At 70.6% G+C, this 226,551-nt stretch carries 217 protein-coding genes, 2 tRNA genes and 1 riboswitch (2 of these 220 only partly in view); of the genes, 113 read left to right on the top strand and 106 right to left on the bottom strand.

The features are described 5' to 3' along the window. A protein-coding gene (locus tag A3CE_RS51240) for a chemotaxis protein CheB (protein ID WP_020641459.1) crosses the window boundary here: on the top strand, positions 1-784 show its end. Its footprint begins 2,405 nt before the window's first position; the window shows 784 of its 3,189 coding nt (coding positions 2,406-3,189); its start codon lies off the left edge, out of view; its stop codon occupies positions 782-784. Between the two features lie 7 nt (positions 785-791). Further along, a complete protein-coding gene (locus A3CE_RS0117785; protein WP_020641458.1) occupies positions 792-971 on the top strand; it encodes a hypothetical protein in 180 nt (59 codons plus the stop codon). 218 nt (positions 972-1,189) lie between these two features. On the opposite strand, the gene A3CE_RS51235 is transcribed toward A3CE_RS0117785, so the two are convergent. Continuing rightward, on the bottom strand, positions 1,190-1,648 hold the full coding sequence (locus A3CE_RS51235) for a DUF6292 family protein (protein ID WP_020641457.1): 459 nt from the start codon (positions 1,646-1,648) through the stop codon (positions 1,190-1,192). 145 nt (positions 1,649-1,793) lie between these two features. Between A3CE_RS51235 and A3CE_RS55235 the strand changes: the two genes are divergently transcribed. From A3CE_RS55235 to A3CE_RS0117750, 7 genes are all read left to right on the top strand, one after another. Then, complete coding sequence (locus A3CE_RS55235) at positions 1,794-2,879, top strand: acyl-CoA desaturase (RefSeq protein ID WP_245589808.1); 1,086 nt, start codon at positions 1,794-1,796, stop codon at positions 2,877-2,879. Positions 2,880-2,905: 26 nt separating this feature from the next. Further along, entirely contained in the window at positions 2,906-4,057 is a 1,152-nt protein-coding gene (locus tag A3CE_RS0117770) for a N(5)-(carboxyethyl)ornithine synthase (protein ID WP_020641455.1), read from the top strand. A gap of 194 nt (positions 4,058-4,251) precedes the next feature. Further along, positions 4,252-4,698: a DUF5994 family protein gene (locus A3CE_RS0117765; protein ID WP_020641454.1), complete on the top strand. Its 447-nt coding sequence runs from the start codon at positions 4,252-4,254 to the stop codon at positions 4,696-4,698. Positions 4,699-4,754: 56 nt separating this feature from the next. Then, entirely contained in the window at positions 4,755-4,970 is a 216-nt protein-coding gene (locus tag A3CE_RS0117760) for a hypothetical protein (RefSeq protein WP_020641453.1), read from the top strand. Beyond that, a complete protein-coding gene (locus A3CE_RS59895) occupies positions 4,931-5,182 on the top strand; it encodes an RGCVC family protein (protein WP_376741697.1) in 252 nt (83 codons plus the stop codon). Before A3CE_RS0117760 ends, A3CE_RS59895 begins: the two co-directional genes overlap by 40 nt. Then, on the top strand, positions 5,179-5,337 hold the full coding sequence (locus tag A3CE_RS51220) for a DUF6307 family protein (protein WP_020641452.1): 159 nt from the start codon (positions 5,179-5,181) through the stop codon (positions 5,335-5,337). The genes A3CE_RS59895 and A3CE_RS51220 overlap by 4 nt, the downstream gene beginning before the upstream one ends. A gap of 212 nt (positions 5,338-5,549) precedes the next feature. Beyond that, positions 5,550-6,233 (top strand): ATP-binding protein, encoded by a 684-nt coding sequence (locus A3CE_RS0117750; RefSeq protein WP_020641451.1) that lies wholly within the window; start codon positions 5,550-5,552, stop codon positions 6,231-6,233. A gap of 120 nt (positions 6,234-6,353) precedes the next feature. Here the strand turns inward: A3CE_RS0117750 and A3CE_RS0117745 are convergent, their stop codons facing one another. From A3CE_RS0117745 to A3CE_RS53520, 6 genes are all read right to left on the bottom strand, one after another. Beyond that, a complete protein-coding gene (locus A3CE_RS0117745; RefSeq protein ID WP_020641450.1) occupies positions 6,354-6,623 on the bottom strand; it encodes a hypothetical protein in 270 nt (89 codons plus the stop codon). A gap of 272 nt (positions 6,624-6,895) precedes the next feature. Next, positions 6,896-7,753: a nucleotidyl transferase AbiEii/AbiGii toxin family protein gene (locus tag A3CE_RS0117740; RefSeq protein ID WP_026468599.1), complete on the bottom strand. Its 858-nt coding sequence runs from the start codon at positions 7,751-7,753 to the stop codon at positions 6,896-6,898. Further along, entirely contained in the window at positions 7,750-8,346 is a 597-nt protein-coding gene (locus A3CE_RS0117735; protein WP_026468598.1) for a type IV toxin-antitoxin system AbiEi family antitoxin domain-containing protein, read from the bottom strand. The genes A3CE_RS0117740 and A3CE_RS0117735 overlap by 4 nt, the downstream gene beginning before the upstream one ends. 112 nt (positions 8,347-8,458) lie before the next feature. Further along, positions 8,459-8,743, bottom strand: coding sequence for a hypothetical protein (locus tag A3CE_RS55230; protein WP_084641596.1), 285 nt, complete (start codon positions 8,741-8,743; stop codon positions 8,459-8,461). 547 nt (positions 8,744-9,290) lie between these two features. Next, a complete protein-coding gene (locus A3CE_RS51215; protein WP_020641446.1) occupies positions 9,291-10,685 on the bottom strand; it encodes a DEAD/DEAH box helicase in 1,395 nt (464 codons plus the stop codon). Beyond that, positions 10,682-11,122 carry a TOTE conflict system archaeo-eukaryotic primase domain-containing protein gene (locus A3CE_RS53520; RefSeq protein ID WP_376741696.1) on the bottom strand — a complete coding sequence of 147 codons (441 nt, stop codon included), beginning with the start codon at positions 11,120-11,122 and terminating at the stop codon, positions 10,682-10,684. The genes A3CE_RS51215 and A3CE_RS53520 overlap by 4 nt, the downstream gene beginning before the upstream one ends. Before the next feature lie 98 nt (positions 11,123-11,220). On the opposite strand from A3CE_RS53520, the gene A3CE_RS0117715 reads away from it, so the two are divergent. After that, a protein-coding gene (locus tag A3CE_RS0117715) for an IS3 family transposase (RefSeq protein ID WP_376741733.1) occupies positions 11,221-12,638 on the top strand; the annotation gives its coding sequence in 2 pieces (ribosomal slippage) (positions 11,221-11,584 and positions 11,584-12,638; 1,419 coding nt in all). Here the strand turns inward: A3CE_RS0117715 and A3CE_RS0117710 are convergent. The 3 genes from A3CE_RS0117710 to A3CE_RS0117700 are packed head-to-tail and all read right to left on the bottom strand — an operon-like array spanning position 12,635 to position 14,840. Further along, positions 12,635-13,282 (bottom strand): TOTE conflict system archaeo-eukaryotic primase domain-containing protein, encoded by a 648-nt coding sequence (locus A3CE_RS0117710; RefSeq protein WP_020641444.1) that lies wholly within the window; start codon positions 13,280-13,282, stop codon positions 12,635-12,637. The two genes, A3CE_RS0117715 and A3CE_RS0117710, sit on opposite strands and share 4 nt — an antisense overlap. A 23-nt stretch (positions 13,283-13,305) precedes the next feature. Beyond that, positions 13,306-14,472, bottom strand: a complete 1,167-nt coding sequence (locus tag A3CE_RS0117705) for a hypothetical protein (protein ID WP_020641443.1) — start codon at positions 14,470-14,472, stop codon at positions 13,306-13,308. Then, the gene (locus A3CE_RS0117700; RefSeq protein ID WP_026468597.1) at positions 14,469-14,840 is read right to left on the bottom strand and encodes a hypothetical protein; all 372 of its coding nucleotides are present in this window, start codon (positions 14,838-14,840) and stop codon (positions 14,469-14,471) included. The genes A3CE_RS0117705 and A3CE_RS0117700 overlap by 4 nt, the downstream gene beginning before the upstream one ends. Positions 14,841-15,048: 208 nt before the next feature. Between A3CE_RS0117700 and A3CE_RS56555 the strand changes: the two genes are divergently transcribed. Next, entirely contained in the window at positions 15,049-15,321 is a 273-nt protein-coding gene (locus tag A3CE_RS56555) for a hypothetical protein (RefSeq protein ID WP_020641441.1), read from the top strand. Between the two features lie 155 nt (positions 15,322-15,476). Here A3CE_RS56555 and A3CE_RS0117690 read toward each other — a convergent pair whose 3' ends face one another. After that, positions 15,477-16,790 carry a replication-associated recombination protein A gene (locus A3CE_RS0117690; protein ID WP_020641440.1) on the bottom strand — a complete coding sequence of 438 codons (1,314 nt, stop codon included), beginning with the start codon at positions 16,788-16,790 and terminating at the stop codon, positions 15,477-15,479. A gap of 183 nt (positions 16,791-16,973) precedes the next feature. After that, positions 16,974-17,369: an MmcQ/YjbR family DNA-binding protein gene (locus A3CE_RS0117685; protein ID WP_020641439.1), complete on the bottom strand. Its 396-nt coding sequence runs from the start codon at positions 17,367-17,369 to the stop codon at positions 16,974-16,976. A 163-nt stretch (positions 17,370-17,532) separates the two neighbouring features. Here A3CE_RS0117685 and A3CE_RS0117680 point away from each other — a divergent pair, with 163 nt between their 5' ends. Beyond that, positions 17,533-18,357, top strand: a complete 825-nt coding sequence (locus tag A3CE_RS0117680; RefSeq protein ID WP_211231853.1) for a helix-turn-helix domain-containing protein — start codon at positions 17,533-17,535, stop codon at positions 18,355-18,357. A 17-nt stretch (positions 18,358-18,374) separates the two neighbouring features. Here A3CE_RS0117680 and A3CE_RS0117675 read toward each other — a convergent pair whose 3' ends face one another. After that, complete coding sequence (locus tag A3CE_RS0117675; RefSeq protein WP_020641437.1) at positions 18,375-19,397, bottom strand: alcohol dehydrogenase catalytic domain-containing protein; 1,023 nt, start codon at positions 19,395-19,397, stop codon at positions 18,375-18,377. 398 nt (positions 19,398-19,795) lie between these two features. Here A3CE_RS0117675 and A3CE_RS0117670 point away from each other — a divergent pair, with 398 nt between their 5' ends. From A3CE_RS0117670 to A3CE_RS0117655, 4 genes are read left to right on the top strand one after another with little or no spacing between them, the layout of a single operon-like run. Then, on the top strand, positions 19,796-21,538 hold the full coding sequence (locus A3CE_RS0117670) for a CocE/NonD family hydrolase (protein ID WP_026468595.1): 1,743 nt from the start codon (positions 19,796-19,798) through the stop codon (positions 21,536-21,538). Continuing rightward, a complete protein-coding gene (locus A3CE_RS0117665; protein WP_020641435.1) occupies positions 21,535-23,148 on the top strand; it encodes an AMP-binding protein in 1,614 nt (537 codons plus the stop codon). Before A3CE_RS0117670 ends, A3CE_RS0117665 begins: the two co-directional genes overlap by 4 nt. Next, positions 23,145-23,915, top strand: a complete 771-nt coding sequence (locus tag A3CE_RS0117660; RefSeq protein WP_020641434.1) for an enoyl-CoA hydratase/isomerase family protein — start codon at positions 23,145-23,147, stop codon at positions 23,913-23,915. Before A3CE_RS0117665 ends, A3CE_RS0117660 begins: the two co-directional genes overlap by 4 nt. After that, positions 23,912-24,658 carry an SDR family oxidoreductase gene (locus tag A3CE_RS0117655; protein WP_020641433.1) on the top strand — a complete coding sequence of 249 codons (747 nt, stop codon included), beginning with the start codon at positions 23,912-23,914 and terminating at the stop codon, positions 24,656-24,658. Before A3CE_RS0117660 ends, A3CE_RS0117655 begins: the two co-directional genes overlap by 4 nt. Positions 24,659-24,662: 4 nt before the next feature. Here the strand turns inward: A3CE_RS0117655 and A3CE_RS0117650 are convergent, their stop codons facing one another. From A3CE_RS0117650 to A3CE_RS0117630, 4 genes are all read right to left on the bottom strand, one after another. Then, positions 24,663-25,292, bottom strand: coding sequence for a TetR/AcrR family transcriptional regulator (locus A3CE_RS0117650; protein WP_020641432.1), 630 nt, complete (start codon positions 25,290-25,292; stop codon positions 24,663-24,665). A 125-nt stretch (positions 25,293-25,417) separates the two neighbouring features. Continuing rightward, positions 25,418-26,413, bottom strand: a complete 996-nt coding sequence (locus A3CE_RS0117645) for a sigma-70 family RNA polymerase sigma factor (protein WP_020641431.1) — start codon at positions 26,411-26,413, stop codon at positions 25,418-25,420. A 219-nt stretch (positions 26,414-26,632) separates the two neighbouring features. Next, the gene (locus A3CE_RS0117635) at positions 26,633-27,625 is read right to left on the bottom strand and encodes a zinc-binding dehydrogenase (protein WP_026468593.1); all 993 of its coding nucleotides are present in this window, start codon (positions 27,623-27,625) and stop codon (positions 26,633-26,635) included. 71 nt (positions 27,626-27,696) lie between these two features. Then, on the bottom strand, positions 27,697-28,278 hold the full coding sequence (locus A3CE_RS0117630) for a dihydrofolate reductase family protein (protein WP_020641428.1): 582 nt from the start codon (positions 28,276-28,278) through the stop codon (positions 27,697-27,699). A 128-nt stretch (positions 28,279-28,406) separates the two neighbouring features. Here A3CE_RS0117630 and A3CE_RS0117625 point away from each other — a divergent pair, with 128 nt between their 5' ends. Continuing rightward, the gene (locus A3CE_RS0117625; RefSeq protein ID WP_043792391.1) at positions 28,407-29,426 is read left to right on the top strand and encodes a sigma-70 family RNA polymerase sigma factor; all 1,020 of its coding nucleotides are present in this window, start codon (positions 28,407-28,409) and stop codon (positions 29,424-29,426) included. A gap of 17 nt (positions 29,427-29,443) precedes the next feature. Here A3CE_RS0117625 and A3CE_RS0117620 read toward each other — a convergent pair whose 3' ends face one another. From A3CE_RS0117620 to A3CE_RS0117600, 5 genes are all read right to left on the bottom strand, one after another. Next, positions 29,444-30,784: a CBS domain-containing anti-phage protein gene (locus A3CE_RS0117620; RefSeq protein WP_043792385.1), complete on the bottom strand. Its 1,341-nt coding sequence runs from the start codon at positions 30,782-30,784 to the stop codon at positions 29,444-29,446. A gap of 41 nt (positions 30,785-30,825) precedes the next feature. After that, positions 30,826-31,473: a hypothetical protein gene (locus tag A3CE_RS0117615; protein WP_020641425.1), complete on the bottom strand. Its 648-nt coding sequence runs from the start codon at positions 31,471-31,473 to the stop codon at positions 30,826-30,828. Then, a complete protein-coding gene (locus A3CE_RS0117610) occupies positions 31,470-32,414 on the bottom strand; it encodes a ParA family protein (protein WP_020641424.1) in 945 nt (314 codons plus the stop codon). The genes A3CE_RS0117615 and A3CE_RS0117610 overlap by 4 nt, the downstream gene beginning before the upstream one ends. Before the next feature lie 119 nt (positions 32,415-32,533). Continuing rightward, positions 32,534-33,478: an alpha/beta fold hydrolase gene (locus tag A3CE_RS0117605; RefSeq protein WP_020641423.1), complete on the bottom strand. Its 945-nt coding sequence runs from the start codon at positions 33,476-33,478 to the stop codon at positions 32,534-32,536. A 52-nt stretch (positions 33,479-33,530) separates the two neighbouring features. Further along, the gene (locus tag A3CE_RS0117600) at positions 33,531-34,829 is read right to left on the bottom strand and encodes a cytochrome P450 (RefSeq protein ID WP_020641422.1); all 1,299 of its coding nucleotides are present in this window, start codon (positions 34,827-34,829) and stop codon (positions 33,531-33,533) included. A 204-nt stretch (positions 34,830-35,033) separates the two neighbouring features. Here A3CE_RS0117600 and A3CE_RS0117595 point away from each other — a divergent pair, with 204 nt between their 5' ends. Both A3CE_RS0117595 and A3CE_RS0117590 read left to right on the top strand, forming a co-directional pair. Further along, the gene (locus A3CE_RS0117595; protein ID WP_026468591.1) at positions 35,034-35,852 is read left to right on the top strand and encodes an SAM-dependent methyltransferase; all 819 of its coding nucleotides are present in this window, start codon (positions 35,034-35,036) and stop codon (positions 35,850-35,852) included. A gap of 17 nt (positions 35,853-35,869) precedes the next feature. Then, a complete protein-coding gene (locus A3CE_RS0117590) occupies positions 35,870-37,987 on the top strand; it encodes a putative bifunctional diguanylate cyclase/phosphodiesterase (RefSeq protein ID WP_245589544.1) in 2,118 nt (705 codons plus the stop codon). On the opposite strand, the gene A3CE_RS0117585 is transcribed toward A3CE_RS0117590, so the two are convergent. The 9 genes from A3CE_RS0117585 to sigJ form a co-directional block, all read right to left on the bottom strand. After that, positions 37,930-38,898: a DMT family transporter gene (locus A3CE_RS0117585; RefSeq protein ID WP_026468590.1), complete on the bottom strand. Its 969-nt coding sequence runs from the start codon at positions 38,896-38,898 to the stop codon at positions 37,930-37,932. The two genes, A3CE_RS0117590 and A3CE_RS0117585, sit on opposite strands and share 58 nt — an antisense overlap. Before the next feature lie 26 nt (positions 38,899-38,924). Continuing rightward, positions 38,925-41,039 carry an MMPL family transporter gene (locus A3CE_RS0117580; protein WP_020641418.1) on the bottom strand — a complete coding sequence of 705 codons (2,115 nt, stop codon included), beginning with the start codon at positions 41,037-41,039 and terminating at the stop codon, positions 38,925-38,927. A gap of 137 nt (positions 41,040-41,176) precedes the next feature. Beyond that, a complete protein-coding gene (locus A3CE_RS0117575; protein ID WP_020641417.1) occupies positions 41,177-41,419 on the bottom strand; it encodes a hypothetical protein in 243 nt (80 codons plus the stop codon). Between the two features lie 104 nt (positions 41,420-41,523). Continuing rightward, positions 41,524-41,868, bottom strand: a complete 345-nt coding sequence (locus tag A3CE_RS0117570) for an ArsR/SmtB family transcription factor (RefSeq protein ID WP_020641416.1) — start codon at positions 41,866-41,868, stop codon at positions 41,524-41,526. Positions 41,869-41,923: 55 nt separating this feature from the next. Then, on the bottom strand, positions 41,924-42,661 hold the full coding sequence (locus A3CE_RS0117565) for a hypothetical protein (RefSeq protein WP_020641415.1): 738 nt from the start codon (positions 42,659-42,661) through the stop codon (positions 41,924-41,926). A 53-nt stretch (positions 42,662-42,714) separates the two neighbouring features. After that, a complete protein-coding gene (locus A3CE_RS0117560) occupies positions 42,715-43,434 on the bottom strand; it encodes a DUF2786 domain-containing protein (RefSeq protein WP_020641414.1) in 720 nt (239 codons plus the stop codon). Between the two features lie 80 nt (positions 43,435-43,514). Next, entirely contained in the window at positions 43,515-44,093 is a 579-nt protein-coding gene (locus A3CE_RS0117555; protein ID WP_020641413.1) for a TetR/AcrR family transcriptional regulator, read from the bottom strand. Further along, positions 44,072-44,869: an SGNH/GDSL hydrolase family protein gene (locus tag A3CE_RS0117550; RefSeq protein ID WP_020641412.1), complete on the bottom strand. Its 798-nt coding sequence runs from the start codon at positions 44,867-44,869 to the stop codon at positions 44,072-44,074. The genes A3CE_RS0117555 and A3CE_RS0117550 overlap by 22 nt, the downstream gene beginning before the upstream one ends. Positions 44,870-44,944: 75 nt before the next feature. Beyond that, the gene (gene sigJ / locus A3CE_RS0117545) at positions 44,945-45,820 is read right to left on the bottom strand and encodes an RNA polymerase sigma factor SigJ (protein WP_020641411.1); all 876 of its coding nucleotides are present in this window, start codon (positions 45,818-45,820) and stop codon (positions 44,945-44,947) included. Between the two features lie 100 nt (positions 45,821-45,920). Here sigJ and A3CE_RS0117540 point away from each other — a divergent pair, with 100 nt between their 5' ends. Then, a complete protein-coding gene (locus A3CE_RS0117540) occupies positions 45,921-46,904 on the top strand; it encodes an NAD(P)H-dependent oxidoreductase (protein WP_020641410.1) in 984 nt (327 codons plus the stop codon). A gap of 9 nt (positions 46,905-46,913) precedes the next feature. Here the strand turns inward: A3CE_RS0117540 and A3CE_RS0117535 are convergent, their stop codons facing one another. Then, entirely contained in the window at positions 46,914-48,284 is a 1,371-nt protein-coding gene (locus A3CE_RS0117535; protein ID WP_020641409.1) for a M20 family metallopeptidase, read from the bottom strand. Positions 48,285-48,346: 62 nt separating this feature from the next. Between A3CE_RS0117535 and A3CE_RS0117530 the strand changes: the two genes are divergently transcribed. Continuing rightward, complete coding sequence (locus A3CE_RS0117530; RefSeq protein WP_020641408.1) at positions 48,347-49,030, top strand: MOSC domain-containing protein; 684 nt, start codon at positions 48,347-48,349, stop codon at positions 49,028-49,030. Between the two features lie 78 nt (positions 49,031-49,108). Here the strand turns inward: A3CE_RS0117530 and A3CE_RS0117525 are convergent, their stop codons facing one another. Then, positions 49,109-50,674, bottom strand: a complete 1,566-nt coding sequence (locus A3CE_RS0117525) for a beta-N-acetylhexosaminidase (RefSeq protein WP_020641407.1) — start codon at positions 50,672-50,674, stop codon at positions 49,109-49,111. Positions 50,675-50,818: 144 nt separating this feature from the next. Beyond that, positions 50,819-52,693 carry a propionyl-CoA synthetase gene (locus tag A3CE_RS0117520; RefSeq protein ID WP_026468589.1) on the bottom strand — a complete coding sequence of 625 codons (1,875 nt, stop codon included), beginning with the start codon at positions 52,691-52,693 and terminating at the stop codon, positions 50,819-50,821. 184 nt (positions 52,694-52,877) lie between these two features. On the opposite strand from A3CE_RS0117520, the gene A3CE_RS0117515 reads away from it, so the two are divergent. Next, entirely contained in the window at positions 52,878-54,620 is a 1,743-nt protein-coding gene (locus A3CE_RS0117515; RefSeq protein ID WP_026468588.1) for a serine/threonine-protein kinase, read from the top strand. On the opposite strand, the gene A3CE_RS0117510 is transcribed toward A3CE_RS0117515, so the two are convergent. Further along, on the bottom strand, positions 54,617-55,186 hold the full coding sequence (locus tag A3CE_RS0117510) for a class I SAM-dependent methyltransferase (protein ID WP_026468587.1): 570 nt from the start codon (positions 55,184-55,186) through the stop codon (positions 54,617-54,619). The genes A3CE_RS0117515 and A3CE_RS0117510 overlap by 4 nt on opposite strands. A gap of 76 nt (positions 55,187-55,262) precedes the next feature. On the opposite strand from A3CE_RS0117510, the gene A3CE_RS0117505 reads away from it, so the two are divergent. After that, on the top strand, positions 55,263-55,976 hold the full coding sequence (locus A3CE_RS0117505) for an AraC family transcriptional regulator (protein ID WP_020641403.1): 714 nt from the start codon (positions 55,263-55,265) through the stop codon (positions 55,974-55,976). A gap of 1 nt (position 55,977) precedes the next feature. Here the strand turns inward: A3CE_RS0117505 and A3CE_RS0117500 are convergent, their stop codons facing one another. Further along, positions 55,978-57,546, bottom strand: coding sequence for a dolichyl-phosphate-mannose--protein mannosyltransferase (locus tag A3CE_RS0117500; RefSeq protein ID WP_020641402.1), 1,569 nt, complete (start codon positions 57,544-57,546; stop codon positions 55,978-55,980). Between the two features lie 67 nt (positions 57,547-57,613). Here A3CE_RS0117500 and rsmI point away from each other — a divergent pair, with 67 nt between their 5' ends. Further along, positions 57,614-58,450, top strand: coding sequence for a 16S rRNA (cytidine(1402)-2'-O)-methyltransferase (gene rsmI / locus A3CE_RS0117495; RefSeq protein WP_020641401.1), 837 nt, complete (start codon positions 57,614-57,616; stop codon positions 58,448-58,450). Here the strand turns inward: rsmI and A3CE_RS0117490 are convergent. Next, positions 58,443-58,976: a QsdR family transcriptional regulator gene (locus tag A3CE_RS0117490; RefSeq protein WP_020641400.1), complete on the bottom strand. Its 534-nt coding sequence runs from the start codon at positions 58,974-58,976 to the stop codon at positions 58,443-58,445. The two genes, rsmI and A3CE_RS0117490, sit on opposite strands and share 8 nt — an antisense overlap. Before the next feature lie 42 nt (positions 58,977-59,018). Here A3CE_RS0117490 and A3CE_RS0117485 point away from each other — a divergent pair, with 42 nt between their 5' ends. Continuing rightward, a complete protein-coding gene (locus A3CE_RS0117485) occupies positions 59,019-59,975 on the top strand; it encodes a quinone oxidoreductase family protein (RefSeq protein ID WP_026468586.1) in 957 nt (318 codons plus the stop codon). On the opposite strand, the gene A3CE_RS0117480 is transcribed toward A3CE_RS0117485, so the two are convergent. The 5 genes from A3CE_RS0117480 to A3CE_RS0117460 form a co-directional block, all read right to left on the bottom strand. Further along, on the bottom strand, positions 59,952-61,214 hold the full coding sequence (locus A3CE_RS0117480; protein WP_026468585.1) for an aminodeoxychorismate synthase component I: 1,263 nt from the start codon (positions 61,212-61,214) through the stop codon (positions 59,952-59,954). The two genes, A3CE_RS0117485 and A3CE_RS0117480, sit on opposite strands and share 24 nt — an antisense overlap. A gap of 19 nt (positions 61,215-61,233) precedes the next feature. Further along, positions 61,234-61,848 (bottom strand): glycoside hydrolase family 25 protein, encoded by a 615-nt coding sequence (locus A3CE_RS0117475; protein ID WP_020641397.1) that lies wholly within the window; start codon positions 61,846-61,848, stop codon positions 61,234-61,236. 92 nt (positions 61,849-61,940) lie between these two features. Then, positions 61,941-62,705, bottom strand: coding sequence for an ABC transporter permease (locus A3CE_RS0117470; protein WP_020641396.1), 765 nt, complete (start codon positions 62,703-62,705; stop codon positions 61,941-61,943). After that, positions 62,695-63,672 (bottom strand): ATP-binding cassette domain-containing protein, encoded by a 978-nt coding sequence (locus A3CE_RS0117465; protein ID WP_020641395.1) that lies wholly within the window; start codon positions 63,670-63,672, stop codon positions 62,695-62,697. The genes A3CE_RS0117470 and A3CE_RS0117465 overlap by 11 nt, the downstream gene beginning before the upstream one ends. Before the next feature lie 78 nt (positions 63,673-63,750). Continuing rightward, entirely contained in the window at positions 63,751-64,350 is a 600-nt protein-coding gene (locus tag A3CE_RS0117460) for a PadR family transcriptional regulator (RefSeq protein WP_020641394.1), read from the bottom strand. Positions 64,351-64,402: 52 nt separating this feature from the next. Here A3CE_RS0117460 and metG point away from each other — a divergent pair, with 52 nt between their 5' ends. The 9 genes from metG (at position 64,403) to A3CE_RS0117415 (ending at position 76,466) form a co-directional block, all read left to right on the top strand. Further along, the gene (gene metG, locus A3CE_RS0117455; protein WP_043790916.1) at positions 64,403-66,199 is read left to right on the top strand and encodes a methionine--tRNA ligase; all 1,797 of its coding nucleotides are present in this window, start codon (positions 64,403-64,405) and stop codon (positions 66,197-66,199) included. Positions 66,200-66,208: 9 nt separating this feature from the next. Continuing rightward, positions 66,209-67,045, top strand: a complete 837-nt coding sequence (locus A3CE_RS0117450; protein WP_020641392.1) for a TatD family hydrolase — start codon at positions 66,209-66,211, stop codon at positions 67,043-67,045. A 288-nt stretch (positions 67,046-67,333) separates the two neighbouring features. Continuing rightward, positions 67,334-68,776, top strand: coding sequence for a resuscitation-promoting factor (locus tag A3CE_RS0117445; RefSeq protein WP_020641391.1), 1,443 nt, complete (start codon positions 67,334-67,336; stop codon positions 68,774-68,776). A 230-nt stretch (positions 68,777-69,006) separates the two neighbouring features. Then, entirely contained in the window at positions 69,007-69,843 is an 837-nt protein-coding gene (gene rsmA, locus A3CE_RS0117440; protein ID WP_026468583.1) for a 16S rRNA (adenine(1518)-N(6)/adenine(1519)-N(6))-dimethyltransferase RsmA, read from the top strand. 126 nt (positions 69,844-69,969) lie between these two features. Next, positions 69,970-70,060, top strand: a riboswitch (SAM riboswitch). Between the two features lie 209 nt (positions 70,061-70,269). Continuing rightward, positions 70,270-71,283 carry a methionine ABC transporter ATP-binding protein gene (locus tag A3CE_RS0117435; RefSeq protein WP_020641389.1) on the top strand — a complete coding sequence of 338 codons (1,014 nt, stop codon included), beginning with the start codon at positions 70,270-70,272 and terminating at the stop codon, positions 71,281-71,283. Positions 71,284-71,392: 109 nt separating this feature from the next. After that, the gene (locus tag A3CE_RS0117430) at positions 71,393-72,355 is read left to right on the top strand and encodes a 4-(cytidine 5'-diphospho)-2-C-methyl-D-erythritol kinase (RefSeq protein WP_020641388.1); all 963 of its coding nucleotides are present in this window, start codon (positions 71,393-71,395) and stop codon (positions 72,353-72,355) included. 56 nt (positions 72,356-72,411) lie between these two features. Continuing rightward, positions 72,412-74,175, top strand: coding sequence for an ABC-F family ATP-binding cassette domain-containing protein (locus A3CE_RS0117425; RefSeq protein ID WP_020641387.1), 1,764 nt, complete (start codon positions 72,412-72,414; stop codon positions 74,173-74,175). Next, a complete protein-coding gene (locus tag A3CE_RS0117420; RefSeq protein ID WP_026468582.1) occupies positions 74,172-74,753 on the top strand; it encodes a P-loop NTPase family protein in 582 nt (193 codons plus the stop codon). The genes A3CE_RS0117425 and A3CE_RS0117420 overlap by 4 nt, the downstream gene beginning before the upstream one ends. A gap of 24 nt (positions 74,754-74,777) precedes the next feature. Next, a complete protein-coding gene (locus tag A3CE_RS0117415; RefSeq protein WP_020641385.1) occupies positions 74,778-76,466 on the top strand; it encodes a fatty acyl-AMP ligase in 1,689 nt (562 codons plus the stop codon). A gap of 77 nt (positions 76,467-76,543) precedes the next feature. On the opposite strand, the gene A3CE_RS0117410 is transcribed toward A3CE_RS0117415, so the two are convergent. From A3CE_RS0117410 to A3CE_RS0117395, 4 genes are all read right to left on the bottom strand, one after another. After that, entirely contained in the window at positions 76,544-76,900 is a 357-nt protein-coding gene (locus tag A3CE_RS0117410) for a DivIVA domain-containing protein (RefSeq protein WP_020641384.1), read from the bottom strand. Between the two features lie 223 nt (positions 76,901-77,123). Continuing rightward, the gene (locus A3CE_RS59305; protein ID WP_020641383.1) at positions 77,124-77,447 is read right to left on the bottom strand and encodes a DivIVA domain-containing protein; all 324 of its coding nucleotides are present in this window, start codon (positions 77,445-77,447) and stop codon (positions 77,124-77,126) included. Positions 77,448-77,467: 20 nt separating this feature from the next. Beyond that, on the bottom strand, positions 77,468-78,061 hold the full coding sequence (gene pth / locus A3CE_RS0117400) for an aminoacyl-tRNA hydrolase (protein WP_020641382.1): 594 nt from the start codon (positions 78,059-78,061) through the stop codon (positions 77,468-77,470). 9 nt (positions 78,062-78,070) lie between these two features. Continuing rightward, positions 78,071-78,670, bottom strand: a complete 600-nt coding sequence (locus A3CE_RS0117395; protein ID WP_020641381.1) for a 50S ribosomal protein L25/general stress protein Ctc — start codon at positions 78,668-78,670, stop codon at positions 78,071-78,073. A 361-nt stretch (positions 78,671-79,031) separates the two neighbouring features. Here A3CE_RS0117395 and A3CE_RS0117390 point away from each other — a divergent pair, with 361 nt between their 5' ends. Continuing rightward, positions 79,032-80,126, top strand: coding sequence for a hypothetical protein (locus A3CE_RS0117390; RefSeq protein ID WP_020641380.1), 1,095 nt, complete (start codon positions 79,032-79,034; stop codon positions 80,124-80,126). A gap of 98 nt (positions 80,127-80,224) precedes the next feature. Further along, positions 80,225-80,866 (top strand): NAD(P)-dependent oxidoreductase, encoded by a 642-nt coding sequence (locus tag A3CE_RS0117385; protein ID WP_020641379.1) that lies wholly within the window; start codon positions 80,225-80,227, stop codon positions 80,864-80,866. Between the two features lie 63 nt (positions 80,867-80,929). On the opposite strand, the gene A3CE_RS56545 is transcribed toward A3CE_RS0117385, so the two are convergent. The 5 genes from A3CE_RS56545 to A3CE_RS0117360 all read right to left on the bottom strand — a co-directional run bounded on the left by A3CE_RS56545 (position 80,930) and on the right by A3CE_RS0117360 (position 85,560). Beyond that, positions 80,930-81,064 carry a hypothetical protein gene (locus A3CE_RS56545; RefSeq protein WP_020641378.1) on the bottom strand — a complete coding sequence of 45 codons (135 nt, stop codon included), beginning with the start codon at positions 81,062-81,064 and terminating at the stop codon, positions 80,930-80,932. Between the two features lie 77 nt (positions 81,065-81,141). Continuing rightward, positions 81,142-82,122, bottom strand: a complete 981-nt coding sequence (locus tag A3CE_RS0117375; RefSeq protein WP_026468581.1) for a ribose-phosphate diphosphokinase — start codon at positions 82,120-82,122, stop codon at positions 81,142-81,144. 2 nt (positions 82,123-82,124) lie between these two features. Further along, on the bottom strand, positions 82,125-83,591 hold the full coding sequence (gene glmU, locus A3CE_RS0117370; RefSeq protein ID WP_020641376.1) for a bifunctional UDP-N-acetylglucosamine diphosphorylase/glucosamine-1-phosphate N-acetyltransferase GlmU: 1,467 nt from the start codon (positions 83,589-83,591) through the stop codon (positions 82,125-82,127). 107 nt (positions 83,592-83,698) lie between these two features. Next, positions 83,699-85,453: a GGDEF domain-containing protein gene (locus tag A3CE_RS0117365; RefSeq protein ID WP_020641375.1), complete on the bottom strand. Its 1,755-nt coding sequence runs from the start codon at positions 85,451-85,453 to the stop codon at positions 83,699-83,701. 35 nt (positions 85,454-85,488) lie between these two features. Continuing rightward, positions 85,489-85,560: transfer RNA gene (locus tag A3CE_RS0117360), tRNA-Gln, on the bottom strand. A gap of 207 nt (positions 85,561-85,767) precedes the next feature. On the opposite strand from A3CE_RS0117360, the gene A3CE_RS0117355 reads away from it, so the two are divergent. The 3 genes from A3CE_RS0117355 to A3CE_RS0117345 all read left to right on the top strand — a co-directional run bounded on the left by A3CE_RS0117355 (position 85,768) and on the right by A3CE_RS0117345 (position 88,292). Then, complete coding sequence (locus A3CE_RS0117355; protein ID WP_026468580.1) at positions 85,768-86,733, top strand: acyl-CoA desaturase; 966 nt, start codon at positions 85,768-85,770, stop codon at positions 86,731-86,733. A gap of 92 nt (positions 86,734-86,825) precedes the next feature. Continuing rightward, positions 86,826-87,422: a TetR/AcrR family transcriptional regulator gene (locus A3CE_RS0117350; protein ID WP_026468579.1), complete on the top strand. Its 597-nt coding sequence runs from the start codon at positions 86,826-86,828 to the stop codon at positions 87,420-87,422. Positions 87,423-87,557: 135 nt separating this feature from the next. Further along, positions 87,558-88,292, top strand: coding sequence for a GNAT family N-acetyltransferase (locus tag A3CE_RS0117345; protein WP_020641372.1), 735 nt, complete (start codon positions 87,558-87,560; stop codon positions 88,290-88,292). Between the two features lie 7 nt (positions 88,293-88,299). Here A3CE_RS0117345 and A3CE_RS0117340 read toward each other — a convergent pair whose 3' ends face one another. Together A3CE_RS0117340 and A3CE_RS51210 are read right to left on the bottom strand one after the other, a co-directional pair. Next, on the bottom strand, positions 88,300-88,692 hold the full coding sequence (locus A3CE_RS0117340) for an NUDIX hydrolase (RefSeq protein ID WP_020641371.1): 393 nt from the start codon (positions 88,690-88,692) through the stop codon (positions 88,300-88,302). Next, positions 88,689-89,192, bottom strand: a complete 504-nt coding sequence (locus tag A3CE_RS51210) for an isochorismatase family protein (protein WP_020641370.1) — start codon at positions 89,190-89,192, stop codon at positions 88,689-88,691. Before A3CE_RS51210 ends, A3CE_RS0117340 begins: the two co-directional genes overlap by 4 nt. A 30-nt stretch (positions 89,193-89,222) precedes the next feature. On the opposite strand from A3CE_RS51210, the gene A3CE_RS0117330 reads away from it, so the two are divergent. Next, complete coding sequence (locus tag A3CE_RS0117330; protein WP_020641369.1) at positions 89,223-89,954, top strand: SDR family NAD(P)-dependent oxidoreductase; 732 nt, start codon at positions 89,223-89,225, stop codon at positions 89,952-89,954. 226 nt (positions 89,955-90,180) lie between these two features. On the opposite strand, the gene A3CE_RS0117325 is transcribed toward A3CE_RS0117330, so the two are convergent. The 4 genes from A3CE_RS0117325 to A3CE_RS0117310 are packed head-to-tail and all read right to left on the bottom strand — an operon-like array spanning position 90,181 to position 94,027. Beyond that, a complete protein-coding gene (locus A3CE_RS0117325) occupies positions 90,181-91,362 on the bottom strand; it encodes a PQQ-dependent sugar dehydrogenase (protein WP_020641368.1) in 1,182 nt (393 codons plus the stop codon). 16 nt (positions 91,363-91,378) lie between these two features. After that, positions 91,379-92,224, bottom strand: coding sequence for an alpha/beta fold hydrolase (locus tag A3CE_RS0117320; protein WP_020641367.1), 846 nt, complete (start codon positions 92,222-92,224; stop codon positions 91,379-91,381). 46 nt (positions 92,225-92,270) lie between these two features. Next, complete coding sequence (locus tag A3CE_RS0117315; RefSeq protein ID WP_020641366.1) at positions 92,271-92,927, bottom strand: response regulator; 657 nt, start codon at positions 92,925-92,927, stop codon at positions 92,271-92,273. Further along, entirely contained in the window at positions 92,924-94,027 is a 1,104-nt protein-coding gene (locus tag A3CE_RS0117310; RefSeq protein WP_020641365.1) for a sensor histidine kinase, read from the bottom strand. The genes A3CE_RS0117315 and A3CE_RS0117310 overlap by 4 nt, the downstream gene beginning before the upstream one ends. Before the next feature lie 148 nt (positions 94,028-94,175). Between A3CE_RS0117310 and A3CE_RS0117305 the strand changes: the two genes are divergently transcribed. Both A3CE_RS0117305 and A3CE_RS0117300 read left to right on the top strand, forming a co-directional pair. Beyond that, entirely contained in the window at positions 94,176-94,772 is a 597-nt protein-coding gene (locus A3CE_RS0117305; protein WP_020641364.1) for a class I SAM-dependent methyltransferase, read from the top strand. Next, positions 94,744-95,232, top strand: a complete 489-nt coding sequence (locus A3CE_RS0117300; protein WP_020641363.1) for a DedA family protein — start codon at positions 94,744-94,746, stop codon at positions 95,230-95,232. Before A3CE_RS0117305 ends, A3CE_RS0117300 begins: the two co-directional genes overlap by 29 nt. Here the strand turns inward: A3CE_RS0117300 and A3CE_RS0117295 are convergent. Beyond that, complete coding sequence (locus A3CE_RS0117295; protein ID WP_020641362.1) at positions 95,208-95,981, bottom strand: helix-turn-helix transcriptional regulator; 774 nt, start codon at positions 95,979-95,981, stop codon at positions 95,208-95,210. The two genes, A3CE_RS0117300 and A3CE_RS0117295, sit on opposite strands and share 25 nt — an antisense overlap. Positions 95,982-96,071: 90 nt before the next feature. Between A3CE_RS0117295 and A3CE_RS0117290 the strand changes: the two genes are divergently transcribed. Both A3CE_RS0117290 and mfd read left to right on the top strand, forming a co-directional pair. Further along, complete coding sequence (locus A3CE_RS0117290) at positions 96,072-96,989, top strand: LLM class flavin-dependent oxidoreductase (protein WP_020641361.1); 918 nt, start codon at positions 96,072-96,074, stop codon at positions 96,987-96,989. A gap of 231 nt (positions 96,990-97,220) precedes the next feature. Beyond that, positions 97,221-100,775, top strand: coding sequence for a transcription-repair coupling factor (gene mfd, locus A3CE_RS0117285; protein ID WP_026468577.1), 3,555 nt, complete (start codon positions 97,221-97,223; stop codon positions 100,773-100,775). 92 nt (positions 100,776-100,867) lie between these two features. On the opposite strand, the gene A3CE_RS0117280 is transcribed toward mfd, so the two are convergent. Beyond that, complete coding sequence (locus tag A3CE_RS0117280) at positions 100,868-101,275, bottom strand: hypothetical protein (protein ID WP_020641359.1); 408 nt, start codon at positions 101,273-101,275, stop codon at positions 100,868-100,870. 85 nt (positions 101,276-101,360) lie between these two features. Between A3CE_RS0117280 and A3CE_RS0117275 the strand changes: the two genes are divergently transcribed. The 10 genes from A3CE_RS0117275 (at position 101,361) to helR (ending at position 112,844) form a co-directional block, all read left to right on the top strand. Then, positions 101,361-102,404, top strand: coding sequence for a SurA N-terminal domain-containing protein (locus tag A3CE_RS0117275; RefSeq protein WP_245589541.1), 1,044 nt, complete (start codon positions 101,361-101,363; stop codon positions 102,402-102,404). Beyond that, positions 102,401-103,327, top strand: coding sequence for a nucleoside triphosphate pyrophosphohydrolase (locus A3CE_RS0117270; protein WP_020641357.1), 927 nt, complete (start codon positions 102,401-102,403; stop codon positions 103,325-103,327). Before A3CE_RS0117275 ends, A3CE_RS0117270 begins: the two co-directional genes overlap by 4 nt. 72 nt (positions 103,328-103,399) lie before the next feature. Continuing rightward, positions 103,400-103,957: an RNA polymerase sigma factor gene (locus A3CE_RS0117265; protein ID WP_020641356.1), complete on the top strand. Its 558-nt coding sequence runs from the start codon at positions 103,400-103,402 to the stop codon at positions 103,955-103,957. Next, positions 103,954-104,778 (top strand): zf-HC2 domain-containing protein, encoded by an 825-nt coding sequence (locus tag A3CE_RS0117260; RefSeq protein WP_020641355.1) that lies wholly within the window; start codon positions 103,954-103,956, stop codon positions 104,776-104,778. The genes A3CE_RS0117265 and A3CE_RS0117260 overlap by 4 nt, the downstream gene beginning before the upstream one ends. A 10-nt stretch (positions 104,779-104,788) precedes the next feature. Next, the gene (locus A3CE_RS0117255; protein WP_020641354.1) at positions 104,789-105,592 is read left to right on the top strand and encodes an ABC transporter ATP-binding protein; all 804 of its coding nucleotides are present in this window, start codon (positions 104,789-104,791) and stop codon (positions 105,590-105,592) included. A 118-nt stretch (positions 105,593-105,710) separates the two neighbouring features. After that, positions 105,711-107,069: a hypothetical protein gene (locus tag A3CE_RS0117250; protein ID WP_020641353.1), complete on the top strand. Its 1,359-nt coding sequence runs from the start codon at positions 105,711-105,713 to the stop codon at positions 107,067-107,069. Beyond that, positions 107,066-107,629, top strand: coding sequence for a hypothetical protein (locus A3CE_RS0117245; protein WP_020641352.1), 564 nt, complete (start codon positions 107,066-107,068; stop codon positions 107,627-107,629). Before A3CE_RS0117250 ends, A3CE_RS0117245 begins: the two co-directional genes overlap by 4 nt. A 188-nt stretch (positions 107,630-107,817) precedes the next feature. Next, a complete protein-coding gene (locus tag A3CE_RS0117240) occupies positions 107,818-109,164 on the top strand; it encodes a glycosyltransferase (RefSeq protein ID WP_084641587.1) in 1,347 nt (448 codons plus the stop codon). A 50-nt stretch (positions 109,165-109,214) separates the two neighbouring features. Further along, entirely contained in the window at positions 109,215-110,645 is a 1,431-nt protein-coding gene (gene rox, locus A3CE_RS0117235) for a rifampin monooxygenase (RefSeq protein WP_020641350.1), read from the top strand. A gap of 9 nt (positions 110,646-110,654) precedes the next feature. Further along, the gene (helR, locus tag A3CE_RS0117230) at positions 110,655-112,844 is read left to right on the top strand and encodes an RNA polymerase recycling motor ATPase HelR (RefSeq protein WP_020641349.1); all 2,190 of its coding nucleotides are present in this window, start codon (positions 110,655-110,657) and stop codon (positions 112,842-112,844) included. A gap of 3 nt (positions 112,845-112,847) precedes the next feature. Here helR and A3CE_RS0117225 read toward each other — a convergent pair whose 3' ends face one another. The 5 genes from A3CE_RS0117225 to efeU are packed head-to-tail and all read right to left on the bottom strand — an operon-like array spanning position 112,848 to position 117,699. Beyond that, on the bottom strand, positions 112,848-113,258 hold the full coding sequence (locus A3CE_RS0117225; protein ID WP_020641348.1) for a PPOX class F420-dependent oxidoreductase: 411 nt from the start codon (positions 113,256-113,258) through the stop codon (positions 112,848-112,850). A gap of 17 nt (positions 113,259-113,275) precedes the next feature. Continuing rightward, positions 113,276-114,427, bottom strand: a complete 1,152-nt coding sequence (locus tag A3CE_RS0117220; protein ID WP_020641347.1) for a GDSL-type esterase/lipase family protein — start codon at positions 114,425-114,427, stop codon at positions 113,276-113,278. A 4-nt stretch (positions 114,428-114,431) separates the two neighbouring features. Continuing rightward, on the bottom strand, positions 114,432-115,706 hold the full coding sequence (gene efeB / locus A3CE_RS0117215) for an iron uptake transporter deferrochelatase/peroxidase subunit (RefSeq protein WP_020641346.1): 1,275 nt from the start codon (positions 115,704-115,706) through the stop codon (positions 114,432-114,434). Beyond that, the gene (gene efeO / locus A3CE_RS0117210) at positions 115,703-116,857 is read right to left on the bottom strand and encodes an iron uptake system protein EfeO (protein ID WP_020641345.1); all 1,155 of its coding nucleotides are present in this window, start codon (positions 116,855-116,857) and stop codon (positions 115,703-115,705) included. The genes efeB and efeO overlap by 4 nt, the downstream gene beginning before the upstream one ends. After that, entirely contained in the window at positions 116,854-117,699 is an 846-nt protein-coding gene (gene efeU / locus A3CE_RS0117205; protein WP_020641344.1) for an iron uptake transporter permease EfeU, read from the bottom strand. The genes efeO and efeU overlap by 4 nt, the downstream gene beginning before the upstream one ends. 369 nt (positions 117,700-118,068) lie before the next feature. Here efeU and A3CE_RS0117200 point away from each other — a divergent pair, with 369 nt between their 5' ends. After that, positions 118,069-118,815 (top strand): lysozyme family protein, encoded by a 747-nt coding sequence (locus A3CE_RS0117200; RefSeq protein WP_020641343.1) that lies wholly within the window; start codon positions 118,069-118,071, stop codon positions 118,813-118,815. A gap of 220 nt (positions 118,816-119,035) precedes the next feature. On the opposite strand, the gene A3CE_RS0117190 is transcribed toward A3CE_RS0117200, so the two are convergent. Next, a complete protein-coding gene (locus tag A3CE_RS0117190) occupies positions 119,036-119,440 on the bottom strand; it encodes a tetratricopeptide repeat protein (RefSeq protein ID WP_020641341.1) in 405 nt (134 codons plus the stop codon). 72 nt (positions 119,441-119,512) lie between these two features. On the opposite strand from A3CE_RS0117190, the gene A3CE_RS0117185 reads away from it, so the two are divergent. The 13 genes from A3CE_RS0117185 (at position 119,513) to A3CE_RS0117125 (ending at position 132,772) form a co-directional block, all read left to right on the top strand. Then, entirely contained in the window at positions 119,513-119,974 is a 462-nt protein-coding gene (locus tag A3CE_RS0117185; RefSeq protein WP_026468576.1) for a VOC family protein, read from the top strand. A 105-nt stretch (positions 119,975-120,079) separates the two neighbouring features. After that, the gene (gene eno / locus A3CE_RS0117180; RefSeq protein WP_020641339.1) at positions 120,080-121,366 is read left to right on the top strand and encodes a phosphopyruvate hydratase; all 1,287 of its coding nucleotides are present in this window, start codon (positions 120,080-120,082) and stop codon (positions 121,364-121,366) included. Positions 121,367-121,557: 191 nt separating this feature from the next. After that, positions 121,558-121,920: an FtsB family cell division protein gene (locus tag A3CE_RS0117175; RefSeq protein ID WP_026468575.1), complete on the top strand. Its 363-nt coding sequence runs from the start codon at positions 121,558-121,560 to the stop codon at positions 121,918-121,920. Between the two features lie 114 nt (positions 121,921-122,034). Then, the gene (locus tag A3CE_RS0117170; RefSeq protein ID WP_020641337.1) at positions 122,035-122,544 is read left to right on the top strand and encodes a DUF501 domain-containing protein; all 510 of its coding nucleotides are present in this window, start codon (positions 122,035-122,037) and stop codon (positions 122,542-122,544) included. A 141-nt stretch (positions 122,545-122,685) separates the two neighbouring features. Next, the gene (locus tag A3CE_RS0117165) at positions 122,686-123,867 is read left to right on the top strand and encodes a lytic transglycosylase domain-containing protein (protein WP_020641336.1); all 1,182 of its coding nucleotides are present in this window, start codon (positions 122,686-122,688) and stop codon (positions 123,865-123,867) included. 45 nt (positions 123,868-123,912) lie between these two features. Next, the gene (locus A3CE_RS0117160) at positions 123,913-124,866 is read left to right on the top strand and encodes a Ppx/GppA phosphatase family protein (RefSeq protein WP_020641335.1); all 954 of its coding nucleotides are present in this window, start codon (positions 123,913-123,915) and stop codon (positions 124,864-124,866) included. 235 nt (positions 124,867-125,101) lie between these two features. Further along, positions 125,102-126,733, top strand: a complete 1,632-nt coding sequence (locus A3CE_RS0117155) for a peptide ABC transporter substrate-binding protein (RefSeq protein ID WP_245589540.1) — start codon at positions 125,102-125,104, stop codon at positions 126,731-126,733. A 93-nt stretch (positions 126,734-126,826) separates the two neighbouring features. After that, positions 126,827-127,756, top strand: coding sequence for an ABC transporter permease (locus A3CE_RS0117150; protein ID WP_020641333.1), 930 nt, complete (start codon positions 126,827-126,829; stop codon positions 127,754-127,756). Further along, positions 127,749-128,702: an ABC transporter permease gene (locus A3CE_RS0117145; RefSeq protein ID WP_020641332.1), complete on the top strand. Its 954-nt coding sequence runs from the start codon at positions 127,749-127,751 to the stop codon at positions 128,700-128,702. The genes A3CE_RS0117150 and A3CE_RS0117145 overlap by 8 nt, the downstream gene beginning before the upstream one ends. A 6-nt stretch (positions 128,703-128,708) precedes the next feature. Beyond that, positions 128,709-129,704, top strand: coding sequence for an ABC transporter ATP-binding protein (locus A3CE_RS0117140; protein ID WP_020641331.1), 996 nt, complete (start codon positions 128,709-128,711; stop codon positions 129,702-129,704). Beyond that, positions 129,697-130,695 (top strand): ABC transporter ATP-binding protein, encoded by a 999-nt coding sequence (locus A3CE_RS0117135; protein ID WP_020641330.1) that lies wholly within the window; start codon positions 129,697-129,699, stop codon positions 130,693-130,695. Before A3CE_RS0117140 ends, A3CE_RS0117135 begins: the two co-directional genes overlap by 8 nt. A 103-nt stretch (positions 130,696-130,798) precedes the next feature. After that, a complete protein-coding gene (locus tag A3CE_RS0117130; protein ID WP_020641329.1) occupies positions 130,799-132,487 on the top strand; it encodes a S8 family serine peptidase in 1,689 nt (562 codons plus the stop codon). A gap of 51 nt (positions 132,488-132,538) precedes the next feature. Continuing rightward, positions 132,539-132,772, top strand: coding sequence for a hypothetical protein (locus A3CE_RS0117125; protein WP_020641328.1), 234 nt, complete (start codon positions 132,539-132,541; stop codon positions 132,770-132,772). Positions 132,773-132,803: 31 nt separating this feature from the next. Here the strand turns inward: A3CE_RS0117125 and A3CE_RS0117120 are convergent, their stop codons facing one another. Next, positions 132,804-134,297, bottom strand: coding sequence for a S10 family peptidase (locus A3CE_RS0117120; RefSeq protein WP_020641327.1), 1,494 nt, complete (start codon positions 134,295-134,297; stop codon positions 132,804-132,806). A 155-nt stretch (positions 134,298-134,452) separates the two neighbouring features. Here A3CE_RS0117120 and A3CE_RS0117110 point away from each other — a divergent pair, with 155 nt between their 5' ends. The 8 genes from A3CE_RS0117110 to hpxZ all read left to right on the top strand — a co-directional run bounded on the left by A3CE_RS0117110 (position 134,453) and on the right by hpxZ (position 140,581). Next, the gene (locus A3CE_RS0117110) at positions 134,453-135,136 is read left to right on the top strand and encodes a uracil-DNA glycosylase (RefSeq protein ID WP_020641325.1); all 684 of its coding nucleotides are present in this window, start codon (positions 134,453-134,455) and stop codon (positions 135,134-135,136) included. Between the two features lie 84 nt (positions 135,137-135,220). Continuing rightward, positions 135,221-136,555, top strand: a complete 1,335-nt coding sequence (locus A3CE_RS0117105; RefSeq protein ID WP_020641324.1) for an NAD(P)/FAD-dependent oxidoreductase — start codon at positions 135,221-135,223, stop codon at positions 136,553-136,555. 108 nt (positions 136,556-136,663) lie between these two features. After that, positions 136,664-136,740, top strand: a tRNA-Leu gene (locus A3CE_RS0117100). A gap of 109 nt (positions 136,741-136,849) precedes the next feature. Continuing rightward, positions 136,850-137,050 carry a hypothetical protein gene (locus A3CE_RS56540; protein ID WP_125591683.1) on the top strand — a complete coding sequence of 67 codons (201 nt, stop codon included), beginning with the start codon at positions 136,850-136,852 and terminating at the stop codon, positions 137,048-137,050. Between the two features lie 53 nt (positions 137,051-137,103). Beyond that, positions 137,104-137,802 carry a biuret amidohydrolase gene (gene biuH / locus A3CE_RS0117095; RefSeq protein WP_026468572.1) on the top strand — a complete coding sequence of 233 codons (699 nt, stop codon included), beginning with the start codon at positions 137,104-137,106 and terminating at the stop codon, positions 137,800-137,802. Positions 137,803-137,828: 26 nt separating this feature from the next. After that, the gene (locus A3CE_RS0117090) at positions 137,829-138,521 is read left to right on the top strand and encodes a cysteine hydrolase family protein (RefSeq protein ID WP_020641322.1); all 693 of its coding nucleotides are present in this window, start codon (positions 137,829-137,831) and stop codon (positions 138,519-138,521) included. A 21-nt stretch (positions 138,522-138,542) separates the two neighbouring features. After that, positions 138,543-140,156 (top strand): hypothetical protein, encoded by a 1,614-nt coding sequence (locus A3CE_RS0117085; RefSeq protein ID WP_020641321.1) that lies wholly within the window; start codon positions 138,543-138,545, stop codon positions 140,154-140,156. Next, on the top strand, positions 140,153-140,581 hold the full coding sequence (gene hpxZ, locus A3CE_RS0117080; protein WP_020641320.1) for an oxalurate catabolism protein HpxZ: 429 nt from the start codon (positions 140,153-140,155) through the stop codon (positions 140,579-140,581). Before A3CE_RS0117085 ends, hpxZ begins: the two co-directional genes overlap by 4 nt. A 54-nt stretch (positions 140,582-140,635) precedes the next feature. Here hpxZ and A3CE_RS0117075 read toward each other — a convergent pair whose 3' ends face one another. Then, positions 140,636-141,256, bottom strand: a complete 621-nt coding sequence (locus A3CE_RS0117075) for a TetR/AcrR family transcriptional regulator (protein ID WP_043790906.1) — start codon at positions 141,254-141,256, stop codon at positions 140,636-140,638. Between the two features lie 102 nt (positions 141,257-141,358). On the opposite strand from A3CE_RS0117075, the gene A3CE_RS0117070 reads away from it, so the two are divergent. Beyond that, complete coding sequence (locus A3CE_RS0117070; RefSeq protein ID WP_020641318.1) at positions 141,359-142,378, top strand: glycoside hydrolase family 113 protein; 1,020 nt, start codon at positions 141,359-141,361, stop codon at positions 142,376-142,378. Between the two features lie 75 nt (positions 142,379-142,453). Here the strand turns inward: A3CE_RS0117070 and A3CE_RS0117065 are convergent, their stop codons facing one another. Continuing rightward, positions 142,454-143,512: a C40 family peptidase gene (locus A3CE_RS0117065; RefSeq protein ID WP_020641317.1), complete on the bottom strand. Its 1,059-nt coding sequence runs from the start codon at positions 143,510-143,512 to the stop codon at positions 142,454-142,456. Between the two features lie 384 nt (positions 143,513-143,896). Here A3CE_RS0117065 and A3CE_RS0117060 point away from each other — a divergent pair, with 384 nt between their 5' ends. Genes A3CE_RS0117060 through A3CE_RS0117050 form a run of 3 tightly spaced genes read left to right on the top strand, consistent with a single transcriptional unit; the run spans position 143,897 to position 147,202 of the window. Continuing rightward, positions 143,897-144,103 carry a heavy-metal-associated domain-containing protein gene (locus A3CE_RS0117060; RefSeq protein WP_020641316.1) on the top strand — a complete coding sequence of 69 codons (207 nt, stop codon included), beginning with the start codon at positions 143,897-143,899 and terminating at the stop codon, positions 144,101-144,103. 28 nt (positions 144,104-144,131) lie between these two features. Beyond that, a complete protein-coding gene (locus A3CE_RS0117055; RefSeq protein WP_026468571.1) occupies positions 144,132-144,998 on the top strand; it encodes a hypothetical protein in 867 nt (288 codons plus the stop codon). Then, entirely contained in the window at positions 144,998-147,202 is a 2,205-nt protein-coding gene (locus A3CE_RS0117050; protein ID WP_020641314.1) for a heavy metal translocating P-type ATPase, read from the top strand. The genes A3CE_RS0117055 and A3CE_RS0117050 overlap by 1 nt, the downstream gene beginning before the upstream one ends. Here the strand turns inward: A3CE_RS0117050 and A3CE_RS0117045 are convergent. The 6 genes from A3CE_RS0117045 to A3CE_RS0117020 form a co-directional block, all read right to left on the bottom strand. Further along, positions 147,189-148,118, bottom strand: coding sequence for a M56 family metallopeptidase (locus tag A3CE_RS0117045; RefSeq protein WP_020641313.1), 930 nt, complete (start codon positions 148,116-148,118; stop codon positions 147,189-147,191). The genes A3CE_RS0117050 and A3CE_RS0117045 overlap by 14 nt on opposite strands. Continuing rightward, complete coding sequence (locus A3CE_RS0117040) at positions 148,115-148,477, bottom strand: BlaI/MecI/CopY family transcriptional regulator (RefSeq protein WP_020641312.1); 363 nt, start codon at positions 148,475-148,477, stop codon at positions 148,115-148,117. The genes A3CE_RS0117045 and A3CE_RS0117040 overlap by 4 nt, the downstream gene beginning before the upstream one ends. Before the next feature lie 76 nt (positions 148,478-148,553). Continuing rightward, a complete protein-coding gene (locus A3CE_RS0117035) occupies positions 148,554-149,153 on the bottom strand; it encodes a DUF305 domain-containing protein (RefSeq protein WP_020641311.1) in 600 nt (199 codons plus the stop codon). 57 nt (positions 149,154-149,210) lie between these two features. Beyond that, the gene (locus A3CE_RS0117030; RefSeq protein ID WP_020641310.1) at positions 149,211-149,618 is read right to left on the bottom strand and encodes a DUF6153 family protein; all 408 of its coding nucleotides are present in this window, start codon (positions 149,616-149,618) and stop codon (positions 149,211-149,213) included. A gap of 207 nt (positions 149,619-149,825) precedes the next feature. Beyond that, positions 149,826-150,134 (bottom strand): hypothetical protein, encoded by a 309-nt coding sequence (locus A3CE_RS0117025; RefSeq protein WP_020641309.1) that lies wholly within the window; start codon positions 150,132-150,134, stop codon positions 149,826-149,828. Positions 150,135-150,285: 151 nt separating this feature from the next. Then, positions 150,286-150,822, bottom strand: coding sequence for a helix-turn-helix domain-containing protein (locus A3CE_RS0117020; protein ID WP_020641308.1), 537 nt, complete (start codon positions 150,820-150,822; stop codon positions 150,286-150,288). A gap of 61 nt (positions 150,823-150,883) precedes the next feature. On the opposite strand from A3CE_RS0117020, the gene A3CE_RS0117015 reads away from it, so the two are divergent. Beyond that, complete coding sequence (locus tag A3CE_RS0117015) at positions 150,884-152,179, top strand: alpha/beta hydrolase (RefSeq protein ID WP_043790904.1); 1,296 nt, start codon at positions 150,884-150,886, stop codon at positions 152,177-152,179. Positions 152,180-152,396: 217 nt separating this feature from the next. After that, on the top strand, positions 152,397-153,899 hold the full coding sequence (locus A3CE_RS0117010; protein WP_020641306.1) for a cellulase family glycosylhydrolase: 1,503 nt from the start codon (positions 152,397-152,399) through the stop codon (positions 153,897-153,899). Positions 153,900-154,013: 114 nt separating this feature from the next. Here A3CE_RS0117010 and A3CE_RS0117005 read toward each other — a convergent pair whose 3' ends face one another. Further along, entirely contained in the window at positions 154,014-155,243 is a 1,230-nt protein-coding gene (locus A3CE_RS0117005) for a cytochrome P450 (RefSeq protein ID WP_020641305.1), read from the bottom strand. A gap of 84 nt (positions 155,244-155,327) precedes the next feature. Between A3CE_RS0117005 and A3CE_RS0117000 the strand changes: the two genes are divergently transcribed. The 3 genes from A3CE_RS0117000 (at position 155,328) to A3CE_RS0116990 (ending at position 158,299) form a co-directional block, all read left to right on the top strand. Further along, positions 155,328-155,957 (top strand): TetR/AcrR family transcriptional regulator, encoded by a 630-nt coding sequence (locus A3CE_RS0117000; protein WP_020641304.1) that lies wholly within the window; start codon positions 155,328-155,330, stop codon positions 155,955-155,957. 344 nt (positions 155,958-156,301) lie between these two features. After that, entirely contained in the window at positions 156,302-157,456 is a 1,155-nt protein-coding gene (locus A3CE_RS0116995; RefSeq protein WP_026468570.1) for a thioester domain-containing protein, read from the top strand. Between the two features lie 96 nt (positions 157,457-157,552). Further along, on the top strand, positions 157,553-158,299 hold the full coding sequence (locus tag A3CE_RS0116990; RefSeq protein ID WP_020641302.1) for a thioesterase II family protein: 747 nt from the start codon (positions 157,553-157,555) through the stop codon (positions 158,297-158,299). A 39-nt stretch (positions 158,300-158,338) separates the two neighbouring features. Here the strand turns inward: A3CE_RS0116990 and A3CE_RS0116985 are convergent, their stop codons facing one another. Both A3CE_RS0116985 and A3CE_RS0116980 read right to left on the bottom strand, forming a co-directional pair. Next, entirely contained in the window at positions 158,339-159,409 is a 1,071-nt protein-coding gene (locus A3CE_RS0116985; protein WP_020641301.1) for a glycoside hydrolase family 19 protein, read from the bottom strand. Between the two features lie 224 nt (positions 159,410-159,633). Further along, positions 159,634-159,882: a hypothetical protein gene (locus A3CE_RS0116980; RefSeq protein ID WP_020641300.1), complete on the bottom strand. Its 249-nt coding sequence runs from the start codon at positions 159,880-159,882 to the stop codon at positions 159,634-159,636. Positions 159,883-160,196: 314 nt separating this feature from the next. On the opposite strand from A3CE_RS0116980, the gene A3CE_RS55215 reads away from it, so the two are divergent. Further along, positions 160,197-160,373: a zf-HC2 domain-containing protein gene (locus tag A3CE_RS55215; protein WP_020641299.1), complete on the top strand. Its 177-nt coding sequence runs from the start codon at positions 160,197-160,199 to the stop codon at positions 160,371-160,373. Between the two features lie 108 nt (positions 160,374-160,481). Here A3CE_RS55215 and A3CE_RS0116970 read toward each other — a convergent pair whose 3' ends face one another. Beyond that, complete coding sequence (locus tag A3CE_RS0116970; RefSeq protein ID WP_020641298.1) at positions 160,482-161,429, bottom strand: Lrp/AsnC family transcriptional regulator; 948 nt, start codon at positions 161,427-161,429, stop codon at positions 160,482-160,484. Positions 161,430-161,538: 109 nt separating this feature from the next. On the opposite strand from A3CE_RS0116970, the gene A3CE_RS51205 reads away from it, so the two are divergent. Next, on the top strand, positions 161,539-162,876 hold the full coding sequence (locus A3CE_RS51205; protein WP_020641297.1) for an MFS transporter: 1,338 nt from the start codon (positions 161,539-161,541) through the stop codon (positions 162,874-162,876). Here A3CE_RS51205 and A3CE_RS0116960 read toward each other — a convergent pair. Together A3CE_RS0116960 and A3CE_RS0116955 are read right to left on the bottom strand one after the other, a co-directional pair. Further along, the gene (locus A3CE_RS0116960) at positions 162,854-163,261 is read right to left on the bottom strand and encodes a hypothetical protein (protein ID WP_020641296.1); all 408 of its coding nucleotides are present in this window, start codon (positions 163,259-163,261) and stop codon (positions 162,854-162,856) included. The two genes, A3CE_RS51205 and A3CE_RS0116960, sit on opposite strands and share 23 nt — an antisense overlap. Before the next feature lie 213 nt (positions 163,262-163,474). After that, positions 163,475-164,668 (bottom strand): glycoside hydrolase family 3 N-terminal domain-containing protein, encoded by a 1,194-nt coding sequence (locus tag A3CE_RS0116955; protein ID WP_051183770.1) that lies wholly within the window; start codon positions 164,666-164,668, stop codon positions 163,475-163,477. A 151-nt stretch (positions 164,669-164,819) separates the two neighbouring features. Here A3CE_RS0116955 and A3CE_RS0116950 point away from each other — a divergent pair, with 151 nt between their 5' ends. Genes A3CE_RS0116950 through A3CE_RS0116930 form a run of 5 tightly spaced genes read left to right on the top strand, consistent with a single transcriptional unit; the run spans position 164,820 to position 169,794 of the window. Next, entirely contained in the window at positions 164,820-165,398 is a 579-nt protein-coding gene (locus tag A3CE_RS0116950; RefSeq protein ID WP_020641294.1) for a helix-turn-helix transcriptional regulator, read from the top strand. Positions 165,399-165,407: 9 nt separating this feature from the next. Continuing rightward, on the top strand, positions 165,408-166,676 hold the full coding sequence (locus A3CE_RS0116945) for an ABC transporter substrate-binding protein (protein WP_020641293.1): 1,269 nt from the start codon (positions 165,408-165,410) through the stop codon (positions 166,674-166,676). A 6-nt stretch (positions 166,677-166,682) separates the two neighbouring features. Then, a complete protein-coding gene (locus A3CE_RS0116940; protein WP_020641292.1) occupies positions 166,683-167,588 on the top strand; it encodes a carbohydrate ABC transporter permease in 906 nt (301 codons plus the stop codon). Continuing rightward, positions 167,585-168,409, top strand: a complete 825-nt coding sequence (locus tag A3CE_RS0116935) for a carbohydrate ABC transporter permease (RefSeq protein WP_020641291.1) — start codon at positions 167,585-167,587, stop codon at positions 168,407-168,409. Before A3CE_RS0116940 ends, A3CE_RS0116935 begins: the two co-directional genes overlap by 4 nt. Continuing rightward, positions 168,406-169,794 (top strand): GH1 family beta-glucosidase, encoded by a 1,389-nt coding sequence (locus A3CE_RS0116930; RefSeq protein WP_020641290.1) that lies wholly within the window; start codon positions 168,406-168,408, stop codon positions 169,792-169,794. The genes A3CE_RS0116935 and A3CE_RS0116930 overlap by 4 nt, the downstream gene beginning before the upstream one ends. Positions 169,795-170,296: 502 nt before the next feature. Here A3CE_RS0116930 and A3CE_RS56530 read toward each other — a convergent pair. From A3CE_RS56530 to A3CE_RS0116895, 7 genes are all read right to left on the bottom strand, one after another. Continuing rightward, on the bottom strand, positions 170,297-170,506 hold the full coding sequence (locus A3CE_RS56530) for a hypothetical protein (protein ID WP_125591674.1): 210 nt from the start codon (positions 170,504-170,506) through the stop codon (positions 170,297-170,299). Continuing rightward, on the bottom strand, positions 170,503-170,967 hold the full coding sequence (locus A3CE_RS51200; protein WP_020641288.1) for a S26 family signal peptidase: 465 nt from the start codon (positions 170,965-170,967) through the stop codon (positions 170,503-170,505). Before A3CE_RS51200 ends, A3CE_RS56530 begins: the two co-directional genes overlap by 4 nt. Continuing rightward, on the bottom strand, positions 170,967-172,757 hold the full coding sequence (locus A3CE_RS0116915) for an ABC transporter ATP-binding protein (protein WP_020641287.1): 1,791 nt from the start codon (positions 172,755-172,757) through the stop codon (positions 170,967-170,969). Before A3CE_RS0116915 ends, A3CE_RS51200 begins: the two co-directional genes overlap by 1 nt. Continuing rightward, entirely contained in the window at positions 172,754-173,293 is a 540-nt protein-coding gene (locus A3CE_RS0116910) for a TlpA family protein disulfide reductase (RefSeq protein ID WP_026468568.1), read from the bottom strand. The genes A3CE_RS0116915 and A3CE_RS0116910 overlap by 4 nt, the downstream gene beginning before the upstream one ends. Positions 173,294-173,314: 21 nt before the next feature. Further along, positions 173,315-173,902 (bottom strand): MauE/DoxX family redox-associated membrane protein, encoded by a 588-nt coding sequence (locus tag A3CE_RS51195; protein WP_125591672.1) that lies wholly within the window; start codon positions 173,900-173,902, stop codon positions 173,315-173,317. A 170-nt stretch (positions 173,903-174,072) separates the two neighbouring features. Continuing rightward, positions 174,073-177,702, bottom strand: a complete 3,630-nt coding sequence (locus tag A3CE_RS0116900) for an ATP-binding protein (protein ID WP_245589539.1) — start codon at positions 177,700-177,702, stop codon at positions 174,073-174,075. A 212-nt stretch (positions 177,703-177,914) separates the two neighbouring features. After that, positions 177,915-181,169: an ATP-binding protein gene (locus tag A3CE_RS0116895; RefSeq protein ID WP_026468567.1), complete on the bottom strand. Its 3,255-nt coding sequence runs from the start codon at positions 181,167-181,169 to the stop codon at positions 177,915-177,917. A gap of 175 nt (positions 181,170-181,344) precedes the next feature. Between A3CE_RS0116895 and A3CE_RS0116890 the strand changes: the two genes are divergently transcribed. The 4 genes from A3CE_RS0116890 to A3CE_RS0116875 are packed head-to-tail and all read left to right on the top strand — an operon-like array spanning position 181,345 to position 183,875. Then, positions 181,345-181,602, top strand: coding sequence for a WXG100 family type VII secretion target (locus A3CE_RS0116890; protein WP_020641282.1), 258 nt, complete (start codon positions 181,345-181,347; stop codon positions 181,600-181,602). Continuing rightward, positions 181,599-181,862 carry a hypothetical protein gene (locus A3CE_RS0116885; protein WP_020641281.1) on the top strand — a complete coding sequence of 88 codons (264 nt, stop codon included), beginning with the start codon at positions 181,599-181,601 and terminating at the stop codon, positions 181,860-181,862. Before A3CE_RS0116890 ends, A3CE_RS0116885 begins: the two co-directional genes overlap by 4 nt. A 35-nt stretch (positions 181,863-181,897) precedes the next feature. Further along, entirely contained in the window at positions 181,898-182,500 is a 603-nt protein-coding gene (locus A3CE_RS0116880; protein WP_020641280.1) for a response regulator transcription factor, read from the top strand. Between the two features lie 49 nt (positions 182,501-182,549). Then, complete coding sequence (locus tag A3CE_RS0116875) at positions 182,550-183,875, top strand: amidase (protein WP_020641279.1); 1,326 nt, start codon at positions 182,550-182,552, stop codon at positions 183,873-183,875. A gap of 90 nt (positions 183,876-183,965) precedes the next feature. Here the strand turns inward: A3CE_RS0116875 and A3CE_RS0116870 are convergent, their stop codons facing one another. The 4 genes from A3CE_RS0116870 to A3CE_RS0116855 form a co-directional block, all read right to left on the bottom strand. After that, the gene (locus A3CE_RS0116870) at positions 183,966-185,141 is read right to left on the bottom strand and encodes a coiled-coil domain-containing protein (RefSeq protein ID WP_020641278.1); all 1,176 of its coding nucleotides are present in this window, start codon (positions 185,139-185,141) and stop codon (positions 183,966-183,968) included. 105 nt (positions 185,142-185,246) lie between these two features. Next, positions 185,247-187,241: an SDR family oxidoreductase gene (locus A3CE_RS0116865; protein WP_020641277.1), complete on the bottom strand. Its 1,995-nt coding sequence runs from the start codon at positions 187,239-187,241 to the stop codon at positions 185,247-185,249. Positions 187,242-187,343: 102 nt separating this feature from the next. Further along, the gene (locus tag A3CE_RS0116860; protein ID WP_020641276.1) at positions 187,344-188,162 is read right to left on the bottom strand and encodes a class F sortase; all 819 of its coding nucleotides are present in this window, start codon (positions 188,160-188,162) and stop codon (positions 187,344-187,346) included. 4 nt (positions 188,163-188,166) lie between these two features. Further along, the gene (locus A3CE_RS0116855) at positions 188,167-189,627 is read right to left on the bottom strand and encodes an MSCRAMM family protein (protein WP_020641275.1); all 1,461 of its coding nucleotides are present in this window, start codon (positions 189,625-189,627) and stop codon (positions 188,167-188,169) included. Between the two features lie 316 nt (positions 189,628-189,943). On the opposite strand from A3CE_RS0116855, the gene A3CE_RS0116850 reads away from it, so the two are divergent. Both A3CE_RS0116850 and A3CE_RS0116845 read left to right on the top strand, forming a co-directional pair. Continuing rightward, a complete protein-coding gene (locus tag A3CE_RS0116850; protein WP_020641274.1) occupies positions 189,944-190,777 on the top strand; it encodes a Bax inhibitor-1/YccA family protein in 834 nt (277 codons plus the stop codon). A gap of 155 nt (positions 190,778-190,932) precedes the next feature. Beyond that, a complete protein-coding gene (locus tag A3CE_RS0116845) occupies positions 190,933-191,745 on the top strand; it encodes an LppU/SCO3897 family protein (protein WP_125591670.1) in 813 nt (270 codons plus the stop codon). A gap of 57 nt (positions 191,746-191,802) precedes the next feature. Here A3CE_RS0116845 and A3CE_RS0116840 read toward each other — a convergent pair whose 3' ends face one another. Further along, positions 191,803-193,023 carry an acetyl-CoA C-acetyltransferase gene (locus tag A3CE_RS0116840; RefSeq protein ID WP_020641272.1) on the bottom strand — a complete coding sequence of 407 codons (1,221 nt, stop codon included), beginning with the start codon at positions 193,021-193,023 and terminating at the stop codon, positions 191,803-191,805. 118 nt (positions 193,024-193,141) lie between these two features. On the opposite strand from A3CE_RS0116840, the gene A3CE_RS0116835 reads away from it, so the two are divergent. From A3CE_RS0116835 to A3CE_RS0116805, 6 genes are all read left to right on the top strand, one after another. After that, positions 193,142-194,086, top strand: coding sequence for a pentapeptide repeat-containing protein (locus tag A3CE_RS0116835; protein ID WP_020641271.1), 945 nt, complete (start codon positions 193,142-193,144; stop codon positions 194,084-194,086). A 344-nt stretch (positions 194,087-194,430) separates the two neighbouring features. Continuing rightward, positions 194,431-195,801, top strand: a complete 1,371-nt coding sequence (locus A3CE_RS0116825; RefSeq protein WP_026468565.1) for a cystathionine beta-synthase — start codon at positions 194,431-194,433, stop codon at positions 195,799-195,801. A gap of 246 nt (positions 195,802-196,047) precedes the next feature. Next, on the top strand, positions 196,048-197,406 hold the full coding sequence (locus A3CE_RS56525; RefSeq protein WP_020641268.1) for a hypothetical protein: 1,359 nt from the start codon (positions 196,048-196,050) through the stop codon (positions 197,404-197,406). A 345-nt stretch (positions 197,407-197,751) separates the two neighbouring features. Beyond that, positions 197,752-198,204, top strand: coding sequence for a hypothetical protein (locus A3CE_RS0116815; protein WP_020641267.1), 453 nt, complete (start codon positions 197,752-197,754; stop codon positions 198,202-198,204). Beyond that, entirely contained in the window at positions 198,205-198,327 is a 123-nt protein-coding gene (locus A3CE_RS59300) for a hypothetical protein (protein ID WP_020641266.1), read from the top strand. A 50-nt stretch (positions 198,328-198,377) separates the two neighbouring features. Further along, on the top strand, positions 198,378-199,535 hold the full coding sequence (locus tag A3CE_RS0116805) for a cystathionine gamma-synthase (protein ID WP_020641265.1): 1,158 nt from the start codon (positions 198,378-198,380) through the stop codon (positions 199,533-199,535). Between the two features lie 61 nt (positions 199,536-199,596). On the opposite strand, the gene A3CE_RS0116800 is transcribed toward A3CE_RS0116805, so the two are convergent. Beyond that, positions 199,597-199,869: a hypothetical protein gene (locus A3CE_RS0116800; protein WP_020641264.1), complete on the bottom strand. Its 273-nt coding sequence runs from the start codon at positions 199,867-199,869 to the stop codon at positions 199,597-199,599. A 95-nt stretch (positions 199,870-199,964) separates the two neighbouring features. Between A3CE_RS0116800 and ilvA the strand changes: the two genes are divergently transcribed. After that, the gene (ilvA, locus tag A3CE_RS0116795; RefSeq protein WP_020641263.1) at positions 199,965-201,167 is read left to right on the top strand and encodes a threonine ammonia-lyase; all 1,203 of its coding nucleotides are present in this window, start codon (positions 199,965-199,967) and stop codon (positions 201,165-201,167) included. A 7-nt stretch (positions 201,168-201,174) separates the two neighbouring features. Here the strand turns inward: ilvA and A3CE_RS0116790 are convergent, their stop codons facing one another. The 6 genes from A3CE_RS0116790 to hppD all read right to left on the bottom strand — a co-directional run bounded on the left by A3CE_RS0116790 (position 201,175) and on the right by hppD (position 208,963). Then, positions 201,175-202,002, bottom strand: a complete 828-nt coding sequence (locus A3CE_RS0116790; protein WP_020641262.1) for a hypothetical protein — start codon at positions 202,000-202,002, stop codon at positions 201,175-201,177. Between the two features lie 29 nt (positions 202,003-202,031). Further along, the gene (locus A3CE_RS0116785; protein ID WP_020641261.1) at positions 202,032-202,922 is read right to left on the bottom strand and encodes an immunity 49 family protein; all 891 of its coding nucleotides are present in this window, start codon (positions 202,920-202,922) and stop codon (positions 202,032-202,034) included. Then, entirely contained in the window at positions 202,919-206,710 is a 3,792-nt protein-coding gene (locus A3CE_RS51190) for a hypothetical protein (RefSeq protein ID WP_169523996.1), read from the bottom strand. Before A3CE_RS51190 ends, A3CE_RS0116785 begins: the two co-directional genes overlap by 4 nt. After that, on the bottom strand, positions 206,710-207,018 hold the full coding sequence (locus A3CE_RS0116775; protein WP_026468563.1) for a type VII secretion target: 309 nt from the start codon (positions 207,016-207,018) through the stop codon (positions 206,710-206,712). The genes A3CE_RS51190 and A3CE_RS0116775 overlap by 1 nt, the downstream gene beginning before the upstream one ends. Before the next feature lie 27 nt (positions 207,019-207,045). Next, the gene (locus tag A3CE_RS0116770) at positions 207,046-207,600 is read right to left on the bottom strand and encodes a YbaB/EbfC family nucleoid-associated protein (protein WP_020641259.1); all 555 of its coding nucleotides are present in this window, start codon (positions 207,598-207,600) and stop codon (positions 207,046-207,048) included. Positions 207,601-207,763: 163 nt separating this feature from the next. Next, positions 207,764-208,963, bottom strand: coding sequence for a 4-hydroxyphenylpyruvate dioxygenase (gene hppD / locus A3CE_RS0116765; RefSeq protein WP_020641258.1), 1,200 nt, complete (start codon positions 208,961-208,963; stop codon positions 207,764-207,766). Between the two features lie 121 nt (positions 208,964-209,084). Between hppD and A3CE_RS0116760 the strand changes: the two genes are divergently transcribed. After that, a complete protein-coding gene (locus A3CE_RS0116760; RefSeq protein WP_020641257.1) occupies positions 209,085-209,555 on the top strand; it encodes an Lrp/AsnC family transcriptional regulator in 471 nt (156 codons plus the stop codon). A gap of 90 nt (positions 209,556-209,645) precedes the next feature. Here A3CE_RS0116760 and A3CE_RS0116755 read toward each other — a convergent pair whose 3' ends face one another. From A3CE_RS0116755 to A3CE_RS0116745, 3 genes are all read right to left on the bottom strand, one after another. Next, positions 209,646-210,458, bottom strand: a complete 813-nt coding sequence (locus A3CE_RS0116755) for an MBL fold metallo-hydrolase (protein ID WP_020641256.1) — start codon at positions 210,456-210,458, stop codon at positions 209,646-209,648. A gap of 148 nt (positions 210,459-210,606) precedes the next feature. Beyond that, complete coding sequence (gene greA, locus A3CE_RS0116750) at positions 210,607-211,110, bottom strand: transcription elongation factor GreA (protein ID WP_020641255.1); 504 nt, start codon at positions 211,108-211,110, stop codon at positions 210,607-210,609. A 196-nt stretch (positions 211,111-211,306) separates the two neighbouring features. After that, on the bottom strand, positions 211,307-211,750 hold the full coding sequence (locus tag A3CE_RS0116745) for a DUF4307 domain-containing protein (RefSeq protein WP_026468562.1): 444 nt from the start codon (positions 211,748-211,750) through the stop codon (positions 211,307-211,309). Between the two features lie 136 nt (positions 211,751-211,886). Here A3CE_RS0116745 and mca point away from each other — a divergent pair, with 136 nt between their 5' ends. Further along, positions 211,887-212,804, top strand: a complete 918-nt coding sequence (mca, locus tag A3CE_RS0116740) for a mycothiol conjugate amidase Mca (protein WP_020641253.1) — start codon at positions 211,887-211,889, stop codon at positions 212,802-212,804. Continuing rightward, on the top strand, positions 212,801-213,130 hold the full coding sequence (locus A3CE_RS0116735) for a hypothetical protein (protein WP_020641252.1): 330 nt from the start codon (positions 212,801-212,803) through the stop codon (positions 213,128-213,130). Before mca ends, A3CE_RS0116735 begins: the two co-directional genes overlap by 4 nt. 91 nt (positions 213,131-213,221) lie before the next feature. Here A3CE_RS0116735 and A3CE_RS0116730 read toward each other — a convergent pair whose 3' ends face one another. The 3 genes from A3CE_RS0116730 to A3CE_RS58650 form a co-directional block, all read right to left on the bottom strand. After that, the gene (locus tag A3CE_RS0116730) at positions 213,222-215,714 is read right to left on the bottom strand and encodes a polynucleotide kinase-phosphatase (RefSeq protein WP_020641251.1); all 2,493 of its coding nucleotides are present in this window, start codon (positions 215,712-215,714) and stop codon (positions 213,222-213,224) included. Further along, positions 215,711-217,078, bottom strand: a complete 1,368-nt coding sequence (locus A3CE_RS0116725; protein WP_020641250.1) for a 3' terminal RNA ribose 2'-O-methyltransferase Hen1 — start codon at positions 217,076-217,078, stop codon at positions 215,711-215,713. The genes A3CE_RS0116730 and A3CE_RS0116725 overlap by 4 nt, the downstream gene beginning before the upstream one ends. A 68-nt stretch (positions 217,079-217,146) precedes the next feature. Beyond that, positions 217,147-218,979, bottom strand: coding sequence for an RICIN domain-containing protein (locus tag A3CE_RS58650; RefSeq protein ID WP_245589538.1), 1,833 nt, complete (start codon positions 218,977-218,979; stop codon positions 217,147-217,149). A 149-nt stretch (positions 218,980-219,128) separates the two neighbouring features. Here A3CE_RS58650 and A3CE_RS0116715 point away from each other — a divergent pair, with 149 nt between their 5' ends. The 4 genes from A3CE_RS0116715 to A3CE_RS0116700 all read left to right on the top strand — a co-directional run bounded on the left by A3CE_RS0116715 (position 219,129) and on the right by A3CE_RS0116700 (position 225,281). Beyond that, entirely contained in the window at positions 219,129-221,102 is a 1,974-nt protein-coding gene (locus A3CE_RS0116715; RefSeq protein WP_020641248.1) for a thioredoxin domain-containing protein, read from the top strand. An 89-nt stretch (positions 221,103-221,191) separates the two neighbouring features. Next, entirely contained in the window at positions 221,192-221,749 is a 558-nt protein-coding gene (locus tag A3CE_RS0116710) for a hypothetical protein (RefSeq protein WP_020641247.1), read from the top strand. Between the two features lie 188 nt (positions 221,750-221,937). Then, complete coding sequence (locus A3CE_RS0116705) at positions 221,938-223,311, top strand: glycosyl hydrolase family 28 protein (protein ID WP_020641246.1); 1,374 nt, start codon at positions 221,938-221,940, stop codon at positions 223,309-223,311. An 80-nt stretch (positions 223,312-223,391) separates the two neighbouring features. Further along, positions 223,392-225,281 (top strand): acyl-CoA dehydrogenase family protein, encoded by a 1,890-nt coding sequence (locus A3CE_RS0116700; protein WP_026468560.1) that lies wholly within the window; start codon positions 223,392-223,394, stop codon positions 225,279-225,281. 45 nt (positions 225,282-225,326) lie between these two features. Here A3CE_RS0116700 and A3CE_RS0116695 read toward each other — a convergent pair whose 3' ends face one another. Beyond that, entirely contained in the window at positions 225,327-226,064 is a 738-nt protein-coding gene (locus tag A3CE_RS0116695) for a DUF2382 domain-containing protein (RefSeq protein WP_020641244.1), read from the bottom strand. Between the two features lie 297 nt (positions 226,065-226,361). On the opposite strand from A3CE_RS0116695, the gene A3CE_RS0116690 reads away from it, so the two are divergent. Continuing rightward, on the top strand, positions 226,362-226,551 hold the 5' portion of the coding sequence (locus A3CE_RS0116690; protein WP_020641243.1) for a carboxymuconolactone decarboxylase family protein. Its footprint extends 284 nt past the window's final position; the window shows 190 of its 474 coding nt (coding positions 1-190); the start codon lies at positions 226,362-226,364; its stop codon lies beyond the right edge, outside the window.

Raw genomic sequence — 226,551 nt, 5'->3', positions numbered from 1 at the left:
CTGGGACACCCACACCGACGACACACCGGCCCCAGCGCAGCCTGACCGCGCACGGCTGCTGGTCGTCGACGACAACCGCGACATGCGGGACTACCTCACCCGGCTCCTGTCACCGAACTGGCACGTCCACGCCGTCGGCGACGCGCAGCAGACGCTGGAGTCGGCCCGCCGGGACCCGCCCGACCTGATCGTCGCCGACGTCATGATGCCGGAAATGGACGGGCTGGAACTGGCCCACCGCCTGCGGGCCGACCCCGCGCTGCGGGAGGTGCCGCTGATCATGCTCAGCGCCCGTGCCGGCGAGGAAGCCACCGTCGAGGGCCTCACCGCCGGTGCCGACGACTACCTGGTCAAGCCGTTCGCACCCAGCGAGCTGGTCGCCCGCGTCGCCGCCCAGCTCGAACGCCGCCGCGTCCGGGAAATCGGCGACCGCCGGTTCCGCGCCCTCGTCGCGGCCACCTTCGACGCGGTCTACCGGATGAATCCCGATTGGAGCGAGATGCGCGGGCTCGACGGCCGCGGGTTCATCGCCGACACCACCGCCCCCAGCCACTCCTGGCTCGACAGCTACATCGCCCCGGACGACCAGCCCGGCGTGCTCGCCGCGATCGACGAGGCCGTGCGCACCAAGAACGTGTTCGACGCCGTCCACCGCGTCCGCCGCGCCGACGGCACCCTCGGCTGGACCCACTCCCGGGCCGTCCCCCTCTTCGACGACAACGGCGAAGTCGTCGAGTGGGTCGGCACCGCGACCGAAGTCCCCGGTCCGGTGGCTGAGCCCTAAGAGGAACATGCGCGACGAAATCGAGAACCGCGTCGCCTCCATCGCCCGGGCCGTCGTCAAAGCGGAAAGCCTGGAGGAGCGAGCGGACCGGCTGGCGGCGACCGCGGTACGCGCGTACGCCGACGCGAAAGCCGCCCGACAGCGGGCCGAACTGCTCCGATCCCAGACTCGGGCACGACTGTGCTGACCGTCAAGGACAGCCGTGTCGGATGCCGCCACCCGCAAGGATGGAGCCTGACGGAGGTGCGTCTCCGTCCTGTGGTCGCCGGACGTGCGGAGGTACCGGCGGTGGACGCCGTGAGCAGCTCTGGCGGCTGGTCAGCGAGCGCGCACCCGCTCGGGTCGGCTGGGCCGGGGCGGTGTGCGCCATCGCGGTGGCCGAGGCCGGCGTCGACGGTGCCGCGATCACGGTGCGGACCGGGTCGAAGATCCAGGACATAGCCGCGGCGAGCGACGGAGATAGGGCTTCAGCCGCTCGGTCAGCGACCTGCGGGTCAGGGCGGTCGCGGGGCCAGGACGCTCCCGGCCGGTGTGGTGCCCAGCGACGGCGCCGGCGACGAACCGCGCGACCGCGCCCGGCGGCGGCACGAGGTCGTCACCGCCGTAGTGCGCGATGAGGACCGGGGCGTCGCCGGGGTCGGTTTCCACCGCGAGCGACCACCCGCGCCGTTCGCTCCAGACCAGCATGACGTCGTGGTCGGGCCGGTCGCGCCAGCGCCCGGGCAGCCCGAGGTAGGCGGTGGCCGTGTCGCTGATCTCCACCGTCATGCTCTCGTCCGGAACACCGACCGCCGCCGCGACCGCGCCCACGTACTCGCTCAGACCGCGCTCGAGGGTGCGGGTATCGGGTTCGACGTGCTCCATGCTCGCCACGCTAGAGGCCATCCGGCCGGCGTGCCGGGCGGCCGTCGGTGCAGATCGTCGGGTTTAGACCGTCATCAGGGGGCTAATCCCTAGTAATCGCCACAAAATCCGGTGAACAGGTACATCAGCAGGAAGAGCGATGGAGATGACAGAGACCATCGAACGTCGGTCAGCGCGCCCGGCCAAGGCCGTGCAGCCGATGCTGGCGGGCGAGAAGACCCGCACCGAGACCTTCCTCGTCAAGCTGTTCGCGGTGGTGCCGCTGCTGGCGCTGGCCGCGGCGGTGCCGTTCGCGTGGGGCTGGGGCCTGAGCTGGACCGACGTCGCACTGACCGCCGGGTTCTACTTCCTGACCGGGCTCGGGGTGACGATCGGATTCCACCGCTACTTCACCCACGGCGCGTTCAAGGCGAACCGCGGGCTGCGGATCGCGCTCGCCGTCGCGGGCAGCATGGCCATGCAGGGCCCGGTGATCGGCTGGGTCGCCGATCACCGCCGTCACCACGCCTACGCCGACCGCGACGGTGATCCGCACTCCCCCTGGCGCTACGGCACGTCCGCCGCCGCGCTCGCCAAGGGTTTCTGGCACGCCCACATGGGCTGGCTGTTCGACCGCGAGAAGACCAACGCCCAGCGCTTCGCGCCGGACCTGCTCGCCGACCGCGACCTCGTCCGGATCGATCGCTGGTTCCCCGCGCTCACGGTCGTCACTCTGCTTGCCCCGGCGTTGATCGGCGGGTTGGTGACGATGTCCTGGTGGGGCGCGCTGACCGCGTTCTTCTGGGCCGGCCTGGTCCGGGTGGCCGTGCTGCACCACGTCACCTGGTCGGTGAACTCCCTGTGCCACCTGATCGGCGACCGGCCCTATGCCGCTCGCGACAAGTCCGCGAACTTCTGGCCGCTGGCCATCGCGTCCATGGGCGAGTCGTGGCACAACTCCCACCACGCCGACCCCACCGGCGCCCGCCACGGCGTCCGCCGCGGCCAGCTCGACATGTCCGCACGCCTGATCTGGCTCTTCGAAAAGCTCGGCTGGGCCACCGACGTCCGCTGGCCCAAGCCCGAACGCCTGGCCCGCAAGCTCAACCCCGGCTTCACATCGGCACCCCGCGGGTTCGGCAACCCCGAACGCGGCCTGCCTGCCGGAACATCCGCCCGAAAACACCCGCAGTACCACCCAGCCGACGGCCGGAACCCCGCGAGCGGAGCACCGTACTCGCCGCGTGCTTAGACTGTGGTCTAGCAAAAGGGGCCCACGTGCACCAGCTCACCCTCGGCGTCATCGCGCATTCGCGGAAAGCGGGTGAACGCCGATTGCCGATCCACCCCCGCCACGTCGAGCGAATCGACGCAGGCATCCGTGACCGCATCTATCTCGAACACGGCTACGGCGAAGCCTTCGGCGTCCCCGACACCCAGCTGGCAGGCGCCGTCGCCGGGATGCGCACGCGGGAACAGCTCATCGCCGAGTGCGACGTCATCCTGCTGGCCAAACCGCTGCCGCAGGACGTCGCCGAACTGCGGCCGGGCCGGGTGCTGTGGGGCTGGCCGCACTGCGTCCAGGACCGCGAGCTCACCCAGCTGGCCATCGACAGCCGGTTGACGCTGATCGCCTTCGAGGCGATGAACCACTGGAACCGCGACGGCTCGTTCGGCCTGCACGTCTTCCACAAGAACAACGAACTGGCCGGTTACTCCTCGGTGCTGCACGCCCTGCAGGTGATCGGCTCGACCGGCGACTACGGCCGCCGATTGCGGGCGGTGGTGATCGGCTTCGGGGCGACCGCGCGGGGAGCGGTGACCGCGCTCAACGCGCACGGCGTGCACGACGTGCGCGTGCTCACCGGCCGCGACGTCACCGCGGTCGGCTCGCCGATCCACTCCGCGACGATGGTGCAGTTCGAGCACGACGTGAACAACCCCGGCGACCCCCGCCGCAGCCACGCCCTGACCGACCGCGGCCGGGTACCGCTGGCGGGGTTCCTCGCCGAACACGACATCGTCGTCAACTGCGTCCTGCAGGACACCGCCGCGCCGTTGACCTTCCTCCTCGAGGACGACCTCGCCGCGTTCGCGCCCGGCAGCCTCATCGTCGACGTCTCCTGCGACGATGGCATGGGCTTCAGCTGGGCGCGGACCACCACGTTCGCCGACCCGGCGTTCGTGGTCGGCGACGGCATCACGTACTACGCCGTCGACCACAGCCCGTCCTACCTGTGGAACTCGGCCACGTGGGAGAACAGCGAGGCCCTGCTCCCGTTCCTGGAGACAGTCCTCGACGGACCGTCCGCCTGGGACGGTGACGAAACCGTCCGCCGCGCCATCGAGATCCGCGACGGCGTCGTCCGGAATCCCGCCGTGCTGGCCTTCCAGCACCGCGCGGCGGAGTACCCGCACCTCGCGGAGTAGCGGACCGCGGCCGGCCCTTCCCGCCGCCGCCGGCGGCTCGTCGTCCGGATGCGTCACACTCTTCACACACTCAGCGCAGTCGTCGCGTACGCTGGGTGTTGACCGAGAGCATTTCGTGCGCAAGTGATCGAACCTGCGCCGTCCTCGGCCCCAGTCCGGCCGGCAAATCAGCGGCCGGAGACGGGAGCACCGACATGACGTCGGGCCCGAACACCACTCTCCCCACCCAACCGGCCACCGAACCGCGTCTACGGCTGAAGCCGGCGGCACCCGCCACCGGGCACGTCGACGGAGCATGGTGGCCTCCGACCCGCGATCTGGCCGCCGAACTGCCCGGGCTGCTCGCGGCGCTGGCCGCTCGGCTGGGACGAATCGACCGGGTCACCTACCACCTCGGCGACTGGCCGAACCCACCTCGGCGCGTCACCTTCGACGACAGCGCCGTCCGGCTCGAGGGGTTCCGGTCGCAGCCCTCCGGCAGCTTGACGGCGATCGGCTGGGACCGGCAGCGAACGACCCTGCTGGTCGTCCCCCCGGAAGCCGGCCCCGACGTCGCACGGCACGCTCTCACGGCCGCCGCAGACCCGGACAACACCGACGACAGCACGGAATTGCCGGCCGCCGGGCAGCTGCAGTCCTGAACCACGCCGCCCACGAGCGGCACCACGAAAGGATCCCTTCGATCAGTACTTCCACAATGGACAGTTCGCTGTTCAGCCATCCCATCGCCGAGCAGCCCCGGCCCGGAGCGCTCACCGCCTCCCCGGAAGACCGGTACGGGAGCCTGTTCCGCCGGCCGGTGTACACCCCGGCACCGTCCACCGGCGGTGGGGCAGCACCCGTCGCGCAGCGGCGCCCCGGCTCGGCGAGCACGTGGGCACCGGACCCGTCCGGACGCCGCGCCCACCGGTGACACCAGGCGGAGCAGCAACGGGCCAGGCGCCGGTTTCCGCCGTCACAGCGACCGGCAGCACGGCCGTCGTCGCGTGCGCGGCCTGCCACTACGCCCAGCACACGCACGATCCGATCGCACGCCGTTTCTGCACGGCCACCGTGGCGGGTGGGTTCAACCGCGGATGCGTCTGCATCGGCGGACACGACGAACCTGAGAAGGAAACATCATGACCACCGAAGCCGCCTTCGCGTCCCGGTACGACCAGCGTGTCAGACTGGTGCGAGATGTTCTGAAACAGAACACAGAATTGTCGGACACCGCCTGTCAGGCGCTCGCTGTGCGACTACTGCACACCATGGACACGATTCCCGAACGAATGCGGTGAACCACCGATGTGCGCCCGGTCCGGTTGGTGCCGGGCGCTCCAGAGGGCCGGAGCCCTTATCCCGCGTGGCCCCCGGAGGATCCGGCAAAGCGCGTCGGCGAAGGACAGGTTGCGCCGGTTCTGCAGCCCGCAAGCGGAAACCAGGTAAGCACGTGACCACTGGTAGTGGTCTTCGCATAGCGGCGGAGCATCGGGCCGAATCGACTGTCGCAGTGGTGACCGGCAGGCTCACCCCGGCCGGCTACCCGGAGCTACGCGATGGTGTGCTCAGGATCGCCGCAGATGCGCCGGAAAGCGTTGTCGTCGACATCGAAGGCCTTGAGATCGCCGACGTCACCCTGATGACGGTGTTCTCCGTGATCGCCGACCGAATCGTCGACTGGCCGGCGATCCCGTTCACGGTCGTGACCACCCGCGCCGACCACGCGGCCGGCTTCGCGGCCCAGAACATCCACCGGTCTGTACCGGTCTGCCGTGACGTCGTAGCGGCGGAGGCAGCCCGCGACCGACCGCCGAGCCTGCGAGCCGTCCGGCTGCTGGCCCCGTCTTCCTCCGCGTCGGCCGACGCCCGGGCGTTCGTCCAACGGGTCTGCGCGACGTGGGGGGTGCTCCAGTACACCGATGACGCCCTCATGGTGGCGACCGAACTGGTGGAGAACGCGCTCGGGCACACGGAATCGACGCCCCAGCTGCGGCTGGAGCTGCGGCGCGGAAGGTTCACCGTGGCGGTGGCCGACGACGACCCGCGTCCGGCCGTGCTGCACGAACGGCTCACCCGCACGGAACCGGGGCTGGGCCTGTGGCTGGTCGTCCGGGCCGCCCGGCGCTGGGGCTGTGCGCGGTCTTGGAGCGGGGGGAAAGTGGTCTGGGCCGTGCTGGTGCGACGCGACCGCTAGGAGAACCCTGATGGGTGACGCTGTTCACAGGTAAGTCACCACACTAGCGAACCAACGACCACGCCCATGATCACGGTGATGGCCCGAACGACGGTGGCGCCGTCCGAACCTGAACGGGGGTCATCGAGGATCACCTGCTTCGACACGCGGACGTCCGTGGGTGTCTCGGGTCGGAACGCCGCGTTCGCGCAGCTTGTTGAGGACGGTGGTGTGGTTGACGCCCAGGTGGTCGCCGACTCGCGCGAGGGACCAGCCGAGGTTGTAGAGGTGGATGGCGTTGTCGACCTGTTCAGGCGAGAGTCCACTGCGACGCATCGGCACGCCGCTCCGGTGGAGGATGCTGCTGACCGTCCGCCGTTCGATGCCGAATCGGTCACCGAGTTCGTACACGGTCGCGCCGGACCGGTAGCCGGCGATCAGCTGTTCGACTTGATCGCTGCCGAGTTGCCGGGCCCGCCGCGGCCCGTCCCGCTTGCCCGACGTCGGTGCGGGTGCGCCGAGGCTGGGAAGCTTCTCGCGAAGCTGTTCGAGGGCCCTGACCTGGTCTTTCGGGTTGTAACTTCGCTAAGGTGTCTTGCCTATGGGTGGCATTGTTTAGGTCAGAGGTCGCCGCCCCAGGGGTTCGCACGGTCGTCTTGGCTCGAGCGATGGCCGTTGTGTGCCTACTCGCGGGGGAACATGGTGAGCCATAGCTGGGTCACGGTGGCCACCGCTCCGACGTACGGCGGAATTTCTATGCCGTGGCTGGCGGCAAGTCGCTGGTAGCGGTCCCGCCACGACTCTGGCAGCCGCGGGAGGTTGTCCGGTGGTGCGGTGTTGTTGCGTTCGAGCCATACGGATCGGACCGCGGCTGCCGTTTGCTTGGGTTCGAGCAGGTCGTGTTCGACCAGAATGGCGAGGTCGACGAGGTCGCGGACCCGCGAGTTCTCGCGTTCCCCGAAGTCGCGGAGCATGCCGTGGAACTTCTCCGCGGCGTGTCGGTGGATGTCGACCGCTTCGACCTCAACTGTCGGGATCCCGGCGAACGCCAAGGAGTTGGGTATGGCGAGCCTGTCGGTGGCATGAAGTTCATGAGTCCTGGGGGACACGTCGAGCTGGATGCCTCCGAAAGGCTTGTCGGCCAGTTGCGCGCTGACTTTGGCCCGCCAGGTAGGGACTCCGCCGCTGTCGTCGCGTAGCCGTTCCGGCGGGCCGGCAGCGAAGATGAAGTAGTCATGGTCGAGGTCGACGGCGAGGATGTCGATGAGTCGCTCGTGGAGGTCTGGCGCGCTGTTGACGTCATCGCGCAGGCCGAGATCGACGTCCTTGGTCAGCCGGGCGTCGTCGCGCAGGCGAACCTCAAGTGCCATACCACCTTTGAGTACCCATTGCCCCGGCTCTGCCGCTTGTATGCGGGCGATGATGCGTTCGAACATCACCCGCCGGCGTAGCCGGTCCAGGCTGACTCCGGTCTCGGCGGATCGTGCTGATAGTCGGCGCTCCAATGCGGTGCGGAGCGCCGGCGCCGATTGGTAGGTCACTGTGTCTCCGCTTGCTGGATCGCGCGTTCGATGTAGAGCGCGGCGCGGGGGTCAAGGGTCTCGGCGCGGGAGCGGAGACGGCGAGTGGTGACGAGGCCGGCGCGCCGCGCGTCGGCGATGGCGCGGGCAAGCTGATCCTCATCGGCCGCGTTCGCGGCGATATCGATGAGCGTGCGCAGTGGAGTGGTCACTCGGTATCCCGAGCGTGCGGAGACGTCATCGGTGGGAAGCTCTGCGTAGTGAAGCGCTACGGCTTCGTCACGCATGGTGAACCCGGGTGGAACTGTCAGATGGATATACCGTGATTCGAACTCGCCGATGTCATGGACGGCCATGGCTGACTCGTGTGACACGATCGCGCGTCCTCGTGACCACAGGGTCCAGCGAGCGAGTTCATCATGGACGCCCGGAACCCACTCAACGAGGCGGAACAGGCCGCGATCAACGCGCCACCAGTTATCAGCTCCAACGTGATGGGCCTGCGCCTGGTGGGAGTAGCCGAGCGACTTCGCCTGCGCGGCCGTAAAATAGCCACCCTGCTGGGCAGCGAGCTCGAAGAGCCGCCGACGGAGGTCACGTCGATCAACGGTCACCGGCTCATACTACAGTAAAACTTTAGTTCTAGCCTCACTCGACCGCTGGAAGTTAAGTTAGTTTTGAGTATCGACTGCTGAGACTGTGAGCTGCCGACGATCTGCCAGCATGTCAAGATCGAGCCCGTCCGTGTGTGTCGCGAGTGCGGATGCCATGTTCCTGCAGGCGGTTCAGCACTGTGGTCGGGTCGACAGCAAGGTGTTCGCCAACTCGAGCGAGTGACCAGCCGAGACGGTAGAGGTGGATCGCCTCGTCCACCTGGCTTGGGGAGAGGCCGCGTCGGCGCATCGGAACGTTGTACTGGTGGAGGATGGCACTGACGGTACGGCGGTCGATGCCGAACCGGTCACCCAGCTCATAGGTCGTCGCGCCCGCAGCGTAGCCCTGTACCAGCATCTGGACTTTGGTCTTGATCGAGATGTCGCACCCGCCGTGGCTTGGGCCGGTTGGCGGGCAAAGACGGCAGGGGCGAACTCTCGCCACTAATCGCGTTGGGATCGTGACGGTGACCTGGCTTGTCGGCCATCTGTTCTCGTGCGAGTTCGAGGAGTGCCTTCGCGATCTTCTTGGCATCGGGCGGGTCGTGACGGACACCACGAACACGAAGCGGTGTTGAATCCACGCGACATTGAGCCCCGCGACGACCCTGCTTCGAATCTGGCTTGGCGTCCACTGCCCCACCTTGGCTCTGAACCAGCACTTGCTTGGTACCGCCATGGGCTCAGCGGCACTGGCCGCTGCTGACTCAAGTTACGACGGTAGCCACATCCGGCGCCGACCGCGACCGGACTGCTGCGCGCAAGCGGGAAGGCCACTCAATCGTGTGTATCCCCGTGGACGGTGTGGGTTGTCGCCTGGTCGTTCTGATCAAGATCAGCTGGCAGGACGTGGTGCTCGTGGTCAGCATTGCCCAATGCGCCTGTCTGCAGCTGGCCGCTCCTGCTCAACGTGTTGCTGCTCGGCGGGGGTCGGGGAAGCCGAGGCTGATGTAGCCGGGCGCGCGTTTGGCCAGTGACGAGGCCGGGACGCCGGTGTTGATGTCGTGGTAGTCGTGGACTTCTGCGGTGGCTTTGTCGGGGTGAGCGCGGAGGATGCGGCCTGCGTATTGGACGAGGCGTCCTTTGAACGCGATCGGTGCGGCGAGGAAGAGCGTGTCCAGGACAGGGCAGTCGAATCCTTCGCCGGCGAATGGTCCGGTGGCGACGACCAGCAGCGGTACGTCGTTCGCGGGTTGGAGGCGGGCGAGAGCGTCGCGGCGGGCGGTCGCGCTCATGCCGCCGCGCAGCACGATCGGGTCGAGCGAGCGTTGCCGGAGTTCGTCGGCGAACCGTTCGACGTGGGTGGTCCACTGGGTGAGCAGCAGGCAGTGCCGACCCCGTTTCAGCGCGGCGATCACGTCGTCGACGACCTGGGTGAGGCGGGCGTCGTCGGCGACGAGATCGCGGTAGATGGCCGCCATCCCACCGGGCTTGGTCGGGTCGGCGTCACCGGCATAGCGGTAGGCGGTGTCGTGCACGTGGAGCGCCGGCACCGGACGGTGCGCGGTCGTGTCCAACTCGAGTTGGGGTGTCGAGTCCACACTGGGCCGGGTGGAGTGAGTGATGGTGTGCCGGATTGGGCCCAGCTGGAGGGTGATCAAGTCGTCGAGCTTGTCGCGTCGGTATGGGGTGGCGGTGAGTCCGAGCCAGCGGCGGGCCGGGATCTGCTTGACGGCGTGCTCGAACGCGGCGGCGGGGATGTGGTGGCACTCGTCGACGACGATCAGCCCGTAGCCGCTGGTGAGCTCCTCGATGTCGGTCTTGCGAGCCAGGGTTTGCAGCATAACGACATCGATCACGCCGCGGGTTTTGCGGCGGCCACCGCCGAGTTGGCCGGCTTTGACGCCCAGCATTTCGCTGATGCGTGTTCGCCACTGGTCGGCCAGAGTCTTGCGGTCGACCAGCACGAGCGTGGAGGTCGCGTGGGTAGCCATGACCGCGCAGGCCACCACGGTCTTGCCCGCGCCCGGCGGCGCGACCAGCACGCCGAGATCATGGTCGCGTAGATCGTCTATGGCGTCTTGCTGCTGCCGGGTCAGCGTAGCGGCGAATGTGAACTCCCGCGTCTCGCCGGCCTGCTGCTCGTCGATCACCTCAAGGCGGCTGCCCGCCTGCTCGACCAGCGAGGCCACCGTGTCGTGCAGCCCCCGGGGCAGGACGAGCCCGCCGTCGAGAGTTTCGTAGCTGCGTAGGAACCTCGGCGTGTCCCATGTGGACATTCGGAGTCGTTGGCGCTCGTAGAACAGTGGGTTGGTCATCGACGCCGCGTGCTTCAGCGTCGCGTGCAACGCCGGGGTCAACTCGCCTGATTCCAGACGGATTCCCGAGCCAAGCCGGGCGTGCACGATGGGGGTGCGGTGGTACGGATCCGAGTCGAGACTGCGGCGCCGATCTTGTCGATGCTGGCTCCGACGGTGACTCCGCCGGCGCGGCGCGCGACCCGATTAACCTCGGCAGGGCTCATTCGGCCGAGCGAGGACAGGTACGTCCATTGGTCATCGTCTGGTTCCATCGTGGCCAGGTCGAGGAATACCGTCGCGCCGTCCTGGCGGGCCTTGCCGTGCAAAGGTGCGGCGATCAGGTTCCCGACGCCGCCCGCGGGCAGCACGTCCTGCGACGGGAACAGTCGATCATAGCTGGCCAGGTCCATGCGGCCACGCACCGCCATCGCTTCACGTAAGAGGGCTGTGCCAAGTCGGCGAGCCGTTCCCTGCGTGTCAGGGTGAGTTGAGTCCACTGGTTCACAGCAACCCGGCCTGATGCAGGGCGAGATACGGATCGACTGACATGACCCGCAAGACCATGTCCCCGGTAGTCGAGGGCGACAATGAGCGGATGGATTCCCAGCACCCGCGCAGCGACGGGCCACGGCGACGCACGTTCACCGCGTCGGAGAAGCTCGCCCATCTGGACGCCTACGAGGCGGCGTGTGAGCAGGGCGACGGCGGCGGATACCTGCGGCGGGAAGGCCTGTACTCGTCGTTGATCAGCGAGTGGCGCAAGCAGCGCGATGCCGGCGTGCTGGCGGGCAAAAAGCCCGGCGAGAAGGTCGGCAGACTGTCCGCGGAGCAGGCTGAGATCGCGCGGCTCACGCGGGAGAACGCCCGTTTGAGCAAACGGCTGAACACCACCGAGACGGCCCTGGACATCATGGGAAAAGCGCACGCTCTCTTGGAAGGTCTCTCCGAGAGAGCGGATTCCGACGAGAAGCGCAAGAAGCGCTGACCCACGCCTACGCGTCCATGACCGCCGATGGTGTGCCCACGAGGCAAGCCGCCTGGCTGACCGGGCTGGCGCGCTCAACGGCGATCCGGCACGGCAAGACCGCCGCCGCGGCCACGCCGGCGGTCATGGCGCATCCGGCGCCGGAACCGGTCAACAAACTGACCGTTTCCGAACGCCTGCGGATACTCCAGGTGCTCACCAGCGAACGATTTGTGGACCTGGCGCCGTTGCAGATCTATGCCCAGCTGCTCGACGAGGGCGTCTACGTGTGCTCGGTGTCCACGATGTACCGGGTGCTGGCGGAGAACAAGCAGGTCAAGGAACGCCGCCGGCTGGCGCGTCACCCAGCGAAGGCCTGTCCGGAACTGGTCGCGACCGCACCGCGTCAGGTGTATTCGTGGGACATCACCAAGCTGGCGGGCCCGGTGAAAGGCACCTACTTCGACGCGTACGTGATGATCGATATCTACTCCCGGTTCATCGTCGGCGTCCATGTCCACGCCCACGAATCCGGTGTCCTGGCGAAAGAACTGATGGAACAGATCTTCACCGTCCACGGCGTCCCGCAGGTCGTGCACGCCGACCGGGGCACGTCGATGACCAGCAAAACTGTCGCCGTCTTGCTCGCCGACCTCGAGGTCACACGGTCACACTCGCGGCCTCGGGTGTCCAACGACAACCCGTACTCGGAATCACTGTTCAAGACCTTGAAATACGGTCCGGAATTCCCCGAACGCTTCGGGTCACTGTCGGAGGCAAGGAAATTCATGGACGAGTTCGCCCAGTGGTACAACCACGAACATCGACACACCGGCATCGGCCTGCACACCCCCGCCGACGTCCACTTCGGCCTGGCAACCGCCAAAGCCGCCGACCGGCGCGCCGTGCTCACCGAAGCCCGGGCCAGGCACCCGCACCGGTTCGGTGGCATCACCACGGCGCCGAAGGTGCTCGATCTCCCCGACACCGTCTGGATCAACCGACCCACCGACGACACCAGCCAGGAGACCAAAACCGAAGCCGCCTAACACCCACTGGTCTCACCCACCTTGACAAATTCCGTTTCCGCGGGCGTGGGTGCGGTGAAGAACACCCACACATGGGCGCCCACTCCCGAGCGCGAGACTTCCAACGCTGCTGGCACCGACCATGCCCTGGCGGCCTTCAGGTAGGCCAGGGAATCCAGCATCGCCATCGGGCCGTCGAAGTCGGCCGCCAGCCACCAGCACAGGTCGCCGTCCAACAGCGGATACAGCCCGACATGCACGTCACCGGGCAGATGTGTGCGCAGCACGTCCTTGCTCAGCGGCAAATAGTCGCGGTCCTCGTGCCGCACACCCCTGCGCCAGCCGCCGCGCACCGCTGGCAGCCTACCCGCCTGGCCTGTTCGCGCGTTCTCCCATCGTGTGGCGTAGATGTCGGTGCGCGCGGCGAACAAGGCAGCGAAGAAATCGACCTTCACCTCCGGGGCCGATCGCCGGTCGACCGGGCCGGGGTGCGCCTCGAAGAAGCCGGTCTGTACCGGGCCGGGCGGAGCCGCTTGTTTCGGTGTCAGCTCCAGCAGTCGTAACAGCCGCGCGTTCTCCGCACGCAACCGCGTTGTCAAGGCGCGGAGCTGCGCGAGTTCCTCCGCGAGCTCCGCGACCTGCGCTGACTGGAGATCGTCGTCCACGGATCCCACCGTAGACGGGACGGTCAGAGGGAGACCCGGTCGAGGCGCTCGATGAGGCTGGGTTTGCGTCCGTGCGTGTGCCGCAGCGCGATCATGCGCGCGGTGAACGTGTCATAGTGGCCGTCGCGTTCGGCCAGCGCCTGCAGATCGCTGAGCAGGGTGACGGCGGCGTCGTACTCGGCGGGTTTCCTGGTGGCGATCATCGCCTCGACGCGCGACCACGCGGCGTCTTCCTCGGCGGCCAGTGTGTCGAGTCGTCGTCCGCGGGCCTGCAGGCGCGCCTGTTCCCGGCGTACCTCGTCTTCAGCGCGCTCGGCGGCCAGCCGACGCTCACGGTCGGCTCGTCGCCGCGCCGCGTTGTCGAGCAGGTCGGCCACGGTCCGGCGGGCTGGGACGGGGATGATCGGAGCGCTATCGCCGTGGAAACGACGCAGCAACTCCATCTGCACCCGCGCCGCCTCACCCTGCATTACCCGCGCCAAGAGCCGATCCTTCTCGGTGACCGGCAGGCGAGCTGCCCAAACGGTGAGGTCAGCAGGGCTATCGGCCGTCTTGCCCAGTGGTGGAGAAGCCTGAGCCGCGATCGCGATCAAATCGTCGTCGAGGTGCAGGAAGTCGGCCAGCGCCCGCTGCGCGGCCGTGAGCGTGCCCAGCCCGGGCGGAACAGGTGGTTCGAGATCGTCGTCAGCATCACGATCGAAAACGTCTTCATCGCGCTCCCAGGCACCATAGGCCGCCAGCCAGGCGAGATAGAGCGGCCGGAGATCACCGGCGGCGAGTTCGGCGCGAACTCCGACGATCGTCGACAGCAGGTTCTCGGGGTCGTAGTCGAAGTCGAACTCACCGGCGTGGTCCTCGCTGCTGATGTCGAGCACGATGAACTCGTCCATGACCCAGGCGCTCACCTCGTCACCGATGCAGTAGTCCTCGACGACGTCGGGATCGAGCAGATCGCACGGCAGGCGAAGCATCACCCGGTGGGTGCCCCAGCTGGCGACGTACAGGTGCGCGTCGTAGTGGCGCTCCATCAGACGGCGAGGGTCACCCTTGAAGTCGCCCCAGTGGTACTCGTTCACGAAGCTGGTCGAAGAGATCCGTGCCCGGGTGGACAGCGACCGGACCGCAGCTTGTTCACCGTCGTCCAGTGGCCGGTCGATCGCGACGAACTCGTAGTACTGGTATTCGCTCACGGTCCGTCCAGTTCGTCGGCATCGGTGAACGGCTTCGCCCGGAAACTCGAGTCGTCGCCCAGGTGGAAGAACAGATGGCCCTCGATCGTGTCGTCGTCGACCAGGATCGCCCAGCCGCGTCCGCTGACCTGATCACCCTCGTCGGAACCTTCCCACGTGAACTCCACGCCGAGGCGGCCGTCCCGCTCGACCGGGCGGCAGTCCAGCCGACCGTGGACGGCGATGAAACCGAACTGGCCGGTCCCGTTCCGGGCGAACTCGACGTATCCCGGCTCGACCAGGTCGATCGCGTCGCGGTCCCAGCCACTCATCGCCACGATCCGCCATCGACCGGTCATCCGGGTGCTGAACTTCGGAGCCCTTGCCATGAGGTGTCAGCGTAGTGAGCTCCGTGGGATCGATTCGACGTACCGCCGTCTGACGGTGCACCGGAGAAATCCCAGTACGTCAAGACCGAGGTCGTCCGTGTGCGTCGCGAGTACGGACGCCACGTCTGCGAAGGCAGTTCAGGACGGTGGTCGGATCGACGCCCAAGTGTTCGCCGACTCGTGCGAGTGACCAGCCGAGGGCGTAGAGGTGGATGGCAGTGTCGACCTGATCGATGGGGAGGCTGCGGCGACGCGTCGGCACGCCGTGCCGACGGAGGACGGCGCTCACCGTCCGCCGGTCGATGCCGAACCGGGCACCCAGCTCATACACCGTCGCTCCAGCCTGGTAGCCGACGATGAGTTCCTGAACGTGGTTGGCGTCGAGTCGGCGTGCCTGCCGTGGCTTGAAGCGGTCGACGGGCAGCGGAGTCGGCTTGGTGGGGTCTGGCAGCTTCCGGAGCAGGGCCTCCAGGGCTTCTAACTAGGGTTTTGTGTTGTAATAAGCTCCCCAAGGTCCACAGCAGGTCAAGGGCCGTCCACAGTAGAGTGGATGGCCCTTTTCGTTGCCCTGATAGCAGCATTCGAGTGCTGGCACTCCCGTGACGAATCCGGCTCGCTCCGGTGGCAGCCGGCCGGTTATCCGCGTTGTCGGCGAGCACGCGAGGCCGCCCAATTGCGCAGGCGCTCGGTGATCTGGGCCTCGTAGCCGTTTTGGGTGGGCTGGTAATACGTCTCGCGGTCCATGTCGCCGGGGAAGTAGTCGGCGCCGGAGAAGCCGTCGGTGGTGTCCGGGTCGTACTCGTAGTCCTTGCCGTAGCCGAGGTCCTTCATCAGCCGGGTCGGGGCGTTGAGGATGTGGGCGGGCGGCATCAGCGAGCCGGTGCGTCGGGCGGCGCGATGTGCCGCGTTGAAGCCGCGGTAGACGGCGATGGACTTCGGGGCTGTGGCCAGGTAGACGACGGCCTGGGCGATCGCCAGCTCGCCCTCGGGGGAGCCGAGTCGCTCGTACACGTCCCAGGCGGCGAGCGTCTGCTGGACCGCTTGCGGGTCGGCCATGCCGATGTCCTCGCCTGCGAAGCGGACCAGGCGGCGGGCCACGTACAGCGGGTCCTCGCCACCGTCGAGCATGCGGGCCAGCCAATACAGAGCCGCGTCCGGGTCGGAGCCGCGCATGGACTTGTGCAGCGCGGAGATCAGGTTGTAGTGGCTCTCCTGCGCCTTGTCGTACAGCGGGGCGCGCTGCTGGATGTGGTGGGCGAGCGCCGTGGTGTCCAGGGGCGTCCCGGTGTCCGGGAGGGCCTGAAGCTGTTCGGCCATGTTGAGGAGGTAGCGGCCGTCGCCGTCGGCCATGGCGATCAGGGCTCGGCGGGCGTCGTCGTCCAGGGGCAGCCGGTGGCCGGTGAGCTGCTCGGCGCGGTTGAGCAACGTGGACAGCGCCGCTTCGTCGAGGCGTTTGAGGACGAGGACCTGGGTGCGGGAAAGGAGCGCGCCGTTGAGTTCGAAGCTCGGGTTCTCCGTGGTGGCACCGATCAGGGTGATCGTGCCGTCCTCGACGTACGGAAGGAAGCTGTCCTGCTGGGCGCGGTTGAAGCGGTGGATCTCGTCGACGAACAGCAGGGTGCCCTGGCCGACGCCCCGCCGTTTTCCCGCGGCGGCGAAGACCTTCCGCAGATCGGCCACGCCGGAGAAGGTGGCTGACACCGGTTCGAAGGCCAGGTTGGTGCCTTCCGCGAGGAGCCGGGCGATGGTCGTTTTCCCGACGCCGGGCGGCCCCCACAGGATGGCGGAGCCGAGGCGGTGCTGAGCGACCATGCGGCCCAGCGGGGCGTCCGGGGCCAGGAGGTGGTCCTGCCCGACGACATCTTCCAGCCGCGTGGGGCGCAGGCGGTCGGCAAGTGGCCGCGCGGGCTCCGCGTCGAAGAGCGGCAGGGTCGGTTCGGTCGGTTCCATCGGACTCTCGGGTCGAAGGCGGACGTGTGCGGGCATGACAAGCGTTGCACGAGCAAGGGCTCGGCCGCCGGAGGGAAAGCTCGCGGCGTTCATCGAGCACCGGGGCGGTCGCGTCGCGGCAGTTGTAGCGCGTTCTCGCGCGGGCGTGTTCGGGTTCGCACTTGACCGTGGAGCCGGCCGCGCTCAGCGGGCCGCCCGCGTGCCGCTGCCGTAGGTGTGCGGGTCGACCGGCCGCTCGGCCTTGGGCAGGTGAGAGACCACGAGCAAGTAGGAGTCTGTGACGAGTTCCTCGACCAGCGTCTCGTCGACGCCGTCCCCGCCCTCCAGCGTGATCCAGTGCTTCTTGTTCATGTGGTAGCCGGGGGTGATGTGGCTGTTCCGCTCTCGCAGGGCGAGGGCCTCGCCGGGGTCCGCTTTGAGGATCACGACCGGGCGCCCCGGAACCTCGGTCATCAGCATGAACACCTTGCCGCGCACCTTGAAGACCTCCCAGCCGGGGCCGAAGGGATGCTCCAGCCGGGCTCCGGGAAGTTCCTCCGCGCAGTCGGCGGCGGTCTTCTGCTTGGTCGATCCGTTCATGGGTAATCGGCCTTCTCAGGGGTTACGGGCACGTCCCATCCTTCCCGCGAAACCGATCAAGAAGACAGTAGACTGCGGACACGTGATGGTCGACAAGCGACACTCCAGGCCGGTTCCGTTGTACGGTTTCCAGCCCCCGGTCGGTACTCCGTACGGCCTCGAGGTGATCACCGTCGAGGACTTCTTCGCCCAGCACGACGCCTGGCCGTGGAACCCGCCCCGTCCGGGCCGGGCCACGTTCCACTACCTCATCCTGGTCACCGAGGGTGAGCTGCGGCACGACGTCGACCACGTCACGCGGACCGTCGCGCCCGGCCAGTGGCTGTGGGTGCGGCCCGGGCACGCGCAGTGCTGGCATCCGCCCGGCGCCGCCCGTGGCCCGTTCATCCTGTTCGAGCCGGACGTGCTGACGCCCGGTACCGCCCGCCTCCTGGCCCCGCTCACCGCGCACGACGCGCCCGCCGTGCTGAGCCCGCACCCCGATGACGTCCGGTGGCTCCAGCAGACGGCGTTCCAGCTCCTGGACGAACACCGCGCGCTCGGGCGCCGCCCACTCGATGTGCACCACGCCCTGCGCCGCAGCCTGCTCGAATCGCTGCTGCTGCGCCTCGCCAACGCTCCCGGGATCGCCCCCGCCGACACGACGGCCGGCACGGGCCGGGGTGACACCTACGGACGGTTCGTGGACGCCCTGGAACTGCACTTCCGCGAACTGCACCGAGCCGCGGACTACGCCGAGCTGCTCGGCTGTTCGGTCCGCACCCTCAGCCGCGCCGCCCAGGACGCCACCGGCACCGGGGTGCGTGAGCTCATCAACGAGCGGCGGCTGCTCGAAGCCCGGCGCCTGCTGGGAGTCGCGCGGTGGGACGCCCGGGCCGTGACCGCTCACCTCGGCTTCACCGATCCCGCGAACTTCGGGCGCTTCTTCCGCGACCGCACCGGTTCCACTCCGGCCGCCTTCGCGGCCCGCGAAGCGAGCGACGCTTGACGGAAAGGCTGTAGACGTCAATTGCCCAGAACGACGACGTGCTTGCCCGGCGTGGCGCCGGACTCGACGTCGGCCTGGGCGTCACGGATCTGCTCCAGACCTCGGTAGACCTTCGCGACCGGGACTTTGAGGCGCCCTTCGGCGATGGCCTGGAGCTGGTGGGCGAAGACGTCGGCCGGGAGGTCGGTGGCCTGCCCGCCGTAGGAGGTCAGGTGCACCCCGGTGGGGATCATGAACGGGCTGAAGTCGGGGATCGTCCACTGGCCCGCCAGGGCTCCCGTGAAGCAGACCTTGCCGTGCCGGCGGACGGTGCGGAAGGTGTCGGCGAGGACCGAGCAGCCCACCAGCTCCAGTACGGCGTCGACACCGTCCGGCACCAGCTCGCGCACCTGGTCGGCGATGGTGCCGTCGTCGACGAGGGGATGGTCGACGCCCGCGGCCCGCAGTTCACCGGCCCGCTCCGGGCTGCGGGTGGTGGACAGCACGGTGGCTCCGAGGTCCTTCGCGATCGTGGCCGCGCTCAGCCCGACCGTCGAGGTGCCCCCGCGGATCAGCAGCGTCTGTCCCGCCTGCAGGCCGAGGCCGTTGGCGAGGGAGCCGTACGCGGTCTGGAACATCTCCGGCAGCGCACCGACGACCTCCCACGGCAGGCGGGTCTCGAACGGGATGACCTGCTCCGCGGGGACGGTCACGTACTGGGCGTACGCGCCGTCGTACGAGCGGCCCATCCCGCCCATCGTCGTGGCCACCTGCTGTCCCGGCCGCAGTCCGCTGTCCTCTTCGGCCTCGTCGACCACGCCGACGCCCTCGATGCCAGGCACGCGCGGGTAGGTGACGTCCGGGCTCGACTCGCCCTTGCGGGTGGTGACCTCGGATTCGTTGACGCCGAACGCCTTCAGCTTGATCCGCACCCAGCCGGGCTTGCGTACCGGCACCGGCACGTCCTTGATCTCCAGTGCGTCCAGGCCGCCGGGACGGGTCACGACGACGGCTCGCATCGTCGCCGGTGCGGTGTCGCCGGATGCTGTCGGTTGGTTCATATCGAGTTCCTTCGTCAGGGGCGGCGTTCGAGGTGATCTGCGTGTTCGCGCCGAACTCGAACCCGCCGCCGTGGACGTACACGGCCACCGGTAGCGCCTTCGAGGCCCCACCAGGACCGCACCCCTGGTGCAGTGGGTGCTGTGGCGGTCATGACGTGTCCTTCCGGTCCGGCGGTTGCTTACGGTGACGCTCTTCCATCATTTCCCGGGATTCGACAAATCGCCCGGCGGGCACCGGTCAGCTGATGGTCACCAGGTGACACTTCTCGTGCCCATTCCGCGGCGGTCGTCGAGGGAACCGCACCCCTGCGATGTCGGTACATTGACAGGGTACGGATGTGCTGCCTAACGTACCCTTCATCTCGAACGACCGCCGCAGCTCATCGAGGAGCGTCGAAATGCCGCACGTATACGACATAGATGTCCGGATTCCGATGCGTGACGGCGTGGCCCTGTCCGCCAACGTGTGGCGCCTGGCCGACGGCGAGGGGCCGACGCTGCTCGTGCGTCTCCCGTACGGCAAGGACATGATGGGCGCCGGCGTCGGCGTCATGCCGAACTTGATGGCTCTGCTGGAGGCCGGTTACGCGCTGGTCGTGCAGGACTGCCGGGGCACGTTCCGCTCGGAAGGCGAGTTCGTTCCGCACATGGCCGACCGGTCCGACGGCGAGGACACCGTCGCCTGGATCGCCGACCAGCCGTGGTCGGACGGCACGGTGGGCATGTACGGGGCGTCCTACCTGGGGATGGTCCAGTGGGAGACCGCCGCGACCGGCGCCCCGGCCCTCAGGGCGATCGCGCCGTCGGTCACCTCGATCGACAATTACGAGGCGCCCTGGTACTCCGCGGGTGGTGCGCTCTCCTTGAGCCTGGTCACGTGGTGGAACGCCATGATGTACGCGGCCGACGCGCAGCGGTCCCTGGCCGCCGGTGAAGGCTCCTTGGCGCAGGTGCAGGAGCTCGGTCAGGCGGTCGTGTTCGCCGAGTCCCTCAACGATGTGCTGCCGACGGCCGAGGTTCCGGTCCTGGCGGCGTACGGGAAGTGGTGGGACGACTGGATGGCCCACCCGTCCCACGACGAGTACTGGGACGCCATGGAGCTCACGCCCGAGCTGAAGAACGTCACGGTCCCGGCGCTGAACATCGGTGGCTGGTACGACCTCTACATCGGACAGACCGTCCGCACCTTCACCACCGCCCGCCAGCAGGCCGGTAGTGAGCAGGCGCGTGAGGGGCAACGGCTGATCATCGGTCCGTGGGACCACATTTCCGCGACCGGCGTCTATCCCGACCGCTCTTTCGGCGCGTTGGCCGCGCCCCAGCTGATGGGCCTGACCGACCTGTACGTGAAGTTCTTCGACTGCTGGCTTCGCGGTGACACCACCGCTTTGGACGACGTGGCGCCGGTGAAGATCTTCGTGATGGGCATCGACCAGTGGCGCGACGAGCAGGATTGGCCGCTGCCCGACACGACCTGGACCGACTTCCACCTCACCAGCGCCGGCCACGCCAACACCGCGGACGGCGACGGCGTACTGGCGACCGAGCCACCGGCAACGTCCGAGCACGACACCTACCTCTACGACCCGCGCCGCCCGGTGCCCACGGCGGGCGGGGCGTGCCTGCCGATGACGCCGGGGTTCGGTGGTCCGGTCGACCAGCGGACCGTCACCGGCCGCGAGGACGTCCTATGTTTCACCGGTCCCGTGCTGGAAGAGCCGGTCGAGGTCACCGGGCCGGTCTCCTTGACCCTGTTCGTCTCCTCGTCGGCGGTGGACACCGACTTCACCGCCAAGCTCGTCGACGTCTTCCCCGACGGCAAGGCGATCAACCTGTGCGACGGGATCCTGCGCGCCCGTTACCGCAACGGCCTCGCCACGGAAGAACTGATGGAACCCGGCACGGTCTACGAGATCACCGTCGACCTGACCGCCACGGCCAATGTTTTCCTTCCGGGGCACCGCATCCGCGTGGACGTCTCCAGCAGCAACTTCCCGCGTTACGACCGCAACACCAACACCGGCGGCGTCATCGCCCGCGAAACCGAAGAGCAGATGGTTCCCGCGATCAACCACATCCATCACGGGCCGAGCCACCCCAGCCGGCTCGTTCTGCCGATCATCGATCGGAAGGAACAGTGAGCGCCGCCGGTCGGGTCGCCGAACTGACCGCGGAATTCACCGCACCCGTCCTCGAAGTGGCTCGGTTGCTGTGCGACCGGCACCCCGCGGACCGCGTCGCGTTCACCGTCGTCGACGGCGCCGGTGAGTCGTCGAGCCTGACCTTCGGCGAACTCGCCGCGAACTCGCACCGCTACGCGCGGGCGTTGCAGGGGCTTGGCGTCGGTCCCGGCGACCGGGTCGCGACCCTGATGGGCAAGAGCACCGACCTGGTCACGGTCATCCTCGCGATCTGGCGGCTCGGCGCGGTCTACGTTCCGCTGTTCACCGCGTTCGCTCCCCAGGCCATCGCCCTGCGGCTGGAAGGCTCGGGGGCGCACGTCGTGGTCGTCGACCCGGACCAGGGCCCCAAGCTCGACCCGGGGCCGGACCTGCCGCACGACCCCGAGCGCTGCGTCGTCACCGGCGCGTCTCTGGCGGACCTGGCCGCCGCGGCGTCCCCGGAACCGGTGCCCGCCGTCACCACGAGCGGAGACGGCCCGCTGGTGCACATGTTCACCTCCGGCACCACCGGCAAACCCAAAGGGGTGATCCACCCCGTCTCGTACATCGCCGGCTGGCAGATCTACCTGGAGTACGCCCTCGGCGTCACCCGGGAGAGCAGCTACTGGTGTGCCGCCGACCCCGGCTGGGCCTACGGGTTGTACGCCGCCATCGTCGCTCCGCTGGCCGCCGGCATCCCCAGCCTTCTGCTGGCCGGCGGGTTCTCCGTCGAGACGACCTGGCGCACCCTCGCCGGCCACCGGGTCACAGACTTCACCGCCGCTCCGACCGTGTACCGGGGATTGCGTTCTTCCTCGTTGCCCGTGCCGCCGGGGCTGTGCCTGCGGCGGGCGTCCAGCGCCGGGGAGCCGTTGACCCCGGAGGTCAACGAGTGGGCCGGCGCCGCGCTGGGCGTTGCCGTGCACGATCACTTCGGCCAGACCGAGGTCGGCATGCCGCTGGCCAACCACCACCACTCGGAACTCGCTCATCCCCTCAAGACCGGCTCGATGGGGCGGCCGGTGCCCGGCTGGAGCCTCACTGTTCTCGCCGACGACCGGGACGAGCCGGTCGCACCGGGCGTGCTCGGCAGGGTCGCGATCGACGTCGCGGCGAGCCCGCTGATGACCTTCCGCGGCTACCAGATCCCGGGGCAGAGTGACGCCAAGTTCACCGCCGGCGGCCGCTGGTACCTCACGGGTGACGCCGGGCGAGTCGACTCCGACGGCGACTTCTTCTTCTCGTCCCGCGACGACGACGTCATCATCATGGCCGGTTATCGCATCGGGCCGTTCGAGATCGAGAGCGTCCTCGCCCAGCACCCCGCCGTCGCCGAATGCAGCGTCGTCGGCGCACCCGACGATGTCCGCGGGGAGGTCATCGAGGCCTATGTCGTCCTCCGCGACGGCAGCGAGGCGACCCCGGCGCTGGCCTCCGAACTCCAGCAGTTCGTCAAGACCCGCTACGCCGCCCACGCCTACCCGCGGACCATCCACTTCATCGACGCCCTGCCCAAGACACCCAGCGGCAAGACGCAGCGTTACCTGTTGCGCCGACGGCGAGCGGAACTTACCGCGGGGACACGGTGACCGAACCGCTTCTCGTCGAGCAATGCGGCCCTGTCCGGTGGTTGTGGCTGAACCGTCCCGAGCGGCGCAACGCCCTCGACGTCACCCTGATCGAGGCCCTGGACAAGCAGATCACCGGCGCCGAGGCCGACCCGGCCACCGCGGTCGTCGCGGTGGCGGGCAACGGGCCGAGTTTCTGTGCGGGCGGGGACTTCCGCCAGTTCCTGGACCTGCACGACCGCGGCCACAACCCGGTCGGCTTCCTGACCGACGTCTCGGCCTGCTTCACCCGCATCGCGGGCAGCACCAAACCGTGGGTCGCCGTGCTCCACGGCCACGCCGTCGCCGGGGGCCTCGAACTCGCACTGGCCTGCGACGTCGTGGTCGCCGCCGACACGACGCTCATCGGCGACGGGCACCTCGCCCGCCGGCTCGTCCCGGCCGGCGGGTCCAGCGTCCGGCTTCCCGGTGCGGTCGGGCGTGGGCTGTCGCGCTGGCTCCTGCTCACCGGCGAGCTGCTGCCCGCGACCGCGTTCGCCGGCACCGGCTGGCTTCGGGCGATCGTGCCCGAAGCCGACCTGCACACCACGGCCGACCGCCTCTGCCGTCAGCTGGCCGACCGCGCCGGCCCGGCCCAGCAGCGGCTCAAGACGTTGCTGCACCGCATCGACGGCGTCGCGCCCGAACACGCCCTGCGTGAGGAGCTGGCGGCCTTCGCCGACAACTGGCCGGCCAGCTCGGTCGCCGATGCCCTGCGCGCCTTTCTCGATCATGGAGACAACCGATGAATCGCTACCACGGACGCGTCGTCGCCATCACCGGTGGCGCACAGGGGCTCGGTCTCGCCATGGCCGCCCGGTTCGCCGCCGAAGGCGCCGCCGTCGCGCTGGCCGACGTCAACGGTGAAGCCCTCACGCGCGCCGCCGAGACGATCGCCGCCGAACTCCGCACCGACGTGGTCGACGTGACCGACTCCGCCCAGGTCGGCAGCTGGATCGCCGGCGTCACCGAGGGCCTCGGCCGCCTCGACGTCCTGGTCAACAACGCCGGCATCATCCGCGACAACCGGGTCGAGGACATCACCGACGACGACTGGCACGCGGTGCTCGACGTCAGCCTCACCGGCAGCTTCCACTGCGCCCGCACGGCCTTCGGGCCCATGAAGCGCCAGGGCTACGGACGCATCGTCAGCTTTTCCTCCATGTCCTGGCGCGGGAACTTCGGCCAGGCCAACTACGTGGCCGCCAAGGCCGGCATCGTCGGCCTGACCCGCACCCTCGCCCTCGAAGGCGCGCGCCACGGCATCACCGCCAACGCCATCGCCCCCGGCCTCATCGAGACCCCCATGCTCGCCTCCATGAACGGCCCCGCCCGCGACAAGCTCACCGGCAAGATCCCGATGCGCCACACCGGCAAGCCCGAGGACATCGCCGAGGCCGCGGCGTTTCTAGCCGCGGAAGCGGCCGGCTACATCACCGGCGTCGTCCTGGACGTGGACGGCGGCATCTCGATCGGATCCTCGATCCGGTGAGCGCTCATGCCTGGGGTGCGCTGAGCCCGTGCAGCAGGAGATCCGCCATTTCGGTGTACGCCTCGCCCGCGCTGAGGCCGCCGCTCAAGAGCACGCCGGACTGCACGCCTTCGATGGCCAGTGCCACGAGCTGTCCGGCGAAGGTGCCGTCGATCGACCGCAGCGCTCCCTCCTTGACGCCGTCGGCGATCAGCTCCTGGACGCGCCGGGCCGCCGCCGCGGAATTCGTCCGGTAGACGGCAGCGGTCGACCGGAGCCCGATCATGTCGGCGTAGTACTGGGTCGAACACCGGCTCATCGCCCGGCCGACCCCGGACAGGTAGGCCGGGATGCGCAGCCTCGGGTCGGCCACGTCGGCCACGGCCTGCTCGATCTGCTCGGTCGCCTGCCGGAAGAACCCCTTCGTCAAGGCCACGACCAGCTGTTCCTTGTTCCCGGCCACGCTGTAGAGCGTCGCCTTCGAGCAGTGCAGCCGATGCGCCAGATCGTCCATGCTCAGCGCCATGAAGCCCTCGGCGAGCACGAGTTCTTCGAGGTCCTTGAGCAGCTGGGCGCGGCGTTCGGGGTCGACGCGCCGTCGTCGCGCCGAACCGTTGCCGGAGTCGTCCAGTCCGGCTATCAGAGGCCCAGTCATCACCGACCCAGTATGACCGGCGGCCCAGGCCACGGGAAAACCAGCGATCAGGCACGAGCCCGCGGCTCAGCGGGGTGGAGTCAGGATGCGCCGCGAAACGCGTCGATCCCTTTGCGCCTTTCGGGTCAGCCGGTGAGCAGGTTCGGGAATCCGAACAGGACCACCAGCGCCGGATTGTGGAATTCCGTCACGCGGGCGACGCCTGTGGCTGTCGGGGTCAGCACGACGATGCCGTGCGCCTGGAGCTTGCCGTCGTTGTCGCGGTGGTACACGGCTGCGGCTGGTTGGCCGTTGGCTTCCGTGGCGATCATTCGCCATTCGCCCGGGGCGCCCATGACGTGTGCGGCGAGCAGGTACAGGCAGTTCGGCTTGCCCGCATACCAATTGCGGAATGGTGTTGCTTCCAGGGTGGCGTCGGTGCGGAGCACTTTTTCCAGCAGGCTCGCGTCCGAGTGTTCGAATGCGGTGATGTAGCCGGCCAGCAGCGCGCGTGCTCGCTCGTCGGTTGGTTCGAGCAGTTCACCGGGCTGCGGTTCCAGCTCGTCCAGCCGGGCTCGGGCGCGTTGCAGCCCGCTCTTCACCGCCGCCGTTGTCGTGCCGAGGATTTTCGCCGTTTCGGGCGCTGAGAACGCCAGCACCTCGCGCAGGATCAGGATCGCTCGCTGGCGGGCGGGCAGGTGCTGCAGACTCGCGATGAGCGCCAGCCGGAGCGACTCGCGTGCTACCGCCGTCGCGGCCGGGTCTTCGGTGGCCGGGGTGATCCAGGCGGCCGGGAACGGTTCCAGCCACGAGACCTCGCCCGGTGCGGCCTGGCTCGGTGGACGGTCTGGTCCGTCGTCCGGACCGGCCAGCCCCGACGGCAGGACCCGGATCGGGCGCGGCAGCGCCGCCGTCAGGCAGACGTTGGTGGCGATCTTGTAGAGCCAGGACCGGATCGACGCACGGCCCTCGAAGCCCGCGTAAGACCGCCAAGCCCGCAGGTACGTTTCCTGGACCAGGTCTTCGGCGTCGTGCGCCGAGCCGGCCATGCGGTAGCAGTGCGCCAGCAGCTCACGGCGGAACCGCTCGGTCTCGGCCGTGAACCGGTTCCGGTCCGCCGTCTCCCGTACGTGCGCCGTCATGCCGCGAGCCTAGGCCGCGGCCGGTCGGCCGGATGCGCGATCGCGGCCCGGTGGTCCGCCGCCGCGGATTGCCTGCTTGCCATGCTCTGCTCCTTCGCCGCCGGTCACCAGTACGACCAGGACGTCGGTGAGAAGGAATCGAAACGCAGGTCAGCGGGCATCCGCGGCCGCGGCCATGTCGTCCCGTCCGGCATCACGACCAGGTAGCACGGTTCACCGTCACGGCCGCAGGGCCAGTTTGCCGACGGTCGCCCTGGCTTCCAGCTCCGCGAGGGCCTTCGGGCCGTCGGCCAGGTCGTAGGTCGTGGGGCGGGCCGGGGTGAGCACGCCCGCGGCGACGAGCGCGGACAGCTCGCCCATGAGCTCGCCGAAGACCCGCGGTGCGGCCTGGATCAGCACGCCGATGTTGAGCCCGATGACGTGGACCTGGTGCCGGTACACCAGTTCCCAGTTGGTGACCGGGGCTTCGCCGCCCGCCAGCCCGTAGACGACGACCCGGCCGGTGACCCGCTTGGCCGCGGCCAGGCTCGCCTCGAAGGTGGCGCCGCCCGCCGACTCCAGCACCAGGTCGGCGCCGGCGCCGCCGGTCAGCCGCCGCACCTCGGCGGCGAGGTCGTCGCCGCGGGAGTCCAGCACGTGGTCGGCGCCCAGCGCCAGCACCGTCTCGTGCTTGCCCGGCGACGCCGTGCCGATGACCGTCGCGCCGTAGTGCTTGGCCATCGTCACCGCGGCCTGCCCCGTCGCTCCCGCCGCGGCGTGGACCAGCACGGTCTCTCCGGCGGCGACGCGGCCCAGGGGCTTGAGCGCGGCCAGCGCGGTGGGCCAGTTCACGACCAGGCCGAGCGCCTGCTCGGCGCTCCAGCCGGCCGGCACCGGCGTCGCGGCGGCCGCCGGCAGGACCAGGTAGTCAGCGAACGCCCCGGATCCGACGCCGGCCACGCGATCCCCGAGCCGCGGGGCCGTCACCGACTCACCGCACGCCACGACGTCGCCGACGGCCTCGAACCCCGCCGGATACGGTGGGCGCGGTCCGTCCCGGAACGTGCCGTGGGCCTTCGAGATGTCGGCGAAGTTGACGCCGGCGGCGGCGACCCGGATCAGGACTTCGCCCGGACCCGGGGCCGGCACCGGCGCGTCGAGGATCAAACGCATGTCCTGCGGACCCCGCAGCGAAGTCTGCTCCAGGGCGCGCATGGTGGCGGGAATGCTCACGGCGATCTGCTCTCTCTCGGCGGGCTGCATCGTCGAGCAGGTAGACCGCCGCCACCGCGCAAAGGAATCGATCAGGCCGAAGCGCCGGGCTGGTAGGTGAGGCAGACGAGGCTGTCCCCGACGGTGCGCCCGGCGGCCAGGCGCAGGGATTTCCGGTCACCGATCCGCCCGATCAGTCGTTCGCCCTCGCCGAGCGCGAACGGGCAGATCATCAGCCGCAGCTCGTCGAACAGGTCGTGCTCGATCAGCGGAAGCACGAGCTGCCCGCTGCCGTAGACGACGATCTCCCCGTCCACCTGCTTCTTCAGCTCCGCGACTTCGTCCATGACGTCGCCCCTGAGGACCGTCGAATTGGCCCACGCGGGATCTTCCAGCGTCGACGACACGACGTACTTGGGCAGCGCGCGCAGCCGGTCCGGCCAGTCGCCGCTCCGGGACGCCCAGCCTCGCGCGACGAGCCACTCGTAGGTCCGGCGGCCCATCAGCAACGCTTCCGCGCCCATCGCCTCCTCGAACTCGACCTTGGCCCACGCCTCGCGGTCCGCACCCGTGAGCTGGTCGAACCAGCCGGCGAACCGGAAGCCCCCGGCACCCACCGGGTCCTGGAACACCCCGTCGAGCGATACGGTCTCGCTGATCACGATCTTTCCCATGGCGGTTCTCCTTCGCTTTCTCGACAGCCGGTGATAGGGACGCCGCGAGAGCGGAAAAGGGGTCGGCCGGGGACCGCCCCCTTCGGTCCGCCGCCGACGTCGGTACAGCGGGAAGAGAGGTGGCCGCCGTGGAGTCCTCGAGGGCAGATTTGATCAGCAGGGCGCGCGCCGGGGACGACGACGCGTTCCAGGCACTGACCGAGCCGCACCGCCGTGAGCTGCAGGTGCACTGCTACCGGATGCTCGGCTCGTTCCAGGACGCCGAGGACGCGCTCCAGGACACCGTGGTGGCGGCCTGGCGAGGACTCAGCGGGTTCGACGGCCGCGCCTCGCTCCGCACCTGGCTCTACCGGATCGCCACCAACCGGTGCCTGAGCACGCTGCGCTCGGCCGCCCGGCGTCCGGCCACGGCGTGGGACATCCCCGGCGTGGAACCGCCCGAGCCGACCCGGCTCGGCGAGGTCGTCTGGCTCGAACCCTATCCGGACACCCTGCTCGACGGCGCGATCCAGGTGCCGCTCGGCCCGGAGGCCCGCTACGAGCAGACCGAATCCATCTCGCTGGCCTTCGTCACCGCACTGCAGGCCCTGCCGCCTCGCCAGCTCGCCGTCCTCATCCTGCGTGACGTCCTCGGCTTCCCGGCGAGCGAGGTGGCCGGCATGCTCGACACGACTCTCGACTCGGTGAAGAGCGCACTCAAGCGGGCACGGGCGACCCTGCAGCGCAACCAGCCGCCGTCCGCCGGCCACGAACCGCCGCCCGCCACGGCCTCGCCGACCGAGAACGCGATCGTGGCGGGCTTCGTGCACGCCTGGGAAACCGCCGACGTCGACGCGCTGGTGGCCCTGCTGACCGACGACGTCTTCATGTCCATGCCACCGCTGCCACTGGAATACCAGGGCCGGGACGTCGTCGGCCGCTTCTGCGGCGCCATCTTCGACGCGGGCCGGAGGTTCGCCCTGGTACCGACCCGCGCCAACGGGCAGCCGGCGTTCGGGGCCTACCTGATCGCTCCCAACGGCGTCCGCCACGGGACCGGCCTGTACGTCGTGACCCTTGCGGGCGACCGGATCAGCGCCATGACCCGGTTCGAGAACAGCATGCTGTCACCGTTCGGGCTGCCGCGGTCGCTCCCTCCTCAGGCGTGACAAGGGAAAGCGCCGTGTCAGGCAGGATCGCGGTATTGGTGGAGCAGGCTGTTGAAGCTCCGTAGCTTGGTGATGGAGTCTTCCGGTATCGGGTCCGGGTGGAAGTGCATGACTTTGTTGCGGATGTGGCGGATCTTCTCCAGCCGGGCGATGAAGACCTGGCGGTCCAGCGGCCAGCCCAGCTTGTCCCAGACGTCCCGGTTTCCGAGGATGCTTTGGTAGTCGCCGAAGGTCAGGTCGTCGAAGCTCTCGACCGTCCTGCTGCACATCGGCTGGATGGCCGGAATGTCGAAGGAGCGGCCCAAGATCCAGCGCAGAGTCTGGTCCAGCTCGCCCACCTGGAAGAACGGGGTGGCCATCTCGCCGTAGCGCCGGGCCACGTCCGAGGTGGTGACAATGCCCTTCACGATTCTGCTCTCGTCCAGTACGAAGACGAATTCGTGTTGCTGCAGCAGGGGAAGGACTTCGAAGAGGTCCCGGTCGTACGCGACCAGTTCCACGCGGGTGTCGATCGCGTCGGCGACCGTCGCGTCCGATTTCTGGTGCATTGCCTGGGCGATCGAGCGCCAGGTCACGGCACCCCGCAGGTTGCGGGGACCGTTCAGGACAGCGAGCTGCGAGAACTCGTTGAGAAGCATCTTCGTGACCGCTTCATGGAGCGTGCTGTTCGGGCTGACCGACTCCACACCATCGAGTGGAGACACGTTTCCCACCGTCAGGCGGACGTTCAGGTCATCGCCCCCCTCGTCGTCCTTGCCGACGGGGACATCGTCGATCACGGGCGGCCCCTCCTCGGACGGCGTGGTCAGGGAAACCACCGTGTCGAGGGTGACCGCGCGGAAGCTCGGCGAGGTCACCAGGCCGTGGTTCGCCAGGTCCGCCTCGATCTGGCCGATCTTGTCGCCGCGATCGGTCGCTTCCCAGAGCGCCAGGAGGGCGCGGACGGAGATCCGCTCGGGATTGTGCTCGTCGGCGCGTTCACGCGCTCGCCGCAGGCGTTCGTGGACGCGCTGCCGATCCTGGTCCCCGGATTTCCGGTCGACCGTGGCCGTCGCGCCGGCGATCGCCCGGTCGAGAAACTCCTGGCGCACCGAATCGAGCAACCGGCCCTCGTCGACCACCACCCACGCTCGCCATCCGTCGACCGCTCGCATTTCCGCCGCCACCATGGCCGCTCGCGAAGGCGAGCGGAACTCCTCGCCGTCGGGTTCGAGGCGGATCCGCCCCTCGTCGGTCACGGTCGCGTCGAAGGTGGCACCGATGCGCTTCCGCTTGAACCTGAGCTTCGCGCCGGCCTTGACCAGGCCCGCCTCGAGCAGGTCCGAGACGGTGACGCGGCGACCGCCGATCAGGTACATCGAGCGGCCGCCGGTCTCGTCGGTTCGCGCGCTCACGGGACTCACCACTTCCGCAGACCGGCGAACTTGCGGCGGGCACCGATCGCCTGCTTGAGGATCCGCCTCCTCAGCTCCTTCTGGCTCAGGCGGTCCATGCGGGTGAGCTGCAGTTCGGTCGCGACGGCGAGCAGGCTGTCCCGGTCCAGGTGCTGCGCCTCGAGATATTCGGCGCCCTCTTCCTCGGTGTCGATCTCGCGCAGGCGGGCGGCGATCGCTGCCGCGTCGGCATCGGGTCCCGTCGTCACCGGGACGGTGGCGGGCGGTTCGGCCACGGAGTCTTCGGCCACCGGTGTGGGAGGCGCTGGTGCAGGACGCTTCGGTTCGGCTGCGGGCACGTCGGTCGGGATCGCGGCCTGGTCGGCAAGCAAGTCGATGAGCTTCGGCTTCGTAAGTTTGCTGTAGTTGCGATAGTGCAGCTCTCCGGCGATCTTCCTCAGATCGCTCACGAGGAGGTCGGCGGTTTGCAAGTAGTTTCGTCGTTCTGGTGGCGACGATATGTCCGGCAGGGCTCGCACCGCCTGTTCGACCGCGCTCAGCACCATCAGCTGCGCCGCCCCGCCGGCAATCCTCCGCAGTGTGGCGTCGTCCTGCCGGTCGAGGAACTCCCACACCTGGGCCTGCAGGGCGACGAAACTCTTCAGGTCACTCACCGCGGGGCACCCGGCGTCAGCTCGAGCGCGGTCAGCACCTCGCCGGCGAGCTGATCGAATTCCCGGACGACCTTGTCCCGGCTGTTGGCGCGCAGCATCGCCGGTACGCCGGTCTCGCCGGCGTCGCCGAAGTGGTGGGGGCTGTTGCGGATCCTGCTCTGCAGCACGGGAACCTTGGAGTTCAGGCGGACTTCCTCGATGTAGGCGCGCTGGGCGGTGGTGACGTCCTGTGAATAGATCTGCACCATGGTGAAGACCACACCGAGCATGCCGGGGTCGATCGGGCGGTGTTCCCGGGTTCCGCCGTTGTGGTTGACGAAGTCGTTGAACTGCTGGACCAGACCGGCGCAGTTGCCCACCAGGTACTCCAGTCCCAAGGTGGACAGGTAGTCCGCCTTGGCCGGGACGAGGATCTGCTCGCTCGCGACGATCGCCGTCTTGGTGACCAGGCCGAAATTCGGTGCGCAGTCGATGAGGACCAGGTCGTACTCGGCGAAGTGGTCGTCCGCCAGCGCTTGCCGCAGGCAACCGTGCAGGTCCAGGAACCTCCGCTTCGACCCGTCAAGGGTGGTCGTGCCGCCCAGCAGCGCGGCGAGTTCGAGATCTATGTCGATGAGCCCGAGGTGGGAGGCGATCAGGTCGAGCCGTCCCCCGGTGCCGGCGAGGGCCCGGTTGACTCGCCCCGGTGACACCACGAGGCCGGGCAGCGGGACGTCCCTGCCGGGCATTTCGCCGCCGTACCACTGCTTGATCGTGCGGTTGTCCGCGAGTTGCTCGTGCCAGTCGTCGATCGAGAAGAAGGAGAAGGTCAGGTTGGTCTGTGGGTCGAGGTCGAGCAGGAGAACCCGCAGGCCGCGGCCGGCCGCGACCGCACCGAGGTTCGCGGTCAGAGTCGTCTTTCCCACGCCGCCCTTGTAGTTCATGACCGCCACGACCCGCATGCGCTCTCCCCGTGGTCTCGTGCCTGGGCCGTTTGTAGTACACGGGCGGCTGAACTGACGAGAAACGCGGGCAAAGTGTCATGAAGTTGTCCACCAGCCGGCTGATCGGTGGGCGATCATCACAGGGTTTTCAGCCAGTTGGCCACCACTCCGAAGTACGTCGGGGCGTTGGGGGCGTAGTTGATCGCGTGGCCGTAGCCGTTCAGGATGTAGGTCTGCAGGTTCGCCGTGCCGAAGAACGGGGCCTCCGACACGCGCAGGGCTTGCGGGGATGAGCAGTCGCTGCCCAGGGTTCCGCAGAAGTTCGGGTCGTTGCCGACCACCAGCAGGGCCGGGGCCGTGATCTGCTGGGACGCCGGATCGACCACCGTCGTCAGCGTGAGGCTGTCCACCGCCTCGGTTGCCGCGAAGACGTCCTTTGTGGACTCGTCGTACGCGAGCGCGGCGGCGTCGTACGGACCCGGTGTGTGGAACGCCGTGTAGCGCGTGCCCGGGTTGGTGGTCAAGTAGCCTGCGTCGCGTCCGGGGAGCGCCGGGTCCAGCGGGGCCGGCATCATCTGGGCCAGCGTCGGGATCACCGAGACCAGGTTCATCCGGTGCGTCATGCCCGTGACCAGCACGCCGTCGACGTCGCGGTAGCGGCCCGCCTCGATCATCGCCATCGCCGCTCCGATCGAGTGGCCGCCGACGACCACTTTCGCGAACCGGGAACGCACCGACTGGATCACCTGGTGCGCCGCCGTCGCCTGGACCGACGCGCTCAGCAGCGTGCTCAACGGCTTCGAACTGCTGCCCGTGCCCAGGCGGTCCAGTGCCAGGGTCGCCAGGCCCGCCTGGTTCATCGCCAGGCGGAACGACCGGATCTCCGGCGTGTAGCCGATGTCCCAATAGGACGCGTTGTACGTGCCGCCCGGAATCAGGACCGCCACCGTCGACGCTCCGGGCGGGGCGCACAGGCGGCCGTGCATCGTCTGCGGGAGCAGGGCCACCGTGACCGGGACGGACAGGTCTTCGCACGTCGTGGCCGCGGCGGCCGGAGCAGGCAGGAAAAGCGTGGCCAGCAACAGGAAAACGGCAGCACAAAAACGTAGGGGGGACACGGAGAACGACCTCCAGCTAGCGGGGGACTGCCGTCATCGGCAGGCTTTCGGGGTAGGCGGCGGAGGTGAACTTCACGCGTACCGGCCGGCCCGGAACCGGGACCAGCCGCCACCGCGCGGCCACCGTGGCCACCGTGATGACGATTTCGTTCTGGGCGAAGCGGTTCCCGATGCACTGCCGGGTGCCCGCCCCGAACGGGACGAACGCGCCCTTCGGCACGTCGGCGGCCCGCTCCGGCGCCCAGCGGCCGGGATCGAACCGGTCCGGGTCGGCGAACGACGCGGGGTCGTGGTGCAGCGCGTGCGGGCTGACGATCACCTCGGCGCCCTCCGGGAGACGCGCCCCGCCGAGGTCGACGTCGGTGAGAGTGCGGCGCATCAGCATCCAGAGCGGGTACAGCCGCAGCACCTCGTCGACCACCTGCCGGACGTAGGTCAGCCGGGGGAGGTCGTCGACGGTGACCGGGCGGCCGCCCAGCACCTCGTCGACTTCGGCGTGCACCCGCGCTTCCACCTCCGGGTGCCTGCCGAGCTCGTGGAACGTCCAGGCCAGCGCGAGCGCGGTCGTCTCGATGCCGGCCGTGAGCAGGGTGAGCACCTCGTCCCGCGCCTGCTCGTCGGTCATGCCGGCCAGCAGCAACATCGAAAGCAGGTCGCCGCGGTCGGTGCTTTCGCGCCGCCAGTCGCGGATCACCTCGACCACGATTCCCTGCATCCGCGCGATGGCCTCGTCGAACCGCCGGTTTCCGGGAACCGGTAGCTTTTCGACGAACTTCGGGGACAACGCGCGGATCATTCCCTGCTGGATGATCACGAAAATCGAACGACGGGCTTCGGCGATCGCTTCTTTGCCCAGGTCCGTGGAGAACAGGGCCTCGCCGACGATCGTCACCGCGAGACTCTGCATGTCCTCTTCGATCATCCGCACTTCACCGGCTCGCCAGCTGCCGCTCAGGCCGGCCGCCGCGCGCCGCATGATCTCCGCGTAGGCGACCAGGCGGTCGCGGTGGAACGCCGGCTGCATCAGCCGTCGCTGCCGCAGGTGGAAGTCCCCGTTCGAAAGCACCAAGCCATTTCCGACGAACGGCCGGAACTTGTCGAACATGGCGCCCTTGCGGAACTTCGGGCCCGCGGTGACCAGCACTTCGTGGACCAGCCGCGGGCTCGCGACGAAGTAGACGGGCGCCGGACCGAGATGGAGTTTCACGATCTCGCCGTGCTCGCGCAATGAGTCGGTGAACGCGAAGCGTTGCCGCAGCAGTGCCGGGGTGTGCCCGAGAAAAGGCCACCGGCCCGGCGCGACCGGGACGCTCATGCGAACTCCTCGATTGAGCCATTCGTTCGAGCCAATGTGTGGATTCCCCAGGAGACGGTCTACGGTAGGCGCGTCCGGGCGAACGGGACAGTGCCCGATCGGGTGGTGTGGCCTCACGCAGATGGCGCAGTAGCCGATCCTCGGGGAATCGCTAAGCTCTTTCCGGTCCGACATCCGGTCGGACATACTGAGAAGGTGTTCTTCGTGACACGATCACCGGAATGGGTGCCGCCGGGTGTCGATATCTCCGTGCCGAGCATCGCTCGCACTTACGACTTCATGCTCGGCGGCGGTCACAACTTCGCCGTCGACCGCGCGGTCGGTGAGGAGATCGAACGCGTGATGCCCGGCCTGCGCGACTCCGCGCGCGTGAGCCGCGCGTTCCTCGGACGCGCGGTGCGGTTCATGACCGGGCAGGGGATCCGGCAGTTCCTCGACATCGGTTCCGGCATCCCGACAGTGGCGAACGTGCACGAGGTCGCCCAGGCGCAGGACCCGGACTGCCGGGTGGTGTACGTCGACCGCGACCCGGTGGCGGTCGCGCACAGCGAACTGATGCTCGCGGGCAACGACCGCGCGGCGATCGTGCAGGCCGACATGCGGGATCCGGAGAAGATCCTCGATTCGCCGCAGGTCCGCGAGCTGATCGACCTCGACGAGCCACTGGGCCTGCTGATGCTGTTGATGTTGCACTGGGTCCCGGACGAATCCGGGCCGCTGGAACTGGTCGGCCGGTACCGCGCGGCGCTGGCGCCCGGCAGTTTCTTCGCGTTGACCCACGTCACCGGCGACCACCAGGGCGAAAACCTCGAAGAAGCGACCGAAGTGATCAAAGAGAGCCGGAGTCCCGATCAGGTGACCCTGCGGACGCACGCCCAGGTTTCCGCGCTTTTCGCGGGATTCGAACTCATCGAACCGGGTTTGGTCGGCTGCGGCGAATGGCGGCCGTCCGGGCCGGCCGATATCGCCGGCGCGGCCGCGATGAACACGCTGGTTTACGCCGGAATCGGCCGGACGAGCTGAGCGGGCAGCGCATGCCGATGATCGACAAACGGCCGGAAGAGCCCACGCCTCCCGACGCGGAACGCGCGCGCACCGTGCTCGCCCGGAAATGGGCCTACCTGCTCAGCGGCGTGACAGTCGTTTCGCTGAACCGGGAAGAGCTCGACCGGGAACTGCGCGACCTGCTCGACACGCTGGTCGAAAGCCTGCGCGGCGCCTCCGCGGACACGACGTCCGCCGAGCGGATCGGCGCGCGGCTGGTGGCGCTCGGCTACGTCGGCGAGCGGGGACTGCGGTGCACGCTCGACGTCCTGGGGAAGGGGCTGCCGTCGCTGCCCGAGCTCCAGCCGGTGGAACGGCTCACCGAGCGCATCGTGCTGACGCTGGGAGCGCTCTCGTGCGGGTTCCTGCTCGCGTACGAGCGCAGCGTCCTCGACCAGCAGGAGATCATGCACCTGGCGCTGCTCAAGGCGGTGCGGGACGCCCAGTGGAACCTCAAGCAGAGCGAAGCGCGCTTCGACGAGGTGGTGACGTCGTCGGCGAGCGGCATCGCGCTCGTCGCCCTCGACGGCCGGATCGTGCGGGCGAACGCGGCGCTGGCCGAGATGCTCGGTCACCCGGACGGGGAGCTGGCCGGGACGCTGCTGACCGATGTCGTGCACCCGGACACCTTCGAGGTGCTCCGCGAGGCGATGGACGCGTTGATCGACGGCGGCAAGGACCGGATCCGGCAATCCCAGCGGCTGCTGCGCAAGGACGGCGACGTCGCCCGCATCTCGCTCACCGCGTCGCTGCTGCGCGACGCCGAAGACTGCCCCGGCCACTTCGTCTTCGTCGTCGAGGACGGCACCGAGCTGATGCTGCTGCAGGGCGAGCTGAGCCGCCAGGCCCTGCACGACGTCCTCACCGGGCTGCCGAACCGCCAGTACTTCGGCACCCACCTGGAGGCGGCGCTGAGGCGCGCCGACCCGGTGTACGGCGTCACGCTGTTCCACGTCGACCTCGACGCGTTCGGCATGGTCTGCAACAGTCTCGGCCGCCGCGTCGGCGAGCAGCTGCTGGTGCACTTCGCGCAGCGCCTGAAGGCGGTGATGGCCCGGGAGAAGGCCATGATCGCGCGGTTCCACAGCGACGAGTTCGGCATCCTGGTCGAGAACACCGCGACGACGCCCGGCATCGACACGATCGTGCGCGCGATCAACGACGAGCTCGCCGAGCCGTTCTTCGTCGACGGGCACGGGCTCGCGCTGTCGGCGAGCGCGGGCGTGGTGCACCGGCCCGCGAAGGGCATCGACCCGCTGGAGCTGCTGCGGCAGGCGGACCAGACGCTGCGGCGCGCCAAGGCGCGGCGGCGCGGCCAGTGGAAGATGTTCGACCGGGAGGCCGACGCTCACGACCGGCGGACGCAGGCGCGGGCCGTCGGCATGGCCGGGGCGTGGGAGCACGGCGAGATCAGCGTGCGGTACCGGCCGATGGCGCGGCTGGCCGACGGCGCCACCGCCGGCCTCGAAGCCCGCCTGCACTGGGACCGGCCGGCCGACACGGCGCTTTCGCACGAGTGCTGCGTGGAGCTCGCCGAGTCGACCGGGCTCGTGCTGCCGCTCGGGGACTGGCTGCTGCGTGCGGCGAGCCGGCAGGGCGAATGGTGGCGCCAGCGCGCGGGGTTCGGCTTCCCGATGGTCACCGGCCTGACCGGGCACCAGGTGTCGGACGACGCGCTCGGCACGCGTGTGACGCGGCTGCTGGCGGACACCGGCCTCCCGCCGGAGCAGCTGATGCTCGGCGTCCCGGCCGGCGCGCTGCCGGTGTCGGGCGTGCTGGAGAACGTCAGCGCGCTGGCCGACCTCGGCGTCCACGTCATGCTCGACGACTTCGGGCTCGGGCCCGACGACCTGCGCGCGATCGAGGACCTGCCGGTGGACATCGTGCGCGTCGACCGGCGGCTCGCCGAATGGCAGGCGTGGTCGGACTCGACGTTCCTCGGCGCCCTCGTCCCGCTGGTCCGGCAGGTCGGCGCGACGCTCGTCGTCGACGGCATCCACACCGAGGACCAGGCGGACTGGTGGCGCGCGGCCGGCGCGGACCTGGCCACGGGCGACTACTTCGGGGTCGCGAGGCCGCCGGGCGAGCTGGCCGGGCGGTTCGCCGGCACCTGAACCGGCACTTCAGCAGGCACCTGGGCCGGCGCTTGAGCCGGTGCCTTGGCCCGCCACCGGGTCAGGCCGACCGCGACCAGCACGATCGCCATGCCGCCGACGATCCGGGGCGTCAGCGGTTCGCCGAGGAAGAGAGCGCCGAGCCCGACCGACACCACCGGCAGCAGGTAGCCGACGGTCGCCGCGGCGGTCGGGCCTTCTTCGGCGAGGATCCGGTAGTTGAGGTAGAACGTGATCCCGGTGCCGAAGACGCCGAGGATCGCCACCGCGACGACGGCGGTCGACGTCAGGTGCGGTGCCGTGGACGCGACCGGCAGCGCGAGGGCGGTCAGCGCGGTGGCCGTCATCAGCTGGGCGGCCGAGAGTGCGAGCGGAGCGCCGTCCGCCGGCAGTTTCCTGGCCATGTAAGCGAAGGCGATCGCGTAGCTGAGGCCGGCGCCGAGCAGGGCCAGCGCGCCCCCGCTCAGCAGGCCCGACTGCTGCCACGGCGCGAAGATCACCACGATGCCGCCGAAACCGAGGGCCAGCCCGAGCAGCCGGGCCGGGTTGAGCCGTCGTTCCGTGCCGAGCGCGACGCCGATCAGGAGCGCCCACAGCGGGGTGGTCGCGTTCATGACGCCCGCGACGCCGGAGTCGACCGTGCGTTCCCCGATGCCGAACAGCGCGAACGGCAGGGCGTTGCAGAAGAACGCGGCGACGATCAGCCGGGCCCAGGTCGCGCGGTCCCGCGGCAGCCGCTGCCGGGCCGCGAACGCCAGCCCGAGCAGCGTCAGGGCGCCGAGCGCGCACCGGACCAGCGTGAGGTGGACGGGGCTCAGCCCGGTCAGTGCCAGCTTGATCCACAGAAAACCCGAGCCCCACAGCAGGGCCAGGAGAGCCATTCGCGCCGAAGCGCCCCGTCCACCGATCATGCTTCCACGGTGCCCGTGTTGATCTATCAGGACAAGTGAAAAGTCCTGGAGGGATCTTTAAGCGTTGCTACAACCGGCCAGAGCCGTTCGCCGAAGAGCGACAACGCGGCCGGCAGCAGCACGCCACGCACGAGCGTCGCGTCCAGCAGGACCGCGAACGCCATGCCGAAGCCGAGCATCTTGTACTCGATCGCCGCGAGGCTCAGGAAGATACTGAACACGCCGGTCATGATCAGCGCGGCGCTCGTCACCACGCCGGAACTGCGCGCGGTGCCTTCGACGATCGCCTGCCGGGCCGGCACCCCGGAAAGCCGCCGCTCGCGGATCCGGCTGAGGATGAACACGTGGTAGTCGGTGCTCAGCCCGAACAGCAGCACGAACAGGAACATCGGCAGCCAGCCGAGCACGCCGCCGTAGGGCGTGAAGCCCAGGAGCGGTGCGAGAAACCCGTCCTGGAACACGAGCGTGAGCACGCCGTAGGCGGCGCCGGCCGACAGCAGGTTGAGCAGGATCGACACCACCGGCACCGCGACCGAGCGGAACACCACGAGCAGCAGCACGAACGCGAGCAGCAGGATGAAGCCGAAGACGAGCGGTGCCCGGGCGAGCACCTGCGCGGTGAAGTCGTGCGCTTCGGCGGTCCGGCCCGCCACCGCGTACCCGACGCCGTCGACCCGTCCGAGGGTTTGCGGCAGCAGGGTTTCGCGCAACGTCGTGAGCGTACGGCTCGCCGTTTCGTCGTTGCCGGCGCCGCCGAGCGGGATCCGGACGACGAGCGCCCCGTCCACCGGGACGACGACGGCCGGTTTCGGGGTTTTCGTGGTGAGCGCACCGATCGCCTGCCGCACCGCGGGCGTGTCGACCGGCCCGCCGCGGGTGTTCCAGAGGACGACGTGCGCGGGCATCGTCACGCCGGGAAACGCTTCCTGCATGCGCGCGGCCGCGTCGATCACCGGAATGCCGCGGGGCAGGCTCTCGGTGGGGGCGGGGTCCTGCAACCGGATTCCCAGTGCGGGCAGGGTGAGCAGCACCAGCACCGCGGTGGCGATCCCGCTCCACAGCGCGGGCCGGCGGGTGACGACACCCGCCACGGCGGCCCAGAACTTCGAGCGCGACTGACGCTTGCCCAGCCAGGGGATCCGGCCGCGGTCGACGCGGTGGCCGAGCAGGGAGAGCGTCGCCGGCAGCACCGTCACCGCGGCCAGGACGGCCGGTCCGACGACGAGGACCGTGCCGACGGTCAGGCCGCGGAGGTTGTCGAGGCCGGTGAACAGCAGGCCCGCCACGCACAGCACGACCGTCAGGCCCGACACGACGATCACGTGCCCGGACGTACGCGCGGCGATCCGGATCGACTCCTCGACGCCGTGATCGCGTTCCTCCCGCGCGCGGCGCAGGAAGAACAGGGAGTAGTCGACGCCGACCGCCATGCCGATGAGCAGCGTGATCGCGGAAGTGGCGCTGTTGACCGGAACCCAATTGTCCACAACGGACAGGAAGCCGAACGCGGCGAACACCGTGGTGCCCGCGAGGAGCACCGGGACCGCCGCCGCGACCAGCGAACCGAACACGACCAGCAGGATCAGCACCGTGATCGGCAGCGAGCGCGTTTCCGAACGCTTGATGTCCTCCTTGATGCTCTGGTCGACCGCACCCGACACGCTGAGGTCGCCGGCCTGCGCCAGCCGGACGCCCGCGTGCCGGGCGGCGACCGTGCCGACGGCCGCGGCCGCCGTCGCGAGGTGTGACCGGATTTCGGCGCCGGTGCCGGTGATCCGGAAGGTGACCAGGCCCGACCGCCCGTCCGCGGACACCTGGGCGGGGTCGTCGAGCGGGGACCTGACGTCCGCGACCGCGCCCGACGTCGTCAATGTCGTCACGAGGTCGGTGGTGGCCGCCCGGGACGAGGGCTGGACGAGGACGTTCTCCCAGAACGGCTCGCGGGTGGCCTGGCGGTCGAGGACGGCTTGGCCGGTCCCGGCGTCGCCGGCGGGGCTCGACCGCGCGTCGGTGCCGGGGGCGACCGTGCCGACGGCCCAGGCCAGCGCGACCAGCGCCAGCCAGCCGAGGATCGCGGCGGCGCGGTGCCGCAGCGACCAGTTCGTGACGCGTTCGACCACCGGGGGTTTCGCGGGCAGCATGAACTAGGGTCCTTCCGTGGAGGAGTGATCCGATGAGAGCTCGCCTTCGGGCGAGGTGGTTGCTTCTTCCTCCTGGGCCGCCGAGTTGCCGCTCGGCGGTCCAGGGCCATCAGTCGGCCGGACAGTCGGCCGGACAGTCAGTCGACCTCCTTGAGCACGTGTTCGATGGACCGCAGGCGGTCCTGGACGTCCCGCAGCTGCCGTTCGGTTTCTTCCTGCGTGCGGACGGCTTTCTCGGCCAGGCTGCGGTATTCGCTTTCGCGGGCGAGCGCCGCCTTGGCGCGCCAGGTCGAGGCCAGCTGCACGATCGCGATCGACAGCACGACGGTGATCAGGACGAAGACCCCGGTCACGCCGATGATCTCCTGCCACTGGTGCACGTTGCCAATCTGGCCAAAAGTAGGCCGACCCCCGCGCGGCACGTAACCGTTGCCACGAAGCCATTCGGCCGTGGCTGTGGTCGGATTGGTAACCATCGGCGCAGTCATGTGCGTCCCTCCTCGCCGTCCGCGTTTCCGTGAACGGAGTCCGGTGTGGTCAGCGTCGGCACGGCGGCCGCGATCGTCTCCGGCGTCAGCACGACGGAGAACGCGGTGAGCTCGTAGAACCGCAGCGTCTTCCCGTCTTCGCCGACCTCGAAGCTGGCGGTGACCAGGCCGGCGGCTTCGAGCTTGCGCAGGTGGACCTGCAGGAGCGCGCGGCTGATCCGCAGCTCGCGGGCGAGCTTGCTGACGTAGGTTCGCTCGGCCCGCAGCGCCGCGACGATCCGCAGCCGGTGCGGGTTGCCCAGGGCACCCAGCTGCCGCAGGAGCTCGTCGCCGGTCCACATGCCAACAAAAGTTAGCAGGTGCCGGCGCGGGGGGATATCGGGGTGATCCCGGAGATCAGATGGGGTGTTCCATCCAGACGTTCGGCTCGACGTACGTCGCCGTGTCGTAGGCGGCCGACGCGGTCACCGGGGCGATGCCGCCCGGGATGAAGTTCTCGCCGTCCTCGAGCTTCACGCCGGTCCAGTCGCGCCAGTCGGCCAGCGAGCTGGCCAGTGTCACCGCGAACGGGCACACCTTGACCACGCGGGCGCCCAGCCGTTCGTGGGTGCGCAGCCAGCGGTCGGCGAGCAGGCCGTCGGCTCGGCGGCGGGCCGCGTACTCCGGCATGGGGACCGCCGGCTCGGCTTCCTTGCCGATCGGCCGCACCGAGACGATCAGCTTGCGCAGGCCCGTTTCCGCGGCCCGCGCCTTCAGCGCCTTCAGCATCGGCGCGGACAGGCCGGTGCCCCGCAGGTGCGGCGCGATGACGACTTCCAGCGCGCACAACGCGTTCGGCGCGCGGCCGTCCATCACGTCCTGCGCCGCCCACTCGATCGCCTGGTCCCAGCCGTGGTCCGGGAGCTCGGCGCGGTCCTGCGCGGGATACGCCAGCGGAACCGACAGGGCGCGGGCGACCGGCGCGCCGTCGTCGTCCAGCGCGATCAGGAAGTACCGCGCCCAGTGCCGCAGGAACCGCTCACCGGTGATCATCCGGCCGCTGGCACCCTGGTAGATGAACTGCCCGCCGACGTCGCCGAGGTTCAGTGCGGGTTCGAGGAGATCGGGACGACCGGCAAGATCGACGACGCGCATGCGCCCAGTGAAGCGAAAAGATCAATCCCCGGATAGCGGCATCCGGGCGACGTTCAGCGCAAGGCCTTCGGACGCCGGGTCAGCGCGGTCGGGTCGAGGTTCGCCCGGGAACCGGCGTCGTGGCCGTCGAAGTAGCCGCTGCCGGACAGCAACCGGGGCGCGGCCGAGCGCAGGCCGCCGTACTCCGCGTCGAACGCGTGCTGCACCAGTTGCGCGCGGTCGCGGACCACGAGCTCCGCCGACCGTTCGCCCGGCGCCGCCGTGCGGACCGCTTCCTGCTCCGCGCGGGAAAGCCGTTCGTGCACCGCGCGGGCGAAGCCGTGCAGCCAGGTGCGCCGGTAGGCGGCCAGCGACTCGCCGGGGAAGAGACCGCCCGGCCGGACGCGGGTCAGCTGCGTACCCGCCTGCAGCAGCAGGCTGGTGAACAGCAGCTCCACCCGGCCGATGTCGGAGCGGAACCCGAACACCGTGACGCTTTCGACCTTCTGGCCTCGGCGGTGCAGCAGGGTCCGGCAGCGCAGCGGGTACGCGACCGAGGTGAGCAGGCTCGCCTTGTCCCGGCTGTATGGGTCGTTCATCGGGATCTTCAGCGTGCCGAGCTCGTCCGCGCTCGCCCCCGACGCCGCGAGCATCGCCTGGTCGATGCCGTACCGCGCGACGAGCTCGGCGGCCTTCTGGTTGTACGCCTCGGCTTCCGCCTCGGTGACCGCCGGGTCCTCGGCCTTGGCCAGTAGCTTGCGGATGCGCTCGAGCTGCGGATCTGACTCGGACATGGCCCCCCTCTCCTGGTCGGGCCGGCCGGCTCGGCCGGGCGTGGGGTTCACCGTGCGCGTCAGGGGTTGACGATATGGGTTCAGGTGATCGTCGTCCGGACGGGGGGACCGTGTCGCAGGTACGCGTCGAGCGTCACGGCCAGCGCCGCTTCGGGTGACGGCGCGAAGCTCGCCCCGGCCAGCCCGCCCCACAGCCACAGCTGGGCGAGGCCATGGAGGGCCGCCCACAGCGACGCGGCCACCAGCCGCGGGTCGGTGCCCGCGTGCGTTCCCGCCGCGGCGACCAGCGCCGCGAACTCGTCGAAGACCGCGCTGCTGACGGCGGTGAGCGCGGGGTCGCCCGGGTCGATCAGGTCGCGGCGGAACATCAGCTCGAACATCGCCGGCTTCCGAAGGGCGAAGCCGAGATAGCCGTGGCAGGCGGCGGTGAGCCGTTCCCGCGGGCCGCCGTCCGGCAGGCTCGCCCGGAGTTCGAGCAGTTCGGTGAAACCCAGGGTGGCGACGGCGGACAGCAACTCCGCACGACCGGAGAAGTGCCGCAGCGGCGCGCCGTGCGAGACCCCGGCGGCCTTGGCGATCCCGCGCAGCGTCACCGCGCCGACGCCCTCCTCGGCAAGCAGTTCCGACGCCGTCGTGATCAGGCGTTGCCGGGTGCCCACGCCTCGTCCAGGGTGATGGGGAGCAGGTCCGGGCGCTTCGGGAGGAAGCCGTCGCCGGGCTGGCGGCCGATCAGCCGGTTGCGGCTGCGCGTCACCGCCACCGGCAGGACTTCGCGGAGCAGCCACTGCACGTCGCCGCGCCAGCCGTGCCCGGCCGCGACCCCGGGCAACGGCTCGAGCCACGCCGGGTCGTGGTCGACGCCGAGTCGCGCGAGGACGTAGGCGGCGAGCCGGCGGTGCCCGTGGGCGGACAGGTGGAGGCGGTCGGCGCCGAAGTAGCGCGAGTCGGTGACGGCCTGGTCGGGCCACAGGTCGATGAGCTGCGCACCGTAGCTGACGGCCGCTTCGCGGATGGCGTCGTTGAGCGCGACGATCCGCGGCCGCATCCGGCTCCCGAGCGGCATCCGGTGGGAGATGTCGCTGAGGGTGAACGTGACGACGGCGGGCGAGATTTCGGTGCAGGCGCGGACGGCGGCGTCGACCCGGCGGGCGACCGTGCGCGCGTCCCAGCCGCGGCTCATGACGTCGTTGCCGCCGCCGAAGAGGGCGATCAGGTCGGGGGCGAGCCGCGCGGCGGCCGGCACCTGCTCGGGGACGATCTGGTCGAGCCGCCGCCCGCGGACGGCGAGGTTGGCGTAGCGGAAGCCCGGTTCGTCCTCGGCCAGCCGCGCGGCGACGAAGTCGGCCCAGCCCCGGTAGTGGTCTTCCCCGGGGTACGGGTCGTCGAGGCCTTCGGCGCAGCTGTCGCCGATGACGACGAAACGGTGGTAGCTCATCCCGATCTCCGTAACCCGTGGTTCACCTTGTAGACACTGTCTATCAAACTGAGGTAGACGCTGTCTACTCGGTGTTCACCCGAGCCAGGGCCGGAGCTTCTCCGGGTTCCGCATCGCCCAGATGCGCGTGATCCGGCCGTCCGCGACGTCGAAGGCGTACACGGCCGCGAGGTCGTTCCCGCGCTGGAGCAGCAGGCCGGGCAGCCCGTTGACCGTGCGTTCCACGAGCTCCAGCTCACCGGCGGCCCCGGTGGCGAGGTGCACGACGTACCGCGCGACCAGCTCGCTGCCTTCGATCGGGGTCAGCGCGGCCCGGACCACACCGCCACCGTCGGCGGTGAGGGTCGCGCCGGGGTCGAGCAGGCCGACGAGGGTGTCGATGTCGCCCGCTTCCCAGGCCAGTTTGAAGTCCCTGACCAGGTCGTCCTGCCGGGTGGCCGGGACCGCCGGCCGGGCGGAGCGGATCCGGCGGCGGCCCGACGACGCCAGCTCGCGGCACGCCGCCGGGGTGCGCCCGGTGATTTCCGCGATCTCGGCGAAGGAGTAGCCGAAGACGTCGTGCAGGACGAGCGCGACGCGCTGGGCGGGCGTCATCGCTTCGAGCGCGACGAGGAAGGCCATGGTGACCGACTCGTCCAGGGTGATCCGGTCCGCGGGGTCGGCGACCGAACCGGTCTGCTCGGGCAGCGGCTCGGGCAGCCACTCGCCCACGTACCGCTCGCGCCGGACCCGCGCCGAACCGAGCAGGTCCAGGCAGACGCGGCCGGCGACCGTCGTCAGCCAGGCGCCGGGCGAGGAGATGGCGTCCCGCCGCTCCTGCGTGAGGCCGTACCAGCGCGCGTAGGTCTCCTGGACGGCGTCCTCGGCCTCGGCCAGGGAGCCGAGCAGCCGGTAGGCGAGGTTGAGCAGGTGCCGTCGCTCGCCGACGACCGGTTCCGATGGCGTTGTCATGTGTCCTCCGACGACACAGCGTCCCCGAACGTCAGGTCCTGACATCCCGGTGGGCTGCTTCGTCGTACCGGTCGAACGAGTCAACCCGAAGGGGAGAACGATGACCAAGATCGGAATCGTGCTGGGCAGCACCCGGCCGGGCCGCGTCGGAGACCAGGTCGCCCAGTGGGTCCACGAGCGGGCGGCGCACCGCGGGGACGCCGGATTCGCGCTGATCGACCTGCGCGACCACCCGCTGCCGCACCTCGAAGAGCCGCCGGGCTTTTCGGGCGGGTACCAGGACGAGCGCACCCGCGCCTTCGCCGCGGTCGTCGCGTCGTGCGACGGGTTCGTGCTGGTCACCCCGGAGTACAACCACTCCGTGCCGGGCGTGCTCAAGAACGCCATGGACCACGTCTACGTCGAGTGGAACACCAAGGCGGCCGGGTTCGTCTCGTACGGCGGCGTGGGCGGCGCCCGCTCGGTCGAACAGCTGCGGCTGGTCTGCGGGGCACTGCAGCTGGCCGATGTGGCCCCGCAGGTCACGCTGCCGCTGGCGACCGAGTTCGAGAACCGCGCGGTCTTCCGGCCGGGCGACCACCAGCTCGCCGCCTTGGACACGCTGCTGGACCACGTCGTCGCCTGGAGCACGGCGCTCGCCCCGCTGCGCACGCCACGCGAGGCGGCCGAAGCCGCGATCAGGGCACGGCTCGACGAGATCATCGAAGGGCTGCGGGCCAAGGACCTGGCGGCGCTGCGGCGGGTCTACGCGCCGGACGTCGTGTCCTTCGACGTCGAACCGCCGTTGCAGCACGTGGGGATCGACGCGAAGCTGGAGAACTGGGCGAAGGTGCTCACGTTCTTCGACAAGGTGGACTACGAGCTTCGCGACCTGGCGGTCGCCGTGAGCGGGGATCTCGCCGTCGGGCACGGTTTCGGCCGGGTCAGCGGCACGCTGAAGAACGGGGTCGCCGCGAACGGCATGTGGGTCCGGGCCACCTTCTGCTTCCGGAAGGCCGACGGTGCCTGGGTGATCGCCCATGACCAGGCGTCCGTGCCGTTCGACATGGTGACCGGCAAGGGAGTGGCCGACCTCGAGCCGTGACGTCCCAGGTCAGCGGCGTTCCCCGAGGGCGTGGAACAACGCGGTGGCGAGTACGAGACCTTCGCGGGCGACGGACGCGAGCAGGTGCTCGTCCGGCGCGTGCTGGAGACAGCCGGGGTAGGAGTGCGGCAGCCAGAGCGTCGCCAGCCCGAGGACGTCGGTGAAGACGTGGTTGGGCAGGCCGCCGCCGAAGCTGGGCAGGAGCGCGACGGGCCGGTCGGCGACAGCGTCCAAAGTGGACTTCGCCCAGCGGACCCACGGGTCGTCGACCGGCGTGCGGCTGGCTTCGAAGCTGCCGTCGACCGTCACGCCGACCATCGGAAACCCTTGGGCGGCAAGCCGTTTCGCGACCGCGTCGGCGACGCCGCCGACGTCGGTGCCCGCGACGTACCGCAGTTGCAGCACCGCGCGGGCCCGGCCGGGGATCGCGTTGACCGGACGGTCGACGTCGCCCGCGCCGAGAGCGAGGACTTCCAGGGTGTTCCAGCCGTAGAGCCGTTCGGCGGCGGTGAGCCGCGGGTCGCCCCAGCCGTCGTCCAGGGCCGGGTCGCCGGGCGTGTTCGCGACGACGACGCCGCCCAGCGCCGCACGCACGGAGTCCGGTAGTCCGGATGGCAGCAGCTCGGGCACCTGGACGCGGCCGTGGCCGTCGACCAGGCTCGCGATGGCCCCGGCGAGCGTGGTCGCGGGGTTGCGCAGGATGCCGCCCCAGTTGCCGGAGTGGTAGGCGTCCGGGCGCAGGTCGGCGTCGAGCGTGATCCGGACGCTGCCGCGCGCGCCGAGGAACAGCGTCGGGGTCGCGGCGTCCAGGCGCGGGCCGTCGGAGGCGATGAGGACGTCGGCACGCAGCACGTCCCGGTGCGCCTCGGCGAACTCGGTCAGCCCCGGCGAGCCGGTTTCTTCGCCGGTCTCGAACAGGAACTTGAGGTTGAAGCCCAGCGCTCCCTGTTCGGCCAGCAGCAGGCGCAACGCCGTGAGGTTGACCAGGTGCTGGCCCTTGTTGTCGGCGGTGCCGCGGCCGTACCACCGGTCGCCGTCCGCGGTCAGCGTCCACGGGTCGAGCCCGTCGCTCCACCGCCCGGCTTCCCCGACGACGTCGGCGTGGCCGTAGCAGAGCAGCGTCGGCAGCTCGGGTGCCTCGACGCGGGTGCCGACGAGGAACGGGCCGCCCGCCGGATCGGGGTTGGGGTACGTCTCCACCTCGCAGCCGAGCGCCTCGAGCCTCGACGTCAGGACCTCGTCGAGGTACGCCTGGATGGCAACGCGGCCTTCGGGTGCGTCGCTCACCGTCGGATAGCTCACGAGCGTCGCGAGTTCGGCGAAGAAGGCGCCGGAGTCGAAGTGGGCGTGGGCTTTCGCGAGCAGTTCGGCGGGGATCACGGGGCCTCCCGGGTCGGCTCGGGAAAGCGTAAGCGACCGGACGGGCGTGTTAGCTTCGTGGGATGGAGCTGGCGGGTGTTTACGTGGGAGAACCGAGCGTGCTGGGGTACCGCCGGGAGCGGCCGGTGCTGAGCGCGATCACGAAGGCGCGCGTGGCGGCGCCGGAGCTGGCGCTGACCGAGCTGAACCTCGACGGTGACCGGCAGGCGGACCTGAAGGTGCACGGCGGCGTCGACAAGGCCGTCTACGTCTATCCCGCCGGCCACTACCCGGCCTGGGCCGCCGACGGCTTCGACGTCGAACCCGGCGGGTTCGGCGAGAACGTGTCACTGGCCGGCGCGACGGAATCGGGCGTGCGGATCGGCGACGTCTGGGCCTGGGGTGACGCGCTGGTGCAGGTCTCGCAGCCGCGGCAGCCCTGCTTCAAGCTGGCGATGAAGACCGGCCGCAAGGACGTCGGCCCGGCGCTGATCGACTCGGCGCGCAGCGGCTGGTACCTGCGGGTGCTGCGGCCCGGCACGGTGCCGACGTCGGGGGCGATCGAGCTCGTGGAACGGGCCGACGCGCCGACCGTCGAAGAGGTGCACCTGGTCGCGTTCACGAACTTCGGTCAGCTGCCCGCCGAGCACCTCGACGCGGCCCTTGCACTGGCGGAGCGGATCCTGGCCACGCCGGCGCTCGCACCGTCCTATCGCGACGGCGTCCAGTCCACTGTGGACCGATGGCGGGCCCGGCTCGCCGGTTGACGCTCGTCCCCGTTCGAAAGCCGTGAATGGCACATTGAGGGACTCTACGTCCCTCAATGTGCCATTCACGGACTTGGGCTATTTCCAGTCGACCTGCGGGGAGCGGTAGAAGTCGATGCCTTGGGCCGTCCAGCGCGGGCTCTGCTTCGCGAGGCGGGCGCGGTAGGCGTCCCAGTTGTGCGACGCCTTGGGTGACCAGCCGATCTCGGCGATCCCCGGCAGGCGCGGGAACGCCATGTACTCGATGTCGTCGCTGGTCCGGATCGTCTCGGTCCACAGCGGCGCCTCGACGCCGGCGACCTGGTTCTCGCCGACGCCGTCCACGAGCGTCGCCGGGTCCCAGTTGTAGGCGTCCTTCACCTCGACCAGCGCGGCCCAGTCCTGGCCCAGCGGCGTCGACGCGTTGTACTTCATGTCCAGGTACGCGTAGTTCGCCGGTGACATGAGGATCTTGTTGCCTCGGGCCGCGGCGGCCGCGACGTCGGGTGCCGCACCGCCGAAGTCCCAGTACTGCGGAACCGCGGACGCGGGCGGGGCCGTCTTCGCGATCTCGTGCCAGCCGGTGATCTTCTTGCCGTACTTGGCGACGATCGGCTGCACCTTCCGCTCGAACGTCAGGTAGTCCGCGGGCGGCGTCGCGTGCGCCTCGTCGCCGCCGATGTGCAGGTACGGCCCGGGGGTGATGGCCGCCAGCTCGCGCACGACGTCCTCGACGAACCGGTAGGTGATCGGCGAGGAGATGCACAGCGAGCTGTAGCCGACCTCGGTGTCCGTGCGCACCGGCACGGCCTTCCCGTCGCAGTTCAGCTCGGCGTACGTCGACTGCGCCGCGTTCGTGTGGCCCGGCATGTCGATCTCCGGGATCACCGTGATGTGCCGCGAAGCCGCGTACGCGACGATGTCCTTGTACTGCGCCTGCGTGTAGTAGCCGCCCGGGTCGCCGTCGACCGCGGTCTTCCCGCCGACCGTCGCCAGCTTCGGCCAGCTCTTGATCTCGATGCGCCAGCCCTGGTCGTCGGCCAGGTGCAGGTGCAGCGTGTTGACCTTGTACTGGGCGATCTGGTCGATGTACAGCTTCACCTGGTCGGGCCGGAAGAAGTGCCGGGCGACGTCGAGCATCGCGCCGCGCTCGGCGAAGCGCGGGTAGTCGAGGATCGTGCCGCCGGCGACGGTCCACGTCCGGTGCTGCACGCGCTTCGCCTCGATCGCCGACGGCAGCAGCTGCCGCAGCGACTGCACGCCCTCGAAGAGGCCGTCCGCGGTGGTGGCTTTCAGCGTGACGCCGTCGCGCGCGACCTTCAGTTCGTAACCCTCGGTGCCGACGCGCGTGTCGTGGCCCAGCCGCAGTGAGATCGCGGGCAGGCCGGCGGCGTGCGGCACGACCGGCAGCGGGTAGCCGGTGGCCGGGCGCAACAGACCGCGCAGGTAGTCCGCGACCTGGCCGGCGCCGCGGTCGGCGCTGATCACGGTGGCCGGCGTGAGCCGGAAGCCGCCCCTCGGATCGGCCTTCGCCGACACGGGCGCCGGGACGACGTCGGTCACGCTGCGTTCCGGCGCGGCCGGCGCCGCGCCTGCCGAGGCGGGTACGGCGACCGCCGCGAGACTCACGACAGCCGTGGTCAGGACGACTCTGGACAAGCGCATCGAAGTACCTCCGGTCGGGGACTCCCTGCAAAGGTACAGACCAGCCGCAGCATTTGGAACAGCCCTTAACGAAGGGCTGCCGCCAAAGTCCGTGAATGGCACATTGAGGGACTCTAAGTCCCTCAATGTGCCATTCACGGACTTTCAGCCGCGCAGCGCAGAGCGGAGGGCGTCCAGGACCGAGGGGTCCTCGATCGTGGAGGGCACGGGCTCGTCGCGGCCGTCGGCGATCGCGCGCATCGTCTTGCGCAGGATCTTCCCCGACCGCGTCTTCGGCAGCGCGTCCACAATGGACACATCGCGGAACGCGGCGACCGGGCCGATGTCCCGGCGCACCATGGTCACCAGCTCGTCGCGCAGCTGCTCGGCGGGGAGGTCCGCGCCCGCCTTCAGCACCACGAACCCGCGTGGCAGCTGGCCCTTGAGCTGGTCGGCGACGCCGATCACCGCGCACTCCGCGACCGCCGGGTGCGCGGCCAGCACCGCCTCCATCGATCCGGTGGACAGCCGGTGCCCGGCGACGTTGATGACGTCGTCGGTCCGGCCCATGACGAACAGGTAGCCGTCTTCGTCGAAGTAGCCGGAGTCGCCGGTCAGGTAGTGGCCGTCGTAGCGGGAAAGGTAGGCCTCGCGGTACCGGTCGTCGTCGCCCCACAGCGTCGGCAGCGATCCCGGCGGCAGCGGCAGCTTCACCGTGATGGCCCCTTCGCGTCCGGCCGGCAGCTCGTCGCCCGCCGGGTCGAGGATCCGGACGTCCCAGCCGGGGACGGGCCTGGTCGCGGAACCGGGCTTGACCTCCATCGGCTCGAGGCCGCGCGGGTTGGCCGCGATCGGCCAGCCGGTCTCGGTCTGCCACCAGTGGTCGATCACCGGCGTGCCGAGGTTCTCGTGCGCCCAGTGGTAGGTCTCCGGGTCGAGCCGCTCGCCTGCCATGAACAGCGTCCTGAACGCCTTGAGGTCGTACTTTTCCAGCTCGCGCGCCTCCGGGTCGACCTTCTTGATGGCCCGCAGCGCCGTCGGCGCGGTGAACAGCGCCTGGACGTCGTGTTCGGCGATGACCCGCCAGAACGCGCCCGCGTCCGGCGTCCCGACCGGCTTGCCTTCGTACATCACCGAGGTCGCGCCCACCAGCAGCGGCGCGTACACGATGTAGGAGTGCCCGACGACCCAGCCGACGTCGGACGCCGTCCACCAGACGTCGCCGGCGTGGACGTCGTAGACCGCGTCCATCGACCAGGCCAGCGCCACGGCGTGGCCGCCGGTGTCGCGGACGACGCCCTTCGGCTTCCCGGTCGTCCCGGACGTGTAGAGGATGTACAGCGGGTCGGTGGCCGCGACCGGCACCGGGTCGGCCGGGGTGGCGCCCACCGCCAGCTCGCGCCAGTCGAGGTCGCGCCCGGTCAGCACGGCCGGGGCCTGCTCGCGCTGCAGCACGACGACGTGGTCGGGCTGGTGCTGGGTCATCCCGAGCGCGGCTTCGATGATCGGCTTGTACTCGACCACCCGTTTCGGCTCGATGCCGCAGGACGCCGCGAGGATCACCTTGGGTTTCGCGTCCTCGATCCGCGCGGCCAGCTCCTTGGGCGCGAACCCGCCGAAGACCACCGAGTGCACGGCGCCGATCCGCGCGCAGGCCAGCATCGCGATCGCGGCTTCCGGCACCATCGGCAGGTAGACGATCACCCGGTCACCCTTCGTGACCCCCAGCGAGCTGAGCGCACCGGCGAAGCGCGCGACCGTGTCCCGCAGTTCCTCGTAGGTGTAGCTGCGTTGCCGTCCGGTCACGGGAGAGTCCCAGATCAGCGCGGCCTGGCTGCCGCGGCCGGCCTCGACGTGCCGGTCCAGCGCGTTGTACGAGGTGTTCAGCTCGGCGTCCGGGAACCACCGGAAGAAGGGCGGGTTCGAGTCGTCGAGTGCCCGTTCCGGCGGCTTCGTCCAGGTGATCGACTCGGCCGCGGCCAGCCAGAACGCGTCCCGCTCGGCCAGGCTTCGCCGGTAGGCTTCGGAGTACGCGCCCATGACCCGCTCCTTCGCGTCGAACGTCCCGCCGATGCCCATCATGGCGCGGGAGCGGCGGCCGTGCCGGATTCCCGGCGGGGAAGACCCGGCAACCTCACGGTGGCCGGGAGCGTCCTAAGCTGGACCACGGGCAAACGCCGCGTGACAGCCACGAAGTGAACACGGACAGTAAGGGAGCCCGGCGGTGAACGGACTCGCGAGCGCGTTGCTCTCGCTAGCCCATTCCTTGTTCGGCCCGGGCTTCTGCCCCGGCGAATGGGTGTGGGCCACGAGTGCGGCCGGCGCGCTCGTCGCGCTGATCCCGCCGATCGGCGCGGTCGCCGTGTCGATCATCCGGAAGGGCACGGGCAACCGCTACGACGCCACGACGCTGTCGGTGTTCGGCGCGATCGGCCTGTTCAGCGCGCTGGTGCTGCCGTGGCTGCTGTCGAACGGCGTGTCGGGGGTCTACCGGGCGGCGTTCGCGGGCGCGAAGACCGGCCTGAGCCGGGCCGAACTGGGCACGCTCAACGGCGACGGCGGCTGCTGGGTGGGCAACCAGACGAAGTACCTGGGTGGCGGCCAGACCGTCTACGACGTGCTGTTCGCCAAGAACGGCAGCGACCTGCCGTTCTTCGTGTACCTGCTGGCGTTCGTCGTCCTCGGGGCGGGCTCGCTGTTCTTCGTGATGCTGCAGGGCCGCACGGCCTTCCGTCGCGGCCCGAAGTGGCCGTCGCGGTTCTTCTGGATCCCGTTCGCCGCGTTGCTCGTGTTCAGCGTCGGCATGGAGGCGAACACCGCGCTGCACTTCTGGCTGGGGTTCCTGCCGTTCAGCGTGCTGGGCCTGATGCCGGTCGCGATGGTCGGCCCGCCGCCGTGGTCGGTGATCAACCGGTCGGACGCGCCGCCGCGCCGGGAGCAGGAGCCGCAGGGGCCGCCGCCGTCGCAGGTCCAGCCGCGCCCGACCCCGCCGCCTCCGCCGCCGCTGCCGGTCAACCGGCCGTACCCGAAGACGGCGCTCGCCTCCGCGCCCGAGCCGCCGTTACTGGCAGGCGCGTTGGCCGCGGCACCCGGCCCGGTCCCGCCGCCGCCCGGCTCACGCAACGCCGGCGGCAGCCGCTACCGCCGCGTCAAGCAGCTCGGCGCGGGCGGGTTCGGCACGGTCTGGCAGGCCGTCGACACCCAGCTCAACCGCACGGTCGCGCTGAAGATCGCGCACGCGCCGGACCGTGACACCGCCGAGCGCATGCAGCGCGAGGCCCGCGCGCTCGCCGTGGTCAGCCACCCGAACTGCGTCAAGGTGTACGACCTGGCCGAGGAGCCGGACGGCCTCGCGCTGGTGATGGAGTACCTCGAAGGCCGCCCGCTGGCCGAGCTGGTCGACGGGCAGGGCCCGCTCGACGACATCGCCGCGGGCCGGCTGTGGGCGACGATGGCGGGCGCGCTCGCCGCGGCGCACGAGAAGGGCGTCCTGCACCGCGACATCAAGCCGTCGAACATCGTGCTCGACCCGAGCGGCCTGGCCCACCTGATCGACTTCGGCATCGCCCGCAGCCAGGGCGACTCCAAGATGACGGCCACCGGGATGATGATCGGCACGCCCGACTTCGTCGCCCCGGAGCAGGCGATGGGCGCGGTGGCGTCGCCGGCGTCCGACGCGTGGCAGCTGGCGGCGACGATCAGCTACGCGCTGTCCGGCCAGCCGCCGCGCGGCACCCGCGAGACGCCGATGGCGGCGCTGATGGCCGCGGCCCGCGCCGAACCGGTGTCCCGGCTGCCCCAGCGCAGCGCGCACGCCCGGCTGCTGGCGGCGTCCCTGGACCCCGAGCCGCGCCGCCGTCCCACGCTCGGCGCGGTGCGCCGCGAGGTCGAGGGCTGGCTGTCGCGGGCGGGCAAGTCCCCGGACGGCCCGGTGACCAGGGTGGTGCCCCGCCAGCCCCACCGCTAACCGGGCTTGACGGCCGCGAAGTCGACCTGCTCCTTCGGCCGTGCCGTCACCTTGACCTGCTCGAAACCGGCCTTCTCGAGCCGCGCCGGCAGGTCGCCCGCGTCGACGACGTTCATCGTGTCGCCGATGTGCAGCAGCCGGAAGCGGAAGCTGAGCCGGCTGTCGGTGCCGCAGAACCGGCCGCCCGGGCGCAGCACGCGGGCGGCCTCGGCGAAGATCGCGTCCTGCAGCTCCGCGGTCGGGACGTGGTGCAGCATCGTGAAGCAGACGACGGCGGAGAAGCGGCCGTCCGGGAACGGCATTTCGGCGCCGCTGCCCTCGTGGACGTCGGCGCGGCCGCCGAACTGCGCCCGCAGCAGCTCGGTCGACGCGGGGTCGATTTCCAGGACCGTCAGCTTCGGGACGACGTCGAGCAGCACCTTCGTGGTGGCGCCGAAGCCGGGTCCGATCTCGAGGACGTCGTCGCCGAGGTCGTGCTTCGCGACCCAGGCCGGCAGCACGTCCGCGACCATCGACGCCCACTTCGCGGAGCTGCAGAGCTTGCGGTGAATGAGGTTCATCGGCATGTCGTCGAAGCTAGGGGAGCGCGCAGGTGACCGATAGCCGATATCCTGACAATTGATGTCGCGAAACAGCCAAGCCATGGTGCTCGGCGAGGTCGACCTGCCCGCCGGCACCTGGTTCCCCTGGCACGAGCACCCCCTGCACCAGCTGGTCTGGTCGGCGCGAGGGGTCGTCGCCGTGAAGGCAGGCGACGCCGGCTGGGTGCTCCCGCCGACGCGGGCGCTGTGGCTGCCCGCCGGTCTGCAGCACCGCACCGGCGCGCTCGGCCGGGCGACCCTGCGCGGCATCTGGGCCGAGCCCGCCCTGTCCCCGGTGTCGTGGCCGGAGCCGCGGATGGTGGTGGTCGGCCCGCTGCTGCGCGAGCTGCTGGAGTACCTGACCGGCGACGGCGTCGCGCCGGAGGCCCGGCTGCGCGCCGAAGCCGTGGCGTTCGACCTGCTCGAGCCGTTGGACGTGGTGCCGATCGTGGTGCCGTCGCCGGTGGACCCGCGGGCCCGGGATGTGGAAGCCGCGTTGCTGGCGAACCCGGCGGACCAGCGCGGCCTGGCCGAGTTCGGCCGCGACGTCGGCGCCGGGGAACGGACGCTGGCGAGGATCTTCGTCCGCGAATGCCGGATGCCGTTCGGGACGTGGCGCACGCAGGTGCGGCTGCGTGCGGCGCTGCCGTTCCTGGCCCAGGGCATGCCGTTGGAGACGGTGGCGCACCGGGTGGGCTACAGCTCGGCGAGCGCGTTCGTCGCGGCGTTCCGCCGGGCGGTCGGGGTTACGCCGGGAACGTACTTCGCGGGCTGAGCTACCGCCAGGAGGGGAGCCAGCGTTCGGCTTCCCAGTGGCCGCTGGTGATCGCGATGCCGTTCAGGATCGGCCACAGCCAGGCGAAGTTCGCCACCACCAGCCCGACGTACAGCGACACCACGAGCAGGCCCGTCCCGCGTCTTTCGAAGCCGCGGCGGGCGCTGCCCAGGATCTGGCCCAGGCACAACGTCAGCCCCAGCACCAGGAACGCCGCCAGCGGGGTCGCGTAGAAGAAGTACATCTGGCGGTCGATGTTGGTGAACCAGAAGACGTACCCGCCGAGGTAGCCCACCAGCACCGCCGCGTAGCGCCAGTCCGCGCGGAAGATCGACCGCCACGCCGCCCAGCCGAGCATCGGGATCGCCAGCCACCACATCGCCGGCGTGCCGACCAGCATCGTCGCGCTGATGCAGCGGGCCTCGCCGCAGCCGGTGACGTCGCCGTCGTAGCTGTACAGCATCGGGCGCAGCCCCATCGGCCACGTCCACGGCTTCGACTCCCACGGGTGCGGGTTGTCCTTGGGCGTGAGCAGCGTTTCGTGGAAGTGCAGGACGTTCCCCGTGTAGTCGCCGAGCGAGCGCAGCGCCGGTGGCATCCACGACCAGAAGCCGGGCGCGATGTCCTTGATCTCGGTGTAGTGCCGGTCGGTCGCCGTTTCGCTGGCGAACCACGACCAGTACGCGGCGAGGTACATCAGGAACGGGATCAGCAGGATCGCCCAGAGTGCCGGCAGCACGTCGCGGCGGATCGTGCCCAGCCAGGGCCGTTCGACGCCGGCCGCGCGCCGCGCCGCGACGTCGAAGGCGACGCAGAGCAGCCCGAACGCGACGATGTAGTACAGCGCCGACCACTTGACGCCGAAGGTGAGCCCGATCATCAGGCCGGTCGCGAACCGCCACCAGCGGAACCCGAGCTTGGGGCCCCACACGGACTCGTTGACCCAGCCCTCGCGGACCGCCGTCGCGAGCCGTTCGCGCACCTGGTCGCGGTCGACGAGCAGGCAGGCGAACGCGGCGAGCACGAACAGCGCGATGAAGATGTCGAGCATGCCCATGCGCGACTGCAGGTGCAGCACGCCGTCGCTGATCACCAGGATGCCGGCGATGCCGCCGAGCAGCGTCGAGCGGGTGAGCCGGCGGGCGATGCGGATGGTCAGCAGCACCATCAGCGTGCCGGCCAGCGCGGGCATGATCCGCCAGCCCCAGCCGTTGTAGCCGAACAGCCATTCGCCGATCGCGATCAGCTGCTTCGCCAGCGGCGGGTGGACGACCAGTTCGTAGCCGTAGTTGTCCTCGTAGCCGCCGTTGCGCAGCACCTGCCAGGCCTGCGGCACGTAGTGCTTCTCGTCGAAGACCGGGCTGCCCTTGTCGGTCGGGACGCCGAGGTTCTGCAGGCGGACGATGCCGCCGATCACGGTCAGCACGATCGTGACGACCCACCCGCGCAGCCGGTCGGCCGGCATGCCGCGGCCGAGCAGCGTCAGCTCGCGATCGGTGGGCGGCCGGAGCGCTTCGGCCGGGTCCGGCCGGACGCTTTCGTCGTCGGGACGGGTCAGCACGGCGGTCACGGGGCGATCCTACGGGCGGGGCGGGGCGTCCGTCGTCCGGATCCGCTGATCAGCCTAGGCTGGCCGGGTGACCCAGGGCCGTCTCATCCTCGCTGCCACCCCGCTCGGCGACGTCCGCGATGCCTCGCCCCGCCTGGCGGAAGCGCTGGCCGAAGCCGACGTCATCGCGGCGGAGGACACGCGCAGGCTGCGGTCCCTGACGACGGCGCTGGCGGTGACCCCGCGCGGCCGGGTGGTGAGCTTCTACGAGGACGTCGAGACGGCGCGCCTGCCGGGGCTGCTCGAATCGTTGCACGCGGGCGAAACGGTGGTGCTGGTGACGGACGCCGGCATGCCGAGCGTGTCCGACCCGGGCTTCCGCTTGGTCGCTGCTTGCGTGGCGGACGATCTTCCGGTGACGTGCCTGCCGGGCCCGTCCGCGGTGACGACGGCGCTTGCTTTGTCCGGTTTGCCGTGCGATCGCTTCTGTTTCGAAGGCTTCGCGCCGCGCAAGCCCGGCGAGCGGACGAAGTGGCTTTCGTCGTTGCGCGACGAGCCGCGGACGGCGGTGTTCTTCGAGTCCCCGCACCGGCTGGGGTCGTTGCTGGCGGACGCGGTGTCCGTTTTGGGTGGTGCCCGCCGGGCCGCGGTCTGCCGGGAGCTGACGAAGACGTACGAAGAGGTGAAGCGGGGGACGCTTTCGGAGCTGGCGGAGTGGGCTTCGGAGGGGGTCCGCGGGGAGATCACGGTGGTGCTCTCCGGGGCGGAACCGCGCTCGGTGTCCGTGGCTGACCTGGTGGACGAGGTCTCGGCGCGGGTGGCGGCCGGCGAACGGCTGAAGTCCGCGGCGGCGGAGGTCGCCGAGGCGACCGGGGTGTCCAAAAAGGAGCTTTACGACGCGGTGCTGGCGTCGCGGGTCAAGTGAGCAGCGCGGTCACCGCGGCGTGCGCCTTCGAGGCGTCCGGCGCGTCCCCGGTGATCACGTCCGTGTACACGAACGACTCGCCGATCCGCACCAGCAGGTAGGCCAGGTCCGGCACCGGCAACGGCGGGTCCAGCCGGCCGGCCGCGGCCTCGCCCGCCAGCAGTGCCGACAGTTTCTCCGTCGTCCGCTTCTGGCAGACGCTCGCGCGCGTCGTCAGCAGCCGCAAGGCGCGCTCCGGCTCCCGGCGCAGGAAGTCGCGGAACGGCGGTGAGTCGTTCGCGAGCCGGACGTATCCGCTGACGAAGTCGGCGATCCCGGCCGCGCCCCGGCCGACCGACGAAGGCCACAGCCGCGCGATCGACGCCGACGACAGCGACCAGAGGACCTCCCCGAGCAGCCGGTCGCGGGACCCGACCCGGCGGTGCAGTGTCGCCCGGCTGATCGAGAGCGCCTGCGCCAGTTCGCCCATGTCCACCCGGCGGCCGGCCAGGAACCACTCGCGTGCCAGTTCGAACTCGTGAGACATATGCCAGAATGTCTCACAGCCACGACGGAGAGGGAACACGACATGCGTGCAGTGCAGGTGACCGAGTTCGGCGGACCCGAGGTGCTCACGCCGGTCGAGCTGCCCGACCCGGTGGCGGGGCCCGGCGAGGTCCTCGTCGACGTCGAGCGCATCGGCGTCAACTACGCCGACACCCACCAGGCCGAGAACAGCTACCTCGCGCCGAGCAAGCTGCCGCTCGTCCCGGGCGGCGAGGTGGTCGGCCGGACACCGGACGGCAAGCGTGTCGTCGCGCTGCTCAACGGCGGTGGCGGGTACGCCGAGAAGGCCGTCGCCCCGGAGGCCACGACCTTCCCCGTGCCCGACGGCATCGACGACCTCACCGCGCTGTCCATGCTGGTCCAGGGCACCACGGCCTGGATCCTGCTCAAGAAGAACGCCCACCTCGCCGAGGGCGAGTCCGTCGTCGTGCACGCGGCCGCCGGTGGGGTCGGGACCGTCGCCGTGCAGCTCGCCAAGGCGTGGGGCGCCGGCCGCGTCGTCGCCACCGCCAGCAGCGACGAGAAGCGCGCGCTCGCCCTCGAACTCGGCGCCGACGTCGCGATCGACTCGCGCGCCGAGGACATGACCGAGGCCCTGCTCGACGCCAACGGCCGCCGCGTCGACATCGTGCTCGACATGGTCGGCGGGAAGACGACGGACCAGAGTATCGCCGCGCTCGCCCCGTTCGGGCGGCTCGCCTTCTACGGCATGGCCGGGCGCGAGAGCCCGAAGCCGGTCGACCTGCGCAACATCCTCGGCCACAGCACCACGATCAGCGGCATGTGGCTGCCGCACATCTTCCGCGTGCCGGGCAACGTCTTCGGGACGGCGCTGACGGAGCTGTTCGACCTGGTCCTGGCGGGCAAGCTGAAGGCGATCCCGGGCGGGGAGTACGCGCTGCCGGACGCGCGGGGCGCGCACGAGGCCCTGCGTTCCCGCAAGACCGTCGGCAAGCTATTGCTCGACCCCGCCAAGTAGCGGGTTCGCCAGGAGGTGTTCCAGGGGTGCCGCCTTGTGGAGGCACTCCTGCCACTCCGCCTCCGGGTCCGAATCCGCCGTGATGCCGCCGCCGACGCCGAGGGCGATCGAGCCGGCGGCGATCTCGAACGTCCGGATCGCGACGTTCAGCTCCAGGCCCGCCACCGGGGACAGCAGGCCGATCGCGCCCGTGTAGACGCCGCGGCCGGACGGTTCCAGCGACGCGATCAGGTCCAGCGCGCGGATCTTCGGCGCGCCCGTCACCGACCCCGGCGGGAACGTCGCGTCGAGCAGCGCGGCGTCCGAGACCGACGGGCGCAGGACGCCCGTCACCGTGGAATCCAGGTGCCAGACGCCCGGTGCCGGCCGGACCCGCAGCAGCGACGGCACCGTCACCGATCCCACCTCGCACACCCGGCCCAGGTCGTTGCGCACCAGGTCGGTGATCATCACGTTCTCCGCGACATCCTTTGTGGACTGACGCAGCAGCCGCGCGTTCCCGTCGTCCGCGGGCCCGCGCCGGGGGAGGGTGCCCTTGATCGGCGTCGACCGCACCGAACGCCCGTGGCGCGCGAGGAACAGCTCCGGCGAGAACGAAACCACCGAGCCCCACGAGCCGGACAGGAAGGCCGCCCGGCGAGACGCCAGTGATGTCATGCCGGAAGCGAACAAGGCCGCCGGGGAGCCCGAGAACGAGCCGGTGAACCGGCTGCAGATGTTCGCCTGGAACAGCTCCCCGGCCTCGATCGCGTGCACGCACGCCTTGACCGCGTCCCGGTGTTCCGAGGGCAGCGGACGCCGCAGCGGCCCGGCCGTCCAGGCGGGGTCCGGCGCCGGGCCGGCCAGCAATGACTCCATTGTGGACACCGATGGCCCGCCGCCGTCCAGGGACTCCAGGAAGCACGTTCCCGAGGCGGACCACCGCAGCACGTGGTCCGCCCAGCCCCACGTGGACGCCGGCAGCGACCCGGTCCGGTTCGAGGGATCCGCCAGGTCGTAGGACAGGTAGCCGAACCAGCCTCCACCGATCACGCCGGGCGGGCTGTCGACCTCCGTGGTGGCGGGGAAGTCCCGAGGCGACACCGTGAGCGACGGCGCGATGACGGCCTGCGACCCGAACCAGTCACCCGACAGCATCGCGGGCGGCGGCAGGCCGCGAGAAGCAGCGTGCGCGGCCAGCGCCAGCAGCGCGCGCGACGGCGTCACGTCCGTCCGGAGTGGCCTGCTCGTCACGCGCATGGCGACATATCACCACACGTCAGAGCAGCAAGTCGCCCAATGTGAACGGGTACACGACGGCGTTCTGCTCGACCGGCCCGTCGATGCCCGGCACGTCCGGCGCGAACGCGTGCTGGTGCACGCCGAGCCGCGAGTGGAACCAGCCCGGCCGGCCGGGGATGCCGTTGTGCCGGGCCAGCCACAGCACGACCTCGCTGTCGGCCCAGCGGTCCGGGTGCAGCCGGTGCGCCCAGCAGTCGTGGTCGGCGTAGATCAGCACCCGCTCGATGCGCGCCGCGTGCCGGACGTGCTTGATCCACGCCTTGATGAACCGGTCGTCGACGCTCGGCGCCGCCACTTCCAGCGTCGGCGCCAGCGACCCGGGGGAGAAGGCGCCGAGCCGGCTCGCCGTCCGCACGAAGAGCTCGGCCTGGTCGTGGACCGCGCCCGGCCGCGCGTAGTGGCGGCCGCCGACGTGCAGCCCGGCCTCCTGCGCACCGAGCAGCGAGTGCTCCGAGGCCGAGCTGGTCCAGTTGACGTTCTCGCTGATCGTCACGGACACGAACCGGGTCTGCGCGGCACGCACGGCCTGCCAGTCGGCCACGCGCTCGCGGTGCGACAGCGAGATGCCGAGTTCACTTTCCGGCTCTGTCACGGTCCGCCCCCGGCGCGTCGGTGGAGAGCACACCATACGTCGCCGAAGACGGACCCGCAGTGACACGCGCCCGGTTGATCAGGCAGTTTTGATCAGGCGCTGTCCTTCTGGAACGTCCGTGTTCCCCACCACACCGACACCACCGCCATCACCAGCACCACGACACTGCCGGTGAACAGGGCGTCCATCGTGAAGTCGCCGCGGAAGGTGTTCCGCTCGACGTCGACGACGTGCCGGAACGGGTTGATCTGGGAGATCCGGTACAACCACGCCGGCGCGGCCCCGGATGTGATCGGCAGCAGGATCCCGGAGAGCAGCAGCAGGGGGATGAGCACCGCGTTGAGCAGGGCGGGGAACGTCTCCTCGCTCTTGAGCGTCAACGCCAGCGCGTACGAGCACGACGCCAGCGAGACCGCCAGCAGGAACACGATGACCAGGCTCAGCAGGACACCGCCGACCGGCGCGTCCAGGTCGAAGGCCAGGTACGCCAGCGCGATGATCAGCAGCGCCTGGACCACCGCCTGCAACGCGTTGGCCAGCACCTTGCCCAGGAGCAGCGCCACCCGGCTGACCGGCGTCACCCGGAACCGTTCGACGACACCGGAGCGGTACTCGGCCAGCAGCCCGAACCCGACGAAGGAGCTGCCGAACAGCGCCAGCTGTGCGATCAGCGCCGGGGTGAGCAGCATCCAGCCGTCCACTTCGGACAGGCCCTGGGCCTGTACGGCCCGGACCATCAGGGGTCCGAACAGGAACAGGTACAGCAGCGGCTGCATGATCCCGATCAGCACCCAGGTCGGGTTCCGCAGTGCCGCCAGCATGTCGCGGCGGAAGATCAGCCAGGTGTCACGCAGCACGGGTGTCCTCCTCCGCTTCCCGCAGCGAACGTCCGGTCAGCGTCAGGAAAACGTCGTCGAGCGTCGGCCGGTGCACCTGTACCGACAGCATCGCGATGTTCTTCCCGTCGAGTGCGCGCAGCAGTTCCGGCAGCGCGACGTCGCCGCGCGGCACCCGGAACCGGACCTCGCCGCCTTCGACGGACAGCTCCCGCGTACCCGCGAGCCGCCCAGCGATCTCGGCGGCGTCCGCGGCCTGCTCCGGCTCGACGCCGACCTCGACGCGGTCGCCGTTGACGCGCGCCTTCAGCGCGTCCGGCGTGCCTTCGGCGACGACCCGGCCGTCGTCGATCACGATCAGCCGGTCCGACAGCGCGTCCGCTTCGTCGAGGTAGTGGGTCGTGAGGAAGACCGTGACACCCTGCTCGGCGCGCAGCCGGCGGATGTGGTCCCACAGGTTGGCGCGGCTCTGCGGGTCGAGTCCGGTCGACGGCTCGTCGAGGAACACCAGCCCCGGCGAGTGGATCAGCCCGAGGGCGATGTCGAGCCGCCGCCGCTGGCCGCCCGACAGCGTCTTGGTCAGCCGCTGGTCCAGGCCGCCGAGGTCGAGCTGCTCGGCGAGTTCCGCGCCGCGCGCGATCGCGTCGGCCTTGCTCATCCGGTAGAGCCGTCCCTGCAGCTCCAGTTCGTCGGCGACCTTGCTTTCGGGCGCGCTGCCGCCGCCCTGGGCGACGTAGCCGATGCGCTTGCGCACGCCCAGCGGGTCGGAAAGGAGGTCGCAGCCGCCGACGGTGGCGGTGCCCGCGGTCGGCTTGAGCAGCGTGGTCAGCATGCGCAGCGTGGTCGTCTTCCCGGCCCCGTTCGGCCCGAGGAACCCGACCAGTTCCCCCGCTTCGACGTCGAGGTCGACGCCCTTCACCGCGTGCACTTCGCCTCCAGTGCGGCCCTTGCGGCGGAACCGCCGCTCGAGACCGCGTGCCGTGATCATGAGAACCCCTCTCGTAGTCAAGTTTGACTAGCAGGGTCGCCACCTTAGACCCGACCCGCCGGTATTGGTCAAACTTGATTACTTCGTGCCTTCGGGCGGCGGCTCTCCGAAGGCACGGCCCGGGTCGTCGGCCATCACGTACTCGCCGGCTTCCAGCCGGGTGATCAGGTTCCGGAGCCAGTCCAGGCTCGCTGCCGAGATCTGGGCCCAGAGCCCGAACAGCTCGGCGATGTGCGCGGGCTGTCCCCACTCGGAGCCCTCTTCGATGAGCAGCCCCGCCCGCCGCACCTCGGCTTCGAGGTGGACCAGCCGCTGGTTCAGCATGCCGATCACCCGCTTGCGGGGCAGCGCGGTCATCAGCGAGATCGCGGCCGACAGCTCCGGGTGGCCGACCTCCGGATCGGCCAGCGCCGTGCCCAGCAACAGGTGGAACTCGCGGTCGCCGTCCGCGGTGACCCGGTAGGCGACCCGGTCCGGTCCCGCGTCCCCGGGTTCGACGTCGACCTGGTCGAGCAGGCCTTCGGCGGTCATCTTCTTCAGCGCGTGGTAGATCGAGCCGGGCTGGACGTTGGCCCACTTGTCCGCCGACCAGGTCAGCAGCTCGCGCCGCACCTGGTAGCCGTGCGCGCGGCCGTACATGCGCACCACCCCGAGCACGAGCAGACGTGTCGCCGACAACCGGGCCTCCCTCTCGACAATGCGTGTGACGCCCTCCGTAGGCTAATAAGGTATGAGCACCCCTGTGTTGACAGCGGTGGCCTGGCCCTACGCCAACGGCCCCCGCCACATCGGCCACGTGTCCGGATTCGGCGTCCCGTCCGACGTCTTCTCCCGCTACCAGCGAATGGCCGGCAACCGGGTGCTCATGGTGTCCGGCACCGACGAACACGGCACCCCGATCACGGTCCAGGCGGACAACGAGAACTCGACCCCGCAGGAGACCGCGGACAAGTACACCCGCCAGATCGGCAACGACCTGCGGGGCCTCGGGCTGTCCTACGACCTGTTCACGCGGACCTCCACCGGCAACCACGCCGAGGTGACGCAGCAGATCTTCCTGGCGCTGCACCGCAACGGCTACGTCGTGCCCAAGACGACCCGGGGCGCGATCAGCCCGTCCACCGGCCGCACGCTGCCCGACCGCTACGTCGAGGGCACCTGCCCGATCTGCGGGTACGACGGCGCGCGCGGCGACCAGTGCGACAACTGCGGCAACCAGCTCGACGCCGCGGAGCTGATCAACCCGAAGTCCCGGATCAACGGCGAGACGCCGAAGTTCGTCGAGACCGAGCACTACTTCCTCGACCTGCCCGCGTTCACCAAGACCCTCGGCGACTGGCTGGGCACCAAGAACGACTGGCGCCCGAACGTCCTCAACTTCACCAAGAACCTGATCGACGACATGCGGCCGCGGCCGATCACCCGCGACCTCGACTGGGGCGTCAAGATCCCCCTCGACGGCTGGCGGGACCAGCCGCTGAAGCGGTTCTACGTCTGGTTCGACGCGGTGATCGGGTACTTCTCGGCCAGTGTCGAGTGGGCCCGCCGGTCCGGGAACCCGGACGCGTGGCAGGAGTGGTGGAACAACGCCGACGCCCGGTCGTACTACTTCATGGGCAAGGACAACATCACCTTCCACGCCCAGATCTGGCCCGCCCTGCTGTTCGGGCACAACGGCGAAGGCGACAAGGGCGGTGAACCCGGCAAGTACGGCAAGCTGCACCTGCCGGACGAGATCGTCTCCAGCGAGTTCCTCACGATGAGCGGCTCGAAGTTCTCGACCTCGCGCGGGCGCGTGATCTACGTCGAGGACTTCCTGCGCGACTTCGGCCCGGACACGCTGCGGTACTTCATCTCGGTCGCCGGCCCGGAGACCCAGGACACCGACTTCACCTGGGACGAGTTCGTCCGCCGGACCAACTTCGAGCTGGCCAACGAGTGGGGCAACCTGGTCAACCGGTCCATCTCGATGGCGCACAAGAACGTCGGCGCCATCCCGCGTCCGGAGGCCCCGACCGCGGCCGACGAGGACCTGAAAGCCCTGTCGCGCAAGGCTTTCGACACCGCGGGCGCGCACCTGGCCCGGTCCCGGTTCAAGCTGGCGGCGGCCGAGGCGATGAAGGTCGTCACCGCGGCGAACAAGTACATCTCCGACCAGGAGCCGTGGAAGCTCAAGGACGACCCCACGCGGCGCGACACCGTGCTGCACACCGCGTTGCAGGTGGTCTCCGACGCCAACACGCTGCTGACGCCGTTCCTGCCGCACTCGGCGCAGAAGGTGCACGAAGCCCTCGGCGGCACCGGCGTCTGGGCCGCCCAGCCGGAGCTCAAGGAGGTCGACGACCTCGACATCGCCGGCCGGGTCAACCCGATCCTCACCGGCGACTACGCGGGCGAGCAGGCGAAGTGGGAGTCGAAGCCGATCGAGGTCGGCAAGCCCCTGCAGAAGCCGTCGCCGCTGTTCACGAAGCTCGACCCGGCGCTCGGCGAGACCGGCCCGGAGTGGGCGCCGATCACCAAGGAGTAAGAGGTATGCATGGGTGACGAGAAGCGCGAACTACCGCCGGTCCCGGATCGGCTCCCCGTGACGGTGGTGGACGCGCACACCCATCTCGACGCGTGCGGCGCGGTCACCGCGGCCGAGGTCACGGCCATGGTCGACCGCGCCGAGCGCGCCGGCGTCGCCCGGGTCGTCACGGTCGCGGACGACCTCGCCTCGGCCCGCTGGGTCACCGAGGCGGCGGGCTGGGACCCCCGCGTCTTCGCCGCGGTCGCGATCCACCCGACCCGGACCAAGGGGTTCGGCGAGGCGGAGAAGTCCGAAGTGGAGCGCCTGGCCGGCCACGAGCGCGTGGTCGCCGTCGGCGAGACCGGCCTCGACTACTACTGGGACTACTCGCCGCACGACGCCCAGCAGGAGGCGTTCCGCTGGCACATCGACCTGGCGAAGCGGCTGGACAAGCCGCTGATGATCCACGACCGCGACGCCCACGACGACGTGCTGCGCATCCTGGCCGAAGAGGATGCGCCGAATGCCGTAATTTTCCATTGTTTTTCCGGGGACGCGGAAATGGCCCGCAAGTGCGTCGACGCGGGGTATGTCCTTTCCTTCGCGGGCACCGTCACGTTCAAGAACGCGAAGGGGCTCCACGAGGCGGCGCGGCTCTGCCCGCCGGGACAGTACCTCGTCGAGACGGACGCGCCGTTTCTGACCCCCCACCCGTTCCGTGGGCGGCCGAACGAGCCCTACTGCGCCGCCTACACCGTCCGTCACCTCGCGGCGCTCAGGGGCGAAGCTGTCCACGAAGTCGCCGAATCGGTCCGGACCACCGCCGAGCGGGTCTACCGACTCCCCAGTGTCACAACGGGTTGAACGCATTGCGACAACAGGGTTCCCGGCTCGTCCACCCGATGGGTGACACAGATCACGACACTCCGGGGGGTGTTTGCGCAACCCGCCGGGACCCGTTACTGTCCCGTGATCGTGCCGGTCGGTACTGCAGACTGCAGTTGCCGACTGTTACGCCCACAGTCACGTCAGTGCACGTCGGGGAAGCGGAACCGGAGCAGGTACGAGCCGGAACCGTGACGATGGCGCCGGCTGCGGGCCCAGACGTAAAGACGCCGCCCCGAACGGCGTCTTGGGAAAGGGAACGACCCGGTGACAGGTAGCAGACAGGCTGGAGCGCGCTCCGCGGCCGTACTCGACCGTCAATTCGAGAACACTGCGTACGACGACACTGCGTACGGCCAGCTGGACTTCTCCGACGACCCGAACATCACGCAGCAGGACATCCTCGCCGCGCTCGGCCCCGACGCCGACGCGATGATGGCCGAGATCGACGTCGACGTCGACGAGCTGATCCGCCTCATCAACGCGGAGACCACGTACCTGCCGCCGATCGTCATCCCGGACGGGTTCGACGCGGACCGCACCATGTCGCCGCAGGAAAAGCGGGCCGCGCTGGACGAGGGGCTCCGCCAGACCACCAAGGTCTGGAAGCGCCGGTTCCTCAAGGGTGCCGTCCTCAGCGTCATGATCAGCGTCGCCGGTGGCGGCGCGGCCGCGCTGGCGATGAACAAGAGCATCACCGTCGACGTCGACGGCCACCAGCAGACCGTGCACTCCTTCGGCGACACCGTCGGCGAGGTGCTCGAGGACGCGGGCCTTTCCGTCGGCGCGCACGACTCGCTCTCCCCGTCCCCGCAGGCGGAGGTCGGCGACGGCGGCGTCATCAAGCTGGAGCGCGGCCGCCAGCTGAAGATGATCGTCGACGGCGCGGAGCACACCTCCTGGGTCCGTGCGACCCACCTCGGCGACGCGCTGTCCCAGCTCGGCATGGCCGGCATGGACAAGCCCGGCACGTGGATGTCGATGCCGAAGGACGGCGAGCTGCCCCTGCAGGGCGCCACCGTCGAGATCAAGACCCTGAAGAACGTCACCCTGTACGACGGCGCCAACGCGCCGAAGCAGGTGAAGACGACCGCGGTCACGACGAAGGAGTTCCTGGGCGAGTACAAGCTCACCCTGGGCCCGGAGGACCAGGCCGAGGGTGGTCTGGACGTCAAGCTGACCGACGGCGCCGAGGTGCACATCAGCCGCACCGGCGTCTCGACGGTCGTCCAGAAGGAGTCCATCGCCCCGCCCGAGCAGAAGGTCGACGACCCGGACCTCGCCAAGGGCAAGACCTCGGTCGAGGACCCCGGCACGCCCGGCGAGAAGATGGTGACCTACAAGGTCACGCAGAAGAACGGCAAGGAGGTCGCTCGCGAGAGCGTCTCCGAGCAGGTCATCACCCAGCCGAAGCCGAAGATCATCCACGTCGGCACCAAGCAGGCCCCGACGCCGGACATCGGTGACGGCTCCGCGTGGGACCGCATCGCCCAGTGCGAGTCGGGCGGCAACTGGTCGATCAACACCGGCAACGGCTACTACGGCGGCCTCCAGTTCGACAAGCAGACGTGGAACGCCTACGGCGGCGACCAGTACGCCGCGCTGCCGAACCAGGCTTCGCGTGAGCAGCAGATCGCGATCGCGGAGAAGGTCAAGGCCGGCCGCGGCGGCAGCTACAGCGCCTGGCCGGTCTGCGGCAAGAAGGCCTGACAGTCCCTCTGAAACGGCCCCCGTCCTCCGGACGGGGGCCGTTTCGCGTGCCCGGTGTCGTCCCCCCCAATCACGCGTGTCGTCCCCCCAATCACGCGTGTCGACCCTCCAATCACGCGAGTTACGCGCTCAATCACGCGAGATCGGGCCTCAAGCACGCGAGCCGACCCTCCGGGTACGCAAGCCGACCGTCCGGGCACGTCAGCCGACCCTCTGGGTAGGCTCGTCCGGTGGTTGAACTGTTGGGACCTGCCGAGATCCGCGGGCTGGCGGCCGAGCTGGACGTCCGGCCGACCAAGAAGCTCGGGCAGAACTTCGTGCACGATCCCAACACCGTCCGCCGGATCGTCGAGCTCGCCGGCGTCGCCCCGGACGACGTCGTCCTCGAGGTCGGGCCCGGGCTCGGGTCGCTGACCCTCGGGCTGCTCGCCACCGGCGCGCGGGTCGTCGCCGTCGAGATCGATCCCAAGCTCGCCGAGCGGCTGCCCAAGACCGTCGCCGAACGGGGCCCCGAAGCCGCGGAGCGGCTGACCGTCGTCGGGGCCGATGCCCTGCGCGTCACCCGCGAGGAACTGGGCGAGCCGACCGCGCTCGTCGCCAACCTGCCCTACAACGTCGCCGTGCCCGTCGTGCTGCACCTGCTGGCCGAGGTGCCCTCGCTGAAGACCGGTTTGGTCATGGTCCAAACCGAAGTCGCCGAGCGGATGGCCGCCGGCCCCGGCAGCCGGATCTACGGCGTGCCGAGCGTCAAGCTCGCCTGGTACGGCACCGCACGCAAGGTCGCCGCCGTGCCACGCTCGGTGTTCTGGCCCGTACCGAACGTCGATTCCGCGCTCGTCGCGTTGGAACGCGGCGACACGACGGCGTCCGACGACCGGGAGCTGCTCTTCGGCCTGGTGGACGCTGCTTTCTCACAACGCAGGAAGACGCTCCGGGCCGCGCTCGCGGGCTGGGCGGGCTCGGCCGAGCGTGCCGGCGAACTGCTGACGGCCGCCGGGATCGACCCCAGGACCCGCGGTGAGCAGCTGAACGTGCACGACTTCGTGCGGATCGCCGCCGCGCGTTAGGCACTCCACAGTGGAAGCGTGAAAATACGTCCTCTCCGCCCGTGATCCCGCGATCCGGACGCCGCCAGTCGTGTGATCTGGGCCAACAGGCTTGCTTTCGCTCCGTGGGATCGGTTTTACTCAGTACGTCCATCCCGAGCGACTGAGAGACCTGGCTCGCCGAAGTCGCAGCAACCACCCTCCGCAGGGCAGGTGCTACCGCCAGGACCGATGGAGGCCGTTTTCGATGAAGAGGGTAGCTCGCCCCCTGCTCCTCACCCGGCGTCGCGTTGTCGACGAAGGCCGCCGCTCCGTGACCGCATGTCGGCGCTCCAACTGAGCTAGCCCCAGCCGGTCCACCTCTTCTTCACGCACCGTCCGCAGTGGACGGAACTCGCTTGCGGCCGGGTGCCGCGTCCTGCGCGCACCCCGTTTTCTGGAGCCTTCGTGATCACCGTCGAAAACCTGTCCAAATCCTTTGCCACCAACGGAAATTCGGTCGTCGCGCTGCACGACGTGAGTGTCGACGTCCAGGCCGGCTCGCTGTTCGGCGTGGTCGGTCCCGCCGGGTCGGGCAAGTCCGTCCTCGCCCGGTGCATCGCGCTGCAGGAGCGGCCCGACCGCGGCGTCGTCCGGCTCGACGGCCTCAACACCGGCACGCTCGACGGCCGCCGGCTCCGCGAAATCCGCCGTCAGCTGGGTGTCGTTTCGACGAAGCCGGAGCTGATCGCCGAGCGCACGATCGCCGGCAACATCGCTGCCCCGCTCGAGCAGCTCGGCGTCGACGGCCCGCAGCGCCGCAGCCGGGTCGGCTCGCTGCTCGACCTCGTCGGCCTGACGCCGCGCGCCGCGCAGCGTCCCGGTGAGCTGTCCGCCGGTCAGCTCCGCCGTGTCGCGGTCGCGAGGGCGCTGGCGGCGGCCCCCGCCGTGCTGCTCGCCGACGACCCGACCGCCGGTGTCGACCCGGAGGAGGCCGGCGCCGTCCTGACCGTCCTCGACCGGGCGCGGTCCGAGCTGGGGGTCACCGTCGTGGTCACGACGCCGGACGCGGGCGTGGTCCGCCGGCTTTGCGACGACGTCGCCGTGCTGGAAGACGGTACGGTCGTCGAGCGAGGCACCGTGCTCGACCTGATCTCCGACCCGGCCAGCCGCACCGCGCGGGCGCTGTTGCCGGCCATCGAGACGTCCCGTTCGCAGGTGGCGCGCTACGACCGCTCGGCCGATGTCGTGCTGATCGGCTTCGCGTCGGTGGGTGCGCTGCTGCCCGAGGCCGCGGGCCGCTTCGACGTCGAGTTCGCCACGATCGGCGGCGGCCTGACCCGGATCGGCGACACGCCGGTCGGCCGGTTCCGCCTCGGCGTCCGCGGCGAGCGGGCCGACGCGGCGCTGGCGTGGGTCGCCGAGCGCGGCGGCCACGTGACGCACACCGCCCGCGGCCCGCAGGGCATCGCGGCCGCCTGACCTGGGCAAGCTTCGTGAAGGCCACCTTGAGGAACTTGTAGTTCCGGAAGGTGGCCTTCACGAACTTCCTGGTGGAAGTGCGACCGGCACGAGCACGTAGGCTGGTCGGGTGCTCGCTGTTGTTCCGCCTCCAGTCACCGTCCGGGTCCCGGCCAAGGTCAACCTGCACCTTTCGGTCGACGACCTGCGTGAAGACGGTTACCACGAGCTGGTGACCGTGTTCCAGGCCCTGTCACTGACCGACGAGGTGACCGTCGCGGCCACCGACGAACCCGGTATCGAGGTCTACGGCGAGGGGGAGGGCTCGGTTCCGACCGGCCCCGAAAACCTGGCCTGGCAGGCCGTCGAAGCGCTGGCCGCGCACGTCGGCCGCACCGGCGAGCCGAAGGTCCGGGTGGTGCTGCGCAAGGGCATCCCGGTCGCCGGCGGAATGGCGGGCGGCAGTGCCGACGCGGCGGCGACGCTGGTCGGGCTCGCGAGCCTGTGGAGTCTCGACGTCACCCGCGACGAGCTGGCCGAGATCGCCGCCGGGCTCGGCAGCGACGTCCCGTTCGCGCTCTACGGCGGCACCGCGCTGGGGACCGGGCGCGGCGAAAAGCTCGTCCCGGTGCTCGGGCGGCACACGTTCCACTGGGTGCTGGCCTTCGACTCCGAAGGGCTGTCGACGCCGAAGGTGTTCGGCGAACTGGACCGCCTGCGTGCGGCGGGCAACCCGCCCCGGATCGGCTCGCACACCCCGGTCGTCGAGGCGCTGGCCTCGGGCGACCCGCGCCAGCTGGCCCTGCTGCTGGGCAACGACCTCCAGGCGGCGGCGGTTTCGCTGCGGCCCGAGCTGCGCCGCACGCTCCGGGCGGGCGTCAACGCGGGCGCGCTGGCCGGCACGGTGTCCGGTTCCGGCCCGACGTGTGCGTTCCTGTGCGAAGACGCGCAGTCCGCGGTGGAGGTCGCCGCGGAGCTGTCGGGGGCGGGGGTGTGCCGCACGGTCCGGGTGGCGCACGGCCCGGTCCCCGGCGCCCGCGTCGTCGGCGGGGACGACGCGCCGCGCCCGGCGCCGCCGCGGGTGCACGCCTGACCTTCCACTGTGGATGGTCGGATAACTCTGTTTCTCGGAAAGGATCGGCTGAGCGGATGGCCAACCTGGTCAATCTCGAGGCGGTGAGCAAGTCGTACGGGGTGCGCCCGCTGCTGGACGGCGTGTCGCTCGGCGTCGCGGCCGGGCAGCGCATCGGCGTCGTCGGCCTCAATGGTGGCGGCAAGACCACCCTGCTGGAAGTCCTTTCCGGACTCGCCGAGCCGGATTCCGGGCGGGTGAGCCACGTCGGTGGCCTGCGGATGGCCGTGGTCACCCAGCGGACCGAGCTGCCGGACGGCAGCAGCGTCGGCGAGGTCGTGCTCGAACGCTATGGCGCCGAGCACGAATGGGCGGCCGACGCGCGCGTGCGGTCCATTGTGGACGGCTTGGGCATCACCGCGATCGGGCTCGACACACCCACCGCGAACCTCTCCGGCGGTGAGCGGCGCCGGGTCTCCCTGGCCGCCGCGCTGACCGGGGAGCTCGACCTCGTCGTGCTCGACGAGCCGACCAACCACCTGGACGTCGAAGGTGTCCAGTGGCTCGCCGACCACCTGCTGAACCGGCGGATCGCGGTCGTGGTCGTCACGCACGACCGGTGGTTCCTCGACACCGTCGCGACTTTGACGTGGGAGGTCGCGAACGGCCGCGTCGAGCAGTACGAAGGCGGTTACGCCGACTGGATCTTCGCGCGCGCCGAGCGGGGGCGGCTGGCCGCGACGGCCGAGGAGAAGCGGCAGAACCTGGCCCGCAAGGAGCTGGCGTGGCTGCGCCGCGGCCCGCAGGCGCGTTCGTCGAAGCCGCGCTACCGCATCGAAGCGGCCGAAGCGCTGATCGCCGACGTCCCGCCGCCCCGCGACTCCGTCGAACTGCAGGCGTTCGCGAAGCGGCGCCTCGGCAAGACCGTGCTGGAGCTGGAAGACACGACGTACACGGTGGGCGAGCGGACGCTCCTCGACCACGTCACCTGGCGGGTCGGGCCGGGCGACCGGATCGGCCTCGTCGGCATCAACGGCTCGGGCAAGACGTCGCTGCTGAAGCTGCTCGGCGGCGACGTCGAGGGCTCGACGGGCCGTCGGATCGAGGGTAAGACGGTCGCGCTGGCGCACCTGCGCCAGGAGCTCGACGACCTGCCCGGCGACCTGCGCGTGCTGCAGGCGATCGAGCAGGTGGCCGGGCGCGTCGTGTTCGGCAAGCAGGAAATGACCGCGTCGCAGCTGGGGGAGAAGCTCGGCTTCCCGCAGGCGCGCCAGTGGACGCCGGTCGGGGACCTCTCCGGCGGCGAGCGGCGGCGGCTGCAGCTGTGCCGGCTGCTGATGGCCGAGCCGAACGTCCTGCTGCTCGACGAGCCGACGAACGACCTGGACATCGACACCCTGCAGCAGCTGGAGGACCTCCTCGACGGCTGGCCGGGCACGATGGTCGTCGTCTCCCACGACCGCTACCTGGTCGAACGCGTCTGCGACACGATCGTCGCGCTCTTCGGTGACGGCCGGATCACCCACCTCCCCGGCGGCATCGAGGAGTACCTGAACCGACGCGCGGCAGTCCAGGACGTTTCGGGCCCGGCGCCGTCGGCGGCCAAGACCGAAGCGAAGAAGTCCGCGGCCGACCTGCGCGCGGCGCAGAAGGACCTCGGCCGGCTGGAGCGCAAGCTGGACCAGTTGCACGCCAAGGAGGAGAAGCTCCACGCGTCGCTCCTGGAGGCCGCGACCGACCCGGCGAAGCTGATGGCGCTCAACGCCGAGCTGAAGGGCGTCCGGGGCGAGATCGAGGACGTCGAGGGCCGCTGGCTGGAGACGTCCGAGCTGCTCGAATGAGGGTGATCGGGCCCGACGAGCCCCTCGGTGTGCTCCGGCGGATCGCGGTGGCGGGCTCCGCCGGATCGGGCAAGTCGACCCTCGCCCGCACACTGTGCGAGCGCCTGGGTGTGCCGTTCGTCGAGATGGAAACCTTCTTCCACGGGCCCGGCTGGACCGTGCGGGAAACCTGGCAGGCCGACCTGCTCGAGTACCTGGGCCGCGACGTCTGGGCCATCGAATGGCAGGGCGAAGAAGTCCGGGAGCGGATGACCGCCCGCCTCGACGTGCTGGTGTGGCTCGACCACCCGCGTGCCCTGGCGATGGTCCGGGTCGTCATCCGTACGCTCCAACGCCGTTTCGGCCGTGGTTCGGAGATCGCCGGGGGGAACGTCGAAGGCCCGTTGCGCACCTTCTTCACCGACCGGAACCACATCATCCGGCTCGCGTGGCGGTACCACCCGATCATGCGCGCGCGGGTCCGCCGGGTGATCGACGAGAACAGCCACCCCGACCTCGTGGTCGTGCGGCTGCGGGGGCAACGCCAGGTGAACCGGTGGCTTCGGGGGCCGGTTTCCGCTTTGGTCGGCGGGCGTTGACGGTGTCCCAGTAATGTTCCGGCTATGAGCAGGTTCGTGGACACGCTCGTCGCCACCGCGACGAAGCGGGGGCAGCAGCGCGGCATGGTCACCGGCGAGCCGAAGGAGCCGGTCCGCCGGACCTGGGCCGAGGTGCACACCGAAGCGCGGCGGATCGCCGGCGGGCTGGTCGCCGGCGGGTTCGAACGCGGGGGTGCCGTCGCCGTGCTGGCCGCGGCGCCGGTGCTGATCGCGCCGACCGTGCAGGCCGTGTGGCTGGCCGGCGGCAGCGTCACCATGCTGCACCAGCCGACCCCGCGCACCGATCTCGCCGAGTGGGCCGAGGACACCGTGCGGGTGCTCGGGATGATCGGGTCCGACCTGGTGCTGCTCGGCGAACCCTTCGACCAGCTCGCGCCGGTGCTGGCGGAAAAGGGCATCGGGTTCCAGCTCATCACCGACCTCGCCGCCGCCGAGCCGCTGGCCGACGTCGTTGCCACGGACGAGGGCGACACCGCGCTGCTGCAGCTGACCAGTGGTTCGACCGCCGACCCCAAGGCCGTGCGGATCACCTACGGGAACCTGTACTCCAACGTCAAGGCCATGGTCGAGCGCGCCGAGTTCGACTTCGACGTCGACGTGATGGTCTCCTGGCTGCCGACGTTCCACGACATGGGGATGGTCGGCTTCCTGACCGTGCCGATGACCTTCGGCGTCGAGCTGGTCAAGATCACGCCGGTCGAGTTCCTCTCGGGCCCGTTGATCTGGCCCGAGCTGATCACCAAGTACGGCGGCACCACCACGGCGGCGCCGAACTTCGCGTACGCGATCGTCGGACGCCGGATGGCCCGCGTCGACGACGACTCCGCGTACGACCTGTCGAAGCTGCGCATCGCGCTGAACGGCGCCGAGCCCGTCGACGAAACCGCCGTCCAGACCTTTGTGGACGCCGGCGCCCGGTTCAAGATGCCGGCGGAGTGCGTCTTCCCGGCCTACGGCATGGCCGAAGCGACGCTCGCGGTGTCGTTCGCGCCGCTGTTCACCGGGCTCACGCTCGACGTCGTCGAGGCCGACGCGCTCGAGGCGGACAACCGCGCGGTGCCGGTGCCCGAGGGCGACCCGCGGCGCGGCACCGACAGCGTCCGGTCGTTCGCGGTGCTCGGCCGTCCGCTGGACGGGCTCGAGGCGGAGATCGTCGACGATTCGGGCGCACGGGTCGGCGAGCGCGAAGTCGGCGAGATCCGGCTGCGCGGCGAGGCTGTGACGCCCGGCTACCTGACCATGGACGGCCCGGTCGCGACGCAGGACGATGCCGGGTGGCTGAACACCGGCGACCTCGGGTACCTGGTGGACGGCCAGATCGTGATCTGCGGCCGCCGCAAGGACGTCATCATCATGGGCGGCCGCAACCTGTACCCGACGGACATCGAGCGCGCGGCGACCTCGGTCGAGGGGGTCCGCGCGGGCAACGCGGTGGCGGTCCGGCTGGACGCGGGCAGCCGTCGGGAGCGGTTCGCGGTGGTCGTCGAGTCGAAGCTGGCGGGTGACGCGGAGGCCGAGAAGAACCTGATGAAGCAGGTGTCGGCCCGGGTCCGCGACGCCGTCGACATGCGGCCGTACGCGGTGGTCGTGCTGCCGGCCGGGAGCCTCCCGAAGACACCGTCCGGCAAGGTCAAGCGCGCGGCGACGGCACAGCAGTTCGCGGACAAGATCAAGCGGAACGCGGACGCCTGACCGGCCCCGTCGCGGTGTCTTGAATGACTCATTCAGGACCTCCGAGGTCCTGAATGAGTCATTCAAGACGTTCGGGGTCAGCGTTGCTGGAGGCGCTCCGCCCGGAGGGTCGGCGGGGCCGCGCGCTCGGCCGTGGCTTCCGAAGAACTGCGGGCGCCCGGGAGGTCCGGGGCCTGGCCCGTGCGGGCGGCGAGCTGGTCCTCCACCGCGTCGAGGAACTCGTCGACTTGGCGCTCGTCGTAGCCGCGCTTGCCGATCAGCGGCTTCGAGAACATCACGTGGTGCACTTCGGCGGCGGTCAGGTCGTCCTCCTCGGCGAACGTCTTGGCGATCCGCCGGACGAACTCGTCGACCTCGTGCTTCGCGTAGCCACGGCGGCCGATCGGGGCGTTACCGAAGGTGACCTCGGCGAGGTCTTCGGCGGTGAACGACATGGAACTCTCCGATTCCGGGGTAGGGCGGGTGCGAACTCCCGTACACCGTCCTAACCCGTGGACAGGCTGCCCCGAAAGGGGCAATCCCCAACCTCACCCCCACGGGCGGCCTTGCGCCCGCCTTCGGGTGAGCAGGCGCTACCCAGCGCTGTGTGGCCGGATTCACATGGTGACATCCGGGAGTCAGGGCCTCCGCCACCCGGAACCCCTGAAAGACGCGCGGTCAGCCGCGCCCGAACCACTTCCGGGTGCTCGGCGGCCGCTGCGGCTCGTCGGCCACCGCCGGCGGCGGCGGGGTGCGCAGCTCCACCAGGGCCGCCTCGGCCTCGTCGAGGAACAGGTCGACCTGGGCCTGGTCGTAGCTGCGCATGCCGACCGGCATGATCGTGAACTCGACGTAGTGGATGTCGTCGGGGGTCAGGATGTTCCGCCCGGCCAGCGCCTCCGCGACGAGGTCGAGGAAGGCGTCCACTTCGTCTTCGTTGTAGCCGCGCCGGCCGATCCTGGGCTTGCCGAACGCGACCGACCGGGCTTCTTCGGGAGTCATGGCTTCACCTCGCATCCAGGTCAACCCGCGTGGAAGGAGTTCTGCGCGGCCGCGAGGCCGGTGCCCACCAGTGCCTCGGTCGCGTCCGCGCAGCGGTCCACCTCGAACGGGAGCTCCTTGCGCTCGACCGTCGAGAAGTCCTTCAGCACGAAGTCCGCGGGGTCCTGACGGCCGGGTGGGCGGCCGATGCCGAAGCGCACCCGGTAGTAGTCGCGGGTGCCCAGCGACTTCGTGATCGAACGGAGTCCGTTGTGGCCGTTGTCGCCGCCGCCGAACTTGAGCTTCAGCGCGCCGAAGTCGACGTCGAGCTCGTCGTGCACCACGACCACGCCGGACGGCGGCACCTTGTAGAACTTCGCCGCGCCGGCCACCGGCCCACCGGAGAGGTTCATGAACGAGCGCGGCTTCACCAGCACCACGCGGCGGCCGGCCAGCCTGCCCTCGAGGACTTCGCCGCCGGTCTTGTGCGTCTTGAACTTGCCGCCGACGCGGGTGGCGAGCTCGTCCAGCACCATGAACCCGACATTGTGCCGGTTTCCGGCGTACTGGGGTCCGGGATTGCCGAGGCCGGCGAGCAGGATCAGCTCGCCGGCCCCGGGCAGGTCTTCGGTCATGCGGTGATGCTATTCGGCGGCTTCGGCCGACTCTTCGCCCGCTTCGGCGTCGTCGCCGGACTCTTCACGCTGCGGCTCGTTGACGGCCACGACGAGCGACTCCGGGTCGGTGACCAGGGTGGCGCCCTGGGGCAGCTCGACCTGTCCGGCCAGGACCTGGGAACCGACCTCGAGGCCCTCGATCGAGACCTCGAACTGCTCCGGGATGTGCAGCGCCTCGACCTCGACCTGCAGGGTGTCGACGTCCTGGTTGACCAGGCCGCCCGGGCCGGGGTTGCCGGTCACGACGACGGGGACGTCGACGACGATCTTCTCGCCGCTCTTCACGACCAGCAGGTCGACGTGCTCGATGTAGTTCTTCAGCGGGTGGACCACGATGGTCTTGGTCAGGGCCAGCTCGACCGAGCCCTCCAGGTCCAGCGTGATGACGGCGTTCGAGCCGTTCTCGCGGACGACGCGGGCGAACTCGATCGCGGGCAGCGCGAAGTGCCGCGGGTCCGACCCGTGGCCGTAGAGGACGGCGGGGATCTTGCCGGCGCGACGCGTGCGGCGCGCGGCGCCCTTGCCGAACTCGGTGCGCGGCTCGACGGACAGACGTACCTCGGACACGGTGTGGCACTCCTTCAAATCAAGACAGCATGCTGCGGCGGGGGGAAGCCGTTGCTTTGTTCGACGACTGTGTTCAGGAAGTTTCGGCGGCGAGTTTCCGGGCGTGCACGACGACGGGGGCTACTCGAGCCGCCGCGTCGATCACGCCGGGCACCCCAGAAGGGCCCCGCCTCGCCGAGACAACCTCAAGAGTGTAAACCAACCTCATCACGGTGGGTTGCGGCGGGGGCCCGCACCAGGCTAGAACCCTCCTTGAACCCGGTATGTGACGACACAAATCCGGTGGCGGAAGACACCGGCTTGAGGTGTGCTCGGCGTAGCGGGAGAGCAGGGGGCGGAAATGCGGGCTCGACGGAGCAGGGTGGCGGCGGTGCTGTTGCTGGGCGGGCTGTTGTCCGGCTGCCAGGTGGCGGTCGCCGGCACCGCCGGGGTCTCCGCGGCCGACCAGCAGACGGCCGACCGGCGCGCCGAGCAGCGCGCGGCGGTCGAGGGGGCCCTCACCGCGCTGGGCCAGGCGCCCGCAGTGGCGCTGAAGTCCACGGTCAAGGGCGCCGACCAGCAGTTCCGGGTGACCCGCGGCGGCAGCGCCGTCGGCGGGCTGCCGCTCGACGGCCGCTTCGTCCAGGTGACGGCCGCGGGCGGCCAGTTCTACCTGCAGGCCGACGCCGACTACTGGAAAGCGCACGCGATCGACGAGGAGTCGCAGTTCGGCACGAGCTGGGTGCGCTCGCTCGGCTCGGAACTGCCCTTCGACCCGGCGGCCCGGTTCGCCCCGCCCGTGCTCGCCGACGGCCTGCGCAAGGCACTTGCCGGGCTCGACCGGCTGAGCGACCCGGTCAAGGAGAAGCTCCCCGACGGCACCGAGGTCTACCGGCTCGGCGCCGCGCCGAGCGTCCTGCGCGTCACCACGGCCAAGCCGAACCGTGTCGTCAGCTTCGCCCCCGCGCTGCTCGATCCGCAGGCCGGCCCGAAGTTCGGCGCGGAGTTCCAGGTCGCCCCGCTCACCGGTGACCCGCTGAAGGCGTTCCACACCGACCTCGACGGCACCCTCGGCGGGCTGGGTCAGCCGTTCGAGGGACTGGTGCAGGCGAGCGCCGTCGTCACGAACGACAGCCTCGACTGCAAGGACTTCGTCGGCTCGTGCACGACGACGGTCGACATCTCCAACAGCGTGGTCGGCTCGCCGGCCTCCGGCGGGAAGAGCGTCGTGCACATCACCCTCTCGGTCGAGGTCAGCGCGGAGGCGCTCGGCGCGCAGACGTGCACGACGGCCGGTGACGCGGAGCCGTACGCGACGATCAAGCTGTCCTGCGCGGTGAAGTTCAAGCTGCCCAACCGCACGGCGAGCTACCAGGTGCTCTCGAAGCCGAACGCGATCGCGGAGGTCCGCGCGGCCCTCGACGTCAACGCGGTGAAGCAGAAGGTGGCCGCGGAGTTCGCGAGCCTGGGCGGCTGACCTGGACGCCTACCCCCAGGTGTGTTGCTTCCGTTGAAGTAGGCGATCTTCCGTTCCTACCATCGGCCGTGAAGGCCGACGACGAACGAGGAGATCTCATGGCCAAGCTGGTGGTTTTCGGTGCGACGGGGTACGCCGGGGGCAAGATCGGCGCCGAGGCGCTGCGGCGCGGGCACGAAGTGGCCGGCGTCGCGCGGAACGCCGGTTCGGTGCCCGAGGGGGTCGACGAGCGGCAGGGTTCGCTGCACGACGAGGAGCTCGTCGCGCAGGTCGCCAAGGACGCGGACGTCATCGTGGTCGCCACCCCGGCCCGCGCGATCGACGGCAAGAAGCTGATCGACGCCGTGCCCGGGCTGGTCCGGGTCGCCCGCGAGAACGGCGCCCGGCTGTCGTTCGTCGGCGGCGCGGCGAGCCTGCTCGTCGCCGAGGGCGGCCCGCGCCTGTTCGACACCCCCGAGTTCCCGGACGAGTACAAGGACGAGGCGGGCAGCCACGCCGAGGTGCTGTCCCTGCTGCGCGAGCAGCCCGAGGACCTCGACTGGTTCTACGTCAGCCCGGCCGCCGAGTTCGGCGCCTGGACCGCCGGCGAGCGCAAGGGCGAGTTCCGGATCGGCGGCGACGTCCTGCTGACCGACGAGAACGGCAAGTCGCACATCGGCGGCGACGACTTCGCGACCGCGTACGTCGACGAGATCGAGCAGCCGAAGCACCGCCGCGCGCGCTTCACCGTCGCCTACTGAGAGTTCCCTGCTTCAAGTCCGTGAATGGCACATTGAGGGACTCTAAGTCCCTCAATGTGCCATTCACGGACTTTCCTGGAGGTGGTCGGACACGGCGATGACGTCGTAGCCGAGCTCCTCGGCGCGGCGGCACTTCGCGATCCAGGCGTCCCGGCTGCCGATTTCACGGAGGCTGACGCCGAACTCGAACTTCCCCATGGCCGGCACGCTAGTGCCGGAAGATCCGCCGGGCGCGGGATTTCGCGCCCGGCGGAAGGACTGCGCCTTTCAAAGCGTCAGGCGTTGCCGTCGAACAGCGACGTCACCGAGCCGTCCTCGAAGACCTGCTGGATGGCCTCGGCCAGCATCGGCGCGATCGACAGGACCGTCAGCCCCGGGAACCGCTTCTCCGCCGGGATCGGCAGCGAGTTCGTCACGATCACCTCGCGCGCCTTGCACTGCGAAAGCCGCTCGGTCGCCGGGTCCGACAGGATGCCGTGGGTCGTCGCGATGACGACGTCGGCCGCGCCTTCGTCGATCAGCGCTTCCGTCGCCTTCACGATCGTGCCGCCGGTGTCGATCATGTCGTCGATCAGCACGCAGACCTTGCCCTCGACCTTGCCGACCACGCGGTTCGCCACGGCCTGGTTGGGCTTGTCCGGGTCGCGCGTCTTGTGGATGAACGCGATCGGCCGGTCGCCCAGCGTCTGCGCCCACTTCTCGGCCAGCCGCACGCGGCCCGAGTCCGGCGAAACGACCGTGATGTCCGCGTCGCCGTAGGTCTTCTTGATGTGGTCGGCCAGCACGGTCTGGGCCATCAGGTGGTCGACCGGGCCGTCGAAGAAGCCCTGGATCTGCGCGGTGTGCAGGTCGACCGTCATGATCCGGTCGGCGCCCGCGGTCTTGAACAGGTCCGCGATCAGCCGCGCCGAGATCGGCTCGCGGCCCTTGTGCTTCTTGTCCTGACGCGCGTACGGGTAGAAGGGCATCACCACGGTGATCCGCTTGGCGCTCGCCCGCTTCAGGGCGTCCACCATGATCAGCTGCTCCATCACGTACTCGTTGATGGGCGTGGTGTGGGCCTGGATGACGAAGGCGTCGGTGCCGCGGACGGACTCCTCGAACCGGACGAACAGCTCGCCGTTGGCGAAGGTGTGCGCCGTCTGCGGGGTGATCTTCACGCCGAGGTGGACCGCGACCTCTTCGGCGAGCTCCTGGTGTGCGCGCCCGGAGAAGAGCATCAGGTTTTTCTTCGGCGTGCCCTGCTTCTGGCTCATGCTCACGACTCCCCGTCGGTTCCTGCTGCTGAATCGGCGTCGAGGGCGGCCTGGGCCGCCTCCGCCGCGGGTGTACCCGGCCGGCGCCGGATAGCCCAGCCTTCGATGTTGCGCTGCGGCGGCGCCGACACCGCGAGTGTGCCCGGCGGGACGTCCTCGCGGATCACGGCACCCGCACCACTGTAAGCGCCGTCACCGATGTGCACCGGGGCGACGAAGGTGTTGTCGGCACCCAAGCGGACATACGACCCGATAACGGTCCGGTGCTTGTTCACGCCGTCGTAGTTCACGAACACGCTGGAGCAGCCGATGTTGCTGTGCTCGCCGATCGTGGCATCGCCGACGTAGGTCAGGTGCGGCACCTTCGTGCCGGCGCCGATCTCGGCGGCCTTCGTCTCGACGAACGCGCCCAGCTTCACCTTGACGCCGAGCTTCGTGCCCGGCCGCAGGTAGGTGAACGGGCCGATGGTGACGCCGTCGCCCAGTTCCGAGTCCGAGCCGTGCACGCGCACCACCGAGGCACCCGCGCCGATCGTGACGTTCGTCAGCGTGCTGTCCGGCCCGACCGTGCTGCCCTCGCCGACCGACGTGGTGCCCTTGAGCTGCACGCCGGGCTCGACGACGACGTCACGGGCGAGGGTCACGCCGGCGTCGATCCAGGTCGAGGCCGGGTCGACGATCGTGACGCCCTCGCGCTGCCACCGCCGCACGATCCGGCGGTTGAGCTCGGCGCCGAGCGCCGAGAGCTGCACGCGGTCGTTGACGCCCTCGGTCAGCCACGGGTCGTCGACGACGAGCGCGCCGACGTGGAGCCCGTCGCCGTTCGCGATGCCCAGCACGTCGGTGAGGTACAGCTCGCCCTGCGCGTTGTCGGTCGACAGCCGCGAGAGGCCGTCGCGCAGCACGGCGGCGTCGAAGGCGTACACGCCCGAGTTGATCTCGGTGATCTCCGCCTGGTCCGGCGTCGCGTCCTTGTGCTCGACGATCCCGGTGACCTTGCCCGCGCTGTCGCGCACGATCCGGCCGTAGCCGCTCGGGTCGGCGACCACCGAGGTGAGCACCGTGACCGCGTTCTTCGCCTCGGTGTGCTCGTCGAGCAGCGCGCCCAGGGTCGCGGTGTCGAGCAGCGGGACGTCGCCGTAGCTGACGAGCACGGTGCCGGTGAGGTCCGGCGGCAGGGTCGCGAGTGCGCAGGACACCGCGTGGCCGGTGCCCTTCTGCTGGTCCTGCACGGCCGTGCCGACGGCGCGCCCGAGGGTTTCGCCGACGTGGGCGAGGTGCTCGCCGACGGCCTCGCGGCCGTGACCGACCACCACCACGAGGTGCTCGGGGTTCAGTCCGGCGGCGGCCCGGACGGCGTGCTCGACCAAGGGCCGCCCGGCGATCGGGTGCAGCACCTTCGGCGTCGAGGAACGCATGCGGGTGCCCTCACCCGCGGCGAGGATCAACGTGCTCAGCGGGCCGGTCAACGGCGCTCCCAACGATGGCTCCGGTCGCCGCTTTCACGTGAAAGTGATCCGGAGGCGGCCTCCAGGTCACTTTCACGTGAAAGTGACGCTTTAGTCGGGCTCAGATCCTAACTGTGCTCTTCGGCGTCCCACGTGGGGTCGGTCGGAGCGGCCTCGCCCGCCCACGCGGCGGCCGGGTCGGCGGCCATCGAGTTGGCCGACGCCACCTGGTTGCCACCCCCGCGTTTCGCCTGGTACATGGCCGCGTCCGCGCGCGCGAGGACCTGCTCGCCGCGCTCCTGCGGCCGCAGCGAGACCAGCCCGATCGACAGCGTGACGCCGTGCGAGAGGTGGTGCGGCAGGCCCGCGACGGACTTCACCGCGCGGCCGAGCGCCATCTTCGCCGCGGACGCCGGCGTGCCCGGAAGCAGGACGATGAACTCGTCGCCGCCGTAGCGCGCCACCAGGTCGTCGCCGCGCAGGGCGTCACGAAGCGTGCTCGCCACGACACGCAGCACGTTGTCGCCCTCGGCGTGCGACTGCTTGTCGTTGACGCCCTTGAAGCCGTCGAGGTCGACCAGCGCGACCGCCAGCGGTTGCGCGTCGGCCGAGGACGCGAGCTGGCGCAGCTTCTCGTCCAGCGCGCGCCGGTTCGGCAGGCCGGTGAGCGGGTCCTGCAGGGCCTGCTGGGTGATCGCGCCGTGCTCGGCGGACAGCCGTTCGTGCTCGCGGCGGGCGTTCAGCGTGGCGATCTGCGACTCGCGCAGGCTCCACATCTCGGATTCGAGGCGCCGCGCGTAGTCGATCAGCGATTCGCTGGCCCCGGACGCGTAGTCCGGGGTGGTGTCGAGCCGGGCCAGCTCGCGGGCGATGTTCAGCCGCATCGACGGCTGCGACGTGTCGTCCGAGATGGACTGGCGGGTCTCGCGCAACACCGTGAGGGCCTCTTCGCGGCGGCCCTCCTTGTCCAGGCAGCGCGCCAGCGCGATCGCGACGATCTCCCGGTCGTGCCCGAACGCGCGCTCGGCGTAGAGGTTCTCCAGCCGCTCGATGTGCTCGGCTCCCGGCTGGTTCAGCGCCGGTGCCGCGGCCAGGACGCCGACCTGGTCGATCGCCGCGACGTTCGCCTTGCGCGGGAACAGCGACTCGGCGAACGGGCCTTCGGCGGCCGCCCCCATCGACGCCGCGGTGCGGAACTTCGCGGCGCTCTCGTCGTACTCGTCGATGCGCTCCAGCCGCAGGCCCCAGCCGAGCAGCATCTTGATGCGGTTGATCAGCTGCAGGGCGATGTCGTGCGGGCTCGCGCTCTCGCGGATCGCCGCGGCGGCCCGGCCGATCGCCTCCTCCGCCGCTTCGTAGACGCCGAGCTGGTTGAGCACCAGCCAGCAGTCGATCAGCGTCGAGGAGAGCAGCCGGTTCCAGTTGCGCAGCCCGACCTGCCGGTCCGGGATGGTGGAGTCGTCCAGGATGGCCAGCGCCCTGGCGATCTCGGTGAGCGCGGCGTCCTCCTGCGCGGCGACCACGAGGCGCCGCCCGCGCAGCGCGTGCGCGTCGGCCCGCAGCAGGGCGATGCCGTGCCGCCGGGTGTGCGCGAGCATCTCGTCGAGCCGGGGCTCGGCCTCCGCGGCCAGGCCCTTGGTGGCCAGCCGGGCGAGGGCCGACGATCGCAGCAGCTGGGCCACGAGCAGGGGTTCACCACGCCGCTGGGTCTCGTCGAGCAGCTCGTCCATCATCGCGACGATCTCGAGCTGCTGGGTGTACTCGTGGCGCTGGACCGCGGCGTTCAGCTCCCGCGCGCGCCCGACGATCCAGGCATCGGACATCTCGGCCAGCGCCGGCCGCCTGGCCGCCACCGGGTCGGTCGCCTCTTCGGTCAGCGCCAACCTCCCGTGTCGTGGGGCTTCGGGTCTTTCTGCTGCTCCGCCGCCAGGATTCGAACCTGAACTGTCAGAACCAAAATCTGAAGTGCTGCCGATTACACTACGGCGGATCGATCCTGGTCAGGATAGCGACGATCGGGTGTCGTCCGCGCGGGGGATGCGTTATGCGGCTGTCCGCCGGGTACCCGGGTTCCGAAGTGCCGGTGTGAGTTCGGGCTCTCCCCAGCCGCCCGAACCTCCTGTACCGTAACTTACGGCATCGTAGGTTAGGGCGCCCTTGGTAAGAAGGCGTGCCTGCGTAGGAAGAAGTGAAGCGTATGACGGCCACGCTCGACCGTTCTCAGCCCACCGGAGAACCTTCGGCTCCCAAGGGGCCCAAACCTGTCATTGAAGGAACGCGCGGAATCGGCGTGCAGCTGTCGGTCTACTTCGGCGTGATCGCGCCGCTGGTGGCCCTGCTGGTCGCCGTGCCGTTCGCCTGGGGCTGGGGCCTGAGCTGGGTCGACGTCGGCGTCTTCGTGCTGTTCTACGCGATCAGCGGGCTCGGCATCACCGTGTCGTACCACCGCTACTTCACGCACGGCTCCTTCAAGGCCAAGCAGTGGCTGCGCGTGTTCATGGCCATCGCGGGCAGCATCGCCCTGCAGGGCCCGGTGATCACCTGGGTCGCCGACCACCGCCGCCACCACGCGTTCTCCGACCGCGACGGTGACCCGCACTCGCCGTGGGCGTTCGGCACTTCGCCGTGGGCCATCGCCAAGGGCTTCTGGCACGCGCACATGGGCTGGCTGTTCGAACGCGACCAGACCAACGCCGAGCGCTTCGCGCCCGACCTGGTCAAGGACCCGGCGATCAAGAAGGTCGACGACCTGTTCTGGCTGTGGGCGCTGGTGAGCCTGCTGCTGCCGGCGCTGATGGGCGGCCTGATCTCGTGGTCGTTCTGGGGCGCGGTGACGGCGTTCTTCTGGGCCGGACTGGTCCGCATCTGCGTGCTGCACCACGTGACCTGGTCGGTCAACTCGATCTGCCACATGATCGGCGAGCGCCCGTTCGCCGCCCGTGACAAGTCGGCGAACTTCTGGCCGCTGGCGATCTTCTCCTTCGGCGAGTCGTGGCACAACCTGCACCACGCCGACCCGACGTCCGCGCGGCACGGCGTCAAGCGCGGCCAGATCGACATTTCCGCGCGGCTGATCTGGATCTTCGAGAAGTTCGGCTGGGTGCACGACGTGCGCTGGCCGACGCCGCAGCGATTGGCCCGAATCGCCACGGAAAAGAGCTAGGCAACTAGGCTGCCCCGATGGCGGCGAGACGACGTTCGAAGCGTGAGCAGGTCACCGGGGCACGTCCGGCCGTCCCGGTGACCCGCGTCCGGATGACCGGGACGGAGCGGCGTCAGCAGCTGCTGAACGTGGCACGGGCGCTGTTCGCCGAGAAGGGTTTCGACGGCACGTCGATCGAGGAGATCGCGCACCGCGCCAACGTGTCGAAACCCGTGGTCTACGAGCACTTCGGCGGCAAAGAAGGCATCTACGCGGTGGTCGTCGACCGCGAAACGCAGCTGCTGCTCGACCGGATGATCTCGACGCTGCACGGCGGTCACCCGCGGGTGATGCTGGAGCAGGCGGCGACGGCGCTGCTCTCGTACGTCGAGGACTCCCACGACGGCTTCCGCATCCTGGTCCGCGATTCCCCGGTGGCGAGCTCGACGGGGACGTTTTCCACCGTGCTGAACGACATCGCGAGCCAGGTGGAGCACATCCTGGCCCAGCAGTTCGGATCCCTCGGCTACGACGAGAAGCTGGCGGCGCTGTACGCGCAGGCGCTGGTGGGCATGGTCGCGCTGACCGGCCAGTGGTGGCTGGACGCGCGCAAGCCCAAGCGCGACGAGGTGGTCGCGCACCTGGTCAACCTGGCGTGGAACGGGCTTTCGCACCTGGAGCACAAGCCGAAGCTCCGGCTGGGTTACTAATCCGGCCAAAAGTGGGCCGACCCCCACGCGGCACGTAACCGTTGCTACGAACCCATTCGGCCGTGACTGTGGTCGGATTGGTAACGATCGGCACAGTAGCGGAAACCGTTCGACGGCCCTGCCACAGTGGTGGGTATGGCTCTGACCACCGAGGACGTCCGGCTCATGCAGGGGCTGGCACAGCGGGTCGCCGCGACCCGCCCGGATCTGGTGAACACCGACGCGTCGTTCGGCGAGCTGGCCTGGAACTGGGGCAAGGACCACGCCGTGCACGGGGAGAGCCGGCGGCACCGGCTGTGGTTCTCCGGCGCGGAGCTGGTGGCCTGGGGCTGGGCCCAGCTCCCGCGCCGGGTCCGGCTGAGCGACGGGTCGGCGAAGGACATCACCGGTGCTTATCTGGCGTACCAGGTGGATCCCGGCCACGCGGGGTTGCTCGACACCGCCTCGGAGGCCGGCCCGGACGCCGCGGTCCAGTCTCATGTGGACGCTTGGGCACCCACGTCGTACACGGTTTCGTCGTACGAGGGCGTCCGGCGGGCGCCGGGATACCGCGGCGACCTGCACATCCTGGTGGAAGCCCCGGATGGGACGATGGCGTGTTCGGCGATCATGTGGCTCGACGACGTGAACGAGACCGTCGAGTTCGAGCCGGTCGGTACGCACCCGGCCTACCGGCGCCGCGGCCTGGCGAGGGCGCTGTTGGTGCACGGGCTGCACTTGGCACTGGCCGCGGGGGCCAGGCACGCGACGGTCGCCAGCATGGGGACGCCGACGCAGGCGCGAGACCTGTACTACAGCGTCGGGTTCCGGGAACTGTCGCGGGACGCGCCGCTCGTCAAAACCCGGGCCGGTACGGCGAATGCCCGGTAGGCGTTGCTCAGGTGAGCTGCCCGGTGTCGTGCAGGTGGTCGAAGATGAGCTTGTCCACCGCGGAAACCCGGCCGCGGTCGGCGTATTCCAGCCACGCGGCTTCCTCGATCTCGCTGCTCGCCTCGAGGGTTCCGCGGTACTCCGCGGTGTAGCAGGTCATCCGGACCCGCGTGCCCGCCGCGTGGCCGTGCGCCTGCGCCTCGAACGTGCCTGCCGGGGTGATCGATTCGACCGCGATCTCGACGTCGAGTTCTTCGCGGATCTCGCGGACCAGCGTTTCGACGTCCGACTCGCCGGGCTCGCGCTTGCCGCCGGGGAGGTAGTAGACGTCTTTGCCGCGTGAGCGCGTGCTCAGGATCCGGCCGTCCACCACGTGGAGCCAGGCGATCTTGTCGATCACGCCAGCCCGGCCAGTGCCTCGTCCGTCGTCACGACCGTGCCCAGCCGCGGGAAGATCTTCGTGATCGCGTTTTCGTGCGAGATTCCCGAAAGCGCCGTCATCGCGTCGGACACCGCGACCGTGTCGTAGCCGTGGTCGGCGGCCGCGCGCAGGGTCGACTCGACGCCGAACTCCGTCGCGATGCCGCCGAACACCACCGTGCGGATGCCCGCGCCGCGGAGGAACTCGTCGAGGTCCGTGCCCGCGAAGCCGCCGATCGTGTACTTCGTGACGATCTTGTCGTCGCCGGGCTCGAAGACCAGCTCGTTGCCCGGCGGGTTGCCCGGCCGCGAGACCTTCACGATCACCACCGGCGCTCCGGCCCGGCGGAACGCGGCGCGCAGCCGCAGTGCGTTCGCGACGACTTCTTCGCCGGTGTACGGCGTGGTCGGCAACGTCACGACCCGTTCCTGCAGGTCGATCAGCAGGAGCGCGGCGGTGGCCGGGTCGATCTTCGTCATGACCCGATCCTAGGCACTAAGGTCGGGGGCATGGGGAACACCAGGGAAGTCGTGGTGACCGGCGGCGGCACGGGCATCGGGTACGCCGTCGCGGCCGCCTTCGCCGGCGCGGGCGACCGCGTCACGATCACCGGGCGCCGCGAAAAGGTGCTCGCCGAAGCTGCGACGCTCTCGGGCGCGCGGCCCGTCGTGTTCGACGCCGCCGATCCCGCGGCCCTCGAAGCCGCACTGACGGAGTTGCCCGACCGCGTCGACGTGCTCGTCAACAACGCCGGGGGCAACACGGACTTCCTGGACGAGAACGGCGACGCGGAAGGCCTGGCCGGCTTCGCGGCCGCGTTCGAACGGAACCTGCGGTCCAATGTGGTCAGTGCCGCGCTCGTCACCCACGCGCTGCGCGAACGGTTCGCCGAGGGGGCGCGGATCATCACGATCGGCTCGATCGCCGCGCACACCGGCGCCGGGTCCTACGGTGCCGCGAAGGCCGCGGTCGAGGGCTGGAACGTCAGCGTGGCCAGGGAGTTCGGCCCGCGCGGGATCACCGCGAACATCGTGGCGCCGGGACTGATCGGGGACACCGAGTTCTTCCACGGGCAGCTGAGCGACCGCCGCCGGGAGTGGCTCGTCGGCAACACGATGAACAAGCGCCCGGGCACGCCGGACGACGTCGCCGCCGTCGTGACGTTCTTGGCGAGTCCCGCCGCCGGGCACGTCACCGGTCAGGTCGTGCACGTCAACGGCGGCGCCCACCTGGGACGCTAGCCGCTGCCGGTCCGGCCCGGACGGCACGGTTTGGAGCCGGTCCCCGGAACGCCAGGTCGGCGGTGGCGCTCGGGGGACCGGTGCGGTGCTGCCGCGGGAACGCTTTCTTCGGACCGCGTCCAACACGCGTCGGGGACGGGCGAAACCTCTGGTGCACACCATGGTCCGCGATCCGCCGCCCGGGCGGAAGTGTCCACGGCACCGCGCGGCCGTGGCTTTCGCACGGTCAGGCCGGGGTGACCCGCAGCAGCTTGTCGTCGGTGCCGTCGGACGTCGTCACGTAAAGCGCGCCGTCCGGGCCGCTGCGGACCGCGCGCAGGCGGCCGAACTTGTCGTTGAACTCCGGCGGCAGCGAGACGTCGAGGACCTTGCCGGCCGGGTCCAGGTGAAACAGCAGCAGCTTCTGGCCCTTGAGCGCCACCACGACGAGTGCGCCGTCGTTCGGGCCCCACTGCGCGCCGGTCAGGAACGCGTCGCCGCTGATCGCTTCGGTGATCTTCCCGGACGTCCACAGTGGACTCACTGCGGCCGGGAACCGCTTGAGGTCGGTCATCGGCACGCTCTCGTCGTAGCTCGGGTCGGTGCCGCCCTTCGACGGGTCCCAGCCGTAGTTGGCGCCGGGTTTGAGCAGGTTGACCTCGTCGTCGAACGTCGGCCCGTGCTCGGCGGTGATCACCTGGCCGCTGCCCGGCCGGATCGCCACGCCCTGGACGTTGCGGTGGCCGTAGGTGTAGATCAGCCGCTCGCGCGGGTTCGCCGACGTGATGAACGGGTTGTCCGGCAACGGGTTCCCGGTCTTCGCGTCCAGCCGCAGCACCTTGCCGCCGAGGGAGTGACGGTCCTGGGCGATCGTCGACTTCGCCGTGTCGCCGGTGCCGACGAGCAGCGCGCCGTCCGGGGCGAACGTCGGGCGGCAGCCGGAGTGCCTGCCGCTGGGGTTCACCGGCAGCCCGGTGAGCAGGTTCTTCACCTTCGTCGCGCTCGCGCCGTCGTCGGCCAGCCGCCACGTGACCAGCCGGATGTCGACGGCCTTGCCGCCCTCCTGGTGGTCCTGGCAGGTGATGAACTCGCGGCTGGTCGAGAAGTCGGGGCTGACGGCCATGCCGAGCAGCCCGCCTTCGCCGTTTACGAGGACGTCGGAGAAGTCGGTGCGCACCTCGGACGCCTTGCCGTCGCGGATCAGCGCGAGCTTGCCGGGCCGCTGTGGCACGAGGATGCCGCCGTCGGGCAGGAAGCCGACGTCCCAGCCGTGTTCGAGGCCGGCGGTCACCGTTTCGACCTTGAACTTCCCGGTCGCCGCGGCCGGGGTGGGAGCGGGCGGCACGCTCTGGACAGGCGCGCTGGCCGCCCCCGAACAGCCCAGGACCGCCCAAGACACCACGCCGATGAGAGCCAGCACACGCCGCATACGGCTCATCCTGCCATCAAGCGGTGAAATCGCCGTTCGCCGCCGCGTGGGTGAGGAAGCCCAGGTCCGCTTCGCCAGGGAGGTAGTGCCCGGTGCCGGGCACCAGGTCCACCACGGCACCCGCCGCTTCGAGCCGTCGTTTCGTCGTCGCGGAGTCGACCATGGCGTCTTCCGCTCCGGCGACGGCGTACACCGGCATGGTCAGCCGGCCCAAGGCCGCGTCGCCGAAGACCGGGAACGGCCCGGTGCGGTACCGGTAGTTCGCGGACACCAGCAGCTGGTGCGCCACGATCGGCGACGACGCCGGTTCGCCCAGCACGCCGGCGACGGACTTCCGCCGCCCTTTCTCGCCGAGCAGGGTCAGCAGGACCGCCTTGACGACGAACCCCTTCTTCATCGGGCCGATGCCGATCGGGCACCGCAGAGCCAGCGCGGCGACGCGCTCCGGCCGCCGGGTCGCGTAGTCGAGGGCGAGCCAGCCGCCGAACGACGACGTCAGGAAGGCCGCTTTGGCGACGCCGAAGTGGTCCAGCACGACGTCCAGCCAGCGTGCGTACCGGTCGCTGTCGAGCGGCGGCCGCGTCTGGGCGCTCATCCCCGGCTCACCGATGATGTCGACCGCGTACACGCGGAACCGTCCGGTCAGCGACGGGATCCGGTGGGCCCACTCCGCGGAGTTGCTCCCGGAGCCGTGGAGCAGCATCAGCGGTGGGGCTTCGGCCGGTCCCGCGACCAGGACGAACGTCTCGCCTTCGGGCGTCGGTACGCGTACTTCGTCACGGGGACCTGGCCACGCCCGCAGGGCGTCGAGGTACCGCTCGCGGAGGAGGCGAGCCCCGTCTTCCGACTTGTATATGGTCATGCAAAGTACTCTAAACCACCTTACCAAAGGGATAGATAGGGATTGATCAGGAACCAGGGCGCACCAACCCGCACTCGTACGCGAAGACCACCGCGTGGACCCGGTCGCGCAGCCCCAGCTTGCCCAGGATCCGGCCGACGTGCGTTTTCACCGTCGTCTCGCCGATGTACAGCTTCGCCGCGATCTCGCCGTTCGACAGCCCGCGCGCGATGAGGCCCAGCACGTCCTTCTCGCGTTCGGTCAGCACGCCGAGCTTCTCGACGTCCACGGGGTCGCGGTCGTCGGCGAGGTACCGGTCGAGCAGCCGCCGCGTGACCGACGGCGAGACCATCGAATCGCCGCGCAGCACACCGCGGATCGCGACGAGCATCTCTTCCGAGGGCGCGTCCTTCACCAGGAAACCGCTGGCACCGCCGCGCAACGCGGCGTACGCGTACTCGTCGAGGTCGAAGGTCGTGATGATGAGGACGCGCACGTCCGGCAGCTCCGCGCAGATCCGCTCGGTCGCCGCGACGCCGTCCAGCACCGGCATCCGGATGTCCATCAGCACCAGGTCCGGCCGCAGCTCGCGGGCCATCGCGATGGCTTCTTCGCCGTTGGCGGCCTCGCCCGCGACCGCGAGGTCGTCCTGGCTTTCGACGATCATGCGCAGCCCGACGCGGACCAGCTGCTGGTCGTCGCAGAGCAGGATCCTGGTGGTCACGGCCGGACCACCAGGCTCGCGCAGACGCGGTATCCGCCGTCGGGCAGTGGCCCGGCCGACAGCTCGCCGTGGTACATCTCGACGCGCTGGCGCATCCCGGCCAGGCCGCGCCCGGACGACGGCAGTGCCGGGGCCGGCGACGCGCGGCCGCCGGTGTTGGTCACCTCGATCCGGATTTCGGGTGGCTCGAAGGCGACGCTGACGCGGCCGGTCGCGTCGGCCGGGGCGTGCTTGATCATGTTGGTCAGTGCCTCCTGGACGATTCGGTAAGCCTGGAGCGCGGCGCTCGCGGGCAGGGTGCCCGGGTCACCGGTGACGTCGAGCGTGACGTCGCGTCCGGACTGCTCGACGAGCCCGCGCAGTTCGTCGAGCGTCGGCTGGGGACTGCGCGCCGCCTGGCCGGCGTGCAGGACTTCGAGGAGCCGCCGCAGCTCGGCCAGCGCGTCCCGGCCGGTGTGGACGATCGTGTCGAGCGTGCGGTCGACGGCCGCGGGATCGCGACGCCGGGCGAGCTTCGCGCCCTCGGCGTTCAGCACGATCACGCTCATGCTGTGCGCCAGCACGTCGTGCAGCTCGCGCGCGATCCGGGTGCGTTCTTCCGCGACCGCCGCGCGCGACTGGGCCTCGGCGAGCTTCTCCTCCTCCGCGGTGAGCTCTTCCTTGGTGCGGAAGAACTCGCCGAGCGCCCACGCCGCGATGTGCAGCGGGAGAGTGGCGGCGATCGTCAAGGTCGGGTTCCCGGTTTCCGGCGCGTAGAGGGTTACCCACTGGACGTCGAGCACGACGATCGCGAAGGCGATCAGCGCAGCGAACCACCGGTGCCCCAGCTTCACGAGGGTGAAGAGCACGACCGCCATGGCCAGTTCGGTGCGGCCGCGGTCGTACGCCCAGATCTCGTCGAAGTACACCGCCGCCGCTCCGGCGATGATCAGGACCGCCACCGTGCGCGGAAACCGGCGGCGCAGCAGCAACGGGAGCAGGAACAGCAGCGGGATCGCGCGGAGGCCCCACGAACCGGTGCCGTTCCAGTTCGGGCCCAGCAGGAGGAACACGGCGTACAGCGGCAGGTCCACCGTCCACCGGTGCCGGCGTACCCACATCACGAGTCGTTCCACACCCCCGAACGTAATGCCGGGGGCCTGTCCGGGGCGTCCTTCCTGCGGCCCCGATCTTGTCCTCCTTCGGGAGGACAAGGCCGGTCGATCCGGCGGATTCGCGGCCACCCCCGCCGTTCCTAGCGTCGGGGCCATGTCGATCACCAGTGAATTCCTCCGCCACCCGCTGTTGACGGGCGCGATCGCGCCGAGCTCGCCGTGGCTGGCCGAAACGATGACCGCCGGCCTCGGCCTCGAACGCGCGGCCCGCGTGGCCGAGCTCGGTCCGGGCACCGGCGTGTTCACCGAAGCCGTCCTCGCGCTGCTTCGCCCCGAAGCGCGGCTGACGGCCGTAGAGATCAACCCGCGTTTCGCGGCATCGCTCAGCGAGCGGTTTCCCCAGGTCGACGTCGTCACGGGCTCGGCGGAACACCTCGCCCTGGACAACGTCGACGTCGTGGTCTCCGGTCTGCCCTGGACGGCCATGACCGCGGTGAGGCAGCAGCGCATCCTCGACGCGGTCACCGCGGCGCTGGCCTCGAACGGCCGGTTCACGACGTTCGCCTACGCCCACGCGGCCTGGACACCACCAGCGCGCCGCTTCGCCGCGTCGCTGCGAAGCCGTTTCGCTGTCGTAGAGCGCACTCCGGTCGTCTGGGGCAACCTGCCGCCCGCGTTCGTCTACCGCGCGGCGCTGCCGGTGACGGTGGGAAGGACCCGGCGTGGACAGTCTGCTGCGACCTCTGCTTGACGCGCCCGCGCCGCTCGTCTACCTGGTCTGCGCGCTGGTGATCACCGCGGAAACCGCGCTGCTGCCCGGCATCGTGCTGCCGACGCTGTCGACGCTGCTGCTGATGGGGTTCCTCGCCGAGCGGGGCACGCTCCACCTCGGACTCGCTTGGGTGGTGGCGGTCGCGGCGGCCGTGCTCGGCGACCAGCTCGCCTACCTCGAAGGGCGCCACTGGGGACCGCGCCTGGCCCACCGCGTCGGCCGCGAGCGCTGGGAGCGGGCGGAAACGGCGGTCGCGCGCTACGGCGTCCCGGCGGTGATCGCGGGCCGCTGCCTGGCCGGTGTGCGGACGCTGGTGCCGCGCGTCGCGGGGTCGGCGGCGATGCCGTACCGCCGGTTCGCGGCGGGCAGCGTGGCCGCGGCGGTGCTGTGGGCGAGCACGGAACTGCTCGTGGGTCACGCGACCGCGGCGGTGCTGTGAAGCCGGTCCGCGGTTTCGGCGTCCGCGGGCAGGAACGTCTCCAGCTTCAGCTCCGACACCGTCACGTCCGCCGCCGTCGCGAACGTCGTGATCGCGGTGATCAGCCGCAGTTCACCGACCGAAGTGGACAGCCGGACCGGCACCGCGAACCCCAGGTGCTCCGGGCCGGGCGCGGACGCCGGCGGCAGGTACCCCTCCAGTTCGGCGAGCTGCGCGGCCAGCCGTTCGTCCGGGATGCGGGCCAGGTCGTTGCGGAGGCGCTCGAGGATGTGCCGCGCCCAGTCGTCGAGGTTGGCCACGCGCGGCGCCATCCCGCGCGGGTGCAGCGCGAGCCGGAGCGTGTCGACCGGCTCTTCGAGGAGCTCGGGCGCGACACCTTCGACGAGCAGGGCGAACGCGTCGTTCTTCGCGACGAGCACGCCGTAGCGGTCGACGACGATCGCGGGGTAGGGCCGGTGGCCGTCGAGCAGCCGCCGCAGCCCGTCGAGCACCGGCCGGATCGCCGGGTCGCCGAGCCGTGTTTCGGGGTACGTCGGCGCGTAGCCGGCGGCGTGGAGCAGGCCGTTGCGCTCGCGCAGGGGCAGTTCGAGGGACTCGGCGACGCGCAGCACCATGCCGCGGCCGGGCACCGAGCGCCCGCTCTCCATGAAGCTCACGTGCCGCTGCGTCGTCCCCGCGCGCAACGCCAGGTCGAGCTGGCTGAGCCGCCGCCGGGTGCGCCAGTCCTTGAGCGCCGTTCCGAAGTCCACGGGTCCATCCTGCTCGGCCGCGCCATTCCCCGCGGGGAATTGAGGGCATTCCCGGCTTCGGCGACGCTTCGGGGCATGACGAACTGGGGCATGACGAACTACGGCCTGGTCATCCCGACCTACCAGCCCATCCTCGACGCCGGGCGGACCGCGCCGGAACTGGTCGAGGTCGCCGTTTCCGCGGAAGAGCTCGGCCTCGACTCGGTGTGGGTGGGCGACACGCTGGCGCGCGCCCCTCTCGACGCTTTCGCGATGCTCGCGGCCTTCGCGGCCCGGACCTCACGGGTGACGTTGGGGACGTCCGCGCTGCTCCCGGCCCTCCGGGATCCCATTCTCTCGGCGAACCAGCTGCTCTCGCTGGACCTCTTGAGTTCCGGCCGCCTCACGGTGGCCGTCGGCGCCGGGTTCGCGGGACGCAGCGAGCCGGAGTTCGCGTTCGCCGGGGTGCCGTGGGCCCGTCGCCGGGCTCGCCTGGACGACATCGTGGGGTTGTGGCGGGCGGCGTGGCGTGGCGAGTCGTCGTTCCACGGCTCGGTGCTGCACTACGACTCCCTGCCGTCGTTCCCGGCACCGGCGCGCCCGGGCGGTCCGCCGGTGTGGCTGGCGGCGTACACCCCGGGGGCGCTCTCGCGAATCGGGCGCCTGTACGACGGCTGGCTGCCGTACCCGCCGGACCCCGCGGACTACGTGTCGGGCTTGGCCCGGATCCGCGCGCTTGCTTCCCGCCCGGTGACCCCGGCGCTGTTCGCGACGGTCCTGGTGGAGGACGACGCCGACCGCGGGCGCGCGCTGCTGGAGGAGTACTGCCGGCGGAACTACGGGATGCCGGCGGACTTCGTGCGGGGGATCCAGATGCAGGTGACGGGGTCGGCGTCGGAAGTGGCGGCCCAGCTGCGGAAGTACGAAGGGGTGGAGCACTTCCTGCTGCGGGTCGCGAGCACCGAGCCGAAGGTGTTCGACGAGCAGCTGCCGCGGCTCGCGGAGGTGGTGAACCTGCTGCGCGCTTGAGGGTTCGACCACCGGCAAGCCTGCTCACCGGCGTGCGTGGCTGCCGCCGCGGCTGTTCCGGGCTGGTCCGGAGGCGGGCCCTGCCGGGCGAGCCGCTGCCGGCATCGCTCAACTCCGTGAATGGCACATCGAGGGACTTCAAGTCCCTCGATGTGCCATTCACGGACTGTCGCGGCCGATCCGGACTTGTCGGGGGTGGCACGTAGGCTGGGGGCCGTGACCGACGCTCCACTGTCCGGACTCCTCACCGCCATCCTGCCCGACCCGGCCCTGCGCGGCGTGGTCGAGCGCGCCGGCGCGCCGCTGCTCGAGCTGCAGGGCCCGATCGCCGCCCGGCAGCTCGTCGCGGCCGCCCTCGCCGCCGATGCCGGTGCCGCGAAGCCCGTGCTCGCCGTCACCGCCACCGGCCGGGAGGCCGACGAGCTGACCGCGTCCCTGAAAGCACTCGTCGGCCGGGACAGAGTCGCCGACTTCCCGTCCTGGGAAACCCTCCCGCACGAGCGGCTCTCCCCGCGCGCCGACACCGTCGGCCGCCGGCTGGAGGTGCTGCACCGGCTGAAGACCGAGGACGACACCCTGCGCGTCGTCGTCGCGACCGTCCGCAGCCTGATCCAGCCCATGGCGCCCGGCCTCGGGTCCCTCGCCCCGGTCGACCTCGTCGTCGGCGAAGAGCAAAGTTTCGAAGGCCTCCTCGAACGGCTCGTCGAGCTGGCCTACACCCGGGTCGACATGGTCGAGAAGCGCGGCGAGTTCGCCGTCCGCGGCGGCATCCTCGACCTGTTCGGGCCGACCGCGCAGCACCCCGTCCGGGTGGAGTTCTGGGGCGACGAGGTCAGTGAGATCCGCGCGTTCGCCGTCTCCGACCAGCGGTCGCTGCCCGGCGAGATCCCGCGGGTCACCGCGCCGCCGTGCCGCGAGCTGCTGCTCACCGGGCCGGTCAAGGAAAAGGCCGCGGAGCTGGCGAATACGTACGAAGCCGACGCGCACCTGGCCGAGATGCTCACCAAGCTGGCCGACGGCATCCCGGTCGAGGGCATGGAAGCGCTCATCCCGGTTCTCTGCGAAGGGGAGCTGGAGCTGCTCACCGACGCGATGCCGGTGGGCACCCACGTCCTGCTCACCGACCCGGAGAAGATCCGCGCCCGCGCCGCCGACCTCGTCCGCACCGGCCAGGAGTTCCTCGAAGCGTCCTGGACGACGGCCGCGGCGGGCGGCCAGGCGCCGATCGACCTCGGCGCGTCCGCCTACCGCGGGCTCGACGAGATCGCCTCCCACGCGCAGGACACCAAGCGTGCCTGGTGGACCCTCACCCAGCTGACCAGCGAAGATCCCGACGTCTACCGCGTCTCGGTCGAGGCCGCGCCCGCCTACCGCGGCGAGCTCGAGCGCGCGATGACGGACCTGCGCGCGCACACCGCGGCGGGCGGCACGGCGGTGCTCGTCGTCGCCGGTCAGGGCACCGCGGCGCGCGCGGTCGAGCAGCTGTCGGCCGCCGACGTCCCGGCGACCCAGGCCGCGGACGGCCTCGCCGGAGCGCCGGCCGCGGGCCTGGTCACGGTCACGTGCGGCGGCCTCACCGACGGGTTCGTCTCGCCGGAGCGCGCCCTGGTCGTGCTCAGCGAAGCGGACCTCACCGGCCGCGGCGCCGGCGCCGGAACGTCCACAAAGGACCTGAACACCAAGATGCCGTCCCGGCGGCGCAACGCCGTCGACCCGCTCGCCCTCAAGACGGGCGACTACGTCGTGCACGACCAGCACGGCATCGGCCGGTTCGTCGAGATGGTGCAGCGCACGGTGGCGGGCGCGACGCGCGAGTACCTCCTGCTGGAGTACGCCTCGTCCAAGCGCGGCCACCCGGGTGACCGGCTGTTCGTGCCCACCGACCAGCTCGACGAGGTCTCCCGTTACGTCGGGGGTGAGCTGCCCACGCTCAACAAGCTCGGCGGCTCCGACTGGAAGAACACCAAGGCCAAGGCCAAGAAGGCGGTCAAGGAGATCGCCGCCGAGCTCGTCCAGCTGTACGCCGCGCGCCAGGCCGCGCCCGGGCACGCGTTCGGCGCGGACACGCCGTGGCAGGGCGAACTCGAAGACGCCTTCCCGTTCACGGAGACGAACGACCAGCTCGCCGCCATCGACGAGGTCAAGGCCGACATGGAACGCGGCGTCCCGATGGACCGCGTCATCTGCGGCGACGTCGGCTACGGCAAGACCGAGATCGCCGTGCGCGCCGCGTTCAAGGCGGTGCAGGACGGTAAGCAGGTCGCGGTCCTCGTCCCGACGACGCTGCTCGCCCAGCAGCACCTGAACACGTTCCACGAGCGGATGCGCTCGTTCCCGGTGACGATCAAGGGCCTGTCCCGGTTCACGAACAAGACCGAGTCGGACATCATCCTGGAGCAGCTGGCCGGCGGCGAGGTCGACATCGTCATCGGCACGCACCGCCTGCTGCAGACCGGTATCCGCTACAAGGACCTCGGTCTCGTGATCGTCGACGAGGAGCAGCGGTTCGGCGTGGAGCACAAGGAGCACATCAAGGCGCTGCGCACGCACGTCGACGTGCTCACCATGTCGGCGACGCCGATCCCGCGCACGCTGGAGATGTCGCTGGCCGGCATCCGCGAGATGTCGACGATCCTGACCCCGCCGGAAGACCGCCACCCGATCCTGACGTACGTCGGCGCGTACGACGACAAGCAGGTCGGCGCGGCGATCCGCCGCGAGCTGCTGCGCGACGGCCAGGTCTTCTACGTCCACAACCGCGTCTCCTCGATCGAGAAGGCCGCGCGGCGGATCCGCGAGCTGGTGCCGGAGGCGCGGGTCGTCACCGCGCACGGCCAGATGAACGAGGACAAGCTCGAAAAGATCATCCAGGGCTTCTGGGAAAACGAGTACGACGTCCTGGTGTGCACGACGATCGTCGAGACCGGACTCGACATTTCGAACGCCAACACGCTGCTCGTCGAGCGCGGCGACCTGCTGGGCCTGGCCCAGCTGCACCAGCTGCGCGGCCGCGTCGGGCGTGGACGTGAGCGCGGGTACGCCTACTTCCTGTACCCGCCGGAGGCCCCGCTGACGGAGATGGCCCACGACCGGCTGGCGACGATCGCCCAGAACACCGAGCTCGGCGCGGGCATGGCCGTCGCGATGAAGGACCTCGAGATCCGCGGCGCGGGCAACATTCTGGGCGCGGAGCAGTCGGGGCACATCGCGGGTGTGGGCTTCGATCTCTACGTGCGGTTGGTCGGCGAAGCGGTCGATGCGTTCAGGCGGCACGCGGGCGCGGAGCCGGCCGAGGAAGAGGAGATGGCCGACGTCCGCGTCGACCTCCCGATCGACGCCCACATCCCGCACGACTACGTCCCGGGCGAGCGGTTGCGGCTGGAGGCGTACCGCAAGATCGCGGCGGCACCGGACACCGAGGGCCTCGACGCGGTGCGCGAAGAGCTGATCGACCGTTACGGCCAGCCGCCGGCGCCGGTCAACCGGCTGCTGGCGGTGGCGACGTTCCGGCACACGTGCCGCGAGGCGGGCGTGACGGAGGTGGCGGTCCAGGGCAATACGGTCCGGTTCGCGCCGCTGCCGCTGCAGGATTCGCAGATGGTGCGGTTGAAGCGGCTGTATCCGAAGGCGGTGTACAAGGCCGTGACGAACACGGTGTCGGTACCGAAGCCCACGGAGGGCCCGGCCGGCGGCCGGATCGGCGCGCCGACGCTGCGGGACGAAGAGCTGCTGAACTGGTGCACCAAGCTGCTGGTGCAGCTGACGAAGAAACCGGCGGCGGTGTAAAGGGCACCGGCGCCACATCGGGAGATTTCGTTGTGGCGCCGGGTTTGCGTACCCGGCGGCTCTGGTCGGTCACGAACTCCTGAGCCGGCTCGCTAACCGACTTCGCTGAACATCGGCGGCAGCGGCTCCGCCAGCCCCATCCGCACCGACTCGACCGGCACCGGAACCGCCCCGGCTCCCGCCATGGGCAGCGGCCGTGGCCTGCGGGGCATCCGCGACCCCGAGCCCCCACCCCGTCCCGGGTACACGAGCAGGCCGCGCGCCGGGTCCGGGACCGCGTCGAGGGCCGCCGTCACGACCGGCAACCCCCGGAACGCGTCGCGGCGCTCCTCCGAGGCGAACTCGATCTCCAGGACCACGCCCCAGCGGTGTTCGTGCCACACCCACTGCTCGGCGCCGTTCGTCAGGGCCGCTTCGGTGAGCGCGTCACCGCGGGCGAGCCGCCACAAGGAAGCCGTGGACTCGCCGTCGAACACTTCGATGGTCAGCCAGTGGTCCATAAGTCGACATTACCGCCGCCGTCACCCCATGGGTGTTGCGTTTCGGGTGCGATGGTGTGAGAGGGTATGCGCTGTGATGCGGATCATGGGGCGCCCTCGCGCGCTGGTCGCCGTCGTTGCCGGTGCACTTCTGCTCGCCGGGTGCGGCTCGGGCCCCAGCCAGGTCGGCGCCGCCGTGATCATCGGCGACCGCTCGATCTCCGTCGACCAGGTGCAGAACCTGATCGACAAGGCCGTCCGCGAGCAGCCGTACGCGCGGAAGCTCGCCAGTGAGCACAAGCTCGACGTCGTCGGCCGGGCCGTCGTCAGCCAGCTCGTCCTGCACGAGCTGCTCGCCGAGGCCACGGAAAAGCACGGCATCACCCCCAACTACGCGCAGATCGACACCCAGCTGGCGAACGACCCCCTCAACGGCCCGGTCCCCGCCGACGCGAGCGACGAGACCCAGGCGGTCAACCAGGTCGTCGCCCGCGCGCGCGACCACCGCGAGGAACTGACCGACACCTACCTCGCCCAGGCGCTGACCGACAAGATCCTCCCGAACCTGTCGGTCGGCTTCGACTACACGTCGATCGGTGTGGTGGCGGACCCCGGCACCGGCGTCACGCCCCAGGGAGCCGAAGCGAAGAAGGCGGCCTTCGACCTCGCCCGGCAGTTCGCCGCCGACCCGGCGGCCGCGACCAAGCGGATCGGCTCCGACCTCCAGTACCTGACGGCGTTGCGGCAGCAGTCGGGCAACCCCGAAACGGTCCCGGGGTTCGTCGGTGCCGGCAACGTGGTGCCGGCGGCACAGGCGGGCACGCTCGCCACCACGCCGCTCTTCGGCTCGACGACCGGCTCGGCCGTGGTCATGCCGTTCCCGGGTCAGGAGAGTGCCTGGCTCGTCGCGGTGATCCGGCAGCGGACCGATGACAAGCCCGTCGCCACGGAGAAGGCGCCGGAGCTCGACGCGTCCACGAAGACCGCGATCGGCATGCGGCAGCTGCAGCCGCTGTTCGACGAGCTGGGTGTGCGCGTCAACAAGCGGTACGGCGTGTGGGACGCCGTGGCCATGAACGTCGCGCCGAGCGCGGACGGTTCCCAGGGCACCGTGCTGTCCCCGGGTGGTTCCGGTCGTACCCAGCAGTGAGCACGGGTGTCGTCGTAGTCGTCCGCGGGGCGACACTGCCCGCCGCGGCACTGAAGATCCTGCGTGACTCCACCGCGGTCTACGCGGCGACGGACGTCGACCCCGCCTTGTTCGGCGTCCCGGCGGTCACCGAGGCGCCTTCGCTGGTGGACGTCGTGCTGCTCGCCGGGTCGCGGGGCGAACCCGCGGCGGCGTTGCTCATCGCGACCGGCGCCGAGGTCATCGAGACGCCGGTGCCGCCGCTGGTCGAGGCCGCCGACGTGATGGACCGGCTCCGCTCGCCCGGCGGCTGCCCGTGGGACGCGGTCCAGACGCACGACTCGCTGCGGCAGTACCTGGTCGAGGAGACCTACGAACTGCTCGACGCCATCGAGGAAGGCGATCGCGAGGCGCTGCGCGAAGAGCTCGGCGACGTCCTGCTGCAGGTGCTCTTCCACGCGCGCGTCGCGGCCGAGGACCCCGAAGACCCGTTCGGCATCGACGACGTCGCCGCGGCGCTCGTCGCGAAGCTGGTCGGCCGGCACCCGCACGTCTTCGCCGACGCCGACCAGGTGCACACGGTCGAGCACCAGAACGTCAAGTGGGAAGAGCTGAAACAGCGCGAGAAGCAGCGTCGATCCATTGTGGACGGTGTGGCGCTCGGTCAGCCCGCGGTCGCGCTGGCGGGCAAGCTGGGGCAGCGCTCCGGGCGCGCGGGCATTCCGCTCGACCTCTTCCCCGAAGGTTCCGGCGTGGCCGCCCAGCTGTTCCGCGTCGCGGCCACGGCGCGCCGCGCGGGTGTCGACCCCGAGGGTGAGCTGCGGGCGCTGGCGAAGCAGTTCGCGAAGGACATCCAGGCCGCCGAAGAGGCCGCCCGCGACGCCGGGCTCGAGCCGACGACCCTGGAAGCCGACGGCTGGCGGAAGTTCTGGCCCACGCGCTGAGTGTGACTCCGAATGTGACGCAGCACACAATCGTGTGAGAACCGTTTCCGGACATCCGGCGTCTTGCCTGGTGTGAGACAGAAGCCACTGGAGCACGCCGACGAGGAGCACCTCGTCCGGCGCACGGCCAAGGGCGACCGCGCGGCGTTCGAGGAGCTCTACCGCCGCACGTCGCCCTGGCTCGTCGTGCGCCTGCGCCGCCGGTGCGCGGACGAGCAGATCGTCGCCGAGGTCATGCAGGAGACGTTCCTGGCCGTCTGGCGGGCGGCCGGCTCGTTCGCGGGTGCTTCGACCGGCGGGACCGCGGTCGGCTGGGTATGGACGATCGCCGCGCGCCGGCTGGTCGACGCGTTCCGCCGCCGGGCGCACCACGCGCAGCCGCCGCCGGAAGCGGCCCTCGACGTCGCGCCGGTGGCCGCGGCCGAAGACGAGGCGCTGGCGGCGACGATGGGCGACGAGGTCGGCGCCGCCCTGCGCGACCTCGCACCGGAGCTGCGGGCGGTGCTGCAGGCGATGGTGCTCGACGGGCTGACCGTCCGGGAGACCGCCGTCCTGCTGGGGCTGCCGGAAGGAACCGTCAAGACCCGCGCCCGGCGGGCGCGGATCGCGATGCGGGAGGCACTGTCATGAACCATGCACCGGACCGGCTCATCGCCGCGTACGTCGCGGGTGACGACCTCCCGGGTGACGAGCTGTGGGGTCTCGAAGCCCACCTCGAGACCTGCGCGGAGTGCCGGGCGCGGCTTGCCGAGGTGGCGCCCGTCCAGCCGGTGGTGGACTTCGTCTGGTCCCGGCTCGCGGACCGGATCGAATTGTCGGGTGTCCCGTTCCACGCGCCCCAGCCGTCGCCGCGGCCACGGCGGTTCCAGCGGTGGCGGCGGTGGCTCGTCACGTGGGTCACCCCGGCGATGGCGCCGTGGCTGGCGATGATCGCGGTGGTCACGCTGGCCGCGGTGCTGCTCGACCAGATCTGGCGCGCGGCGCTCGACGTCACGGCGGTGCAGCTCTTCGCCCCGGTGCTGCCGGTGCTCGGGGTCGCCGCGTCGTGGGCGAGGGGGCTCGACCCGGCCTACGAGGTCGTGACCGCGACGCCGCGGGCTGGGCTCTACCTGATCGTCCGGCGGACAGTGGCGGTGCTCGCCGCCGTCCTGCCGGTGCTCGGCGTCGCCGGGTGGCTGACCGGTACCGGGTCCGCGCTCTGGCTGCTGCCGAGCCTGGCCTTCACCACCGGCACGCTGGCGCTCGGCGGGGTGATCGGGATCAGCAGGGCGGCGTACGCACTGATCGCGGTGTGGATGGCGATCGTCGTGCTGCCGTCCTTCGCCCAGCCGGGGCAAACGTTTGCGCTCAGCACCGGTGCGCTGCCGGTGTGGGCGGGGATCTTCGCGCTGACCACGGTGGTCGTCGTCCTGCGCAGGGCGGCGTTCACCCGGCTCGGCGCTCATCACTAGGGAGGACAAGATGCGGGCAGTAGGAGCCGCCGAGGTCGCGCCGACGACCTACGCCTGGGAAATCCGGGCGCAGGGACTGAAGGTGCGGGTGGGGCGGCGGAAGATGGCCGTGGACGGGCTGGACCTGTCCCTCGGCAAGGGGGTCCACGGGTTGCTCGGGCCGAACGGCGCGGGCAAGACGACGCTGATCCGGGCGCTGGCGACGGTGCTGCGGCCGGCCGAAGGCACGCTGACGCTCCTCGGGGCGCCGGCCGGAGGGCACACCGGCCAGCGGGAGCTGCGCCGCCGGATCGGCTACCTGCCCCAGAACTTCGGGTACTACAAGCGGTTCACCGTGCGGGAGTTCGTCGAGTACATGGCGTGGCTCAAGGAGATGTCCAAAAAGGACATTCCAGGTGCGGTGCAGCGGGCGGTGGAGCGCGTCGGCCTCGCCGACCGCGCCGACGACCGCATGAAGACGCTGTCGGGCGGCATGGTGCGGCGGGTCGGGATCGCGCAGGCGATCGTCAACGACCCCGACGTCCTGCTGCTCGACGAGCCGACGGCCGGCCTCGACCCGGCGCAGCGGGTGCGTTTCCGCGAGCTGGTCGGCGAGCTGGGCCACGACTCGTGCGTGCTGATCTCGACGCACCTGGTCGAAGACGTCGCGACGGCGTGCACCGACGTCGTGCTGTTCGCCGCGGGCAAGCTCGTGTTCCAGGGCACTCCGGACGGGCTGGCCGCGGCGGGCACCCCGGACCACGTCGGCGACAGTCCCATCGAACGCGGCTACGCGGCTCTGCTGAACCACGAGCCGGGCAAGGGGGAGTGGTGATGTCCGCACACACGGAAGGCCGGCTCGTGATCGAAGGGTCGACGCGTGTGTCTGAAGGGTCGACACGCGTGATTGAAGGGTCGACACGCGGGGTGCCGGTCGTGGTCGGGGTGGGGCGATGATCCTGCGCACCGAACTGCGGCGCTCGATCGCGCCCTGGGCCGGGCTCGCCGTGGTCGCCGTCGCGCTCGGGTTCCTGTTCCTGCTGTCCGGGCCGTGGTGGAAGGTGCCGGCGCCGTGGACGGCGAACACGACGACCACCGCACTCTGGGCCCGGTTCCTGCTGCAGATCCTGTGGCCGATCGTGGTCGGCGCCGGGGCGATCCAGGGCATGCGCGACAGCCGCTCCGGCATGACCGAACTGCTCGCGACGACACCGCGGCCCGGCCGGCAGCGGGTGGCGAGGCTGGCCGGCGCCGTCGGTGCGTCGACCGCGCTGGGCTACCTGGTCGTGTTCGGCGTTGGCGTCGTCGAAGTCTTCGCGCACAACGGCTTCTTCTCGCCGAGTTTCGTGCCGGTACTCCTCGTCGGGCTGCTCGGCGTCGTCGCCGGGAGCTGGCTGGGGCTGGCGGTCGGACGGCTGCTGCCGCATCCGCTGGCCGCGCCCGGGCTGGCCGTGCTGACGCTGGTCGGGACGACACTCTGCTGGATGTCGCTCGAACCGGTGCCGGGCGCGGTCCTGCCCGTCCGCGCCGGCCCGCTGGCCCCGGTGCTCGCCGAGCCGCGGGGCTCGATGGTGACGACCACGACGTCGCTCGACATCGGGCAGGCCGTCTGGTTCCTCGGCCTCGCCGCGACCGGCTTCCTGCTGCTGGCGGTGAACTCCGCGCGAGCACGGCTGCTGAGCCTGCTGCCGCTCGTCGCGGGCGCCGCGATCGCGGTGCCGCTGTTTCCCGCGGTGCCCGGCGACGCACTCGCCACGGACCGCTTCGCCGCGCGGAAGGTCTGCGACGGCCCGATCTGCGTCGCGGAACTGCATCGCGACCGGCTCGCCGCGTTGGCGGGCCCGGGACGCGAAGCACTGGCGATGCTGGCGAAGCTGCCCGGAGCGCCGACGCTGATCGAGGAACAGGTCGAGCCCGTCTCCGTGACCGAGCGCGTCCGGCGTGACGCCGGCGTCGTCTACCTGGACTTCCAGCGCAACGGCGAACTGCTGACGGCGGACGCGAGCGCGCTGCGGGTGGCGGTGCTGTCCGGTGCGGGCGTGCCTTCCTGCGAAGGGGAGAACGCCGCCAGCGTGTCCGACGTGGGCGCCCGGATGATCGCGGCGGCGTACTTCACCGGGGAGCTGAAATCGCTGCCCGAGTCCACCGGGAGATGGTTGAAGCCCCAATCCGGCCCCATTGCGGAGGCGTGGGAAAAGTTCCGCGCCCTCCCGCCGGACGTCCGGTTCGCGCGGGTCGCCGCGCTGCGGCAGGCGTTGCTGACGTGCCAGGGCGACCCGCTCGACACGCTGGTGCCGGGAGCCCTGCAATGAGGTGGGCGGTCTTGTACGCCCGGTCGCGGCAGCTGCCGGCGGCGGCCGCAGCCGTGCTCGCGGTGACGTTCGGGGTGTGGTTCCTGGGCCGGGACTCCTGGACCCCGATCCTGGTCGCGTTGACGCTCACCGCCGCGGTCGCGGTGGCGGCGATCGGGCTGAGCGGCCAGGACACCGACCTCGACCGGACCGCGGCCCTGCCGTGGCCGGTCCGGCGGTTCGCGCACCTGGCGCTGATCGGTGTCGTGGCCGGGGCACTGGTGCTGGGGGTGCAGGAGCTGGGCCCGTCCGCGGTCGACCTGGCGATCGTCGTGCGTGACGCGGCGGGTCTGGCGGGCCTGGCCGGCTTGGCGGCGACCTTCGCCGGCGGCCAGTTCGGCTGGACGCTCCCGCTGGCGTGGTACGCCGTCAGCCCGTTCGTCCCGCACGACGGTTCGACAGTGAGCCGCGTCACGGCGTGGCTCCTGCAGTCCCCGGAAACGGCGCCGGCCACCTGGACGGCGGTGGTGCTCGCGGTGCTCGGAGTGGTGTCCTACACGGGCTGGGGTGGCCGCCGCTAGCTGCGCAAACGTGCCCGGAAGAGGGGCATGCGAAGGCGGCTGGGAAACAGGAGGAGCGGAAAACCAACTCCCTCCATGTTTAACGTATAGCGCACAGGGGGGCTTGCCGCAAGACCCCCGTTGTCCCGCAAAATCGTCGTCCTGAGCCGGACACCCCGGCTCAGGACGAAATATCGGGGGTTTTGCGAGTGCGTGTTCTGTTGTCGACGTACGGGTCGAGGGGGGACGTCGAACCGCTCGTGGGGTTCGCGGCCGCGCTGCGGGTGCTCGGCACCGAGGTGCGGGTGTGCGCGCCGCCGGACGAGGACTTCGCGCGGCGGCTGGCCGGAGCCGGCGTGGAGCTCGTGCCGGTCGGCCCGTCGGCGCGGGAGCTGACCGAAGCGGCGCCGCCGCCGTCGTCCCTGCCCGAGCGCGCGGCTCAGCTGATCGCCGCGCAGTTCGACGTGGTCGCCGCGGCGGCCGGGGGGTGCGACGTGCTGGTGGCCACCGGCATGACGCCGGCCGTGGCCGGTGCTCTTTCCGTGGCGGAGAAGCTGGGCATCCGCTCGGTGGTCGTGACCTTCCAGAAGGTCGTCCTGCCGTCGCCGCACCACGCGCCGCTGGCGTACCCGGGGCGGCCGTTCCCGCCGGAGGTGACCGAAAACCGGGCGCTGTGGCAACTCGACGCCGAGAGCGTGAACGCGCTGTTCGGCGTGGCGCTCAACACGAACCGGCGGGCGAACGGCCTGGCGCCGGTGGACGACGTCCGCGCGTACATCCTGAAGGACCGGCCGTGGCTGGCCACCGACCCGGTCCTGGACCCGTGGCAGGAGACGCCGGACCTCGACGTCGTGCAGACCGGCGCGTGGATCACGCCGGACGACCGCCCGCTGCCGGACGACCTGGAAGCGTTCCTGGCGGCGGGGGCGCCGCCGGTCCACGTGGGGTTCGGCAGCATGCCCATGCACGCGGCGGCGGACGTCGCCCGGGTGGCGATCGAAGCGGTCCGCGCGCAGGGCCGCCGCGTGGTCGTCCAGCAGGGCTGGGCCGGCCTGTCGGCGGTCGACGATTCCGGCGACTGCTTCGTCGTCGGCGAGGTCAACCACCAGGCATTGTTCCGCCGCGTGGCCGCGGTCGTGCACCACGGCGGTCAGGGCACCACGACGACGGCCGCCCGTGCCGGGGTGCCGCAGGTGGTGGTGCCGCAGGCGGCGGACCAGCCGTACTGGGCGGGCCGGGTGGCCGCCCTGGGGATCGGCGTGGCCCACGACGGCCCGGCGCCGGCCTTCGAGTCCTTGTCGGCCGCGCTGAGAACGGCGTCGGCTCCGGAGGTGAGAGAGCGCGCGGCGGCCGTGGCGGCCACGATCCGCACCGACGGCACGGAAGTCGCGGCGCAGCTGCTGTTCGACGCCGTCGGCCGGAGTGCCGGTGCCAGTGCCGGTGCCAGTGCCGCTGCCGCTGGGGGCGCCCCCCGTATTCCACTCTACCGGCGACCACCGACATTTCCGGTCGCTCAAAGCCGTGAAGGCCAGGCTCCGGCCGTCACTTCCGCGTGAATCTCGCGCACAGGCAACTCGAAGCTTTCGCTCTACACAAGGGGATTTCGATGATCGACGTGATCGTGGCCGGTGGCGGCCCGACCGGGACGATGCTGGCGGCCGAACTGCGGCTGCACGGCGTGCGGGTACTCGTGCTGGAGAAGGAGCCGGAGCCGGTCAAGGAGGTCCGGTCGCTCGGCCTGCACGTGCGCAGCATCGAGCTGATGGACCAGCGTGGCCTGCTGGAGAAGTTCCTCGAGAACGGGAAGCAGTTCCAGATGCCGGGCTACTTCGCCGGCATCGACAAGCCGTGGCCGGAACGGCTGGACAGCGCGCACGCCTACGTTCTCGGCATCCCGCAGCCCGTCACCCAGCGGCTGCTGACCGAGCACGCCCTCGAGGCCGGCGCCGAGATCCGGCCCGGCAGCGCGGTTGCCGGGCTGAGCCAGGACGACGACGGCGTGACCGTCGAGCTGGCAGACGGCACGCAGCTGCGGGCGCGCTACCTCGTCGGCTGCGACGGCGGCCGCAGCACCGTGCGCAAGCTGCTCGGCATCGGCTTCCCCGGCGAGCCCGCCCGGAAGGAAACGCTGCTGGGCGAGATGGAAGTGGGCGTGCCGGCGGAGGAGGTGACCGCCAAGGTGATCGAGATCCGGAAGACGGAGAAGTTCTTCGGGCTCGGGCCCACCAAGGACGGGCGGTACCGGGTCCTCGTGCCCGCCGAGTCGGTCTCCGAGGACCGCTCGGTCCCGCCGACCCTCGACGAGTTCAAGCAGCAGCTGCGGGCGTACGCGGGCACCGACTTCGGCGTGCATTCCCCGCTGTGGCTGTCCCGCTTCAGCGACGCGACCCGGCTGGCCGAGCGGTACCGCGACGGCCGGGTGTTCCTGGCCGGCGACGCGGCGCACGTCCACCCGCCGCTGGGTGGCCAGGGCCTCAACCTGGGCCTCCAGGACGCGGTGAACCTCGGCTGGAAACTGGCCGCCGAGCTCGGCGGCTGGGCACCGGACGGACTGCTGGACAGCTACCAGGCCGAACGGCACCCGGTGGCCGCCGACGTGCTCGACAACACCCGGGCCCAGGGCGAGCTGATGCGCGCCGACGCCGGACCCCAGGCCGTGCGCCGGCTGCTGGCGAAGCTGATGGACTTCGAGCAGGTGAACCGGTACCTGATCGGCCGGATCGTCGGGATCGAGATCCGCTACGACTTCGGCGACGACCACGACCTGGTCGGCCGGCGGCTGCGGGACGTCGCGCTGAAGCGCGGCCGGCTGTACGACCTGATGCACGGCGGCCGCGGCCTGCTGCTCGACCAGACCGGACGGCTCTCGGCCGAGGGCTGGGCGGACCGGGTCGACCACGTCGTCGACGTCAGCGAAGAGCTGGACGCGCCCGCGGTGCTGGTGCGGCCGGACGGCCACGTGGCCTGGGCCGGCGAAGACCAGGCGGAACTGCTCGACCGGCTGTCGACCTGGTTCGGCGCACCGAAGAAGGCTTGAGGGGAACTTATGACAGTTCAGGAACACGAAACCGAACTGCACGCCGAACGGGAGTACGTCGCCGGGCTCTACACGCGGCTCGACGCCGAGCGGGAACGCGTGCGGGGTGAGTACCAGGCGGCGCTGGGCGGCAACGACCTCGGTGCCATGGAACGGGACGTCCGGGTGCGCACGCTGAGCCGGGAGGTGCGACGGCTGGACGTCGTCGACAACGGGTTGTGCTTCGGCCGGCTGGACGCCGTTTCCGGGGAAACCGGCTACATCGGCCGGATCGGGCTCTTCGACGAGGAGAACGACCACGAACCGGTGCTGCTCGACTGGCGGGCGCCGGCGTCGCGGCCGTTCTACACCGCCACCGGCGCGAATCCGGAGAACATGCGCCGCCGTCGGCAGTTCCATACGCACGGCAGGAAGGTCGTCGACTTCACCGACGAGGTGCTCGGCCGTCCGGGCGACGAGGCGCAGGGTGACGCCGCGCTGCTCGCGGCCGTCAACGCGCCGCGTGGTGAAGGCATGCGCGACATCGTGGCGACGATCCAGGCCGAGCAGGACGAGATCATCCGGCTCGACCACCCGGGCGTGCTGGTGATCGAAGGCGGCCCGGGCACCGGGAAGACGGTGGTGGCGCTGCACCGCGTCGCCTACCTGCTCTACACCCAGCGGGAGCGGATGGAACGCCACGGCGCGCTCGTCGTCGGGCCCAACCCGGCGTTCCTGAACCACATCGGCCGCGTGCTGCCGTCACTCGGCGAGACCGACGTCGTGTTCATGACGACCGGTGACCTCGTGCCCGGCCTGCGCGTCACGGCCGAGGACGCGCCGGAAGCCGCGCGGCTCAAGGGATCGCGGCAGATCCTGGACGTGCTCGCGGCGGCCATCGCCGACCGGCAACGGCTGCCGGCGGAGCCCGTGCCGATCCAGCTGCGGGAGGTCACCGTGCGGATCGACGCCGAGACCGCGGAGTGGGCCCGGCAGGAGGCGCGGGACAGCGGGCTGGCGCACAACGAAGCCCGCGCGGTGTTCACCGACATCGTCACGTACGTGCTGACCGAACGGGCGATGGGCCGGATCGGGCGGGGCTGGCTGCGTCGCGAAGACCGTGAAGAATGGGAGAACTTCCGGGCGGAACTGCTGAAGGATCTCATCGCCGACCAGGCGTTCACCAAGGCGCTCGACGAGCTCTGGCCGATCCTGACCCCGGAAACCCTGCTGGCGCAGCTGTACTCGTCGCCCGAACGGCTGCGCGCGGCCGGCGCCGGCGATGCGCTGGCCCGCACCGAAGGCGACGCGTGGACGGTGTCGGACGTGCCGCTGCTCGACGAGCTGATCGATCTGCTCGGCCGGGACAAGACCGCCGACCGGGCGGCCGAGCGCGCCGCCGAACGGGAACGCCGGGCCAAGGCCGCGTACGCCGCGCACGTGCTGGACAACCTCATCGAGCGGCAGGACGTCGACGAGGACATCGGCCTGATCGCCAGCGACCTGCTCGGCGCCGAGGACCTCGCCGACCGCTTCGTCGAGACCGACACCCGGACCCTCGTCGAGCGCGCCACCACGGACCGGGACTGGACCTACCGGCACGTCGTGGTCGACGAGGCCCAGGAACTGTCCGAAATGGACTGGCGGGCACTGATGCGGCGCTGCCCCGGCCGGTCCTTCACGGTGGTGGGCGACCTCGCCCAGCGCCGCTCGGAGGCCGGGGCGAGGGCGTGGGGCTCGATGCTGGACCCGTATGTGGCGGGCCGCTGGGTCTACCGTTCGCTGTCGGTGAACTACCGCACCCCGGCGGAGATCATGGCCGTCGCTGCCGCGGTGCTCGCCGGCTTCGCCCCGGACGTCCGGCCGCCGGAGTCGGTCCGCGCGTCCGGCGTCCGGCCGTGGGCGCGGCGGGTCACCGGCGACGAGCTGGCCGCGGCCGTCGAGGAGTTCGTTCGTGAGGAAGCCGGCCGCGAAGGCACCAGCGTCGTGATCGGGCCGCCGGACGTGCCGGGCGCGGTGACAGCGTCCGAGACGAAGGGCCTGGAGTACGACGCCGTCCTGGTCGTGGACCCCGACCGGATCCTCGCCGACGGCCCCCGCGGCGCGGCGGAGCTCTACGTCGCGCTGACCCGCGCGACGCAGCGCCTCGGCGTCCTGCACCGGAACCCGCTGCCGCAAGCCCTGACCGGGCTCGCCGAGGTCCCGGCGCCGGCGCGGTGACGCTCAGACGTCGCGGAAGTTCGTCTCCAGCTCGCGGGGCTCCCGGTCCCAGTCCTCGACACCCATGGCGAGGATGCGCTCGGGGTGAATGCGGATCACCGCGTCGTCGAAGTGGTTGTCGGGCAGGTTGACACCCACCAGGGCTTCGGCGCGGCCGCGGATTTCCAGGCAGCGCACCCGCCACGGGTTCGTCGAGGGGAGGTCGTCGACGACGAAGGCGACCTTGTCGTGCGTCGCGATGTTGCGGAACTTCTTGCTGTTGCGCAGGTTGTGGCCGGTGACGTCGATGGTCTTCTCGTCCGGGTTGTAGCGGAAACCGACCGGGTTGGCCTGGAGGGTGCCGTTCGGCTGCTGGGTCGCGAGCCGGCCCAGTGTCTGGGCGGCGAGGTAGGCGAGCTCTGCTTCGGTGAACATGGCCGAAGCGTCCAACTTCAAGCTCCCTTGAAGTCAACTCCGGCCAGTACGCTCTCGGCGAACCGCGCGCCGATCCGGCGGTGGGCCGCGGGAGACGGGTGGAGGTCGTCCGGCAGCGGGAGGTCGGCGAAGTCGGCTTCGCCGTACAGCTCGAGGCCGTCGAGGTAGCGCAGGTTCGGGTCGCCGGCCTGCCGCCGCGTCACGATCCGGGCCAGCTCGTCCCGGATGACCTCCAGCGTCAGCTTGCCCGCGGCCCGCTCGGCGGGGTCCCCGGTCGCGCGGAACCGGACCTCGCCGGCGGCCAGCGCCTCGTGGTCGAAGTCGCCCGGCCCCGGCGTCTGCTCGTGGATCGGGCAGTACAGCGGGGAGACGACCACGAGCGGCGTGTCCGGGTGCCCGTCGCGGATCGTGTCGAGGAACCCGTGCACGGCAGGCCCGAACGCGCGCAGGCGCATCAGGTCGGCGTTGACCACGTTGATGCCGAGTTTGAGGCTGATCAGGTCGGCGGGCGTGTCGCGCAGCGCCCGCGCGGTGAACGGGTCGAGCAGCGCGTTGCCGCTGAACCCGAGGTTCACCAGCTCGACGCCGGCCGCGGTGGCGGCGAGCGCGGGCCACGTCGTCGCCGGGCTCGCCGCGTTCGAACCGTGGCTGATCGAGCTGCCGTGGTGCAGCCACACCCGGCCTTCGGGCACGGCCTCGACCGGTGCGTCGGTGCGCAGGGCGACGAGTTCGGTGAGCTCGTTGTGCGGCAACCAGATCTCGACGACCTTGGGCGCGCCGCCCAGCCCGGCGAACCGGACGACGCCGGGGGAACCCGCGGTGAGCGAGGACGCCCCGGTCGCCATGTCGACGTTCAGGGTGTTGCCGCCGGCCACGCTCGCCTGGGCGGTGAGCACGCCGTCGACGAGCAGGTCGTAGACCCCGTCCGGCCGCGGCGGCGCGCCCGGGTACACGAGCTTGGTCGGCAGCGTCTCCAGCTCGACGACGTCGGCCCGGGTCCGGAACCGCAGCCGGACCCCCGCGGGCTGCGCCTCCACCAAGGCGAGCCTCGGGTCGCTGTTCTGCGCCCGCGCGCGAGCCGGGAGCCGGTGCGGCACCAGCCCCCGCTCGGTGCGTTCCAGTTCGAGGGCACCGCGGACGAGGTCGGCGGTCAGGGGGATGCTGATCATCGGTTCAGGAGAACAGAGCGTCCGCCCAGCTCGACTCGCGGGTCACCCCCGGCGGGACCGCGAAGTGCGCGGAGCCGGTGTGCTGGACGTACTCCATCATCGCGTCCTTCGACGACAGCGCCTGCTGCATCGGCACGTACTGCTTCCGGGTGTCGCGGTTGAACGCCAGGAAGAACAACCCCGCTTCGAGGTGCCCGACGCCATCGGAACCGTCGACGAAGTTGTAGCCGCGCCGCAGGATCCGGACGCCGTTGAGCGCCTGGTGCGAAGCCAGCCGGACGTGCGCGTCCTCCGGGATCACCTTCTCGCCGCCCGCGCCGCCGACGTCCAGGTCCAGCTCGTCGTGCTCCGCGGTCTGGCCCAGCGGGGCGCCGGTGCCCTTCGCGCGGCCGATGATCTTCTCCTGGCCGTCGAGGGGCTCGCGGTCCCACGTCTCGATGTGCATCCGGATCCGGCGCGCCACCAGGTACGAGCCGCCCGCCATCCACGCCGGCCCGTCGCCGGCCTCGGCCCACACCTGGTCGCGCAGGAAGTCGGTGTCCTGGGCCTTGATGTTGTTCGTGCCGTCCTTGAAGCCGAACAGGTTCCGCGGGGTGGGCTGCTCACGCGAAGTCGACGAGCTGCGGCCGAAGCCGAGCTGCGACCAGCGGACCTCGGTGACGCCGAAGCCGAGGCGCACCAGGTTGCGCACCGCGTGCACCGCCACCTGCGGGTCGTCCGCGCAGGCCTGGATGCACAGGTCGCCGCCGCTGCGGGCGGGGTCGAGCTTGTCCTTCGGGAACAGCGGCAGGTCGACCAGCTGCGGCGGGCGCTTGGCCGCCAGGCCGAACCGGCCGTCGAACAGCGACGGCCCGAAGCCGATGGTCAGCGTCAGGTTCGACGGCGGCAGGTCGAGCGCTTCGCCGGTGTCGCCCGGCGGGGCATACGCGCCGCCGCCCACCGCGCCGTTCGCCACGACCTCCTGGCCCGCCGTCATCCGGCGGGCCGCGTCGGTCCACGTCTTGAGCAGCCGACGCAGCTTTTCGCGGTCCTTCGTCGTGACGTCGAGGGCCACGAAGTGCAGGTTGGCCTGCGCCGGCGTGACGATCCCGGCCTGGTGCTCGCCGTGGAAGTCGACGGTGTTCGTCGACGCCTCGGCGTTGCCGCTCGTCGCCTTGTCGATCCCGATGCCGGCGGCGGCCCCCGCCCCGGCGAGCGCGACACCCGCGCCCGCCAGGCCGAAGAGCTTACGCCGCGAGACGCGCGTGCCCTCTGTCTGCGTGCCCTCTGCCGACGTCACTTGGAGACGACCTCCGCAACCTTGCTCAGCGGTTCGCTCAGCGCGTCGACGGCCGAAGCGAACTCCTTGACCTGGTCCTGGGACAGCTCGTTGTAGAGCTTGAAACCGTCGCCCGCGCGCTGCTTGTCCAGCAGGGCCTGGACGTTCGCGAACTCCTTGTCCAAAGTGGACACCAGGGCGGGGTCCTTCGCCTGCAGGATCGGCCGCAGTGCGGTGATCGCGCCCTTCGAGCCGTCCACGTTCGCCTGGAAGTCCCACAGGTCGGTGTGCGAGAAGGCCTCTTCCTCGCCGGTGATCTTGCCGGTGGCGACCTCGTCGAGGAGTTCCTTCGCGCCGTTCGCGAGGTCCAAAGCGGACAGTTCGAGTGTCTTCGTCTTGGTGACCAGGTCCTTCACGTCGGTCACCAGCTTGTCGGCGATCTGCCCGCTGTCCGGCTGCAGGCCGGTCTTGAACAGGTCCTTCTCCAGCCGGTGGAACCCGGTGAACTTCTGGTTCGGCTGGAGGTCGGCCTCGCGGATGTCGATGGCCGGGTCCAGGTCGCCGAACTTCTCGGCCACCGGCTCGATCCGCTCGTAGTAGACGCGGGTGCGCGCGTAAGCGGCCTTCGCCTCGTCCACCTTGCCGGTCTTCACGAGGTCGGCGAACTTCGCCGTCTCGTCCTGCAGCGCGCCGGTGTTGTTCGCGATGTAGCCGGCGTAGCTCTTGGTGGCCTGCGCCTTCTGCGCGTTGGCGTCGTTCTGCTTCGCGACGCCGCCGGTGACGGTGAAGTCGCCGCGGATGCCGTCGCCCGCCATGCCCGGCTTGCACGCGGTCTGGTACTTGCCGGCGTCGGCGACCTCGACGATCAGCCGCCGGTTCAGCCCGGGCGCGATGTTCTCGACCTCGCCCATGATCCGGTCGCCCTCGGCGTAGAGGTAGAACTCGGTGACCTTGGTGCCCTTGTTGGTGATCTCGAAGGTCAGGTTGCCCGCGCCGGCCGTGGTGGCGGAGACCTCGCACGCGGTGTCGGACGCCGAGACCTTGATCGGGCCGCCCGCGGCGGCGGAGTCCGTACCGGTGTCGCTCTTGCTGTCGCACGCGGCGAGCGCCACCAAGGCGGTGGCGCCGGCCAGCACGGCCAGCGGGGTTCGACGGGTCTTGCGCACGGTCACTCCTTCGAGGCGGCCGCGGCGGCGGGTGCCGGCGCGGTCTTCTTGCTGGGCTTGAGGAACAGGGGCAGCACGACGGCGACGTAGGCGACCCAGGCGACGGCCTGCAGCACGGTCGTCTGCTGTGAGTAGTTGAAGATGCCCTTCAGCAGCGCGCCGTACCAGGACGTCTCCGGGAGCGTCGCCGAAGCGTCGAAGGCGAGGGTGTGGATGCCGGGCAGGAACGCGGCCTCCTGCAGGTCGTGGAGGCCGTAACCGAGCACGCCCGCGGCGACGAACACCAGCAGCACGCCGGTGATCGTGAAGAACTTGGACAGGTTGAACCGCACCGCGCCCTTGTAGAGCAGCCAGGCGAGCACGACGGCGACCGCGATGCCGACGGCGAAGCCGATCAGCGGCTGCACGGTGTCCGACTGCGCGGTCTGGACGGCGGAGTAGAAGAACACCGCGGTTTCCAGGCCCTCACGCCCGACCGCGAGGAACGACAGCAGCAGCACGGCCATCGGGCCGACGTCCAGCGCGTCGTCCATCTTTCCGCGCAGTTCGGCGGCGATGCTCTTCGACGCCTTGCGCATCCAGAAGATCATCGCGGTGACGAACACGACGGCGACGATCGACAGGCTCCCGCCGAGCAGTTCCTGGTGCTCGAAGGTCAGCTGCGCGGTCGTGTAGGTGAGGATCGCGCCGACGGCGATCGACAGCACCACCGCGGCGCCGACGCCCGGCCACACCCAGCGCAGCGCGTGCCGCCGCTCGGTCTTGACGAGGAACGCCACCAGGATGCTGACGACCAGCGCGGCTTCCAGGCCTTCGCGCAGCCCGATCAGCGCGCTCGAAAACAACACCGGTCCGCCTCCCTGAGTTCTACTGTCTCCGTGAACTTTTTAGGTAAGGCTCACCTGTAAGTCCAGTGAGCGTACGCCCGGGGAAGCCGGAGGAAACGGGCAAAGTGGACTAGCGACCGGAGTTAGGTTAGGGTAACCGCAGGTCAGGGCCCTGCGCGTCGACTCGATAACAAAATTTGTGATGTCGCTGGCAGGGGGATGGTTTTTACCGTCCGCTTGCCTGATCACACGGTCGGCGGACCCTCTTGAGTGCCCTCGTAACCTGATCGGGTGGCCGAAACCGCTCAGCCGACCGTCACGCCTCCGTCCCCGCCTCCGGGTGGTCCGCCGCGGCGGTATCTCGGCCGGGCGGCCCTCGCACTGGGACTGGTGCTCACCGGCGTGATCCTGGTCGTCACCATCGGTGTCCGGAACCCGGACGCGCCCGCCGCGCCGCCGTCCGCGCAGCCGGCCCTCGTCATCCCGGAGCAGCGCCCGCAGCCGGGCGCCGAAGCGCCGCGTGCCGGGCTCGCCGCGCCGGTGGACCGGCCGAAGGTGTCCGACCAGGCCGAGCTGGACGCGTGGGCGGCCCGCGTCGCGGGCAAGACGCACGTCACGGCGCGCGTGCTGTCGGCGTACGGCCGGGCGGAGATGTGGATGCAGAGCCAGAAGCCGACGTGCCACCTCGCGTGGGCGACGCTGGCGGGCATCGGCCGGGTCGAGGCCGAGCGCGCGGCCTTCGACCTCACGGCGATCGAGGCGAACGGCCGCGTCGCGAAGCCGGTCGTCGGGCCGCCCCTCGACGGCACGCCCGGCGTGCCGGCGGCCCACGACACCGACGGCGGCAGGCTCGACGGCGACAAGGCGTGGGACCACGCGATCGGCCCGATGCAGTTCCTGCCGTCGACGTGGAAGAAGTACCAGCAGCGCGCGAACGGCGACGGCGGTGCGCCGGACCCGCAGAACATCGACGACGCGGCGTTCACGGCCGCCCGTTTCCTCTGCTCGGGCGGCGACGACCTGGGCACGCCGGCGGGCTGGTGGCGGGCGATCCTGTTCTACAACCAGGCGGTGGCGTACGGGCAGGACGTCTTCAGCGCGGCGGACGCCTACGCGGAGGCGAGCGTCGCACCCTGAGCGTCAGAGCTCGCGGTCGACGATCAACGGCGTGACGGACATCAGCACCAGCAGCAGCAAACCGGCGTAAGCACCCAGCGTGGCGAAGATCGACATCGTGGTCCCTCCTCAATTCGGACTGGAACCAGCATCGCCGGAGGAGGGGGTGCGGCGGATCGGCCGACGGGCCCGGGCTGATCAGCCGAAAGACCGAGGCGAACAGGGCCGTTCGGCCCCCGCCTCAGGACTCGCGCAGCGCGATGCGCGCCTTGACCTCGCTGATCGCCTCGAGGTACTCCGGCACCGGGTTCATCGCCGACGCCATCCGCATCTGCGCGAGCGCCTCGACGAACCGGCCGAGGCGCTGCAGGGTCCGGCCCAGGATGAACCGCGCGTAGTGGTCCGTCGGGTCCAGCTCCAGCACCCGCGTGAACGCCTGCTCGGCGCGCCGCAACTGGGCGGAGTGGAAGTACGCGCGCCCGGCCAGCAGGTGCACCGACGGCTTGTCCGTTTCGGTTTCCAGCAGGGGCTGCAACGCCTTCAGCGCGTCGAGCGGACGACGGCGGCCTACCAGGTCTTCGGCCTGGCGGAAGGCATGAAACCGCGACTCCTCGGGAGGCTGCGAAGCAGCTGCGGCGTCCGTCATGGTCACTCCGACTTTACCCGTGGAGAGGGGGATGTACACGTCCGGAAACGGGACGTGATGGACTGTGCCGCCATGAGCAGCGGGTACCGGGGCCTGGCGCCCTACCTCTACTACGCCGACGCCACGGCGGCGCTCGCCTGGCTGACCAGGGTCTTCGGGTTCGCCGAGGAGGTCCGGTTCTGCGACGGCGCCGGCGAGGTGTTCCAGGCGACGCTGCGCGCGGGCGGAGCGCGGATCCAGATTGCCGGCGTCGGCCCGGACTACTGGCAGGCCAAGGGGGTCGACGGCCCGGTCGGCCAGCTCAACATCGTGTACGTCGACGACGTCGGCGAAACGTACGCCCGGGTCGAGGCCGCCCTGGGCGACGAGTGCGAGCTGGAACCGCCGCAGGACCAGCCGTACGGCGCCCGGGTCTTCACCGTCGCCGATCTCGGCGGCAACAGCTGGACGTTCTGGCAGCAGACGTCCGAGACCGTGGAGCTGCCGCCGGGCTGGCAGGAGGTCCGGCCGGGCGGTGAGTCCTCCAACGGGTGAACTGGGGCGACGGCTAGGCTGGGTGCGTTATCACCGCATCACCGCCGACGTTCTTTTTCCCGCGGAGGCGGCATCGACACTGCACTACGCACCGAGGAGCATGGCGTGGCTCTCATCGAGCAGGTAGGCGCGCGCGAGATTCTGGACTCGCGCGGCAACCCGACGGTCGAGGTGGAGGTGGCTCTCGACGACGGCACCCTGGCGCGGGCCGCGGTCCCGTCGGGTGCGTCGACCGGTGAGCACGAAGCGGTCGAGCTGCGGGACGGCGACACCGGCCGCTACAACGGCAAGGGCGTCGAGCGCGCGGTCGCCGCGGTGCTCGACGAGATCGGCCCGGAGATGGTCGGCATCGAAGCCGTCGACCAGCGGATCGTCGACCAGAAGCTGGTCGACCTCGACGGCACGCCGGCGAAGTCCCGCCTCGGCGCGAACGCCATCCTCGGCGTCTCGCTGGCCGTCGCGAAGGCCGCCGCCGAGTCGGCCGAGCTGGAGCTGTTCCGCTACCTGGGCGGGCCGAACGCGCACGTGCTGCCGGTCCCGATGCTGAACATCCTCAACGGCGGTTCGCACGCGGACAGCAACGTCGACGTCCAGGAGTTCATGATCGCGCCGATCGGCGCGGAGACCTTCCGCGAGGCCCTGCGCTGGGGCGCCGAGGTCTACCACTCGCTGAAGTCGGTGCTGAAGGGCCGCGGGCTCTCGACCGGCCTCGGCGACGAAGGCGGCTTCGCGCCGAACCTGGCGAACAACCGCGAGGCGCTCGACCTGATCCTGCAGGCGATCGAGAAGGCCGGCTACACCCCGGGCCGCGACGTCGCGCTCGCGCTGGACGTCGCCGCGACGGAGTTCTTCGCCGACGGCGCGTACACCTTCGAAGGCAGCAAGAAGAGCGCCGAGCAGATGTCGGCGTACTACGCCGAGCTGATCCGCGACTACCCGATGGTCTCCATCGAGGACCCGCTGAGCGAGGACGACTGGGACGGCTGGGTCACCCTGACCGCCGAGGTCGGCGAGAAGGTCCAGATCGTCGGCGACGACCTGTTCGTCACGAACCCGGACCGGCTCGAGGAGGGCATCACCCGCCGCGCCGCCAACGCGCTGCTGGTGAAGGTCAACCAGATCGGCACCCTGTCCGAGACGCTCGACGCGATCTCGCTGGCGACGTCGTTCGGCTACAAGTCGATGATGAGCCACCGCTCCGGCGAGACCGAGGACACGTTCATCGCGGACCTGGCGGTCGCGACCGGCGTCGGCCAGATCAAGACCGGTGCCCCGGCCCGCGGCGAGCGGATCGCCAAGTACAACCAGCTGCTGCGCATCGAGGAGACCCTCGGTGACGCCGCCCGGTACGCCGGCGAGCTGGCCTTCCCGCGGTTCAGCGCCGAGAGCTGAGACCCGTGGCGGACCGGGGGAGGACGCGCGGCCGCCGCGACGGCGGCGGCTCTTCCAGGACGGCCCGGCCCGCACCGGGCCGCCGTCCCGAAGCGGCGCGGCGCCGCGCCGGCGACGCGGAGACCACCAGGGCCCGGCTGCGCCGGGGCTTGGCGGCGAAGCGTGCGTCGGGCGCGGCGAAGGTGCTCGGCATGTCCACCACCCGCCGCGCGGCGGTGGTGGCGATCGTGGTGTGCGCGCTGGCGTTCACCATCGCCGTGCCCCTGCGCACGTACCTCTCCCAGCGGTCCCAGGTCCGCGAACAGCAGGCGCAGCAGGCGCAGCTGCAGCAGCAGGTCGCTCAGCTCCAGGGCCGCAAGGCGGAGCTGAGCGACCCGGCGCAGATCGAGGCCGAAGCCCGGCGGCGGCTGCGGTACGTCAAGCCGGGCGAGACGCCGTACATCGTCCAGCTCCCGGAGGACAAGGCCCCCGACGCCGCCCCACCGGCCGGACAGCAGCCGGCCACGGGCGGCTCCTGGTACGACAACCTCTGGAACCAGGTCTCCTCGGGCTGACTGAGGCGTCCTGAATGACTCATTCAGGACCTCCGAAGCCCTGAATGAGTCATTCAAGGCACGCGGGCCGGGCGGCTCCCGGGGTGGCGGGGCCCACGCTCTAATCTGGAGCCCGTGAACAGCACGCAGCAGCACCGGTTCGAGCCCGTCACCGACGCCGACCGCGAGATCATCGCGGAGCAGCTCGGGCGGCCGCCGCGAGCGCTGCGCGCCATCGCCGCGCGGTGCCCTGGCGGGCACCCCTCCGTGGTGCAGACCAGCCCGCGGCTGGAGAACGGCACGCCGTTCCCGACGCTGTACTACCTCACCTGCCCGAAGCTGAACTCGATGATCGGCACCATCGAGGCGTCGGGGATCATGAAGGAGATGACCGAGCGGCTCTCCACCGATCCCGAGCTCGCCGCGCGGTACCAGCGCACGCACGAGACCTACCTCGCCGAGCGGGACGCCATCGAGCCGCTCGGTCACCAGGTCACCGCGGGCGGCATGCCGGGCCGCGTCAAGTGCCTGCACGTCCACGTCGCCCACGCGCTGGCCGTCGGCCCCGGCGTCAACCCGTTCGGTGACGAGACGATCGAGCTACTTAAGACGAACGGGTGGCCCGCGGGTGACTGCGCCGAGTAACACTCGCGCCGTGTGATGAGATAACTGGGCTGGGTGAGCGAAAACCTCGATCGGGTCTCTCGTCGGGGTGAAACCCCGCCTCGGGTACGGCAGGCTGTGACCCGAGGGTGGTGACCGATCAGGCCAGGAGGGCTTTGCGTCATGCGTGTGCGGCGACTGCCAGACGCAGTCGGGAGCTACGCCCGAAGATTCGGGATCCGCCACCGCACCGCGTACCCCCTGATCACCGGCATCATCGCGGTGGTCCCGGCGCTGATCGCCGGCGGCGGCACCCTCGGCTGGCTCGGCGGGAGCGGTGACCACACCCGCGACGCCGCGCTGAGCCAGGGCTACGACCCCGGCCACGCCGCCCTCCAGCAGATCGCCGTCGACGGCACCCTCCCCGGCGCGCCCACCCCGCTGCCGCTGCCGGCCTACGAGCTCCCCGACGGCCCGCTCGGCATCCCGGCCACCGCGCTCGCCGCGTACAAGAACGCCGCCGACATCCTCGGCCGCGAACTGCCCGCCTGCCACGTCGACTGGGCGCTGGTCGCGAGCATCGGGCGGATCGAGTCCAACCACGCGCGCGGCGGTTACGTCGACGCGGCGGGCACCACGCGTGAGCCGATCCTCGGCCCGCAGCTCAACGGCCAGGGCGGGTTCGCCGCGATCCCGGACACCGACCAGGGCCTGCTCGACACGGACCCGGTGTGGGACCGGGCGGTCGGCCCGACCCAGTTCATCCCGGCGACCTGGCGGGCCTACGCCTCCGACGGCAACGGCGACGGCAAGTCCGACCCGAACAACATCTTCGACGCGGCGCTGGCCACCGGCCGGTACCTCTGCTCCGGCGGGTTCGACGTGGCCAAGCCGGACCAGCTGCGCGGCGCGATCTACCGGTACAACAACTCCGACACGTACGTGAACACGGTGGTCCTCTGGGCGGAGGCCTACCGCAACGGGATCATGCAGGTCCCGGACAGCACGGTGCCGATCGGCGCCCCGAACGCGGCCGCGGCCCCGCCTCCGCCGTCGATCCCGCCCCCGCCGGTCCCGACGACCACGCCGACGAGCCCGCCGCCCACCACACCGGGCACGCCGACGACCAAGACCTCCCTGCCGTGCGCTCCGCCGACGACGACGGTCACCACGACGACGGTCACGAGCGTGACCACGATGACGACCCCGATGACGACCCCGACGACGACCACGACCCCGGCGACGACCACCTCGCCGACGTCGTCCGAGACCACGCCGCCGAAACCGCCGTGCGGGGCGACGGTCACCTCGGTCAGCACGTCGACCACCCCGACCACGACCACCGTGGGGGCGCCCAGCAGCTGAGCGGAGGCGAGTCGGTGCCCGTGACCGGCCAGCTAGGGTGATCGCATGCCTCGTGTTGCCGCGATCGACTGTGGGACCAACTCCATCCGCCTGCTCGTCGCCGAGCTGACGCCACGCCACGACGGCACGGTCGACCTGCGCGACCTGCACCGCGAGATGCGGATCGTCCGGCTCGGCCAGGGCGTCGACGCCACCGGCGAGCTGGCCCCCGAGGCGCTCGAGCGGACCCGGGTCGCGCTCGCCGACTACACGGTCGCGGCCCGGCGCAAGGGCGTCGAGAAGGTGCGCATGGTCGCCACCTCCGCCACCCGCGACGCGAAGAACCGTGACGACTTCTTCCGCATGACCCGCGAAACCCTCGGCGTCGAGGCCGAGGTGATCAGCGGGGACGAGGAGGCCCGGCTCAGCTTCACCGGCGCCGTCGGGGAGCAGGACCCGGACGACGGCCCGTTCGTCGTGGTCGACGTCGGCGGTGGCTCGACCGAGCTGGTCCTCGGCACCTGGGACGGCAAGCAGGCCGAGGTGCTCGCCGCGAGGTCCGTCGACATCGGCTGCGTGCGGATCACCGAACGCGCGCTCAAGAGCGACCCGCCGACCGCCGACGAGATCGCCGCCGCCCGCGACCTGGCCGGCAAGGTCCTCACCGAGGCGTTCGACGTCGTCGACGTCGCCCGCGCGAAGACCTGGGTCGGCGTCGCCGGCACGGTGACCACGCTGTCGGCGATCGCCCAGGAGCTGCCGGAGTACGACCGCGACCGCGTGCACCTTTCGAAACTGAGCGCGGCGGACATCGACCGGCTCGCCACGCGCCTGCTCAGCGAAAACCACGCCGCCCGCGCGGCGAACCCGGTGATCCACCCCGGGCGGGTCGACGTCATCGGCGGTGGGGCGGTCGTGGTCCAGACCCTCGCCGAGCAGCTGGCCGCCCGCGGCGGGCCGACCGAGCTGGTGGTCAGCGAGCACGACATCCTCGACGGCATCGCGCTTTCCCTCGCCTGACCGACCGTTCGGCCGCCTGAAAGGGCTTGTGCCACAACCAAACCGTGGGTGAGTGCGTGATGACCGCCAGTCCGCGCTAGGCTGTCCGGAGTATCCGGATTCCTACCTTTGTTGTCCTCCAACCAGGTGATCCCGACGGTCGTCACACATTTGCAACACCGCAGTCCTGTGATCAGCTTCATCGCCCCCGATAGCGTGCGTCTCACCTTTCGGACAGACGGAGATGGAGGGGATCATGCGTCGTTCGCGCAGGCTCTGGGGACCCACGGTGGTGATGACTTCGCTGGCGCTCGTGCTCGCCGCATGCGGCGGCAGCGGTTCGGGCAGCAACCCCGCGGGCGCCGGCGAGACGAACCCGGACGGCACGGTCAGCGTCTACGGCACCGAACCACAGAACGCGCTGGTCCCGAGCAACATCAACGACCTGGGCGGCACCAAGGCGGTCCAGGTCATGTTCGCCACGCTGGTCGGCTTCAAGGGTGCGGACGCGAAGCCCTTCAACCTGATGGCGGACTCGATCACCACGACCGATTCCAAGGTCTACGACATCAAGATCAAGCAGGGCTGGAAGTTCCACGACGGCACCGAGGTGAAGGCGCACAACTTCACCGACGCCTGGAACTTCGCCGCCTACGCGCCGAATGGCCAGCTCAACACCGACTTCTTCTCGAACATCCAGGGCTACACCGACGTCCACCCCGAAGACGAGAACGCCAAGCCGTCCACCGAGGGAATGTCCGGGCTGGTCGTGAAGGGCGACTACGAGTTCCAGGTGACGCTGAACGCGCCGTTCTCGGTGTTCGACATCAAGATCGGTTACCAGGCCTTCGCGCCGCTGCCCGACGTGTTCTTCAAGGACCGCCCGGGCTTCGAGCAGCACCCCATCGGCAACGGGCCGATGAAGTTCGTCTCGCGGACGCCCAACCAGGACATCAAGCTGACCCGCTTCGACGACTACAAGGGTGACGACAAGGTCCACTTCAAGGACCTCGACATCAAGATCTACGCCAGCCAGGAGACCGCCTACCAGGACCTGCTGAGCGGGCGGCTCGACTTCATGGAGGCGCTGCCGCCGTCGGCGGTCGCGGGTGGCAAGTACAAGAACGACCTCGGCGACCGGCTGGTCACCGGCCACCTGCTCGGCATCAGCACCATCGCCGTGCCCTACTACGTGCCGGGGTACAACAACCTCGAGCTGCGCAAGGCCATCTCGATGGCGATCGACCGCGCGCAGATCACCAAGACCGTCATGAACGACACCTACGTGCCCGCGGACGGCTACATCTCGCAGGGCATCCCGGGTGCGCGTCCCGGTGTCTGCGAGTTCTGCAAGTTCGACCCGGAGGCGGCCAAGGAGGCCTTCCAGAGGTCCGGCTTCAAGGGCAAGCTGACCATCGCGTCCAATGCGGACGGTGGCCGCAAGGAACCGCTGGTCGCGGCGTGCAACAGCATCAAGAACACCCTCGGCGTCGAGTGCGACTTCGTGCCCGCGACCGACTTCGGCCAGTGGCGCAGCATCGTCACCAAGAAGAAGCTGACCGGCATGGGCCGCTCGGACTGGTCCGCGGACTACCCGTCCATCGAGGACTTCCTCAACCCGATCTACAAGACCGGCGGGTCCTCGAACGACTCCAGTTACACGAACCCGCAGGTCGACGCGCTCCTCGCGCGGGCGGACGCCACCGCCGACAAGGACGCGGCGGTCAAGCTGTACCAGCAGGCCGAGGACTTGATCGCCAAGGACCTGCCGTCGATCCCGGTGTGGGACGAGAAGGGCGTCGCGGCGAAGTCGAAGAACCTCAAGTCGGCGGCCCTGGACTTCCGGCGCATGCCGGACTACCCGTCCATCGAGGTCTTGAAGAAGTAGCTGCGGCTCCCACCACCACGCCGTCGTGAGTGAGTAACAGTGTTCTAACACTGTTACTCACTCACGACGGCCGGCGCGCACGAGGAACTCGTCATGATCCGCTATGTCCTGCGACGGCTGCTCCAGCTGATCCCGGTGTTCTTCGGCACCACGTTCCTGATCTACGTCCTGGTCTGGGCGCTGCCCGGCGACCCGTTCTCCGGCAAGTGCGGCCAGGCCGCCTGCCCGGCGGCCTACATCGCCCAGATGACCGAGAAGTACCACCTGAACGACAACATCTTCGTCCAGTACTTCAAGTACCTCGGGAGCCTCTTCACCGGTGACTGGGGCGAAACCTTCAACGGCACCTCCGTCGGCGAGCTGATCGCCACGTCGTACCCGATCACCTTGCGGCTCGCCGTGATCGCCGTGGCCATCGAAGCCGTCATCGGTCTCACCACCGGCGTGCTGACCGGCCTGCGCGGCAAGGGTTTCCTCGACAATCTGGTGCTGGTGTCGACGACGTTCCTGATCTCGCTGCCGGTGTTCGTCACGGCGATCGTGCTGCAGCTCGCGCTGGGCGGCAACGGTCTCGGCTGGATCGAGGCCAGCGTGTCGGAGGACCCGGGCATCGGCGAGCTCATCGTGCCCGGCATCGCGCTCGGCAGCCTGTCGATGGCCTACGTCGCGCGCCTGTCGAGAAGCAGCATCGCCGAAAACCGCCGCGCCGACTACGTGCGGACGGCGATCGCCAAGGGGCTGCCCCAGAGCCGTGTCGTCGGCGTCCACCTGCTCCGCAACTCGGTGATCCCGGTGCTCACGTTCCTCGGCACCGACCTCGGCGCCCTGATGGGCGGCGCGATCGTCACCGAAGGCGTGTTCAACATCAACGGGCTGGGCAGGCTGATCTTCCGCGGTATCCAGGACCGGGAGAGCGCGACCGTCGTCGGCGTCGTCGTCCTGCTGGTGCTGGTTTACCTGCTGATGAGCCTGATCGTCGACCTGCTCTACGCCGTTCTCGACCCGAGGATCCGCTATGACTGACCCGAACCTGGTGGGTGGTGGCGGCGCCGACGCGGCCGAGCTGTCGCGCATCGACGACTCCGCCACCAGCCCGCAGAAAGCCCGCAGCCTGTGGAGCGACGCCTGGCGGCAGCTGCGGCGCAAGCCCGCGGTCATCGCCTCGGCGGTGATCATCCTGTTCATCGTGCTGCTCGCGATCGCCCCCGGCCTGTTCAGCTCGCGGGACGCGGGTTTCAGCGATCTGTCCCACGCCAACGAAGGGCCGTCGGCGGACGCCTGGTTCGGCTACGACAACCAGGGCGCCGACGTCTACGCCCGCACGATCTACGGCACCCGCGCCTCGGTGCTGGTCGGGGTGTTCTCCACGCTGCTGACCGTCCTCTTCGGCTCGCTCGTCGGCATCCTCGCCGGCTACTACGGGCGGTTCGTCGACAGCCTGCTGTCGCGGTTCGGCGACATCTTCGCGGGCCTGCCGTTCATCCTCGGCGCGATCGTCATCCTGACGACGTTCAACGCGCCCGGCACGAACCCCGGCGGCGTCACGATCATCGTCCAGGTGGTGTGCTCGATCGCCGTGCTGAGCTGGCCGGTGGCCATGCGGATCATGCGCTCGGCGACGCTGGTGGCCAAGCAGCTCGACTACGTCAAGGCCGCGCGCGGCCTCGGGGCGAGCACCCCGCGGATCATCTTCCGGCACCTGCTGCCGAACACGATCGCGCCGGTGCTGGTGTACGCCACCATCGCGCTCGGCGCGTTCATCGGCGCCGAAGCGACGCTCGCCTTCCTCGGCATCGGCGTGCGCGCGCCGGTGGTTTCGTGGGGCGTGCTGATCTCCGACTCGAAGGACTACTTCCAGAACGACCCGCACATGCTGCTGTTCCCCGGCGCCTTCGTCACCCTGACCGTGCTGGCCTTCGTGATGCTCGGTGACGGCATCCGCGACGCGCTCGATCCGAAGTCGAGGTAGATCCCCTTGTCCGACAACGAACTTCTGCTCGAAGTAGAGGACCTGCGCGTCGAGTTCCGGACGTCGGACGGCGTCGCCAACGTGCTCAACGGCGTCAGCTACTCGGTGCACGCGGGTGAGACGCTGGCCGTGCTCGGCGAATCCGGCTCCGGCAAGAGCGTCACGGCGCAGACGGTGATGGGCATCCTCGACGTGCCGCCCGGTGTGATCACCGGCGGAGCCGTGCGCTGGCGCGGCGAGGACCTGCTGACGGCGTCCGAAGAACGCCGTCGCGAGGTGCGCGGCAGCGAGGTCGCGATGATCTTCCAGGACGCGCTGTCCGCGCTGAACCCGGTGTTCACGGTGGGCTTCCAGATCGAGGAGCAGCTGCGTGTCCGGCTCGGGATGTCCAAAAAGGACGCGCGGAAGCGTGCGATCGAGCTGCTCGACATCGTCCGCATCCCGGCCGCGGACCGCCGGATCAAGGACTACCCGCACCAGTTCTCCGGCGGGATGCGCCAGCGCGCGATGATCGCGATGTCGCTCGCGCTCGACCCCGACCTGCTCATCGCCGACGAGCCGACCACCGCCCTCGACGTCACCGTCCAGGCCCAGATCATGGACCTGCTCGGGGAGATCCAGGCGGAACGCAAGATGGGACTGGTGCTCATCACCCACGACCTGGGCGTGGTCGCCGAGGTCGCCGACCGGATCGCGGTGATGTACGCGGGCCGGATCGTCGAGCAGGCCGACGTGGGCGAGCTGTTCCGCGCGCCGGGGCACCCGTACACCGCGGCGTTGATGGATTCCCTGCCCCGGCTCGACCTCAAAGGACAGACACTGGAGACGATCAAGGGTCTGCCACCGAGCCTGCTGCACATCCCACCGGGCTGTCCGTTCCACCCGCGGTGCAAGCGCGCCGAGGCCAGGTGCAGCGTCGACGTCCCGCCGCAACACGCCCTCGGCTTCGGCCGCACGAGCGCGTGTCACTTCGCCGAAGAGGTGGTGAGCTCCCGTGCCTGAACCGATTCTTTCGGTCACCGACCTGAAGAAGTACTTCCCGGTCCGCGTCGGCGTCCTGTTCAAGCGCACGATCGGCCAGGTCAAGGCCGTCGACGGCGTCTCGTTCGACCTGATGCCGGGCGAGACGCTCGGCGTCGTCGGCGAGTCCGGCTGCGGGAAGTCGACGCTCGCCCAAGTGCTGATGCGCCTGGAGGAGCCGACCGGCGGCACTGCCCAGTTCGAGGGCCGCGACATCTTCGCGATGCGCGGGGCCGAGCTGCGCAAGCTGCGGCGCGAGATCCAGATCGTGCTGCAGGACCCGTACACCTCGCTCAACCCGCGGATGACGGTCGGCGACATCGTCGGCGAGCCGTTCGAGATCCACCCCGAAGTGGCGCCGAAAAGTTCGCGGGCCACGAAGGTGCAGGAGCTGCTGGAAGTCGTCGGGCTCAACCCCGAGCACCTCAACCGCTACCCGCACCAGTTCTCCGGCGGGCAGCGCCAGCGCATCGGCATCGCGCGGGCCCTGGCCCTGCGGCCGAAGGTGATCATCTGCGACGAACCGGTGTCCGCGCTGGACGTCTCGATCCAGGCGCAGGTGATGAACCTGCTCGGCGACCTGCAGGGCGAGTTCGGGCTGTCCTACGTCTTCATCGCGCACGACCTTTCGGTGGTGCGGCACCTGTCGAACCGCGTCGCGGTGATGTACCTCGGCAAGATCGTCGAAATCGGCACCGACGAGGAGATCTACGAGCGGCCCTCCCACCCGTACACGCAGGCGCTGCTTTCCGCGGTCCCGGTGGCGGATCCGGCCGTGCGCGGGCACCGGCAGGTGATCCGGCTGACCGGCGACGTGCCGAGCCCGCTGGATCCCCCGTCCGGGTGCCGGTTCCGCACGCGTTGCTGGAAGGCGCAGGAGGTGTGCGCCACGGAGGTGCCGGAGCTGGTGCCCAGGACCGACGGGCATCCGTCAGCTTGTCACTTCGCGGAGCAGAAGTCGGTTGTTCCATAACGTACTTTTTGCCGTTGTATGCGCATTGTCCGATCTATACGGTGCAGGAACCGCTTTCCGGAGGAGGAGAAACGTGAAAAGACCCAGGCTTTTCGCCGCGGCCATGGCCGTCCCGCTGTTCGGGGCGCTCTCGGCCGTCGCGGTCCCGGTCGCGTCGGCGCAGCCCGCGCTGTCCGGCCCGGCGACCGAGTTCACCGTGCTCGCCAAGGACGTCCAGAGCATCGCCGGTGCCCAGCAGGCCATCCGTGCCGCCGGCGGCACCGTGCTGGAGACCAACACCGCCGTCGGCCTGATCAGGGCCAGCGCCCCGGCCACCGGGTTCACCGAGCGCGTGACGGCGAACCGCGCCGTGTACGGCTCCGCCAAGGCCCAGGCCGTCGGCTCGCTGCCGAAGAACGGCAAGAAGACCAAGCACGACAACGCGGAGAAGGAAGGCCGCGGCGCCGCCGCCAAGACGGCCGCCGCCGCGCCGGTGGGGATGGACCCGCTGGACGACCAGCTCTGGGGCCTCAAGTCCGTCCGCTCGGACCTTTCGCGCACCAAGCAGCCGGGCAGCAAGCAGGTCAAGGTCGGCGTCATCGACACCGGCATCGACGGCACGCACCCGGACATCGCGCCGAACTTCGACCTGGCCGACTCGCGCAACTTCACCCGCGACATCCCGACCGACCCCAACGGCGTCGAGCTCGACGGGCCGTGTGAGTTCCGCGGCTGCGTCGACCCGGCCAACCACGACGACGGTGGCCACGGCACGCACGTCGCCGGCACCATCGCCGCCGCGGCGAACGGCTTCGGCGTCTCCGGCGTCGCGCCGAACGTCACGCTGGTGAACATCCGCGCAGGCCAGGACTCGGGCTTCTTCTTCCTGCAGCCGACGGTCGACGCGCTGACCTACGCCGGCGACGCCGGCATCGACGTGGTCAACATGTCGTTCTACACGGACCCGTGGCTGTACAACTGCACGGCGAACCCGGCGGACTCGCCCGCCGAGCAGGCCGAGCAGCGCACGATCATCGAGGCGACGCAGCGCGCGCTGAACTACGCGCACCGCAAGGGCGTCACGATGGTGGTCGCGCTGGGCAACGAGCACACCGACCTCGGCGCGCCGAAGCCGGACACCACCAGCCCGGACTACCCGGCGAACAGCACGCACCCGCGGCAGATCGACAACTCGACCTGCCTCAACCTGCCGACCGAGGGCAACCACACCATCGGCGTGGGCTCGTTCGGGCCGTCGCAGAAGAAGGCGGACTACTCGAACTACGGCCTCGAGCAGATCTCGGTGTCGGCGCCGGGCGGCTTCTTCCGCGACGGCTTCGGCACGCCGTGGTTCCGCACGGTCCAGAACGAGATCCTCTCGACGTACCCGAAGAACGTCGGCGTCGCCGACGGCAACATCGACGCGGACGGCAACATCACGCCGGCGGGCGTCGCACTGGGCGTCCAGAAGGCGACGGCGGCCGACGGCCGGGTCGGCTACTACCAGTGGCTGCAGGGCACGTCGATGGCGACGCCGCACGCGGCCGGCGTCTCGGCGCTGATCGTCTCGCAGTACGGCAAGAAGTCGCACGGCGAGTTCGGTCTGGACCCCGACAAGGTCCAGCGCGTCCTCGAGGGCACGGCGGCGAAGATCGCCTGCCCGGTGCCCCGCACGGTGGAGTACCTGAACGAGGGCCGCACGGCCGACTTCACGGCCACCTGCGAAGGTGACCCGTCGTTCAACGGTTTCTACGGCCACGGCGCGGTCGACGCCTACGCGGCGGTGACACGCGGGTCGCAGTACCTGAAGTAGGGTTCGCGGATCGGCCCGCCTCCGGCTTCGGCCGGAGGCGGGCTTTTCCGTGTGGAAGTCGGTGCTCGACGCACTGGACGGCTTCTGGCTGCCGATGCCGGCCGACGACCTCGTCATGGTGCTGAGGCCGATCGAGACGGGCGCTACGACCACCTGGAGATCTGGTGGGAGCTCGCCGAAGACCGCCACGGCGAGCTGGTCCGCGGTGAGCGGATCGCGCAGGAACACGTCATCGCCGCGCTCGGCCGGCTCACGCTTCCCGAGCGGTACTTCGGCGTCCGGTGAGCAGGGGCCGGCGCGCACGCCGGCCCCGCGCTCAGCGGTTCGACGCCTTCTTGACGAACTTCGCCAGGTCCTTCGCCTGCTGCACCCGGGTCGGCTCGTGGATGTACATCATGTGGCCCGCCGGGTAGTACGCCGTGTCGATGTTCTCCCGCAGTTCTTCGGGGATCTGCAGGCGGGCCAGCACGTGCTCGGCCGCGTAGTACGCCGTCGCGCCGTCGTAGTGGCCGAAGGCGACGTGCACCCGGAGGTGCGGGTTCGCGCGCATCGCCGCGCCCAGCGAGTCCACCACCGACACCGAGCGGCCCTCGAAGTCCGAGTACGACCACGCCTTGAACGTGTCCTCGTGGATGAGCTCGTACGGCAGGTCGTTCTCGTACCCGAGCTCGGCCCGCACGTAGTGGTTGAACGCCGCCGCGTAGGCCCCGATGACCCGCGAGATCGACGGGTCGTCGCTCATGTGCTCGCGGCCGCCGTCCGGCTCCCACGTCGTGAACCGGCCGTCCATCCGGCCGACCGTCAGGCCGCGGTCGCGCAGCAGCTCGGTGAAGAAGCGGACGTGCTCGATCCGCAGGTTCACCCGGTCCACATAGGACTCGGTGAGTCCGGTCAGTGACGCCAGCGTGGCCACCGCCTCGACCCGGTCCTGAGTGGACAGACGGGCGCCGCGCGAAAGCACGTACGGCAGGTCCTTCGCCGCGAAGTCCTCGGCGTCGGCCAGGACGTCGTCGAGCGGGCGCTCGCCGTGCAGGCCGTGGTAGTGCGCGATCGCCGCGTACGTCGGCACGTACAGCGAGTACGGCAGGTCGTTGCCCTCGGTGAACCGCAGCGTGCCGAGGTCGAGCACCGACGAGATCAGCAGCAGGCCGTTGAGGTAGAGCCCGTGCCGGTCCTGCAGGTGCGCGGCCAGCCCGGCGGCGCGCAGCGTGCCGTAGGACTCGCCGGCCAGGAACTTCGGCGACAGCCACCGCTGGTGCCGCGACACCCACAGCCGGATGATCTCGCCGACCGACTCGATGTCGCCCTTGAAGCCGTGGAAGTCCTTCGTCTCCTCGCCGCCGGAGACCCGCGAGTAGCCGGTCGACACCGGGTCGATGAACACCAGGTCGCTGTGCGTCAGCAGCGTTTCCGGGTTGTCGGCCAGCCCGTACGGCGGCGGCACCAGGTCGTCGACGTCGCCCGACAGCACCCGGCGCGGCCCCAGCAGGCCCATGTGCAGCCAGATGCTCGACGAGCCGGGGCCGCCGTTGAAGGCGAACGTCACCGGCCGCGTGCCCGGGTCGGCGTCGTCGAGGGTGTAGGAGGTGAGGAACACCTCGGCCTTCGCCTTGAAGCCCTCGGACTTGCCGTCCTTGACGACCTCCTTGCGGAGGACGACCCGGCCCGCTTTCGCCGTGTACGCGAGCTTCTTCCGCTTCACGGTCAGCGTGTGCCGGGTGGTGACGATGTCGTCGGTGGGCTCGGCCGGGATCTCCGTGGCTTCCGCGGCCTTCGGCTCGGGCGCCTCTTCGGGGGTGGTGTCCGCCATGGACCCAACTTAGTCGGCGCGTCCGGGCGGCTGTGGCAGGGTGACCTGGTGCACACCGAGGACTGGCCGTCGACGATCGAGGAGGCACTCGCCACGCAGGAGCGGCTGCCCGAGACCACGCGCCACGCCGACCGGCTGGCCCGGACGGCGCTGCGATGAGGTCCCTCGCCGAGCTGGACGCGGCGGTGGCGGGGTGCCGCGCCTGCCCGCGGCTGGTCACCTGGCGGGAAAGCGTCGCGGGCACCAAGGCGGCGTTCCGCGGCGAGCAGTACTGGGCGCGCCCGGTGCCGGGCTTCGGGCCGCCGGACGCGTCGCTCGCGGTCGTCGGCTTGGCCCCCTCGGCGCACGGCGCCAATCGCACCGGCCGGATGTTCACCGGCGACCCATCGGGTGATTTCCTGTTCCGGGTCCTGCACGAGGTGGGGCTCGCGTCGCAGCCGACGTCGACGGCGATCGGCGACGGGCTGGAGCTGTACGGCACCCGGCTCGTTTCGCCCGTGCGGTGCGCGCCGCCGGAGAACAAGCCGACGCCCGCCGAGCGGGACACCTGTCGTCCGTGGCTCGCGGAGGAGCTGGCACTGTTACGTCCGACACTGCGGGCGATCGTGGTGCTCGGCGCGTTCGGCTGGCAGGCGCTACTGCCCGTGCTGGAGGCGGTCGGCCGGCCGGTGCCGCAACCGCGTCCGGCGTTCGCCCACGGGGCGGTCGTGGAGCTGGGCGACCTGCGTCTTTTCGGCTGTTATCACGTCTCGCCGCGCAATGTCCAGACACACCGCGTGACCCACGCCATGGTGGCGGACGTCTTCCGCGCCGCGACCTCGGTGACAGGACCGGACTGAATCGTTACGGAAACCGCAGCGACGCTGGTCACAGCCGGATGGGGCCCCCGAGCGGGGACGCGGCGAAGGTGTCACCATGAGGACATGGCTGCTGCGAAGTCGAAGTCGGAACCGACTCGGATCCTCGTCCTCGGTGGTGGGTACGTCGGGCTCTACACGGCGTACGGCCTCCAGAAGATGCTCCGGGCCAACGAGGCCTCCGTGACCGTCGTTGACCCGCAGCCCCACATGACCTACGCGCCGTTCCTCCCGGAGGCCGCGGCCGGCGCGATCGAGCCCCGCCACGTGGTCGTGCCGCTGCGGCGGGTGCTCAAGCGCTGCCACGTGCTGACCGCGCGCGTCACCAAGATCGAGAACGAGAAGAAGTCGGTCACGGTCGAGGCGGCCGACGGCCACATCGAGCAGCTCGGCTACGACATCCTGGTCGTCGCCCTCGGCGCGGTGGCCCGCATCCTGCCGATCCCGGGCCTGGTCGAGGAGGGCATCGCCTTCAAGACCATCGGCGAGGCGATCTACATCCGCAACCACGTGATGACGAAGCTCGACGAAGCGGCCAGCACGCTCGACCCGGAACTGCGCAAGCGCCTGCTGACGTTCACCGTCGTCGGCGGCGGGTTCGCCGGCATCGAGGCACTCGCCGAGCTCGAGGACATGACCCGGTTCGCGGTGGAGAACTACTACCCGAACATCAAGACCTCCGACATCCGCTGGGTGCTCGTCGAGGCCGCCGGCCGCATCCTCCCCGAGGTCCGCGAGACCCTGGGCGTGTACACGGTCGAGCAGCTGGAGAAGCGCGGCATCGAGGTCTACCTGTCGACCGCGGCGAAGTCGTTCGAGAACGGCCACGTCGTGCTGTCCGACGGGACCGAGTTCGACACCGACACGATCATCTGGACGGCGGGGGTGAAGGCCAACCCGGTGCTGGCCAACTCGGACCTGCCGCTCGACAAGCGCGGCCGCGTCGAGGCGACCGCGGCGATGCAGGTCATCGGTCACCCGGAGGTCTGGACCGCGGGCGACAACGCGGCGATCCCGGACCTCTCACGCACCGAAGACGACCCGACGGCGACCTGCCCGCCGAACGCGCAGCACGCGGTCCGCCAGGCGCGCCTGCTGGCGAAGAACATCATCAAGGTGATGCGCGGCGGCAAGCCGAAGGACTACTTCCACAAGAACCTCGGCGCGGTCGCCAGCCTCGGCCTGCACAAGGGTGTCGCCGACGCGCTGAACCTGAAGATCAAGGGCTTCCCGGCCTGGCTGTTCCACCGCGCCTACCACCTCAAGGCGATGCCGACCTGGAACCGCCGGATCCGCATCCTGCTGGACTGGATCCTCGGTGGCCTGTTCCGCCGCGAGGTGATCTCGCTCGGGCAGATCAACAACCCGAAGGACGAGTTCGCGCGCGTCTCGAAGTCCTGAGTTCTCTTCTCGAGTGCCCCCGGTCCGGCGACCGGGGGCACTTTGCTGTTCACGGCGCGCGTCGACTCCGTGGACACCGAATCGCTGCCATCACCTAGAGTGTGCGGTGCCCCCGTAGCCCAATCGGCAGAGGCAGTCGACTTAAAATCGATTCAGTGCGGGTTCGAGTCCCGTCGGGGGCACCACGCAGCGCCGCCGTGTCCACCGATGCGCCGCAGTAGTTCAGTCACCGTCAGGCCGGGGTTTGCTTGTCCGTGGCGGCGGCGAGGAACTTTGGCGCTGTCGGTTGCCCGCATGCATGCAGCGGTGGCGAGCGGCTGGTTGACCAACCTGCAACGTGAAGCCACTGAGGGCAGTCCGGTCGAAGGCCTGCACCGGCATCGGCGACTACGCGACGCGCCGGCCACCCGCGACCTGGATGTCGCGCTGCGCGAGTCGAGCAACCACGGCGCTCGTCAGCTCCTGGGTGAGTCGAGGAACCAGGCTGGTAACTGAGACGTAACTCACTACGGTCCCGCTGGAAACGAAACGGCCGACAATCGACAACCATGACCGCGCGGATAGGACCGGTTCAGGCAGATCCCTACCCTTGGCCCTACGACACGGTGGTGCCGATCGACAGGGTCGCCCTGCTGTGCATCGACTGGCAGACCGACTTCTGCGGACCTGGTGGCTATGTCGAGCGGATGGGCTACGACCTCGAACTCACCAGAGCCGGCCTGCCCGGCACACAGAAGCTCCTTGCCCACGCCCGCGACGTCGGCATGCTGGTGATTCACACCCGGGAAGGTCACCTGCCGGACCTGGCCGACCTGCCGCCCAACAAGCGCTGGCGTTCGGCCCGGATCGGCGCGGAGATCGGCAGTGCGGGGCCGGCCGGGCGCATCCTGGTACGCGGCGAACCGGGCTGGGAGATCGTCGACGAGGTCTCGCCGGCGCCCGGCGAGGTCGTGATCGACAAGCCGGGCAAGGGCGCGTTCTACGCCACCAACCTGGATTTGGTGTTGCGCGCCAACGCGATCAGCCACCTGATCCTGACCGGTATCACGACCGACGTGTGTGTGCACACCACGATGCGCGAGGCCAACGACCGCGGTCTGGAATGCCTGATTCTGTCCGACTGCACCGGCGCGACCGATCCGGGCAACCACGCGGCCGCGCTGAAGATGGTGACCATGCAGGGCGGCGTGTTCGGGGCCGTAGCCACTTCCGATGCCGTGATCGGGGCGACCACCACCGACGACTGATCGAAAACGAAAGGGCCCGACAGCCGATGACCACTCCCCTCACGGTCGACGCCGACCCCACGTCGTTTCTGTTCGAGCCAACCACGACCGCGCTCCTGGTGATCGACATGCAGCGGGACTTCGTCGAACCGGGCGGGTTCGGCGAAACGCTTGGCAACGACGTCAGCCAGTTGCGCGGGGTCATCGCTCCGCTCCAGCGAACCCTCGCCGCGACGCGTGCCGCCGGCGTAATGGTGATCCACACCCGCGAGGGCCATCTGCCGGACCTGTCCGACTGCCCGCCGGCCAAACTCGAGCGCGGTCGCCCGTCGATGCGCATCGGCGATCCCGGTCCAGGAGGCCGCATCCTCATCCGCGGTGAACACGGCCACGGCATCATCGACGAACTCGCGCCCGTCGACGGCGAACTGGTGATCGACAAGCCGGGCAAGGGCGCGTTCTACAGCACCGAACTCGCCGCGATGCTGTCCGCGGCAGGCATCACCTCTCTGGTGGTGACCGGGGTGACGACCGAGGTCTGCGTGCACACCACCGTCCGTGAGGCCAACGACCGCGGCTACGAATGCCTGGTGCTGTCGGACTGCGTCGGTTCGTACTTCCCCGAGTTCCAGGCCGCCGGTCTGGCCATGATCTCCGCGCAGGGCGGCATCTTCGGCTGGGTCGCTCCGTCGTCCGCCTACATCGCCGCGATTTCCGTTCTTGCCACCCCGGCCCGTTGAGACCCGCGGAAGGAACCGGTCATGTCCATCTTCGCGCGCGCCCGCAGCCGCTCCGATTCTGATGTCGAACTGCCGTTGTGGGTCAGCGGTGACCTCAACGCGTTCTTCGGTCTTGGCTTCAACGTTCTGGTGAACGTACTGGTGCTCTCCGGGTTGTGCCTGGGCGTCGCGAAGATCTCGTCGGGCGACGTGTACGGGGTGATCCTGCCGGCCCTGGGCATCCAGCTGCTGATCGGCAACGTCTACTACGCCTGGCTCGGCAGACGCCTGGCCTACAAGGAGAACCGCACCGACGTCACCGCCATGCCCTACGGGCCCAGCGTGCCGCACATGTTCATCGTGACGTTCGTGATCATGCTGCCGGTGTACCTCCGCACGAACGACCCGATCAAGGCGTGGCAGGCGGGCCTCGCGTGGTCGTTCATCATCGGACTGATCGTGCTGGCCGGTGCGTTCGTCGGCCCCTACATCCGGAGGTTCACGCCGCAGGCGGCGATGCTGGGCACGCTCGCCGGCATCTCCATCGCCTTCATCTCGATGCGTCCGGCCGGCCAGATGTGGGCGGCCGCGTGGATCGCGCTGCCCGTGTTCGCGTTGCTGCTCATCGGTTTCTTCGCCGGTGTGAAGCTGCCGTTCGGCATCCCGATCGGCCTGGCCGCGCTGGTGGTGGGCACCGGCATCGGCTGGATCGGCGGCTACATGCACCCCGCGGACGTGTCCACGGCCGCTCACGACATCGTGACCGGCCTGCCGTCGTTCCAGTTCGACCTGTTGTGGCACGGCCTGTCCGAGATCGGCCCGCTGCTGGCCACCGCCATCCCGTTGGGCATCTACAACTTCACCGAGGGCATGACCAATGTGGAGAGTGCCGCTGCCGCGGGCGACAACTTCAACCTGCGCAGCGTGCTGCTGGCCGACGGCATCGGCGCGATCGTCGGTTCGGCGCTCGGCTCGCCGTTCCCACCCGCTGTCTACATCGGACATCCAGGATGGAAGGAGGTCGGCGGCCGCACGGCGTACTCGATGCTGACCGGCGTTGTCATCGCGCTCCTGTGCTTCGGCGGCCTGTTCGGTCTGCTCAGTGCGCTACTGCCGGTGCCGGCGATCGTGCCGATCCTGCTGTACATCGGCCTGCTGATCGGCGCGCAGGCATTCCGTGTCGTACCGCGGCCGCACGCGGTGGCGGTGGTCATGGCCATCATCCCCAACGTCGCGGCCTGGGCGACCGGCCAGATGGACAACGTGCTGTCGGCGGCGGGCACCAGCGCGGCCAAGGTCGGTGAACCCGCCCTGGAGAGCGCCGGCGTGGTCTACCAGGGCCTGCACCTGCTCGGCGACGGCGCCATCCTGGCCGGACTGGTACTCGGCGCGATCACCGCGTTCCTCATCGACAAGCAATTCTGGTGGGCCGCCGGATACGCGGCAGCCGGCGCGGCGCTGTCGTTCGTCGGGTTGATCCACGCCGAGCAGGTCGGCTGGAACGCGGGTGGCGGTCAGGTCGCGTTGGGCTACCTGTTCTTCGCCGTGGTCTGTGCGGTGTTCGCATTGCTCCACCGCGATTCGACGTCCAGCGCCGAGCCGCAACCAGCCGCCACGGACATGATCGATGCGAAGCCCGCGGCATCCGCCTCATGAACACCACCAACGGGGTCGTCGGCAACGGGACCACCGGCCCCGTTGTCGACGATCCAGCCGTGCACGCCGAGGTGTCGGCGGCCTTCGCACGCTACGAAGCCGCACTGGTGGCCGGCGACCACGCCGTGCTGAACGAGTCGTTCTGGGCCAGCCCGGCCACCGTCCGGTTCGGCATCGCCGACCACCAGCAGGGCATCGACGAACTGCGCGCGTGGCGCGCCACCCAGGGACCACTCGACGGCCGGGCCACCCAGAACACCCGGATCACCACCTTCGGCACCGACACCGCCGTGGTGACCACCCTGTTTCGCTACCCTGGCCGGCCGGTCGTGGGCCGACAGAGCCAAACGTGGGTACGGATGCCCGCCGGCTGGCGAATCGTCAGTGCGCACGTCTCGGAGATCAGCACCGAGATCGATTGGTAGATATGCCCCTGGACCGTTCGGCCGGGGCTCGCGGCCGGCGCGGGGAGACGGAAATCACCGGGGTGGACGTCCCGCGGCGTCGAGTGCGGGTTTCAGCGGTGCGAGTGCGGCGCGCAGCAACTCGGGTAGCGAGCCGGATGGCACGACCAGCCCGCCGGGGGTGGGGGACGCCGGTCGTAGCCATTGTTGAAGAGCAATGCGGACCGCCGCTGCCACACTCGCCGCCAGCACTCGGGCGGTGTGCTCGTCGGGTTCGGCGAGGCGTGGGGTCATCGCGTCCGCCAGGGGATTCTCGAGTTCGGTCGCCGTGGCGACGAATGCGGTGCGCAGTGCCGGATGGGTCGTGATGAGCAGCAGTGCGTCGCGGGCCGGTTCGCCCGGGTCCGTGTACTGCTCCACGATCGCCTCGACCACGGCGTCGGCGAGGCCGACGTCGGCCGGCTGGGCGGCTACGGCCGCCGCGACGCGTGCTTCCCGTTCGGCGGTTACCGCCGCGACGATCGCCTGTTCTCGGCTCGAGAAGTAGTTGTTGTAAGTCCGAGGCGAGACTCCCGCCGCCTCGGCGATGTCGTCGACGCGGACGTCTTCCGGTCCGTGTGTCAGGGCCAGCCGCAATGCCGCCTCGCGCAGCGCCTCCCTGGTGGCCTGCTTCTTCTGCTCGCGCAACCCCGTCACGGTTCCAGTATCGCCGCTTGAGTGCGCGCGCGCAAACTTGCGCGCACGCAAGTTTTGTCCGTAGGGTGGTGTCATCGGTACCCGACGGGAAGGACCGAACCCATGCGTGCCAAGGGCATCGCGTACGACACCGGCTTCGTCCGCAACGGCCAGATCTCTCGCGAGCGCTTCGGTCCCGACGTGGTCAGGCGGGAGCTGGCCATCATCCGTGACGATCTGCACTGCAATGCCGTGCACCTCGTCGGTGGCGATCCGGAGCGGCTCGAACTCGCTGCCCGCTGTGCCGCCGAGCTGGGGCTGGAGGTCTGGTTCTCGCCCTACCCGCTGGAGCTGACGACCGCGGAGATCCTCTCGCTGTTCGCCGACTGCGCGCAGCGGGCCGAGCGGATCCGGCAGGAGGGCGCTGACGTCGTTTTCGTCGCCGGTGTCGAACTGAGCATCATGAACCGGGGATTCCTGCCCGGTGACGACATCGAAGAACGGCTCGGTCTGCTGTTGGGCCGTCCCGATGGCCGGGGCGAGCGACTTGCCGAAATGAGTACCCGCCTCAACGGCTTCCTCGGCGAGGCCGTCGCCGCGGTCCGAAAGCGCTTTCGGGGCAAGGTCACCTATGCCTGCATCCAGTTCGAGGGCGTCGACTGGACGCCGTTCGACATCATGTCGGTCGAACTCATCCGGTCGGCCGAGGTGGCCGGCCAGTTCCAGGACGGCGTTCGCACCCTCGTCGAGCAGGGGAAACCGGTCGCGATCACCGGCTTCGGCACGGCTACCTGGCAGGGCGCCGGTGACGTCGCGCCGCGCAGCATGGGGATCGTCGAGTACGACCAGAACGGCCGGCCTGCCGGACTGGACGGGGACTACGTCCGCGACGAGGCCGGCCAGGCCACCTATCTGCGTGAGTTGCTGGAGATCTTCGAGGCCGAACGCGTTGACAGCGCCTTCGTCTACCTCTTCGCGCTCGACAACTTCCCGCACCGGCCCGGCGATCCCCGTCGTGACCTCGACATGGCCAGCCTCGGCATCGTCAAGGTTCTCGAAGGGTGCCACGGTGACACGTACCCCGACATGCCGTGGGAACCCAAAGCCGCTTTCGCCGCCGTTGCCGACTGCTATCGCGCCTGAGTTGCCGCCGAATGACCAGCCCGGGGCGGCATCGCTCCCGAGAGTGCGACGCCGCACCGGATGTGCTCCGCGAACTCAGGCAGTGGGCCGGGTCGCTCCGGCGTACTGGCTCTGCAGAGGCGAGATCTTCACGACGTCGCCGCTGGTCGGGGCGTGGACCATCTTGCCGTCGCCGATGTACATGCCGATGTGGGACACCGGTGAGTAGTACGCCACCAGGTCGCCCGGCTGCAGCTGGTCGCGCGGGACCGGTGTGCCGTACTGCGCCTGCGCCGCGGAGTTGCGCGGCAAGGTGATGCCGGCTTTCTTGTACGCCCACAGCAGGAGGCCCGAGCAGTCGAACGAGTCCGGCCCGGTGTCACCCCAGACGTACGGGCTGCCGAGCTTGCTCAGCGCCGCGTTGACCGCCGTCTGCGCGGCCGCCGTCGGGGCCTTGACGTCGGGTGCCTTTCCGCCGGTGTCGCGCTGGGCCGCCTTGTCGGCGGCACTCAGGTTCTTGTCGGCGGCCTTGACCTGTTCGATCTGGTCGTTGAGGGTCTTCTGCTTGGCCTTGATGTCCTCGGTCAGCTTGGCCGCGGTGTCGCGGGCGTCCTGAGCCCGTTTCGCGGCGTCCGAAGCCTTTTTGGTGGCGTCGGTGGCCTCCTGGACGGCGCCGGTGAGGTTGGTCATCGCGGAGTTCTTGTCCGTGGCCAGCACTTCGAGGGCCGAGGACCGGTCGAGGAAGTCCTGTGTGGACGTACCGGACAGCAGCGCCGACAGCTTGTTCAGCTGGACGCCGCTGGTGAACGACGCGCCGGCGAACTTGTCGACCTCCTCCTGGTACTTCTTCCGGTTCTCGGTGGCCTTGAGGCCCTGGTCCTTCGCCGCGTTGACGTCGTTGGTGGCCTTGTCGAGCTCGCCTTGCTTGGTCGTCAGGTCGGTCTGCGCCTTGAGCAGGTCCTCGTTCAGTTTTTCGGCCTCCGCCGCGAGTTCGCGGTACTTGGCCAAGGCGTCGGAGGAACTGGGCGGAGCCTGGGGAGCGGGAGCGGGGACGGGGGCGGCGGTGGCGACAGGCTGGGCGACGGTGACCACGAGGATCACCGAGGTCGCCGCGAGGATGCCTGAAACCACCCGCCGGATGGGGTGCGACTGCACGGTCGCGCGGGTCTCCTTTGCTCGTCGTCCGCCGGCCGGAACCACGGCATCGGGGCGTGCCGTTCGTTGGGCAGCGCGAGCCGCACCAGGTGACGCGCGCGGCGGTTCCGTTTTTCGCGGCCTCGGAGGCAAAGCCGGGCCGGCGGTGATCCCGCGTCGCCGTCCGGTCGACGGCAGCTGCCGCAAGATCACGGCCAGGCTACGAAAAGACTTCGGTGCTGTCCACCTTCTGGCGGAACAAATCTTTGTATGCAGCCAAGTCACGCTGTGTTATGTGCCTTAGTACTAACTGTCATAGTAGGCATGCCGTTGAAACCCCTACCCCCTAGGGGTATGGTGGCATTGTCGCGACGCGCCAGGCCCGGCCATACGAAGGAGAACGCCATGACCAGCAGCACCTACACCGTCACCGGCATGACCTGCTCGCACTGCGTGGCTTCGGTCAGCGAAGAGGTCGGCGCCATCGACGGCGTCACCGCCGTCGCCGTCGACCTGCCCACCGGGGCCGTCACCGTCACCAGCGACCGGCCGGTCGGCGACGCGCAGGTCCGCGCCGCGATCGAAGAGGCCGGTTACACGTTCGCCGGGTAGGCCCGGCCTTCAAGCGAGGGAAGCAGAGATGAACACCACAGCACGGCTAGCCGTGTTCGGCGGAGCGCTCGCCCTGCTGGCCGCCGGGGGATTCGCCGTGGGCGGCGCGGTCGGCCCGGTTTCGGCCGTGACCAGCGAAAACGCGGGCCACGGCGACATGGGCGGCGAGCACGTTCCGGCGGACGACCTGCCGGGCGGGCTGGCGTCGAGCAAGGACGGCTACACGTTCACGGTGGCCGGCACGGCTCCGGAGCCCGGCCGGTTCTCGTTCACGATCACCGGCCCGGACGGCAAGCCCGTCACCGGCTACGACGTCGAACACGAGAAGAAGCTGCACCTGATCGTCGTGCGCCGGGACACCGCGGGCTTTCGGCACGTCCACCCCGAGATGGCGCCGGACGGCACGTGGAGCGTCCCGCTGACCCTGCCCGCCGCGGGCTCGTACCGCGCGTTCGCCGACTTCACCCCCACCGGCGGCAAGGCGATGACTCTCGGTACCGACCTGTCCGTCGCGGGCGACTACCAGCCCGCGGTCTACGCGCCGAGCCGCACCGCCCGGGTCGACGGCTACACCGTCCAGCTCGCCGGGGACCTGACCGCGGGGAAGACGTCGCCGCTCACGCTGAGCGTCTCCCGCAACGGCATCCCCGTCACGGACCTGCAGCCCTACCTCGGCGCCTACGGGCACCTGGTCGCGCTGCGCGAAGGCGACCTCGCCTACCTGCACGTCCACCCGGACGGCGAACCCGGTGACGGTAAGACGGCCGCCGGGCCGCAGGTGAAGTTCGCCGCCGAAGTCCCCAGTGCGGGAAGCTACCGGCTGTTCCTCGACTTCAAGCACGGCGACGTCGTGCGGACGGCCGAGTTCACCGTGACGACGGCAGGGAGGGCGTGATGACCGAGGTCGAACTCGCGATCGGGGGTATGACCTGCGCGTCCTGCGCCAACCGCATCGAACGCAAGCTGAACAAGCTCGACGGCGTCACCGCGTCGGTCAACTACGCCACCGAGAAGGCTCGCGTGCACGCACCCGAAGGCGTCGACCCGGCTTCCCTCGTGGCCACGGTCGAAGCCGCCGGGTACAGCGCGACCTTGCCGGGCACCACCGAGTCCGAAGTGGACGAAGAGGATCCGGCGCGGCCGTTGCGGCAGCGGCTGGTCACCAGTGCCGTGCTCGCGGTCCCGGTGGTCCTGCTCGCGATGGTCCCGGCACTGCAGTTCACGTACTGGCAATGGATTTCGCTGACGCTGGCCGCGCCGGTCGTCACCTGGGGTGCCTGGCCGTTCCACCGGGCGGCGTGGACGAACCTCCGGCACGGCGCGGCCACCATGGACACGCTGGTGTCGATGGGTGTGCTCGCGGCGTTCGCGTGGTCGTTGTGGGCGTTGCTGTTCGGCACGGCCGGGACGCCGGGGATGGTGCACCCGTTCGAGCTGACGATCGCGCCGTCGGACGGCGCGGGCGACATCTACCTCGAGGTCGCCGCCGGCGTCACGACGTTCATCCTGGCCGGTCGCTACTTCGAGGCGCGGTCCAAGCGTCGCGCCGGTGCCGCGCTGCGAGCTCTGCTGGAGCTGGGCGCGAAGGAGGTCGCCGTTCTGCGCGGTGGCGCCGAGGTCCGCATCCCGACGTCCGAGCTGGCGGTGGGGGACCGGTTCGTCGTGCGGCCCGGCGAGAAGATCGCCACCGACGGCGTGGTCGAGGAAGGCAAGTCCGCGGTCGACGCGTCGATGCTCACCGGCGAGTCGATGCCCGTCGAAGTCGGTGCAGGGGACGCGGTGACCGGCGCGACGGTCAACGCCGGCGGCCGGCTGGTCGTGCGGGCCACCCGCGTCGGCGCCGGCACCCAGCTGGCGCAGATGGCCAAGCTGGTCGAGGACGCCCAGAGCGGCAAGGCCGACGTGCAGCGGCTGGCCGACCGCGTGTCCGGGGTGTTCGTGCCGATCGTCATCGGACTGGCGGCCGCCACACTCGGCTTCTGGCTCGGCAGCGGCGTCGGCACGGCGGCGGCGTTCACCGCGGCGGTCGCGGTGCTGATCATCGCCTGCCCGTGCGCGCTCGGCCTGGCCACCCCGACGGCCCTGCTCGTCGGCACCGGCCGCGGCGCCCAGCTCGGGGTGCTGATCAAGGGCCCGGAGGTCCTGGAGTCCACTCGCCGGGTGGACACCGTGGTGCTCGACAAGACCGGCACGGTCACCGCGGGCCGGATGACGCTCACCGCCGTGCACACGGCCGAGGGTGTCGGCGAAGCGGAGCTGCTGCGGCTGGCCGGCGCGCTCGAGGACGCGTCCGAGCACCCGATCGCCACCGCCATCGCCCGGGGCGCCCGGGAGCGCGTCGAGTTGCCTGCGGTCGAGGACTTCACGAACGTCGAAGGGCTCGGCGTGCAGGGCATCGTCGACGGCCACGCCGTCCTCGTCGGCCGGACGGCCTTGCTGGAGGACTGGAGCCAGCCGCTGCCCGCCGATCTCGCCGAGGCCAAGTCCGCGGCGGAGAAGCGCGGGCAGACCGCGGTCGCGGTGGCTTGGGACGGCGCGGCCCGGGGCGTGCTGGTGGTCGCCGACACCGTCAAGCCGACGTCGGCGGAGGCGATCGCGCAGCTGCGCGAGCTGGGCCTGACGCCGGTGCTGCTCACCGGGGACAACACAGCGGTGGCGCGGGCGGTGGCCGACGAAGTGGGCATCGACGAGGTGATCGCCGAAGTGCTCCCGGCCGGCAAGCTCGACGTCGTCAAGCGGCTGCAGGACGAAGGCAAGGTCGTCGCCATGGTCGGCGACGGCGTCAACGACGCGCCGGCGCTCGCCCAGGCCGACCTGGGGCTGGCCATGGGCACCGGCACGGACGTCGCGATCGAGGCCAGTGACATCACCCTCGTCCGCGGCGACCTGCGTGCGGTGGCCGACGCGATCCGGCTGTCGCGGCGGACCCTGCGGACGATCAAGGGCAACCTGTTCTGGGCGTTCGCGTACAACCTGGCCGCACTGCCGCTGGCCGCGGCGGGGCTGCTGAACCCGATGATCGCGGGCGCGGCGATGGCGTTCAGCTCGGTGTTCGTCGTCGGAAACAGCCTGCGGCTGCGGAGTTTCAGCGGCAGGTGACGAAGCTGGTGACCAGCACCAGGGCCACCGCGATCGCGGACGGCGCGAGGAAGGCCGCGAGGCCGCCGGCGACGGTCGTCCACCGCGGTGCCGGCGACGAGCCGGTGTCGAGCCGGCTCAACCGGATGGCCGTGTCGCCGCCCGCCATCGCGAGGGCGCGACGCGGCCCGTCCACCGCCCGGATCGACACGAGCGCCGACCGGAGCGGCTCGCGCCCGCACTGCGCGGCCGCCGCCTGGTCGGCGGCCAGTTCCACCAGCAGCCGCGTCGCCCCGGGCAGCTCGCGCATCAGCGGCACGAACCGCAGCGTCCGGCCCAGCACTTCCGAGCAGCCGGTGAGCAGGTGGTGCCGCCCGAGGACGTGGGCGCGTTCGTGCGCCAGCACCGCCCCCAGTTCGCGCTTCGTCAGCCGCGCCGCGAGCCCGTCGCTGGCGACCACCAGCGACCGGCGGCCGCCCAGGCTGTACGCGATCGGCCGTTCGTCCGGCAGCCACAGCGTGGGGACCGGCCTGGTGTCACGGGCGCCGGAGAGCCGCAGCGCGGTCAGGTGACGCCGGTGCAGGACGGTCCGCCGTCGCCGCCGCGCGAGCCAGGTCACCGCCAGCCTGCCGGTCGCGACGGCCAGGACGAGGCCCGCGACCGCCCCGGCGATGGGGTCGAGGGCGGGCAGGTCGTCGTGGCCGACCGCGGCCCAGCAGTCGTGGAGCACCCGGATGACCGCGTCGGCCGGGCCGTGCCCGGGCAGGACGAGCAGCAGCACCCCGGCGACCGCCGCGGCGGCCACGCCGGCGGCGGTCAGCAGCCACCAGGCGATCGCCGTCCCCGGGTGGACTCGCGCGGAGAGCCTGCTCAGCAGCGACGGAGACCACCAGCCGACGGCGATGGTCCCGAGCAGCAGGGCGGCCGCGAGGATCACCGTTTTTTCGGCTTCCGGCGCAGCGCCCGGCGGAGGACGTCCGACTCCTCTTCGCTGACGGTGCTGACGAAGTGCAGCAGCACGGACTCGCGGTCGTCGACGGAGTCGAGCACCTCCCGCAGGCTCCGCGCGGTCGCTTCCGCCCGCGTGGTGACGGCGCGGTAGCGGTAGGCGCGGTTCTCGAGGTCGCGGACGACCCACCCCTTCCGGTGCAGGTTGTCCAAGACCGTCATCACCGTCGTGTACGCCAGGTCGCGATGCCGGTTGAGCTCGTCGAGCACCTGGCGGACCCGCAGGGGTTCCGCCGCGTCCCAGAGCACGTCCATCACCGACGCTTCGAGCTCGCCCAGACCGAGCATGGCACCTCCGGCAGGCAGAATACTTCCCGCGCGGCCGACGGGCGCCGGGGCGGCGGCCCGCCCCGGCGACCGGTCATCAGCTCCGCGTGAGCAGGCCCCGCATCTCGGTGATCTCGGCCTGCTGGGCGTCGATGATCTTCTGGGCGAGCGCCTTCGCGTCGGCGTTGCCGCCCTTGGCCAGCTCGGCCTTGGCCATGTCGACCGCGCCCTGGTGGTGCTCGATCATCATGCCGAGCCACATCCCGTCGAACTCGGTGCCCTTGGCGGCCTCGAGCTTCTTCAGGTCGTCGCCGGACATCATGCCGCTCATCCCCGGCATCGATTCGTGGGTCATTCCCGGCATTTCGGACGCGCCGGCACCCCAGGCGGTCAGCCAGTCCCGCATCTGCCGGATCTCGGGGTCCTGGGCCTTTTCGATCCGGCTCGCGAGGTCGAGCACCTTCGGGTTCGTGCTGCGCGACGGGACGAGCTTCGCCATGTCGAGCGCCTGGCTGTGGTGCGGGATCATCTGCTGGGCGAACGTGACGTCGTCGGCGTTGTGGCCGGCCGCTGCTTGTGCCGACGAGGGTGCCGACGAGCCGGGGTTCATCCCGGACATGGAGTCGGTGCCGCCGCACGCGCCGAGCAGGACGGTGGAGGCCAGCACGATGCCTCCGATGATGACATTTTTGCGCATGACAAATCTTTCTCTGTGATGGGTGCGTGATTCGACAGGCCGGGGAAAGCCGGTCGATCACGTGCGCAACACGCACAAAGAAGTCAGGATGCTTCGGCCGCCCCCGTCCGGTGGGCGTCCCCGGCTCGGTGAACCGCGTGAACGGACGGCCCGGGAGAACGTCGTGGTGAACCACGAAACACCCAGGAAGACGGCGACGGCCAGCAGGAGCGCGCCCGCCGCGCACAGCACGGCCAGGCAGAGGTGGAGGATGTCGTGCAGGCCGCCCGGCATGCCCGGATCGTGTTCGCCGGAGCCGGCTGACGGCGGAGCGGTGACCGCCTGCGGCCCGGACGCGGACATGGCGTGCATCGCCGTGCCACCGGCTGCGCTCGCCATGCCGACGTGGTGCATCGTGACGACGCCCACGGCGAGCGTGCACAGCAGGAGGATCTGCTGTACCTTGCCGAGCCGTTTCGCTGTCATCGTGTCAACCACTGTTCCCGATCATACTATGGCGAATAGTAGCGCGATCAGGGCTTCGTGCCGTTGCGGTGCGGTGCGGGGCGGCCGGGCGGAGTTCCGCGCGGCACTTGCCAGCGCGGCACGGCGGGATGCCGGCCCGCTCCTCGGAGCCGGAAGCTGATCTCGTGCGCTCGAGCCAGAACGGGAAATTCGCGACTATTCGTCGTCTCACATCGCGTCGCGGGAGAGCTGTTCGACGATATTCGCCAGCTCTTGCCAGATCGCGGCATTGCGCCGGGCGATATCCGCGACGAGATTCGCGCAGTGCGGCGGAACGGCGGCGAACACGCCGGTGTCCTCGGGACTCAGTGCGTGCGAGGCGAGCCACCGCAGAACAGCACGTCCGGAATCGGTGAGTTTCAGGGCCGGATCCCGCCCGAGCGAATCCAAGATGGCCGCCAAGCTGTCCGGATCTTCGTCGCCCGCCCGGGACGGTGGCCCCTCGCCGACCACGTCCGGACACCAGCCGTTTTCCACGTTGAATCCCCCCGCCGGACCCAGACATCGCAAACGAACGTTGTTACGGTAGTCGGTGGGCCGTACTCGGTGTCAAGCTCGAGGGGGCAAGAATTGAGAGCGCTCCCACAATGTTATCTTGCCATTGCGGCGCGGTGTGCCGGTGCCCGGCTCACTTTTCCGCCGCTTCGCTGGGAAAGAGGATCGGGCTCAGCAGATACCGGGTACGGCCGGGCGCGGGCGGGTTGGCCAGCCGGGGCAGGATCGCCGCGCGCAGTTCGCCGACCATCGCCGTGAGTTCGTCGTCGTCGAGCCAGATCGCGTGTTGCTGGTAGCCGACGGGATCGGTGGCCGGGTCGGCGGTTTCGCGGTCGAGGTAGGCGGTGAACTCCGCCACCAGCGCGGCCACCGCCACCGTGAACCCGCGCCGGTGATCGGCGGGTGACAGGGACGCGGCCGTGGCCGGGTCGATGGAGGCCCGTTCGCGGCGCAACCGGTAATGGCGCTCGACCGCGCCGCGTACGCGCCGTTCTTCGGCCACTTCCAGGACTTCGCCGGCGGCGAGCAGGTCGACGTGCCGGTACACCATGGCCTTCGAGACGTCCGGCAGCAGCGCGCAGAGCTGGGCGGTGGTGAGCGTCCGGTCGCCGCGCATGGCGTGCACGATCCGCAGCCGTACCGGGTGACCCAGCAGTTCCAACGTGTCCACTACCGAACGATCTCACATCGTGATACCTTTCGCAAAATACGAGAAAGGTGGTGGGGGGATCATGACGGACCCTGGGGTGGTGGCCGGCACGGTCGTCGCCATGGCGGCCGAGGGACGCTTCGCGGACGTCGAGGAGCTGTTCGCGCCGCGGCTGCGGGCGGCCGCGTCCGCCGAGACGCTGCGGGTCGGCTGGGAGATGGAGATCGCCAAGGCCGGGCCGGTCACGGCGGTCGGGGGGCCGGTGCGCGAGCCGGTCAAGGCGGGCCTGGTCCGGGTGAGCGTCCCGGTGACCTGCCGGCGCGGCGGGCTCACCGTGGTCATGTCGGTCGACGGCGACGGCATGCTGCACGGCCTGCGGCTCGCGCCGCCGTCCGGAACGAGCTGGGAGCCGCCTGCCTACACCGTCCCGGGCCGGTTCACCGAGCGTGAAGTCACCGTCGGCGCCGGCCCGCTCGCGGTGCCCGGCACGGTGACCCTGCCCCGGGGGCGCGGTCCGTGGCCGGCGGTGGTCCTGCTCGCCTCGGGCCCGTTCGACCGCGACCTGACGACCGGGCCGGACAAGCCGTTCAAGGACCTGGCTTGGGGCCTGGGCAGCCGAGGCGTCGCCGTGGTCCGCTTCGACAAGGTGACCCACGTGCACCCCGGCGTCGGCTCCGAACCCGGCTTCACGATGGCCGACGAATACGTGCCGCACGCCATCGCCGCCGTTCACCTGCTCCAGCGGGAGCCGGCCGTGGACCCCGCGCGGGTGTACGTCCTCGGCCACAGCGGCGGTGGCAAGGCCACGACGCGCGTCGCGGCCGCCGAGGCGTCGGTCGCCGGCCTGGTCAGCCTCGCCGGGGACACCGTGCCGTTGAGCCGGGCGGCCGTCCGGGTCGCCCGCTACCTGGCCGAGCTGGACCCCGGCCCGGCCACGACAGCTGCCCTCGAGACGGTTTCGCGCCAAGCCGCGCTCGTCGAGAGCCCCGGTCTTTCCCCCTCGACCCCGGCGGCGGACCTGCTCTTCGGCTGGCCGGCCTCGTACTGGCTGGACCTGCGCGAGTACGACCCGGTCGCGACGGCGGCCGGGCTGGCCAAGCCGATGCTGATCCTCCAGGGCGGCCGCGACTACCAGGTGACCGTGGCCGACGACCTCGCGCGCTGGCGAGCGGGCCTGGCGCACCGATCCGACGTCACGATCAGTGTCCACGACGCCGACGACCACCTGTTCTTCCGCGGCGAGGGGCCGGCCAAGCCCGGATACGAGTCGCCGCAGCACGTCGACCCCGCCGTGGTCGCCGAGATCGCCGGCTGGCTGGCGCCCCGCCGGCGCGGGATCGCCCGGTTCTTCGCCCGGCGGCGTCCGGTCGCCGGCTGACCCGCGCCGCGCAGGCGCTTGCGGTAGATGGCGGAACGCGCCGGGCGCTGTTCGCCCGAATCGGGGCCCTTTCCCGACGTTGGTGATTGACAACCCGGGGCCGGGAAGCGACGGTGTGTCGGGCGACTGGGAACGCTCCCAGAATCTTCCGCCCGTGGCCGCCGTCAGTGTGCACAAGGGAGTGCCGATGTGGGTAAGAGCCGGAAAACGTCCTGCCGTGCTTGCGGTCGCGGGTCTCGCGGCCGCCGCGGCGTGCGTCGTCACCTCGACGGCGGCCGTGTCGGCGGCGAATGAGACGAGTGCGGCGTTCGCCTGCCGCGTGACCTATTCGGCCAACGACTGGGGAAGCGGTTTCAGCCTCGCCGTCGGGATCAGCAATCTCGGCTCCTCGGCCGTCGGCGGCTGGACGCTGACCTACTCCTACACCGGCAACCAGACCCTCCAGCAGGGCTGGAGCGGGACGTGGACGCAGTCCGGCAAGCAGGTCACCGTGACCAACGCGAGCTGGAACGGCACCATCCCGGCCGGCGGATCCGTCAACACCGGCGCGAACTTCTCCTACAGCGGCACCAACTCCACGCCGACCGACTTCGCGGTCAACGGCGCCGCGTGCACCGGGACGCCGCCGACCACGGCCACCACGCCCACCACGCTCCCGACGACACCCACCACGACCACCACGACAACGCCGCCGCCACCCGGCCCGGCGCCGGCGCTGCACGTGTCGGGCAACAAGCTGCTGACCGCCGACGGGAAGGCCTACCGGCTGCTGGGCGTCAACCGGTCCAGCGGGGAGTTCGCCTGCGTGCAGGGCAAGGGCATGTGGGACAGCGGCCCGGTCGACCAGGCGTCGGTCGACGCGATGAAGGCCTGGAACGTCCACGCGGTGCGGATCCCGCTGAACGAGGACTGCTGGCTGGGCCTGTCCGGCACGCCCAGCGGAGCCCCCTACCAGCAGGCGGTCAAGGACTACGCGAAGTTGTTGGAGGCCAACGGGATCAACCCGATCCTGGATCTGCACTGGACGCACGGCCAGTACACCGGCACCTCCTCGGCCTGCACCGACGTCAACGCGACGTGCCAGAAGCCGATGCCCGACCGGCAGTACACGCCGGCTTTCTGGACGCAGGTCGCCACCGCGTTCAAGGGTGACGACGCCGTGGTGTTCGACCTGTTCAACGAGCCCTACCCGGACGCGGCCGGCAACTGGTCCGACGCGGCCGCCGAGTGGAAGTGCCTGCGGGACGGCGGAACCTGCACCGGAATCAGCTATGCCGTCGCCGGCATGCAGGAACTGGTCGACGCCGTCCGCGCGACCGGCGCGAAGAACGTGCTGATGATCGCCGGGCTGACGTGGACGAACGACCTCACGCAGTGGCTGACCTACCGTCCGGCCGACCCGGCGGGCAACCTGGTGGCCTCCTGGCACACGTACAACTTCAACGCCTGCGTCACAGTGTCCTGCTGGGACAGTCAGATCGGGACGGTCGCCGCGCAGGTGCCGGTGCAGGCCGGGGAAATCGGCCAGAACAGCTGCGCGCACGACTACATCGACCAGGTGATGGCGTGGCTGGACGCGCACAACCTCGGGTACACCGCCTGGACGTGGAACCCGTGGGGCTGCAGTGGCGGCAACGTGCTGATCGAGGACTACAACGGCACGCCCACCAAGACGTACGGCGAGGGCTTCCGGGCCCACCTGCTGACCGTCAAACCGTGAAAGGCAAGCGGTACCGGCGGTGAGCTGCGCGCCGGGGTGACCGGTACACCCGCGGAAGTTCGCTCCCGGACTTCCGCGGGTGACGGCGGCCTCGAAGCCGGTGCCGCCCGCGTTTCAGGCGTGCACTGTCACCGGGAACTTCGCCGGGCCGCGCAGGTTGATGCGGCCGTTCCACGTCAGCTCTCCCGCGAAGCCCAGATCAGGGAACCGCCGCACCAGGCGGCTGACCGCGACCTGGCCTTCCAGCCGGGCCAGCGCCGCGCCGAGGCAGTGGTGGGGACCCGCGCCGAAGGACACCTGGTGGCGCGCTTCCGGGCGGTCGATCCGCAGGCGGCCGGCGTCCGGGCCGAAGAACCGTTCGTCGCGGTTGGCCGAGGCCAGGCAGGCCAGCACGAACGTGCCCGCCGGGATTTCCTTGCCGGCCACCGCGTACGGCTCGGTCGTGATCCGCCTCGTCTGCTGCACCGGGGAGTCGTAGCGCAGGAACTCCTCGACCGCGTTCGCCGCGAGGTCCGGCCGTGCGCGCAGCAAAGCCAGCTGATCCGGGTTGCGCAGCAACGCGGCGACGCCGTTGGCGATCAGGTTGACCGTCGTCTCGTGGCCGGCCACGTAGAGCAGGACCACCTGCGCCACGAGCTCGTCGCCGTCGAGGACCTCGCCGTCGTGCTCCGCCGCGATCAACGCCGTGAGCAGGTCGTCGGCCGGGTGGTCGCGCTTCCAGGCGATCAGGTCGCGGGTGATGCCCGTCAGCTCGGCGTCCGCGGCCATGATCGCCCGCGCGGTCTCCTCGTCGGCCACGATCTCCAGTGACCGCACCAGGGTGCCGCTCAGTTCACGGATCCGCGCGTGGTCGGTCGGCGGCATGCCGAGCATCTCCGAGATCACCGCGAACGGCAGCGGGAACGCCAGTTCTTCGACCAGGTCCGAACTCCCCTTTTCGGCCATCCGGTCCAGGGCTTCGTCCACCAGCCGGACGATCTGGGGTTCGAGCGCCGCGACCGCCCGGCGGGTGAACACCTTGGTCACCAGCGAGCGCAACCTCGTGTGGTCGGGCGGGTCGCGGTCGAGCATCGAGAGGTTCAGCGCGACGGCGTTGCCCTCCTCGCCGAAGTACTCGATCTGCTGGCTGTACGGACCGGGCGCCAGATTGCCGATCTCGACCGACAACCCGGCCTTCAGCACCCTGGAGACGTCGTCGAAGCGGGACACGAACCAGAACCCCAGCGGGTGGTCCTGCACCGGGTCTTCGTCACGCAGCATCTTGTACTGCGGGTACGGGTCCTCGAAGAAGCCGGGCGCGAACGGGTTGAACAGCAGCTCGTCGGGCTGGATCAGATCGGTCATCGCATTCCCCAACCGTCGCGACCGAGAGTGACGCGACATACACCGCGTCGGTGACATGCACAGTGTATGTCCTATGCTCTGTGCATGTCGACGGTCAAGAGCCGACGGGAGCAGTACTCCGAGGCAACCCGGGCCGCTCTGCTGGCGGCGGCCACCCGCCGGTTCGCCGAGCACGGCTTCGCCGGCACGGCGCTGGAGGACATCGCCGGCGACATCCAGGCCACGCGCGGCGCGATCTACCACCACTTCGCCGGCAAGGGCGCGTTGTTCGAGGCGGTGTTCGAGCAGCTCGAGACCGATTCGACGGCGCTTTGCGCGGCCGCCGCGGCACGGGCGGCGGAACCCCGATCGGCGGCGATCGCCGGACTCGACGCGTTCCTCGACCGCTGTTGCGACCCGGTGTACGGCCGGATCGTCTGCCTGGAGGCCCCGATCGCCCTCGGCTGGCTGCGCTGGCGGGCGGCCGAGGAGCAGTTCGCCTACGGCCTCGTCGAGCAGCTGATCAAGGCGCTGATGGCGGCAGGCGAAATCGAAGACCAGCCACTGGAGACCACGACCCGGCTGGTGTTCGGCATGCTGGGCACCGCGGGGATGGCACTGGCCGAAGCGTCCGATGTGGACAAACCACGGCTGAAGGCGGAGTACGCCGCCACCATCGGCCGGATGGTTTCGGTGCTGCGACCCGCCTCGGACGAGGTAGCCGGACACGCTTGACCGGGTGCGGCCCGGCTGCGTGGGCGAGCGTCTTGAATGACTCATTCAGGTCTTCGGAGGTCCTGAATGAGTCATTCAAGACCTTTGGGCCCGGCGTGGATTCGCCGGGCTCCGTCGCGCTCGCCGGACAAAACGTCGTTTCGAGACTTTCTCACTGGGCCATTCAGCGGCGTTTTGCCCACTTTCGTGTTTGTGGGGGCACCCTGCGTAGCTCTTGTGTGGTCTGTGTATGCTCCGATCTCGCTTGACTGGGTGATCACTCACCCGAATCGGTGGCCGCTGTGGTCGGGGATTTTCATCCCACGCGGCCCAAACGGCGTGGTTCGGGCTCGGATAGGAGATTTATGCAGGTCAGGTCAGCACTCGTGCGTGGCGGGATCGCGGTGCTCGCCGCGGCCGCCGCGGTCATGGTCGGCACTCCCGCGGCGCTCGCGGACGACGGCGCCGCGCGGGGCCGGGTCGTCAAGGGCGGCGGAACCGAAGGGTTCAGCGTCAACCTCGGCCCCGGCCGGAACTACGTGACCGAGCTGTTCGGGATGAAGCTGTCGGACGGCAAGACGCTCAAGCTCTACTGCGTGCAGATCAAGGTCGGGATGCGCACCGACGTGGACATGGTCGAGCGGCCGTGGAACCAGTACCCCAAGAGCGAAGAGTCGAAGAACTTCCAGGCGAACAGCGACAAGATCAACTGGGTGCTGCACCACGGCTACCCGGGGGTCAAGGCGGCCGACCTGGGCGACGTGCTCGCCAAGAAGGGCGCCAAGCTGCACGGCGGCCTCTCCGAGCAGGAGGCCATCACCGCGACCCAGGCGTCGGTCTGGCACTTCAGCGACAACACGAACCTCGACAAAGGCAAGCCGCTGCCGTACGAGGACGCCGACGCCTCGGCCGACGTCGTCGCGCTGTACGACTACCTGACCGGTCCCGACAACGCCGGTCTCGGCAAGCAGCCGAAGCCGACGCTGAACATCGCCGCGGACAAGACCGAAGGCGCCGCGGGCACCAAGATCGGGCCGTTCAACGTGGCCACGACCGGTGACATCACCGCGCTGACCAGCGAACTGCCCGACGGCGTCAAGATCACCGACGCTGACGGCAAGGAGCTGAAGGGGGCGGACGTCAAGGACGGCAGCAAGCTGTTCGTCGACATCCCGGCGGGCACCAAGCCCGGCAAGGGTTCCTTCGCGCTCAAGGTGACCGGGCAGTTGGACACCGGCCGGCTGTTCGTCGCCCAGAACTACGAGACCCAGGAAGCCCAGTCGCTGATCGTGGCCGACTCGGAGAAGACCCAGGTGACCGCGAAGGCGGCCGCGAGCTGGACCGAGGCGGGTGCCCCGGTCACGAGCCCGGTGCCGACCACCCCGGGTGGCGCGCAGTCCGGTGGCGGCGAGCTGGCCAACACCGGTGTCGACGCCGCGGTTCCGTTCACCGTCGGCGGCCTGCTGCTCGGCGGCGGTGCGCTGATGCTGCTGCTGAACCGTCGTCGCAGCCGCGCGTAACGCACGACCAGGAAACGGGGCCGGTCCAGGTGGACCGGCCCCGTTTTCCGTGCGACGGGGTCGACGCGGGCGCGACGGCCTGACAGATTCGAGAGCATGACGATTTCGCTCGAGGCTTCGGAGTGGATCCGGCGCTTCCACCCGGCGCCCGCCGCCCCGGTCCGGCTCGTGTGCTTCCCGCACGCCGGAGGCGCGGCGAGCTACTACCGCCCCGTTTCGGCGGCGCTGGCCCCCGCGGTGGAGGTCCTGGTCGTGCAGTACCCGGGCCGGCAGGACCGGTACGGCGAACCCGCGGTGGACGACCTGTTCGTGCTCGCCGACCGGCTGGCCGGCGTGCTCCCGGCGGTGATGGGCGGGCCGGTGGCGTTCTTCGGCCACAGCATGGGCGCCAGCCTGGCCTTCGAGGTCGCGCGGCGGCTCGAGGCGCGGGGGACGCGGCTGCACACCCTGTTCGTTTCCGGCCGCCGCGCGCCGTCCGGGCCCCTCGGCGACGGCGTCCACCTGAAGAACGACGACGAGCTGCTGGCCGAGGTCAAGCGGCTCGGCGGCACCGAGGCGGCGATCCTCGACGACCCGGACATCCGCCGCATGGCGCTGCCCGCGCTGCGCAGCGACTACCGGGCCGCCGAGCGCTACCACTACCGCCCCGGCCCGGACGTCAGCTGCCCGATCGTCGCGCTGCTCGGCGACCAGGACCCGAAGGTCGACGAGGCCCAGGCGAGCGGCTGGGCGGACCGCACGTCCGCCGGGTTCGAGCTGAAGACGTTCCCGGGCGGACACTTCTACCTCAAGGACGAGGCGGCGGCGATCACCGGGCTGATCGGCGACCGGCTCGCCCGCTGAACGGTAGCGGGCAGGGTGCGGCGCACCCTGCCCGCTCGCTCAGCAGTAGAGGTTGGCGCCGGGGTCGACGCCGAGGATCGAGCTGATCTGCCGGTACTTCGAGACGCGGCTCTCGACCTGGGCGGGGTTGCCGCCGTTGCATTCGATCGAGCCGTTGATGCTGCGGATGGTTTCGCCGAACCCGCGCTGGCCGACCATCGCGTTGTGCGGGGTCATCGTGCCAGGGCCGCTCTGGGTGTTCCAGTACCAGAGCCCGGTCTTCCAGGCGACGGCCGCGTTCTGCTCGACCTGCCAGGGGTTGCCGAGCAGGTCGATGCCGAGCGCGTCACCGGCGGCCTTGTAGTTGAAGTTCCAGCTCAGCTGGATCGGGCCGCGGCCGTAGTAGGCCGATTGGCCCGCCGGACAGCCGTAGGGCTGGTTCCAGTCGCAGTAGTGCGGGTAGTTGGCCGTGTTCTGTTCGACGATGTAGACGAGCCCGCCGGTTTCGTGGCTGACGTTGGCGAGGAACGCCGCGGCTTCCTGCTTCTTCACCGTGTCGCTGCCGGTGTTCGCGAAGCCGGGGTATGCCGACAACGCCGCGGTGAGGCCGCTGTAGGTGTAGAAGGAGTTCCGGCCCGGGAACATCTGGTTGAACTGGGCTTCGCTGACGACGAACGAGCCCGGGTTGCCGGGGTCGGTGCCGCCGCCGCAGTCGTAGGGCTCCCAGTACCAGGTGCTGATGATCGGGTCGTAGCCCGGGTTGGCGTTTTTGGCGCGGTAGTAGCCGCCGTTGGTGTAGCGGACGATCGCGCCGACGTCGTACCACTGGCCGGCGACCCAGTCCGGGTAGCTGCAGGTGGTGCCGCCCCCGCCGTCACAGCTGTACGGCTCCCAGTACCAGGTGCTGATGATCGGGTCGTACCCCGGGTTGGCGTTTTTGGCGCGGTAGTAGCCGCCGTTGGTGTAGCGCACGACCGCGCCGACGTCGTACCACTGGCCCGCGACCCAGTTCGGCGCGCTGCACGCGGCGGCGGCCGCCTGCGGGGCCTGCCCGGTCAGCGTGGGTACGCCGAACGCGAGCCCGGCTACGGCGGCGACAGCGGACAGGACCGCGACAAGACGTCTTCTCAAGACTCGCTCACTCCTTCGGCCACGACAGGATCCGGGCGCGCGGGCGCCCGGTGTCGAAGATGGGGGGTGCTCATCCGGCCGAGACGAACGTGACAACGGTCACTAGAGCAGATTGGTCTAGTCCAGTCAAGAATCCGGCCGATCCGGGCAAGGGGTGTGCGCGAACGTCCCCTCGCGGACCGAAGCCGTGGCCGGGTGGCCGGGACGACGCCCGGCCGCCGGCGTCAGCGTGCCTGCGGAATCCGCACCTGCGTGGCCGGCGCGTACTGCAGGAGCCGCTGCAGCCGGGCCCGGCCCAGCCGGTGGAGCATCTCCCCGAGCTCCTCCGGCGCGATGCTGCCTTCGAGGTCGAACCGCGTCGCCCGGACGACGCGATCGATCTCCGAGACGGGGAGCCGTCCCGCGAACTCCCCCGCCAGCCACACCCCGACCTCGTCCACGACGTCGTCCGCCCGGTGGCTCCGTACGGTCATCGCTCTCCTCGTTTCGGATCGCCTGCTTGCCCAGGTCGAGGCGGAAAACTCCAACCCGACGCAGGTCCGACGAGTGAGCCGGGGAGCCATGACGCGGAATCGGCGAAGTCGCGCCCACAAAAGCTTTCCGTGTTCGGACGGGTGAGCTGCGTGACGACCGCTTTCACTCACATGGGCTGATTGCCGTCCGAAGTTGTCGGCCGAACGGGTAGAAAAACGCGGAACTTCGCCGGTGGCGCGTCCTTTTCCGGACTCTGGAGACATCCGATAGTGCGGGCGTTCCCTCACGGGATGCGGAAACGGAGACGCGATTCATGGGCCGGTACGACCGGACCGACCTCGGGGCCTACAGCCTGGGGTTGCTCGACGCCGCCGACGCGGCACGGGTCGAGCGGCACCTCGACGCCTGCCCGGACTGCCGCCAGGAGGTCCGGGAGTTCGAAGCCGTCCGCGGCATGCTCGACCACCTGGTCGACGTGAAGTCCACTTAGGACTCCGACGCGCGTCCGTGCCGAGTCGGTCCGGCGTCGTGAACGACCCGTTCATGACGTCGGACGACAGGAAAGGGTCGTTCACGACGTCCGGGGGCCGGCCTGGCCTCAGCGGGACGCGGCGGCCTTGATCGTCCGCAGGACCGGCGCCGTCTCCAGCGTGCGGATGGCGTCGAGCGCGCCCAGCCGGTGGGTCAGGTAGTGGTGCAGGGCGGCCGCGTCCGGGCAGAGCGCGTGCGCGACCAGGGTGGCCGAGCCGGTCGTCGCGGCGACGAGCGCGAGTTCCGGGTGTGCCGACAGCTTCTTCGCGACCCGGTCGAGGTGGGCGGGCGCGACCGCCATCCAGAGCAGCGCCTGCGTCGTGGCGCCCAGCGGCGCGGGGTCGATCTCCAGGTCGAAGAACACCGTGCCGCCGGCCTGGAGGTCCGCCAGCCGCCGTGCAACGGTCGCCGCGGACCAGCCGGTGGCGGTCGCCAGCTCGGCCAGGCTCGCGCGGCCGTCCCGCTGCAGCGCGGCCATCAGCGCGTCGTCCTCGCCGGTCAGCGGCTTGCCCGGCCCCTGGTGCGCCGGCGTGAGCGCCGCGATCTGCGCCGCGTCGAGGGAGTTCGCGCGGCCCAGCCAGGCGTCCGGGCCGCCGAAGTAGCGGTGCAGCAGCTGATGCGCCGACACCGCGGTGATGCTCGCGGTCCGCGGGATGTCCCGCAGCAGCAGTGAATGGTCGCTCGTGGCGGGCGTCTGCACGTTCACGCAGATCTCGGTGCCGCCGGACATGAGCTTGATCCACGCGGTGTCGGCGCGGCGGGCGAGCGCGTGGGCAAGGTCCTGCGCGGTGTGCGGCGTCGCGGTCAGCCGGACCATCCACTCGGCCTGCCCGGCGCGTTGCGGGTCCGGCAGGCCGACGACGCGAAGCGACGCTTCGGCGCGAAGACGGCGGTAGCGCCGCGCCACGGTCTGCGTCGAGACGCCGAGGACGTCGCCGATCTTCGTGAACGGCGCCCGGCCGTCGACGTGCAGCGCGTGGATCAGGGCGCGGTCGACGGCGTCCAGCGTGATCATATCCCGCATTCAACCGCATCCGATGGAAGAAATCCGCTATCCACGCTCGATAGCTGGAACGCCGGTGCGACCACTCGTCAAGGTGGGCGGCGAACGAAAGGGGGCACCCATGCCGACCATGACCCGTTACCGGTGGCGCTGGGCCGCACTGGCCGTCCTGCTCACCGCCGAGGCGATGAACCTGCTCGACGCCACGATCGTGCAGGTCGCGGGGCCGGTGATCCACGCCGCGCTGCCCGGTCCGGCCGCCGACGTCCCGTGGTTCAGCGCGGCCTACACGCTGCCGTTCGCGGCCTTCCTGATCACCGGCGGCCGCCTCGGCGACCTCTTCGGCCGGGCGAAGGTCTTCCGGATCGGCGTAGCGGGCTTCGTGCTCGCGTCACTGGTCTGCGCGGTCTCCGGCGCGGCCGGCCTGCTGATCGGGGCGCGCGCGGTGCAGGGCGCGGCCGCGGCGCTGATCGTCCCGCAGACCATCGGCCTCATCCGCGGCCTGTTCGACGGCGACGAACTCGCGAAGGCGCTGGGGAGCATCGGGCCGGTGATGGGCCTGTCGGCGGTCACCGGGCCGCTGCTCGGCGGCCTGTTGACGCAGTCGGTGTCGTGGCGGGCGGTGTTCCTGGTGAACGTCCCGCTCGGGCTCGCGGTGCTCTTCGCCGCGCGGCTGCTGCGGGAGGACCGGGCCGCCACCCGGCCGGCGCTCGACCCGGTCGGCACCGCGCTCGTCGTCGCCGGCGCCGCACTGGTCGTGTACCCGCTGATCGAACCGGACGGGACGAACTGGGCCCTGCTCGCGGCCGGCGCCGCGCTGCTGGTGGTGTTCGGGTTCCACCAGCGCCGCTCGGCCGCGCCGCTGGTCGAGCCCAGCCTGTTCGCCCACCGCGGGTTCCCGGCGGCGCTCGCGGGGTCGCTGCTGTTCTTCGCGGTGATGACCGGGCTGATGCAGGTCGTGCCGATGCAGCTGCAGCTGGGCCTCGGCGCCGACGTCCGCACGGCGGGCCTGACGCTGCTGCCGCTCTCGGCCGGGCTCGCGGTGTCGTCGTGGTTCGCCGGTGCCCGGCTGGTCCCGAAGTTCGGCGCGCGCGTGATGTACGCCGGACTGGCCCTGCTGCTGGCCGGGATCCTCGCCGCCATCGCCGTCTACGCCGGCGGGGTGCGTTCGTACCCGTGGCCGCTGCTCGGCGCGCTGGCGTTGTGCGGGCTCGGGATGGGGACGTTCACCGTGCCGTTCTTCACCGCGGCCCTGGCCCGGGTCCGGCCGCACGAAACCGGCTCGGCGGCCGGGCTGCTCAACGCGGTGCAGCAGCTCGGCGGCACCCTCGGCGTCGCGCTCCTCGGCGGCCTCTGCCTCGGCACCGGCGGGGCGGCCGCGGCGCTCGGCCTCGGGGCCGGGCTCACCGTGGCCGCGGGCGCCGCGGTGTTCCCGCTCAGTAGTCGTCGCGACCGGTGAACTGCTGCTCCAGCAGCTCGGCCGCGCCGGCGACGAGCTCGAGGGGATCGATGAACTCGTTGATGTCCAGGTTGACCAGCGGGAGCGAGTGGCGGAGCACGATGTGGTCACCCATCACGGCGAGCCCGCCCACCACGATCGCCTCGCCGACCTCGGTCAGCACCTCGAGGAGATCGACCTCGTCGTGCCGGGCGAACGGCGTGGCGATCTGCACCCAGTCCTCGCGCTGGTCGAGGATCTCGCGGGCGATCACGACGATCTGGGCACGCTGTTCGGTGTCGGGTTCGTCGCCGAAGACCAGGCGGATGCGCAGTTCGTCGGGCTCGTCGCGCACCACCCGGTACGCCTGCCTGATGTAAGCGACCAGATCGCCCCACTCCGCCACGCTGTTCTCCGTCCTCGCGCCTGTGTGCGCGCTCAGCGTAGCGATCAGGCGGCGCCGATCCGGTCGAGATCGGCGAACACGTCCGCGGACAGTTCGGGTTGGGTGACCACGCCGCTGCCGCGGTGTCTTGAATGACTCATTCAGGTCTTCGGAGGTCCTGAATGAGTCATTCAAGACCTCTGGCGAGCCGGGACAAGCCGCGCGGCCGGGAGTTCAGCAGAGGCCCTTGCCCCGCAACACCCGCGTGACCGATTCCTGTACCTGCGCCTTCGGCAGTTCCCCCGACGCCACCGCCTTGACCAACCGGTCCAGCACCTCGTCGACCCGTCCCCCGGAGGACCACAACGCCTGATCCGCGCCGGCCTGCAGGGCCTTCACCACCGCCTCCGGCAAGGGATACTGCGCGGTGATCGCCTTCATCGCCCCGAGGTCGTCCGTGACCACCGGCCCGGTGAACCCGAACTCGCCGCGCAGCAACCGGTACGCGGCGGGCGAAAGGGAAGCCGGGATCCCGGCGGTCAGATCGGGCACGTCGAGGTGGCCGACCATCACCGCGACCGGGCCGTAGTCGGCCAGGCCGCGGTAGGGCACCAGGTCGACCGCCCGCAGCTGGGCGAGCGGCGGCGTCACCACCGTGCCCTTGTGGGAGTCGCCCGAGCCGTGGCCGTGGCCCGGGAAGTGCTTCAGCACGGGCTGGACACCCGCCTCGCGCAGGCCCGCCGCGAACGCCGTCGCGTACGCCTTGACCCGGGCCGGGTCGGGGCTGAACGACCGGTCGCCGATCACGTCGTCGTCCGGCGCGTCCGTGACGTCGGTGTCCGGGGCGAAGTCCACCGTCACCCCGCGGGCGCGCAGCCGGCGGCCGCGTTCGGCGGCCAGCGCGCGGACTTCCGCCGGGGACTTCGTCGCGGCCATCGCCCGGGCCGACGGCAGGTCGCCGTCGAGGCCGTCGATACGCTGGACGCGGCCGCCCTCCTCGTCGACCGCCACCCCCACCGGCACCCGGGCCACGGCCTGGACCGCCGCCAGGGAACGGTCTTTCAACAACGCTGTTGCGTTACCGCCGATGAAGATCCCGCCGATCTGGTGGTCGCGAACCAGCGCGACCGTGGCGGCGGGGTTGTCGCCGGACACCCCCACGACGACCAGCTGCGCCACCTGGGCGGGGACGTCGAGACCGTTCACCAGCGACGCGCAGTCACCCGGCCGCGCCAGCCGCGACGTGGGAGCCGAAGGCGCCGGGGGAGCCGGAGGCCCCGCGGGAGCGGGAACCACCCGCGGGGAAGGAACGAAAGGCACGGGCAGCGCCAGCCCGGAGACGGTCTGCGAGGGCAGGTTCGCCACCAGCAGAAAGCCGGCTGCGAGGCACAACGCCGCCCCGAGGACGGCAAGACGTCGGCGGTTCATCGGTCCCTTCGCTCGTCGGCGTGTCCCCCCGACCGTAGTCGACGCCCGAACTTCACGGCGTGAAGAATGGTGGTGCCCCCATTAGAGAATTCGTGAAGGCGACCTCAGCAGACTGGAGCGAGTCAGGAAACGGTGTGAAGGGGAGGGCACGATGGACCAGGTGCGAGTGGCGGCGTGGGCGTCCGACCCGATCGCCCTGACCGGGCTGACCAACCACCTGAAGTCCCGTCCGGAGCTGCTGGTCCTGCCGCGCGCCCGGCGGGGCGAGGCGGCCGTGCTCGTGTTCGCCGTCGGGCAGGTCGACCGGGACGCCGTTGCCGCGCTGCGGGCCGCGGCAGCCGAGTCGCCCGCCGCGATCGTGCTGGTCGCCGGGCACGTCGACCCGTCGCACCTGGAGCTGCTCGCCGACTGCCACGTCTCCGCCGTGCTGTCGCGGACCGCGCTCGACAGGCTCACCGAAAGCGTGCTCGCCGCCGCGCGCGGACGCTCGGCGTCGCTGCGCGAGCAGGTCGAGGCCCTCGCCCACGAGGGCGCCGGGGCGGCACTGACGCCGCGCGAGGTGGATGTGCTTCGCCTGATGGCCGAAGGCTGGGACACTGCCGAGATCGCGGGCAAGCTCTGCTACTCGGAGCGGACCGTGAAGAACGTCATCTACGCCATGACCAACCGGCTCAACCTGCGCAATCGGCCGCACGCGGTCGCTTACGCCGTGCGGGCCGGTGTGATCTGAGGAAGCCCGTTGCGCACGATCGTCCGCCGGACCGCCATCGCGGTCGCCGCGTTGATCCCGCTCGCCGCCTGCAGCCCGGCTGACACCGGCCCGGATGACGCCGGGAAGACGAAGCTCACCATCGCGACCTTCGGGGAGTTTGGCTACGCGCCCCTGATCGCCGAGTACGAGAAGCTGCACCCGGACATCACGGTGCAGAACCGCGTCACCGACTTCGACACCCACCACAAGGGCCTCGCGACGCAGCTCGCCACCGGGCACGGCGCCGCCGACGTCGTCGCGATCGAGGAGCAGTACATCCCGCAGTACCGGAAGGCGAAGGACAAGTTCGCCGACCTCGCCTCGTTCGGTGCCCGCGACCTCGAACACCAGTGGGTGCCGTGGAAGTGGGCGCAGGGCACCGACGGCGCCTTCGTGCTGGGCCTCGGCACCGACATGGGCAGCCTGGCCCTCTGCTACCGGCGTGACCTGTTCCAGGCCGCGGACCTGCCGACCGGCCGTGAGGAGGTCGCGAAGCTGATGCCCGACTGGGATGCCTACGCCGCCACCGCCGAACGGTTCACGAGCAAGACGCCGGGGGTGAAGTTCGCCGATTCCGCCGGGACCGTCTACACGGCGATGCTGAACCAGTCGCCGGAGAACTACTTCTCCGCGAAGGACGACTCCTTCATCGCCGACCGCAACCCGAGCGTGCGCGCCGCCTTCTCCCTCTCCGGCGGCATCGCCGCGAAGGGGCAGACGGCGGCGGCGACCACCTTCACCCAGGCGTGGAACGTGGCGATCAAGCAGGGTTCGTTCGCCACCGTCGCCTGCCCCGCGTGGATGCTCAGCCAGATCAAGGAAGCCGGGGGTGACGCCAACCGCGGCAAGTGGGACGTCACGACCGTGCCCGGCAAGAGCGGCAACCAGGGCGGCTCGTTCCTCACCGTGCCGAAGCAGGGCAGCCACCAGAAGGAGGCGTACGAGCTCGCCCGCTGGCTGACCGCGCCGGAGCAGCAGAAGAAGCTCTTCCTCTCCGACGGCATCCTGCCCAGCGAACCTTCCGTCTACGAGGATCCGCAGGTCCTCGCGCACACCGACCCGTACTTCGGCGACGCGCCGATCGGCCGGATCTTCGCGGCCTCGGCCGATCAGCTGCGCCCGAACTACCGCGGCCTCCGTGACGCCGACGTCCGGCCGGAGTTCGGCCGCGCGCTCGGGCGGGTCGAGGACCGGACCGAGAACGTCGGCCAGGCCTGGGCGGAAGCCCTCCAGCAGGCCCAAGCGGCGCTGAAGTAGCCGCGCGTGCAGCACCGGCTCGCCCGTTTCGACCGCAAGGTCACGCCGCTGCTGCTCGTCGCGCCCTTCTTCGCCCTGTTCGTCGTTTTCGGCGTCTTCCCGCTGCTCTACACGGCGTGGGTTTCCCTCCACGACTGGAACCTGCTCGAAGGCGACCAGGGTGCCGTCGGCCTCGCCAACTACGGCGACCTGCTCACCGATCCGCGGTTCTACAACGCCCTCGCCAACACCGTCGGCATCTTCCTGCTCGCCGCGGTCCCGGAGTTCCTGCTGGCGCTGGGCATCGCGGCGCTGCTGGACCGGCCGCTGCGCGCCGCGACCTGGTGGCGCACCGGGGTCCTGCTGCCGAACGTGGTTTCCGTCGTCGCGATCGGGCTGGTGTTCGGGCAGCTGTTCAGCCGCGACTACGGCGTCGTCAACGAGGTGCTCGGCTGGGTCGGCGTGGCGCCGGTCAACTGGCGGGCGACGACCTGGGCGTCGCACGTCGCCGTCGCCGGCATGGTGCTCTGGCGCTGGACCGGCTACAACGCGCTGATCTACCTGGCCGCGATGCAGGCCGTCCCCGGTGACCTGTACGAGGCCGCCGAACTCGACGGCGCCTCGCGGTGGCGGACGTTCTGGTCGATCACCGTGCCGGGCATCCGGCCCGCGCTGGCCTTCACTGCCATCGCCGGCACGGTCAACGGCCTCCAGCTGTTCGCCGAGCCGCAGCTGTTCGACGCCGGTGGTTCCGGCGGGACCGGCGGCAACGACCGGCAGTTCCAGACGCTGGTCATGTACCTGTACGAAAAGGGCTTCACGCACTTCGACGCCGGTTATGCGGCCGCGCTGACCTGGGTGATGTTCGTGATCTGCGCGCTGTTCGCGCTGGTCGACTACCGGCTGGTGCGCCGGTTCGTGAGGTCGGCGTGACGGCGCGGCGCAAGCCGGGCGGCTGGGTCTACGCCGTGCTGACCGGGGTGCTCGGCGCGTCCGTGTTCCCGCTGTACTGGTCGTTCGTCGTGGCCACGCGCGACAATGCGGCGATCGGCGAGACGTCGCCGCTGCTGCTGCCGGGCGGGCATCTCGCCGAGAACGTGCGGCGCGTCTTCGACACCGTCGACTTCTGGCTGGCCATCGGGAACTCGCTGATCGTCGCGGGCACCGTCATGGTGTCCAACGTCGTGCTGGCCAGCCTCGCCGGGTTCGCCTTCGCGCGGCTCGAATTCCGCGGCCGCAACACGCTCTTCCTGCTGGTCGTCGGCTCGGCGATGGTGCCGGCGCAGCTCGGTGTCATCCCGCTCTACCTGGTCGTCGGCGACCTCGGCTGGTACGGGCGGCTGGAAGCGGTGATCGTGCCGGCGTTGCTGAGCGCGTTCAGCGTGTTCTGGATGCGCCAGGCGTGCGAGAACGCGATCAGCGCCGACCTCGTCGACGCGGCGACCGTCGACGGCTGCTCGATCCTGCGCACCTACTGGCACGTGGCCGTGCCCGCGCTCCGCGCGCCGGCCGCGGTGCTCGCCATGCTCACCTTCATGGCCACCTGGAACGACTACTTCTGGCCGCTGGTGGTCCTCGACCCCAACGAGACGCCGACCGTGCAGGTCGCGCTGTCGCAGCTGGCCAGCGGCTACTACACCGACTACGCACTGATGCTCACCGGCGCGACGGTCGGCGTCCTGCCCGTCATCGCGCTGTTCCTGCTGCTGGGCCGCTACATCGTGCGAGGAATCCTGAAAGGGGCACCGGTATGACCTTCCCGGCGGGCTTCCTGTGGGGCGCGGCGACCGCCTCCTACCAGATCGAGGGCGGCGTCGCCGACGGCGGCCGCGGACCGTCCATTTGGGACACTTTCGCGGCCGCCGACGGCAAGGTGCTCGGCGGCGCGACCGGCGACGTCGCCTGCGACCACTACCACCGCTACCCCGAGGATATCGGCTTGCTGGCCGGCCTGGGCCTGAACGCCTACCGGTTCTCGGTCGCGTGGTCCCGGGTGATGCCGGACGGCCGCACGACGTCCGCGGCCGGGCTCGCCTTCTACGACCGGCTGGTCGACGAGCTCCTGCGCCGCGGCGTCGTGCCGGTCCTGACGCTCTACCACTGGGACCTGCCGCAGGCCCTGGAAGACGACGGCGGCTGGCCGGAACGCGACACGGCGGCACGGTTCGCCGACTACGCCGCGGTCGTGCACGACGCGCTCGGCGACCGCGTGAACCAGTGGACGACGGTCAACGAACCGTTCTGCGCGGCCTTCCTCGGCTACGGCACCGGCGCGCACGCCCCCGGCGTCGCCGACCCCGACACGGCGCTGGTCGCGGCCCACCACCTGCTGCTGGGACACGGCCTGGCCATGCGCGCGCTCACCGCGCAGGCGCGGCCGGGCCACGAGTTCTCGCTGGCGCTGAACTTCGCCCCGGCGATCCCGGACGGTTCCTCGCCGGCGCACGCCGAGGCGGCGCGGAAGTTCGACGGCATCCACAACCGGTTCTTCCTGGACCCGGTGCTGGGCAAGGGCTACCCGGCCGACGTGTGGGCGGACGTCGAGCACCACGGCGGCCGGTTCGCGGCATCGGTGCGTGACGGCGACACGGACGTCATCGCCGCGCCGATCGACTGGCTGGGCGTGAACTACTACGCGCCCGCCCGCGTCACCCCGCTCGCCGACCCGCTGGCGCCGGGCAACTGCCCCCTGCCGGGGCTGCGGGGGCTGGACGTCCTCCCGGCACCCGGCCCGCTCACGGCGTTCGGCTGGGAACAGGCGCCCGCGGCGCTCACCGATCTGCTGAAGTGGATTTCCGCCCGATCCGGCGGGTTGCCGCTGGTGGTGGCCGAGAACGGTGCGTCCTTTGTGGACAAGGTGGTCGACGGCCGGGTGTTCGACGCGGCGCGGGTGAACTACTTCATGGAACACCTGCACGCGGTCCACGACGCGATCCGTGCCGGCGTCGACGTCCGCGGGTACTTCGCCTGGTCGCTGCTGGACAACTTCGAATGGGCCATGGGCTACACGCAACGGTTCGGCCTGGTGCACGTCGACTTCGAGACACAACAGCGGACGGTCAAGGATTCCGGCCGTTTCCTCGGCCGGGTCGCCAGGGCCAACGCACTGCCCACCAGTACTGCGACGGCAGCCGGGTGAGTGGGTAGCGGTGCCGCCGGACGGGGTTGAGGCCGCGGGCCGGCCTTGCCCGGTCGGCTCATCGGCCTTCCCGGCAAGGCCGGCCCGCGGCCGGTGGCTACGGCCGGGCGGCGGCGCGGCAAGCACTACACCGCGACGCGGACTTGGCCCCGTTGGGCAGCAGGTACGGCTGCTGCTCGCCGGCGGCGATGTACCACGCTCTCGCTCCGCTGCCACAAGTTCCCTCCGACAGAGCGAGGGACACGGACATCCTGTTGTAGGCCGAATACCTGGGACCGGAAATGTTGACACAACTGTTGTCGGGCACCGGGAACTCCGCCCGCGACCCCGAGAAGATCGAGCCCGTCCACGCGCAGAGCACGTGGGGCGAACACCTCGGAGCGTGCGCCGATGCCGGCGTCACCGCGGTCGTGCTGCTGACGGCGACCGCCGCCAGCACGAACAGGGTCCTGAAAGTTCCGGAACGCATCGCTCACTCCCCAAGCTCTCGAGCCGGCCGCATTCAGCAGTCCGGGTTGTTGATCAGGCAGATCCCGCACTCGACGCGGCACACCGCGTAGACCCAGCAGTGCTGCATGAGGGGCATCGATCCCTCGTAGCGGCAGAGCTGGCACCACCCGCTCTCGGCGCACACAGGGCTCGCGGCTTCCGCCTCGATCTTGGGAACCGCCAGTGAGAGAAGCCGGTCGCTCAGTCTTCCGATGGACTTCATTTCTCTTCTCCTTGCTCCCCGCGAATTTTCGCGGCGGATCCGGGGCGCGGCAGGACGCGCACGGCGGTTCCGCGGACGGCGGCCGCCGGGAAGTAACCCGCGTGGCGCGAGTCGAAGCTGTGGTCCGCGTTGTCGCCGCGCAGGATGAGGCACCCCTCTGGCACCTTCGGCGTCGCGCGGAGAGCGGGGTAGTCCCTGGCCGGAACGACGTCGCCCGGCACCGCGTGAACCCGCTTGACCAGGTAGCCGTCCGACGTGACCGATGCCGGCCGGACGTGCGGGCCGGCGTGGACCACGACGACGCGGTTCCGGCGGATCGGGAGGTGGCGCACGGCCAGGATCCGGTCGCCGTCGCGCAGGGTGGGGGCCATGCTCGAGCCGCGGACACGGACGATCACGAACGTCGAGCGCACCACCCACAGCAGCAGGCCGGTGAACGCGGCCAGGCCGAACGTGCGCATCACCGGAACCCCCCGGCCTGCAGCTCGAAAAGGTCCCGGTAGCGGCCGGAGGCCGCCATCAGCTGCTCGTGGGTGCCGCGCTCGACGATCTGCCCGTCCGCCAGGACCAGGATGAGATCCGCGGTCCGCAGAGTGCCGAGGTGGTGGGAGATGAGCAGCGTCGTCCGCCCCCGGCGGAGATCGGTGATCCGTTCGTGGACGGCGCGCTCGGCTTCGGCGTCCAACCCGGCTCCGGGCTCGTCGAGGATCAGCAGATCGATGTCGTCACGCAGGAGCGCACGGGCGAGACCGACCCGCTGCCACTGTCCCCCGGAAAGCGGCACACCACCGCCGGGATCGGCGCCCTCGTCGGCGAACGCCCGGTTCAGCTGGGTGTCGTACCCGTTCGGCAGGGCACGAAGGACGTCGTCGATCAGTGCGCGCCCGGCCGCTTCGGACAGCCGGGCGGTGTCGTGCATCGCGGAAACCCGGCCGAGCCCCACGTTCTCCCGCGCGGTCAGCTCGTAGCGCAGGTAGTCCTGGAGGAGCGCGGACATCCGGGCACGCAGCGTCCGCACGTCGAAGGCGGTGTAGTCCGTCCCGTTCCAGGTGAGCCGGCCCTTCTGCGGATCGTGGCACCGGCAGAGGAGCTTCACGAGCGTGCTCTTCCCCGAACCGTTCAGGCCGGCGATCGCCACGGTCTTGCCACGCGGGATGGTGAAGTCGACGCCTTGCAGCACCCACGGCCGGGTTTCGCCGTACCGGAACCAGACGTCGCGGACTTCGATGCCGCGCTCCAGTGGCCCGGCGGGCAGCGGTCCGGACGGCAGGTCGTTCTCCGCGTGGGTGACCGTGTGGAAGTGCGCGTACAGGAGCAGGGACCGGTGCATGCCCGTCGCGCTGGTGACGAGGAGACCGATGGCTGCCTGCGTCCCCGCCACGGCCGCGAGGAACACGGTCACGTCCCCCAGCGTGATGATGCCCCGGCCGGCCGCCAGCACGACCCAGATCAGCCCGCCGGCCGCGACCAGCGAGCCCAGCAGGGCCAGCCCGCTCTGCGCGCGGAAGTTCCGGAGGTCGACCCCGCGCTGGGCGCGCTGCACCTCGTCCAGCTCGCCGAGCAGGCGGGTGCGCAGATAGGAGCCGATGCCGAACAACCGGATCTCCTGGGCGCCGTCCGGCCGGCTCAGCAGGTCCCCGTAGAACGTCTCCCGTCGCGTGCCCGTCGTGCTCCGGCGCTCGACATCCACCTGGAGCCGGTTGATCCGCAGTTGCACGTGGACGCTCGGCACGGTGGCGAGCAGGATCAGGGCGGCCATCCACGGCGAGATGACCAGCAGGGACGTCAGGAAACCGCCCGCCAGCACGCCGCCGCGGACGGTTCCGGTGCCGGCGCTGACGAACTGTGCCGGTGCGATGCGGCCGACGTGCTGGGCCATCGCGACCTCGTTCAGGAACTGCGGATCCTCGAACCTGGCGAGTCCCAGAAACCGGTTCAGCGCGGCGAACAGGGTGGCCTGGGACTCCCGTGCCAGAGTCCGGCTCAACGCCGTGTTGAGGTACTGCGCCGCGTGCGGCTGCGCGGCGGTCACGACGGTCAGCGCGGCCAGGACGGCGATGACCCAGGCCAGCTCGGCGAGTGCCGATCCGGCCAGCAGCCCGTCCACGACCAGCTTGGTGAACCAGGCCGACAGCACCGGAAGCAGCCCGGCCACAGCCGTGAGCGCCAGGGTCCCCAGCGCCGGGAGCCGGGCCGATCGCCAGACGAAGCCGGTGATGTCCGCGGCCAGACGGCGGCGGGACGCGGTCATGACACGAGCGCGTTCCGGGCCGCGGCGTCGCTCCCGCCGAGGTCGGTGGCCGCCCTGCCGTCTTCGTCCAGAAGCACGGTGACCGGGAAGCCGCGCACTCCGAAGGCCGTGGAGACCGGGCCGCCGAAGTCCTCTCGGACGACCCGCGCCCGGTCTCGGAGCCGCTCGACCTGGTCCGCGGTCGCCGGCTCGGGACCGACCACCACCGCGATGGTCTGCTCGCCGTCGGCGGCCGGCCGTGCCAGGAATTCGGGAAGGGCTTTTTCGCAGGCCTGGCAGTCGGCGGTGAAGAAGGTGACCCGCGAGAAAGCGATCGTCCGATTGGTCAGTTCGCGGCCGTCGACGTCCACCGCCTCGAAGGGCGTGGGCGACTCCCCGGGCTCGATCGCGAGGACCGGTGTGGCGGGCGGGCGCATCCGGATCTCGCTGAGGACCGATTCGTGTTCACGAAGGCGCCGGACGACTCCGAGGTTCAGCAGCAGGGAACCGGCCGTCAGCAGCGCGCACACCACAATGGCGCCGTAAAGATAACCCATGTGACTGTCCTTCTTTCCGGATCAGATGCTCGTATCGGCGAAGAGGACACGGATGTCCGGCCACCGCACCAGCGGTGCGGCCACCGCGAACGCGGCCAGGCCCGCGGTCAGCGTGAGGCCGGCGGCGGCGCGGGGAGCGACGAAAACGGTGCCGAAGAATCCCGCCGTCGCGACCCCGGCCAGCACGGTGTTGCGGACGACGTGCGCGCGGCCGAGCATGGTGTCGTCCGTGCCGCCGAAGCAGTGGCAAGCCACCGGCCGATGCGTGCGCACGGCGAATTCGGCGACCACGGCGAACCCCGCGAGCAGTATCGCCGCGAGCAGAAGCCCGGCCGCCTGGGTGGGCGGCGCCAACGCCAGCGCGACGACCGCGAATTCGGCCGCGACGACCGAACGGGCGATCGGCCGCGCGGGCCGGTTCGATGTCAGCTGCGCGACCGTATCCGTGAAGTCCCGGAGATGTCCCTTACCGGACTTTCCGAATGCCGACACCATGAAGATCATCACGATCAGCAATCGACAGAACTCGACGACGAAATGCATTCGATCCCCCATCACCAAGAGGAAGTATGCGCGCGGATGGCGGCCAGGTCTTGCGGATGCGCGCACAATTCTTCAGCGTCCGCGCACGACTTCCGAGAATGGCACGGGATCCGCTCGCCGCCCCGCGGTCATACCCGCCGACTGTGCCCGGCCGGTGTGGCGGGTGGGAGCGGCATGTCCGCCATCCGGCGAATCCTGTCCCTGTGAGCCGCACGGGAGGGAAGTGACGGCGTTGGTCAGGTGCGCTGCCGGAAGGCGTCGGCGACGCCCGAGCGTGACGGCGTCTCCAGCTTGCCCAGCAGCCGGGCCACGTGGGCCTGGACCGTCCGCCGGGGCAGGGACAGCTCGGCCGCGATGTCCGGGTTGGACCGGCCCTCGGCGACCAGGCTCGCGATGCGGACCTCGATCGGCGTCAGCGACTCCCAGCCGTGTCCGGGCCGGATCGCCGTGAACAGCGCACCCCGGCGGACGCCGAGGCGGCGCAGCCGGGTTTCCGCGCGCCGCAGGTCCCAGCGCGCCGCCAGCGCCGTGTACAGCTCGGCGGCCTCTTCGAACGCCGCGTGCGCCGCGTCCAGGCGGCCCGCGCGGGCCAGCAGTACGGCCGCGTCCTCCAGCGCCGCGGCCAGTTCGGGCCGGCGGCCGACCGCGCGGAAGTGCTCGGCCGTCGCGAGCACCGGTGCCGGGTCCTCCTCGATCAGGCCACGGCACCACGACGCCGCCGCGTGCGCCCGGGCCGGCCGCCGTTCCTTCGCCGCTTCTTCCTCGCACACCGCCAGCGCCCGCCGGGCGCGGACGACGTCGTCCTGCTCCATCGCCAGCCGCACGAACGCCGGCAGCCACTGGTGCCGCAGCATCATCTGCGCGTACGTCGGGTTCAGGATCGGCTCGAGGACGGCCAACGCGCGGACCCGGTCGCCGCGCTGCTCCGCCGCCAGGGCGTCGGCGACCAGCAGGAAGTCGAAGCTCTCGCGTTCGGCGCCGGTCACCGGGGCGTACTCCTCCGCCGTGTCGAGGTGGGCCGCGGCCTGGGCCCGGTCGTCCCGGCGGCCCGCGATCAACGCCGCGACGCCGTGCAGCAGCAGGGCCGCCGGGCCGGGCTCGCGCAGGCCGTAGAACGTGATCGCCGGCCCGTCCTCGATGACCGTGTCCAGTTCGACCAGCGCCTCGTCCCAGCGGCCTTCCCAGTACCGGTGCACCGCGGCGGACACCTGCAGCCCGACCGGCAGCGCGTGCCGCGCCGCGACTTCGCCCGCCGCGCGCAGTGTGTCGCCCGCGTCGGCCAGGCGGTCGAGGTTCTGCAGCGTGAACACGCGGTTGTCGAGCAGGTCGAGGTGCAGGTCGGCCAGTTCGTGCTCGTCGCCGACGGCTTCGATCGCCGCGTCGACGTGGGTGAGCGCGCGGTCGTGCTCCCGGCGCACCGAATCGACCAGCCACAACGACTGCAGCGCGTGCGCGGTCAGGTACCGGTCATCGCCGGCGAGCGTTCTCATCTCGCGCGCCGTCCGCTCCGCGCTGTCCAAATCGGACAGATCGCCGCGGCGGAAGTTCGCCAGCAGCTGCCGGTGCTTGACCCGCCAGAGCTCCGGGACGGCCGGGTCGTCGACGGTCGCGGCGAGGGTCGCGACCGCGCCTTCGGTGTCGCCGCGGCGGTGCCGCAGCGCTGCGAGGATGTGCCGCATCTCCTCGACGGCGTCCGGCTCGGTGGCGACGTCGAGGGCCTGCCGCGCCAGGGTTTCCGGGCCGCGTTCCAACCGGAACAGCACCTTGACCAGCGCCACGAGCAGTGTCTCCCGGCGCGGGTCGGTGCCGTCGCATGCGGCCAGCGCCCGTTCCAGCAGCTCGACGGCGATCAGCGGCGCCCGGTTCGACACGGCCGCGTGGTGCCCGGCGACCCAGTCCAGCACCCATTCGTCCACAGTGGCCGGTGCCGCCACCAGCTGCTCGGCGACGCGTTTGACCGGGGCACCGATCCCGGCGAGCGCCCCGGCCGCCTGCCGGTGCAGGGCGGCCCGCGTCCCGGCCAGCAGCCGGCCGTACAGCGCCTGTCGCAGCAGGGGATGGCGGAACGCCAGCTGCGTCCCGGTGTCGATGAGCACGTTCGCCGCGACGGCTTCTTCCAGCGGCTCCAGCAGGTCCGACGGCCGGGTGCCGAGCACCGCGGCGATGTCGCCGACGGCGAACTCCATGCCCAGCAGCGCGCCCCAGCGCAGCACTTCCTGCGTCCGCGCGGTCAGGAAGTCCAGCCGGCGGTCGACCGCGGCGACCAGCGACCGCGGCGCCTCGAACTCCGCCGAATCGTCGACGTCGGCCTCGCCGCCGCGCACCTCGACCGCGCCGGCGCGCACCAGGACGTCGACCATCTCCTTGACGTACAACGGGTTTCCCGCACCACGGGCGGCCAGCTCGCGCAGTCCCGGCCCGGGCGGCGCCCCGATCTGGTCCTCGATCAGCCTGCCGACGTCGTCCCCGGTCAGCGGCCCGAGGTCGAGGACGACCCCGTCCCGCGCCTGGACGCCGCGGCGCAGCTGGGCGAGCTCGGAGCGGTCGGGCGCCGGGCGGGTCGCGGCCACCAGCAGCAGCGGCAGCTGCCGGGTCGCCGCGCAGAGCCGGTGCCACACCAGCACGGACGCCTCGTCCGCCCACTGCAGGTCGTCGAGCACGAGCACCTGCGGGCAGTGCGCGCACAGCTCGTCGACCAGGGCCAGCAGCCGGTCGACGGCGCCGAGCACCGGGTCGGCCGGGCCCCAGGCGCGCCGCACCGGGCCCTCGCCCGCGAGTTCCCGCGCCAGCCGCGCGCGCCGCGAGTCGTCCGAGTGGACGTCGATCGCCAGGCACTCCAGCACCACCTGCAGCGGGAACCGGGTGCTCAGCTCGTCGGCGGCCACCCAGTGCCGCTCGAAGCCGGGCCCGTCCGGCAGCGAGGTGGTGAGCAGCTCGGACTTGCCGATCCCGGCTTCGCCTTCGATCCAGACGGCCCGGCCGCGGCCGGCACGGACGTCGGCGACCAGTTCGGCGAGCTTCGCCGTCTCGGCTTCCCGGCCGAAGAGCCGGTGCCCGGTGACCACGACCGGCGCCGCGGGCGCGTCGAGGGCCGGGTCCTGGGCGAGGATCTGCCGCTGGATCCGCTGCAGCGCCGGACCGGGCTCCACGCCGAGCTCCGCGACGAGCGTGGCGCGGGCGTCGCGGAAGACGTCGAGGGCGTCGGCGGGACGGCCGCTGCGGTAGAGAGCGAGCATGAGCGACTCGCGCAGCGACTCCCGTAGCGGGTGTTCCCCGGCCAGCACCGCCAGTTCCGGCGCCAGATCGAGGTGCCCGCCCAGGGCCAGCACGGCTTCGGCGCGTCGTTCGAGGGTGTCCAGCCGCAGCTCGGCGAGGTGTTCGCGGTGCCGCTCGGCGAACCCGCCCGGCACGCCGGAAAGCGCTTCGCCCTGCCAGAGCGCGAGAGCGGCGTCCAGCTCGGTGACCGCCGCCCGTGGGTCACCCTGCTCGAGGTGCCGCCGCGCCCGCTCGCGGTGCCGCTCGAACACGGCCGCGTCGAGCGCGTCTTCCCCGAGCAGCAGCGAATACCCCGCCGGGTCCGAGACCAGGACGCTGGCCGCCGACCAGCGCGACCGGTCCGGTTCGAGGGCCCGGCGCAGCCCGGAGACGTAGGTGTGGACGCTGCCCTCGACGCTCGCCGGCGCCGAATCGCCCCACACGGCGTCGATCAGCTCGGCGCGGGGGACCGGGCGGCCGGAGTTGACCGCGAGCACCGCGAAGATGGCGCGCTGACGGGCGGGGCCCAGGCCGATTTCGGCCGCCCCGCGCCAAGCACGCAGCGGACCGAGCACGCCCACCCGCAGACCGGTGTCCGCATCCCCTGGCATGTCGTCGCCGTCCCCTCTGGGACTTCAGCCCCAGACCCCGTTCCCCCAGGGACATCTCGGTACCGACTACTTCGGTGACCTTACTGACGTGGCAACCCCGCCCAAGGTTGCGCGTTCACCTAGATCCCGGCCCGAAGTCCGTGAATGGCACATTGCGGGACTTCAAGTCCCTCAATGTGCCATTCACGGACGTTGGCCGGCGGCGGGGCGGTTCAGTCGGCGGCTGCGGCGCGAGGGCGCGCGGGGTTGGCACGGCGGATGCCGAACGGCTGCATCCTGAGCTCCGCGCGGTGGACGTCCCAGACCGCGCCCATGCCGGTGTAGGCGGTCATCGCCCCGCGGAACGCCATCCGGGCGTCGTCGAGCCGGCCCGCTTCGGCGAGCAGGATCGCCGCGTCCTCCGTCGCCTTGGCCTGCTTGAGGAGCCGGCCGGCGGCCCGGTAGTGCCCGGCCGCGGTGAGGACCGGCTCGGGGTCGCCGGTGACCAGGCCGCGGCAGTGCGCGGCGGCCGCGGCGTGCGCGGGCGGGACGTCGCCTTCGGGTTCGAGCAGGCGCAGCGCCTGGTGCGCACGCTGGTGGTCGTCGAGCCGTCCGGCGATCCGGACGAGGTCGGGCAGCCACTGGTGGCGCGCGGCGGGCGGGTAGTCGTCCTCCAGCAGCGGCAGGAGCGCGGCCAGCGCCGCTTCGGGCCTGCCTTCCTGCTCGGCCAGCAACGCCCGTGCCGCGAGCAGGAAGTCGCCGCCGTCGGGCTCGAGCCCCGGCGGCCACTGCTGCCGGTCGGCCGTGTCGAGGTGCGTCCTGGCCAGGACCGGTTCGCCGCGGTGGCCGGCGATCAACGCGCCGACGCCGTGCACCAGCAGGGTCGAGCCGAGGCTGCGCAGGACGTAGGACGCGGTGTCCGCGCCGTCGCGGATCACCGCGTCCAGTTCGGCCAGTGCCTCGGGCCAGCGGCCCAGCCAGTAGTAGTGCACCGCGCCGGCCAGGTGCATCTCGCCCGGCACCGCGCGCGTCGCGGCGATGCGCCGGGCGGCGTCGAGCGGCTCGGCGGCCTCGTCGAGGCTGTCGAGGTTCGGGACGGACAGCGCCGCGTCGTCCAGCGGGTGCAGCCCGGCCGGCGCCAGGACCGTGTCCTCGCCGAGCCGTTCCAGCGTCGCCAGCAGTGCCTCGTGCCGCCCACGCCACATTTCCGGGACGTCGGCGTCGTCGAGGGTCCGCTTCAGTTCGGCGGTCGCCTCGGAGAAGTCGCCGCGGCGGTAGTAGACGTAGGCCAGGATCCAGCGCATCTCGGCCGCCCGCCTGCTGTCGGCCGTCCGCGCGACGACCGAGCGTGCCTCGGCCTCGGGTTCCCGGCCGAGCCAGAACAGCAGCCGGGCCAGGGTCGCGGTCAGCGTCTCCCGCGCGTCCGGCGGCAGCGTGCCCTGCGTGACGGCGTGGCGCAGCAGGTCGACCGCGACGCGCGGGGTTCCGGTGGCGACCGTGCCGATGTGCTCCAGCAGCCACGCGGTGACCCACGGGTCCACCTGCGCGGGCGCGGCGGCGAGCTGTTCGGCGACGCGCTCGGCGGGCGCTCCCGCGGCGGCGAAGGCCTCGGCCAGCTGCCGGTGCAGTGCGACCCGCATCGCCGCGGGCGTCTTTTCGTAGAGCACGCGGCGCACCAGCGGGTGCCGGAACGCCAGCCGGTCGCCGGATTCGACGAGCATCCCGGACGTGATCGCCTCGTCGACCGCGCCGACCAGCGCCGTCGGTGACCGTTCGGTGGCGACGGCGATGTCCGCCAGGGAGAACTCCTGGCCGAGGAGCGCGGCCCAGCGCAGCGTGTCGCGGGTCCCGCTGGAGAGGAAGCTCAGGTACAGCGTGATCCGCGAGCCCAGCGCCGGTTGGATGGCCTGGCCCGCGTTGCCGTCGAGGTGCGCGTGGACGCCGTCGAGCACGATCGACGACTGCGCCAGCAGTGACTGGACGATTTCCCGGACGTAGCGCGGGTTCCCGGCCGCGTGGGACACCTGCGTCTGGAGGCCGGGTCCGGGCGGCGCGCCGACCAGCTCGGTGGCGAGCTTCCGCGCGGCGGCTTCGGTCAGCGGAGGCAGCGATACCACGGCGATGTCATCGTTGTCAGGTTCGGCCCGCAGGTCGTCGAGCGCGGCCGGTCGCGGCACCGGACGGCAGGCGCCGACGAGCAGCAGCGGCAGCTGCCGCGTCTCCCGGCTCAGGTACCGCCAGACCCGCAGCGTCGTGTCGTCGGCCCACTGCAGGTCGTCGACCACGAGCACCAGCGGGGCTTCCGCGCACAGCTCGCGCACCAGCCCGAGCACGCCGTCGACCGGGTCTTCACCGGGTTGCCCGGCGAGCCGGGTGGCGAGCGCGGCCCGGCGTTCGTCGGCGGCGTCCGGATGGACGCCCAGCGCGTCGAGCAACGGGCGCAGGGCGAAGCGCTGGTCCAGCGCGTCCGCGGCGGCGAAGGCGGGCTTCAGGTCTTGGGTCATGGCAAGCACTTCGGCCAGCAGCGCCGTGCGGCCGATGCCCGGTTCGCCCTCGAGCCACACCGACCGGCCGACGCCGGCTTCGAGACCGGCGACGGCTTCGCGCAGCCGGGCGACTTCGGCTTCCCGGCCGACGAAGATCTCCGCCTGCTCCGGCAGCGTCGCGGCCGGGACCCGCGCCCGACGCGGGAACGGCGGCGGTTCCGGTGCCGGGGCAGGTCTTTCGCGCAGCTCGTCGTACAGCCGCCGCAACTGCGGGCCGGGCTCGGTGCCCGAGGACTCGACGAGCCGGTCTCGGACGTCGGCGTACACCGCGATCGCCTCGGTCCGCCTGCCCGCCTGGACCAGGGCCCGCATGAGCAGCCCGCGCAGCGTCTCGCGGAACGGGTGTTCGCGGGTCAGCGCCGTCAGCTCGGCGACGAGCTCCGCGTGCCCGCCGGACTCCAGCACGACTTCCGCGCGCCGTTCGATCGTCGCCAGCCGCACTTCGGTGAGCCGCGCGCGCTGGGCCGCGGCGAACGGCCCGGGCAGGCCGGACAGCGGAACCCCGTGCCAGAGCCCCAAAGCCGTGTCGAGGGTTGCGCGGGCGCCGCGGAGATCACCCGCCGCCTGCTCCCGCTGTGCCTGCTCCCGCAGGCTTTCGAACCGGTGGACGTCGATCGCTTCGGCGTCCAGGCAGAGCGAATAGCCGGAGCCGATCGACGCGAGCAGCTGCGGGCCCTCGCCCTTGGCGCGACCCGGTTCGAGCGCGCGCCGCAGCCCGGAGATGTAGGTGTAGATGGACCCCTGCGCGCTCTGCGGCGGCGCTTCGCCCCAGACGGCGTCGATCAGCTCCTCGCGCGAAACCGTGCGGTTCGGGGTCATCGCCAGTGCGGCGAGCACCGTCCGGCGGTGCGCGGAGCCGAGTTCCAGCTCCGTTTCGCCTTGCCAGGCCTTCATGGGGCCCAGCAGCCGGAGTCTCGGTGCGGAGCCGTCCGCAGCCGACATCGGTCTCCCTTCGTGCGCTGACGAATCGTCACGCGCCGGATGCCTGACGTGAGCATACGCGGACGCCGTGAACCGGCAGGCAAGGATGGCGGACATTCGGGCAACGGGTGACCGTGCGGGGTTTCGCGCCGCCACGGCGTGGGTCACCCTGCGGGAGGCTCGAGAGGAGTTCCGCATGGCGACAGCCGCGCCGACCGAAGACATGCAGCGGGCCGCCGCCCGTTTCGCGTACGCCGTCGAAGCGGCCCGCTCCCGGCTTCGCGACGTCAACAGCGAGATGGCGGTGACGCAGGCGTCGTGGCGTGGTGAAGCTTCGGTGCGGCTCGGCCAGGCGATGAGCGACTGGGAGCAGGAGTTCGACGTCATCCTCTCGCGGCTGGCGGGACTGCTGGAGGCGACCGGCGGCCCGATGCCGCGGCCGCGGCGGCCGTGACCCGGGACTGCCGCCTCGCCGATCTGGTGCTGGACCGGATGGCGGCGATCACCGGTGAGCTGGGCGAGCTGCTGGCCGAGCTGGAGACGGACGTCGAGCCGGAGCTGGCCGGCTGGACCGGCGAGGCGCGGGAGGAGTACCTGCGCGCCAAGCGCGACTGGGGCCGGGCGGTCGAGCGGATGCCGGAGTGCCTGGAGCGGGCGCGGGAGGCGTTCGACGAGCTGGCGGGTTCCGTCTTCACGCGCGTGAAGACGGAATAGGGAAGGCGTGAAGACCGGCCGTCCACACTGCGGTCATGAAGCCCGTCGAAGTGAGCGTCCTCGCCTCGGACCCGATCACGCACGCCGGCGCGGTGAGCCTCCTGGAATCGCATCCGGACGTCCGGGTCACCGACCTCGTGCCGGACGTGCTGCTGGTGATGGAGGACCACGTCACCGAGGCGGTGCTGGGCGAGATCCGCGCGGCCAAGGCGTCCCACGTCGTGCTGGTCGTCGAGCACTTCCGCGAGAGCGACCTGATGGCGGCACTGGAGTGCGGGGTGGTGGCGATCCTGTCGCGCCGCGAGACGGGCGGCGCCGAGCTGGTGACGGCGGTGCTCGCCGCGGGTGACGGCACGGCGAACCTGCCACCGCGGCTGCAGGGCGCGCTGCTGGCGCAGGTGCAGCGGATGCGCAAGGACGTCCTGGAACCGAACGGGCTGACGCTGTCCGGGCTCGCGGCCCGCGAGTGCGACGTGCTGCGGCTGGTCGCCGAGGGCTTCGGGACCGAGGAGATCGCGGCGAAGCTGTGCTATTCCGAGCGGACCGTGAAGAACGTCCTCTACGGCCTGATGACGCGCTGCGGCCTGAACAACCGCGCCCACGCCGTCGCCTACGCCCTGCGGGCGGGCGCGATCTGAGACGTTTTCGTTGCCACTGTCACCTTTCGGTGGGCTAGGGTCCCCGATCATGGTGCTGACCGCAGTGGACATCGCGGCTTCCGTCCGGGCCGGGACCCTCGATCCGGTGACCGTCGTGCAGGAAGCACTCGACCGGATCGCGGCGGCGGACGGCGTCGTGGGCGCGTTTCGCCGGGTGCGAGCCGAAGAGGCGCTGAAGGAGGCGGCGGAGGTCGCCGCGCGGCCCGACCTCGCGTCGCTGCCGCTGGCCGGGGTGCCCGTCGCGGTCAAGGACGTCACGGAGATCGCGGGCGAGTTCGCTTCGCACGGCTCGGTGGCGGGCCCGTCGTCACCGGCGGCTACGGACGGAGTGATCGCGGCGCGGCTGCGGGCCGCCGGCGCGGTCCTGATCGGGCTGACCCGCGTGCCGGAGCTGTGCATCTGGCCGATGACCGACACCCCGGACGGCATCGCCCGCAACCCGTGGGACCCGACGTACGCCTCGGGCGGCTCGTCCGGCGGCAGCGCGGCGGCGGTGGCGGCCGGCCTGGTCCCGCTGGCGCACGGCTCCGACGGCATGGGCTCGGTCCGGCTCCCGGCGGCGATGTGCGGGCTGGTCGGGCTGAAGCCGGGCGCGGACCTGCTGTCCGAAGGCGGCTGGTTCGGCATGTCGGTGCACGGCCCGCTCGCCACGACGGTCGCCGACGCGGCAGTGCTGCTCTCGGTGCTGGCAGACACGCCTTCGCTGGCTTCGGTCCCTTCGCCGTCGGCGGTACGCATCGGGATGTCGACGACGGTGCCGGTCCTGCACACACCGGTGCCTCGTGAGCTGGTCGCGGCGGTTTCGCAGGCAGCGGGCCTCTTGGCGTCGGCCGGCCACGCGATTTCGCCGGCGGCGCCCAGGTACCCGGCAACGATGGTCGCGGGCATGACAGCTCGCTGGCTGGCGGGCCCGGCGGCCCAGGCCGAGAACTTCGACTTCGGCCGGCTGCAGGGCCGGACGCGGGCGCACGTCCGCGCCGGGAAGCTGGTCGTTCGCACCGGCCTGATCCGCGAGCGCACGCGGCAGCGCTGGCTGTCGCGGGCGGAGGAGTACTTCGCATCGCACGACGTCCTGATGACGCCGACGCTGTCGCACTGGCCGGTCAAGGCGGGCCGCTGGCACGAGCGCCGCTGGCTGTCGAACGTCGTGCCGTCGACGCGCCTGGCGGGCTTCACGGGCCAGTGGAACCTGGCTGGCTACCCGGCGATCACGGTCCCGATGGGCCGGTCCGCGGTGTCGGGCCTGCCGACGTCGGTCCAGCTGGTGGCGCGGCCAGGCGGGGAGTCACTGCTGCTGGGCCTGGCGGCCCAGCTGGAGTCGGCCAACCCCTGGCCCCGCACGGCCCGCAACTGAGCTACTCGCCCGGAACGCCGTGATGGCCACCTTGAGGAACTTCAAGTTCCTCAAGGTGGCCATCACGAAACGTCGGAAAAGCAGCCCGGGTCAGGAACCCGGCTTGCTCGCCGTCGGGGACAGCGGCTTCGCGCCGTTGCCGTTCGCAGGCTTGGTCGCCGGGCCGTTCTGCTTCGCGGGCGCGCTCCCCGGCTTCGGAGCCGGAGCCGGCTTCGCGGCCTGAGGCGCGGTCTTCGGAGCCGAAGCGGCCGGCTTCACCGAAGCCGGGATCGACGGCTGGACCACCGGGACCACCGGCGCGGCCGGCGTCGTGGCCGACTCCGCGTCCGAGTCGCCGCCGACCAGCTTCGACGCCTGGGGGATCACCGCTTCCTCCGGCAGCGTCGCGAGCTGCGTCTCGCTGCGGTCGAGGATGTCCTCCGCCATCGCGAGGCTCTTGCGCGCCTGCTCGCGGATCTCCGCCAGCCGTTCGACCTTGCGGTTGGCCGCCGTCGTGCGCTGGGCCGCCTGGGTCGTCGCCTCGTCGAGCCGGCGCTTGGCCTCCGCCGTCGCCTCGTCGAGGCGCCGCTTCGCCTCCGCCGTCGCCTCCGCGATCCGGCGCTCCGCCTGGTTCTTGCTCGCCGTGCGCTGGTCGGCGATGTGCTTCTCCAGCGTCGCCCGCTGAGCCGACTGGGTCGCCTCGAACTCGCGCTCGATCTTCCGCCGCTTGCGCTCCGCCTCGTTGTCCAGCAGCTCGCGCCGCTGGGCCGCCTCGACGGTCAGCCGCTGCACCTCGGCCCGCGTCTCCGTCAGCGCGCTCTCGTGCTCGGAGTGCAGCAGGTCGGCCTGCTTGTCCAGCTCCGCGACCAGCTTCGTGTACCGCTCACGCAGCTTCGTCGACGCCTCGGTCGAGCCCGCCCACGTCTTCTCCGCGGCCGCCTCGGCGCGCTTGATGATCTCGTCCGCGCGGGCCTGGGCGAGCGTGACCGTGCGCTGCATCCGCTCGTCGAGGTCCTCGAGCCGCTCCGGCGGCTTCTTCAGCTCCTCGATGCGCGCTTCCAGCGAGGCGACCTGCTGCCGGACGGTCTCGGCCTCGCGCGTCGCGGCGGCGGCCTGTGCCGCCGCGGCGTCGCGCTCGCTGAGCACCCGGCGCAGCTGGGCTTCGATGTGGTCGAGGTACTGCCGGACCTCGTTGCGGTCGAAACCGTGCCAGGCCTGGGTGTACTCACGACGAAGGGGAAGAAGGCCGTTGAGGGCGGTTGCGGCGGGGTCGCGCTCAGGAACCATGGGCCCGACCGTACCCGGGCACCCGCCGCCTCCGCCTTCCGGCTTAACGAATCACCAACACGTGTCGCCGTGTCGCCGGAACGGCCGCACCCCGGAAACGCAGCGTCACCAGTGAAACCCGCGCGAAAGCCGCGCCAAGGCCATCGCCGCGCGGGAAAGGTGAATCTCGCCACGTCCGATCTTGAGCCGGCCGGATCCGCCCGCCGCGGTCGAATCCGGGAAAATCCGGAAACCCTGGTACGCGACGGCGTCGGTGAGCCCCGGCGTGAGCGTGTAGGCCAGCCCGATCGCCTGCCCGGCCGGCGTGCCGATGTGCTTCGGCCGCTCGACCAACGCCTTCATCACCATGTCCGCGGCCTGCTCCGGCGACTTCGTCGGGAACGCGTCGTAGATCTTCGTCGGGCGGATCATCGGCGTGCGCACCAGCGGCATGTGGATCGTGGTGAACGTGATCCCGTCGCCGTGCGTCTCGGTCGCCGCGATCCGCGAGAAGTAGTCCAGCGCCGCCTTCGACGCCGCGTACGCCGAGAAGCGCGGCGCGATGCCCTGGACGCCGATCGAGGACACGTTGACGATGTGCCCGAACTTCCGCTCCGACATGTGCGGCAGCACCGCGAGGATCAGCCGGACCGCGCCGAAGTAGTTGATCGCCATCGCGCGCTCGTAGTCGTGCATCCGGTCGTAGGACAGCTTGATCGACCGGCGGATCGACCGGCCGGCGTTGTTGACCAGCATGTCGATCCGGCCGTGCTCGGCCAGCATCGCGTCGACGGCCTTGTGCACCGAGTCCTCGTCGGTGAGGTCGGCCGGGTACACCGACGCCGTGCCGCCGGCGGCGACGATCTCGTCGCGGACCTCTTCCAGCTCGTGCTGCCGCCGCGCGACGAGCAGCGGGACGCCGCCCGCGGCGGCCACCTTCAACGCGGTCGCCCGGCCGATGCCCGACGACGCTCCGGTGATGATCACGCGGCGTCCGTCCAGCTCGCCGCGCGGGCCGTGCTTGCGCGCGCGGAACGGGTCGAGGTGCTCGCGCCAGTAGCGCCACAGCGTCGGCGCGTACTCCTCCAGCCGCGGCACCTCGACGGTGCCGGCGAGGGCCTTGCGCGTCTCGGCCGAGGAGAACACCGACGGGAACGCCATCGTGTCCAGCAGCACCGGCGGGATGCCGAACCGCTCCATCACGGCGTCGCGGGCGATGGTGACGCCGGGGATGTGCTCGGTCAGCTTGACCAGCCCGACGATCCGCTTCGAGAGGCCTTCGCCCAGCTGCACGGTGATGGTCGGCGCGCCCGCGGCCTTCGCGAAGGCGTTGTACACCGAGACGACCGGCTGCGGCTCGGGGTTGACCAGGTGGAAGGCGTGGCCGTCGAGGCCGGGCTTGACCACCAGCTCCAGCAGCGCCTCGGCGACGTAGTCGACCGGCACGATGTTGGTGTCGCCGAGGTCCGGGCCGACGAGCGGCAGCACGTCCGGCAGCCCGGCGAGCCGGTTGATCGCCGGGAAGAGGTAGTACGGGCCGTCGATCTTGTCCATCTCGCCGGTCTCCGAGTGTCCGACGACGACGGCGGGCCGGTACACCCGCCACGGCACCCGGTCCTGCTCGCGGACGATCTTCTCGGCCTCGAACTTGGTCCGGTGGTACGGCGTGACGAGCCGCTGGCCGGCGTCGAACATCTCCTCGGTGAAGACGCCTTCGTGGTCGCCCGCGACGGCCACCGACGACACGTGGTGCAGGCAGCCCGCGCGCAGGTCCGCGGCCAGGTCGACGACGGCCTGGGTGCCGTCGACGTTCGCTTTGATGCTGGCCTCGTCGTCGGCGGTGAGGTCGTAGAGGGCGGCGAGGTGCACGACGTGGTCGACGCTGCCGCGCAGCTCGTCGCGGTCGGCTTCGGACACGCCGAGCAGCGGCTCGGCGAGGTCGCCGGTGACGAGCGTGACGCGGTCGGAGTGCGGCCACTGGTCGACCAGCGCGGCCAGCTTGGCCCGCGAGGACGCGCGCACGACCAGCGCGACGCGGTCGTCGTCGGGGCGGGAGAGCAGCAGCCGGGTGAAGTGACGCCCGATCAGTCCGGTCGCCCCGGTCACCAAGAACGTCGCCATTGTCTTCACACCTCTCGCCGCCACAGCCCTGACCCTGGGCATTCTGCTGCATGGCGACGCGCACGACCACCGTTCCGAAACGTGATGTTACCCACGAGTAACTTAGGTCGGGTCCGCGATGACGACGCGGTTCTCCTCGTAGCCGTCCGATCCGCCGACCCAGCGGCCGCCGCACGTCACCAGCACCACGCGGTGCGGGCCGGACGGGCCGAACAGGTAGTCGGCGCGGGCAGGCAAGTCGCTCTTGTGCACCGTGACCAGCTGCGATATCCGGTACCGCCACGTCTTTCCCGCACTGTCCACAATGGTCACTTCGGTGCCGATCCTGGCGTCCCACAGCTCGGCGAACGGCCCGGTCGCGCCCCGCCAGTTCACGTGGCCGGCGAACACGCTCGCCCCGCCCGCCGCGTCGAGTGACGCGCCCCACCACGTCGCCTGGCCGAGGTCGGTGGGCACCGGCAGCTCGCCACCCGGGCCGAGGTCCTTGCGCACCAGCGTCGCCGTCCCGCCGGCGGGCAGCCGGACGGTGCCGGGCCGCTGCGGCGGCGGGGTCGCCGGCGCGGCCGCCGCTGACGACGGCGTCTGGGCGGCGGGAGCGGCTCCAGGCGCGGAAGCGGTGGCCGTCGGGGATGGCGACGGCACCGGGGCCGCGGCTCCGGCGGCACCGGCGGCGGGCAGCGCCGTGCCGGTCACGACGGCCACCGGCGGCGCGGTGAGCACGGTGGGGCCGAACTGCACCGCGAGTACCGCCGCCGCGCCGAGGGCGAAGCCGGCGAGCAGCCGGCCCCGGCCGGGCTTGCGGGCGGGTGGCTCCCGATGGCCGCCGGGCGGCTCGTCTTCGACGGCCGCCCAGCCGATGCCCCGGTGCCATTCGTCGACGAACCAGTCCTCGCCCTGCCAGTCGTCGCCGTGGTTCGCCACGCCGTTACCGCCGGGACGCCCGCCGTGCGGCGAAGCCGATCAGCCCGGCCGCCAGCAGCACGAGCAGGCCGAGCCCGGCCAGGCCCGGCACGGAGTAGCTCGTCTCGACAACCCCCTGCGCCCGTGCCACCGGCTGGTCGCCGGCGGGGATCGCGCGCGGGACCTCGTTCGGCTTGTTCGTCACGGTCAGGGCGAGCGTCTCGCCCGGCTTCACGGTGCCGCACGCCGACGGCGGGCTCTGCGGGTCGTAGGCGTTCGTGTAACCCGGCGGCGGGCTTGCCTCGACGACGCAGATCTCCTGCGGGGCGCGGAGGTTTTCGACCGTCACGCCCCCGGTCTTGCCGTCGGTGGTGACGACGGCGGGCTTGCCGTCGGCCCCGGTGAGCGGCTTGCCGTCCTGGCCGAGCGCCGCGGACGTCTTGTCCTTGCCGGTGATCCGCAGGACGGCGCCGCCGACGCCCTTGCCCGTGTTCGCGTCCGTCTTGGTCACCTGGACCTTGCCGGGCTTCGCGACGTTGACGACGCCACGGGCGGTCAGTTCCTTCTCCCCGCCGGTGGAGACCACGCGCTGCACGGTGGTGTCGATCGGCAGCCGGACATAGGGCCGGTCGGCCGGCGCGGACAGCGAGGCCACCAGCTTCGGCTGGTCGCCGGTCGGAGTCAGCTTCACCTTCACGGTGCCGTCGGCGCCGGTCTTCAGCGTGACCTCCTTCGCGGCGGCCTGCGGGCTCGCGTTGCCCGCGGCGCTGTCCGCCTTCTCACCGTCGAGGGCGGCGGCGGTCGCCGTCAGTTTCACCGCGACGCCCGGGACGCCCTTGCCGTGGGCGTTCTTCACGGTGGCGGTCCACTCGGCCGCTTCGCCGAGGTGCTGGGCGCCCTTCGGCGTGGTGACCGAAGCGGTCCACGGCCCGCGGTTGGTTTCGGCGTCCGTCTTCAGCCGCTCGACGGCGTCGGCCGCGGCCTGCATGTCGTGGTCGCGCATGTACTTGAGGTGCGCCGGCGCGTCGTAGGCGATCTTGTCCTTGGGCAGGGTCGGCTCGAGGTCGTCCGGGGTGCGGGGCGCCGCGGTCCACGAGTGCAGCAGGTGCGCGAGCGCGGTCGCCTCGTCCGGGTTCTTGGTGTCGCCGTAGCGCAGCAGCAGGTAGGAGATGTTCGCGGCTTGGTCGGCGGGCAGCTTCGTGCCCCACTTCGTCAGCAACTCGTCGCCGGGCTTGTACTGCTCATCGGTGTTCGGCGCCTTCAGCAGGAAGCTCACGCAGAACACCTGCTGCCCGCCGACGACGTACGACCCCAGCCAGACCGTGCCGAAGCCGTCCTGGCCCCCGACGTCGTGCCCGATGCCTTCTTGGCTCGCCGCCGAGGCAGCGGGCGCTCCAGCCGTCATGGAAAGCGTGCCGAGCAGAGCGGCGGCGAGGAGTCCGGTGAGCGCGCGAACACCCGCGCGCGGGCGTGGTGACCACCCCATGTGTCAATGCTCCTTCGTTCGACGCGCGGCAGCGCCCACGCGTCTCTGCAGGTCACACGACTGATCAAATCCCCGACGCGCATTCGGTGAAGATCCGAGCACGCGAAGTGAGCGTTGCGCCAAGAGGAAAAACTGTGTACCGCTCTTCGGGTGGCTGTCGCCGAACGGTCGTGCCGCCTGTCGCTTACTGTGTCGGCTGAGACGGACGACCGCTGTCGAGTAAAGTTGTCTTTACTCGACGGGAACCGCACGTCCCCGGCGGTCGTTGAACCCGATGCAGCGATGATCCACGAAGCAGCAGATCCAGGAGGATCAGGTGCGTTCCAGTAGCAACCCGGCGTTCCGCAACCTGCCCGGCGGCGGAACCCAGACCTATGGGCAGTACGGGCCCCCGGTGGGCTTCAACCAACCTCAGGGCGGTGTGCCCGGGTACGGCCCCGGCCGGGCCGCCTCCGGCGAGGGCGATCGCCCGATGACCGTCGACGACGTCGTCGTCAAGACGGGGCTGTCGCTCGGCACCGCGCTGCTGTTCGGGGTGATCACGGCGATCTGGGCGCAGGCCCAGCTGGCCGAGACCGGCCGGCTGTCCGGCGCGCTCATCGGCGCGATGCTCGGCGGCCTGATCGTCGGGCTCGTCATCTCGCTGGTGATCATCTTCCGCCAGAAGCCCAGCGGCGCGCTGACGCTGACGTACTCGGCCGCCGAAGGCCTGTTCCTCGGTGCGCTGAGCGGCGTGTTCGAGGTGATCTACCCCGGTATCGCGCTGCAGGCGATCATCGGCACCGTGGGTGTCTTCATCGGCATGCTGGTGGTCTACAAGACCGGCGCGGTCAAGGTCACGCCCAAGCTGACCAAGTGGATCGTCGGCGCCGTCGTCGGCGTCGCGATCCTGATGCTGTTCAACCTGATCAGCTCGTTCGCCTTCGGCTTCAACCCGCTGCGCGACGGCAGTCCGCTCGCGATCGCCTTCAGCATTCTCTGCATCGGCATCGCGGCGTTCAGCTTCCTGCTCGACTTCGACCAGGCCGATCGGATGATCCGCGAGGGCATGCCGTCGAAGTGGGCCTGGTACACCGCGTTCGGCCTGATGACGACGCTGGTCTGGCTGTACCTGGAGATCCTGCGGCTGCTCTCGTACCTACGCGACTGACCTGGCTCACAGTTCCGCAGTGAAGGCGCTCCGTAACCGGCGGGGCGCCTTTTCTGTGGGTAATTCGTGCATTTGCCGACCCCGCCGCGGACCGCGCTCACCCTGCGTGTTGGATGTGCCGGTCGGTTTCTTATTTCACATGTGTGAGGTTCACAGTGAGCGTTCCCCCTCCGGCCCCCGGGGGCCAGCAGCCGGTGGGTCAGCCCGATCCCTACGGTCCGCCGCCGGGCGGTCAGCCGCCGCAGCAGCCGTACGGCCAGCCGCAGCAGCCGTATGGTCAGCCGCAGCAGCCGTACGGCCAGCCGGGTGCCTACGGCCAGCCGCCGCAGGGCCAGCCCGGACAGCCTGGACCGTACGGTCCGCCGCCGGGGCAGTTCCCACCCGGTCAGGGGTTCGCTCCCGGCCAGCCGGGCTTCCCGCCCGCGCCGCCGGCTCCGCCGAAGAAGTCGAAGGCCCGGCTGATCGGCGGCGCGATCGCGATCGTCGTGGTGATCGCGGGCGGCATCTTCGTGGCCGTGAACATCCTCCAGTCGCCTGCCACCTCCAACGCCGGTGACTGCCTGACGATCACCGAGTTCACCCGGGGCGGCGACGACCCGGCGAAGGCCGACTGCAACGACCCGAAGGCCAACGTCAAGATCGCGAAGAAGCTGGACAGCTCCTCCGAGGACTGCCCCGGTGGTCCCGACGCGGGCTACGACACCTACTCGGTCAGCGGGCGTCGCAGCTCCTCCTACAAGCTGTGCCTGATGATCAACGCGAAGCAGGGCGACTGCCTGGCGAACTTCACGTCCACGACCAAGGGCTACGTGAAGGTCCCGTGCACCGACCCCAGCAAGGACGGCGAGCTGGTCAAGGTCGTCACCGGCCAGGCGGACAAGAACGTCTGCGAGGGCACCGACGCCACGCGCGTCGCGGTCTACCCCGAGCCGGCGACGACGATGTGCGTCAAGACGAACGAACGGTAACCGCACCACCACGACGAAGGCCACCGCGTGCTGCGGTGGCCTTCGTCGTTTCCGGGGTCAGGAAAGGCGTTCCAGGATCAGCGCCATGCCCTGGCCGCCGCCGACGCACATCGTCTCGAGGCCGAACTGCTTGTCGTGGTGCTGCAGCGAGTTGATCAGCGTCGAGGTGATCCGGGCGCCGGTCATGCCGAACGGGTGGCCGACCGCGATCGCGCCGCCGTTGACGTTCAGCCGGTCCAGGTCGATGCCCAGGTCCCGGTAGGACGGGATGACCTGCGCCGCGAACGCCTCGTTGATCTCGACCAGGTCGATGTCGCCGATCGACAGCCCAGCGCGCGAGAGCGCCTGCTTGGACGCCTCGACCGGGCCGTAGCCCATGATCTCCGGCGAAAGCCCGGTGACGCCGGTGGAGACGATCCGCGCCAGCGGCGTCAGGCCCAGCTCACGCGCCTTCGTGTCGGACATGACGACCAGCGCCGCCGCGCCGTCGTTGAGCGCGCAGCAGTTGCCCGCCGTGACCCGGCCGTCCGGGCGGAACACCGGCTTGAGCCCGGAGACGCCCTCGACGGTGACGCCGGCGCGCGGGCCGTCGTCCTTCGAGACGACCGTGCCGTCCGGCAGCGTCACCGGGGTGATGTCCTTGGCCCAGAAGCCGTCCGCGATGGCCTTCTCGGCCAGGTTCTGCGAGCGGACGCCGAACTCGTCCATCTCCTCGCGCGTGACGCCCTTCTGCCGCGCCAGGTTCTCCGCGGTCTGGCCCATCGCGATGTAGACGTCCGGGACGTTGCCCTCGGTGCGCGGGTCGGTCCAGGTGCCGGTGCCGGACTCGGCGGTCGCCTTGGTGCGCGCCTCGGCGTCGGCGAACAGCGGGTTGTGCGTGTCGGGCCAGGAGTCCGAGCTGCCCTTGCCGAACCGCGAGACGGTCTCGACGCCGGCCGAGATGAAGACGTCGCCCTCGCCGGCCTTGATCGCGTGGAACGCCATCCGGGTGGTCTGCAAGCTGGACGAGCAGTACCGGGTGATGGTGCAGCCGGGCAGGTGGTCGTAGCCCAGTTCGACGGCGACCGCGCGGCCCATGTTGAACCCGGACTCGCCGCCGGGGAGGCCGCAGCCCAGCATCAGGTCGTCGATGTCGGCGGGGTCCAGCTGCGGCACCTTGGCCAGCGCCGCCTGGACCATCTGCACGGTCAGGTCGTCGGGCCGCATGCTGACCAGCGAGCCCTTGTTGGCGCGCCCGATCGGGGAGCGCGCGGTGGAGACGATGACGGCTTCGGGCATGGCGTGACACATCCTCGTATCGCGAGCTAAGCAGTTGCTCACCATACTGCCGGGTACGACGCCCGGGAGAAAGCCGAAGCCGGTGTGAGGTTGTCCGGCGGCTGGCAGGATCAGCCGGGTGGGGACCGAAAACGGCGTGCTGCGGACCAGGACGATCCTCCTGTGGGGAGCCGGGTTGCTGGTGATCGCCGCCGTGGCCGCCACCGCGTTGCTGACGCTCCTCGGTGGCGGCCGGCCGGAGGACGCCGCCCGGCTGGACGCGCTGAAGACCGCCGCCAACATCGTCGTCGGCACCGGGGGCGCCGCCGCCCTGCTGCTCGCGGCGCGGCGGCAGCGCTCGGCCGAGCTGGACCTCGTGCAGAAGGACCACGACGCCACCGAGCGCCGGGTCACCGAGATCTACGGCAAGGCCGCCGACCAGCTCGGCAGCGACAAGGCGCCCGTCCGCCTCGCCGGCCTGTACGCCCTCGAACGGCTCGCCGGCGGGTACGAAGAGCACCGGCAGACGATCGTCAACGTCCTCTGCGCCTACCTGCGGATGCCGTTCGAGAACCGCGAGGAGAACCTCGAGGAGCTGCAGGTCCGCAAGACCGCCCAGCGCATCCTGCTGCTGCACCTGCGTCCCGGGCCCGCCGGGAACCCGAACGACGGCTTCTGGCCGGACATCGACCTCGACTTCTCCGGCGCGACGCTCGTGGCGTTCACCCTCACCCACTGCTCGATCCGGTCGATCACCTGCTACGGGACGCGGTTCTCCGGACTGGCGGCGTTCCGCGGCACCGAATTCCGTACCAAGGCCGATTTCAACAAGGCGCACTTCCAGGATCGCGCCGATTTCCGCGGAACGATTTTCATCGGCGGGTGCGAATCCTTCAACGACGCCGTTTTCGCTGGTCCGGCCGATTTCGGGACGAAGTCCGCCGCCCGGCTCGCCGGCGCCGAAGCGGTGCCGGGATTTCCCCGGACCTGGCCGCCGGGCTGGGAAGAACGGCCGATCGCCGACCGGCCGGACCGCGTGCGATTGGCACGAAAGGATGAACCGGGGCAACCGGCGGGCCGATAGGATCGTCCAGCAAGAGAAAGCCGTCGTGCCACGACACGGGAGGTGAAGTGGCGATGATTATCAGCTGGGCCGCCTACTGGCTGTCCACAGTTCCGCGGATGGGTTGTCGCACGGTGTCCGGCACCGGGTGGGAGCTCCGGGACGGGATGACGGCTCAGCGTGCGGCGGCCCTCGGGCCGGTATCGGCGTAGACGCGCGGCTTGGTGGCCGCCTCCGGTCTTCGCCGGGCGGCCCGACCCCGCGCTCGCGACCCGTCACTCCCGGCGCGCACCCGGACGACCGCCCGGAACCCGGGCGACCCACGAGTGGACAACGCCACCGGTGGGCCGTTTAGGCTGGTGCCCGTGGAGTACGCAGAGCACATCGCAGACCTCGTGGGCAACACCCCCCTGGTCAAGCTGAACTCGTTGACCCAGGGGCTCAAGCCGCTCGTGCTGGCCAAGGTCGAGTACCTGAACCCGGGTGGCTCGGTCAAGGACCGGATCGCGCTGCGCATGATCGAAGCGGCGGAGCGCTCCGGCGAGCTGCGTCCCGGCGGCACGATCGTGGAACCGACGTCCGGCAACACCGGCGTGGGCCTGGCCATGGTCGCCCAGCGCAAGGGCTACCAGTGCGTGTTCGTCTGCCCGGACAAGGTCAGCGAAGACAAGCGCAACGTGCTCAAGGCGTACGGCGCCCGCGTCGTGGTGTGCCCGACGGCGGTACCGCCCGAGCACCCCGACTCCTATTACAACGTCTCCGACCGGCTGGTCCGCGAGATCGACGGCGCCTGGAAGCCCAACCAGTACGCCAACCCGCAGAACCCCGAGAGCCACTACCTCTCCACCGGCCCCGAGCTGTGGAAGCAGACGGACGGGAAGATCACCCACTTCGTCGCGGGCGTCGGCACCGGCGGCACGATCTCCGGCACCGGCAAGTACCTCAAGGAGGTCAGCGACGGCGCCGTGCGGGTGGTCGGCGCCGACCCGGAGGGCTCGGTCTACTCCGGCGGCAGCGGGCGCCCGTACCTGGTCGAAGGCGTCGGCGAGGACTTCTGGCCGGACACCTACGACCGGAACGTCGCCGACGAGATCATCGCCGTCTCCGACGCCGACTCCTTCGACACCACGCGGCGGCTCGCGCTCGAGGAGGGCCTGCTGGTCGGCGGCTCCTGCGGGATGGCCGTCGCCGCCGCGCTGAAGCTCGCCGAGCGGCTCACCGAGGACGACATCGTGGTCGTGCTGCTGCCCGACGGCGGCCGCGGCTACCTGACGAAGGTGTTCAACGACACCTGGATGTCCTCCTACGGCTTCCTGCCGCCGGACTCCTCGGGCGCGACGGTCGCCGACGTGCTCACGAAGAAGAGCGGTTCGCTGCCGTCCCTGGTGCACTCGCACCCGAACGAGACGGTCGCCGAGGCCATCGCGATCCTGGCCGAGTTCGACGTCAGCCAGATGCCCGTGGTCAGCGCGGAGCCGCCGGTGATGGCCGCCGAGGTCGTCGGCGCGGTCAACGAGCGCGACCTGCTCGACGCGCTGTTCACCGGCAAGGCGCAGCTGGCCGACCGGCTCGAGCGGCACATGTCCCCGCCGCTGCCGACGATCGGCGGCAGCGAGCAGGTGAGTGCCGCGATGAAGGCCCTGGAAGGCGCCGACGGCGCGCTCGTACTGGTCGACGGCAAGCCGGCCGGGGTCGTCACGCGGCACGACCTCCTGGGATTCCTGGCCGGTCGCTGACCGAACCCCAGAGGACTCATATCGGATCACCCGGCAGGGGCGTTACGAGCGCCCTGCCGGGTGATCCGATAGCGTGGACGTAATTAGAACACTTTCGCGTCCTCGTCAAGGGGGTTCAAGACCCACATGAGTGCACCGCAGCCACCGAACCAGCCGTGGGGTGGCGGCCAGCCACCTCAAGGCCCACCGAGTGGCCCCCAGCCGCAGCAGGACGATCCGTTCGGCAGCCCGGAACCCACCCAGGTCGTGCAGCCCGGTCAGCCTCCGAGCGGTTCCCCGTTCGGGGAGACGCCGGAGCCGACGCAGGTCGTCCAGCCGGGTGACGGCGGAGCGGGCGCCACCCAGGTGGTCCAGCCGGTCGACGCGAACGCGACCCAGATGGTGCACCCGGTCGGCGGCCCCGTCGCGGAGTCCACCCAGCTGGTGCCGCCGGGTTCGCAGCCGCCGGCGATCCCGTACACCCCGCCGCCGAGCGCGGCCGACAACCCCGCCGCGGCGTTCGGCCAGCAGCAGGGTGGCTTCGGCCAGCAGGGCGGGTACGGGCAGCCTCCTCAGCAGGGCGGGTACGGGCAGCAGCCGGGCTTCGGACAGCCCGGGCAGCAGCCGCAGCAGGGTTTCGGCGGTCCCGGGTTCGGCGGCCCGCCGCAGCAGGGCTTCGGCGGCCAGCAGCCCTTCGGCGCCGCTCCGGCGTCGGGCGGCAATGCGCAGCTGTTCGGCTACATCGCGGCCGGCCTGCTGGCGGTTTTCGGCCTCCTCTCGCTCGTGTTCTTCTTCGCCGACATGTTCGACTCGAACTTCAGCGACTACACCGACGCGGTCGGCAAGGCCACCGACCAGGAGATCCAGGCGGCGAAGGACGCCGGGCGGTACATCTCCCCGGGGCTGCTGACGATCTACTACATCGCCGTCCTGGTGGGGGCGCTCGCGACCCTCGCCGCGGCGGTGTTCACGTTCCTGAAGAACAAGATCGCGTCGTTCCTGGCGGCCGGCGGCGGCTTCGTGCTGCTGCTCGCCGGGATCCTGATCATGATCGAGCTCAGCATCGACCTCCCGCGGGGCATCGACCTGAAGTTCGGCAACGGCCAGGCGCTCTACCTCATCGCCGGCGTCTTCGTGCTGGCGATCGGCCTGCTGGGGATCCTCCCGCAGACCGCGCCGTTCGTCGGCCTCGGCGGCGGCGGCGGCGGTGGTGGCGGCGCCGCGCCGGGCGGGCCGCAGGGCTTCGGCGGCCCGCAGCAAGGCTTCGGTGGTCCGCCGCAGGGTTTCGGCGGCCCGCAGCAGCAGGGCGGCTTCGGCCAGCCGGGGCAGCCCGGTCAGGGCTTCGGCCAGCCGCAGCCGGGGTACGGCCCGCCGCCGGGGTACGGCCAGCCGGGCGGCCCCAACCCGTCCAGCGGAGGGTTCCCGCAGCCGTCGAGCGGTGGTTTCCCGCAGCCGGGCCAGCCGCCGCAGCAGCCGGGCGGGTTCGGCCACCCGGGCCAGCCGCCGCACGGCTACCCGCAGCAGCCGGGGCAGCCGCCGCAGGGCTGGGGCCCGCCGCCGGGCCAGCAGGGGCCGCCGAGCGGGGGGTTCGGCCAGCCGGGCCAGCCGCCGCAGCAGCAGTGGTGAACTAGGACACGCATTCGTGCCCCGGAGCCGATTCGGCTCCGGGGCACGCTGCATTCACGGCCGGATACGCAATTGTCCGAAAAGGACAATGGGCCGAGTACCGCACTCGCCGTGATCGTGTGACAGCATTTCTGCTACTACCGCACATAAATGATCTTGGGTTCCGCCGTCCGGCCGAATTCCGTTCTTTTTCCGGCCTCCTTCCGCCGATTCCGACTAGGGTGAACGCCGTCGCTCGCGCTCGTCGATGGGGGAGTTGTGCCCGGTCCGCACGGATATCCGGTCTCGCATTCGCATTCGTATTCATCGGCTCGGCCATCCGGAGTAACGGCGGTTCTCGCCGGGGTGCTCGGATTGCCGGCCGCGGTCGCCGCGGGATACGTGCCGGTCAAGATCTTCCTCGACATGCCCGCCGAATTCAGCCTCGGCGCGCTGCCCGGCTGGGTCCTGACGGACCTCGCCGGCTATCTCGTCGCCGGACTCGTGCTGCTGCTGGGCTCGCTCGCGACGCTGTTCCGCGCGACGGCGGGCGCTGTCCTGCTGGGCCTCGGCGCATTACTGGCCGTCGGCGCGCTGCTGACCGAGCCGCTGTCGGTCGGGGTGCCGCCGGCCCGGTTCGCCGACGCGATGTTCACCCACGGCGGGTTCGCCATGGCCGACCGGGTCGGTCTCGCCGCGCTCGCGGTGCTCGTGCTGGTGCTGGCGTTCCTGCCGCCGACGTTCCGGTACCTGCGCTACCGCACGCCCACGCTGCCGGTCCTGTCCGGCCAGGGCGCGTACTCGTCGCGGAGCTGGTGAGTGCCGAACGACATGAACGACTCGTTCATGTCATCGGACGAGGTGAACGAGTCGTTCATGACATCGCAAGCGGCCGCCGCCACGCACGCACGCGAAACCGGCGCTGCCGGCACCCGCCGCTGAGATCTATCCCACCTGACGGGAATGTCCGGGGCGGCCCGTACGCTGACCCAATGGTGGACGACTACTCCGTACTGGGTTTCGAGACGCGCGCGATCCACGCCGGTCAGAAGCCCGACCCGCGCACCGGCGCGGTGATCGTGCCGATCTACCAGACCTCGACCTACGCGCAGGACGGCGTGGGCGGGACCCGCGAGGGCGACTACGAGTACTCGCGCACCGCGAACCCGACCCGTTCGGCGCTGGAGGAGGCGCTGGCCTCGCTGGAAGGCGGCCGGCACGCGCTGGCCTTCGCGTCCGGCATGGCGGCCTCCGACGTGGTGCTGCGCAGTACCCTCCGCCCCGGCGACCACCTCGTGCTCGGCAACGACGCGTACGGCGGCACGTTCCGCCTGATCGACAAGGTGCTCAGCCTGTGGGGCGTCGAGCACACCGTCGCCGACCTCGCCGACCTTGACGAGGTGCGCGCGGCCATCCGGCCCGAGACCAAGCTGATCTGGTGCGAGTCGCCGACCAACCCGATGCTCGGCATCGCCGACATCGCCGCGCTGGCCGGGGTCGCGCACGATGCCGGCGCCCGCCTGGTGGTCGACAACACCTTCGCGACGCCGTACCTGCAGAACCCGCTCTCCCTGGGCGCGGACGTCGTGCTGCACTCGACGACGAAGTACCTCGGCGGCCACTCCGACGTCGTCGGCGGCGCGGTGGTCACCGACGAGGACGAACTGCGCGAGCAGTTGTTCTACCTGCGCAACGCCGCGGGCGCGGTGCCCGGCCCGTTCGACGCCTGGCTGACCCTGCGCGGTATCAAGACGCTCGCCCTGCGGATGGAGCGCCACAGCGACAACGCCGAGCTCATCGTGCAGGCGCTGGTCAAGCACCCCAAGGTGGCGAAGGTCTACTACCCGGGCCTCCCGGAGCACCCGGGGCACGAGACGGCGGCGAAGCAGATGAGCCGCTTCGGTGGGATGGTCTCGTTCAGCCACGCGGACGGCGAGGAGGCGGCGCTGGAGGTGGCGTCGCGCACGAAGCTGTTCATCCTCGCCGAGTCGCTCGGCGGCATCGAGTCGCTGATCGAGCACCCGGGCAAGATGACCCACGCGAGCACGGCGGGCTCGACCCTCCAGGTCCCGGCCGACCTGCTGCGCCTCTCGGTCGGCATCGAGGACGGCCGCGACCTGGTCGCGGACCTGCTGGCCGCCCTGGGCTGAGGCCCCTGCAACGCGAAACGGCGCCGGAGTTCTCCGGCGCCGTTTTTCGTGTTTCCGCAGCTCAGGGGTTGTAGTTGCCGTGCACGACGCCGCCACTCTTCGGGGTGCCGGCGGCCGGCAGGCTCGAGCCGTCGACGCAGCCGCCGACCAGCTCGACGTGGCTGTCGTGGCGGATGTACTGGGCCGGGGCGCCGCAGCTGGCGTTGTCCACGGTGAGGTACGCCGCTCCGGTGAGCGCGGCCGCCGACGCCAGGCCGATCACCAGCGGGAGCAGGCCGGCGGAGCGGGTGGCGCGAGCCCGTCGGGCCGTCTTCGCGTCGTTCCCCGATGCCATGGTTGCTCCTTGTTTACCGCGTGTTGACGCGACCCAGGGTACCCGGCTCCCGGTCCGGTCAACCTGTGGAGTTCCTGAGTGGCATCATCCCGCCCATGGAACTCGTCACCCTCGAGCGGATCCGCGCCGCCCGGGAACTCCTCAACGGAGTGACCCGGGTGACGCCGATGGAGCACGCGCGCGACCTGCGCAAGCTCCACGGCGGCCCGGTGCACCTGAAGTGCGAAAACCTGCAGCGCACGGGGTCGTTCAAGATCCGCGGTGCCTACACCCGCATCCACGGCCTCACCGAGGACGAACGCGAGCGCGGTGTCGTCGCGGCCAGTGCCGGCAACCACGCGCAGGGCGTCGCGCTGGCCTCTTCGCTGCTCGGTATCCGGTCCACCGTCTTCATGCCGCTGCGGGCCCCGCTGCCGAAGCTCGCCGCGACCCGCGGGTACGGCGCCGACGTCCACCTGCACGGCGCGCTGCTGGAGGAGACCCTCGCCGCGGCGATCGAGTTCGGCGAGCGGACCGGGGCGGTGTTCATCCACCCCTTCGACCACCCGGACGTCATCGCCGGCCAGGGCACGGTCGGTCTCGAGATCCTCGAGCAGGTGCCGGGGGTGAAGACGGTCCTGGTCGCCACCGGCGGCGGCGGGCTGGTCGGCGGGGTCGCGTCGGCGGTGAAGGCGGTGCGCCCGGACGTCCGCGTGGTCGGCGTCCAAGCCGAGGAGGCCGCGGCGTACCCGCCGTCGCTGGCCGCGGGCGCGCCGGTGCGGCTCGGCCAGACCGCGACCATGGCCGACGGGATCGCCGTCGGCGAGCCCGGCCTGGTCAGCTTCGCCCACGTCGAGTCGCTGGTCGACGACGTCGTGACGGTGACCGAGCAGTTCCTGTCCCGCGCGGTGCTGCTCTGCCTGGAGCGGCGGAAGCTGGTCGTCGAGCCGGCCGGGGCCGCACCGGTCGCCGCGCTGCTGCAGCACGTGGGCGCCTTCGAGCCGCCGGTCGTGGCCGTCCTCTCCGGCGGCAACGTCGACCCGGTGCTGCTCCTGCGGATCATCCAGCACGGCATGACGGCGGGCGGCCGCTACCTGCGCCTGAAGCTGCGGGTCCCGGACCGGCCCGGCTCCCTGGTCGGCGTGCTGTCCTGCGTCAGCGAACTGGGCGCGAACGTGCTCGACGTCGAGCACTCGCGCATCTCCGGCACCCTCGACCTCGGTGAGGCCGACGTCGAGCTCGCCCTGGAAACCCGCGGCCCGGAGCACTGCAAGGAGGTCGAGGTCGCGCTGACGAACGCGGGCTACACCGTGGTTTGAGGCAACGTCACGGCTGTTCCCCGGTGATCGCGGCCAGCGCCAGGTCCTTGGCCGGTTCCGGGACTTCGGCGGGTGCGGTGAAGCGGCGGGCCCGGATGTGGGCAACCAGGTCGGGGTCCGGCGGCACCCCGTGTTCACGCAGGTAGTACGCCACCGCGCCGGGCCAGGCCCAGGCGCCGTCGGTGCGGAAGTTCATCGGGACCGCGTCCGTGCGGTCCGGCGCGAACGCGTCCGGGCCGTTGCTGCGCGAAGCCAGGATGACCGGGCCCGCGTCGAGGTACGCGAGCACCTGCTCTGCCTCCGCCGGGGGGAGCGGCTGACGGCGGATGAGCGGGCGCCCCGACGCGTCCAGGCCGTCGTAGATCCGCGGGGTCCGGACTTCCCCGCCGGCGGCCGGCGGAGTCAGCCCGGCGCGCTCCCGCAGCCACCCGGGGATGTGCTCCTCGGCTCGCGGGAAGAACCGCAGTTCGTCCTGGAACCCGATCGGCGGCGGTGGCCGCCGGAACGGCGGTTCGAGGTCCGGCCGCACGAAGTCGGCGCTGGGGGACTCCAGCCCCGGTTCGAACACGAGGATCGCGCCCAGCCAGGTGCCGAGGCCGGGCCGGTACATGCCCGATCGCAGCACGCCGAGCAGCCGCACGGCTTCCGGGTGCGGCGACGCCGGCCGGGGCACGCCGTCCGGCCCGGTCACCAGCAGGTCGGTCTCGACGTGCCGGCCCGCGGCGCGGTACTCGACCCGCAGCTGCCGCCATCCCGGCGGCAGCTGGGCCGTCAGCACCGCGCCGATCTGCCGGACCAGCTCGCGCTGCTGGTCCGGTCCCGGCGGCTGGTTCATCTACCGGATCCTTTCGGGCGTCGGGTGGCTCACGTCGAGTGCTCGCCGACCCACGAGCCGGCGAGGAGGTTCGCGGGCAGGTACTCCGACTCGACCTCGATGGTGACGCCCGCGTCGCGGGCCAGGCACGCGATGGCCAGCGGCCCCAACGCGACGTACCCGAAGGGGCTGTTGTGCTCCTCTTCCGTGGACCAGTAGCGCCGGTGCAGCACCAGGGCGTTGTAGAGCGAGTCGTTGAACCTGGCGTCGTCCCGCTGGGTGAGGTGGTAGAACATCTCGATCGGCGGGTAGTAGCGCTGGAGGACGGCGTCGGGGTCGAGCTGCCGGAGCCCGGCCGGGTCGGTGCCCGCCATCGCCTCCAGGATCTGGTCGACGAGGCCTTCGCCCCGCGTCCAGTACGTCTGCAGCGCACCCACCCACGAGTAGACGAACTCGTCGTACTCGATCGTGGACGCCCGCAGCAGGTCCGGCGGGATCGATGCGAGCAGGTCGATGCGCGGCCGCTCGCGGCAGATCATGGCCAGCCACAGCGCGTCCAGCCACATCGTCGCGTTGCCGTACATGTTCGGCCCGACCGCGGCCCGGCGGAGGGTGGCTTCGCCGTACCGGAACTCGATTTCGCCCTCGGTCCGGCTCGTCGCGAGGAACAGGGCCGCGCCCGCCTGCATGGCGTGCACGGTGGCCTCCCAGGTGTCGAGCCAGGCCGCCCGTGGATCGCCGATCAGGCGGAACCCCAGCTCTTCGAGCGAGCTGGTCATCGCGAGGCGCAGGCCACCCGAGTGCGGGCTCCGCTCGATCACCATCGGGAGTTTCCCGAGCGCGGGCTCGAGGATCTTGAGGTCCTGTTCGGCCGCGGCCTCGTCGACCGGGTGCCTGCTGACGCTGCGCACGATTGCGGTCTCTTCCCTGTCGTCGGTCATCGGCTCGTGATGGTCAGGTCGAAATGCTTGAGGTTGTAGCCACCGTACACCGGCTTTTTCTCCGGTTTGCCGTCAGTTCCGACCACCACTTCCTCGCGCACCCTGGCTTTCGCCACCGAGTAGTCGAGCTGGCCGAGTTCCTTGGCCTGCAGCAGATCCCGGGCGAGTGCCTTTTCCGCGGGCGTCCCGTTCTTCAGCATGTTCCCGATGACGCTGTCGACGTAAAGCGGGTGCCCCTGTTCGTAGCTGGTTTTCCCGTCGATGCCCTTTCGCGTGCCGAGTTCGGCGTTCGGGCCCTTCGCCTCGACGATCACGTGCCGGGTCTCGCCGGTCGTCCGGTCGGTGACCTCGTAGATCTGGTCGAACCGGCCGGCACCGGGCTTCTCCCCGCCGCCCGGACGGGTGTTGTCGCCGTGGACCGCCGGGTCGGGCAGCTCCTTGACGTCGTATCGGTCGCGCGGGTACCGATCGGTCACCGCATCGCTCGCGGCGTGCTCGCCGAGTTCCTCGCCGTAATCGGTCCGCGCTTTGTGCGCTGCCGCGCGCTGTTCCTCCAGCTCGTCGGTCAGCGTTCCGTCGTCGCGGTGCGCCCGGTAGTTCTCCTCGACCTTCCGCGCGTGCGCATTCGCGTCGGCCCGTTCGTCGATGAGCTGCTGCGCCCGGTCCTTCTGCGGCTGCGTCGCCTTGTGCTCGACCTCCGGGATGTCCTCCCGGTACTGCGCGGGGACGTAGTCGTCGGACTTCGTTTCGAACCGGTCGCCCGGGTCCTTGTCCGTGTCTTCCCGGATCTTTTCGACGCGCTCGTCGTTGTGGTCGAACTGCTCGCGGTTCTTGCGCTTGAACTCGCCGTTGGTGTCCGGCCCGTCGTAGTACTTGGCGCGGTAGCCGGGGTCGTTGATCTTTTCCTTCATCGACGCCGGCGGCTGCCGGGTCTCGATCTCGACCGGCTCGGTGGGAATCGGGCGCCGGCGCGCCACGGCGTCGTCGGCGTCGATGTCGTGCTTGTGCGACTCGTGGGTGTCCGGGGTGAAGCCGTCCTCGCCGGCGGGGTGCACCGAGCCGTCCGGGTGGTGGGTGTTCCACTCGCCGTCCGGCGGGATCCGCGGCCGCATCCGGCCGTCCGGGCCGATCTCGTAGTCGGAGGAGAAGACGCGGCCGTGCGAGTCGGTCCACGCGGGCTTGGTCGGCGCCATGACCTCGGTGTCCAGCTCACGCGACAGCCGGTGCGCGAAGTCGTTGGAACCGGCGTCGCACCCGATCAGGCGGATGGGCCGGCCGTCGTAGTCGGCGTTGCGGCGCAGGACGTCGGCGAACTCCTCCGGCGTGTAGAGCCTGTCGCCGATCCGCGCGTGCCCGTCCGGGGTGACGTGCACGTCGACGGTGTAGCGCCCGTCGGCGTCGGGCCGCACCCGGTGCGGCAGATCGCCCATCTCCGGATCGCCGGCGTGGTAGGAGGTCCCCGACGGCGTGCTCTCGGCGTGCCGCGCGTTGACCTCGTCCGGGGTGAGCGGCCCGGAGTCACCGTGGTGCGGCGGGGTGCCGTCCGGGTCGTGGGGGCCGTTCTCGTGGGGGCCGTGCCCGGACGCGGGGTCGTGCGGGCCGCCGGGGCCGTTGTGCCCGGGCCCGCCCGGGCCGCTGTGTCCTGGTCCGGTGTGTCCCGGGCCGCCGGGCCGGGTGGCCGGGCCGGGGGTGCGGGTGTCCGGGCCGTGCGTGCCGGGGCCGAAGCCGCGAGCAGCCGGCGCGGGTGCGTCGGGCGTGCGGGGGCGCGGGCGGCCTTCGGGCAGGTCACCGCCGGTGCGGGGCCGTCCGGGCGCGTCGACGTGCGGTGTGTGGGCCCCGGAGCTGCCCGGGGTGCCGGTCCAGCCGGCGCCACCGCCGGTGCGGGGCGAACCACCGCCGGGACCGCCGCCACCGGGCGCACCACCGGGCGGCATGCCACCGCCCGTCATGGGCTGGCCGCCCTGCGGCGGGACACCGGAGGCGGCGCCGTCCCCACCACGCGGCGACGGGAACTGGGTACCGGGATCCCCGGCGCGCGGCGCGGTCGGCGCGGTGCCGCTGGCGGAGGTGGTGCCGTCCGCCCGCGGCGGCGCGGCACTGCTCGGGGTGTCGGTGCCGGCGTGCGAGCCGGGGCCGTCGGCCCGCGCCGCGGGCGCCGAGCCGGAGTGCGCGGGGTTGCCGCCGTCGGCATGGCTGGGCGAGCCCGAATGCGCCGGACTGTTGTCGCCGGAGCGGGTCGGCGACGGGCTCGAGTCGCTTGCGTGGGACGGAGTGTTGTCGCCCGCGCGGGTAGGTGAGGGGCTGGTGTCTCCCGAGTGCGACGGCGTGCGGGTGGGCGACGGGTTGCTGTCGCCCGCGTGCGAGGGAGTGTTGTCGCCCGCGTGTGCGGCCGAGGGGCTCGAGTCGCCTGCGTGCGAAGGCGCGCGAGTGGGCGATGGGTTCGAATCGCCGGCGTGCGAAGGCGGGTTGTCGCCGGCGCGAGTCGGCGAGGGAGTGCTGTCGCCTGCGTGCGACGGGGTGTTGTCGCCCGCGTGCGACGGCGAGTTGTTGCCGGAGCGGGCGGCCGAGGGGCTCGAATCTCCGGCGTGCGAAGGCGAACCGCCGGTGTCTCCGGCGTGCGAAGGCGCGCTGTCGCCCGAGTGAGTGGGCGCGGAATCCGTGTCCCCGGCGTGCGAAGGCGAGCCATCCCCGGGCGGACCGTCGGAGCGGGTGCGAGGTGCGCTGCTGTCGCCCGATCGGGCCGCGGACGGCGAACCGTCCTCGCCGTGCGCCGGCGGCGAACCGTCCGCGTCGTCCGCATGAGACGGCGCGCTCTCCCCATCCTCGCCCGAACCCCGGCTGGAACCGGAGTCCGCATCCCCGTGGCTGCCCTCCGAGCCGGACGAGCCGTCGCCGTGACCCCGGGCGTGCACCCCGCCCCCTTCGCCCTTGGGGACCCTGTGGACGAAGCCGCCTTCCTTGACCTTCAGCCCGTCCAGGCCGCTGACCTTGCCCAGCACCTTGCCGAAGATCTTGGCGATCTTCTCGAAGATGTCCACCAGCTTCGACAGCAGCGGCGACACCCTCCGGATGGAGTCGGTCAGATTCTTGAGCAGCCCGCTGATCTTCTTGCCCCACTCGGCGATCGCGGCCGTCGCCTGCGCGACGACGACCGGTGTGCCGAAGCCGAGGGAGAAGACCTCCTCCATCACCCACGAGATCAGCTTGCCGACCAGGTCGGCGATCAGCTGGCGCACGGTCTCGCGGACGAACGAGACGATCTGCCCCATGATCATCGTGACCGTGCTGATCGCGCCGGCCACCGTCGCCGCGCCCGAAAGGGCGTCGCTGTGCTCGGCCGCGAACTTGCGGTAGGCGTCGGCGCCCGCGCCGGTCCAGCCGGTGGTGCCGTTCTTGACCGCGTTGTCGAAGTCGGTCTTGCGTTCGCCGAGCGCCTTCGAGACGTTGCCCCAGGTGTCCGCATAGGACTGGATCACCGGCGGGTTGCCCGCGACGGAGTCCAGCATGTCCTTCAGCGGCTGGATGTGCTCCATCAGGAACGACGCCACCGACGACATCAGGTACCCGAACGGGTCGATCGCGGCGCCCGCGATCTCCCCGGCCAGGCTGAGCATGCCCAGGCCGCCGGAAACCCAGTCGCCGTCCTTGATCCCGTTGAACGCGTCCATCGACGACTCGGCGATGCCGATGCCGCCCGCCCAGCCGTAGTCGCCGTTGCCCGCGGTGAACGCGCCCGGCCCGTCCGGGTCCTTCTTGGCGTCGACGACGAGCGGATTCCCCTCCGGCATCACGCGCCGCCCGGGGAGGAGTTGAGATCGTCGGCGACACCCGTCTCGTACGTGCGGTAGGCGGCCGCGGCCTCGCGCACCTTGCCGGAGACAGCGGTCATCGCCTGGACGGCGTCCTTCAGCGCGTCGATCCCGTACTGCTCGACCGGGTCGAGCAGCATCCGGAACGGCTGGCAGAGAATGCCGTACGCGTCGGTCGGCATGCTGACCTGGTTCGCCGCGTCGACGGCCTGCTGCAGCCCGTCACCGATGGCGTCGAGCTGCTGCGCGTGCGCCGTGAGATCGGCGCTGAGTTCCACATCTGCCACGGTTCCCCCTTCTCAGGCCCGTCGGTGTCAGGACAGGATCGGTCCGCCGAAGTCGTCGTCATCGTCATTGTCGGCCGGACGGCGGCGCCGCGGCGGTTGCTGCTGCGGCGGTGGCGGCATCCGCGGTGGCGCGGGCGGAGGCGGCTCCTCGGTGTCGTCCGGCAGGAACCGGCGGACGCGGTCGGGTTCCGGGAACGCCGGCTCGGCCTCGGGCGGCGGCTCCGGGAACGTGCTCTTCGCCTCGCGGACGATCTCGGCCGCGGCCTGGTCGCCGGTGCCGGTGGTCTCGGTCATGGCCTGCTGCAGCAGCTCCGGGATCCGCGCCTGCGCCCGCTGCACCAGCTGCATCACCTGCGCCGACACCTCGGCCATCCGCTTGCCGGCCGCGTTCTCCCCGATGACCAGGTTCTTCAGCAGCCCGCGCGAGTCGACGGTCACCTGGACCGTGCCGTCCTTCGAGCGCTCGGTGACCGTCTGGCCCTGCATGCGATCGGCCAGCGCCTGGTACCGGGCGGCGTTCTCCTCGAGCCGTTTGGTCCAGTTGTCGATCATCGCGTCGCTGGCGTCGATGCTGTCCGGCATCCGGGCCCCTTCTCTCTGCGTCTCCACACTGACGGATCCGGGCCGCCCGCGGTTCCCGATTCACGCCAAAGGCCACCATAGGGGACCCGGAGGTCTCCTACGGTGGCCTTCGCAGTGTTGTGTGTCAGAGGTTGCCTCGACTGTGTCTGATGGCGCCTCGGCGTTAAAGATTGCCTCGGCGCGCCTGTTCGCGCTCGATCGCTTCAAACAGCGCCTTGAAGTTGCCCTTGCCGAAGCCCAGCGAGCCGTGCCGCTCGATCAGCTCGTAGAACACGGTCGGGCGGTCGCCGATCGGCTTGGTGAAGATCTGCAGCAGGTAGCCGTCCTCGTCGCGGTCGACCAGGATGCTGTGCTCCTTGAGCGTCTCGATCGACACGCGGACGTTGCCGATCCGGGCGCGCAGCTCGGGGTCGTCGTAGTAGGAGTCCGGGGTGTCGAGGAACTCGACGCCGGCGGCGCGCATCGCGGTGACCGTGGCGATGATGTCGTTGGTGGCCAGCGCGATGTGCTGGCAGCCGGCGCCGCCGTAGAACTCGAGGTACTCGTCGATCTGCGACTTCTTCTTCGCCACGGCGGGCTCGTTCAGCGGGAACTTGACGCGGTGGTTGCCGTTCGAGACGACCTTGCTCATCAGCGCCGAGTACTCGGTGGCGATGTCGTCGCCGACGAACTCCGCCATGTTCACGAAGCCCATGACGCGGTGGTACCAGTCGACCCAGTAGTCCATCTTGCCGAGCTCGACGTTGCCGACGCAGTGGTCGACGGCCTGGAACAGCCGCTTGGGTGCGCCCTCGGGGCGCTTGATCGTGCTCTCGCGCGGCTCGTAGCCGGGCAGGTAGACGCCGGAGTAGCGCGACCGGTCGACCAGCGAGTGGCGGGTTTCGCCGTACGTCGCGATGGCGGCCACGCGGACGGTGCCGTGCTCGTCGGAGACGTCGTGCGGCTCCTCGAGGACGGTCGCGCCCTGCGCGCGGGCGTGTTCGACGCACTTGTCGACGTCGGTGGTCTCCAGCGCCAGGTCGATGACGCCGTCACCGTGCTTGCGGTGGTGGTCGAGCAGCGGCGAGTCCGGCTTCACGCCGCCGGTGATGACGAACCGGGCCGAGCCGGACTTCAGCACGTAGGACTTGCGCTCGTAGACGCCGGTCTCCGGGCCGGAATACGCGACGAGCTGCATCCCGAACGCGATCTGGTAGTACCAGGCGGTCTGGGTGGCGTTGCCGGCGACGAACACCACCGCGTCCATGGCCTTGACCGGGAAGGGGTCGGTCGAGGCGTCGTGGTCGACGAGGCCGACGAGCTGACGCAGCTGGTCGTAGCTGACGTCGTCGAGGGCGACCTGCGGTTCGGCAGTCTGGGTCATACCTCGAAGGATCGACTTGAGCGGCAAGATGTGCAATGGTCGAAGATTTTACTGAACAATATGATCAGTGATCACCGGGCTTCGGCGGTCATGATGGACATCTTGCGCAGGGAAGAGAGCGATGTCGAACCTCGACGCACTGGACGCGCGCCTGCTGCTGTTGCTGACCGATTCCCCGCGGCTGGGGGTGCTGGAGTGCGCGCGCCGGCTCGGTGTCGCCCGCGGGACGGTCCAGGCCCGCCTCGACCGCCTGTCCGAGCGCGGCATCCTCGGCGGCTTCCCGCCGGAGCTGGACCTGGCGGCGATGGGCTACGGCCTGACGGCGTTCGCGGTGCTGGAGATCGCGCAGGGCCGCCGGGCGGAGGTGGCGGAGGCGCTGTCGGCGATCGAAGAGGTGTGCGAGGTCCACGCGACGACCGGGCAGGGCGACCTGTTCGTCCGGATGGTGGCGCGCGGCAACGACGACCTGCAGCGGGTGATCGACGAGGTCGTCGGTGTCCCGGACGTGCTGCGGACGTCGACGTCGATCGCCTTGTCGACCCCGGTGCCACCGCGGGTCCGCCCCCTGCTGGAGCGGACCGCGCGGGGCTGACGGCGCGTACCGGAGGGTCTTGAATGAGTCATTCAGGACATCTAGTGCCCTGAATGAGTCATTCAAGACGTTCGCTCGCGCCACCCCGGCTCAGCCTTCGTCGATGACCTGCGCCAGGTACCGCTTCGCCGAGCGCTGGACGACCTCGAAGCCGTCGGTGCGCACGATCGCGTCCCACCAGGCGCCGTAGATCGCTTCGAAGCGGTAACCCGCGAGAAGTTCCGCCGCCCGGCGGACGATGTGCGGCCGCTCGGGGATGAGGTTCGGGTAGCTGTACATGAAGCCGACGTGCGTGCGGTCGCCGATCACCTGCACGATGTCGCCGGACAGCAGCGCGCCCCGGCCCTCCTCGCCGTCCGGCCAGTGCAGGACCGTGCCGCCGGTGAAGTGCACGCCCAGGTTGATCAGGCGCAGGTCGTCGGCGACGTCGAGGGTCGTGCCCGACCACAGCTTCACCGCCGGGTCGGGGCGGCCGATCCACTGCTCGTCGCCTTCGTGCAGGTAGATCGGCACGTCGAACGCGTGCGCCCACTCCACCATCGTCGTGTAGTAGTGCGGGTGGCTGATCGCGATGCCGGTGATCCCGCCCAGGTCGCGGACCTGCTGGACCAGGGCGTCGTCGAGGTAGGCCGCGCAGTCCCAGAGGAAGTTCCCCGACCGTGCCCGCACCAGCAGCGCGCGCTGCCCGATCGCGAACCCCGGCGTCGAGCCGACGCCGATGATGCCGCGGCCTTGTTCTTCGATGCGCGGCGTGTACGTGCCGCTCTCGCGAAGAGAAGAAAGGTTCGTCCACCGCTGCCCGGACTGCGGGACGTATTGGCGTTCGTCCTCGCAGACCGGGCAGTTGTCCCTGGCCACGGCGTACTGCGTACCGCAGGCCTGGCAGATCGGTTCCGTGCTCACAACTCAGTCCTCCCAGAATGTGGATCCTGGGAGACACGCTAGCCGCGGCTGTGCTGATGGTGACCGATCCGGCCACAGTCACGGCCGCATGGCTTCGTGGTGACGGTTGCGTGCCGCGTGGTGGGCGGCCTGCTTTTGGCCGAACCGGTCACTTGGTGTCGGCGTAGGGAACCGCCTTGACGAGGGTGACCTTCTGCAGCTTGCCGTTGGGCAGCTCGTACTCGCGGGACTCGCCCTCCTTGGCGCCGAGCAGGGCCTTGCCCAGCGGCGACTCCGGGGAGTACACGTCGAGTTCGCCCTCGGCGCCCTCTTCACGGGTGGCGAGCAGGAACTTCTCGTCCTCGTCGTCACCCTCGTAGCGCACGGTGAGCACCTTGCCGGGACCGGCGGTGCCGTCGTTCGCGGGCGCTTCGCCGACCTTGGCCGAGCGCAGCAGCTCCTGCAGGTGCCGGATGCGCGCCTCGGCCTGGCCCTGTTCTTCACGGGCGGCGTGGTAGCCGCCGTTCTCCTTGAGGTCGCCCTCTTCGCGGCTGTCGTTGATGCGCGCGGCGATGACCGGACGATTCTCGATCATTTCGTCGAGCTCGTGCTTGAGCCGGTCGTAGGCATCCTGGGTCAGCCAGGTCACCTTGGTGTCGCTCACGGTCACCATCTCCTCGTCGGGCCTGCCAGGCTTGCGTGTTCAAGCCGGCCCACACGGGCGTAGGTGCCCGCGTGGCTGAGATAAAGGAAAAACACGGCCCGTCGTGGGCCGTGCTGAAGGGTCAGACTATCACGGCGCGACAGGCCGACGCCCGTCAATTCCGTTCGCCCCGGGCGGTTGGGCGCGCGGTTCACCCCGTTGGCCGCTATGGGGTTGACAGATAGCGTGGTATGTCGTACGAGCAGCCGAAAACGTCGGCCGTCACCGGTTCCCCGATGCTCTTGATCGTCGTGCTCATCCTGCTGTACTTCGCGCCGGCGGGGATCAGGAGCTCTTTGCGGCCGCTCTCGGCGCCGGTCTTGTCGCGGGCGCGGACGATGCAGACGCCCGGCCGGTTGTTGTCGTCACGGGTGACGTTGATGGTGATTTCCATCGCGTTGCCCGGTTTCGCGCTGAACGCGACGCGTTCGGCGTCGATCGGCGCGGCGCCGAGGTTGACGTACGCGACCCACGCGATCACGCCGCTGACCAGCAGGGCGATGGCCAGGAAGAGCCAGCGTCGCCAGCGCCGTGACGTCGGCGCGCGCCCGGTGCCGTACCGGCCCGCGGGCAGCACGCGTGCCGCTGTTTCCGCCGGTCCGCCAGCCAACCCGGGCCTCCTGCTCGTTCTTGTCGTACCCGTGGGGACAATGGTGGTCGCGGGTACGCATTCGAGTATCCGCCCGCTGGGTGGGCGGCCCGCAGGTGGGTCGCGGAATAAGGGCAGAAGGGGAGTCGTTCGGAGCATGGTGGACGCCGACGAGCTGAGGAACACCGCTAACCCGCGCCTGCGCATGATGGCCGTGCACGCGCACCCGGACGACGAGTCGAGCAAGGGTGCCGCCACGATGGCGCGCTACGCCGCCGAGGGTCACGAGGTGCTGGTCGTGACGTGCACCGGGGGCGAAGCGGGCAGCATCCTGAACCCGGCCATGGACCGGCCCGAGGTCCTGGCGAACATGAGCGAGGTCCGCCGGGAGGAGATGGCCCGCGCGGCCAAGATCCTCGGCGTGAGCCAGCGCTGGCTCGGCTTCGTCGATTCCGGCCTGCCGGAGGGTGACCCGCTGCCGCCGGTGCCCGAGGGGTCGTTCGCGGTCGTGCCCCTGGAGGAGTCGACCGAGGCGCTGGTGCGCGTGATCCGCGAGTTCCGCCCGCACGTGATCACGACCTACGACGAGAACGGCGGCTACCCGCACCCCGACCACATCCGCACCCACGAGGTGTCGATGGCGGCGTGGGACGCGGCGCCGGACCCGGATCGCTTCCCCGACGCCGGCGAGCCGTGGCAGCCGCTGAAGCTGTACTACATGCACGGCTTCTCGAAGGCCCGGATGCTGGCCTTCGACGCCGCGCTGAAGGAGGCCGGGCTCGAGTCGCCGTACACCGAGTGGCTGGCGAAGTGGGACCCCGACCGCGCCGATGTGATGGAGCGGGTGACGACCCGCGTCGAGTGCGGTGAATACTTCGAGGTGCGGGACGAGGCGCTGAAGGCGCACGCGACGCAGATCGACCCGAACAGCCGCTGGTTCTTCGTCCCGTTGGAGATGCAGCGCGAGACTTGGCCGACCGAGGAGTACGAGCTGGTCAAGTCGGTGGTCGACAGCACGTTGCCGGAGGACGACCTGTTCGCCGGCATCGGCATCGAGGAGAAGGTGAACACATGAGTCTGACGCTGCCGGCCGGCGTGGCGCTTCCGGTGACCGCGTCGGCCCTGGTCCTGACGCAGCAGCCGGGCAACGGCGACAACGGCGGGCAGGGGGAGGACTTCGGCAAGTCCTCCCCGGTCGGCTTCCTGGTGCTGATCCTGTTCCTCATCGCGGTGGCCTTCCTGGTCCGCTCGATGACGAAGCACCTCAAGCGCGTCCCGGCCAGCTTCGACGACCCGCCCGCGGAGGAGGCCAAGGCCGGCGAGCCGCCGGCCGAAGCCGAGGCCACCGCGGAGCCGGAGAAGAAGCAGCCGAACGGCGCCTCCTCGGCCAAGTCCGACTAGCTGGTCCCGGGCTCCCGTCCGATGAAGTGAACGACCCTTTCATGACCTCTGGCGCCATGAAAGGGTCGTTCACTTCATTCGGCGCGGCTGGTCAGAGCCGCGGGTCGACCGGGTCCGACTCCAGCGCGAGCACCGCGAACACGCATTCGTGCACCCGCCACAGCGGCTCACCCCGCGCGACGCGTTCCAGGGCTTCCAGCCCCAGCGCGTACTCGCGCAGCGCCAGCATGCGCTTCCGGTTGAGCCCGCGTTTGCGCAGCCGCTCCAGGTTGTCCGGCAGTGTGTAGTCCGGCCCGTAGATGATCCGCAGGTACTCGCGTCCGCGCACCTTCACACCGGGCTGGACGAGGCCGCGCGCTCCCCGCGTCAGGTTCGCCGACGGCTTGACGACCATGCCCTCGCCGCCGTCGGCGGTCAGTTCCTCCCACCACGAGACGCCCTCGGCCACCGACGCGGCGTCCAGCAGGTCGACGGAAAGGGTCCGGGTCCGCTGGAACCGCGGCCCGGCGAGACCGTCGAGCAGCGAGAGGTGCCACGCGTGCGGCCGGTCGTGGTGTGCTTTCCCTTCGGACGCCAGCAGCTGGAACGGCGCCAGCCGTACCCCGTCCAGGCCCGACGTCGGCCAGCAGTAGCGCCGGTACGCCGCCCGGTAGGCGTCCACTGTGGACTCTCGTACTGCCGTCCGGGCCAGCAGGTCGGAGACGTCGATGCCGCGCGCGGCCGCCGTCGTCAACGCCGAAACCGCCGCCGGCAGCACCGCCTGGGCCGCCGCGCCCACCGAGGCGTATTGGTCCGCGATGAGGGAACCGGCCTTCGCGCTCCACGGCAGCAGTTCGGCGTCCAGCAGGAGCCAGCCCGAACCCAGCTCGTCGAACAGCCCGGCGGCCGCCGGCCGCACATCCGCCAAGAGCGCGGCGTTCTGCTCCGCCGAGAAGAACGGCCGTCCGGTCCGCGTGTACACGGCGCCGCCGCCGCGGATCCCGAAGCGCCGGTACGCGACGTCGTCGTCCTCGCACACCAGCACCACGGCCCGCGAGCCCATGTGCTTCTCCTGGCAGACGACCGACTGCACGCCCGCCGCCCGGTACTCCGCGAACGCCTCCTCCGGGTGCTCGAGGTAGTCGGCGCGGGACGACGTCGAGCACGGCGCCATCGTCGGCGGCAGGTACAGCAGCCACCGCGGGTCGACCGCGAACCGGCTCATCACCTCCAGGGCCGCCGCCGACTGCTCCGCCGAGACGCCGACCCGGCCGTGGTGCGCGGTCTGCACGATCCGCTTGCCGGTGACGTCGGCCAGTTCCAGCACCGCGGGCTCGCGGCCGCCGAGCGGCCGGGACGCGTCGAGCGGCTTGGACGGCTCGTACCAGACCCGATGCGCCTTCACCGAGACGACTTCGCGCTCCGGGTAGCGCAGCGCGGTCAGCTTCCCGCCGAACACGGCACCGGTGTCGAGGCACATGGTGTTGTTGACCCACTCCGGCTCGAGCGTCGGCGTGTGCCCGTAGAGGACCATCGCGGACCCGCGGTAGTCGCGGGCCCACGGCAGCCGCACCGGCAGGCCGTATTCGTCGGTTTCGCCGGTCGTGTCGCCGTACAGGGCCATGCTGCGCACGCGCCCGGACGCGCGCCCGTGGTACCGCTCGGGCAGCCCGGCGTGCGCGACGACCAGCTTGCCGCCGTCGAGGACGTAGTGCGCGATCAGCCCGTCGCAGAATTCGTGCGCCTTCCGCCGGAACTCTTCGCTTTCCGCGGCGAGCTGTTCCAGCGACTCGGCGAGCCCGTGCGCGACGTTGACCTTCCGGCCGTGCAGCGCGCGGACCAGCTTCTGCTCGTGGTTCCCGCAGACGACCAGCGCGTTCCCGGACGACGCCATCGCCATAACGCGGCGCAGCACGCCCGGGGTGTCCGGGCCGCGGTCGACGAGGTCGCCGACGAACACCGCGGTCCGTCCGTCCGGGTGCACGCCGTCGGCGTACCCCAGCTCGGCCAGCAGTTCCTCCAGTTCGGCCGCGCAGCCGTGGACGTCGCCGATGACGTCGAACGGCCCGGTCAGCTCGCGCTTGTCGTTGCGCAGCGGCTCGGTGACGATCTCCGCTTCGGCCACCTCGGCTTCGCTGCGCAGCACGTGCACGCGCCGGAATCCTTCGCGCTCCAACGACTTCAGGGACCGCTGCAGCTCGCCGCGCTGCCGCCGGATCACGTGGTCGCCGAAGTCGCGGTCGGGGCGTGAAGCGTTGCGCGCGGCGCAGACCGCGATCGGCAGGTCGAGCACGATCGCCGTCGGCAGCACGTCGTGCTCCTTCGCGAGCTTCACCAGGCTCGCCCGCGAAGCGCGCTGGACGTTCGTCGCGTCGATGACGGTCGTCCGCCCGGCCGCGAGCCGTTTCGCCACGACGTAGTGCAGCGCGTCGAAGGCGTCGGCCGACGCGGACTGGTCGTTTTCGTCGTCGGCGACGAGCCCGCGGAAGAAGTCGCTGGAGAGCACCTGCGTGGGCGCGAAGTGCGTGCGGGCGAAGGTCGACTTGCCGGAGCCGGAAGCGCCGACGAGCACGACGAGCGCCATGTCGGGGACGGTCAGCTTCACGCGGCCACCTCCTCGTGGGTGGTGAAGACCGCCAGCTGGGTCGGCGGTCCCGATTCCTGGTCCTCCGGTCCGATCGGCAGGTATCGGACGTCGTAGCCGCGCCGGGTCGCGACGCCGTCCGCCCAGGCGCGGAACTCGGCTCGCGTCCATTCGAACCGGTGGTCGGCGTGCCGGAAATGCCCCATCGGCAGGAACTCGAACAGCCGGTTGTACTCCGCGTTGGGCGTCGTGACGACCACCGTGCGCGGTGCCGCGACCCCGAACACCGCGTGTTCCAGCGCCGGCAGCCGCTCCTGGTCGACGTGCTCGACGACCTCCATCAACACGGCGGCGTCGTACCCCTTCAGCGCGGGGTCGGCGTAGGTCAGCGCGGACTGCCGCAGCGTGACGCGGGAGTTGTCGTTCAGCCGCTTCTCCGCGATGTTCAACGCGCTGCTCGACACGTCGACGCCGACGATCTCGGTGAACGACCGCTCCTTTTCGAGGACGCGCAGCAGCGCGCCGGAGCCGCAGCCGAGGTCCAGCACGCGCCGGGCGCCCGCGGCCCGCAGCGCGGCGAGCACGCTGCCGTGGCGCTGCGACGCGAGGCTCTCCGGCTTGTCCGGCACCTCGGTGACCCGTGCCTCGGCCTCCGCCGGGACGTCGTCCGCCTCGGCCAGCCGCGAAAGGGCGTAGTTCACGACCGCGCGACGCCGCTCGAGGTAGCGGTTCGTGATGAGCGTCCGCTCGGGGTGCCCGGCGAGCCAGCCTTCGCCGGCGCGCAGCAGCTTGTCGGCCTCGTCCTCGCCAACCCAGTAATGCTTGTCGCCGTCGAGGGCAGGCAGCAGCACGTACAAGTGGCGCAGTGCGTCGGCGACGCGCTGGGTGCCGGAGAGCCGCAAGTCGACATAGCGACTATCGCCCCACTGCGGGAACTGCGGGTCGAGCGGGATCGGCGCGGTCGTGACGCGCCAGCCGAGCGGCTCGAACAGCTTGTGCACGACCTCGGCCCCGCCGCGCGCGGACAGCGAAGGCACGTGGATCTCCAGGTCGAAGGGTTCGTCGACCAGTTCCGGACGGGTGGCGCAACGCCCGGCGAGTGCCGTCGTGAACGCCGCCCGCAGCGCGACCGCGAGGTACGAGCCACCCGCGTACGGCCGGTCGTTGACGTACTGGGTCAGCGAGGTCCCGCCCCCGCGCACGAGCCCGACGGGGTCGATCTCGACGAACAGCGCGACGGTGCACCGTTCCGGCGCGGCCTCCGGGTAGAAGACGTGCGCGCTCCCGGCCGACAGCATGACCGACTGCGCTTTCTCCGGATGCTTGTGCAGGAGGAAGCCCAGGTCGGTGGCGGGGGTCCGGGTCGTCGTGATGGTCAGCAACACCGGTTCAGTGTGGCGGAGCGGCAGGTGACCGCGCGCCCGGTTTTCCCGGGTGCGCGGTCACCTGCCGACTACTTGAGTGGTGTCCCACCCGAGTTGTGGTACGAGATCGTCTTGTTGATCAGGTTTCCACCGTCGGTCTCGACCGTGGTCTGCTCCTGCTGTCCCGCGCCGAACAGGATGGCGGCGACGTGCGCGTCCGCCACCTGGTCCAGGTGCGAGAAGAACCAGTCCACCTTGTCGTCCTGGTAGTGGTTGAGGGTGTTGTTCTGCCTCATGTTGCCCACCGGGACCTGCCACAGCACCACGGGCTTGCCCGTTGACTCGGCCATGGTCTTGTAGAACTTCAGCGTGGCAGCGGCCTGCTGGTCGGTCCAGAACGTGTTCCGGCCGCCGTTCGCGGGCTTCGCGTACCAGCCGGCGTCGCGGTCCGACACGTCGGTGACCAGGAAGTCGGCGTTCTTCGCGCCGAGCTCCGCGTAGTCCTGCACACACTTCTGGACGTTGGTCTCCCAGTCCCAGCAGGTGAGGTGGAGCCCCGCGCCCGCGTTCGGCGCGTACTTGTGCGCCATCGCTACCAGACAGGCGGCCAGGCCGGCGGCGCTGTTCTCCTGCGAGCCGCAGTCCGTCGGATTCGCGGCCTTGACCTGCGCGGCGACCTGGTGCGGGCTGCCGAGGGAGCGGACGTAGCCCCAGAAGTCGGGCTCGATGTCGATCATGTCGTGCGAGGTGCCGATCTTCTGGAGGAAGAAGCGGTAGTCGTTCAGGTAGCGGGTGAGCAGGTCGGTCCGGTTGATGGCGACGACCTCGCCGGGACCGTCGCCCTGGCCGGCCGCATCCCCGAGGTCGCGCAGCGAGTACCAGGTCCAGAAGTACTTCTGCGGACGCGGCTTGCCCTGGTAGGTGGCCTGGGACACGTGTTGGTCGCCCCAGGTCACGTAGAAGCCGGGAGCAGTGGTTTCGCCGGTCCAGCAGCCCCACCAGCTCGACCACTCGGGCTTGCAACGCGCCGCCGTGTAGTAGTCCGAGGAGGGCGCGGGCTGGCTGTGCACGTAGTTGTACCGGACGTCGAACGGCGCGGCCGCCGCCGAGGTGTCGTCCATCGAGCCGCCGATGAGTACCGTGCTGCTGCCCATGAACCGGGTCGTCGAAGCAGGGCGGTCGGTGGCCGGCGTCGGCGGCGTCGTCGACGCCGCCGAAGAGGTGCTGCTCGGGGCTTGGCTGGTCGTCACGCTGCCGCGCGGTGTGGTGGCCGTGGTGGGCGTGGCGGTGCTGCCGGAGCTGCCGACGCTCCCGGCCGGGACGAGCTGCCACTGCTGGTTGGCGCCGCCCCAGTCGTAGTACTGGGCGATGCGGGCCCCCGCGGTCTTGGAGCCGGCCTGGACCTCGACGGCCAGTCCGCTGAAGCGGCCGATCAGGCGCACGTGGCCGTCCGGCGACTTCTCCAGGCGGAACTGCTGGTTGGCGCCGCTCAGGTCGTGCCACTGCACCATGGCGGAGCCGGGGGTCCTCGACCAGCGGTAGTCGTCCAGCACGTTGCCGGAGTTGCGGTTCTGCAGCCGGTAGTAGCCGTCACCCGCGTCGATGAACCGCCACTGCTGGTTGGCCCCGTCGTGACGGCCCCACTGGACCACCGCCGCACCGTCGTTCTTGGCGTAGGCGAAGCCGTCCAGCGCCTCGCCGCTGTTGCGGTTGACCAGGACGTACCACGACTTCGGGTCCACCGTTCCCGCCGAGGCCGTGCTGACCACGACCACCGAGCCGGTCACGACGGACAGGACGACGGCCGCCCAGAAACCCCGGCGCTGGAACAACCGGCGCCCGCGATGCCGCCCCCGGCGGGCCGGGCGGCCATGGCCGCCGGCGGGGGACGCCGGCGACGTCGTGGGTAGGCGAGGGGACATGTCGTGCTCTCTTTCGGTCGCTGCCTCTGACCGGACCGCGTGGCCGGACGAACACCTGGTTGCCACCGGTGCCGGAAAGGTTGCCGCGACCCGCGAGATTTCTTGCGGCTGCCGCGCGCCCCGGTTTTGCCGGGTGCGACCCTGGAGACATGAACCGCCTCGCCAGCGCGACCAGCCCGTACCTGCTCCAGCACGCGGACAACCCGGTCGAGTGGTGGCAGTGGGGTGCCGACGCGCTCGCCGAGGCGCGGCGGCGGAACGTGCCGATCCTGCTTTCCGTGGGCTACGCCGCGTGCCACTGGTGTCACGTCATGGCGCACGAGTCGTTCGAGGACGCCGACACCGCGGCCGCGATGAACGCGAACTTCGTCAACATCAAGGTCGACCGCGAAGAGCGGCCCGACATCGACGCCGTGTACATGGCCGCCACCCAGGCGATGACCGGGCAGGGCGGCTGGCCGATGACGTGCTTCCTGACCCCGGACGGCGAGCCGTTCCACTGCGGCACCTACTACCCGCCGTCGCCACGGCCGGGCATGCCGTCGTTCCGGCAGCTCCTGTCCGCTGTCGCCGAAGCCTGGCAGGAGCGGCCGGACGAGCTGCTGGACGGCGCCAAGCAGATCGTCGCGCACCTCGCCGAGCAGACCGGGCCGCTCCAGGAGTCCGTTGTGGACGAAGCGGTGCTCGCCGGCGCGGTCGGGAAGCTCCAGCAGGAGGCGGACCCGGTCAACGGCGGGTTCGGCCGTGCCCCGAAGTTCCCGCCGTCGATGGTGCTGGAGTTCCTGCTGCGCCACCACGAGCGGACGGGTTCTTCGGTGGCACTGTCCCTTGTCGACAAGACGGCCGAGGCGATGGCCCGCGGTGGCCTGTACGACCAGCTGGCCGGCGGTTTCGCGCGCTATTCCGTGGACGCCGAATGGATCGTGCCGCACTTCGAGAAGATGCTGTACGACAACGCGTTGCTGCTGCGCTTTTACGCGCACCTCTGGCGCCGGACCGGCTCGGCCACGGCGTGGCGCGTCGCCACGGGGACGGCGGAGTTCCTCGCTTCGGAATTGCGGACGCCCGAAGGCGGATTCGCGTCTTCGCTGGACGCGGACACCGACGGCGTCGAAGGCCTGACGTACGTCTGGACGCCGTCGCAGCTGCGTGAGGTGCTCGGTGACGACGCCCCGGCCGCGGCCGAGCTGTTCGGTGTCACTTCCGAGGGGACCTTCGAGGACGGCGCCTCCACGTTGCGCCTGTTCGGCGACCTGCCCGAACCGACGCGCGTCAAGCTCCTGGAGGCGCGCGCGAAGCGGCCGCAGCCGGGCCGGGACGACAAGGTGATCGCGTCCTGGAACGGCCTGGCGATCACGGCGCTGGCCGAGGCGGGCGTCGCGCTTGATCGTCCACAGTGGATCGAATGGGCGGCCGCCGCGGCCGAGTTGCTGGTGCGCGTCCACGTGGTGGATGGCCGGCTGCGGCGCAGCTCGCGCGACGGCGTCGTCGGCGAATCCGCCGGCGTGCTGGAGGACTATGCCTGCGTCGCCGACGGGTTCCTGGCCCTGCACCAGGCGGCCGGGTCCGCGCGGTGGCTCGCCGAGGCGACCCGCCTGCTCGACCTGGCGCTGGCGCACTTCGCGTCCCCGGACGTCCCGGGTGCGTACTTCGACACCGCCGACGACGCCGAGACTCTGGTCCAGCGCCCGGCCGACCCGGGCGACAACGCGAGCCCGGCGGGGGCGTCCGCGCTGGCCGGGGCGCTGCTGACGGCGTCCGCGCTCGCGGGCCACGCCGACTCGGCCCGGTACCGGGAGGCGGCCGAGCAGGCGTTGCGCCGGGCCGGCGTGCTGGCCGGGCGGGTGCCGCGGTTCGCCGGGCACTGGCTGTCGGTCGCGGAGGCCGTGCAGGCCGGCCCGGTGCAGGTCGCGGTGGTGGGCTCGGACGTCTCGCTGCGGCTGGCCGCGGCGCGCGGCGTGCACGGCGGCGGCATCGTGGTCGCCGGCGAGCCGGACGCCCCCGGTGTCCCGCTGCTGGCCGACCGCCCCCTGGTCGACGGCGCCGCGGCGGCGTACGTCTGCCGCGGCTACGTCTGCGATCGCCCGGTCACCACGGCCGAGGCCCTTACCGCACAGCTCTGACTTCCGCCCTGGGTGAACGCTCTCCGCGGTTGCGTGTTTTCGGCGTAGCGTCAGTAGCGTTGTAATCATGTAATCGCGGAGGTGGAGTCATGGGACGAGGCTGGAAGGGCGGCCGCGGCTGGCAGCAGGCCGAAGTGCCCCCGGCGGACGACGCGGCGGCCTGGTTCGGCGGGCGCCTGCCCGACGGCTGGTTCACCGGCGCACCGGAGGTCACGGTCGACCGCGAGGAGATCATCGTGGTCGGCGAGCTACCGTCGCTGACCGAGGAGTACGCGGACGACGCGGCCCGCGCCGCGGCCGAGGAGGGCCGCATCAGCCGGTTCCGCGAGGAGACGCGCGACGAGCGCATCGAGATCGCGCGCCAGGCCGAGCACCGCTACCAGCGCAAGGTCGCGTGGGGCGCGCGGCAGGGCGGCACGACGGCGTTGTTCACGACGCACTCGGCCCCGGTGATGACCCGGCTGCGGCAGCCGGAACGCCTGGTGCTGGACACGCTGGTCGACGCGGGCGTGGCGCGGTCGCGGTCGGACGCGCTGGCCTGGGCGGTCCGCCTGGTCGGCCAGCACGCGGACAGCTGGCTGGGCGAGCTGCGGGAGGCCATGAGCAAGGTCGACGACCTGCGCTCGAAGGGCCCGGACCTGGCCTGACCGTCATGAACGACTCTTTCCTGACGTCCGACGCCAGGAAAGAGTCGTTCATGACATCGGGACCTGTCCGCTTCGCCGATCGGGCAAGCCTGGACCTGGAGCGGCTTGCACGCCTAGAGTTCGTCGTGCCCGCGGTCCGTGCCGTGGTTCCGCCGTCGCACCAGGTCTTTCCCGTGAAGGAAGTGTCCATGGACGGCAGGTTCACCCGGCGGCAGCTGATCAAGGGCGGGCTCGCGGTGGCGGCGTTGCCGCTGCTCCCGGCCGTCGCCTCGGCGGCACCGCGCATCGACGTCCCCGTGCTCCCGTGGCCGGCGGCGAACGACATCGTCGCGAACACGACGGTCCCCACGTTCCCCGACCAGACCTTCCCGATCACCGGCTACGGCGCGAAGAACGACGGCAAGACCGACAACACCGCGGCGATCAAGCAGGCGATCGACGCCTGCGCCGCGGCCGGCGGCGGGCACGTCGTCGTGCCGTCCGGTGGGAGTTTCCTCACCGGCGCCATCTACCTCAAGAGCAACGTCGACCTGCACCTCGAAGCCGGCGCGGTGCTGAAGTTCAGCGGCGACGCGTCGAAGTTCCCGAACGTCCTGACGCGCTATGAAGGCATCGAGTGCGTCAACCACTCGCCGATGATCTACGCGTACAAGGAGAAGAACATCGGCCTGACCGGCAGCGGGACGCTCGACGCGGCGGCGACGTCGTCGTGGAACAAGGGCAGCGACCGCGCCTACCTGGAATCGCTGGTGGCCAAGGGAACCCCGCCGGAGAAGCGGGTGGTGCCGGGCTCCGGGCACACCATGCGCTCGGCGTTCGTCGAGCCGTACGCCTGCGAAAACGTGCTGATCCAGGGCATCACGCTGAAGAACTCCATGTTCTGGCAGCTGCACCCGACGCTGTGCCGCAACGTCACGGTCGACGGCGTCAGCACCGATCCCAGCACCGCGCACAGCAACACCGACGGCTGCGACCCGGAGTCGTGCGACCACGTCGTCATCGCGAACTGCACTTTGGGTGCCCACGACGACAACATCGCCATCAAGTCCGGCCGGGACGCCGACGGGCGCCGGGTCAACGTCCCGTGCCAGAACCTCGTCGTCGTCAACTGCGTGATGAACGGCAACTGGGGTGCGATCACTTGCGGCAGCGAGCAGACCGGCGGGATCCGCAACGTCTACGCGTACAAGCTCACTGTGAAGGGTGACACGAAGTTCGCGCTGTACGTAAAGTCGAACACGCTGCGTGGCGGGTTCTCCGAGAACATCAACCTCGACAGCATTTCCGGCACCTTCGCTCGGAACTTCGTGTATGTGACATCGACCTACAACAGCCAGACCGGGAGCTACACCCCGTCGTTCGGCCCGTTCACGATCAGCAACTGTTCCAGCACCAAGATCGCGGGCAAGACGTTCGACGTCAGCGGGCTTTCGAAGGCCCATGTGCACGGATTCGCCGTGGCGAATTCCACCTTCAAGGGTGTGTCCGACACCTCCAACACGCTGAAATACGTGGACAACGCCCGGTTCACGAACGTGACGGTCAACGGCAAGCCGCTCTGAACCTACGGGATCGACGGCGCTGCGGCAGGCTTACTACCAACGAGTAGGAAGCCTGCCGCTCGTCCTTTCCGGAGGTGACCGTGGACGTCCCCGAAGTGCCCTCGAAGGTGGATCCGGACGCGCTGACCGCCGTCCTCGACGGCCGCTGGGCCGAGCTGCGCCGCGCGGTGCGGGCGCAGATGGCCGGCGCCGAGTTCCGGGACCCGGTCGACCTCGGCATCGAGGCGCACCGCGCCCAGGTGCTCGACCAGCTGCGCGCGCTCGCCGAGACCGACCGGCCCGGCCTGGGCTTCGACCCGGCGTACGGCGGCGGTGGCGACGTCGGCGGCTCGGTGACGTCGTTCGAGATGCTCGGCTACGGCGACCTGTCGCTGATGGTGAAGGCCGGCGTCCAGTGGGGCCTGTTCGGGGGCGCCGTCCAGCTGCTCGGGACCGCCCGCCACCACGAGCGGTACCTGCGCGCGATCATGGACCTCGGCCTGCTGGGCTGCTTCGCGATGACCGAGCACGGCCACGGGTCCGACGTCCAGCACCTGCGCACCACGGCGACCTTCGTGGACGGCGGTTTCGTCGTGCACACGCCGGATGCCATGGCGAAGAAGGAATACATCGGCAACGCGGCCCGTGACGGCCGCATGGCGGTGGTCTTCGCGCAGCTGGTCACGGGCCCGGAATCGCGGGGCGTGCACGCGTTTCTCGTCCCGATCCGGGGCGAGGACGGCGCGCCGATGCCCGGTGTGTCCATTGAGGACTGCGGGCCGAAGGCCGGTCTCAACGGCGTCGACAACGGACGGCTGAGCTTCGACGACGTCCGTGTCCCGCGTGAGGCCCTGCTGAACCGCTTCGGCGACGTCGCCGAGGACGGGACGTACTCGAGCCCGATCGAAAACGACAGCCGCCGGTTCTTCACGATGCTGGGCACGCTGATCCGCGGCCGGGTGAGTGTCGCGGGCAGCGCGGGCAGCGCCACGAAACGCGCGCTGACGCTGGCGATCCGGTACGGCGAGGTCCGCCGCCAGTTCGCGAAGCCGGACGGCGCCGAGGTCGTCGTCCTCGACTACCTCGCTCACCAGCGGAAACTCCTGCCGGCGCTGGCGAAGACGTACGCCCTGCACTTCGCGCAGGAAGAGCTGGTCTCGAAGCTGCACGACATCGACTCGTCGGCCCCCGAGGAGGAGCAGCGCGAGCTGGAGTCGCGCGCCGCCGGGGTGAAGGCGCTCGCGACGTGGCACGCGACGGCGGCGATCCAGACAGCGCGCGAGGCGTGCGGCGGCGCGGGCTACCTGTCGGAGAACCTGCTGCCGGGGCTGAAGGCCGACACCGACGTCTTCACGACGTTCGAAGGCGACAACACGGTGCTGCTGCAACTGGTCGCGAAGGGGCTGCTGACCAGCTACAAGCAGGATTTCGAGGACCTCTCGCCACTGGCGACGGCCCGGTTCTTCACCGACCAGGTGGTCAACACGATCCTGGAGCGGACCTCGGTGCGCAAGGCCGTCGAGCTGCTCACCGAAGCGTCCGACACCGACGCGTTCTTCCGCCGAGATTGGCAGCTGCGCCTGTTCGAGGACCGCGAGGACCACGTCGTCGAAGGCGTGGCGAAGCGCCTCCGGAAGGCGGCTTCGGACCCGTTCGGTGTGTTCAACTCGGCGCAGGACCACGTCCTGCGCGCCGGCCGCGTCCACGTCGAGCGGCTCGTGCTGGAAGCGTTCGCGTCGGCCATCGAGCGTTGCGAAGACCCGGACGCCCGCGCGCTGCTCGAGCGCGTCTGCGACTTGTACGCGTTGTCGGCGATCGAAGAGGACCTGGCGTGGTTCCTGGGCCACGGCCGCCTGACGGCGTCGCGCGCGAAGGCCGTCACGTCGGCGGTGAACCGGCTGTGCTCGGAGCTGCGCCCGCACGCGCGCACGCTGGTGGACGCGTTCGCCATCCCGGACCAGTTCCTGGCGGCGCCGATGCTGCGTTCCTGAACATCCCGCGGGGGTGGCCGGGACCGGCCACCCCCGCGGGAGCCGTTACCGGCGGCGCTTGCCTTCGTCGTCGGTGACCTCGAACTGCTCCTTGCGGACCTTGCCGGACACGGTCTGCTCCTCGCTGACCGTCTCGGTCCGCAGGCGCACCCGCTCGACCGGCACGGTTTCCTTGCGCACCACGGGCTTTTCGGCGTGCAGCACGACGTCCTGTTCGGCCTCGCCGATCTCGGCGCCGCGTTCGCCGCGGGTGATCGGCTCCCGTTCGACGCGGACCTCTTCGTGCCGGACCGGGACGGTGAGCTGCTGTTCTTCGGTGACGACGTACTTGCGCAGCCGCACGTGCCCGGTCTCGATCTGCTCGGTGCCGACGTTCAGCCGCTCCTCGGAGCGGATCATGCTCTTGCCGTCCATTTCGGACCGGCCGCTCTTGGCAGCCTGGCCCAGGCGCCCGTCGGGCGACGTGCGCGGGACCGGCAGGCCGTAGTGGTGGTAGAGCTGCTCGCTCTCCTCGGGCGAAAGGTGCCCGTCGGCGTCGATGCGGGGCGCGTCGGAGACGCGGTCCTTGTCGACCCGGACGTGGACGCCGTCCTTGTCCGTGTGTGCGCCGGAGAGCGGGACGAAGCTTTCCTTGGTGCCGAACAGGCCGGTCTTGACGGTGATCCACTCCGGGCGGCGGGTCGCGTCGGCGAGGTAGACGTTGCCGACCTTCCCGAGCTTGTTGCCGGCCGGGTCGACCACGGCGCTGTCGATGAGTTCCTGGGGCTGCATGGTCTTGGCCATCGCGGTCGTGCTCCTTCCCTCGTTGGGTCCTGCTGAAGCCACCGTCGGCCGCATCGATGAGCACGGCAACCGTCGTGGTGTTCCGGTGGGTGACCCTCGAACGTGGCTGTTTGAAGCGTCGTCCGCTGGCCAGGCGGGGGTGGGCGCCGCAGGTCGGAGCGGGGTGTCCCGGGCGTGACCGGCGTCCCGGGTGATGCCGCAAAGGTGTGCACGTGACCGGCGTCACGTCCTGCGCTGTCACAACGCCGTGGCGCGCCTCGTCAAGTGGGTGAAGCAGACGATGAGAAGGGGAACACCATGGAAGCGCGGCTGAACATGTTCGAGAACGAGATCACCGGCAAGTTCGTCAAGCGCCTGATCGCGGCGTCGCGGCCGGTGGAGGAGTCGTCGCTGCCCAAGGCGACGCAGGAGCTGGTGAAGATCCGCGCGAGCCAGATCAACGGCTGCGGGATGTGCCTCGACATGCACACGAAGGACGCGGCGGCGG

It is taken from the genome of Amycolatopsis balhimycina FH 1894 (genome assembly GCF_000384295.1).
GTDB classification, from domain to species: domain Bacteria; phylum Actinomycetota; class Actinomycetes; order Mycobacteriales; family Pseudonocardiaceae; genus Amycolatopsis; species Amycolatopsis balhimycina.
Note: the sequence above shows the minus strand (reverse complement) of the source record. Positions and strands in the feature narration are given on the sequence as shown.

What these genes read in the sequence shown, in the direction of transcription:
- A3CE_RS0117785 (WP_020641458.1), top strand. Translation starts at nt 792, where the DNA reads ATGCGCGACGAAATCGAGAACCGCGTCGCCTCCATCGCCCGGGCCGTC.
- A3CE_RS51235 (WP_020641457.1), bottom strand. Translation starts at nt 1,648, where the DNA reads ATGGAGCACGTCGAACCCGATACCCGCACCCTCGAGCGCGGTCTGAGC.
- A3CE_RS55235 (WP_245589808.1), top strand. Translation starts at nt 1,794, where the DNA reads ATGACAGAGACCATCGAACGTCGGTCAGCGCGCCCGGCCAAGGCCGTG.
- A3CE_RS0117765 (WP_020641454.1), top strand. Translation starts at nt 4,252, where the DNA reads ATGACGTCGGGCCCGAACACCACTCTCCCCACCCAACCGGCCACCGAA.
- A3CE_RS0117760 (WP_020641453.1), top strand. Translation starts at nt 4,755, where the DNA reads ATGGACAGTTCGCTGTTCAGCCATCCCATCGCCGAGCAGCCCCGGCCC.
- A3CE_RS51220 (WP_020641452.1), top strand. Translation starts at nt 5,179, where the DNA reads ATGACCACCGAAGCCGCCTTCGCGTCCCGGTACGACCAGCGTGTCAGA.
- A3CE_RS55230 (WP_084641596.1), bottom strand. Translation starts at nt 8,743, where the DNA reads ATGCTGGTACAGGGCTACGCTGCGGGCGCGACGACCTATGAGCTGGGT.
- A3CE_RS0117700 (WP_026468597.1), bottom strand. Translation starts at nt 14,840, where the DNA reads ATGGCAAGGGCTCCGAAGTTCAGCACCCGGATGACCGGTCGATGGCGG.
- A3CE_RS0117690 (WP_020641440.1), bottom strand. Translation starts at nt 16,790, where the DNA reads ATGGAACCGACCGAACCGACCCTGCCGCTCTTCGACGCGGAGCCCGCG.
- A3CE_RS0117685 (WP_020641439.1), bottom strand. Translation starts at nt 17,369, where the DNA reads ATGAACGGATCGACCAAGCAGAAGACCGCCGCCGACTGCGCGGAGGAA.
- A3CE_RS0117675 (WP_020641437.1), bottom strand. Translation starts at nt 19,397, where the DNA reads ATGAACCAACCGACAGCATCCGGCGACACCGCACCGGCGACGATGCGA.
- A3CE_RS0117670 (WP_026468595.1), top strand. Translation starts at nt 19,796, where the DNA reads ATGCCGCACGTATACGACATAGATGTCCGGATTCCGATGCGTGACGGC.
- A3CE_RS0117655 (WP_020641433.1), top strand. Translation starts at nt 23,912, where the DNA reads ATGAATCGCTACCACGGACGCGTCGTCGCCATCACCGGTGGCGCACAG.
- A3CE_RS0117650 (WP_020641432.1), bottom strand. Translation starts at nt 25,292, where the DNA reads ATGACTGGGCCTCTGATAGCCGGACTGGACGACTCCGGCAACGGTTCG.
- A3CE_RS0117645 (WP_020641431.1), bottom strand. Translation starts at nt 26,413, where the DNA reads ATGACGGCGCACGTACGGGAGACGGCGGACCGGAACCGGTTCACGGCC.
- A3CE_RS0117630 (WP_020641428.1), bottom strand. Translation starts at nt 28,278, where the DNA reads ATGGGAAAGATCGTGATCAGCGAGACCGTATCGCTCGACGGGGTGTTC.
- A3CE_RS0117620 (WP_043792385.1), bottom strand. Translation starts at nt 30,784, where the DNA reads ATGTACCTGATCGGCGGTCGCCGCGTCACCGTCTCGGACCTGCTCGAG.
- A3CE_RS0117610 (WP_020641424.1), bottom strand. Translation starts at nt 32,414, where the DNA reads ATGCGGGTCGTGGCGGTCATGAACTACAAGGGCGGCGTGGGAAAGACG.
- A3CE_RS0117600 (WP_020641422.1), bottom strand. Translation starts at nt 34,829, where the DNA reads ATGAGCGTCCCGGTCGCGCCGGGCCGGTGGCCTTTTCTCGGGCACACC.
- A3CE_RS0117590 (WP_245589544.1), top strand. Translation starts at nt 35,870, where the DNA reads ATGATCGACAAACGGCCGGAAGAGCCCACGCCTCCCGACGCGGAACGC.
- A3CE_RS0117585 (WP_026468590.1), bottom strand. Translation starts at nt 38,898, where the DNA reads ATGATCGGTGGACGGGGCGCTTCGGCGCGAATGGCTCTCCTGGCCCTG.
- A3CE_RS0117580 (WP_020641418.1), bottom strand. Translation starts at nt 41,039, where the DNA reads ATGCTGCCCGCGAAACCCCCGGTGGTCGAACGCGTCACGAACTGGTCG.
- A3CE_RS0117570 (WP_020641416.1), bottom strand. Translation starts at nt 41,868, where the DNA reads ATGTGGACCGGCGACGAGCTCCTGCGGCAGCTGGGTGCCCTGGGCAAC.
- A3CE_RS0117565 (WP_020641415.1), bottom strand. Translation starts at nt 42,661, where the DNA reads ATGCGCGTCGTCGATCTTGCCGGTCGTCCCGATCTCCTCGAACCCGCA.
- A3CE_RS0117560 (WP_020641414.1), bottom strand. Translation starts at nt 43,434, where the DNA reads ATGTCCGAGTCAGATCCGCAGCTCGAGCGCATCCGCAAGCTACTGGCC.
- A3CE_RS0117550 (WP_020641412.1), bottom strand. Translation starts at nt 44,869, where the DNA reads ATGAGCTACCACCGTTTCGTCGTCATCGGCGACAGCTGCGCCGAAGGC.
- sigJ (WP_020641411.1), bottom strand. Translation starts at nt 45,820, where the DNA reads ATGACAACGCCATCGGAACCGGTCGTCGGCGAGCGACGGCACCTGCTC.
- A3CE_RS0117540 (WP_020641410.1), top strand. Translation starts at nt 45,921, where the DNA reads ATGACCAAGATCGGAATCGTGCTGGGCAGCACCCGGCCGGGCCGCGTC.
- A3CE_RS0117530 (WP_020641408.1), top strand. Translation starts at nt 48,347, where the DNA reads ATGGAGCTGGCGGGTGTTTACGTGGGAGAACCGAGCGTGCTGGGGTAC.
- A3CE_RS0117525 (WP_020641407.1), bottom strand. Translation starts at nt 50,674, where the DNA reads ATGCGCTTGTCCAGAGTCGTCCTGACCACGGCTGTCGTGAGTCTCGCG.
- A3CE_RS0117520 (WP_026468589.1), bottom strand. Translation starts at nt 52,693, where the DNA reads ATGGGCGCGTACTCCGAAGCCTACCGGCGAAGCCTGGCCGAGCGGGAC.
- A3CE_RS0117510 (WP_026468587.1), bottom strand. Translation starts at nt 55,186, where the DNA reads ATGCCGATGAACCTCATTCACCGCAAGCTCTGCAGCTCCGCGAAGTGG.
- A3CE_RS0117505 (WP_020641403.1), top strand. Translation starts at nt 55,263, where the DNA reads ATGGTGCTCGGCGAGGTCGACCTGCCCGCCGGCACCTGGTTCCCCTGG.
- A3CE_RS0117490 (WP_020641400.1), bottom strand. Translation starts at nt 58,976, where the DNA reads ATGTCTCACGAGTTCGAACTGGCACGCGAGTGGTTCCTGGCCGGCCGC.
- A3CE_RS0117485 (WP_026468586.1), top strand. Translation starts at nt 59,019, where the DNA reads ATGCGTGCAGTGCAGGTGACCGAGTTCGGCGGACCCGAGGTGCTCACG.
- A3CE_RS0117480 (WP_026468585.1), bottom strand. Translation starts at nt 61,214, where the DNA reads ATGCGCGTGACGAGCAGGCCACTCCGGACGGACGTGACGCCGTCGCGC.
- A3CE_RS0117465 (WP_020641395.1), bottom strand. Translation starts at nt 63,672, where the DNA reads ATGATCACGGCACGCGGTCTCGAGCGGCGGTTCCGCCGCAAGGGCCGC.
- metG (WP_043790916.1), top strand. Translation starts at nt 64,403, where the DNA reads ATGAGCACCCCTGTGTTGACAGCGGTGGCCTGGCCCTACGCCAACGGC.
- A3CE_RS0117450 (WP_020641392.1), top strand. Translation starts at nt 66,209, where the DNA reads ATGGGTGACGAGAAGCGCGAACTACCGCCGGTCCCGGATCGGCTCCCC.
- A3CE_RS0117425 (WP_020641387.1), top strand. Translation starts at nt 72,412, where the DNA reads ATGGCCAACCTGGTCAATCTCGAGGCGGTGAGCAAGTCGTACGGGGTG.
- A3CE_RS0117420 (WP_026468582.1), top strand. Translation starts at nt 74,172, where the DNA reads ATGAGGGTGATCGGGCCCGACGAGCCCCTCGGTGTGCTCCGGCGGATC.
- A3CE_RS0117415 (WP_020641385.1), top strand. Translation starts at nt 74,778, where the DNA reads ATGAGCAGGTTCGTGGACACGCTCGTCGCCACCGCGACGAAGCGGGGG.
- A3CE_RS0117410 (WP_020641384.1), bottom strand. Translation starts at nt 76,900, where the DNA reads ATGTCGTTCACCGCCGAAGACCTCGCCGAGGTCACCTTCGGTAACGCC.
- A3CE_RS59305 (WP_020641383.1), bottom strand. Translation starts at nt 77,447, where the DNA reads ATGACTCCCGAAGAAGCCCGGTCGGTCGCGTTCGGCAAGCCCAGGATC.
- pth (WP_020641382.1), bottom strand. Translation starts at nt 78,061, where the DNA reads ATGACCGAAGACCTGCCCGGGGCCGGCGAGCTGATCCTGCTCGCCGGC.
- A3CE_RS0117385 (WP_020641379.1), top strand. Translation starts at nt 80,225, where the DNA reads ATGGCCAAGCTGGTGGTTTTCGGTGCGACGGGGTACGCCGGGGGCAAG.
- A3CE_RS56545 (WP_020641378.1), bottom strand. Translation starts at nt 81,064, where the DNA reads ATGGGGAAGTTCGAGTTCGGCGTCAGCCTCCGTGAAATCGGCAGCCGG.
- A3CE_RS0117375 (WP_026468581.1), bottom strand. Translation starts at nt 82,122, where the DNA reads ATGAGCCAGAAGCAGGGCACGCCGAAGAAAAACCTGATGCTCTTCTCC.
- A3CE_RS0117355 (WP_026468580.1), top strand. Translation starts at nt 85,768, where the DNA reads ATGACGGCCACGCTCGACCGTTCTCAGCCCACCGGAGAACCTTCGGCT.
- A3CE_RS0117350 (WP_026468579.1), top strand. Translation starts at nt 86,826, where the DNA reads ATGACCGGGACGGAGCGGCGTCAGCAGCTGCTGAACGTGGCACGGGCG.
- A3CE_RS0117345 (WP_020641372.1), top strand. Translation starts at nt 87,558, where the DNA reads ATGGCTCTGACCACCGAGGACGTCCGGCTCATGCAGGGGCTGGCACAG.
- A3CE_RS51210 (WP_020641370.1), bottom strand. Translation starts at nt 89,192, where the DNA reads ATGACGAAGATCGACCCGGCCACCGCCGCGCTCCTGCTGATCGACCTG.
- A3CE_RS0117330 (WP_020641369.1), top strand. Translation starts at nt 89,223, where the DNA reads ATGGGGAACACCAGGGAAGTCGTGGTGACCGGCGGCGGCACGGGCATC.
- A3CE_RS0117325 (WP_020641368.1), bottom strand. Translation starts at nt 91,362, where the DNA reads ATGCGGCGTGTGCTGGCTCTCATCGGCGTGGTGTCTTGGGCGGTCCTG.
- A3CE_RS0117320 (WP_020641367.1), bottom strand. Translation starts at nt 92,224, where the DNA reads ATGACCATATACAAGTCGGAAGACGGGGCTCGCCTCCTCCGCGAGCGG.
- A3CE_RS0117310 (WP_020641365.1), bottom strand. Translation starts at nt 94,027, where the DNA reads ATGTGGGTACGCCGGCACCGGTGGACGGTGGACCTGCCGCTGTACGCC.
- A3CE_RS0117305 (WP_020641364.1), top strand. Translation starts at nt 94,176, where the DNA reads ATGTCGATCACCAGTGAATTCCTCCGCCACCCGCTGTTGACGGGCGCG.
- A3CE_RS0117290 (WP_020641361.1), top strand. Translation starts at nt 96,072, where the DNA reads ATGACGAACTACGGCCTGGTCATCCCGACCTACCAGCCCATCCTCGAC.
- A3CE_RS0117280 (WP_020641359.1), bottom strand. Translation starts at nt 101,275, where the DNA reads ATGGACCACTGGCTGACCATCGAAGTGTTCGACGGCGAGTCCACGGCT.
- A3CE_RS0117275 (WP_245589541.1), top strand. Translation starts at nt 101,361, where the DNA reads ATGGGGCGCCCTCGCGCGCTGGTCGCCGTCGTTGCCGGTGCACTTCTG.
- A3CE_RS0117260 (WP_020641355.1), top strand. Translation starts at nt 103,954, where the DNA reads ATGAACCATGCACCGGACCGGCTCATCGCCGCGTACGTCGCGGGTGAC.
- A3CE_RS0117255 (WP_020641354.1), top strand. Translation starts at nt 104,789, where the DNA reads ATGCGGGCAGTAGGAGCCGCCGAGGTCGCGCCGACGACCTACGCCTGG.
- A3CE_RS0117250 (WP_020641353.1), top strand. Translation starts at nt 105,711, where the DNA reads ATGATCCTGCGCACCGAACTGCGGCGCTCGATCGCGCCCTGGGCCGGG.
- A3CE_RS0117245 (WP_020641352.1), top strand. Translation starts at nt 107,066, where the DNA reads ATGAGGTGGGCGGTCTTGTACGCCCGGTCGCGGCAGCTGCCGGCGGCG.
- rox (WP_020641350.1), top strand. Translation starts at nt 109,215, where the DNA reads ATGATCGACGTGATCGTGGCCGGTGGCGGCCCGACCGGGACGATGCTG.
- helR (WP_020641349.1), top strand. Translation starts at nt 110,655, where the DNA reads ATGACAGTTCAGGAACACGAAACCGAACTGCACGCCGAACGGGAGTAC.
- A3CE_RS0117225 (WP_020641348.1), bottom strand. Translation starts at nt 113,258, where the DNA reads ATGTTCACCGAAGCAGAGCTCGCCTACCTCGCCGCCCAGACACTGGGC.
- A3CE_RS0117220 (WP_020641347.1), bottom strand. Translation starts at nt 114,427, where the DNA reads ATGATCAGCATCCCCCTGACCGCCGACCTCGTCCGCGGTGCCCTCGAA.
- A3CE_RS0117190 (WP_020641341.1), bottom strand. Translation starts at nt 119,440, where the DNA reads ATGACGGACGCCGCAGCTGCTTCGCAGCCTCCCGAGGAGTCGCGGTTT.
- A3CE_RS0117185 (WP_026468576.1), top strand. Translation starts at nt 119,513, where the DNA reads ATGAGCAGCGGGTACCGGGGCCTGGCGCCCTACCTCTACTACGCCGAC.
- A3CE_RS0117175 (WP_026468575.1), top strand. Translation starts at nt 121,558, where the DNA reads ATGTCCACCACCCGCCGCGCGGCGGTGGTGGCGATCGTGGTGTGCGCG.
- A3CE_RS0117165 (WP_020641336.1), top strand. Translation starts at nt 122,686, where the DNA reads ATGCGTGTGCGGCGACTGCCAGACGCAGTCGGGAGCTACGCCCGAAGA.
- A3CE_RS0117160 (WP_020641335.1), top strand. Translation starts at nt 123,913, where the DNA reads ATGCCTCGTGTTGCCGCGATCGACTGTGGGACCAACTCCATCCGCCTG.
- A3CE_RS0117155 (WP_245589540.1), top strand. Translation starts at nt 125,102, where the DNA reads ATGCGTCGTTCGCGCAGGCTCTGGGGACCCACGGTGGTGATGACTTCG.
- A3CE_RS0117150 (WP_020641333.1), top strand. Translation starts at nt 126,827, where the DNA reads ATGATCCGCTATGTCCTGCGACGGCTGCTCCAGCTGATCCCGGTGTTC.
- A3CE_RS0117145 (WP_020641332.1), top strand. Translation starts at nt 127,749, where the DNA reads ATGACTGACCCGAACCTGGTGGGTGGTGGCGGCGCCGACGCGGCCGAG.
- A3CE_RS0117130 (WP_020641329.1), top strand. Translation starts at nt 130,799, where the DNA reads ATGGCCGTCCCGCTGTTCGGGGCGCTCTCGGCCGTCGCGGTCCCGGTC.
- A3CE_RS0117120 (WP_020641327.1), bottom strand. Translation starts at nt 134,297, where the DNA reads ATGGCGGACACCACCCCCGAAGAGGCGCCCGAGCCGAAGGCCGCGGAA.
- A3CE_RS0117110 (WP_020641325.1), top strand. Translation starts at nt 134,453, where the DNA reads ATGAGGTCCCTCGCCGAGCTGGACGCGGCGGTGGCGGGGTGCCGCGCC.
- A3CE_RS0117105 (WP_020641324.1), top strand. Translation starts at nt 135,221, where the DNA reads ATGGCTGCTGCGAAGTCGAAGTCGGAACCGACTCGGATCCTCGTCCTC.
- A3CE_RS56540 (WP_125591683.1), top strand. Translation starts at nt 136,850, where the DNA reads ATGCATGCAGCGGTGGCGAGCGGCTGGTTGACCAACCTGCAACGTGAA.
- biuH (WP_026468572.1), top strand. Translation starts at nt 137,104, where the DNA reads ATGACCGCGCGGATAGGACCGGTTCAGGCAGATCCCTACCCTTGGCCC.
- A3CE_RS0117090 (WP_020641322.1), top strand. Translation starts at nt 137,829, where the DNA reads ATGACCACTCCCCTCACGGTCGACGCCGACCCCACGTCGTTTCTGTTC.
- A3CE_RS0117085 (WP_020641321.1), top strand. Translation starts at nt 138,543, where the DNA reads ATGTCCATCTTCGCGCGCGCCCGCAGCCGCTCCGATTCTGATGTCGAA.
- hpxZ (WP_020641320.1), top strand. Translation starts at nt 140,153, where the DNA reads ATGAACACCACCAACGGGGTCGTCGGCAACGGGACCACCGGCCCCGTT.
- A3CE_RS0117070 (WP_020641318.1), top strand. Translation starts at nt 141,359, where the DNA reads ATGCGTGCCAAGGGCATCGCGTACGACACCGGCTTCGTCCGCAACGGC.
- A3CE_RS0117060 (WP_020641316.1), top strand. Translation starts at nt 143,897, where the DNA reads ATGACCAGCAGCACCTACACCGTCACCGGCATGACCTGCTCGCACTGC.
- A3CE_RS0117055 (WP_026468571.1), top strand. Translation starts at nt 144,132, where the DNA reads ATGAACACCACAGCACGGCTAGCCGTGTTCGGCGGAGCGCTCGCCCTG.
- A3CE_RS0117050 (WP_020641314.1), top strand. Translation starts at nt 144,998, where the DNA reads ATGACCGAGGTCGAACTCGCGATCGGGGGTATGACCTGCGCGTCCTGC.
- A3CE_RS0117040 (WP_020641312.1), bottom strand. Translation starts at nt 148,477, where the DNA reads ATGCTCGGTCTGGGCGAGCTCGAAGCGTCGGTGATGGACGTGCTCTGG.
- A3CE_RS0117035 (WP_020641311.1), bottom strand. Translation starts at nt 149,153, where the DNA reads ATGCGCAAAAATGTCATCATCGGAGGCATCGTGCTGGCCTCCACCGTC.
- A3CE_RS0117030 (WP_020641310.1), bottom strand. Translation starts at nt 149,618, where the DNA reads ATGACAGCGAAACGGCTCGGCAAGGTACAGCAGATCCTCCTGCTGTGC.
- A3CE_RS0117015 (WP_043790904.1), top strand. Translation starts at nt 150,884, where the DNA reads ATGACGGACCCTGGGGTGGTGGCCGGCACGGTCGTCGCCATGGCGGCC.
- A3CE_RS0117005 (WP_020641305.1), bottom strand. Translation starts at nt 155,243, where the DNA reads ATGACCGATCTGATCCAGCCCGACGAGCTGCTGTTCAACCCGTTCGCG.
- A3CE_RS0117000 (WP_020641304.1), top strand. Translation starts at nt 155,328, where the DNA reads ATGTCGACGGTCAAGAGCCGACGGGAGCAGTACTCCGAGGCAACCCGG.
- A3CE_RS0116995 (WP_026468570.1), top strand. Translation starts at nt 156,302, where the DNA reads ATGCAGGTCAGGTCAGCACTCGTGCGTGGCGGGATCGCGGTGCTCGCC.
- A3CE_RS0116990 (WP_020641302.1), top strand. Translation starts at nt 157,553, where the DNA reads ATGACGATTTCGCTCGAGGCTTCGGAGTGGATCCGGCGCTTCCACCCG.
- A3CE_RS0116980 (WP_020641300.1), bottom strand. Translation starts at nt 159,882, where the DNA reads ATGACCGTACGGAGCCACCGGGCGGACGACGTCGTGGACGAGGTCGGG.
- A3CE_RS55215 (WP_020641299.1), top strand. Translation starts at nt 160,197, where the DNA reads ATGGGCCGGTACGACCGGACCGACCTCGGGGCCTACAGCCTGGGGTTG.
- A3CE_RS0116970 (WP_020641298.1), bottom strand. Translation starts at nt 161,429, where the DNA reads ATGATCACGCTGGACGCCGTCGACCGCGCCCTGATCCACGCGCTGCAC.
- A3CE_RS51205 (WP_020641297.1), top strand. Translation starts at nt 161,539, where the DNA reads ATGCCGACCATGACCCGTTACCGGTGGCGCTGGGCCGCACTGGCCGTC.
- A3CE_RS0116955 (WP_051183770.1), bottom strand. Translation starts at nt 164,668, where the DNA reads ATGAACCGCCGACGTCTTGCCGTCCTCGGGGCGGCGTTGTGCCTCGCA.
- A3CE_RS0116950 (WP_020641294.1), top strand. Translation starts at nt 164,820, where the DNA reads ATGGACCAGGTGCGAGTGGCGGCGTGGGCGTCCGACCCGATCGCCCTG.
- A3CE_RS0116930 (WP_020641290.1), top strand. Translation starts at nt 168,406, where the DNA reads ATGACCTTCCCGGCGGGCTTCCTGTGGGGCGCGGCGACCGCCTCCTAC.
- A3CE_RS56530 (WP_125591674.1), bottom strand. Translation starts at nt 170,506, where the DNA reads ATGAAGTCCATCGGAAGACTGAGCGACCGGCTTCTCTCACTGGCGGTT.
- A3CE_RS51200 (WP_020641288.1), bottom strand. Translation starts at nt 170,967, where the DNA reads ATGCGCACGTTCGGCCTGGCCGCGTTCACCGGCCTGCTGCTGTGGGTG.
- A3CE_RS0116915 (WP_020641287.1), bottom strand. Translation starts at nt 172,757, where the DNA reads ATGACCGCGTCCCGCCGCCGTCTGGCCGCGGACATCACCGGCTTCGTC.
- A3CE_RS0116910 (WP_026468568.1), bottom strand. Translation starts at nt 173,293, where the DNA reads ATGGGTTATCTTTACGGCGCCATTGTGGTGTGCGCGCTGCTGACGGCC.
- A3CE_RS0116900 (WP_245589539.1), bottom strand. Translation starts at nt 177,702, where the DNA reads ATGCCAGGGGATGCGGACACCGGTCTGCGGGTGGGCGTGCTCGGTCCG.
- A3CE_RS0116895 (WP_026468567.1), bottom strand. Translation starts at nt 181,169, where the DNA reads ATGTCGGCTGCGGACGGCTCCGCACCGAGACTCCGGCTGCTGGGCCCC.
- A3CE_RS0116890 (WP_020641282.1), top strand. Translation starts at nt 181,345, where the DNA reads ATGGCGACAGCCGCGCCGACCGAAGACATGCAGCGGGCCGCCGCCCGT.
- A3CE_RS0116880 (WP_020641280.1), top strand. Translation starts at nt 181,898, where the DNA reads ATGAAGCCCGTCGAAGTGAGCGTCCTCGCCTCGGACCCGATCACGCAC.
- A3CE_RS0116875 (WP_020641279.1), top strand. Translation starts at nt 182,550, where the DNA reads ATGGTGCTGACCGCAGTGGACATCGCGGCTTCCGTCCGGGCCGGGACC.
- A3CE_RS0116870 (WP_020641278.1), bottom strand. Translation starts at nt 185,141, where the DNA reads ATGGTTCCTGAGCGCGACCCCGCCGCAACCGCCCTCAACGGCCTTCTT.
- A3CE_RS0116865 (WP_020641277.1), bottom strand. Translation starts at nt 187,241, where the DNA reads ATGGCGACGTTCTTGGTGACCGGGGCGACCGGACTGATCGGGCGTCAC.
- A3CE_RS0116855 (WP_020641275.1), bottom strand. Translation starts at nt 189,627, where the DNA reads ATGGGGTGGTCACCACGCCCGCGCGCGGGTGTTCGCGCGCTCACCGGA.
- A3CE_RS0116840 (WP_020641272.1), bottom strand. Translation starts at nt 193,023, where the DNA reads ATGCCCGAAGCCGTCATCGTCTCCACCGCGCGCTCCCCGATCGGGCGC.
- A3CE_RS0116805 (WP_020641265.1), top strand. Translation starts at nt 198,378, where the DNA reads ATGGTGGACGACTACTCCGTACTGGGTTTCGAGACGCGCGCGATCCAC.
- A3CE_RS0116800 (WP_020641264.1), bottom strand. Translation starts at nt 199,869, where the DNA reads ATGGCATCGGGGAACGACGCGAAGACGGCCCGACGGGCTCGCGCCACC.
- ilvA (WP_020641263.1), top strand. Translation starts at nt 199,965, where the DNA reads ATGGAACTCGTCACCCTCGAGCGGATCCGCGCCGCCCGGGAACTCCTC.
- A3CE_RS0116790 (WP_020641262.1), bottom strand. Translation starts at nt 202,002, where the DNA reads ATGAACCAGCCGCCGGGACCGGACCAGCAGCGCGAGCTGGTCCGGCAG.
- A3CE_RS0116785 (WP_020641261.1), bottom strand. Translation starts at nt 202,922, where the DNA reads ATGACCGACGACAGGGAAGAGACCGCAATCGTGCGCAGCGTCAGCAGG.
- A3CE_RS51190 (WP_169523996.1), bottom strand. Translation starts at nt 206,710, where the DNA reads ATGCCGGAGGGGAATCCGCTCGTCGTCGACGCCAAGAAGGACCCGGAC.
- A3CE_RS0116770 (WP_020641259.1), bottom strand. Translation starts at nt 207,600, where the DNA reads ATGCCGGACAGCATCGACGCCAGCGACGCGATGATCGACAACTGGACC.
- hppD (WP_020641258.1), bottom strand. Translation starts at nt 208,963, where the DNA reads ATGACCCAGACTGCCGAACCGCAGGTCGCCCTCGACGACGTCAGCTAC.
- A3CE_RS0116760 (WP_020641257.1), top strand. Translation starts at nt 209,085, where the DNA reads ATGTCGAACCTCGACGCACTGGACGCGCGCCTGCTGCTGTTGCTGACC.
- greA (WP_020641255.1), bottom strand. Translation starts at nt 211,110, where the DNA reads ATGGTGACCGTGAGCGACACCAAGGTGACCTGGCTGACCCAGGATGCC.
- mca (WP_020641253.1), top strand. Translation starts at nt 211,887, where the DNA reads ATGGTGGACGCCGACGAGCTGAGGAACACCGCTAACCCGCGCCTGCGC.
- A3CE_RS0116735 (WP_020641252.1), top strand. Translation starts at nt 212,801, where the DNA reads ATGAGTCTGACGCTGCCGGCCGGCGTGGCGCTTCCGGTGACCGCGTCG.
- A3CE_RS58650 (WP_245589538.1), bottom strand. Translation starts at nt 218,979, where the DNA reads ATGTCCCCTCGCCTACCCACGACGTCGCCGGCGTCCCCCGCCGGCGGC.
- A3CE_RS0116715 (WP_020641248.1), top strand. Translation starts at nt 219,129, where the DNA reads ATGAACCGCCTCGCCAGCGCGACCAGCCCGTACCTGCTCCAGCACGCG.
- A3CE_RS0116710 (WP_020641247.1), top strand. Translation starts at nt 221,192, where the DNA reads ATGGGACGAGGCTGGAAGGGCGGCCGCGGCTGGCAGCAGGCCGAAGTG.
- A3CE_RS0116705 (WP_020641246.1), top strand. Translation starts at nt 221,938, where the DNA reads ATGGACGGCAGGTTCACCCGGCGGCAGCTGATCAAGGGCGGGCTCGCG.
- A3CE_RS0116695 (WP_020641244.1), bottom strand. Translation starts at nt 226,064, where the DNA reads ATGGCCAAGACCATGCAGCCCCAGGAACTCATCGACAGCGCCGTGGTC.